The 224395-nt window shown below is 64.9% G+C and carries 212 protein-coding genes, 6 tRNA genes, 1 other RNA gene, 2 pseudogenes and 1 riboswitch (1 of these 222 only partly in view); of the genes and pseudogenes, 86 read left to right on the top strand and 135 right to left on the bottom strand.

Going from position 1 to position 224395, the window contains the following annotated elements:
* Positions 1-9: 9 nt before the first annotated feature.
* From pssA to VIM12_RS06950, 6 genes are all read right to left on the bottom strand, one after another.
* Entirely contained in the window at positions 10-888 is an 879-nt protein-coding gene (pssA, locus tag VIM12_RS06975) for a CDP-diacylglycerol--serine O-phosphatidyltransferase (protein ID WP_331940893.1), read from the bottom strand.
* Between the two features lie 27 nt (positions 889-915).
* Positions 916-1611, bottom strand: a complete 696-nt coding sequence (locus VIM12_RS06970; RefSeq protein ID WP_414691759.1) for a phosphatidylserine decarboxylase — start codon at positions 1609-1611, stop codon at positions 916-918.
* 104 nt (positions 1612-1715) lie between these two features.
* Positions 1716-2486: an SIMPL domain-containing protein gene (locus tag VIM12_RS06965; protein WP_331940891.1), complete on the bottom strand. Its 771-nt coding sequence runs from the start codon at positions 2484-2486 to the stop codon at positions 1716-1718.
* Positions 2487-2590: 104 nt separating this feature from the next.
* Positions 2591-3607, bottom strand: coding sequence for a ketol-acid reductoisomerase (gene ilvC, locus VIM12_RS06960; RefSeq protein WP_331940890.1), 1017 nt, complete (start codon positions 3605-3607; stop codon positions 2591-2593).
* A 43-nt stretch (positions 3608-3650) separates the two neighbouring features.
* Positions 3651-4142, bottom strand: a complete 492-nt coding sequence (gene ilvN / locus VIM12_RS06955) for an acetolactate synthase small subunit (protein ID WP_119738913.1) — start codon at positions 4140-4142, stop codon at positions 3651-3653.
* On the bottom strand, positions 4142-5857 hold the full coding sequence (locus VIM12_RS06950) for an acetolactate synthase 3 catalytic subunit (protein ID WP_331940889.1): 1716 nt from the start codon (positions 5855-5857) through the stop codon (positions 4142-4144). Before VIM12_RS06950 ends, ilvN begins: the two co-directional genes overlap by 1 nt.
* Positions 5858-6344: 487 nt before the next feature.
* On the opposite strand from VIM12_RS06950, the gene VIM12_RS06945 reads away from it, so the two are divergent.
* The 8 genes from VIM12_RS06945 (at position 6345) to VIM12_RS06910 (ending at position 11485) form a co-directional block, all read left to right on the top strand.
* Complete coding sequence (locus VIM12_RS06945; protein ID WP_331940888.1) at positions 6345-6914, top strand: RNA polymerase sigma factor; 570 nt, start codon at positions 6345-6347, stop codon at positions 6912-6914.
* A complete protein-coding gene (locus VIM12_RS06940; RefSeq protein WP_331940887.1) occupies positions 6911-7312 on the top strand; it encodes a DUF3619 family protein in 402 nt (133 codons plus the stop codon). The genes VIM12_RS06945 and VIM12_RS06940 overlap by 4 nt, the downstream gene beginning before the upstream one ends.
* Before the next feature lies 1 nt (position 7313).
* On the top strand, positions 7314-7949 hold the full coding sequence (locus tag VIM12_RS06935; protein WP_331940886.1) for a DUF3106 domain-containing protein: 636 nt from the start codon (positions 7314-7316) through the stop codon (positions 7947-7949).
* A complete protein-coding gene (locus VIM12_RS06930) occupies positions 7946-8458 on the top strand; it encodes an RDD family protein (RefSeq protein WP_331940885.1) in 513 nt (170 codons plus the stop codon). Before VIM12_RS06935 ends, VIM12_RS06930 begins: the two co-directional genes overlap by 4 nt.
* A gap of 40 nt (positions 8459-8498) precedes the next feature.
* On the top strand, positions 8499-9422 hold the full coding sequence (locus VIM12_RS06925) for an esterase/lipase family protein (protein WP_331940884.1): 924 nt from the start codon (positions 8499-8501) through the stop codon (positions 9420-9422).
* 125 nt (positions 9423-9547) lie between these two features.
* The gene (locus VIM12_RS06920) at positions 9548-10015 is read left to right on the top strand and encodes a fasciclin domain-containing protein (RefSeq protein ID WP_331940883.1); all 468 of its coding nucleotides are present in this window, start codon (positions 9548-9550) and stop codon (positions 10013-10015) included.
* Positions 10016-10149: 134 nt separating this feature from the next.
* Complete coding sequence (locus VIM12_RS06915) at positions 10150-10815, top strand: TetR/AcrR family transcriptional regulator (RefSeq protein ID WP_331940882.1); 666 nt, start codon at positions 10150-10152, stop codon at positions 10813-10815.
* A 76-nt stretch (positions 10816-10891) separates the two neighbouring features.
* Entirely contained in the window at positions 10892-11485 is a 594-nt protein-coding gene (locus VIM12_RS06910) for a TIGR00730 family Rossman fold protein (RefSeq protein WP_331940881.1), read from the top strand.
* A gap of 15 nt (positions 11486-11500) precedes the next feature.
* Here VIM12_RS06910 and VIM12_RS06905 read toward each other — a convergent pair whose 3' ends face one another.
* From VIM12_RS06905 to VIM12_RS06810, 20 genes are all read right to left on the bottom strand, one after another.
* On the bottom strand, positions 11501-12676 hold the full coding sequence (locus VIM12_RS06905) for a tetratricopeptide repeat protein (RefSeq protein WP_331940880.1): 1176 nt from the start codon (positions 12674-12676) through the stop codon (positions 11501-11503).
* Positions 12673-13569, bottom strand: a complete 897-nt coding sequence (locus tag VIM12_RS06900; protein WP_331940879.1) for an ExeA family protein — start codon at positions 13567-13569, stop codon at positions 12673-12675. Before VIM12_RS06900 ends, VIM12_RS06905 begins: the two co-directional genes overlap by 4 nt.
* An 8-nt stretch (positions 13570-13577) precedes the next feature.
* Complete coding sequence (gene mshL / locus VIM12_RS06895) at positions 13578-15299, bottom strand: pilus (MSHA type) biogenesis protein MshL (RefSeq protein WP_331940878.1); 1722 nt, start codon at positions 15297-15299, stop codon at positions 13578-13580.
* A gap of 14 nt (positions 15300-15313) precedes the next feature.
* Positions 15314-15733 carry a hypothetical protein gene (locus VIM12_RS06890; RefSeq protein WP_331940877.1) on the bottom strand — a complete coding sequence of 140 codons (420 nt, stop codon included), beginning with the start codon at positions 15731-15733 and terminating at the stop codon, positions 15314-15316.
* Entirely contained in the window at positions 15718-16419 is a 702-nt protein-coding gene (locus VIM12_RS06885) for an MSHA biogenesis protein MshJ (protein WP_331940876.1), read from the bottom strand. Before VIM12_RS06885 ends, VIM12_RS06890 begins: the two co-directional genes overlap by 16 nt.
* Positions 16416-17063 (bottom strand): MSHA biogenesis protein MshI, encoded by a 648-nt coding sequence (locus VIM12_RS06880; protein ID WP_331940875.1) that lies wholly within the window; start codon positions 17061-17063, stop codon positions 16416-16418. The genes VIM12_RS06885 and VIM12_RS06880 overlap by 4 nt, the downstream gene beginning before the upstream one ends.
* The gene (locus tag VIM12_RS06875; RefSeq protein WP_331940874.1) at positions 17060-18010 is read right to left on the bottom strand and encodes an agglutinin biogenesis protein MshI; all 951 of its coding nucleotides are present in this window, start codon (positions 18008-18010) and stop codon (positions 17060-17062) included. The genes VIM12_RS06880 and VIM12_RS06875 overlap by 4 nt, the downstream gene beginning before the upstream one ends.
* A 108-nt stretch (positions 18011-18118) precedes the next feature.
* A complete protein-coding gene (locus tag VIM12_RS06870) occupies positions 18119-23326 on the bottom strand; it encodes a DUF6701 domain-containing protein (protein ID WP_331940873.1) in 5208 nt (1735 codons plus the stop codon).
* Positions 23327-23336: 10 nt separating this feature from the next.
* The gene (locus tag VIM12_RS06865) at positions 23337-23777 is read right to left on the bottom strand and encodes an agglutinin biogenesis protein MshP (protein ID WP_331940872.1); all 441 of its coding nucleotides are present in this window, start codon (positions 23775-23777) and stop codon (positions 23337-23339) included.
* A complete protein-coding gene (locus tag VIM12_RS06860; protein WP_331940871.1) occupies positions 23774-24655 on the bottom strand; it encodes a type II secretion system protein in 882 nt (293 codons plus the stop codon). Before VIM12_RS06860 ends, VIM12_RS06865 begins: the two co-directional genes overlap by 4 nt.
* The gene (gene pilV / locus VIM12_RS06855; RefSeq protein ID WP_331940870.1) at positions 24652-25236 is read right to left on the bottom strand and encodes a type IV pilus modification protein PilV; all 585 of its coding nucleotides are present in this window, start codon (positions 25234-25236) and stop codon (positions 24652-24654) included. The genes VIM12_RS06860 and pilV (VIM12_RS06855) overlap by 4 nt, the downstream gene beginning before the upstream one ends.
* Positions 25226-25771 (bottom strand): prepilin-type N-terminal cleavage/methylation domain-containing protein, encoded by a 546-nt coding sequence (locus tag VIM12_RS06850; RefSeq protein ID WP_331940940.1) that lies wholly within the window; start codon positions 25769-25771, stop codon positions 25226-25228. The genes pilV (VIM12_RS06855) and VIM12_RS06850 overlap by 11 nt, the downstream gene beginning before the upstream one ends.
* A 71-nt stretch (positions 25772-25842) precedes the next feature.
* Positions 25843-28674 (bottom strand): tetratricopeptide repeat protein, encoded by a 2832-nt coding sequence (locus tag VIM12_RS06845; protein WP_331940869.1) that lies wholly within the window; start codon positions 28672-28674, stop codon positions 25843-25845.
* 16 nt (positions 28675-28690) lie between these two features.
* Positions 28691-29011: a hypothetical protein gene (locus VIM12_RS06840; protein ID WP_331940868.1), complete on the bottom strand. Its 321-nt coding sequence runs from the start codon at positions 29009-29011 to the stop codon at positions 28691-28693.
* A gap of 75 nt (positions 29012-29086) precedes the next feature.
* Complete coding sequence (locus tag VIM12_RS06835; protein WP_331940867.1) at positions 29087-29512, bottom strand: type II secretion system protein; 426 nt, start codon at positions 29510-29512, stop codon at positions 29087-29089.
* A gap of 142 nt (positions 29513-29654) precedes the next feature.
* Positions 29655-30269, bottom strand: coding sequence for a hypothetical protein (locus VIM12_RS06830; RefSeq protein WP_331940866.1), 615 nt, complete (start codon positions 30267-30269; stop codon positions 29655-29657).
* Positions 30270-30299: 30 nt separating this feature from the next.
* A complete protein-coding gene (locus VIM12_RS06825) occupies positions 30300-30890 on the bottom strand; it encodes a prepilin-type N-terminal cleavage/methylation domain-containing protein (protein ID WP_331940865.1) in 591 nt (196 codons plus the stop codon).
* A 5-nt stretch (positions 30891-30895) separates the two neighbouring features.
* Positions 30896-32125, bottom strand: a complete 1230-nt coding sequence (locus VIM12_RS06820; protein WP_331940864.1) for a type II secretion system F family protein — start codon at positions 32123-32125, stop codon at positions 30896-30898.
* A gap of 3 nt (positions 32126-32128) precedes the next feature.
* The gene (locus VIM12_RS06815) at positions 32129-33835 is read right to left on the bottom strand and encodes a GspE/PulE family protein (RefSeq protein WP_331940863.1); all 1707 of its coding nucleotides are present in this window, start codon (positions 33833-33835) and stop codon (positions 32129-32131) included.
* Positions 33836-33923: 88 nt separating this feature from the next.
* A complete protein-coding gene (locus VIM12_RS06810) occupies positions 33924-35174 on the bottom strand; it encodes a cystathionine gamma-synthase family protein (protein WP_331940862.1) in 1251 nt (416 codons plus the stop codon).
* 320 nt (positions 35175-35494) lie between these two features.
* Between VIM12_RS06810 and VIM12_RS06805 the strand changes: the two genes are divergently transcribed.
* A complete protein-coding gene (locus tag VIM12_RS06805) occupies positions 35495-35992 on the top strand; it encodes a response regulator (RefSeq protein ID WP_331940861.1) in 498 nt (165 codons plus the stop codon).
* Between the two features lie 288 nt (positions 35993-36280).
* On the opposite strand, the gene VIM12_RS06800 is transcribed toward VIM12_RS06805, so the two are convergent.
* From VIM12_RS06800 to aroC, 20 genes are all read right to left on the bottom strand, one after another.
* Positions 36281-37693: a GTPase/DUF3482 domain-containing protein gene (locus VIM12_RS06800; RefSeq protein ID WP_331940860.1), complete on the bottom strand. Its 1413-nt coding sequence runs from the start codon at positions 37691-37693 to the stop codon at positions 36281-36283.
* Positions 37686-39089, bottom strand: coding sequence for a DUF2868 domain-containing protein (locus VIM12_RS06795; RefSeq protein ID WP_331940859.1), 1404 nt, complete (start codon positions 39087-39089; stop codon positions 37686-37688). The genes VIM12_RS06800 and VIM12_RS06795 overlap by 8 nt, the downstream gene beginning before the upstream one ends.
* 166 nt (positions 39090-39255) lie before the next feature.
* Positions 39256-40773: an amidophosphoribosyltransferase gene (gene purF, locus VIM12_RS06790; protein ID WP_331940858.1), complete on the bottom strand. Its 1518-nt coding sequence runs from the start codon at positions 40771-40773 to the stop codon at positions 39256-39258.
* A gap of 24 nt (positions 40774-40797) precedes the next feature.
* Complete coding sequence (locus VIM12_RS06785) at positions 40798-41286, bottom strand: CvpA family protein (protein ID WP_331940857.1); 489 nt, start codon at positions 41284-41286, stop codon at positions 40798-40800.
* Positions 41286-42143, bottom strand: a complete 858-nt coding sequence (locus tag VIM12_RS06780) for an SPOR domain-containing protein (RefSeq protein WP_331940856.1) — start codon at positions 42141-42143, stop codon at positions 41286-41288. Before VIM12_RS06780 ends, VIM12_RS06785 begins: the two co-directional genes overlap by 1 nt.
* A 57-nt stretch (positions 42144-42200) precedes the next feature.
* A complete protein-coding gene (gene folC / locus VIM12_RS06775) occupies positions 42201-43505 on the bottom strand; it encodes a bifunctional tetrahydrofolate synthase/dihydrofolate synthase (RefSeq protein WP_331940855.1) in 1305 nt (434 codons plus the stop codon).
* Positions 43506-43585: 80 nt separating this feature from the next.
* Complete coding sequence (accD, locus tag VIM12_RS06770; RefSeq protein WP_331940854.1) at positions 43586-44455, bottom strand: acetyl-CoA carboxylase, carboxyltransferase subunit beta; 870 nt, start codon at positions 44453-44455, stop codon at positions 43586-43588.
* Positions 44456-44548: 93 nt separating this feature from the next.
* Entirely contained in the window at positions 44549-45346 is a 798-nt protein-coding gene (gene trpA / locus VIM12_RS06765; protein ID WP_331940853.1) for a tryptophan synthase subunit alpha, read from the bottom strand.
* Between the two features lie 115 nt (positions 45347-45461).
* The gene (gene trpB, locus VIM12_RS06760; protein WP_331940852.1) at positions 45462-46730 is read right to left on the bottom strand and encodes a tryptophan synthase subunit beta; all 1269 of its coding nucleotides are present in this window, start codon (positions 46728-46730) and stop codon (positions 45462-45464) included.
* Between the two features lie 16 nt (positions 46731-46746).
* The gene (locus VIM12_RS06755; protein ID WP_331940939.1) at positions 46747-47418 is read right to left on the bottom strand and encodes a phosphoribosylanthranilate isomerase; all 672 of its coding nucleotides are present in this window, start codon (positions 47416-47418) and stop codon (positions 46747-46749) included.
* Positions 47419-47454: 36 nt separating this feature from the next.
* On the bottom strand, positions 47455-48258 hold the full coding sequence (truA, locus tag VIM12_RS06750) for a tRNA pseudouridine(38-40) synthase TruA (protein ID WP_331940851.1): 804 nt from the start codon (positions 48256-48258) through the stop codon (positions 47455-47457).
* Between the two features lie 397 nt (positions 48259-48655).
* A complete protein-coding gene (locus VIM12_RS06745) occupies positions 48656-51670 on the bottom strand; it encodes a FimV/HubP family polar landmark protein (protein WP_331940850.1) in 3015 nt (1004 codons plus the stop codon).
* A gap of 255 nt (positions 51671-51925) precedes the next feature.
* Positions 51926-53062, bottom strand: a complete 1137-nt coding sequence (gene asd, locus VIM12_RS06740; protein WP_331940849.1) for an aspartate-semialdehyde dehydrogenase — start codon at positions 53060-53062, stop codon at positions 51926-51928.
* A gap of 34 nt (positions 53063-53096) precedes the next feature.
* Positions 53097-54167 (bottom strand): 3-isopropylmalate dehydrogenase, encoded by a 1071-nt coding sequence (gene leuB, locus VIM12_RS06735; protein WP_331940848.1) that lies wholly within the window; start codon positions 54165-54167, stop codon positions 53097-53099.
* Between the two features lie 16 nt (positions 54168-54183).
* On the bottom strand, positions 54184-54831 hold the full coding sequence (gene leuD / locus VIM12_RS06730) for a 3-isopropylmalate dehydratase small subunit (protein WP_331940847.1): 648 nt from the start codon (positions 54829-54831) through the stop codon (positions 54184-54186).
* 41 nt (positions 54832-54872) lie between these two features.
* On the bottom strand, positions 54873-54995 hold the full coding sequence (locus tag VIM12_RS06725) for an entericidin A/B family lipoprotein (protein ID WP_331940846.1): 123 nt from the start codon (positions 54993-54995) through the stop codon (positions 54873-54875).
* Between the two features lie 23 nt (positions 54996-55018).
* Positions 55019-56422 (bottom strand): 3-isopropylmalate dehydratase large subunit, encoded by a 1404-nt coding sequence (gene leuC, locus VIM12_RS06720; protein ID WP_331940845.1) that lies wholly within the window; start codon positions 56420-56422, stop codon positions 55019-55021.
* Positions 56423-56580: 158 nt separating this feature from the next.
* The gene (locus VIM12_RS06715; RefSeq protein WP_331940844.1) at positions 56581-57414 is read right to left on the bottom strand and encodes a M48 family metallopeptidase; all 834 of its coding nucleotides are present in this window, start codon (positions 57412-57414) and stop codon (positions 56581-56583) included.
* Positions 57411-58586, bottom strand: a complete 1176-nt coding sequence (locus tag VIM12_RS06710; RefSeq protein ID WP_331940843.1) for an MFS transporter — start codon at positions 58584-58586, stop codon at positions 57411-57413. Before VIM12_RS06710 ends, VIM12_RS06715 begins: the two co-directional genes overlap by 4 nt.
* A gap of 68 nt (positions 58587-58654) precedes the next feature.
* Positions 58655-59758 carry a chorismate synthase gene (gene aroC, locus VIM12_RS06705; RefSeq protein ID WP_331940842.1) on the bottom strand — a complete coding sequence of 368 codons (1104 nt, stop codon included), beginning with the start codon at positions 59756-59758 and terminating at the stop codon, positions 58655-58657.
* 308 nt (positions 59759-60066) lie between these two features.
* Between aroC and VIM12_RS06700 the strand changes: the two genes are divergently transcribed.
* Both VIM12_RS06700 and VIM12_RS06695 read left to right on the top strand, forming a co-directional pair.
* Complete coding sequence (locus VIM12_RS06700; RefSeq protein WP_331940841.1) at positions 60067-62304, top strand: putative bifunctional diguanylate cyclase/phosphodiesterase; 2238 nt, start codon at positions 60067-60069, stop codon at positions 62302-62304.
* 42 nt (positions 62305-62346) lie between these two features.
* Positions 62347-65613 (top strand): PAS domain S-box protein, encoded by a 3267-nt coding sequence (locus VIM12_RS06695; protein WP_331940840.1) that lies wholly within the window; start codon positions 62347-62349, stop codon positions 65611-65613.
* Between the two features lie 62 nt (positions 65614-65675).
* Here VIM12_RS06695 and VIM12_RS06690 read toward each other — a convergent pair whose 3' ends face one another.
* On the bottom strand, positions 65676-66122 hold the full coding sequence (locus VIM12_RS06690) for a CBS domain-containing protein (protein WP_331940839.1): 447 nt from the start codon (positions 66120-66122) through the stop codon (positions 65676-65678).
* 169 nt (positions 66123-66291) lie between these two features.
* Here VIM12_RS06690 and VIM12_RS06685 point away from each other — a divergent pair, with 169 nt between their 5' ends.
* From VIM12_RS06685 to VIM12_RS06675, 3 genes are read left to right on the top strand one after another with little or no spacing between them, the layout of a single operon-like run.
* Positions 66292-67602 carry an O-acetylhomoserine aminocarboxypropyltransferase gene (locus VIM12_RS06685; protein WP_331940838.1) on the top strand — a complete coding sequence of 437 codons (1311 nt, stop codon included), beginning with the start codon at positions 66292-66294 and terminating at the stop codon, positions 67600-67602.
* Between the two features lies 1 nt (position 67603).
* Positions 67604-68434, top strand: a complete 831-nt coding sequence (locus tag VIM12_RS06680) for an alpha/beta hydrolase (protein ID WP_331940837.1) — start codon at positions 67604-67606, stop codon at positions 68432-68434.
* Positions 68435-68465: 31 nt separating this feature from the next.
* A complete protein-coding gene (locus VIM12_RS06675) occupies positions 68466-68783 on the top strand; it encodes a DUF962 domain-containing protein (protein WP_331940836.1) in 318 nt (105 codons plus the stop codon).
* Here the strand turns inward: VIM12_RS06675 and VIM12_RS06670 are convergent.
* Complete coding sequence (locus VIM12_RS06670; protein ID WP_414691762.1) at positions 68761-70083, bottom strand: YihY family inner membrane protein; 1323 nt, start codon at positions 70081-70083, stop codon at positions 68761-68763. The two genes, VIM12_RS06675 and VIM12_RS06670, sit on opposite strands and share 23 nt — an antisense overlap.
* Before the next feature lie 71 nt (positions 70084-70154).
* Here VIM12_RS06670 and wrbA point away from each other — a divergent pair, with 71 nt between their 5' ends.
* The 4 genes from wrbA to VIM12_RS06650 are packed head-to-tail and all read left to right on the top strand — an operon-like array spanning position 70155 to position 73027.
* A complete protein-coding gene (gene wrbA, locus VIM12_RS06665) occupies positions 70155-70763 on the top strand; it encodes an NAD(P)H:quinone oxidoreductase (RefSeq protein ID WP_331940833.1) in 609 nt (202 codons plus the stop codon).
* Positions 70763-71155 carry a DUF2069 domain-containing protein gene (locus VIM12_RS06660; protein ID WP_331940831.1) on the top strand — a complete coding sequence of 131 codons (393 nt, stop codon included), beginning with the start codon at positions 70763-70765 and terminating at the stop codon, positions 71153-71155. The genes wrbA and VIM12_RS06660 overlap by 1 nt, the downstream gene beginning before the upstream one ends.
* A 10-nt stretch (positions 71156-71165) precedes the next feature.
* The gene (locus tag VIM12_RS06655) at positions 71166-72569 is read left to right on the top strand and encodes an FAD-binding oxidoreductase (RefSeq protein WP_331940830.1); all 1404 of its coding nucleotides are present in this window, start codon (positions 71166-71168) and stop codon (positions 72567-72569) included.
* A complete protein-coding gene (locus VIM12_RS06650) occupies positions 72566-73027 on the top strand; it encodes a hypothetical protein (protein ID WP_331940829.1) in 462 nt (153 codons plus the stop codon). The genes VIM12_RS06655 and VIM12_RS06650 overlap by 4 nt, the downstream gene beginning before the upstream one ends.
* 10 nt (positions 73028-73037) lie before the next feature.
* Here VIM12_RS06650 and VIM12_RS06645 read toward each other — a convergent pair.
* Positions 73038-73114, bottom strand: a tRNA-Arg gene (locus VIM12_RS06645).
* A gap of 127 nt (positions 73115-73241) precedes the next feature.
* Positions 73242-74201: a hypothetical protein gene (locus VIM12_RS06640; RefSeq protein WP_331940828.1), complete on the bottom strand. Its 960-nt coding sequence runs from the start codon at positions 74199-74201 to the stop codon at positions 73242-73244.
* A 478-nt stretch (positions 74202-74679) separates the two neighbouring features.
* Here VIM12_RS06640 and VIM12_RS06635 point away from each other — a divergent pair, with 478 nt between their 5' ends.
* Positions 74680-75840 carry an acyltransferase gene (locus VIM12_RS06635; RefSeq protein ID WP_331940827.1) on the top strand — a complete coding sequence of 387 codons (1161 nt, stop codon included), beginning with the start codon at positions 74680-74682 and terminating at the stop codon, positions 75838-75840.
* A gap of 24 nt (positions 75841-75864) precedes the next feature.
* Here VIM12_RS06635 and VIM12_RS06630 read toward each other — a convergent pair whose 3' ends face one another.
* The 10 genes from VIM12_RS06630 to VIM12_RS06585 all read right to left on the bottom strand — a co-directional run bounded on the left by VIM12_RS06630 (position 75865) and on the right by VIM12_RS06585 (position 88783).
* Positions 75865-76998: a hypothetical protein gene (locus VIM12_RS06630; RefSeq protein WP_331940826.1), complete on the bottom strand. Its 1134-nt coding sequence runs from the start codon at positions 76996-76998 to the stop codon at positions 75865-75867.
* Complete coding sequence (locus VIM12_RS06625) at positions 76995-77198, bottom strand: hypothetical protein (RefSeq protein WP_331940825.1); 204 nt, start codon at positions 77196-77198, stop codon at positions 76995-76997. The genes VIM12_RS06630 and VIM12_RS06625 overlap by 4 nt, the downstream gene beginning before the upstream one ends.
* A 238-nt stretch (positions 77199-77436) precedes the next feature.
* Positions 77437-78042, bottom strand: coding sequence for a hypothetical protein (locus VIM12_RS06620; protein WP_331940824.1), 606 nt, complete (start codon positions 78040-78042; stop codon positions 77437-77439).
* A complete protein-coding gene (locus VIM12_RS06615) occupies positions 78035-78487 on the bottom strand; it encodes a hypothetical protein (RefSeq protein ID WP_331940823.1) in 453 nt (150 codons plus the stop codon). Before VIM12_RS06615 ends, VIM12_RS06620 begins: the two co-directional genes overlap by 8 nt.
* Before the next feature lie 295 nt (positions 78488-78782).
* Positions 78783-78859, bottom strand: a tRNA-Pro gene (locus tag VIM12_RS06610).
* A 106-nt stretch (positions 78860-78965) separates the two neighbouring features.
* Positions 78966-83111, bottom strand: a complete 4146-nt coding sequence (locus VIM12_RS06605; protein WP_331940822.1) for a chemotaxis protein CheB — start codon at positions 83109-83111, stop codon at positions 78966-78968.
* Positions 83112-83308: 197 nt separating this feature from the next.
* Positions 83309-84889, bottom strand: a complete 1581-nt coding sequence (locus tag VIM12_RS06600; protein ID WP_331940821.1) for an ABC transporter ATP-binding protein — start codon at positions 84887-84889, stop codon at positions 83309-83311.
* Positions 84886-85923 (bottom strand): ABC transporter permease, encoded by a 1038-nt coding sequence (locus VIM12_RS06595; RefSeq protein ID WP_331940820.1) that lies wholly within the window; start codon positions 85921-85923, stop codon positions 84886-84888. Before VIM12_RS06595 ends, VIM12_RS06600 begins: the two co-directional genes overlap by 4 nt.
* Entirely contained in the window at positions 85920-86981 is a 1062-nt protein-coding gene (locus tag VIM12_RS06590; protein WP_331940938.1) for a microcin C ABC transporter permease YejB, read from the bottom strand. The genes VIM12_RS06595 and VIM12_RS06590 overlap by 4 nt, the downstream gene beginning before the upstream one ends.
* Positions 86981-88783, bottom strand: coding sequence for an extracellular solute-binding protein (locus tag VIM12_RS06585; protein WP_331940819.1), 1803 nt, complete (start codon positions 88781-88783; stop codon positions 86981-86983). Before VIM12_RS06585 ends, VIM12_RS06590 begins: the two co-directional genes overlap by 1 nt.
* A 298-nt stretch (positions 88784-89081) precedes the next feature.
* Here VIM12_RS06585 and fabI point away from each other — a divergent pair, with 298 nt between their 5' ends.
* A complete protein-coding gene (gene fabI / locus VIM12_RS06580) occupies positions 89082-89861 on the top strand; it encodes an enoyl-ACP reductase FabI (protein WP_331940818.1) in 780 nt (259 codons plus the stop codon).
* A gap of 355 nt (positions 89862-90216) precedes the next feature.
* The gene (locus tag VIM12_RS06575; protein WP_331940817.1) at positions 90217-91614 is read left to right on the top strand and encodes a DEAD/DEAH box helicase; all 1398 of its coding nucleotides are present in this window, start codon (positions 90217-90219) and stop codon (positions 91612-91614) included.
* Positions 91615-91689: 75 nt separating this feature from the next.
* Here the strand turns inward: VIM12_RS06575 and senA are convergent, their stop codons facing one another.
* Positions 91690-92874: a selenoneine synthase SenA gene (senA, locus tag VIM12_RS06570; RefSeq protein WP_331940816.1), complete on the bottom strand. Its 1185-nt coding sequence runs from the start codon at positions 92872-92874 to the stop codon at positions 91690-91692.
* Between the two features lie 183 nt (positions 92875-93057).
* Here senA and VIM12_RS06565 point away from each other — a divergent pair, with 183 nt between their 5' ends.
* Positions 93058-93507, top strand: a complete 450-nt coding sequence (locus VIM12_RS06565) for a GNAT family N-acetyltransferase (RefSeq protein ID WP_331940815.1) — start codon at positions 93058-93060, stop codon at positions 93505-93507.
* On the opposite strand, the gene egtB is transcribed toward VIM12_RS06565, so the two are convergent.
* Positions 93504-94733 carry an ergothioneine biosynthesis protein EgtB gene (gene egtB / locus VIM12_RS06560; protein ID WP_331940814.1) on the bottom strand — a complete coding sequence of 410 codons (1230 nt, stop codon included), beginning with the start codon at positions 94731-94733 and terminating at the stop codon, positions 93504-93506. The two genes, VIM12_RS06565 and egtB, sit on opposite strands and share 4 nt — an antisense overlap.
* A gap of 9 nt (positions 94734-94742) precedes the next feature.
* Entirely contained in the window at positions 94743-95723 is a 981-nt protein-coding gene (gene egtD / locus VIM12_RS06555) for an L-histidine N(alpha)-methyltransferase (protein WP_331940813.1), read from the bottom strand.
* A 202-nt stretch (positions 95724-95925) separates the two neighbouring features.
* On the opposite strand from egtD, the gene VIM12_RS06550 reads away from it, so the two are divergent.
* From VIM12_RS06550 to VIM12_RS06525, 6 genes are all read left to right on the top strand, one after another.
* The gene (locus tag VIM12_RS06550) at positions 95926-96591 is read left to right on the top strand and encodes an ABC transporter ATP-binding protein (RefSeq protein WP_331940812.1); all 666 of its coding nucleotides are present in this window, start codon (positions 95926-95928) and stop codon (positions 96589-96591) included.
* The gene (locus VIM12_RS06545) at positions 96588-99128 is read left to right on the top strand and encodes an FtsX-like permease family protein (protein ID WP_331940811.1); all 2541 of its coding nucleotides are present in this window, start codon (positions 96588-96590) and stop codon (positions 99126-99128) included. Before VIM12_RS06550 ends, VIM12_RS06545 begins: the two co-directional genes overlap by 4 nt.
* Positions 99128-100201 (top strand): carotenoid 1,2-hydratase, encoded by a 1074-nt coding sequence (locus VIM12_RS06540; RefSeq protein WP_331940810.1) that lies wholly within the window; start codon positions 99128-99130, stop codon positions 100199-100201. The genes VIM12_RS06545 and VIM12_RS06540 overlap by 1 nt, the downstream gene beginning before the upstream one ends.
* Positions 100198-102036, top strand: a complete 1839-nt coding sequence (locus VIM12_RS06535; RefSeq protein ID WP_331940809.1) for an ABC transporter transmembrane domain-containing protein — start codon at positions 100198-100200, stop codon at positions 102034-102036. Before VIM12_RS06540 ends, VIM12_RS06535 begins: the two co-directional genes overlap by 4 nt.
* A 40-nt stretch (positions 102037-102076) precedes the next feature.
* The gene (locus VIM12_RS06530) at positions 102077-103051 is read left to right on the top strand and encodes a thymidylate synthase (RefSeq protein ID WP_331940808.1); all 975 of its coding nucleotides are present in this window, start codon (positions 102077-102079) and stop codon (positions 103049-103051) included.
* Between the two features lie 149 nt (positions 103052-103200).
* Positions 103201-103377, top strand: a complete 177-nt coding sequence (locus VIM12_RS06525; RefSeq protein ID WP_331940807.1) for a hypothetical protein — start codon at positions 103201-103203, stop codon at positions 103375-103377.
* On the opposite strand, the gene VIM12_RS06520 is transcribed toward VIM12_RS06525, so the two are convergent.
* Positions 103374-104252 (bottom strand): LysR substrate-binding domain-containing protein, encoded by an 879-nt coding sequence (locus tag VIM12_RS06520; protein WP_331940806.1) that lies wholly within the window; start codon positions 104250-104252, stop codon positions 103374-103376. The genes VIM12_RS06525 and VIM12_RS06520 overlap by 4 nt on opposite strands.
* Before the next feature lie 101 nt (positions 104253-104353).
* Between VIM12_RS06520 and VIM12_RS06515 the strand changes: the two genes are divergently transcribed.
* The 9 genes from VIM12_RS06515 (at position 104354) to VIM12_RS06475 (ending at position 111024) form a co-directional block, all read left to right on the top strand.
* Positions 104354-104689, top strand: a complete 336-nt coding sequence (locus VIM12_RS06515) for a carboxymuconolactone decarboxylase family protein (protein ID WP_331940805.1) — start codon at positions 104354-104356, stop codon at positions 104687-104689.
* Positions 104686-105084 (top strand): tautomerase family protein, encoded by a 399-nt coding sequence (locus tag VIM12_RS06510; RefSeq protein WP_331940804.1) that lies wholly within the window; start codon positions 104686-104688, stop codon positions 105082-105084. Before VIM12_RS06515 ends, VIM12_RS06510 begins: the two co-directional genes overlap by 4 nt.
* Positions 105081-105827 carry an SDR family oxidoreductase gene (locus VIM12_RS06505; RefSeq protein ID WP_331940803.1) on the top strand — a complete coding sequence of 249 codons (747 nt, stop codon included), beginning with the start codon at positions 105081-105083 and terminating at the stop codon, positions 105825-105827. The genes VIM12_RS06510 and VIM12_RS06505 overlap by 4 nt, the downstream gene beginning before the upstream one ends.
* Positions 105828-106049: 222 nt before the next feature.
* The gene (locus VIM12_RS06500; protein WP_331940802.1) at positions 106050-106553 is read left to right on the top strand and encodes a dihydrofolate reductase; all 504 of its coding nucleotides are present in this window, start codon (positions 106050-106052) and stop codon (positions 106551-106553) included.
* Between the two features lie 160 nt (positions 106554-106713).
* The gene (locus VIM12_RS06495) at positions 106714-108969 is read left to right on the top strand and encodes an arginine/lysine/ornithine decarboxylase (protein ID WP_331940801.1); all 2256 of its coding nucleotides are present in this window, start codon (positions 106714-106716) and stop codon (positions 108967-108969) included.
* A gap of 254 nt (positions 108970-109223) precedes the next feature.
* A complete protein-coding gene (locus tag VIM12_RS06490; protein WP_331940800.1) occupies positions 109224-109619 on the top strand; it encodes a cupin in 396 nt (131 codons plus the stop codon).
* Positions 109620-109987: 368 nt separating this feature from the next.
* Positions 109988-110254, top strand: coding sequence for a translation initiation factor IF-1 (infA, locus tag VIM12_RS06485; RefSeq protein WP_331940799.1), 267 nt, complete (start codon positions 109988-109990; stop codon positions 110252-110254).
* A gap of 23 nt (positions 110255-110277) precedes the next feature.
* Complete coding sequence (locus VIM12_RS06480) at positions 110278-110595, top strand: hypothetical protein (RefSeq protein ID WP_331940798.1); 318 nt, start codon at positions 110278-110280, stop codon at positions 110593-110595.
* Between the two features lie 219 nt (positions 110596-110814).
* Complete coding sequence (locus tag VIM12_RS06475) at positions 110815-111024, top strand: cold-shock protein (RefSeq protein WP_331940797.1); 210 nt, start codon at positions 110815-110817, stop codon at positions 111022-111024.
* A 180-nt stretch (positions 111025-111204) separates the two neighbouring features.
* Here VIM12_RS06475 and VIM12_RS06470 read toward each other — a convergent pair whose 3' ends face one another.
* From VIM12_RS06470 to hrpA, 4 genes are all read right to left on the bottom strand, one after another.
* Positions 111205-112989: a hypothetical protein gene (locus tag VIM12_RS06470; protein WP_331940796.1), complete on the bottom strand. Its 1785-nt coding sequence runs from the start codon at positions 112987-112989 to the stop codon at positions 111205-111207.
* A 733-nt stretch (positions 112990-113722) separates the two neighbouring features.
* On the bottom strand, positions 113723-114289 hold the full coding sequence (dcd, locus tag VIM12_RS06465; protein ID WP_331940795.1) for a dCTP deaminase: 567 nt from the start codon (positions 114287-114289) through the stop codon (positions 113723-113725).
* A gap of 149 nt (positions 114290-114438) precedes the next feature.
* Positions 114439-115791 carry an NAD(P)/FAD-dependent oxidoreductase gene (locus VIM12_RS06460; RefSeq protein ID WP_331940794.1) on the bottom strand — a complete coding sequence of 451 codons (1353 nt, stop codon included), beginning with the start codon at positions 115789-115791 and terminating at the stop codon, positions 114439-114441.
* A 125-nt stretch (positions 115792-115916) separates the two neighbouring features.
* Positions 115917-119840 carry an ATP-dependent RNA helicase HrpA gene (hrpA, locus tag VIM12_RS06455; RefSeq protein WP_331940793.1) on the bottom strand — a complete coding sequence of 1308 codons (3924 nt, stop codon included), beginning with the start codon at positions 119838-119840 and terminating at the stop codon, positions 115917-115919.
* 25 nt (positions 119841-119865) lie between these two features.
* On the opposite strand from hrpA, the gene argA reads away from it, so the two are divergent.
* Positions 119866-121176, top strand: coding sequence for an amino-acid N-acetyltransferase (gene argA, locus VIM12_RS06450; protein ID WP_331940792.1), 1311 nt, complete (start codon positions 119866-119868; stop codon positions 121174-121176).
* A 54-nt stretch (positions 121177-121230) separates the two neighbouring features.
* A complete protein-coding gene (locus VIM12_RS06445; protein ID WP_331940791.1) occupies positions 121231-121503 on the top strand; it encodes an oxidative damage protection protein in 273 nt (90 codons plus the stop codon).
* 60 nt (positions 121504-121563) lie between these two features.
* Here the strand turns inward: VIM12_RS06445 and VIM12_RS06440 are convergent, their stop codons facing one another.
* The 4 genes from VIM12_RS06440 to rpiA all read right to left on the bottom strand — a co-directional run bounded on the left by VIM12_RS06440 (position 121564) and on the right by rpiA (position 128192).
* The gene (locus VIM12_RS06440) at positions 121564-124734 is read right to left on the bottom strand and encodes an efflux RND transporter permease subunit (RefSeq protein ID WP_331940790.1); all 3171 of its coding nucleotides are present in this window, start codon (positions 124732-124734) and stop codon (positions 121564-121566) included.
* 9 nt (positions 124735-124743) lie between these two features.
* Positions 124744-125910: an efflux RND transporter periplasmic adaptor subunit gene (locus tag VIM12_RS06435; RefSeq protein ID WP_331940789.1), complete on the bottom strand. Its 1167-nt coding sequence runs from the start codon at positions 125908-125910 to the stop codon at positions 124744-124746.
* A gap of 49 nt (positions 125911-125959) precedes the next feature.
* A complete protein-coding gene (locus VIM12_RS06430) occupies positions 125960-127372 on the bottom strand; it encodes an efflux transporter outer membrane subunit (RefSeq protein ID WP_331940788.1) in 1413 nt (470 codons plus the stop codon).
* Between the two features lie 148 nt (positions 127373-127520).
* Complete coding sequence (gene rpiA, locus VIM12_RS06425; RefSeq protein ID WP_331940787.1) at positions 127521-128192, bottom strand: ribose-5-phosphate isomerase RpiA; 672 nt, start codon at positions 128190-128192, stop codon at positions 127521-127523.
* A 155-nt stretch (positions 128193-128347) separates the two neighbouring features.
* On the opposite strand from rpiA, the gene VIM12_RS06420 reads away from it, so the two are divergent.
* From VIM12_RS06420 to VIM12_RS06410, 3 genes are read left to right on the top strand one after another with little or no spacing between them, the layout of a single operon-like run.
* Positions 128348-128710 (top strand): response regulator, encoded by a 363-nt coding sequence (locus VIM12_RS06420; RefSeq protein WP_331940786.1) that lies wholly within the window; start codon positions 128348-128350, stop codon positions 128708-128710.
* Positions 128710-129324, top strand: a complete 615-nt coding sequence (locus tag VIM12_RS06415; RefSeq protein WP_331940785.1) for a chemotaxis protein CheX — start codon at positions 128710-128712, stop codon at positions 129322-129324. Before VIM12_RS06420 ends, VIM12_RS06415 begins: the two co-directional genes overlap by 1 nt.
* Positions 129325-129329: 5 nt before the next feature.
* Complete coding sequence (locus tag VIM12_RS06410) at positions 129330-130322, top strand: diguanylate cyclase (protein WP_331940784.1); 993 nt, start codon at positions 129330-129332, stop codon at positions 130320-130322.
* Here VIM12_RS06410 and eda read toward each other — a convergent pair.
* Entirely contained in the window at positions 130319-130966 is a 648-nt protein-coding gene (gene eda / locus VIM12_RS06405) for a bifunctional 4-hydroxy-2-oxoglutarate aldolase/2-dehydro-3-deoxy-phosphogluconate aldolase (protein WP_414691761.1), read from the bottom strand. The genes VIM12_RS06410 and eda overlap by 4 nt on opposite strands.
* 47 nt (positions 130967-131013) lie before the next feature.
* Positions 131014-132927: a phosphogluconate dehydratase gene (gene edd, locus VIM12_RS06400; RefSeq protein ID WP_331940782.1), complete on the bottom strand. Its 1914-nt coding sequence runs from the start codon at positions 132925-132927 to the stop codon at positions 131014-131016.
* A 235-nt stretch (positions 132928-133162) separates the two neighbouring features.
* Here edd and pgi point away from each other — a divergent pair, with 235 nt between their 5' ends.
* From pgi to tal, 3 genes are all read left to right on the top strand, one after another.
* Positions 133163-134809: a glucose-6-phosphate isomerase gene (pgi, locus tag VIM12_RS06395; protein ID WP_331940781.1), complete on the top strand. Its 1647-nt coding sequence runs from the start codon at positions 133163-133165 to the stop codon at positions 134807-134809.
* Positions 134810-134818: 9 nt separating this feature from the next.
* A complete protein-coding gene (locus VIM12_RS06390; protein ID WP_331940780.1) occupies positions 134819-135688 on the top strand; it encodes an SIS domain-containing protein in 870 nt (289 codons plus the stop codon).
* A gap of 99 nt (positions 135689-135787) precedes the next feature.
* Positions 135788-136723, top strand: coding sequence for a transaldolase (tal, locus tag VIM12_RS06385; protein ID WP_331940779.1), 936 nt, complete (start codon positions 135788-135790; stop codon positions 136721-136723).
* 103 nt (positions 136724-136826) lie between these two features.
* On the opposite strand, the gene VIM12_RS06380 is transcribed toward tal, so the two are convergent.
* Both VIM12_RS06380 and VIM12_RS06375 read right to left on the bottom strand, forming a co-directional pair.
* On the bottom strand, positions 136827-137450 hold the full coding sequence (locus VIM12_RS06380; RefSeq protein ID WP_331940778.1) for an FMN-binding negative transcriptional regulator: 624 nt from the start codon (positions 137448-137450) through the stop codon (positions 136827-136829).
* Between the two features lie 14 nt (positions 137451-137464).
* Complete coding sequence (locus VIM12_RS06375; protein ID WP_331940777.1) at positions 137465-137932, bottom strand: OsmC family protein; 468 nt, start codon at positions 137930-137932, stop codon at positions 137465-137467.
* Between the two features lie 69 nt (positions 137933-138001).
* Between VIM12_RS06375 and VIM12_RS06370 the strand changes: the two genes are divergently transcribed.
* A complete protein-coding gene (locus VIM12_RS06370; protein ID WP_331940776.1) occupies positions 138002-139519 on the top strand; it encodes a PLP-dependent aminotransferase family protein in 1518 nt (505 codons plus the stop codon).
* A gap of 1 nt (position 139520) precedes the next feature.
* On the opposite strand, the gene VIM12_RS06365 is transcribed toward VIM12_RS06370, so the two are convergent.
* The 5 genes from VIM12_RS06365 to dnaX all read right to left on the bottom strand — a co-directional run bounded on the left by VIM12_RS06365 (position 139521) and on the right by dnaX (position 144558).
* Positions 139521-140111: a HupE/UreJ family protein gene (locus VIM12_RS06365; protein ID WP_331940775.1), complete on the bottom strand. Its 591-nt coding sequence runs from the start codon at positions 140109-140111 to the stop codon at positions 139521-139523.
* A gap of 293 nt (positions 140112-140404) precedes the next feature.
* Positions 140405-141649 (bottom strand): CaiB/BaiF CoA-transferase family protein, encoded by a 1245-nt coding sequence (locus VIM12_RS06360; RefSeq protein ID WP_331940774.1) that lies wholly within the window; start codon positions 141647-141649, stop codon positions 140405-140407.
* Positions 141650-141651: 2 nt separating this feature from the next.
* Entirely contained in the window at positions 141652-142248 is a 597-nt protein-coding gene (recR, locus tag VIM12_RS06355) for a recombination mediator RecR (protein ID WP_331940773.1), read from the bottom strand.
* Between the two features lie 26 nt (positions 142249-142274).
* Complete coding sequence (locus tag VIM12_RS06350; protein ID WP_331940772.1) at positions 142275-142601, bottom strand: YbaB/EbfC family nucleoid-associated protein; 327 nt, start codon at positions 142599-142601, stop codon at positions 142275-142277.
* Positions 142602-142632: 31 nt separating this feature from the next.
* The gene (gene dnaX / locus VIM12_RS06345) at positions 142633-144558 is read right to left on the bottom strand and encodes a DNA polymerase III subunit gamma/tau (protein ID WP_331940771.1); all 1926 of its coding nucleotides are present in this window, start codon (positions 144556-144558) and stop codon (positions 142633-142635) included.
* A gap of 101 nt (positions 144559-144659) precedes the next feature.
* On the opposite strand from dnaX, the gene VIM12_RS06340 reads away from it, so the two are divergent.
* Complete coding sequence (locus VIM12_RS06340) at positions 144660-146297, top strand: isovaleryl-CoA dehydrogenase (RefSeq protein WP_331940770.1); 1638 nt, start codon at positions 144660-144662, stop codon at positions 146295-146297.
* Between the two features lie 44 nt (positions 146298-146341).
* On the opposite strand, the gene ffs is transcribed toward VIM12_RS06340, so the two are convergent.
* Both ffs and ubiD read right to left on the bottom strand, forming a co-directional pair.
* Positions 146342-146440: signal recognition particle sRNA small type (gene ffs, locus VIM12_RS06335), an RNA gene on the bottom strand.
* A 63-nt stretch (positions 146441-146503) separates the two neighbouring features.
* Positions 146504-147988, bottom strand: coding sequence for a 4-hydroxy-3-polyprenylbenzoate decarboxylase (gene ubiD / locus VIM12_RS06330; protein ID WP_331940769.1), 1485 nt, complete (start codon positions 147986-147988; stop codon positions 146504-146506).
* A gap of 465 nt (positions 147989-148453) precedes the next feature.
* Here ubiD and VIM12_RS06325 point away from each other — a divergent pair, with 465 nt between their 5' ends.
* Positions 148454-149383 (top strand): lytic transglycosylase domain-containing protein, encoded by a 930-nt coding sequence (locus VIM12_RS06325; protein WP_331940768.1) that lies wholly within the window; start codon positions 148454-148456, stop codon positions 149381-149383.
* A gap of 63 nt (positions 149384-149446) precedes the next feature.
* Here the strand turns inward: VIM12_RS06325 and VIM12_RS06320 are convergent, their stop codons facing one another.
* The 13 genes from VIM12_RS06320 to glyA form a co-directional block, all read right to left on the bottom strand.
* Positions 149447-150613, bottom strand: coding sequence for a pyridoxal phosphate-dependent aminotransferase (locus VIM12_RS06320; protein ID WP_331940767.1), 1167 nt, complete (start codon positions 150611-150613; stop codon positions 149447-149449).
* Positions 150614-150680: 67 nt separating this feature from the next.
* The gene (nusB, locus tag VIM12_RS06315) at positions 150681-151151 is read right to left on the bottom strand and encodes a transcription antitermination factor NusB (protein WP_331940766.1); all 471 of its coding nucleotides are present in this window, start codon (positions 151149-151151) and stop codon (positions 150681-150683) included.
* Positions 151152-151155: 4 nt separating this feature from the next.
* Positions 151156-151641, bottom strand: coding sequence for a 6,7-dimethyl-8-ribityllumazine synthase (ribH, locus tag VIM12_RS06310; protein WP_331940765.1), 486 nt, complete (start codon positions 151639-151641; stop codon positions 151156-151158).
* Between the two features lie 111 nt (positions 151642-151752).
* Positions 151753-152859, bottom strand: coding sequence for a bifunctional 3,4-dihydroxy-2-butanone-4-phosphate synthase/GTP cyclohydrolase II (gene ribBA, locus VIM12_RS06305; RefSeq protein ID WP_331940764.1), 1107 nt, complete (start codon positions 152857-152859; stop codon positions 151753-151755).
* 98 nt (positions 152860-152957) lie between these two features.
* Complete coding sequence (locus VIM12_RS06300; protein ID WP_331940763.1) at positions 152958-153581, bottom strand: riboflavin synthase; 624 nt, start codon at positions 153579-153581, stop codon at positions 152958-152960.
* Between the two features lie 13 nt (positions 153582-153594).
* Positions 153595-154659 carry a bifunctional diaminohydroxyphosphoribosylaminopyrimidine deaminase/5-amino-6-(5-phosphoribosylamino)uracil reductase RibD gene (gene ribD / locus VIM12_RS06295; RefSeq protein ID WP_331940937.1) on the bottom strand — a complete coding sequence of 355 codons (1065 nt, stop codon included), beginning with the start codon at positions 154657-154659 and terminating at the stop codon, positions 153595-153597.
* A 127-nt stretch (positions 154660-154786) separates the two neighbouring features.
* Positions 154787-155332 carry a GspH/FimT family pseudopilin gene (locus VIM12_RS06290; protein ID WP_331940762.1) on the bottom strand — a complete coding sequence of 182 codons (546 nt, stop codon included), beginning with the start codon at positions 155330-155332 and terminating at the stop codon, positions 154787-154789.
* The gene (locus VIM12_RS06285) at positions 155329-155799 is read right to left on the bottom strand and encodes a type IV pilin protein (protein WP_331940761.1); all 471 of its coding nucleotides are present in this window, start codon (positions 155797-155799) and stop codon (positions 155329-155331) included. Before VIM12_RS06285 ends, VIM12_RS06290 begins: the two co-directional genes overlap by 4 nt.
* Positions 155777-156457 (bottom strand): pilus assembly protein, encoded by a 681-nt coding sequence (locus VIM12_RS06280; protein WP_331940760.1) that lies wholly within the window; start codon positions 156455-156457, stop codon positions 155777-155779. Before VIM12_RS06280 ends, VIM12_RS06285 begins: the two co-directional genes overlap by 23 nt.
* Before the next feature lie 20 nt (positions 156458-156477).
* Entirely contained in the window at positions 156478-157413 is a 936-nt protein-coding gene (locus VIM12_RS06275; RefSeq protein ID WP_331940759.1) for a PilW family protein, read from the bottom strand.
* A complete protein-coding gene (gene pilV, locus VIM12_RS06270) occupies positions 157413-157991 on the bottom strand; it encodes a type IV pilus modification protein PilV (RefSeq protein ID WP_331940758.1) in 579 nt (192 codons plus the stop codon). Before pilV (VIM12_RS06270) ends, VIM12_RS06275 begins: the two co-directional genes overlap by 1 nt.
* 99 nt (positions 157992-158090) lie before the next feature.
* Positions 158091-158561 carry a transcriptional regulator NrdR gene (gene nrdR, locus VIM12_RS06265; protein ID WP_331940757.1) on the bottom strand — a complete coding sequence of 157 codons (471 nt, stop codon included), beginning with the start codon at positions 158559-158561 and terminating at the stop codon, positions 158091-158093.
* A gap of 172 nt (positions 158562-158733) precedes the next feature.
* On the bottom strand, positions 158734-159978 hold the full coding sequence (gene glyA / locus VIM12_RS06260) for a serine hydroxymethyltransferase (protein ID WP_331940756.1): 1245 nt from the start codon (positions 159976-159978) through the stop codon (positions 158734-158736).
* Positions 159979-160069: 91 nt separating this feature from the next.
* Positions 160070-160174, bottom strand: a riboswitch (ZMP/ZTP riboswitch).
* Positions 160175-160316: 142 nt separating this feature from the next.
* On the opposite strand from glyA, the gene VIM12_RS06255 reads away from it, so the two are divergent.
* The 9 genes from VIM12_RS06255 (at position 160317) to VIM12_RS06215 (ending at position 166332) form a co-directional block, all read left to right on the top strand.
* Positions 160317-161063 carry an SDR family oxidoreductase gene (locus VIM12_RS06255; protein WP_331940755.1) on the top strand — a complete coding sequence of 249 codons (747 nt, stop codon included), beginning with the start codon at positions 160317-160319 and terminating at the stop codon, positions 161061-161063.
* Entirely contained in the window at positions 161063-161503 is a 441-nt protein-coding gene (ybgC, locus tag VIM12_RS06250) for a tol-pal system-associated acyl-CoA thioesterase (RefSeq protein WP_331940754.1), read from the top strand. The genes VIM12_RS06255 and ybgC overlap by 1 nt, the downstream gene beginning before the upstream one ends.
* A 66-nt stretch (positions 161504-161569) precedes the next feature.
* Positions 161570-162259 (top strand): protein TolQ, encoded by a 690-nt coding sequence (gene tolQ, locus VIM12_RS06245; protein ID WP_331940753.1) that lies wholly within the window; start codon positions 161570-161572, stop codon positions 162257-162259.
* On the top strand, positions 162259-162696 hold the full coding sequence (locus VIM12_RS06240) for a biopolymer transporter ExbD (protein ID WP_331940752.1): 438 nt from the start codon (positions 162259-162261) through the stop codon (positions 162694-162696). The genes tolQ and VIM12_RS06240 overlap by 1 nt, the downstream gene beginning before the upstream one ends.
* A complete protein-coding gene (gene tolA / locus VIM12_RS06235) occupies positions 162693-163586 on the top strand; it encodes a cell envelope integrity protein TolA (RefSeq protein ID WP_331940751.1) in 894 nt (297 codons plus the stop codon). Before VIM12_RS06240 ends, tolA begins: the two co-directional genes overlap by 4 nt.
* 2 nt (positions 163587-163588) lie before the next feature.
* Positions 163589-164860, top strand: coding sequence for a Tol-Pal system beta propeller repeat protein TolB (tolB, locus tag VIM12_RS06230; RefSeq protein WP_331940750.1), 1272 nt, complete (start codon positions 163589-163591; stop codon positions 164858-164860).
* 38 nt (positions 164861-164898) lie between these two features.
* Positions 164899-165423: a peptidoglycan-associated lipoprotein Pal gene (gene pal / locus VIM12_RS06225; protein WP_331940749.1), complete on the top strand. Its 525-nt coding sequence runs from the start codon at positions 164899-164901 to the stop codon at positions 165421-165423.
* A gap of 3 nt (positions 165424-165426) precedes the next feature.
* A complete protein-coding gene (ybgF, locus tag VIM12_RS06220) occupies positions 165427-166173 on the top strand; it encodes a tol-pal system protein YbgF (protein WP_331940748.1) in 747 nt (248 codons plus the stop codon).
* An 83-nt stretch (positions 166174-166256) separates the two neighbouring features.
* Positions 166257-166332 (top strand) — tRNA-Lys (locus tag VIM12_RS06215).
* A gap of 259 nt (positions 166333-166591) precedes the next feature.
* Here VIM12_RS06215 and VIM12_RS06210 read toward each other — a convergent pair.
* Both VIM12_RS06210 and VIM12_RS06205 read right to left on the bottom strand, forming a co-directional pair.
* A complete protein-coding gene (locus tag VIM12_RS06210) occupies positions 166592-167020 on the bottom strand; it encodes a YciI family protein (RefSeq protein WP_331940747.1) in 429 nt (142 codons plus the stop codon).
* 297 nt (positions 167021-167317) lie between these two features.
* Positions 167318-167923, bottom strand: coding sequence for a hypothetical protein (locus VIM12_RS06205; RefSeq protein ID WP_331940746.1), 606 nt, complete (start codon positions 167921-167923; stop codon positions 167318-167320).
* A 29-nt stretch (positions 167924-167952) separates the two neighbouring features.
* Here VIM12_RS06205 and VIM12_RS06200 point away from each other — a divergent pair, with 29 nt between their 5' ends.
* From VIM12_RS06200 to VIM12_RS06190, 3 genes are read left to right on the top strand one after another with little or no spacing between them, the layout of a single operon-like run.
* A complete protein-coding gene (locus VIM12_RS06200) occupies positions 167953-168309 on the top strand; it encodes a hypothetical protein (RefSeq protein WP_331940745.1) in 357 nt (118 codons plus the stop codon).
* On the top strand, positions 168306-169025 hold the full coding sequence (locus tag VIM12_RS06195; protein ID WP_331940744.1) for a hypothetical protein: 720 nt from the start codon (positions 168306-168308) through the stop codon (positions 169023-169025). The genes VIM12_RS06200 and VIM12_RS06195 overlap by 4 nt, the downstream gene beginning before the upstream one ends.
* Entirely contained in the window at positions 169022-169303 is a 282-nt protein-coding gene (locus tag VIM12_RS06190; RefSeq protein ID WP_331940743.1) for a hypothetical protein, read from the top strand. Before VIM12_RS06195 ends, VIM12_RS06190 begins: the two co-directional genes overlap by 4 nt.
* A gap of 322 nt (positions 169304-169625) precedes the next feature.
* Here the strand turns inward: VIM12_RS06190 and VIM12_RS06185 are convergent, their stop codons facing one another.
* The 8 genes from VIM12_RS06185 to VIM12_RS06150 form a co-directional block, all read right to left on the bottom strand.
* Entirely contained in the window at positions 169626-170720 is a 1095-nt protein-coding gene (locus VIM12_RS06185; RefSeq protein ID WP_331940742.1) for a hypothetical protein, read from the bottom strand.
* 98 nt (positions 170721-170818) lie between these two features.
* Positions 170819-171133 (bottom strand): flagellar transcriptional regulator FlhD, encoded by a 315-nt coding sequence (gene flhD, locus VIM12_RS06180; protein WP_331940741.1) that lies wholly within the window; start codon positions 171131-171133, stop codon positions 170819-170821.
* A 15-nt stretch (positions 171134-171148) separates the two neighbouring features.
* Complete coding sequence (locus tag VIM12_RS06175; protein ID WP_331940740.1) at positions 171149-171469, bottom strand: type II toxin-antitoxin system PemK/MazF family toxin; 321 nt, start codon at positions 171467-171469, stop codon at positions 171149-171151.
* Positions 171463-171723: an AbrB/MazE/SpoVT family DNA-binding domain-containing protein gene (locus tag VIM12_RS06170; protein ID WP_331940739.1), complete on the bottom strand. Its 261-nt coding sequence runs from the start codon at positions 171721-171723 to the stop codon at positions 171463-171465. Before VIM12_RS06170 ends, VIM12_RS06175 begins: the two co-directional genes overlap by 7 nt.
* A gap of 288 nt (positions 171724-172011) precedes the next feature.
* A complete protein-coding gene (locus tag VIM12_RS06165; RefSeq protein ID WP_331940738.1) occupies positions 172012-173046 on the bottom strand; it encodes a hypothetical protein in 1035 nt (344 codons plus the stop codon).
* Between the two features lie 393 nt (positions 173047-173439).
* Positions 173440-174690, bottom strand: coding sequence for a L,D-transpeptidase family protein (locus VIM12_RS06160; protein WP_331940737.1), 1251 nt, complete (start codon positions 174688-174690; stop codon positions 173440-173442).
* Complete coding sequence (locus VIM12_RS06155; protein ID WP_331940736.1) at positions 174690-175808, bottom strand: tetratricopeptide repeat protein; 1119 nt, start codon at positions 175806-175808, stop codon at positions 174690-174692. Before VIM12_RS06155 ends, VIM12_RS06160 begins: the two co-directional genes overlap by 1 nt.
* A gap of 294 nt (positions 175809-176102) precedes the next feature.
* Positions 176103-180677: a hypothetical protein gene (locus tag VIM12_RS06150; RefSeq protein WP_331940735.1), complete on the bottom strand. Its 4575-nt coding sequence runs from the start codon at positions 180675-180677 to the stop codon at positions 176103-176105.
* A gap of 223 nt (positions 180678-180900) precedes the next feature.
* Here VIM12_RS06150 and VIM12_RS06145 point away from each other — a divergent pair, with 223 nt between their 5' ends.
* On the top strand, positions 180901-181698 hold the full coding sequence (locus VIM12_RS06145) for a response regulator (protein ID WP_331940734.1): 798 nt from the start codon (positions 180901-180903) through the stop codon (positions 181696-181698).
* Here the strand turns inward: VIM12_RS06145 and astB are convergent.
* From astB to VIM12_RS06130, 3 genes are all read right to left on the bottom strand, one after another.
* On the bottom strand, positions 181671-183026 hold the full coding sequence (astB, locus tag VIM12_RS06140) for an N-succinylarginine dihydrolase (protein ID WP_331940733.1): 1356 nt from the start codon (positions 183024-183026) through the stop codon (positions 181671-181673). The two genes, VIM12_RS06145 and astB, sit on opposite strands and share 28 nt — an antisense overlap.
* A gap of 87 nt (positions 183027-183113) precedes the next feature.
* Entirely contained in the window at positions 183114-184151 is a 1038-nt protein-coding gene (gene astA / locus VIM12_RS06135; RefSeq protein WP_331940732.1) for an arginine N-succinyltransferase, read from the bottom strand.
* A gap of 7 nt (positions 184152-184158) precedes the next feature.
* Positions 184159-185196 carry an arginine N-succinyltransferase gene (locus tag VIM12_RS06130; RefSeq protein ID WP_331940731.1) on the bottom strand — a complete coding sequence of 346 codons (1038 nt, stop codon included), beginning with the start codon at positions 185194-185196 and terminating at the stop codon, positions 184159-184161.
* 179 nt (positions 185197-185375) lie between these two features.
* Here VIM12_RS06130 and VIM12_RS06125 point away from each other — a divergent pair, with 179 nt between their 5' ends.
* Entirely contained in the window at positions 185376-185714 is a 339-nt protein-coding gene (locus tag VIM12_RS06125) for a hypothetical protein (RefSeq protein WP_331940730.1), read from the top strand.
* On the opposite strand, the pseudogene VIM12_RS06120 reads toward VIM12_RS06125, so the two are convergent.
* A pseudogene (locus tag VIM12_RS06120) lies at positions 185711-186713 on the bottom strand (serine/threonine protein kinase). The gene VIM12_RS06125 and the pseudogene VIM12_RS06120 overlap by 4 nt on opposite strands.
* A gap of 134 nt (positions 186714-186847) precedes the next feature.
* Between VIM12_RS06120 and VIM12_RS06115 the strand changes: the two are divergent.
* Positions 186848-187543: a UPF0149 family protein gene (locus VIM12_RS06115; RefSeq protein ID WP_331940729.1), complete on the top strand. Its 696-nt coding sequence runs from the start codon at positions 186848-186850 to the stop codon at positions 187541-187543.
* A gap of 9 nt (positions 187544-187552) precedes the next feature.
* Here the strand turns inward: VIM12_RS06115 and VIM12_RS06110 are convergent, their stop codons facing one another.
* The 5 genes from VIM12_RS06110 to VIM12_RS06090 all read right to left on the bottom strand — a co-directional run bounded on the left by VIM12_RS06110 (position 187553) and on the right by VIM12_RS06090 (position 191178).
* Positions 187553-189337 (bottom strand): glycoside hydrolase family 2 protein, encoded by a 1785-nt coding sequence (locus VIM12_RS06110; RefSeq protein WP_331940728.1) that lies wholly within the window; start codon positions 189335-189337, stop codon positions 187553-187555.
* A 200-nt stretch (positions 189338-189537) separates the two neighbouring features.
* The gene (locus tag VIM12_RS06105) at positions 189538-190035 is read right to left on the bottom strand and encodes a glycine zipper 2TM domain-containing protein (protein ID WP_331940727.1); all 498 of its coding nucleotides are present in this window, start codon (positions 190033-190035) and stop codon (positions 189538-189540) included.
* Between the two features lie 101 nt (positions 190036-190136).
* Positions 190137-190370, bottom strand: a complete 234-nt coding sequence (locus VIM12_RS06100) for a hypothetical protein (RefSeq protein ID WP_331940726.1) — start codon at positions 190368-190370, stop codon at positions 190137-190139.
* 181 nt (positions 190371-190551) lie between these two features.
* On the bottom strand, positions 190552-190749 hold the full coding sequence (locus VIM12_RS06095; protein ID WP_331940725.1) for a hypothetical protein: 198 nt from the start codon (positions 190747-190749) through the stop codon (positions 190552-190554).
* 138 nt (positions 190750-190887) lie between these two features.
* Positions 190888-191178, bottom strand: a complete 291-nt coding sequence (locus VIM12_RS06090) for a hypothetical protein (protein ID WP_331940724.1) — start codon at positions 191176-191178, stop codon at positions 190888-190890.
* A gap of 147 nt (positions 191179-191325) precedes the next feature.
* Between VIM12_RS06090 and VIM12_RS06085 the strand changes: the two genes are divergently transcribed.
* The 5 genes from VIM12_RS06085 to VIM12_RS06065 all read left to right on the top strand — a co-directional run bounded on the left by VIM12_RS06085 (position 191326) and on the right by VIM12_RS06065 (position 194310).
* The gene (locus tag VIM12_RS06085; protein ID WP_331940723.1) at positions 191326-191562 is read left to right on the top strand and encodes a hypothetical protein; all 237 of its coding nucleotides are present in this window, start codon (positions 191326-191328) and stop codon (positions 191560-191562) included.
* A gap of 153 nt (positions 191563-191715) precedes the next feature.
* Positions 191716-191970 (top strand): DUF1488 family protein, encoded by a 255-nt coding sequence (locus VIM12_RS06080; protein WP_331940722.1) that lies wholly within the window; start codon positions 191716-191718, stop codon positions 191968-191970.
* A gap of 141 nt (positions 191971-192111) precedes the next feature.
* Positions 192112-192432, top strand: coding sequence for a hypothetical protein (locus tag VIM12_RS06075; protein WP_331940721.1), 321 nt, complete (start codon positions 192112-192114; stop codon positions 192430-192432).
* Between the two features lie 475 nt (positions 192433-192907).
* Complete coding sequence (locus tag VIM12_RS06070) at positions 192908-194122, top strand: mechanosensitive ion channel family protein (protein ID WP_331940720.1); 1215 nt, start codon at positions 192908-192910, stop codon at positions 194120-194122.
* A 65-nt stretch (positions 194123-194187) separates the two neighbouring features.
* The gene (locus tag VIM12_RS06065; protein ID WP_331940719.1) at positions 194188-194310 is read left to right on the top strand and encodes a hypothetical protein; all 123 of its coding nucleotides are present in this window, start codon (positions 194188-194190) and stop codon (positions 194308-194310) included.
* 720 nt (positions 194311-195030) lie between these two features.
* Here the strand turns inward: VIM12_RS06065 and VIM12_RS06060 are convergent.
* Positions 195031-195207, bottom strand: a complete 177-nt coding sequence (locus VIM12_RS06060; protein ID WP_331940718.1) for a hypothetical protein — start codon at positions 195205-195207, stop codon at positions 195031-195033.
* Between the two features lie 176 nt (positions 195208-195383).
* Between VIM12_RS06060 and VIM12_RS06055 the strand changes: the two genes are divergently transcribed.
* Together VIM12_RS06055 and VIM12_RS21290 are read left to right on the top strand one after the other, a co-directional pair.
* Positions 195384-195611: a hypothetical protein gene (locus VIM12_RS06055; RefSeq protein ID WP_331940717.1), complete on the top strand. Its 228-nt coding sequence runs from the start codon at positions 195384-195386 to the stop codon at positions 195609-195611.
* A 121-nt stretch (positions 195612-195732) separates the two neighbouring features.
* Positions 195733-196179: a J domain-containing protein gene (locus tag VIM12_RS21290; protein WP_414691758.1), complete on the top strand. Its 447-nt coding sequence runs from the start codon at positions 195733-195735 to the stop codon at positions 196177-196179.
* A gap of 30 nt (positions 196180-196209) precedes the next feature.
* Here the strand turns inward: VIM12_RS21290 and VIM12_RS06045 are convergent, their stop codons facing one another.
* On the bottom strand, positions 196210-196479 hold the full coding sequence (locus tag VIM12_RS06045) for a hypothetical protein (protein WP_331940716.1): 270 nt from the start codon (positions 196477-196479) through the stop codon (positions 196210-196212).
* Between the two features lie 197 nt (positions 196480-196676).
* Here VIM12_RS06045 and VIM12_RS06040 point away from each other — a divergent pair, with 197 nt between their 5' ends.
* From VIM12_RS06040 to VIM12_RS06015, 6 genes are all read left to right on the top strand, one after another.
* Positions 196677-196988: a hypothetical protein gene (locus VIM12_RS06040; protein WP_331940715.1), complete on the top strand. Its 312-nt coding sequence runs from the start codon at positions 196677-196679 to the stop codon at positions 196986-196988.
* A 135-nt stretch (positions 196989-197123) separates the two neighbouring features.
* Positions 197124-197199, top strand: a tRNA-Asn gene (locus VIM12_RS06035).
* A gap of 111 nt (positions 197200-197310) precedes the next feature.
* Positions 197311-197616 carry a hypothetical protein gene (locus tag VIM12_RS06030; RefSeq protein WP_331940714.1) on the top strand — a complete coding sequence of 102 codons (306 nt, stop codon included), beginning with the start codon at positions 197311-197313 and terminating at the stop codon, positions 197614-197616.
* 81 nt (positions 197617-197697) lie between these two features.
* Positions 197698-198606, top strand: coding sequence for a YihY/virulence factor BrkB family protein (locus tag VIM12_RS06025; protein WP_331940713.1), 909 nt, complete (start codon positions 197698-197700; stop codon positions 198604-198606).
* Between the two features lie 159 nt (positions 198607-198765).
* Entirely contained in the window at positions 198766-199182 is a 417-nt protein-coding gene (locus VIM12_RS06020) for a cupin domain-containing protein (RefSeq protein ID WP_331940712.1), read from the top strand.
* Between the two features lie 95 nt (positions 199183-199277).
* A complete protein-coding gene (locus VIM12_RS06015) occupies positions 199278-199526 on the top strand; it encodes a hypothetical protein (protein WP_331940711.1) in 249 nt (82 codons plus the stop codon).
* A 102-nt stretch (positions 199527-199628) separates the two neighbouring features.
* On the opposite strand, the gene VIM12_RS06010 is transcribed toward VIM12_RS06015, so the two are convergent.
* Positions 199629-200441: a YdcF family protein gene (locus VIM12_RS06010; RefSeq protein WP_331940710.1), complete on the bottom strand. Its 813-nt coding sequence runs from the start codon at positions 200439-200441 to the stop codon at positions 199629-199631.
* Here VIM12_RS06010 and VIM12_RS06005 point away from each other — a divergent pair.
* The 3 genes and pseudogenes from VIM12_RS06005 to VIM12_RS05995 all read left to right on the top strand — a co-directional run bounded on the left by VIM12_RS06005 (position 200440) and on the right by VIM12_RS05995 (position 202420).
* Positions 200440-200703, top strand: coding sequence for a type II toxin-antitoxin system RelE/ParE family toxin (locus tag VIM12_RS06005; protein WP_331940709.1), 264 nt, complete (start codon positions 200440-200442; stop codon positions 200701-200703). The genes VIM12_RS06010 and VIM12_RS06005 overlap by 2 nt on opposite strands.
* Positions 200672-200941, top strand: a pseudogene (locus tag VIM12_RS06000) (helix-turn-helix domain-containing protein); the annotation flags it as partial. The gene VIM12_RS06005 and the pseudogene VIM12_RS06000, both read left to right, overlap by 32 nt.
* An 804-nt stretch (positions 200942-201745) precedes the next feature.
* On the top strand, positions 201746-202420 hold the full coding sequence (locus VIM12_RS05995; RefSeq protein WP_331940708.1) for a hypothetical protein: 675 nt from the start codon (positions 201746-201748) through the stop codon (positions 202418-202420).
* Between the two features lie 523 nt (positions 202421-202943).
* Here VIM12_RS05995 and VIM12_RS05990 read toward each other — a convergent pair.
* Together VIM12_RS05990 and acs are read right to left on the bottom strand one after the other, a co-directional pair.
* Positions 202944-203034 (bottom strand) — tRNA-Ser (locus VIM12_RS05990).
* 153 nt (positions 203035-203187) lie between these two features.
* Positions 203188-205170 (bottom strand): acetate--CoA ligase, encoded by a 1983-nt coding sequence (acs, locus tag VIM12_RS05985; RefSeq protein ID WP_331940707.1) that lies wholly within the window; start codon positions 205168-205170, stop codon positions 203188-203190.
* A 248-nt stretch (positions 205171-205418) separates the two neighbouring features.
* Here acs and VIM12_RS05980 point away from each other — a divergent pair, with 248 nt between their 5' ends.
* The 6 genes from VIM12_RS05980 (at position 205419) to VIM12_RS05955 (ending at position 210016) form a co-directional block, all read left to right on the top strand.
* On the top strand, positions 205419-206039 hold the full coding sequence (locus VIM12_RS05980) for a YqhA family protein (RefSeq protein WP_414691757.1): 621 nt from the start codon (positions 205419-205421) through the stop codon (positions 206037-206039).
* Positions 206040-206057: 18 nt separating this feature from the next.
* Entirely contained in the window at positions 206058-207596 is a 1539-nt protein-coding gene (locus VIM12_RS05975) for a fumarate hydratase (RefSeq protein ID WP_331940705.1), read from the top strand.
* Positions 207597-207606: 10 nt separating this feature from the next.
* The gene (gene murI, locus VIM12_RS05970; protein ID WP_331940704.1) at positions 207607-208461 is read left to right on the top strand and encodes a glutamate racemase; all 855 of its coding nucleotides are present in this window, start codon (positions 207607-207609) and stop codon (positions 208459-208461) included.
* 97 nt (positions 208462-208558) lie between these two features.
* Positions 208559-208634, top strand: a tRNA-His gene (locus tag VIM12_RS05965).
* A gap of 168 nt (positions 208635-208802) precedes the next feature.
* Positions 208803-209846: a hypothetical protein gene (locus VIM12_RS05960; RefSeq protein ID WP_331940703.1), complete on the top strand. Its 1044-nt coding sequence runs from the start codon at positions 208803-208805 to the stop codon at positions 209844-209846.
* Positions 209843-210016 carry a hypothetical protein gene (locus tag VIM12_RS05955; RefSeq protein WP_331940702.1) on the top strand — a complete coding sequence of 58 codons (174 nt, stop codon included), beginning with the start codon at positions 209843-209845 and terminating at the stop codon, positions 210014-210016. The genes VIM12_RS05960 and VIM12_RS05955 overlap by 4 nt, the downstream gene beginning before the upstream one ends.
* 109 nt (positions 210017-210125) lie before the next feature.
* Here VIM12_RS05955 and VIM12_RS05950 read toward each other — a convergent pair whose 3' ends face one another.
* Positions 210126-210374, bottom strand: a complete 249-nt coding sequence (locus VIM12_RS05950; RefSeq protein ID WP_331940701.1) for a hypothetical protein — start codon at positions 210372-210374, stop codon at positions 210126-210128.
* 1124 nt (positions 210375-211498) lie between these two features.
* Here VIM12_RS05950 and VIM12_RS05945 point away from each other — a divergent pair.
* Complete coding sequence (locus VIM12_RS05945) at positions 211499-211960, top strand: hypothetical protein (RefSeq protein ID WP_331940700.1); 462 nt, start codon at positions 211499-211501, stop codon at positions 211958-211960.
* Positions 211961-211975: 15 nt separating this feature from the next.
* Here VIM12_RS05945 and VIM12_RS05940 read toward each other — a convergent pair whose 3' ends face one another.
* The 14 genes from VIM12_RS05940 to VIM12_RS05875 form a co-directional block, all read right to left on the bottom strand.
* Positions 211976-212440: a lysozyme gene (locus tag VIM12_RS05940; RefSeq protein ID WP_331940699.1), complete on the bottom strand. Its 465-nt coding sequence runs from the start codon at positions 212438-212440 to the stop codon at positions 211976-211978.
* Complete coding sequence (locus VIM12_RS05935) at positions 212437-212901, bottom strand: hypothetical protein (protein ID WP_331940698.1); 465 nt, start codon at positions 212899-212901, stop codon at positions 212437-212439. Before VIM12_RS05935 ends, VIM12_RS05940 begins: the two co-directional genes overlap by 4 nt.
* A complete protein-coding gene (locus tag VIM12_RS05930; protein WP_331940697.1) occupies positions 212898-213068 on the bottom strand; it encodes a hypothetical protein in 171 nt (56 codons plus the stop codon). Before VIM12_RS05930 ends, VIM12_RS05935 begins: the two co-directional genes overlap by 4 nt.
* Positions 213069-213138: 70 nt before the next feature.
* On the bottom strand, positions 213139-213624 hold the full coding sequence (locus VIM12_RS05925; RefSeq protein WP_331940696.1) for a hypothetical protein: 486 nt from the start codon (positions 213622-213624) through the stop codon (positions 213139-213141).
* 2 nt (positions 213625-213626) lie between these two features.
* Positions 213627-214751, bottom strand: a complete 1125-nt coding sequence (locus tag VIM12_RS05920; protein WP_331940695.1) for a hypothetical protein — start codon at positions 214749-214751, stop codon at positions 213627-213629.
* Positions 214751-215635 (bottom strand): hypothetical protein, encoded by an 885-nt coding sequence (locus VIM12_RS05915; RefSeq protein WP_331940694.1) that lies wholly within the window; start codon positions 215633-215635, stop codon positions 214751-214753. The genes VIM12_RS05920 and VIM12_RS05915 overlap by 1 nt, the downstream gene beginning before the upstream one ends.
* Positions 215632-220941, bottom strand: a complete 5310-nt coding sequence (locus tag VIM12_RS05910) for a phage tail length tape measure family protein (protein WP_331940693.1) — start codon at positions 220939-220941, stop codon at positions 215632-215634. The genes VIM12_RS05915 and VIM12_RS05910 overlap by 4 nt, the downstream gene beginning before the upstream one ends.
* Complete coding sequence (locus VIM12_RS05905; protein ID WP_331940936.1) at positions 220934-221278, bottom strand: DUF1799 domain-containing protein; 345 nt, start codon at positions 221276-221278, stop codon at positions 220934-220936. Before VIM12_RS05905 ends, VIM12_RS05910 begins: the two co-directional genes overlap by 8 nt.
* Positions 221275-221664, bottom strand: a complete 390-nt coding sequence (locus tag VIM12_RS05900) for a phage tail assembly chaperone (protein WP_331940692.1) — start codon at positions 221662-221664, stop codon at positions 221275-221277. The genes VIM12_RS05905 and VIM12_RS05900 overlap by 4 nt, the downstream gene beginning before the upstream one ends.
* A 105-nt stretch (positions 221665-221769) precedes the next feature.
* Positions 221770-222417, bottom strand: a complete 648-nt coding sequence (locus VIM12_RS05895; RefSeq protein ID WP_331940691.1) for a phage tail tube protein — start codon at positions 222415-222417, stop codon at positions 221770-221772.
* Between the two features lie 114 nt (positions 222418-222531).
* Positions 222532-222885: a DUF3168 domain-containing protein gene (locus tag VIM12_RS05890; RefSeq protein ID WP_331940690.1), complete on the bottom strand. Its 354-nt coding sequence runs from the start codon at positions 222883-222885 to the stop codon at positions 222532-222534.
* Positions 222886-222887: 2 nt separating this feature from the next.
* A complete protein-coding gene (locus tag VIM12_RS05885) occupies positions 222888-223499 on the bottom strand; it encodes an HK97 gp10 family phage protein (protein WP_331940689.1) in 612 nt (203 codons plus the stop codon).
* A complete protein-coding gene (locus VIM12_RS05880) occupies positions 223496-223813 on the bottom strand; it encodes a phage head closure protein (protein WP_331940688.1) in 318 nt (105 codons plus the stop codon). Before VIM12_RS05880 ends, VIM12_RS05885 begins: the two co-directional genes overlap by 4 nt.
* A protein-coding gene (locus VIM12_RS05875) for a head-tail connector protein (protein ID WP_331940687.1) crosses the window boundary here: on the bottom strand, positions 223813-224395 show its 3' portion. The gene runs 2 nt beyond the window's last position; only the last 583 of its 585 coding nucleotides appear in the window; the start codon is cut by the window's right edge — 1 of its three bases falls inside, at position 224395; it ends in the stop codon at positions 223813-223815. Before VIM12_RS05875 ends, VIM12_RS05880 begins: the two co-directional genes overlap by 1 nt.

The following is a 224395-nucleotide window of genomic DNA, read 5'->3' as shown; positions in this document are numbered from 1 at the left end:
CGCCCATCGCTACTCTTTCAGGTCGACGTTGTCGTTCTCGGAAGTCTGGAGAATGCTGACCGGCTTGCCCTTGAAAAGGCGCCAGAAATAGACGCCGTACCCTGAAAGCCCATACAGCACGAACATGCCGAACAGGACTTTCGGCGGATCGCTCGACACCAGGACGAAGACCAGCACGATGAGAAACACCGCGATGAACGGTACCGATTTGCGGAAATTGACTTCCTTGAAGCTGTAGAACGGCACATTCGTGACCATGGTGAGGCCGGCATACAGGGTGATGGTCCAGGCAAACCAGACAAGCTCGGTGCCGACGAAACCAAGGTCGTCCATCAGCCAGATGAAACCGGTCACCAGCGCCGCGGCCGCCGGACTGGGCAAGCCCTGGAAATAGCGCTTGTCGACCACGGCGATGTTCGTGTTGAAGCGCGCCAGCCGCAGTGCGGCGCCCGCGCAATACACGAAGGCTGCGAGCCAGCCGAGCTTGCCCATCCCGCGCAGCGACCATTCATACACGACCAGTGCCGGGGCGGCACCGAACGACAGCATGTCCGAGAGACTGTCGTACTGCGCACCGAACTCGCTTTGCGTGTTGGTCAGCCGCGCCACCCGGCCGTCGACACTGTCGAGCAGCATCGCGGCGAAGATGGCCACTGCCGCATAGTCGAACTTCAGGTTCATTGCCATCACGATGGCGAAGAAGCCGCAGAAGAGATTGGCGGTGGTGAAGGCGTTCGGGAGCAGATAGATACCGCGCCGCCGTGCCGGGGGGGCGTCCGGCGCGTCGATATCCGGGCCCGCCTGCACCTGGTGCAGGGAGCGGCGCTGGAGACGTCGGGCGAACAGGCCCGAGTTGCTTTTCGCCTTGCGACGATTGAAGGTTGCCATACTGTTCGGGGTGCGGTGGCGGCCGGCTTACAGCACGGCCAGGATGGTTTCGGTGGCCGACACTTTGTCGCCTACGGCGACTTTCGGCGCCGCGCTGAGCGGCAGGTAGACGTCGACGCGCGATCCGAAACGGCTGAATCCGTAGCGCTGCCCGCGCACGAGCCGATCGCCGGCTTTCACGAAGCACAGGATGCGGCGCGCAATCAGGCCGGCGACCTGCACGCAGGTGATGGTTTCGCCGTTGCTTGCGGTAATCGTCACTGCATTGGTCTCGTTGTCGGGCGCGGCTGTGTCAGGATAGGTGTTGACGCGCTTGCCGGGAAAGTAGTCGGCGACTTCCACCGTACCGTCCACCGGCGACCGGTTTGCGTGCACGTTGAAGATGTTCGTGAACACGCTGATCTTGAGCGCAACGCGATTCGTGTACGGGTCCTGCGTTTTCTCGACGACGACGATCCGGCCGTCGGCGGGCGACAGCACCGCGTTTGCCTTCTGCGGCACGACACGCGCGCGGTCGCGGAAAAACTGGAACACGACAATGGCAAGGATCCAGAACGGGATGGACCACAGGCCGGCAAGGAGCGTGACAACGACGGCAACGGCAACCGCAACGCCAAGGAAAGGCCATCCTTCGCGGGCAATGATGGGATGAAGATAGTTGTTCAACTTCGCTCCGGATGATGATGGAAAATGAAACGTGGCTATTCTAGTCGAGGCTTTCATAAAAGTAACCCCTGCCGGGGGCGGACGCCCGGCTCGGTTACGTTGGGGTACTTGAGCTACGACCTTATCCCGCCCGGTTCGTTTCGGGGGGCAAGTGCTTCCGGCTACTTGAACCGCACCTTGCCGACAACGCGGGTCCCCAGCGTCGTCTCGCCCGGCTCGAAGCTCGGCTCCTCCACTTGGCCGGCGTCCATCGGCGCCGCGCGCATGGTCTTCATCATCGCGGCCTCGCCCTGCGGGGCATAGGCGCCCGAGGCTTCGAAGTCAAGGGTGTCGAGGCTGGCGTCGGCCGGATTGCGCCCCATTGCCCTGGAGATCGCGGCGATCTTCTCGGTGAGGTTCTGCCAGGCGGCGGCGATACGCTGCTCCTCGAGCTTCCTTGCGGTGGCGTCGGCCAGCCCGAATTGCAGGCCGTTCAGCGCCAGCACACGCTGCACGGCCGCGACATTGGCCGGCAGGCGTTCCAGGCTGGCGGTGCGCATGTCGAGGTATTGCCCTACCCGCCAGCCGACCAGCTGGCGCGTCTTCCCCTGCTGCCTCGGCTGCACGCCCTCCTCGGCATAGACGGGATAGGTGTAGTAGCCGCGGGTCTGCAGAACGGCGGTGGGGTCGGCCTGCCGGAGCATCTCCGTACCCTGCTTCATCTTCAGGTTGACCCGCGAGGCCGCGGCGGCCTTGTCCTTGTCCTGTTCCTCGACCATGAAGGTGACGCGCGCCTCGTCATTGGCTTGCTTCACCTCGCCGTAGGCGGGTACCACGACCATCGTTCCGCCGGTCTGTACCGGCGCCTGGGCAGGGGCATGGACGGGTGTCTGTGCACAGGCGACGGTCAGGCTGGATGAAAGCAGGCAAAACAGGACGGCGGCATGTCGCATTCGGGTCTCCGGAAAGAAAAAAGGGCCTGCACGAGGTGCAGACCCTGTTTATTTTACTCAAGCAGGCCGACGCACCGCCGGTCCTGCAATTTTCCGCAACAAACTCAGTTCTTGGACTGGTCGACCAGCTTGTTCTTCTTGATCCAGGGCATCATCGCGCGCAGCTTCTCGCCGACCTGCTCGATCTGGTGCTCGGAAGTCAGGCGGCGACGCGAAATCAGCGTCGGCGCGCCGGCCTTGTTCTCGAGGATGAAGCTCTTTGCGTATTCGCCGGTCTGGATGTCCTTCAGGCACTGGCGCATCGCGTTCTTGGTGTCTTCGGTGACGATGCGCGGGCCGGTGACGTACTCGCCGTACTCCGCGTTGTTGGAGATCGAGTAGTTCATGTTGGCGATGCCGCCTTCATAGATCAGGTCGACGATCAGCTTCAGCTCGTGCAGGCACTCGAAGTAGGCCATTTCCGGCGCATAACCGGCTTCGGTGAGGGTCTCGAAACCCGCCTTGATCAGCTCGACGGCACCGCCGCACAGCACCGCCTGCTCGCCGAACAGGTCGGTCTCGGTCTCTTCGCGGAAGTTGGTCTCGATGATGCCGGCCCGGCCGCCGCCGTTGGCCATCGCATAGGACAGCGCGATGTCGCGAGCGCTACCCGACTTGTCCTGGTACACGGCGACCAGATGCGGCACGCCACCGCCCTGGCTGTAGGTGCCGCGAACGGTGTGGCCGGGCGCCTTCGGCGCGACCATGATGACGTCGAGGTCGGCGCGCGGCACGACCTGGCCGTAATGGACGTTGAAGCCGTGGGCAAAGGCCAGCACTGCGCCCTGCTTCGCGTTCGGGGCGACGTTTTCGTTGTAGACCTGGGCGATGTTCTCGTCCGGCAGCAGGATCATGATGACGTCGGCTGCCTTGACTGCCTCGTTGACCTCGGCAACGTTCAGACCGGCGTTCTTTGCCTTTTCCCAGGATGCGCCGCCACGACGCAGGCCGACCGTGACCTTGACGCCGGAGTCGTTCAGGTTCTGCGCATGCGCATGGCCCTGCGAGCCGTAGCCGATGATGGTGACGTTCTTGCCCTTGATGAGGGACAGGTCGCAGTCTTTGTCGTAGAAAACTTTCATGGATCTTCCTAACGTGGTTTATTGGTTGTGTGCTTCTGTTGGATCAGACTTTGAGAATGCGCTCGCCGCGGCCGATGCCGGAGCCGCCGGTACGGACGGTCTCCAGGATCGCAGTGCGGTCGATCGATTCGATGAAGGCATCGAGCTTCGATTTGTTACCCGTCAGTTCGATCGTGTAAGTCTTCTCGGTGACATCGATGATGCGGCCGCGGAAGATGTCCGCGGTGCGCTTCATTTCCTCGCGTTCCTTGCCTACCGCGCGCACCTTGATGAGCATGAGCTCCCGCTCGATGTGCGCGCCTTCGGTCAGGTCCACGACCTTGACCACCTCGATCAGCCGGTTCAGGTGCTTGGTGATCTGCTCGATCACGTCGTCCGAACCGCTGGTGACGATGGTCATCCGCGACAGCGTTGCGTCCTCGGTGGGCGCGACGGTCAGGGTTTCGATGTTGTAGCCACGCGCGGAAAACAGGCCGACCACGCGCGAAAGTGCGCCTGCTTCGTTCTCGAGCAAGACGGAAATGATATGGCGCATTACAGATCCTCCGAACCCAGCAGCATTTCAGTCAAGCCCTTGCCGGCTTTCACCATCGGCCAGACGTTTTCGGTTTGATCCGTAATGAAGTTCATGAACACCAGCCTGTCCTTCATGCCGAAGGCTTCCTTCAGCGCGCCCTCGACGTCGCCCGGTTTCTCGATCTTCATGCCGACATGGCCGAAGGACTCGGCCAGCATGTTGAAGTCGGGGAGCGAATCCATGTACGACTCGGAATACCGGGAGCCGTAGTCGATCTGCTGCCACTGCCGCACCATTCCGAGGAAGCGGTTGTTGAGCAGGATGATTTTCGGCGTCAGGTGGTACTGCTTGCAGGTGGCGAGTTCCTGGATGCACATCTGGATCGAAGCTTCGCCGGTGACGCAGGCGACGGTTGCATCCGGATTGGCCATCTGCACGCCCATCGCGTAGGGCAGGCCGACACCCATCGTGCCCAGGCCGCCGGAATTGATCCAGCGTCGCGGCTTGTCGAAGCCGTAGTACTGCGCAGCCCACATCTGATGCTGACCGACGTCGGAAGTGATGAAGGCGTCGCCCTTGGTGACTTCCCACAGCTTGCGCACGACCTCCTGCGGCTTGATCACCTCCTTGGACGTCGTGTACTTCAGGCACTCGCGGCCGCGCCACTCGTTGATCTGGCGCCACCAGGCGGCATGGGCGGCGGCGTTCGGCCGCGCCTCGGCGGCATCGAGCTGCGAGAGCAGTTCGACCAGCACGTCCTTGACGTTGCCGACGATGGGAATATCCACCTTCACCCGCTTGGAGATCGAGGACGGGTCGATGTCGATATGGATGATCTTGCGCGGATGGCTGCCGAAATGCTTGGGGTTGCCGATGACGCGGTCGTCGAAGCGGGCGCCGATCGCGATCAGCACGTCGCAGTGCTGCATCGCCATGTTGGCCTCATAGGTGCCGTGCATGCCCGGCATGCCGACGAACTTGTCGCTCGACGCCCGGTACGCGCCCAGACCCATCAGGGTATTGGTGCAGGGATAGCCCAGCTTGTCGACCAGCTTGTTCAGCTCGGCCGATGCATTCGCGAGGATCACGCCGCCGCCGGTATAGATCATCGGGCGCTCGGCCGCCAGCAGCAGTTGCACTGCCTTGCGGATCTGTCCGGCGTGGCCCTTGTCGACCGGCCGGTACGAGCGCATCTCGATTTCTTTGGGATACTCGAACGCGCACTTCTGGATCGTGATGTCCTTCGGGATGTCCACCAGCACCGGGCCGGGACGGCCGGTAGTGGCGATGAAGAAGGCCTTCTTGATCGTCGACGCCAGGTCCCGGACATCCTTCACCAGGAAGTTGTGCTTGACGCAGGGACGGGTGATGCCGACGGTGTCGCACTCCTGGAACGCGTCCTGCCCGATGGCGGCGGTCGGCACCTGCCCCGAGATCACGACCATGGGAATCGAATCCATGTACGCGGTGGCCAGGCCGGTGACCGCATTGGTGACACCGGGGCCGGAAGTCACGATGGCGACGCCGACCTTCTTGGAACTGCGCGAATAGGCGTCGGCCGCATGGATGGCCGCCTGCTCGTGGCGCACCAGGATGTGCTGGAATTTGTCTTGGTTGAAGATCGCGTCGTAGATGTAGAGCACTGCGCCGCCGGGATAACCGAACACGTGTTCGACGCCCTCTTCGGCCAGGCAGCGCACGGCTATTTCCGCGCCTGTGAGTTCTGCAGACATTGCTAGTCCTTTCAAGGTCCATAGGAGATTGATCGGATGCTCTCCCCTCGCGAAACCGCGTGGTACGACAGCGCCTGGGCTTCCCTTCTTTGTGCGGTGACGCCGGTTCGTTGCACACCCGTAGATGTGGTTCAAAGCGACGCTGAGCGCGACTCGTTCAGCCGGGGGATCTGAAGTACCGGAGCGGACTTCTCACGCTTGTGGCATGGGTTAGAGCAAACAGCTATTTAAAGCGCGTCGGGTCGGGGTGCGGCGTCATGTGCCGCGTCGACAGGACAGTCCTTCGAGGTGCGAAGGGAGTGATAAGTTAATGCGTCGCACAATTTTGGTCAAGTTAAATTCCTTCAAAATCGTTAGAAATCAAGCGGTTTCCGCAATATCCGTGCACGCTTCATGCGGTTTTTTGCTAGCATGCGCTCTGTTCAAAACATGCCCCGCTTCATTTCTTCGCTTCCCGGCCGGCGCGCCGGCTTCCCCAACCGTTTGCATGGCCACTGACAAAGAACTGTCCGACTTCCTCGAGAACGTGGAGCGCCGCGCGTTCAAGCAGGCGGCCTACGCGGTGCGCAAGGACGAAGCCGCACTGGATATTGTTCAGGATGCAATGATCAAGCTGGCCGAGAAATACGGCGACAAGCCGGCGCAGGAGTTGCCGCTCCTCTTCCAGCGCATCCTGCAGAACACGATTACCGATTACTTCCGGCGCGAGAAGGTACGCAACACCTGGATCAGCTTTCTCTGGAGCCCGGGCAAGGACCGGGAGGACGCGGAAGGCTTCGACATGCTCGAGACCTACGAGGCGGAGGACGGGACCGTCGCCGCCGAATCCAGCGCCGACAAGGTGGAACGCCGCCAGGTCCTGGCGGCGATCGAAGCCGAGGTGCGCAAGCTGCCGACGCGTCAACGGCAGGCATTTCTGCTGCGTTATTGGCAGGATATGGATGTGGCCGAGACGGCCGCGGCGATGGGCTGCTCGGAAGGCAGCGTCAAGACGCACTGCTCGCGGGCGACGCACGCGCTGGCCCAGGCACTCAGAGCAAAGGGAATCACCTTATGAACACGAGAGAACTGAATTTCGCCTACAAGGTGCGGCACGCGCTGAACGAGAACCTGGAGACGATCCCTGCGCCGGCCGCCGAGCGGCTCGTGGCGGCGCGGCGGATTGCCCTGTCCCGCAGGAAGACGGCGGTTGCGGCACCGGTATTGCTGGTGCGCCAGGTGTTCGCCGGGGCGCGCGGCCGTTCAGGCGGGTCGCATCCCTGGCTGGCCGCCGCCGCCGCGATGCTCCCCGCGATCGTCCTGGTTGCCGGACTGGCAAGCATCATCCAGTACGAGGAACAGCGCCGCATTGCGGATACCGCCGAGATCGACGCGGAAATGCTGGCCGATGAACTGCCGCTTTCGGCCTACCTCGACAACGGTTTCAACGCTTTCCTCTCCAAGCGGGGGGACTGAGATGAGACGGACCGGACGGGCGTTCCGATCGCTTGCCGCCCGCCTGCTGCGGGCGGTGCTCATTGCGGGCTGCACGGCGCTGCCCGTGGCCGTGCCGGCCCAGGGGCAGGCCTCGGTTTCGCCGGCACCGGCAAAGGCGTCCGCGAGCGGTCCCGCATGGAGCACGCTGTCGCCTGCCCAACAGCAGGCACTGGCGCCGCTGGCATCCGAATGGGACAAGCTGGACCCGTACCGCAAGAGCAAGTGGCTGGCCATCGGCAACCGCTACCCGTCGATGACCCCGGAGGAACAGCAGCGGCTGCAGGAACGGATGCACGACTGGGTAAAGCTCACCCCCGAGCAGCGGCGCCAGGCGCGCGAGCGCTTCGCCAGGGCCAAGCAGCTCGACCGCGAACAGAAATCCGCCCAGTGGGAACAATACCAGCAGCTTCCGGAAGAACAGCGCATGAAGCTTGCCGAAGAAAACGCCCGCAAGAAAAGGCTCGCCACCCTGCCGCGTCCTTCGCAGCAGCCGCAGCCCCTCCCCCCCATCAAGTCGGCGCCGAAACCGGTGCTGGAGAAATCCGTGAGGCCGCAAGTGCCCGGCATGCCGGCGCCGCAGCCCGCCCCCCAACCCGGCAAGCAAGGTGAGCCTTGAACAATCAGAACACTCCCACCCTCAAGAGCCGACTGGCCAGCATGGTCTACGAATCGATGCTGCTGTTCGGCGTGGTCTTCGTCACCGGTTTCCTGTTCTCCTATCTGGCCGGGCAGCGCCATGCGCTCTACCTGCGCCACTTCCTGCAGGGCTGGCTGCTGTTCGTGCTGTGCGCCTACTTCATCTGGTTCTGGACCCACGGCGGCCAGACGCTGGCCATGAAGACCTGGCGGATGCGGCTGGTTGCCGCGGACGGCGGCCCGGTCACGGCCGGCCGCGCGCTTTACCGCTTCCTGCTGTCGTGGCTGTGGATCCTTCCCGGCCTGGCACTGGCATGGCTGCTCGGCGCCAAGACCTGGATGCTGATCTGGATCCCGGCACTCAACATGCTGCTGTGGGCAATGGGCGCGCGCCTTGACCCGCAGCGCCAGTTCCTGCACGACCGCATCGCCGGCACCCGCCTCGTGGTGGCCGAGGAGGCGCCGCGCAAGGCTGGCGCAACTGCCTGAGGACCGGTACGGACGGGTGGTCGCGCGCATCACGAGACTCATGCTGCTGCTGCAGGCGCTTGTCGCCGCGGCGCTTGCATGGCTGTTCGCATTCCTGCTGCCCGCTGCAGGCGGGTGGCTCGCCACTGCCCTCGGGCTGGCGTGCGTACTCGGCGTACGCGCCGCCATCAACGCCAACAATTTCCTGATCGCCTCCCGCTTCCGCAGCCATTTGCCGGCGCATTTCAGGATTCGCGGCATTGCATTCCTCCGGCTCTTCCTGGCCGAGTTCCGCGCCAGCATGGTGAGCTCCTCCTGGAGCATGCCCTTCCTCGCATTCGAGCGCTGCCTGCCGGAGGATGCGGAAGGACTTCCGGTCCTGCTGGTGCATGGCTATGGCTGCAACAGCGGTTACTGGCGCGCAATGAGCCGTGCATTGCAGCGGGCGCGCGTTGCGCATCACGCAGTCAACCTGGAGCCGGTCACCGCGAGCATCGACGATTACGTCGCACAGGTGCATGCAGGCGTTGAGCGCCTGCGCAAGGAAACCGGCAGCCGCCGCGTCATCCTGCTTTGCCACAGCATGGGCGGCCTGGTGGCCCGTGCTTATATCAGGGTGCACGGGACCGGGCGACTGGCACGCGTAATCACCCTGGGCACGCCGCACCACGGCACCGCGCTCGCCCATTTCGGCGTCGGACTCAACTCGCACCAGATGCGCTGGACGGCGAGCGAACAAGGGGGGCTGGCAAGCGAATGGCTGCGCGAGATCGCTGCCGGCGAAGACATCCGGACATACCGCCTGTTCGTCTCGATCTGGTCCCACCACGACAACATCATCTCGCCGCAGAGCTCGTCCCGGCTGGAGGGGGCGAGGAACATCGAACTGCATGCGGTCGGCCATGTTGCGCTGGCAATGGACAAGCAGGTGCAGAAGCTGGTCGTGGAGGAGATCCGCGCGGCAAGCGCAATACCGTTGCCCTGACCGGCGGTCGGGTCGTGCGTGTTACCGCGCCCTACACAGGTTGAACTTTTCGGGCCGCATATGAACCGAATTGCTTGATCCCGCTGCGGCGGGCAATTCCATTTCTACCCGACAAGGAGCTTGCCATGAAAGCCTACGGCGCTGCAGTCGCAACTGTCCTCATGCTTGGCGTCACTTCCGCAGCCTGCGCCGCCGACCTGGTGGAGACCGCCCGCACCTCCGGCAGCCTCAAGACCTTCATGCAGGCCGCGCAGACCGCGGGCATGGCGGACAAGCTCAAGAATTCCGGACCGTACACGGTGTTCGCCCCGAGCGACTCCGCGTTCAAGCAGCTGCCGCCCGAGAAGGTCGCCGCCCTGCTCAAGGACAAGGAAAAGGCCGCCCAGCTGGTTGCCTATCATGTGATTCCCGGCGCGGTGACGGTCGCCGACGTCAAGCCCGGCAAGGTGCAGACCATGCAAGGCAGCCCGGTGACGCTGACATCGGACAACGGCAGCGTGACGGTGGAAAACGCCAAGGTGATCCAGAGCGACCTGAAGGCCGACAACGGCGTGATCCATGAAATAGACCAGGTAGTGCTGCCGCCGGAATAAGGCGGCGTCCCGGCTGTCCGTCCCCGGTCGTCCCCCCGCTACGTTCTGCCCGGCAACGATGTTATGCTTGGCACTCGCGCCGTCAGGCTGGCGGGCGGGAAAACAAGACACTGCTGAAACGGGAGGCAGCCAGCATGCAGCATAAGGCACCGCGCAGGACGCGCGAGCGCATACTCGAACTGTCACTACGATTGTTCAACGAATTCGGCGAACCGAACATCACCACGACGGTGATCGCGGAAGAGCTGAACATCTCGCCGGGCAACCTGTACTACCATTTCCGGAACAAGGACGATATCGTCAATTCGCTCTTCGCCCAGTTCGAGGCGGAGATCAGCCGCATGCTCGCGGTGCCGGCGGACCGCCGGCCCAATATGCACGACGTCTGGATGTACCTGCACCTGAGCTTCGAACTGGTCTGGCGCTACCGCTTCTTCTACCGCGACCTGAGCGACCTGCTCTCGCGCAACCGCAAGCTGGAGCTGCATTTCAAGCAGATCCTCGCGCACAAGACCAAGGTCGCCCAGCAGCTCTGCCTCGGCCTGCGTGACGACCAGGCGCTGGTCGCCACGGACATGGAAATCGACGGCCTGGCAAACAACATCGTCGTGGTCGCGACCTATTGGTTATCGTATGAGTACGTACGCAACCCGCGGCAATACACCGAGCAGGAAGTGATGGCCGACGCCCTCGCCCGCGGTTGCTACCAGGTGCTGTCGCTGATCGGTCCCTACCTGCGCGGCGAGACGCGCGAGGTGTTCGAGAAGCTGACCGCGGAAAACCTGAAGAAACTGAGATGAGCACCGCGCCATCGCCCGCCTGCCGCGTTTGCCGCAGCGTTCCCTGCAACCACCACCTCTTGGCGACCTGCCCGACATGAAATCCCTTTGCGTCTACTGCGGCTCCTCCATCGGCGCCTCTCCCCGGTATGCCGAAGCTGCCCGCGCCCTTGCCGCCGCGATGGTGGCGGACAACATCGCGCTGGTCTACGGCGGCGGCAACGTCGGCCTGATGGGCGTGATCGCCGACGAAGTGATGCGCCTGGGCGGCGAAGCCACCGGCGTCATTCCGCAGGCGCTGATGGACAAGGAAGTGGGCCATCGCAGCCTGACCCGGCTGCACATCGTGAAGGACATGCATGAACGGAAGGCGATGATGGCCGCGCTGTCGGACGGCTTCATCGCCATGCCCGGTGGCATCGGCACGCTGGAAGAGTTGTTCGAGGTGTTCACCTGGGCGCAGCTCGGCCTTCACGAAAAGCCGATCGGACTGCTGAATGTGGACGGATTCTATGACGGGCTGATCGGCTTCCTCGGCCACGTGGTCGCGCAACGCTTCCTGCGGCCCGAGCAAGCGTCGGTGCTCCTGCACGAAGCCGAGGCCCCGGCCCTGCTCCTGCGCATGCGGAACTTCAAGCCGGCGTATTTCGACAAGATCGTCGATCGCGAGACCGCCTCGCGCATCGCATGACGAACCGCGCCGGGGTCAGCGCTGCAGCTGGCCGAGGCGGCTCTCGACGAAGGCCTGCAGCTCCGGCGTGAGCGTACCGCTGGCACGGGCGCGGCGGAATGCTTCCTGTGCCTCCGCAGCCCGCTGGTCTGCCTGCAGGGAAATGCCCATCCCCATCCACCAGACGCCGTTGTCCGGCGCGCGCTGCAGGGCCAGTACATAGTGCTCGACTGCCTGCTTGTGGCGACCGTCCCGCTGCAGCAGCGCGGCAAGGAAGGCCTGGTAGTCGGCGCGTTCGGCGCCGTGCGGCAGGCCGCGTTCCAGCGACTCGATTGCGGCGCGCACCTCGCCCCGTTCCAGCTGGATGCGTGCCACGATCATTGCCAGCCCGGGCTGGGCCGGGTCGAGCGCAAGTCCTTCCCTCGCCCGCCGCAGCGCCTCGTCCTGCCTTCTTGCATCCAGCAAGGTGCCGACCAGCGCCTGGCGAGCCCCGGCGTGGCGGGCGTCGAGCTGCAGCGCCTGTTCGAGCGCCGCCGCAGCGTCCGTGCTCCTGCCCTGCTGGAGCAGGCCGAGCGCCCGCCGGTATTCATTCTCGGCGCGCTGCTGCGGCGTCAACTCCCTGACCTGCTTCGCGATAGGCGTCGCAGCCGGAACGGCTGCTTCCTGCGGCGGTTCCGCTTTTGCGGCAGCCGCTTTCACGGTTTGCGGTTCAGCAGCGGGACGGGACGTTGACGCGGGAGGCACGGCATGCTGAGGACGTGGCTTCGGCTCGGGCGACGGCGGGGGCGCGAGCTCGGCCGCCGGCAACGCGGATACGGGCATTGGCACGGGCACGGCCGGCGCAATACGCGGTGGCGCCGGTTCCGCCAGGGGCGGTGGCGGCGCAGGCGCCGGACCAGGCGCCGGGTTTGCGCTTCCAGGTCGGGTGGCCGTCGGATGTTGTTCTGCCGGCGGCTGCACCGGCGGCGCCTGCAGCTGCGCGTCCAGCCTCAGTGGAAGGCGCGCCGCGGCGGGCTGCTCGGGCACCGGTCGCAGCAGCAGCCACGCGATCAGGCCGGCGGACAGAACCGCCAGTGCCAGGCAGACCCACCATGCCGGGTGTACGCCGCGGCGCGGCGGCACCGCGCGGACCTGCTGGCCGTAGGCGTCGTTTCCGCTGACTTCCGACCGTCGCGCGTCCAGGTCCTGGAGCATCTGATTGATCAGGCTCATTTGAGTAAAACCCATCCCATTCCAGTTGCGGCCAGCAACGCCGGCAGTCCGGCCCAGGCCCACGCCCGGTACCGGGATGGATGGCGCGCCGCGCCGGTGTCGCGCGCAGCTGCCCGGACATGGCGAGCGACCACCTGTTGCTTGCCCTCGCCATAGGCCAGCATCAGGGCCTTGTGCGAAAGAATATTGATCAGCCTCGGTATGCCCTTGCTGGAGGCATGAAGCAGCTTCGCCGCACGACGCTCGAACAGCCTGCCTCCCGCATAGCCCGCGACCCGCAGCCGGTGCGAGACGTAGAACTCCATGTCTTCCCGGCTGAGCGGGCCGAGATGATAGTGGAAGGAGATGCGCTGCAGCAGCTGCCGGATCGCTTCCTGGTCGAGCTTCCGGTCGAGCTCGGGCTGGCCGAACATCACGATCTGCAGCAGCTTGCGCTTCTCGGTCTCGAGGTTGGTGAGCAGGCGCAGCGCCTCCAGCGTCTCGATCGGCATGGCCTGGGCTTCGTCGAGGCAGAGTATGGCCCGCTTGCCGCTGCGGGCGAGGACCAGCAGACGGTGGTTGATCGCCTTCAGCAACTGGTGCTGGTCGACATCCTTTTCCTGCGGGATCTCCAGCTCGTCCGCCAGCGCAAGCATCAGGGTGCGCGGCTCCAGCAAGGGATTGGGTATGTAGGCGGTGACGAACTCCGGGCCCAGGCTCGCCATGAACTTCCGGCACAGCAGGGTCTTGCCGACGCCGACCTCGCCGGTGATCTTGATGAAGCCCTCGCCATTCTTCGTCGCGATCAGCAGCGTGTTGAGGGCTTCCTGATAATTGGCGCAGGCGAAGAAGTAGCTGGTGTCGGGCGTGATCCCGAACGGCAGCTCGTGCAGTCCGAAGTGGGTCTTGTACATGCCGTCCGCTACTGCAGAGGTGGTGCTTGCGGATTGAGTCGCTGGATGCGCTGCTGGCTCTCGAGTATGTCCTGCGACCAGTTGCCTTCGCCTTGCACGATCGTCGGCTTCAGCAGGATCACGAGCTCCCGCTTCTGCACCGACTGGCTGGTGTTCTTGAACAGGTGACCAACACCGGGCAGGTTTCCCGCGCCCGGCACCTGCGAGCGGTCGGACACGCTGGCCTGGCGCATCAGTCCGCCGATGGCGACGATCTGGCCGTCCCGGCCGCGGACCACGCTGTCCGTCTCGGACGTGTCGCTGGATGCCAGCGGCAGGTTCAGCGAACCGCCCAGGCTGCCGAGGTCGATCAGCTTGTTGACGGTGCTGACCTGGCTGACGGATGGATGGACGTGCAGGATGATGTTGCCGCTGTCGTCGATCTGCGGCGTGACGTCCAGCACGACGCCCGAGAAGAACGGCTGCAGCGTGACGCTTGGCGTAGTGGTGGTCGAGGTGCCGGTGGTGGTGGTGGCGCTGACGTTGGTCACGAAGAATTCGTCGGTACCGACCTTGAGCACCGCCTTCTGGTTGTTGAGAGTGGCGATGCGCGGGCTGGAAAGCACATGCACCGTGCCCTGGCTTTCGAGGAAGGAAATCAGGGCGGCGAAATTGCTGGTCTGGAAGGCCAGTCCGAACAGCGAGCCCGCGGCCGACGCGGGCGACGCCAGCGACGTGCCCGGCACGGCGCCGATCGCGGTGGCGCCCGCGCTCGACAACGCGGTGGGCGCACCGTTCGCGCCGAGTGTGCTGATGCCGGCGCCCGGCGAGATGATGCCGACCGATCCGCGGCTGTTGCCATGGTTACGGAAGGCTGACCAGTTGACGCCGGTCTGGAATCCGTCATTGAGCTGCACCTCGATGATCTTGGCTTCGAGGATCACCTGCCGGTCCACCGACAGCTGGGTTGCCTTGAGGTAGGCGGCGACGTTGCGCAGCTCGTCGGGCATTGCGCGCACCACCACTACGCCGGCCTGCGGGCTGATCACCACGCTGCGGCCTTCGGCATTGCTGCCGACGATGGCCTCCAGCGAACTGCGCAATTCGCCCCAGAAGTCGCTGACGAGCGCAGTCGATACCTTGGCGCTCTCGGCGGCGCGCACGACGGTTCCGCCGTTCGAATTGTTGTTGAGGTTGTTGCCGAAGGCATTGTTGGGCGCCGTGCTGGACGGCTGCACGTCGCCGACGGACCCGGAGCTGACGCGGGTATCGGAGCTGCCGCGGCGGTTGCCGGTCAGGTAGTTCACGTGGAATACCTTGGTCTGCATGGACAGCGGCTTGACGACGATGCGCCGGCCTTCGACCGCATAGTCGTAGCCGTAGAGGTCGCGGATGGCGTCCAGCGCCTCGAACAGGGTGACGTCCTTGAGGTTCGCCGATATGGTGCCGCTGACCTCGGGATGCACCAGCATGTTGTAGCTCGTGCCCGAGACCAGGGACATGAAGAACTGCTGCGCCGGCACGTTGTTGAATGCGAGGCTGAACCGCTCTTCCAGCGGCTGCTTCGGCTTCGGCACTTCGATCTGCAGCGGCGGCAGCAGCGCGGCCGACACCGCGTCCGGCTGCGCGGGAGCCGCCGTTGCCGCCTTGCTCATTTCGGCATTGATGAGGTCGAAGGTAGCCTGTCCCGGCTGCTGGGTGGCACACCCCGCCAGGCTCGCAATGACGATCGCCAGTATTTTTCTATGCACGCTGCACCTTATCCTTAATCGCTTCGGCGCGGAGGCCGGACGCCAGCGGCTGCTTCGGGGCGCCGCTTCTGGAGCGCCGGAAAGAGCCGGAGAGTCTGCACATGGGTTCCGCTACGGAGTTGTACTTCCGTCTCGGTGATTTTCGTTACGCGGGCATCGCCGTAGCGGTCGCCCTGTTTCACGGTCTGTCCGCTGATCACGGCTTCCCTGCGGCCCGGGCCGACGATGATCGACTGCAGCTCCGGCGGCGTCGCCGCGCCGGCGGCGGAGGCGGCTGCCCCCGCTATGCCGCCCGCCACGGCCGGCCTGGTGGGGTCGACGAGCGGCCGGCTGCTTTCACCGAAAGCGGGCGTGGACAGCGCCAGGGCGGCCGTCCCGCATATCGCGCAGGCCACGCATGCCAGGCGCTGAAGCGGCGTCACAGTTTCATCCATTTCGCATCCAGGCTCAGCGTATAGAGCGTCAGTGTCAGGGTCGAGTCCGGATAGTGTTCCGTACCCAGACTGGCCTGGCTCCAGAACAGCTGCCAGGGCATGGTCTCCAGCTGCGCCAGCGTGTTCATGATTTCCAGGTAGGGGCCGCGGATGACAAGCTGCACCCCGTGCTTGTAGATCCCGCCGGCCGCCTGTGGCGGGCGTGACGCGGTCTTGTCGTCCGCCTTCGCATCCGCTTTCGCGGCGTCCTCGCCGATGCTGACGATCGCGGAGGCCGGCAGCGTCTTGAGCGAAACCAGTTGCACGCCGCGATTGCGCTTCAGTATGTCCTCCAGCAGCGCCGCCATCCGATCGGGCGCGATCAGGCCCTGCTGCAGGTTGCCGAGCGCGCTGCGCACCTGGTCCAGGTCCCCCTGCAGCTGCCGCAGCCTGGCGGTATTGGCCTGCACCGGATCGCTGTCGCGATCAAGTGCCTGCTGCCGTATCGCGGCCTGCAACGCCGCCGTCTGCGTCTGCTGGTCGCGGATGCGGTCGGACAGCTGCTTCTGCGCGCGGTATTGCGGATCGAGCAGGAAGGCATTGACCAGGACAAGCAGCACAAGCGCCGCCAGCACGAAGATGATGACCCGCTCGCGCAGGCTCAGCGCATCGACCTTGAGGGAAAGGCGTTCCCAGTACTGCTTCATTTGCCCCCCGTTTCGGCGGATTCGCGGGTCAGGCCGGCGGAACGCAGGCTGAACTCGAGATAGGGCGCCGGCGCGGCGTCAGCCTTGTCGCCGCTGCCCTGCGGCACGCGGATGTCGAGCGCCGCGAAGGATTTTCCCTGCAGGACCGGCTCGCGCCCCAGACGGCCGATAAAGGCAGGCACAAGCTCCGCCCGCAGCGCCCGGCCGTACAGGGCGATCTCGGCGCCCGCGCCGTGAATGCCGAAACCGGTCAGCCAGAGGCCGTCAACCGACTGCCGGGCAAAGGCGCCCATGTATTCCGAATATCCCCGGGTATTGCCCAGCTCGCCCGCGCGCAGCACGTCGAACACCTGCCGCATCGCCTTCAACTCGGCTTCCGTGTCACGCACCTTGTTCTCGAGCGCCTCGTCCTTCTGCCCGCTCGCGGCACCGGAGAGGCTGTTCAGCTGCGACTGTGCGGCAGCAAGCTGCCGGGCGCCGACCTCGGCCTCCTCGCGCAGCGAAGACGCCTGGTAGCCGGTCCATGCCGCCAGCAGCAGCGCGCCCGCGAGCAGCATGCCGAGCGCCTGCACGATCGTGGCCGCGGAGAGATACCGCTTCTGCTTGAGGAAGATCGGATTGAAAAGATTGATCTGCTGGCTCAAAGCGCTTTCTCCTCGGTGCGCAGGGCGGCGCCGATTGCCAGCAGATGCCGTTGCTGTTCCGCCGATGACTTCAGCGCCGGTGCGGCGGCAAGGTCGAGGATCGTATCGAGCTGCAGGGATTCGACCGGCAGCTGCAGGTTCGCGCCCAGGTATTCCTGCAATGCGGACTGGCCGGATACGAGCGGCGCCAGCACGAGCCTGGACAGCGTGATGAAATGGTACTGGCGGTCGAAGTGGTCGAGCGAACGCTGCAGCTCGAGGGTGATGCGGTCGCTGGCCGACTGGCGCACGTTTTCATCCGGGTGATCAAGCTGATCCGCCGCGACGTCGATCCGCCGCGACAGGTACAGCTCGCCGGAGAAACTGATCGTCAGCAGTCCGCCATCGTCGCCGAAGGACAGCATCGCCACGCCCCTTCCCTCGGTCTCCATCAGGGCCGCGATGTTGCGCTGTCCCATTTCCGGAATGTCGATGGCCTGCAACGGCACACGTGCCGTTTCGAACAGGGCCTGCCGCTGCTGGATCAGCTGGTTGCGCGCCGCCACCGCGTACATCTGCGCCGTGCGGGCGGAACCGCGTCGGTCGCCGGGAATGCCGAAGACGTCGACCGTCGCATCGTCCACCCGGTAGTCGAGCATGTCCTTCAGGCGCCAGCGCATCGCCGTCTTGAGCTCGTCCGGGGGAACGTTCGGCGCATCCACGGAGAGCAGCTGGTATTCATTGGCTGCGAGCAGATTGGAACACTTGTAGCGCCCCGCGTGGAGGTCCTTGCCGATGCGCTCCAGGGCCGCGCCCTGGCCTGCCTGGCCTGTGGCCGAATAGGCCACGGCCTCCACCACGGGAAGCGCGCCGGGAGGACGACGCACGGCAGCGGCACTGATGCCTCCTGTCTGGACATGGAACGCCAGCCAGCCGGACATCTTCTTGGCGCTCTTGAAAAAACCCATACCTGCAAACCGAAAAAGGAGTTGGTCGAACTTAAGTGATTCGACTATTGCTGTCAATCACTTTCCCTGCTTAACACATTGATTTCCCAATAGAAATAGCTCGTCTCGCTAGTACATTTCTCGGATGTAAATCACCTGCCCGGGCTTGACCATGCCGAAGGTGGCGCGCCCGGTGGTGCTCGGCAGCCAGGTCGGCGAAGTCACGCGGATGTCGACGCTGCCGTTGCGGCCGGCACCCGGGGCCGCCAGGACGAAGCAGCCGGCCTCGGGACACTTGCCGCCGACCAGGGTGGTGGTCACCGGCGTGGCCGGTCCCGCGCCGCTGACGTTAACATACGGGGCCGTCAGGTTCTGGCGGTAATTGCTGAAGACGACGCCGGTTGGCGCCACGATCTTCGACGTATCGGTATCGGTCCGCACCCAGCGGCTGCCGTTGTAGTACTGCGCGGCGCCCTGTATCGGCAGGCGCAGCAGTTCCGAGCCGTAGGCGTTCTCGACCAGGAAGCGGCCGCTGAGTATCGACATCCCGCCTTCCACCGACGCCGTGCCGCGCAGCGATGTCACGCCGTCGCTGTTGGCGCCGGTTTCCGTCGCCCGCAACCAGATGCTGGTCGGGCCGGGAGGCGGCACGCTGCCCGGGTAGGGATTCGGCAGGGTGTAGCTGGTCTCGCTCAGCTCGGCTTCGCCCTGGCTGAACGCCGAGGCCGCCACCGTCGCTGCACCGCCGCTGACGCGCAGGGTGCCGGCGGACGGATTCTGCGCGGTCGCCGCGCTGCCGATATTGTTCCACGCCGCCAGCGAGACGTTCCGGGCAAATCCGCCTGTGTAATTGCGCGTGGTCGCGCCGCTGGCGTTCCTGGCGATCACGCGGGTGCCGAACGGCTGTCCGGAATAGACGAAGCCATTGAATTGCGCCGGGCAGACCAGGCCGGCGGGACAGGACATGCCGCCCGCGGTCACCGTGTCGAAATGATGCGGGATGAAGCGCCCGACATTGCCGCTGCTGCCCTTGATGACCGGGGCGGCGCCGTGGAAGGTGGCGAGCGACGCGGTCAGCTCGATCACGCCCACTTCATCCCAGCGCAGGTCGCTGACGCTGGCCACGCCGTTGGCGAATGTATTGCGCAGGAGCGATTTGGTGCCGTCCAGCGTGCCTTCGACACCGCCGGCGGGACCTTTCAGGCTGTGGCTCAGCGAGACGGTCTCGCTGCCGTTAGCCGTGCCGAGGCCGAAGCTGCGCGTGACGCCGCCATAGCCGGTCGGGTCCGCCGGATTGTAGGCGCGGGCCCGGATGGTGGCGCCGAAGATGTCGCCCGCCTGCGCGAATGCCGGCCCCCCGCCGGCGATGTCCGGGTCGGCCGGGTCGCTGTTGCACGGCACACCGGTCGTGCAGGGCGTTACCGAGAAGGTATACGGCCTGACCAGGATGTTGTTGCTGGCACCGGTCACGATGCTGACGTTGCTGCCGGTTGCCGGGTCGGTCACCGCCGCCTGGGCATACAGCCGGATCTTCCCGACGTCGAGGTAACGCAGGTTGATGCTGCCGTGGCCGTTGGCGTCGAAACTGACCTGCACATTGCTGGTCGGGCTGGGCGTCGCAGCCGATCCGGCAACCGCCGTGCCGTTGACCTCCAGCGCATTGCTTGCCTGGCAGCTGCCCGGATCCACGCACTGGTAACCGAACTGCACGGTCTTGGTCGCAGGCGATGCGCCGAGCAGGGACACGCAGCGGGCCGGCGCCGTCTCCGAGGTCTTCAGGGCGCGGATGGTGATCGCTTTCGGCACCTGCTCCGCATGCGACAGGTTCGACGGCATGCCCGCGATCAGGGGCACCGGCGTCCCGATCTGGTCGACCTGGCCATCCGCATAGAAACGGATGCCGGTATTGCTCCAGGCAAGATTCGGATCTTCGCTGGCCGACTCTTCCGTCAGCCCGTCGCTGACGCTGATGTTCTGGGTAATGGCGCTGCTCTGCTTGAGGCAGAGCCGGATACCCGACTCGTTGCTGGCGAAGGTATAGCTGGCGACGCCGTTGTTTCCGCTGGTCGGCGTGAGACTGTTGCCGCAGGCCCTGGCGGCACCGCCGGTGTCGAAGCAGGTCATGCTGCAGTTGTCCGCGGCGGCGAGCCAGGTGCCGCTGGCTGCCCCATTGCTGGTGGCCGCCGCCGTCACCGTGATGGTGCGGCCGTTGGCGCTGACCCGGCCGTGGTTGTCGTCGTGCGCGGTAATCACCACCGGCTCCGCCTCGCAGGTGAGGCCGCTGCCGCTGTGGCTGATCCCGTAGTGCCTGAGCGCCGACGCGCATGCGCCGGCCCCGAAAGGCGCGCCGACGATCTGTTCCGCCGTGAGGCCCGTGCCGCAGCTGCCGGCACTGCCGCCGCCGGAACCATAGGTATTGTTGTTGGCCGTGGTGCCGGCGCTGCCGCCCGCCACGTTGCAACCGGCCAGTCCGCCGGACGCGAGGACAAGACCGCCGCCGCCGCCGCCGCCCGGACCGTGCGCCGAACCGTCGCCGCTGTTACGGCCGCCGTTGCCGCCGTTGGCAATCACATTCAGGCCGGATGTCCCGCCACCGGCCAGCACCAGCGCGGCACCCGCCGCACCGCCGCCGCCGCTGCCGTCGTTGCCGACAGTGGTGTTCGCCGCCGCACCGCTGACATTGAAGGTGCCAGTGCCCGCCAGGCTGCCCGCGCGCAGCATGATGATGCCGCCGCCTGCCGCGCCGCTGCTGGCAAAGCCGCTGCCCGGCGTGCCTGAGCCGTTGTTGGAGGAGCCGGCGCCGCCGCCCCCTCCCATGGTCAGCAGCGAGGCTCCGAGCCCGGTGACCGCCCGTCCGCCGATACCGCGGCCGGGCGAAATCGCGGCATTCCAGCCATAGCCGCCGATGCCGCCGGCGCCGCCATTGCCGCCGCCGCCGCCGCCCGTGTTCTCGTCGTTGGATCCGGGGTTGTCGTCGGTGCCGCCGCCGCCGGCATTCGCCGGCGCGCCACGAGCGTAACTCCCGTTGGGGTAGCCCTCCACCCCGGTGTTCTGCAGCGCGCCGGCGTCGTTCACATAGCGCGGCGTGCCGGCGATGCCTTCGCCCTTCGACCCGTTGGCATTGTTGGTTGCCAGCGTCCGGTAGTCGTCGTTGCTGCCGCTGCCGCCGCCCAGCGTACGTCCGCCGCCGCCCCGGAAGCCCTTGCCGGCCAGGTTGACGGTGGCGCCGTTCAGGTTCAGCGTGCCGGCGACATCGAAGGCGAGCACGCCGCCGGTGCTGCCGTTCCAGGCCATGGCGGTGAGGCCGGCGCCGAGCGTGCCGGACGAGTACGTCGGCACCCGGATGAGCTGCACCGTCTTCTGGGCAACGCTGTTGCTGCCGTTCTGCACCGTGTAGGCGTTGACCAGGCCGCCGTCGAGCTTGACCGTATTCCCCGCCACCCAGGTGACGGTGGCGTACTCGTACTTGCCGGCGCCCGACTGCGAGACCACGCCGTAGCTCGACGTGTCGCTGGTGGTGATCGTCGCGTCCTGCATCTGCATGATCAGCACCAGGTCGCCGCTGGCAAGCTGGGTGCTGCTGCCGGCGGAAGCGCCGAGGGTGACCGTGCTGGCGCCGGCGGCCAGGCTCTGGGTCACCGGATAATAGGTGTTGATGGTGCCGTTGATGGCGCCGCTGCCGCATATCGAGGGTGCGCATGCGGTGAAGGACATGCTGCAGCTTTCGGTGCCGCCCCGGAAGCAGCGCGTGGCGGCGGCCGGCGTTGGCGAGGTGGCGCTGGCGCCGAGCGTGATGTTGCGCGCGGTCGGGATCGAGAGCGTGGCGGTCGTGCTGCCGCCGCTGAACGTGATCGGGTTGCTGTTCCAGCCGGACGGCGACAGGGTCGTGGTCACGGTGCCCGTATAAGGCGTGCTGCACGATGCATTTGCACATGCCCTGATCGTCACCGTCTCCGGCATGCAGGTCTGTCCGGTGCCGTCGTGCTCGATACGGATGTGGTGGGGCGGCTGGATGATGGTCGTGCTGTCAGAGGCAACGTTGTTGGCCTGCACGTTGTCGAACCGCGAGCCGGTCGCCCGCGCGGCGATCGTGGCGCTGCCCGACGCGCCGGACGCGACGTTGACCGTCAGCGTGAGCGGCGGCGTGACGGCGCCCGGCGCAAGGTTGCCGTTATAGCTGCAGCCGGTGCCACCGCAGGTCCAGCCGCTGCCGGCCGCCCCCGCCAAGGTCAGGGAAGACGGCCAGCTGCCTTCCGGGGCGACGGTGATCGGTCCCGGTTCGTTGTTCGGACCGTTGTTGGTCACCGTGACGGTATAAGTCGTCGCGCTGCCGGCGGTCAGCGGGCCGTTGCGCACCAGGCTCAGCTCGAGGTCGGCAGTCGGCACATTGGGCACCGCGACGATCTCGGCCGACAGCAGAACCAGGTCCTGGCTGGTACGGTAGATGGTCCTCGCCGTGGTCTGCCCGCCGCTCATGTGCGTCGAGTTGAGGGTATAGGCATCGAAATCGATGCCGTAGGAGGCGTTGTCGCCGTTGATGTTGCTGGCGGAGTTGAACTGGTTGTTGACCGGGTTCAGCGCATCGGTAAGGACGACGCCGTTGAACGACAGGCTTTCCGGTTCCGCGCCGCCACCGATGTCGGGATCGCCTTCCCAGGTGATGTGGCCGTGCTTGCCGGTCGCGTTGCCGAGCGGGTTGGGCGTGCGGAAATTGCTGACGTCGAGCGTGATGCTGCTGTCGCTGTAATTTTGAAAGCCTTCATACAGGTTGAGCACGCGGAAGGTTTCCGTCGGCAGCGAATAGATGACGAGCAGTGCCCAGCCGCCGAGCACTGTCGAGTTGTCGCACCAGGTATCGCCGTTGTTGACCGTCAGGTTGGCAAAGCTGTAGGTGCCGGAACGGCGCTCCTCGACCTCCGCGGTGACGTCCGCCACGCCGCTGAAGAAGACGCGTCCGCCACCGGTATTGGAGGTATAGCGGCGGTTCGCCGGCGCGCTTACCGCACTGCCATTGAAGGTCACGTTGTAGTCCGCCGACGTGCCCGACCCGGCCCAGTACAGGTAGGCCTTGAGAATGGTCGCGCCGCCGGGAACGGCGAGGTCGGCGGAGGTGGCGTTCGACCCGTTGGACGAGGTCGCGTTGGCGACCAGCCTGCATGCGTCGTTGTTGTTGGTCCGGGTGCGCAGGGTCTGCTGGGTGCCGGTGAAGTTGACGTTGCCCGCAAAACTTTCCAGAAGTGCCACCGGGGTGTCCGCGTGCGCGGGCCGGCCCGCAATCAGCAGGGACAGGAGCAGGAGCAGGAACGACAAGCCGATGCTGATCTTCATGTTTTTCATGACCGTCGCCTCAGAAGTCCACCTGTACGGTGCGTTGGACATAATCCGGCCCGCCGGGCTGGTTCGGCCGGCAGCGCGGTTCGCCCGCCTGCGGCGCGTTGCATGCAACCGATTGAATCCGGCGTCGTACCACGCCAGGCACCGCCGTCGCCGTCCGGATGCAGGTCACCGTCACCGTGAACTGCCCGAGATCGGTCGTCGCAGGCGGCTGGAACGAGGCCGGCGCACCGGGGCAGGCATTCTGCTCCAGCTCCCGGAACAAGCCCCACTCGATGCCGGCGCGCGCCGCCTGGTAGGCGCGCGCGCCCTGCAGGTCGAGCGCCGAGCCGATATGCTGCGCGGTCGACACCTGGACGATCGCGGCCCCGAGCACGGCCAGCACCACCAGCAGGAAGATGGCGCTGATCAGGCTGAAGCCAGATTGCGGATTGCAGCCAGGACGATTCTTCATGGCGCGTTGTCCACGTGGACCTGCTGGAACAGCGTGACCGCACCGGCGTTCGTGCCCGGGACGTTCATGCCGATGGTGAGGCCGACCAGGCCGGTGCGCCGGTTCGCGAGCTGGCTGTAGTCGAAACGGCAGCTCGTGATCCCGTTGGCCAGCGGCGCAGAGCGCACGCCGGCAGCGGTGGCCAGCGCCGCCGCCGACGCCGGCTGGGCCGGCACGATCGGGTAGTTCCAGAACCGCAGCAGGCTGCCGCCGCGGCAGGTGTAGGTGACGGGCGTGCTGACCACCTGGAAGCGGTGTGCCGGCGAGCGCATCGGCGGTGTCTGCGTCGCGAAGGGATTGGTCGACAGCGTCACAACCTGCCCGGTGACGGCGGCGACCGTGGCACGATTGCAGCCCATCGGGGAAGCGCAGTTGTAGGCATCGGCCGGCTCGAGTCCCGGCCCCAGGTTGTAGACCACGATCTGGTTGCCGACCTGGATCGGCGGCTGCGGCGGCGGACCGACCACCTCGAAGCGGCAGTCGGCCGGACAGGTCGGCACCGTCTCGAATCTGAGGAAGTCGGTGCCGACGCCGTCCTCTTCCGCCAGGTAGCGCCCGCCGGTCGTCGTCAGCAGCAGTTCCAGGTAGGGGTTGCCGTCGGCGCCGGTGGTCACCCGCACGCTGTTAGGCAGGGACAGCCGCAGGTCCCGTGCGATGCGGCGCAGCGCGATGTCTGCGATATCGGTCAGCTCGGCGCGCGCGACCGTGTCCACGTAACCCTCCACCGGCCGCGCGATGAAGACGGCAACGATGGCGCTGATGATGCCGGTGATGACGATGACCATCACCATCTCCACCAGCGTGAAGCCTGACTGCGCCCGGCGTGCGACCTTCCTCATGGCAGCGCCCTCGGTGCGTAGCGCGTGCGATAACCTTCGAGCACGACGGCGTCGTTGCCATAGGCGACGGTAACCGTGATGCGCAGCGCGGCATCGGCCGGTACCTGGGTCCCGGCCGGGCCGAGGCCGCCGTCCTGCGTGACCGCCACGCTGGCCTGATAGGCGCCGACCGTCGCGGTGAAGGCATTGCCGGCGGCGTCCGTCGTGTAGGACTGCGGCGTGCCGAATGCGGCGACATAGTCGTTGACGTTGTCGTAGGGCCGGATCTCGCCCGCATCCGGGCCGGGCTGCTCGGGCGTGGTCGCGCAGCCGGCCGCGCCCGTCGCCGCGGTCGTGGCAAGCGCTGCGTTGGCATCCGATGGATCGCAGAACGTGAACCTGGCCATCCGCACTTCTTCCATCAAGCCTTCGGCAATCGCCAGCGCCTGCTTGCGCTGTTGCGGATCGGCGCTGTGCCGCGCGGTCAGCGTAAGCACCTGCAGAATGCCGACCACGCCGACCCCGATGATGACCATCGAGATGATCAGTTCGACCAGGGTCAGGCCGGCCTGGCGCCGGCGGGCGCGGCTGTCAATGGACATAGCCGGTCTCCTGCTCGACGGCGATGCTGCGCGCCGCGCCCGCGCCGTTGATGGTGAGATCGAGACGGCTGGCGAAATTGGATACCTGCGCAACGTCGCCCGTGTTGAAGGGCCGGCCGAGACCGTCGAAGTAGAAGCGCGCCGCCGAGGCGACGTAGGACGCTCCGCCGGCATTCGCGGCGGTGTAGCTGACGCCGGCCGGGACCGCCGCGCAATACCAGCTTGTGCTGTTGCCGCAGGCGGCAAGGGTTTCCGCACTGCCGCTGTTGCGGCTGCCCGGCGCGATGACGGGCTGGGCGCAGTCGGCGTCGTGGCAGAGCGCGATGCTGGTACCGTCCAGCCGGACAAAGACCGCCGTGTTCTGCGCGATTGCCTGTTTCTGCGCATGGCGCAGCATGGACAGCGCCTCGTCGGCGAAGGCGCGGTCGCGAAACTCGTTCACCCCGCCCAGCCGGGGCAGGACGAAGACCGCGAGGATGCCGAGAATGACGAGCACCATCACCAGTTCGACGAGTGTGAAGCCCCTTTCAGTCATCGCAAGCACGCTGCCTTCATGAGTTGGACGATTTACCTTTTGGAAAGTATAGCCATTGCCTGCGGATGGACTCAAGGGAAGCCCGCTGCCTTGTCCGCCGCGATCCGCTGCGGTTCCGCGCGTCCCTGATAGGCCAGCGCCCAAAGGGCAAAGCCGGACCTGGGCTCCACTGTCACGCTGCCGAATCCGGCCTCCTCCATCGCCCGCTGCAGGGTGCGCGCGGTGAAGCCGGTGTTGTGCGCCATGTAGAGATTCCCCTTTGCCATCGCGGGCCGATGGCCGTAGAGCATGTCGATCGGCGCGATCGGTCCGGCCGGGGAGACGTAGGCGGCATCCTCCAGCTTGTCGTCCGCCACCAGCCGGCAGACCGCCTGCAGGTCGGGACAGGTCAGGAGCAGGAAGCCGTCCGGCTTCAGCACGCGCCGGAACTCGCGTAACGCGACCTCGACTTCATGCGGATGCAGGTGCTCCAGGTTGTGCGAGGAATACACCGCGTCCACGCTTTCGCTCTCCACCGGCGCCATGTCGAGCATGGTGGCAACGACGTCCGGCCGCACGCCCGGGTCGATGTCGAGCCGGATCTCCTGCCAGCGCCGCTGGAACAGCGGCGGCAGGGAACGGATGTCGGTGGGGCCGCAGCCGACGTGGAGCACGCGGCGCAAGGACAGCGGGCCGGATTGCTGCACGGCCGTGCCGAGCTTCTCGCCGCGGCACCAGGCCTGCCACATTGCCCGGTACAGGGTCTCCAGGTCGTGCGTGAACCGGGCCGGCTGGCAGATCGGGCTGCGCGCCATGCGGTCGCGCAGGGACGCGCGCAGTGCGGAGAGACGGTCGATGTCGGATGCCAGCGCGACGGCGCCGTCGACATAGGCGTCGACGTCGTCGAACACCAGCGCCCGCAGATCGAGATTGGCCAGCGCCGCGGTCGACTGGCGCCCTACCACGCTTTCGCCGGCGAGCGTCACGACGGGCACGCCCATCCAGAGCGCTTCCAGCGTGGTCATGCCGCCATTGAACGGGAACGGATCAAGCGCGATGTCGATGTCGGCATATTCGGCCAGCATCTCCGGATGGGGCGACGGTCCGCGCAGCTCGAGGCGCGACCGGTCCAGCCCGGCCGCCTCGAAACGGCGGGTCAGGGCTTCGCAGGTGCTGTCGTTTTCGAGCGAGCCGGCTTTCAGCAGCAGGCGCGACGCCGGCAGGCGATTGAGTATCCGCACCCATGCGGCGATCACCGGATCGACCAGCTTGTCGATGCGATTGAAGGTGCCGAAGGTGATGCCCTCGCCTGCCAGCGCCGGCGTCGGCGCCACCCCGGGCGCATAGGCAGGCGGCGCGTAGCAGAAGCGGGTATGCGGCAGCCAGACCGGCGTCTCGGAGAACACCTGGCGGGTGTCGGCCGGGGTGGTGTGCGGGTCGGTGATGAAATAGTCGATGCGGCGCAGGCCGGTCGAATGGAAATAGCCGATCCAGCTCGCCTGCACCGGCGCCGGCTTGCGCGCGAACACCGGCAGGCGGTTGTAGGCGGTATGGCCGGACAGGTCGACCAGGATGTCGATGCGGTCGTCGAGGATGCGCTGCGTCAGCGCTTCGTCGCTCATGAACAGCGCCTCCACCCATTCGTCGGCGGACGCCCGGATCGCCTCCGTCACGGGGTCGCTGGCGCGCATCATCGAATAGCAGGTGACATGGAAGCGGTCGCGGTCGTGGTTGGGCAGGACGTCCCGGATCAGGAAGCCGACCGGGTGCGTGCCGAAATCGCCGGACACGTAGCCGATGCGCAGCGGGCGATCGGCGGTACGGTCGAAGGCGGCGATCTCCGTGCAGGGCGCGACCGGCTTTTCGAAGCGCTTGCCCCACTCCTCGTGGTACGCAAACAGCTCCTCCTGGGTGAGGTCGGGGACATAGGTGGCGGCGAAGGCGATGTTCGAGTACACCGCCGACATGCCGGGCTGCAGCGCGAGCGCCTGCTCCTGCAGCGCGATCGCCCCGCGGTGGTCGCCGCGGTTGCCGAGGCAGGAAGCCAGTGTCGTCAGCGCGCCGATGTTGTTCGGCTGCAGGTCGAGCAGCTTGCGGCTGGTCGCCTCCGCGGCCTCCCAGTCTCCCTTGGCCTGCTGGGCCGAGGCCAGGGCGGCGAGCCGCTGCGCGTTCTCGCCCTTGACGGCGATCGTGTGCTCGATGAATTCCAGGGCCGCCGCCAGCCGTTTCGACTCGCCCAGCACGGTGGATAGCCCGATCTGCGCCTCGGCGCTCTGCGGGTCGAGTTCGAGGGCGCGCCGGTACTCGCGTGCCGCGTCCTGCGCCTGGCTGCGCTGCAGCAGCGCATTGGCCAGGTTGACGTGCAGCGCCGCGACGTCCGGGTAAATCTCCATTGCCTGCCGGGCTGCTTCCTCCGCCTCGTCGAAGCGGGCAAGCTCATACAGGGCGGCACTGCGGTTGTTCAGCGCCTGCAACAGCTTCTGGTCGATCTGCAGTGCGCGGTCCAGCGCCGCCAGCGCTGCCGGGGCGTCGTTGGCGGCGAGGTGCCACTCGCCGAGGTTGCTCCAGGCGGCCGCGAACTTGTCGTCGCAGGCGATCGCCTGTTCATAGGCCTGGCGGGCGCCCGGCATGTCGGCGCTCTGCCTTCTCGCGGCGCCGAGCGCGCACCAGAGGCGGGCGTCGCGGGGGGATACTTTCAAGCCCTGTTCGCAGATGGCGGCGGCGTCGCGAAAGCGCTGATCTTCCAGCAGAGACTGGGCCAGACGCAGGCTGGCCTGAGCAGATCCGTCGGCGTCCGTGGCTATGAGGTTGCGGTAGCAGGTCTCGGCCAGCCCGGACAGGCCCTTGCGCTCCAGCCAGGTCCCCAGCAGCAGCCAGGATCTGCTGGTGAGCGGGGACAGGAGCGATCGCTTCGGCTTCATCATTGTTCGTCGATCGCTCTTATTTGCGGCCGATGAATACCGAGGTCAGCATCGCAAATAGAACCTGCTTGACGAGCGGCGCCGGATAGCCGTGGCTAAGCATGCGCTGTTGCAGCGCGAACGCGACGCGGGCGCGCGCCAGCAAGCCGAGTTTGTGTCGTGCACGTTCTGCGCGGGCCGCATCATAGAATCGCCGCAGGGCCACTTCCGTGTTCGCCCGAATCTCGGCCTCCGAGACTTTCTTTCCACGCAGGCGTTGCGGGTTCAGCGGGACTGCACGCTTGAATTCTTCAAACAGCTTGTCGCCGATTTGTTCAATGACACTACCTGTCTTTTCCATATGATTTTCGGCTGCCAAAATGCAAAGCGCGCCGCAGAAACCCGCGGCGCGCCGAATGCTACGTCAGGATTGTGATCAGCCCGTGCAGATCAAAGTTGCGGCGGCCGATTGATTGCCGGTGCCATGCGCGTTGTTCGATACCGTCACATTCGCAGTTGCGCCTGCGGAGGTACCGCAAACGACATCCGCAGCAGCGGTCACGGTATAACCGGTCGGGACGCCACCAATCATCACAGAACCTGCAAGCGCTGTGAGCTGTGCCGGAGTGTAGGTACCCGAGACGCGTACGGACTGGCTGTTCTTTGCCATCGCTGCGGCGTAGTTGACCGCGAAGGCAGAGGATACAGCCCCGCTGACACCCTTGATCGCCGCCGCTTCTGCTTCATTGGTCAGGTTGACGAATCGCGGAAGCGCGGTAGCCGCGAGAATCCCGAGGATGACGATCACCATGACCAGCTCGATCAGGGTGAAGCCGGACTGCTGTTTTTGCTTCATGTTCATATTAGTTTCCTTGTTGAAATAGAGGCCGCAGCCCCCGCGGTAGAGCCTCGGCTCCTGTCGGGATTCTTCCCTGTGGAAACATGTTACAGCTTTTATGATCGGTGTCAATTTCGTCCCGGCAACTGCCCGAATTTTTGCTGGATCAGAGCCTGAAGGCGTCTGAAAAAAGCAAAAAACCCAGTCGGATTGACACGTACAAGCCGCCGAGGACCAGCAGGCCACCGACCCGCTTCGTCCTGCCTGTGACGATCCTGCTCACCGTATCAAAGCTGCGACCGCGGCGTTTCTCATTTTCGAGAGGAATCCACCTGTTCGACGCGGCCTCCACTTCCCGCAGCAGGCTCGGCTTCCAGATCATCACGCCGCCGATCACCGCCCCGATCACGCTCGCAATGACGAGAAAGGCGACCGCCCCATCCAGCAGCCCGAGCAGGTCCGACTTCACCAGCAATGCGATTTTTTCCTTGGTGCCGCGCAGCAGGAAGGCGTCGAGCACGAACACCGCGCCCGCGAGCAGCAGGCCGCCGACAATCTGGTGCCGACGATAGAAAAATCGCTCCAGGCGACGCGGCCGGTTCAGCATCCGCAGCAACGCCTGCAGGTCGACGACGCGGTCAAGAAAGGCGGGATAGGGCGCGGCGCCGTCCCGGGCCAGGAGCAGGCGCATCCCGAGCAGGACCGCCAGCAGGCTGCCGGTCCACAGCAGGATGAGCAGTGCCTGCCAGAGCAGGTCGTTGACGATGTCGATGCGGGCCATGGATTGTTCTTGTTCTTTTCCGTTGTTGTCTTATTGAATGCGCCACTGGTACGGCGCCTGCTCCCGGAAGCTCAGGCCGCCGACCTCGCGCGCCGCCAGCGGCGGCGGCAGCTGGTCGTTGTAGAGCACGGCGACCTTGTAGCGCACCCTGTCCCCCGCCGCGTCCGCCGAGACGAAATGACGGCGCAGGTGCACCAGGTAGACCACCTCCCTACGCTGACGGTCGTAGTACCAGCTTCCGCTCGCGAGCTCGCCGTCGGGGGGCGCATCGTACTCGCCAAGGTAGTTGCCCTGCCGCTCGGCAAGCAGGCTGAACGGATTGATCTCGGCCAGCTTCTCGATGTCCTGCATGCGGCCTTTTGCGATCAGCGACGCCATCTGCAGGTGCAGGGCGCTGCGCAGCGAGCCGGCAGTCTGCTCCATCGCCGCCTTCTCGGCCATTTCCTGGTACAGGCGCAGCCGGTCGAGCAGGAACGCGGAGAACAGGGCAACAATGCAGATCACGATCACCAGTTCGAACAGCGTGAAGCCGCGCGCCCCGCGCAGCACGCGCATGACGCTGCCGCGACCCGGTCGGTACGGCGTTGCTGCGCGCCGCCCGTCTGTCAGTGCGTCGTTCATGCGCGTCATCTGCTGAACGCCGCCTTCCCCAGGTCCCAGATCGGCAGGAAGATGCCGAGCGCCAGCACCAGCACCAGGACGCCGAGGCAGACCAGCAGGATGGGCTCGATGCGTGCGCTGAGGGTCTTGATCTCGTATTCGACCTCGCGCTCGTACATGCCCCCGACCTCGTCCATCAGGTCGTCGATCTCGCCGGTCTCCTCGCCAACCGCGATCATCTGCAGCACGATGGGGGTGAACACGCCGGTGGTGGTGGCGGTGCGCAGCACGCTCTCGCCGCGCTCGACGCCGTCGCGCATCTGCTCGATGCGGCTGGCGAGGTAGGCGTTGTCGACCACCTTGGCAACGGTGCTGAGCGCCTGCACCACCGGCACCCCGCTCCTGGAAGCCAGCGAGAAGCTGCGCGCAAAGCGCGCCAGGGTGCCCTTGTGGATGATGCTGCCCGCGAGCGGCATGCGCAAACGCAGGCGGTCCCACTTGAAGCGCCCGGCGGGCGTGCCGATGTACAGCCTGAAGCCGATCAACCCGCCGGCGACGATGGCCAGCAGCACCGGCCAGTAGTGCACGGTGAAGTTGGAGACCGCGATCAGCGCGCGCGTCATCAGCGGCAGTTCCGCCTTGAAGTTGGCGTAGACGTTCGTGAACGCAGGGATCACGAAGATGTTGACCACCGCCAGCGCAATCACGATGGCGATGGCGACGAACAGCGGGTAGCGGGTGGCCGACTTGACGCGCTCGCGCATCTCCCGCTCGAATTCCATGTGATTGAACAGCCGAAGGAAGATCTCGTCGAGGCGGCCCGTCATCTCGCCCACCCGCACCATGCTCACGTAGAACGCGGAAAACACGTCGGGATGGCGGCGCATCGAGGCCGACAGCTCGCGTCCGGCGTCGAGGCTCTCGCGCAGGTCCTGCAGCACCTTGCCGAAGGACTTGTTGATCGCCGATTCCTGCAGGCCGGCCAGCCCGCGGAAGATCGGCACGCCGGACTTGAGCAGCGTGTACATCTGGCGGCTGAACAGCTGGACGTCGATAGGGCGGATCTTTTCCTCGAACAGCCTGGCCATCACCCCGCCATCCTTGCCGGTCGCCGGCTTGCTGGTCTGCGCGATATCGACCGGCGTCACGCCGGTCGACAACAGCTGGTCGGCGGCGGCGTTGGTGTCCGCGCTTTCCAGCACGCCGCTCAGCAGTTCGCCGCGGGCATTCCTGGCCTTGTATGCGAAATAGGGCAACGCTTATTCCTCGAACTGGTTGCTGACGCGCATGGCCTCGAGCACCGTGGTGCGCCCGGCGACGACCAGCGCGACCGCATGGCGGCGCAGGGTCTGTCCCGCCATCTGCGCCGAGGCGACGCGGATGAAGTTGCCCGGATCCTGCTGGTTGGCCGCCTCGGAAACCGCTTCCGTCATCTCGAGCATCTCGTAGACGCCGGTGCGCCCGCGGTAGCCGGTGCCGTTGCAATGCGTGCAGCCGCGTCCGTGGAAGTACTTGCGCGCGCCCGCCGTGTCGCCGAGTTCGGATTTCAGCCATTCGAGTTCGTTCGGCTTGGGCTGGTAGGGCTGGGTGCAGCTTTCGCAGATCACCCTGACGAGGCGCTGGGCCAGCACCGCCTGCAGGGAGGTGGCGACCATGTAGGGAGGAATGCCCATGTCCATCAGCCGTACCGGCGTGCTGACCGCATCGTTGGTGTGCAGGGTGGACAGCACCAGGTGGCCGGTCAGCGCCGCGCGCATGCCGATCTGCGCGGTTTCCTGGTCGCGCATCTCGCCCACCAGCAGCACGTCCGGGTCCTGGCGCAGCGCGGAGCGCAGCACGCGGGCGAAGCTGAGCTCGATCTTCTCGTTGACCTGCACCTGGTTGATGCCGGGCAGCCGGTACTCCACCGGATCCTCGACGGTGATCAGCTTGCGTTCCATCGAGTTCAGCTCGGCCAGCGCGCCATAGAGCGTGGTGGTCTTGCCGCTGCCGGTCGGACCGGTGACCAGCACCAGGCCGTTGGGTCGCTGCAGGATCGCGCGAAAGCGGGCGACCATCCCCGCCGGCATGCCGATCGCATCCAGCTTGAGCATGCCGCCGCCCTGGTTCAGCAATCGCATCACGATCGACTCGCCGTGCTGGGTCGGCATGGTCGAGATACGCACGTCGATCTGCTGGTTGCGCACCTTGATCGCGAAGCGGCCGTCCTGCGGCAGGCGCTTCTCGGAAATGTCGAGGTCGGACATCAGCTTCAGGCGCAGCGCGAGCGAGGATGCGATCTTGATATCGGCCTCGGTCTGCAGGTGGAGCACGCCGTCAATGCGGAAGCGGATCTGCAGGCGCTCGGCCTGCGGCTCGATATGCACGTCGGAGGCGCGCACCTGCGTGGCGTCGTCGAACACCGACTGCAGCAGCTTGACCACGGGCGCGTCTTCATTGCCGGTGGTGCCGCCGGCCAGCCCGCCGAATTCGACATTGCTGTCGCCAAGCTCCTGCTCCAGCTCGCGCGCGAGATCGGTGATCTCGTCGGTGCGCCGGTAGATGCGGTCGATGGCCTGCAGCAGCTCGCCCTCGGTGACCACCGCCAGCTCGATGCTGCGACGCGCCGACCGTGCTATTTCGTCATAGGCGAACAAGTCTGTCGGATCGGCCATGCCGACCAGCAGCTGGCCGCCGCGGTCTTCCAGCGCAATTGCGCGAAAGCGCCGTGCCTGCGTCTCCGGCAGCAGGCGCACGACGTCCGGGTTGATGTTGTAGAACTTGAGATTGATGTAAGGGATGTTGAGCTGCCGGGCCAGCGCGCCCGAGATCTGCTCTTCCGAAACGAAGCCGTTCTCGATGAACACCCTGCCGAGCTTGCGCCCGGTCCGCTTCTGCTCGCCCAACGAAAATTGCAGTTGCTCTTCCGACAGCAGCTTCTGCTGGACGAGAATTTCACCGAGGCGGACCTTTTCCGGCCGGGCCATACGCGCTCCTTACTGGCGTTGAATTACCCGCGTATTTTAGCCAGATTCAATTTCCCTAGCGAATTGTTTTTATTGGGAATTTTGGCAATCAGCCGTGAATCTCATCGAGCGCCTGGCGGAAATCGCCGACCAGGTCCTCGGTGTCCTCGATGCCGACCGATACCCGGATCAGGGACTCGGCGATGCCCATGCTCGCGCGTCGTTCCGGCCCCATTTCGAAGAAGATGGTGTGCGCGACCGGGATGACCAGCGTGCGCGTGTCGCCGAGATTGCTGGCGGGGATCGCGAGGGACAGCCGGTTCAGGTAGTCGAAGCAGTCGATGCCGTCCTTCAGCTCGAAGCTGAACAGGCTGCCGAAACCGGAAAACAGTTCCGACGCGAGACGATGCTGGGGGTGCGACGCAAGGCCGGGATAGTACACCGCGGCCACCCGCGGATCGGCCTCCAGCATGCGTGCCACGGCAAGCGCGTTCGCGCACTCCCGCTCCATCCGCAAGGCCATGGTCTCGGCGCCGACCGCAAGATGATGGGCGGCTTCGGGGCCGAGCGAGGCACCGAAATCGCGCAGGCTCTTGGCGCGCACCTGCGCCATGCCCCACTGGGCCGGCACGTAGCGCTTGTAGGTCTCGATGATGTTGGGAAAGCGTGTCCAGTCGAACAGGCCGGTATCCGTCAGGCTGCCGCCCAGCGCAATGCCGTGGCCGCCGATGGACTTGGTCATCGAATTGACGACCAGGCCGGCCCCGACCATCTTCGGGCGGAACAGGTAGGGCGAAGTCATCGTGTTGTCGACCACATAGAGGATGCCGCGGTCGCGGCACAGCTGGCCGATGCGCTTCAGGTCGGCGATCTGCGTGCGCGGATTGGCGATGGTCTCGACGAACACCACGCGGGTCTGCGGCGTGAGCGCGGCTTCGACATTGGCGACGTCGGTCGCGTCGACCATCGACACCCGGATGCCCTGCCCATTGACGGTCTGCCACAGGCTGTTGGTATTGCCAAACAGGAAGGCGGACGACACCACATGGTCGCCTTCCCGCAGCAGCGCCTGCACGATGGCGCCGATGGCGGCCATGCCCGTGGCGAAGCAGATGGTTGCCACGCCCTGCTCCATGCGGGTGACCTTATCCTCCAGCGCGTTCACGGTGGGGTTGCCCTGGCGACCGTAGCGATAGCCGGGCTGCTTGCCCTGGAAGACTTCGGCGAGCTGCCGCGCGTCGCGGTAGCCGAATGCCACCGAGGTATGGATGGGCTTGTGCAGCGAGCCGTGCTCCACCGGCTTCTGGCGGTCGCTGTGCAGGATGGTGGTGGTAAAGCCGAATTTCTTGGTGTCGTTCATGATCAATAAAAAAACCCGTCCAGATGGCCTGAAAACGGGTCGATGGTTTCCTTCTCCGTTTAGCTGTACTTGTTTCGGGCAATTGCCCAGCGCCCGCAATCAGGTCCAAATCGGCGCCTCGTCATCCTAACGCAAAACCGGTGTTTGCAGAACCGGCGGCCCGCGGTCCGGGCGATATTTTTGCACTTATTGCCCTCCCCGCACTCCTAGCAGCTGGCAGTGCCGCGGCCGGCCGCGACGCACCGCTCTCCCGTGCGCTGCAGGGAGGGGCGACGGCCGTGCCGGCGCGTGGCACGGCATCCACGCGAGGGAGAATGGCCATGGGTCGCCTCGAAGGAAATGCGCAAGCGACGCAACATGTACTGCTCGTCGAGGACGACCCCGCGAGCATGGAGCTGCTGGTCTACCTGCTGGAGGCCTCGGGCTACGCGGCGCTGCCCGCGGTCGACGACCAGCAGGGACTCGCCTCCGCGCGCGACCAGCGTCCTGCCCTCGTCGTCTGCGATCTCCACCGGGCGCGCTCCGAGGGGCGCGACCTGATCCGGGCGCTCAGGGACGACCCGTCCCTGCACGACATTCCCGCCCTTGCGGTCGTCCCCCTGGATGTGCCTGCCGAACGCGAAGCACTCCTCGCGGCGGGCTTCGACGGCTGCATCGGCAGGCCGCTCGATCCCGAGGCCTTCATGCGCGAGGCGGCCCGCTTCCTGGTGCTGCCGGCGGCGGCCGCGTCGATGGGCGACGCCGGAGCGGCCCTGCCCGGGGGACACGCCTGTCAACCGCCGGAAAGGCGGCAGGAAGGCGAGAGTGCTGCTGGTTGACGGTCATGGGGCCGAGGCGGCGATGCGCGCTGCAATTGCTTGCGACGGGCCAGCCGCTGGGCCGGGCGGAAGCGGTTGCCCGGGCAATGCCGTCGTCCGCGGCGTCGCGGGGCTACCGGACCAATGCGGGCATGAGGAAAGCCGGGGACAGCGGCATGCCCGGGTCGCGGGTGCCGGCCAACGGCCGAACCGAATGACGAGGATGGGCAAGCGTCTGCCACGCCGCGATCGGGGCCGGCCGTCACGCAGCAAAGCCGCCCCGGGCGAGCGGAACGCTCCCTCCCCGCCTCAGCTTGCGCCGGCGTCCGGGGCGATCATGCGCGCGGCCACCTCCCGTGCGGCCGGTTGCAAAGTCGCGGCCAGTGCAGCGAGCCTGGGATCAGACCGCCTCACTTCGCCCGCCGGCAGTGCGTAGCCGCGAGCCGGCTGCAAGGCCGCCACCAGCTTCCTGAGCAGGGCATCGGTCGTCGCGTCGGCCGCCTCGGCTGCATGGATCCTGTCCTGGGCCGCATGACCGCGCCGTTCGAGCGCGGCCTGCAGCGCAAACAGCTGCCGCGCGGCGACCCAGAGCACTTCGTTCTCCAGCGACAGTTCGGTGACGCCGCGCGCGATGTTCGCCAGCTTGCGGCCAAGCGCGCCGAAACCCTGGCTGGCGATGCCGCCCACCGCCGCGCCGATGGTCATGCCTGCGCCAAGCGACAAGCCTGCCAGGGCGGCATCGGCGGCCAGACCGACCGCCGCGCCGATGGCGGCGCCTGCGCCCAGCTTCATGCTGGCCTCGCGCAGCACTGCCGGGTTGAACAGGTCCGCCTCCCAGCGCCCCGCGGTCCAGGGCAACAAGGTCTCGTCCACCTCGTCGCGCTGGAAGCCATAGATCGTCAGCATGTCGCTGACCGCCTTGCGGACGCGACGCAACGCGGCTTCGCGCAGGATAGCCAGCAGCCGTTGCCTGCCGCCTTCGTCGACCACGTCCTGCTTCGGCGCCTCGCGCCGCAGCGCCGCCAGGTCGACCAGCGCCTGAACGATCAGGCGGCACGCGGCGTCGCGCCTTTCGACGACCTGCTGTCGGATGTCGTCCCAGACCGCCTGCAGATCCTCCCTGCGCGACGGCAGCAGGAACACCATCGCGCGATACAGCGCCTCCTCTGCCCCGCGGGACGGCGCAACCGCGTCGAAGGAGACCGATCCATGCAGCTTGTGTTCGGGCAGCACCTGCTGCCAGTCCGCCAGTCTGGCCTGCGCCGCGGCGGTGAAATTGAGGACTGGCAGGATGGGACGCGCACAGGAGCTCAGTATGTCCATCTCGGCCCGGTACTTGGGCAGCACCGCTTCGCGCGAATCGAGGACGTACAGTGCCGCGTCGACATCGAGGAGCGTGCGCAGCACCTTGGCTTCCTGCTCGAACACGCCGCTGGCTTCCGGACCCGCGAGGAAGCGCCGTACGCGGTCCGGCGGCGTCAGGTGAGCGCCGAGCCCGTGCAGGTATTCCGACAGCGCGACGGCATCCTCCAGTCCGGGCGTATCGAAGAAACGGATGGCGCCGCCGCCGTCGCCGCGCACTTCACCGGCTTCAACGTGGCGGGTGGTCCCCGGGCGGTCGGACACCTCGCCGAACGCCCCCATGCGCATCAGCGTCCTGAGCAGCGAAGTCTTGCCGGCATTGGTATGCCCGACCACCGCGATGCGAACCGGCTTATTCATCGCATCCCTCCAGCCAGGCCGAGGCGGCACCGGCATCCTCGAACGGGCGCAGGATCTCCAGCCCGCTGTCGGCGAGCCACGTCTTCCAGCGACGTACATGCGTCGCGTCGCCGCCGCGCACCGGCAGCAGGAGCAGCGACATACTGCCGCCGCAGGCGGCCGCCTGGCGCAGGAAGCGCGCGGTGCCGCGGTCCGGCGATGCGGCCTGATTGCAGACGACCAGGATGCGCGCGGGACGCAGCAGGCCCAGCCGGTCCAGGGCTTCGCGAAGCTGGTCCCCTGCGCCGGAGACGTTGACGGACAGCGCCGCCGCCTGTCCGAGTCCCGGCGGCGGCCAGTCGGCGTCGGGAGGCAGTTCGAAGCCGACCAGCGCCTGCGACCGCTCGTCCCCGGCGGCGGTTACAGGCATCGCTGCCACGGCCGGACCGGTCGTGCGGTCCGGATCGACCACCACCGTCCGCCCCATTTCGTCGATGCGCGCCAGCAGCGTGCGGTAATACGGGTCGGCGGTATCGAGCCGAAGACGCGCGCGTCGGTGCGCGACGACCATCGCGGAAACCGCCGCCAGCAACAGGCGCGGCAGCAAGCCATAGGTGAAGACGCATCCCATCAGCCACCAGGCGAGCGCGCGTTGGGCGCCGGCGCCCCCGCCCGCGAGATCGGCCGTGCCGGGCGTGGGAAAGCCCAGCATGCGCGGCAGCTGCCCGCTGGTGTCGATAAAGCCGATGAAGAACTGGCTGCTCTGGATGGTGGTCTCCCAGGTCAGGCGGTATTCGCGGAACGAGAACATGAACCACAGTCCGGCCAGCGCCAGTACGAAGGCGGCGCTCCACACGGTATGGCTGACCAGGCCGAACACCCAGGGCAGCATCCTGGCGCGCCCCAGCATCGACCAAACTGCCGCAAGCAGTTGCGGCTGCCGGGCGCCATGCCGTCCGCCGCGACGGGCGGCAAGCCGCAGCAGCAGGTTGCCGAAGGAAAGACGGGCGGTCGCGGGAGCGAATGCCGCACCCGGCATCGCGCCGGACAGCAGGCCGAGCAACCATAGCGCGAGGGTCAGGAAGTGCATGCCGAGCGCGCCGGTGAAGGCAAGCATCGCATTGATGGTCCTGCCGTCGCCCAGCAATCCCTGGACGAGGCCGACACCGACAAGGAAGACCAGCCCTGCCAGAAGAGCCCAGGCGACGGCTGCGCGGGCGCGCATCGACTGCAACTGCTGCTGCAGCCCGAGGCGCCGGCCCAGTATGGCGGCGCGCGCCAGCAAGCGGTGTTCGCGGTCGCCGCCGGCCGCCGCTGCATGCCGGTTGGCTTCCGTATCGTCGAACGGCGCCTCCGCCTCGATGAGCCGGACGGTTTCTGCAACGAGCAATGCCTCTAGCCGGTGGGTGTCGTTCACGTGTACGGGCAGAATCCGGTCCGGGTCGGGACTGGGAATTGACGGTCGGACCATTATAACTTTTTGTCATGACAGCCCCCGGCCCTTCGCATGCCGTTCCCGCTGCAGCCGATAAAAAAGCCCGCGGCCTTTCGGCGGCGGGCTTGCTGCGGCAAGCGCCGGCTCTTCAGTCGACGCGCGCCAGGTTCAGGTTCAGCTGCGAACGGACGGTGTCTTCGCTCGACGGCTTGGGATTGTTGCGGGCCAGTTCGATGCGGTCGAGGTAGTCCCGCGAGATGTCGTTGGTGATGTAGCAGCCGTCGAAGCAGGACGCCTCGAAGTTCTTGAGCTGCGGGTTGACGTCCGAGATCGAGCGCTTGAGCGCGTCGATATCCTGGTACACCAGCGCGTCGGCGGTGATCTCGCGGCACACTTCCTCTTCGCTGCGGCCGTGGGCGATCAGCTCGTTCCGGCTCGGCATGTCGATGCCGTAGACGTTCGGATACATGACCGGGGGCGCAGCCGACGCAAAGATGACGCGGCGGGCGCCGGAGTCCCGCGCCATCTGCACGATCTCGCGGCTGGTGGTGCCGCGCACGATCGAGTCGTCGACCAGCAGCACGCTCTTGCCCTTGAACTCGCTGCCGATGGCGTTGAGCTTCTGGCGCACCGATTTGCGGCGCAGCGCCTGCCCGGGCATGATGAAGGTGCGGCCGATGTAGCGGTTCTTGATGAAACCCTCGCGGTATTGCAGGTTCAGCTTGAGCGCGAGCTCCATGGCGGCCGGGCGCGATGAGTCGGGGATCGGCATCACCACGTCGATGTCGCCTGCCGACATTTCGCGGCGGACCTTCTCCGCCAGGTATTCGCCCATTTTCAGGCGGGATGCATAGACCGACGCGCCGTCGATGACGGAATCAGGCCGGGCAAGGTAGACGAACTCGAACGCGCAGGGCGTGAGCGTGGGATTGTCCGCGCATTGCTGGTTGTACAGCCGGCCGTCGAGGTCGATGAAGATCGCCTCCCCGGGCAGCACGTCGCGCAGGAAGCGGAAGCCGAGGCCCTCGAGGGCCACGGACTCGCTGGCCACGACGTATTCGGTGCCCTGATCGGTCTCGTTGAAGCCGATGCATAGCGGACGGATGCCGAACGGGTCGCGAAAGGCCAGCAGGCCGTGACCGGCGATCTGCGCCACGACCGCATAGGAACCGCGGACGCGCTTGTGCAGCACGGATACCGCCTTGAACAGCGCCGACGGATCGAGCGAGTAGCCGGTCGTCGCCTGCTGGATCTCGTGCGCGAGCACGTTCAGCAGGACTTCGGAGTCGGAATCGGTGTTGATGTGGCGGCGGTCGTTCTTGAACATCTCGATCTTGAGCTGTTCCCAGTTCGTCAGGTTGCCGTTATGCGCAAGGATGATGCCGAACGGCGCATTGACGTAGAACGGCTGCGCCTCTTCCGCACTGTCGGAGCCGGCGGTCGGATAGCGGACCTGGCCGATGCCCGCATTGCCGGGCAGCGAACGCATGTTGCGGGTGCGGAAGACGTCGCGCACTAGGCCGTTCGCCTTGTACATCGAGAATGTATTGCCGTGACTGGTCGCGATGCCGGCGGCATCCTGGCCACGATGCTGGAGCAGCAGCAGCGCATCGTAGATCAGCTGGTTGACCGGACCGTGGGAAACAACGCCTACAATGCCACACATGGTGGACTCCTCAACAGAACAAATTTAAAACTGCACGTGCCTGGCAAAATCGCCGGGCAGGAACGGCTTGACGGTGCGCGCCGCGGTTACTGCCAGCGGGCTGAACAGGGCTTCCTTCCAGAACGGCTGCTGCGGCAGCGCCGTCATCCCGCACACCATCACGACCGCCAGTACCAGTACCATCCCGCGGCCGAGGCCGAAAAGGCCGCCGAGCCCGCGGTCCGCCAGCGTCAGCCCGCTGGCCTTGATCATCGCGTCCAGCGCCATCGTCAGCAGCAGCATCAGCAGGCGCACCCCGATGAACAGGGCAATGAAGGCAACGATCAGCCGCATCGTGCCGCCCGGGATTGCATCGGGCAGCAGAACCGCGAGCGGTTCGCCGTAGGCGTTGGCCACCATGAGAGATATGATCCAGCTCAGCAGGGACAAGATCTCTTTGACAAGGCCGCGCAGGGTACTGATGATGATCGAGCAAATCAGCACGAACAACACCAGGTAGTCGAAGATCGTCATCAGGCGGGAACCAGGGTTCCGTTCAGTCCGATGTTGACGATCCTGGCCCGTACCTTCTCCGCCTCGTCCTTGCTGGGGAAGGGACCGACCCGGATGCGGGTGCGTTCCCCGGATGCGGTGGCGACGGTCTGGGTGTACGACTTGATGCCGGCGGTCTTCAGCTTGGCTTGCAGCTCATTGACCTTGTCCTTGGTCGCAAGTGCCGCCACCTGGATTACATATTTCGTCGAATCTTTTTTTTCCGCCTTCGGATCGGGCTTGCCTTCAAGCAACGCCTTCGCCCGGGCGTCCTCCTGCGAGGCTTCCGCTGGCTTCGGCTCCGGCTTGCGCTCGGCTTTCGCCACCGCGGGGGCGGCGGCAGGCTTCTCGGACTCCTTCTTCGGCTCGGGCCGCCCAGCGGCCGCTTCGGGTCTGGCCGAAGCAGTCGGCGCCGCCTTCGGAGGCGCGGAAGCGGGTTCCATCACCTCTTCCCGTTCGTCGAGGCCGGCGCTCACGTCGGGCGACTTGCCGTCGCCTGCGACCGGCGCGGCCGGCGCGGGAGCGGCGGGCGTCGCGGGCTTGTCCTTGGAGGGGATCTGGATGACGATGTCGTCCCCGAGCGGACGGGGTTCGGTGTCGAGGATCATCGGCAATCCGATCACCGCGGCCAGTACCAGTGCGACAGCGCCGATCAGCCGCCGCCGCGCGCGCTTCTTCTCGGGCAGGACCGGATCCGCGGCCTCCTCCTTGCCGCGGCTGCGGCCGCCGCTGCGCCGGCTGCGCGCGGCCTTCGAGTCTTCCTCGGCGCGGGAATAGAACGTGCTGTCGTCCGTATCGGATTCCTGCTTGTTTTTACGGAAAAACGAGAACAAGCTCATGCGAAAAAAGTACTGTCGAGGTGGATCGGTCGCTGCCGTGATCAAAAAAACATCGGTTCACGCGCTACGCCTGGCACGCATGCCTTCCATGACGCCGGCAACGGTCAGGAAGGATCCGAAAACCGCAATTCTATCATTCTCCCCCGCCCGGCTTCTTGCATATGCGAATGCTTCCTGCGGGGTCGGGAACACCTGCACCGAGCGTTCCGCACCCGCGGTCGCATCGGCTGTGACGCCCGCGGCGGCGAGCGCCGCGCGCAGCGATTCCGCGCTCGCGGCGCGCGGCAACGGAAGGTCGGTCAGGCACCAGTGATCGACCCTGTCCTTGAGCTGCGCGATGACCCCGGCCACATCCTTGTCCTGCATCGCGCCGAACACGGCCCAGGTATAGGGATGGAAGCCCATGTTGTCGAGGTTTTGGGCCAGTGTGGCGGCGGCGTGCGGATTGTGGGCGACATCGAGAATCACGCTTGGCCGGCCCGGCAGCACCTGGAAGCGACCCGGGAGTTCGACCATCACCAGCCCGTTGCGCACTTCCTGCGCGCCGACCGGCAGCCGGCTGCGCAGCGCCTCGAGCGCGGCCAGCGCGGCCGACGCATTGAGGAGCTGGTTGGCGCCGCGCAGGCTGGGGTAGCCCAGCGAATTGCGGCGCTGCCCGCGCCCGCCGTAATTCCATTGCTGCTTGTCGCCCGAATAGTTGAAATCCTTGCCGAACAACCAGAGGTCGGCACCGATGGCATTGGCATGGGCTATCAGGGACTGGGGCGGGACCGGGTCGCCGCAGATTGCGGCCCTGCCCGGCCGGTAGATGCCCGCCTTCTCGAAGCCGATCTTCTCGCGGGTGTCGCCGAGATATTCGATATGGTCGATGTCGACGCTGGTGACGATCGCCACATCGGCATCAATCACATTGACGGCATCCAGGCGGCCACCGAGACCGACCTCGAGGATCACCGCATCCAGCCCCGCCTGTCCGAACAGCCGCAGGATGGCAAGCGTCGTGAATTCGAAATAGGTCAGGGATACGTCCCCGCGTGCCGCCTCGACCGCGGCGAACTGCTCGACCAGCGCCGCGTCGCTGGCAGCGTCGCCATTGATGCGGGCGCGCTCATTGAAATCGATCAGGTGCGGCGAGGTGTACAAGCCCACACGGTAGCCTGCCTGGAGCAGGATGGATTCGAGCATGGCGCAGGTCGAACCCTTGCCGTTGGTGCCGCCCACGGTGATCACGGGGCAGTCGAAGGCGATGCCCAGCCGGTCTTTCACCGTGGCGACGCGCTCCAGGCCGAGGTCGATCGCCTTCGGGTGCATGGTTTCGAGCAGCACGAGCCAGTCGTGCAGCGTGGCGGGAAGGGTTTGCATCGAAAGCATCCTCTCATTCAGAAAGCAAAAAGCCCGGACACACGCAGTCCGGGCTTGCGGAACGGGCGTCGCGGCGACGGTCAGGACACGACTTCGGCCGCCTGGTTCTGCAGCAGCGCCAGCAGGCGGGCGATCTCCTCGCGCATCTTGCGGCGGTCGACGATCATGTCGATCGCGCCCTTCTGCAGCAGGAATTCCGCCCGCTGGAACCCTTCCGGCAACTTCTCGCGCACCGTGTTCTCGATCACGCGCGGCCCGGCAAACCCGATCAGCGCCTTCGGCTCGGCGATCACCACGTCACCCATGAAGGCAAACGACGCGGAGACGCCGCCCATGGTCGGGTCGGTGAGCACCGAGATGAAGGGCAACTTCTTTTCCGCCAGCTTGGTCAGCATCGAGGTCGTCTTCGCCATCTGCATCAGCGACAGCAGGCCTTCCTGCATGCGGGCGCCGCCGGTCGCCGTGATGCAGATGAACGGCACCTTCTGCTCCAGCGCCGCCTGGGCGCCGCGCGCGAAGCGCTCGCCGACCACGGAGCCCATTGAGCCGCCCATGAATTCGAATTCGAAGCAGGCGACCACCACCGGCACGGTCATGATCGCGCCGCCCATCACGACCATGGCATCGGTCTCGCCGGTGCCTTCCATCGCATCCTTGAGGCGGTCCGGATACTTCTTGCTGTCCTTGAACTTCAGCGTATCGACCGGCAGCACCTCCTGGCCGATCTCGTAGCGACCGCCCGCGTCGAGCAGCCCGTCCAGGCGCTCACGGGCGCGAATACGCATGTGATGGTCGCATTTCGGGCAGACGTGAAGGTTGCTCTCCAGGTCGGTCCGGTACAGCACTGCTTCGCAGGACGGGCATTTGACCCACAGCCCCTCGGGCACCGAACGGCGGTTCGTCGACGAACGCTGTATGCGCGGGGGTAGCAGTTTCTCAAGCCAGCTCATGAAGTCCTCTTGTCGATTTTCGGGTTGCGGCATTGTACCGTCCGCATTGCTCCGCGCCAATAACGCCTTTTAGCGGCGGCCGGCGCGCGCAGCTCACTTGTCCAGCGCCGCACGGATGCCGGAAATGAAATCCTGCACGGCTTGCACGGCGCGTTCCCGCGGCGTGTTCTCGAGCTCCTGGATGATGCGGCTGCCGATGACGACCGCGTCCGAGACCGAGGCGATTGCCCGCGCCGTTTCGCCGTCGCGTACGCCGAAGCCCACGCCCACCGGCACCTTCACATGCTTCCTGATTTCCGGAATCTTGCTGCCGACCGCCTCCAGGTCGAGGTGGCCTGAACCGGTCACGCCCTTCAGCGATACGTAGTACACATAGCCGCTGGCAATCCTGCCGACCTGGGCAATGCGCTCTTCGGTCGAGGTCGGCGCCAGCAGGAAGATGAGATCCATCGACTTCCCGGCCAGCAGGCCCGCGAACTCCTCGCATTCTTCCGGCGGATAGTCGACCACCAGCACGCCGTCGACGCCGGCCTGTGCGGCGGCGTCCACGAAGGTGGCAGCGCCCATCCTTTCGATCGGATTGGCATAGCCCATCAGGACTACCGGGGTCGCCTGGTTGCTCTGGCGGAATTCGCGGACGAACTGCAGCACCTGCTTCAGTCCGACGCCGTTCGCGAGCGCGCGCTCCGAAGCACGCTGGATGACCGGACCGTCAGCCATTGGATCGGAAAAAGGGACGCCCAGTTCGATGATGTCGGCGCCGCCCGCGACCAGAGCATGCATCAGCGGCACGGTGAGTTCAGGGGCGGGATCGCCGGCGGTGATGAAAGGAATCAGGCCCTTGCGGCTTTCCGCGGCCAGCGACGACAGTGTGGTTTGGATTCGGGACATGGTTTCGGCTCGGCTCGTTATCGGCTGACCGGGATGACGGGCCGGCGCCGCATGCAACGGCGCCGGCAGTCTTTTCGGGCAACGCTTGTTATCGCTACATCTGGAAGTGGACGGATCAGAACGGCTTTTTCATGCGTTCCGCCACGGTATGCATGTCCTTGTCGCCGCGCCCGGACAGGTTGGCCAGGACGATCTTGTCCGTGGGCAGCGTCGCGGCAAGCTTTGCGGCGTGGGCAAGCGCATGGCTGGATTCCAGCGCGGGGATGATCCCCTCGATGCGGCAGCAATTGTGAAACGCCTCGATCGCCTCGTCATCCGTCACCGACACATAGCTGGCGCGGCCGGAGTCCTTCAGGTACGCGTGTTCCGGTCCCACCCCGGGGTAGTCGAGGCCGGCGGACACCGAATGGGTCTCGATGATCTGGCCGTTCTCGTCCTGCAGCAGGTAGGTGCGGTTGCCGTGCAGGACCCCGGGCGAACCGGCGATCAGCGAAGCCGAATGGCGTCCCGTGTCCAGCCCGTCGCCGGCGGCTTCCACGCCGACCAGGTGGACCTGCTGCTGGTCGATATAAGGGTAGAAGATGCCCATCGCATTGGAGCCGCCGCCGATGCAGGCGACCACATAATCCGGCTGGCGCCCCGTCATCTCGGGCATCTGCACCAGGCACTCCTTGCCGATCACCGACTGGAAATCGCGCACCATCATCGGATACGGGTGCGGACCCGCCACCGTGCCGATGATGTAGAAGGTGTTTTCGACATTGGTGACCCAGTCGCGCATCGCCTCGTTCAGCGCATCCTTCAGTGTCTTCGAGCCGGATTCCACCGGCACCACTTTCGCGCCGAGCAGCTCCATCCGGTAGACATTCTGCACCTGCCGCTTGACGTCCTCGCTGCCCATGTAGACCACGCATTCCAGGCCGAAGCGCGCGCAGATCGTGGCAGTGGCGACGCCGTGCTGGCCGGCGCCGGTTTCGGCAATCACGCGTGGCTTGCCCATGCGCTTGGCAAGCAGGGCCTGGCCGATCACGTTGTTGATCTTGTGGGCGCCGGTATGGTTGAGGTCCTCGCGCTTGAAGTAGATCTGGGCGCCACCCATCATCTCGGACCAGCGCTTTGCGTGGTAGATCGGGCTCGGGCGGCCGACGAAATGCTTGAGCTCGTTCTCGAACTCGGCGAGGAATTCCGGGTCGCGCTGGTAGCGCGCGTAGCCCTCTTTCAACTGGTCCAGGGCGTGGGTCAGCGTCTCGGAGACGAAGCTGCCGCCGTACGGGCCGAAATGGCCGCGCGAGTCGGGCAGGTGATACTGGGCGGATTGGTAGATGGCGCTCTGGCCGAGCGGCTGGCGCTCGGCGGCATGCTCCAGCGGATGCAGTTCTTTCATGGATGTGGCTCTCTGTCTATTCGCTCTGCGAGGCGTCTGCATGGCGCACCGCCTCGATGAATTCCCGGATGAGTAAGGGATCCTTGATGCCCTTGGCGCGTTCCACGCCACTGCTGACATCGACCCCATAGGGACGTACGCGATGCACCGCCTCAATGGCGTTGCGTGCGTTCAAGCCACCACTCAAAACGACCCGAGGCGCGAGCTCTTTTGGAATGAGAGACCAATCGAAAACCTTTCCACCACCGCCATAGCCGTCGACGAAGGCGTCGAGCAACAGGCCGGAAAAATGCCGGCCGGCGGCACGGTACGTGCGTTCGTATTCTAGCAAATCAACCGGCCCCATATCGCGTCCGACCCGCAGCGCCCGCATGAAAGGCAGGTTGACCGCCGCGGCAATGGCCTGGCAATCGGCGACGCTTTCATCACCGTGGAATTGCAGCAGGCCGACCGGCACCTGGCGTACGACGGCGTCGACGTCGGCCCGGGAGGCATTGACGAAGAGGCCGGTGACGGTCACGTACGGCGGCAGCCCGGCCACAAGCGAGGCGGCTGCGGCGGCGTCGATGTGCCGCGGGCTGCCTGGATAGAAAACGAGGCCGATGGCATCGGCGCCAGCCTCCACCGCTGTCCGCACGTCTTCCGGTGCGCGCAGGCCGCAGATCTTGATTCGGGTTCTTGATGTCATTTGCATGTGGTGCTTCAGATCAATCGGGCTGTCGGCTTACCTTCCCTGCAACCAGGGAACGCTGGCCCGCTCTTCCTGCGGCAGCGCCCATTTGCCTGCATAGCCGATGCTGCCGAGATACAGGCCGTCCGGCATGAAGGTGGGCGCTGCCCGGCTGCGGTCGCGCCCCTCCAGGATTGTCCGTATCCATTCCGGCTCCTGGTTGCCGTTGCCGACCACGACCAGCGACCCAACGATGTTGCGTACCATGTGATGCAGGAAAGCGCTTGCCGTCAGGGTGATGATCAGCATGTCGCCCTCGCGCACCAGCCGGATCGATTGCATCTGCTTGACCGGCGACCGGGCCTGGCATTCGGCGGCGCGGAACGCGGAGAAATCGTGCGTGCCAATCAGAAAGGCAGCGCCGGCCCGCATCCGTTCGATATCGAGCGACCGGAACACCCATCCGGCTTTCCCGCTCAGCAGCGGCGAGCGTACCGGGTGATTGTAGAGGAGATAGTGATAGGTGCGTGACGTCGCGCTGAATCGCGCGTGAAACCCGTCGTCGCCCCCCGCCACCTCGGCCGCCCAGCGCACGGCAATCGAGGGCGGCAGGAAGGCATTCACGCCACGCACCCATGAAAACGTTTCCCGATCCAGGCTGGTGTCGAAATGCACCACTTGTTCCAGCGCATGCACGCCGGCGTCGGTCCGACCGGCGCAGGTGGTGGCAATCCTCGTCAGTGCGAAACGTTCCAGCGCAGCTTCCAGGGTGTCCTGCACCGTGCCGCCGCCGGGCTGCGTCTGCCAGCCGTGCCAGGGCAGTCCATCGTACTGGACTCCAAGGGCAATCCTTCTCAATTCAGCTCCAGTTCATTTCCGTATCTGCGGGATCCGCAGCGCCTCTGCTACCCCTCCGCCATGCATGCGCCGCTTTGCAAAAGGCAGGCCGGAGATCGCCAAAGCGGCTTCCGCTGCCCTGGGCTGTGCCGTCGCGGGGCGGCGGCCGCAGCGCTCCGCGATGGTCGCTGCGACCCCCAAGAACTATCCTCCCCAGTCCAGCCCGTCCATTCCTGCATCTGCGGTTGCAGGTCGGACGCGACAACCTCTGTCATACGCGCACTGCCCTGCCTTGCAAGCCGGATGCCGGCCCCACCCGTCGCAGCTAGCTCGCCGCATGCACCGCGGCGAATCCCGCCACGCAAAGAAAAAACGGGCGCAGGCATGGCGCCGCGCCCGTCGTTTGATGGCTGAAAAATCAGGCGAGCTCTAGCAGCAGGGACTTTGCCCGTTCGCTTTGCTCGGGCGTGCCGCCCTTCAGCACTTCGTCCAGAAGTTCACGCGCGCCTTCCTTGTCGCCGATCTCCTGGTAGGCGATCGCCAGGTCCAGCTTGGTCGCCATCTCCGCGACGGCGGAAGCCGACACGCTGCCGCTGAATTCGTCCAGGCCGAAATCGGCGCTGCCGCCGGCCGGGCTCAACTCCAGGCTGATGCCGGACAGGTCGAAATCCATCGGATTGCTTGCGGCCGGTTCAAGCTTGGCATCGGCGGCCGGTGTCTCGGGCAGCCCCGGAATGTCAATCTCCAGCGGCGTCACATCGGCAAGCTGCGTTCCCACATCGGCTACCGGTGCGACCGGCGGCAGATCAAAGGATGCATCATCCTTCAGCGAGAACGACAGGTCCTGGATCTCGGGAATCGTCACATCCTCGATCTGCGCCGGCGCTTGCGCCGAGGTCGGCAGTTCGGGAATATCGAAATCCAGATTGCCCGGGTTGAGCACTTCCGGCTGAACGGACGCCGTTGCCGGCGCCGGCTCACTGGCGACCTTCGGCAGCACAGGATCATCGAGGAAGTCGAAATCGATGGAGGCGATTTCTGCCGGCGGTTCTGCCGGCATCGGCCGCGGAATCGTGTTCGGTACCGCCATGTCCGGCAGGTTCATCCCTTCCAGGTCGAAATCGAGATCGTTCGACGAAGCCTTCGCCTCAGGCGCAGCAGCCGGAACGGGGTCAAGCTCAGGGAGCTTGGACTCGAACTGCATCGGCTGTTCGCCGTCGCCTGCGGCCAGGGAGGTGTTACTGAAATACGACGAATCCGTCTCCAGCGTATTATCCGCGTCGAGTCCGCCGGTGTCGGTCTGGGTCTCGGCCAGCAGCGTCGCCAGTCCCTGCTCGTCCAGCGGCTGGGTTGGTACGGCGAGCACGGTCGATGCTTCTCCACCTGCAGGCGCCGTCTTCGCGTTCCCGTACAGCGGATTGCCCGGATCGATCGCGGCACCCATGGCAGCTGCCTGGGCCCACTCGTCGCCCTCGCCCTTGGTCATGCCGTAGAGCTCGGTGGCGAGCACCTCGAATGCACGCAGGTCCTTGCGGTTCGAATAGATCTCGAGCAGCTTGACCCGCACGGCATGTCGCTCCGGCTGCGTGCGCAGTGCCTCCTTCAGGATCTCCTCCGCCTGCGCGTCGCGGCCATAAGCGATGTAGACGTCGGCTTCGGCGACCGGATCAACCTCGTTGGTGTCGAGCTGGCTGGCCGACGGCGAGAAGCTCGAATTGAAGACGCTGTTGTTGGTATCGACGTTCTGTCCGCCGGTGGAGCCGAACAGCGAGTTGGCCTTGAGGCTGGAATCGGTGATGAGGCTGTCCTCGAACTGCTTGCTCTGCTTCTGGCGCCGGGCGCGGTAGATACCCGCGCCGCCGAGCGCAACCAGGAGCGCGCCGAGGCCGGGAAGGAGCAGCGGGTTCTCGAGCAGGCTGTCCACGAAACTCGGTTCCACGGCCGGCACGGGCGCCGCGGCGGCCTCGGACTTCGGCGCCGCAGGCTTGGCGGCGGCGACGGCGGCAGCCGCCGGAGCAGCATTGTCGGCAGCGGGCTTGTCCGATCCGGCGGTATCCGCCGGCTTCTCGGCGACCGGCGGTTCTGCGGCCGGCGCTTCCGTGGCCGGCTTCCCGGCGGCAGGCGTCCCGGCAGGCGCGTCGTTCGCGGCTGCGGCCACCGGGGCGGACGGTGCGGCCGAAGCAGCAGGTGCGGCAGCCGGCGCACTTGCTGCAGCGGCTGCGGCCGGTGCAGCGGCATTGGCGGCGTCGGCCTGCTTTTGCTGGTCGGCGAGGTTCTTGTTCTTGATCTCCAGCAGTTTCTGGAGATCGCTCACGTTACGCTCGAGCTCCTTGACGCGGGCAGTGGCTTCCGCCAGCGCCTTGTCCCTGGCGATCAGGTCTTCGGAGCTGGCGGCGCCGGCAGCCGCAGCGTTCGACAGCTTGAGCTTGTCCTTTGCTTCGGAGGCCGGTGTGGCGCGCTCCTCCACGCTTGCCGTGATCTTGCCGCCCGCACCCTGGCGGGCGCCGGCAGTCTGTTGTGCCGTCGATTCGGCAACCTGGCCGGCGAGCTTGCTGCGATAGTTGTTGAAGTCCGCGGACTGCGCGACGACGACGCGGCGCGCTTCATCGGCACTGACGCTCCTGGCGGCGTCGGCATCCGGTACCGACAAAATCTGGCCCGCGCGCAGCCGGTTCATATTTTGTCCGGCAAAGGCATCGGGGTTGTTGCGATACAACGCTACCAGCATCTGGTCGAGCGAGACGCCACTTGGCCTGACCTGGCTTGCGATACGCGCCAGCGTGTCGCCGTTGCGAACCTGATATTGCTCGGCGCCGCCGGCCGGCGCGGCAGGCGTCTGGCGTTCCGCTCGCGGCGCAGGTGCGGCTTCACTGCGGCGCGCGGTCGGCGCAGCGGGTGCAGTAGATGCAGCGGGTGCAGGCCGGGATGCGGCAGCGGCATTCTGCTGCGTCCGTGCCGGTACCGGAACGGGCGCAACTTGCGCGGACTGGGTGCCACGCAGGTCGGCCGGATCGAGCAGGAAAGTGTACTCTCGCACCAGGCGACCATGCGGACCGGACAGTTCAAGCAGCATGTCGACGAATGGCTCGTTCAGCGGCTGCGTCGAACTGACGCGGATGAACTGCCGGTCGCCGCGCTGCTCGACGGCGAACTGCAGCGTGCCGAGGACGTTGCTGTAGTCGATGTTCGCTTGACGGAAGGCCTCCGGTGAAGCCAGCTTCGCCACCAGGTTGCCGGCTTCGTCCTTGGATACCGAGGTCAGCTCGATCTCGGCGCGCAGCGGTTGCCCGAGCGGGGAGAGAACAGTGAGTCTGCCAAGGCCAGCGGCATACGCATTGGAGAAGACCAGCGCCGAAACGACGGCCGCGCTGATCGTCTTCAGGCTGAACGAGCCGCGCGCCGGGCGTTTGTCTGGATGCAGATTGGAGGGCATAGAGGGCATTCCGTGTGCGTGTCTGGGATAGGCAGAAGTACCGCGCAATTTAACATTGATCGAGGAACTTTCACCATATCATCATGGACTTAGGGGCGCAAGTGTAACCAAGTTAGCAACATGGACAAAAGCCACACTGATGTGCTACGGATTCTGAACAAAGCGTCAACGCCGCACATTGACGACGTGACAAGGGCCTGCTGCACGATCTGACGTTCCGTCTGCAGCAGGCCCTGCGGGCTTCCTTCCGGGTGCTTACTTCTCGAGCACGATACGCAGCATCCGGCGCAGCGGTTCGGCCGCGCCCCACAGCAACTGGTCGCCGACGGTGAATGCGGACAGGTACTCGCCGCCCATCTGCATCTTGCGCAGGCGACCGACCGGGATCGTGAGGCTGCCGGTGACGGCCGCCGGCGTCAGGTCCTTCATCGATGCCTCGCGGTTGTTCGGCACCACCTTTGCCCATTGGTTGGTCTCGGCGATGATGCCTTCGATCTCATCCAGCGGCACGTCCTTGCGCAGCTTGATGGTCAGCGCCTGGGAATGGCAACGCATCGCGCCAATGCGCACGCACAGGCCGTCGACGGGCACAGCTGCCTTTGCAGCAGCGCCGAACGACTCGCCGCGACCGAGGATCTTGTTGGTCTCGGCGCCAGCCTTCCACTCTTCGCGCGAGACGCCGTTGCCGAGATCCTTGTCGATCCAAGGAATCAGGTTGCCGCCAAGCGGCACGCCGAACTGGCGGGTCTCGTCGGCGCTCATTCCGTGCTGCTTTGCCAGTACCTTACGATCGATCTCCAGGATGGCGGATGCCGGGTCGTCGAGCAGCGCTTTGACTTCGGCATTGATCGATCCGAACTGCGTCAGGAGCTCGCGCATGTGCTGCGCGCCGCCGCCCGATGCAGCCTGGTAGGTCATCGACGTCATCCACTCGACCAGGTCCTGCTGGAACAGGCCGCCGAGACCCATCAGCATGCAGGACACGGTGCAGTTGCCGCCGATGTAGTTCTTCACGCCGCGCGACAGCGCATTCTTGATCACGTCGAGGTTCACGGGGTCGAGAACGATGATCGCGTCGTCCTTCATCCGCAGCGTGGACGCGGCATCGATCCAGTAGCCGTTCCATCCCGCCGCGCGAAGCTGCGGGAAGATCTCGGTGGTGTAGTCGCCGCCCTGGCAGGTGATGATGATCTCGCACTTCTTGAGCTCATCGATGTTGTTGGCGTCCTTGAGCGTGGTCTCGTTCTTCGCCATTGCCGGCGCCTTGCCGCCAGCATTGGAAGTCGAGAAGAACACCGGCTCGATATGGGCGAAATCGCCCTCTTCCTGCATGCGCTGCATCAGGACCGAGCCCACCATCCCGCGCCATCCCACCAGACCAACTAACTTCACGATAATCTCCCTCGATTTCAATTCAAAAAACAGTTCAGGCCAGCGCCTTCACGACCGCGTCGCCCATCTCCTTCGTGCCGACCTTCGTGGTGCCTTCCTCGAAGATGTCCGGCGTACGCAGCCCTTGCGCCAGCACTCGCTTGACGGCGGCCTCGATCCGGTCGGCCTGTTCCGCGCGGTTCAGCGAGAAGCGCAGCATCATGGCAGCCGACAGGATGGTGGCCAGCGGATTGGCCACGCCCTTGCCGGCAATGTCGGGCGCGGAACCATGGGACGGCTCGTACAGGCCCTTGTTGCTGGCGTCGAGCGAAGCGGAAGGCAGCATGCCGATGGAACCGGTCAGCATCGCCGCGGCGTCCGAGAGGATGTCGCCGAACATATTGCCGGTGACGATCACGTCGAACTTCTTCGGCGCGCGCACGAGCTGCATCGCCGCATTGTCGACGTACATGTGGTCGAGTGCGACGTCCGGGTATTCCCTGTGCACGTCGGTCACGATGTCCTTCCAGAACTGGAAGGTTTCCAGGACATTGGCCTTGTCCACGCTGGTGAGGCGTCCGCCGCGCTTGCGCGCGGCCTGGAATGCAACATGGGCAATGCGCCTGATCTCGGTCTCGGCATAGCGCATGGTGTCGAAACCTTCGCGCTCGCCCTTGAAGGCCCCGTCGGGCGCCGTGCGAACTCCGCGCGGCTGCCCGAAATAAATGTCACCGGTCAGTTCGCGAATGATCAGGATATCGAGGCCGGAAACGACTTCGGCTTTGAGCGTGGAGGCGCCGGCCAGTTCCGGGTACAGAATCGCGGGACGCAGGTTGGCGAACAGGTTCAGGTTCTTGCGCAGGCCCAGGATCGCCTGCTCCGGCCGCAGCGCGCGCTCCAGTGTGTCGTACTTCCAGTCGCCGACCGAGCCGAACAGGACCGCGTCGGCTTCCTTTGCCAGCTTCAGCGTGCCCTCGGGCAGCGGATGGCCATGCGCCTCGTAGCCGGCGCCGCCGACCGGGGCGCTCTCCATCTCGAACTTCTCGTCCAGCGCATTGAGAACGCGAACGGCCTGTTCGATGATCTCGGGCCCGATGCCGTCGCCTGGCAGGATTGCAATCTTCATGTCTACTTGTCAGCGGTTAGATCGTATTGGCCAGCCATGGCTGGGCGGCGAGATGCCGTTCTTCGAATGCACGGATCTTGTCTGCCTGGCGCAGCGTCAGTCCGATGTCGTCCAGGCCATTCAGCAGGCAGTACTTGCGGAAGGCGTCGACTTCAAAGGGGAAGCGCGCGCTGCCGTCCGACGTGGACACCGTCTGCGAGGCCAGGTCGATCACCAGGCGGAAGCCGGGGAACGCCTTGACCTGGTTGAACAGCTGGTCCACTTCGCTCTCCGACAGCACGATGGGCAGCAGGCCGTTCTTGAAACAGTTGTTGAAGAAGATGTCGGCGAAGCTGGGAGCGATGATCGCCCGGAATCCGTATTGCTCCAGTGCCCAGGGTGCATGCTCCCGCGACGAGCCGCAGCCGAAGTTCTTGCGGGTGAGCAGGATGGAGGCGCCCTGATAGCGCGGCTGGTTCAGCACGAAGTCGGGGTTCAGCGGTCGGCCGCTGTTGTCCATGCCGGGTTCGCCGTGATCGAGGTAGCGCCATTCGTCGAACAGGTTCGGGCCGAAACCGGAGCGCTTGATCGACTTCAGGAACTGCTTCGGAATGATTGCATCGGTATCGACATTGGCGCGATCCAGCGGCGCCACGAGGCCATCGTGTAGGGTGAATTTATCCATATCCTGATCTTCCGCGCCGTTGTGCGCAACGGCGCAATGATTTACTTCCTGGCCGCGTTCTCGACCGCTTCGCCCACCTTCTGCACATCCCTGCCGACGCCCTGCACTGTATTGCAGGCGGCGAGCACGAAGACAGACAGCATCAGCACACACATTTTCTTCATTTTTTTTCTCCCTTGGCCGGCGATCAGCGCAGTGCGCGCACATCCACGAAATGGCCGTTGATGCCGGCGGCGGCGGCCATGGCCGGCGACACAAGGTGCGTGCGGCCGCCCTGTCCCTGCCGTCCCTCGAAGTTGCGGTTCGATGTGGAAGCGCAGCGCTCGCCCGGCTCCAGCCGGTCGGCGTTCATCGCGAGGCACATCGAGCAGCCCGGCTCGCGCCATTCGAAGCCAGCTTCCCTGAAAATCCTGTCCAGGCCCTCGCGCTCGGCCTGCTCCTTGACCAGGCCGGAGCCGGGGACCACCATCGCCAGCTTGACGTTGGAGGCGCGGTATTTGCCGCGCACCACGGCTGCGGCCGCCCTCAGGTCCTCGATGCGGGAATTGGTGCAGGAGCCAATGAATACCTTGTCGATCCGGATGTCGGCCATCGCCGTGTTCGGCGCGAGTCCCATGTAGACCAGGGCCTTTTCCATCGCATCGCGCTTGACCGCGTCCTTTTCCCGATCCGGGTCCGGAACGCGATCGTCGATCGGGACGACCATTTCGGGCGACGTGCCCCAGGTCACCTGCGGCTTGATCTCCGCCGCGTTCAGGGTGACGACCATGTCGAAGCGTGCGCCGGGGTCAGAGTGCAGCGTACGCCAGTACTCGACGGCGCGATCCCAGTGCGGTCCGACCGGGGCGAACGGCCTGCCCTTCACGTAATTGATCGTGGTCTCGTCCACCGCCACCATGCCGGCGCGCGCGCCCGCCTCGATGGCCATGTTGCAAACGGTCATGCGTCCTTCCATCGACAGCGACCGGATCGCGGAACCAGCGAACTCGATCGCGTAACCGGTGCCGCCCGCAGTGCCGATCCTGCCGATCACGGCCAGCACGATATCCTTTGCGCTGACGCCGAACGGCAGCACGCCGTCGACCTGTACCAGCATGGACTTGGACTTCTTCGCAAGCAGCGTCTGCGTGGCCAGCACATGCTCGACCTCCGAGGTGCCGATGCCGTGCGCAAGGCAGCCGAAGGCGCCGTGCGTGGACGTATGGGAGTCGCCGCACACCACGGTCATGCCCGGCAGGGTCGCACCCTGTTCCGGTCCGATCACATGAACGATGCCCTGGCGCTTGTCGCGCATGCTGAAATAGGTAAGGCCGTATTCCTTGGTGTTGGCGTCCAGCGTCTCGACCTGCAGGCGCGAGACCGGGTCGGCAATACCACCGGCACGATCGGTGGTGGGGACGTTGTGGTCCGCCACGGCGAGATTGGCCGATACGCGCCAAGGCCGCCGTCCCGCCAGCTTCAGGCCTTCGAATGCCTGCGGGCTTGTGACTTCGTGCACCAGGTGGCGGTCGATGTACAGGATGGCGGTGCCATCCTCTTCCGTGTGGACGACATGCGACTCCCAGAGTTTGTCGTAGAGCGTTTGGGCCATGTTGCAGGGGCGCGGAACGGCGCGAAACAGTGAAAACAGCCTTCGATTATGCCATAGTTGTGCGGCGCAAAACCAAGCCGCGCGGACCGCGTCCCCGAATGAAAAACGCCCGCGGCGATGCCTGCGGGCGTCTTGTCACTTACTTAACGACGCGGGCGTCAGCGACTGCCGCGCGCCTGTTGATAGAGCGGCATCACGCGCTGCGAGTAGGCGGTGAGATCGCTGAGGCGGTCCGACTGGGTGGGATGGGTGGACAGGAACTTGATCGGCTCGCCGCCGCCCAGCTGTCCCATCTTCTGCCAGAGCGTCACGGCTGCCTGCGGGTTGTAGCCGGCGCGGGCGGCGAGCTCGATGCCCACCCGGTCGGCTTCGGTTTCGTGACGACGGGAGTTCGGCAGGCCGACCAGCCCCATGTACGCGAACTCGGCGCCCTTCTGCCCGATGTCGCCCAGCCCGAGCAAGGCGGCGCCGACCGAGAGTGCGCCGCTCGCCACCATCTGCTCCGAAGCGCGCTCGCGGGCGTGCTCCCGCAGCGCATGGGCGATTTCATGGCCCATCACGGCTGCCAGTTCGTCGTCGGTCGCGTTCAGTTTCTCGATGAGGCCGGTATAGACCGCAATTTTTCCGCCAGGCATGCACCATGCATTGACTTCCGGTGCGGTCAGGACATTGACCTCCCACGGCCAGTTGCGGGCGTCGGGCCTGAAATGCACGGTCTGCGGCACGATCCGGTTGGCGATCGCCCGGACCCGCTGGACATAGGCAGGATTGGTGTTCAACGTCCCCTTCTGCTTTTCCTTGGCGATGAGGGCACTGTACTGTTCGGTCGCCGCCTGCTCCAGCGCGCCGGCCGCCACCGCCATGCGCTGCTGGCGGTCGACGCCAACCACCCCGCTCTGCGTGGTCTGCACGGTCTCGCATGCTGCAAGGCAGGCCAGGGCCGCTGCGCAGGCCAGCCGTTTCAGGAACACCGACTCGACGATCGCCTTCATTGTCTCTCCTCATGTTGATGTGAGTGCCACCGATAAGAGAACCCGGCCGCAGCCGCCCCGGCCAGCGCAAAGGCGGCCGCCGCCAGATAGACTGCTTCCCCGCCGTATTTATCCCAGAACACGCTCATCAGCAGCCCACCGAGAGTGCCGCCGAGACCGTAGGAAATACTGGTGAACAATGCCTGGCCGCGCGCCTGCAGCGGGCCGGCGAACCAGCGCTGCAGCGTGACGATCGAAGCCGAATGGTGGGCACCGAAACTGGCTGCGTTCAGCACCTGCGCCAGCACCAGCAGCGCCAGCGACCCGGCGCCGCAACCGATCAGCAGGAAGCGCAGCGCCGCAAGCAGCAGGCTGGCCATCATCAGCCTCTCGACACCGAAACGCCGAAAAATTGGTGCCTGGTAGAAAAAAAACAGGATCTCTGCCGCCACGCCGAGCGACCACATCAAGCCTATCACCGTGTTGCTGTAGCCGATTTGCGCCAGATACAGGGAATAGAAAACGTACAGGGACGCGTGCGCGGCAATCATCAGGAAGGTGGAAACGAAGAAAGCGATCACCTCCTTGCGCCGCATCAGGGCCGCCACGGAAGGCGCGCCCGGCGCGGAATGCAGCGCGACATGCTCCTGCATCCGCAGGCTCGACAGCAGCACCAGCCCCAGAAGGGCGAGCGCCACCCACGGCATCATCCGTATCCCGTAGCGGTCGAGGAACGGCCCCGCCAACAGCACCGCGAGGATGAAGCCGACCGAGCCCCACAGGCGGAGGCGACCGTAGTGCGTGAGGTCGCCGCGCATCTCGGACAGCATCAGGGCTTCCGACAACGGCGCCTGAGCGCTCGTGAACAGGTTGACGACCACCATGACCACGAAGAACTGGATAAAGCTCTGCCCGAAGAACATGCCGCCGAAGGAAGCCATCGCCGCGACCGCGGTCAGGCGCAGCACGGCGACGCGTTGCTGCTTGCGGTCCGCCGCCCATCCCCATAAGGCGGGTCCGAAGATGCGCATGACCTGCATCAGCGACATGAGCACGCCGATCTCGGCGGCGCTCATGCCCTTGTCGGCAAAGTACAGGCTGGCATAGGGGGAAAAGATGCCGATGTAGCCGTAGTAGGCGAAGAAGAACAGCGCAAAGCTGTACCACTGCTTTGGCCAGGCGAAAGGCTGCAAGAGTCGGTCCGGGACAGGCAAGGTAAATGTCGTGGCCGGCCGGGCGGCCGGGCGCAATGGTCAGGCGATCAACGGCTGGTGTCGGCGGCGATGCGCGGCGTGTCGACCCGGACATCGCCGCATTGCGCCCGGTGCCGAAGGGCGTGGTCCATCAGCACCAGCGCCAGCATCGCTTCGGCGATCGGGGTCGCCCGGATGCCGACGCAGGGGTCGTGGCGGCCGAAGGTCTCCACCTCGACCGGATTGCCGGCCTTGTCGATGGAGCGGCGCGGCGTACGGATGCTCGACGTCGGCTTGATCGCGATCGACACCGTGATGTCCTGGCCGGTCGAGATCCCGCCGAGGATGCCGCCGGCGTTGTTGCCGGCAAAGCCCTGCGGCGTCAGTTCGTCGCCATGCTCGCTGCCGCGCTGTGCAACCGATCGGAAGCCTGCGCCGATCTCGACGCCCTTGACCGCGTTGATGCCCATCATCGCATGGGCGATGTCGGCGTCGAGCTTGTCGTAGATCGGCTCGCCAAGACCGACCGGCACGTTGCTGGCGACGACGTCGATGCGCGCGCCGCAGGAGTCGCCGTCGCGCCGCAGCTGGTCCATGTACTCCTCGAGACGGGGCACGATCCCCGCATTCGCCGCGAAGAACGGGTTGCCCGGCACGTCGTCCCAGGACGCAAACGGAATGGCGATCTCGCCGAGTTGGCTCATGCAGCCCTTGAACACCGTCCCGTACTGCTGTTGCAGCCATTTCCTGGCGATTGCCGCGGCGCCGACGACGGGAGCGGTCAGGCGCGCCGACGAGCGTCCGCCGCCGCGCGGGTCACGGATGCCGTACTTGTGCCAGTAGGTGTAGTCGGCATGGCCGGGACGGAAGGTATCAAGCAGGTTGCCGTAGTCCTTGCTGCGCTGGTCCTGATTGCGGATCAGCAGGGCGATCGGGGTGCCCGTGGTACGGCCCTCGAACACGCCGGACAGGATCTCGACGGTATCCGGCTCCTGGCGCTGGGTCACGTGGCGCGAGGTGCCCGGCCGGCGCCGGTCGAGTTCAGGCTGGATGTCCGCCTCCGACAACGGCATGCCGGGCGGGCATCCGTCCACCACGCAGCCGATGCCGGCGCCGTGCGATTCCCCGAAGGTGGTGACCGTGAAGAGCGTACCGATAGTATTGCCGGACATAGGGATGCGGAGTGGAAGCGAAAGAATAGATTCTAGCGTATTGCCTGCGGTGCAAGAAGCGGCCAGCAGATATCTTTTTCGCAACTCAGCCGCGCGGATGCATGGTTTCTCGTGACGGCGACCGCGGCACCGGCAGCAGCGCGCACATTCGCGCAACGCGCAGGCAGTGCTGCATTGCAAGAGTACGAAATATCGTGCACCATCCATGGCAAAGTTGCTAGCGGCGGGCCCGGCGCAGGCCGGAATACCGTTACCGAATCAGAAACCAACCTATCCGGGCACATGCGACCTGGACGCTGGAGAGCAAAATGACCGGACCCGCAGGGTCCTCCGACGACGATCTCGTATTCCTGGACGAGGCGGCGGGCGCAGGATCTGCCGACACAGACAGGCAGGCCAGCGACGGCTGCGTCTGGCGCGTGCTGATCATCGACGACGATGCGGACGTGCATGCGGCAACCACCTTCGCGCTGCGCGGCGTGGAGATGCAGAACCGGCCGCTGTTCTTCCTGCACGCTTATTCCGCGCAGGAGGCGCGCGAACTGCTGGTGCGCGAGCGCGACATTGCCGTCATCCTGCTTGACGTCGTCATGGAGCAGGACGACGCCGGTCTGCGTCTGGTGCGGCACATCCGCGAGGACCTCGGCCTGTCCGAGGCCCGCATCATCCTGCGCACGGGCCAGCCCGGCTACGCGCCGGAACTCGATGCGATCCGCGATCTCGACATCAACGACTACAAGACCAAATCCGAACTCACGCGCGTCAAGCTCTACACGACGCTGACCGCCGCCATCCGGTCCTACGAACAGATCCGCGCGATCACTGCAAGCCGCCGCGGACTCGACCGCATCGTGCAAGCCAGTACGGAACTGATGGCGCTGCACGGGCTCGACAACTTCGCCGCCGGCGTCCTGTCGCAGGTCGCGCGCCTGCTCGATTGCGAGGCGAATGGGGTGCTCTGCATGCAGGAAGCGGACGCACCGCCGGAAGTGGTGGCCGCCGTCGGCGAGCTGGCGGAGCTGGCGACGTTCGGGCTGGCCCGCGATGCCGCCGGCAGCATCAGCGCCCTGCTTGCGCGGGCACTCGACGAGCGCCGCAGCCTTTACCGAGAGCGCGCGGCGGTTCTGTATTTCGGCGGCGATGCGAGCCGGCGGTTTGCAGCCTATCTCGACACGCGGGCGCCGCTGCCGGAGATCGAGCAGCGCCTGCTCGACGTCTTCTGCCGCAACATTGCGGTAGGCCTCGACAATGTCCTGCTGGTGACCCGCCTGCACAACTCCGCGTTCTACGATCCGCTGACGCGCCTGCCCAACCGCACGCGCCTCAAGGAGCAGCTGGAGGAAGTGCTGGCGCCGGCGCAGCGCCGCGACAACACGCTTGCACTTGTCGACATCGACCACTTCTCGGAAACCAACGACGCGCTCGGCCATCAGTTCGGCGACCTGCTGCTGCTCGGCGTCGCCGCTCGCCTGCAGGCGCAGTTCGGCGAACAGCTGGTGGTGGGACGGGTCGGCGGCGACACCTTCGGCGTGATCGGCGACGCCGCGCTCGTCAATCCGGAAACCCTGCTCGGCATGTTCGACGAACCGTTCAGCATCGATGGGCAGCAGGTGCAGGTATCGGCGACGGCCGGCCTGCTCAGGCTGGCGGAATACGAAGGCAGCCCCGCCGACGCGCTGAAGGATGCCGACATCGCACTCAAGCGCGCCAAGCTGCACCAGCGCGCCGGGCACTTCTACTTCTCCCGCAGCATGGGCGTCGACATCCGGGAACGGGTGCGCCTGATGCACGCCCTGCGGGCAGCGGTGGGCACCCCGGAACTGTTCCTCGTCTACCAGCCGCAGATCGACCTTGCGTCGGGCCGCGCGGTCGGCGCAGAAGCGCTGCTGCGCTGGAAGACGCCGGACGGGACCTTCGTGCCGCCCGACCGGTTCATTCCGATTGCCGAGTTCTCCGGACTGATCTCGGAACTCGGCGCGCGCGTCCTGCGGGAGGCGTGCAGCGAACTGGTGCGGCTGCGCGCGGACGGCCACACCGAGTTCACGATGTCGGTCAACGTCTCGCAGGTGCAATTCCGGGACCCGCATTTTCTCGACATGCTGCGCACCGTGCTGGCCGAGACCGGGGCACCGGCAGAGCGGATCGAGCTTGAGATCACCGAGTCCATCGCGATGGAAGAGCCCGACGCGCTGATCAATCTGCTGGGGCAGATCAAGCAGACCGGGGTCAGCATCGCAATCGACGACTTCGGCACCGGATTCTCCTCGCTCAGCTACCTGCAGCGCCTGCGGGCCGACCGCCTCAAGATCGACCGCAGCTTCGTCACCGAGATCACCGCTTCCGCCCGCGGCAGCAGCATCGCGGAGATGGTGGTGCAGCTGGGCCGCAACCTCGGCCTGTCGGTGGTGGCGGAAGGCGTCGAGGACGAGCGCCAGGCGCAGATCCTGCGCAGTCTCGGCTGCCCTCTTGCGCAAGGCTATCTGTTTGCGCGGCCGATGGCGATCGAGCAGTTGATGGGCTGGCTCAGGGACCGCGGCGCCCGCTGAGCAACTAGGCGGTCTTCCGCCCGCTCCGCATTCAGGAACAGGATGGCTTCAATGCTCAATGGACGCAGTCTGACCCTCCGACAGGCGATTGTCCTCACGGTCGTCCTCGGCCTGCTCGTGCCGGTGCTGCTGTTCAGCGGCTACTCCTGGCTGCGCCAGTACACCGACGGCATCCGGCGCCAGACCCAGGAGATGCTGCAGCAGAACGCCGACATCCTGTCCAATGGCATGCAGGAGCCGCTCTGGAACATCAACCAGGAAAGCGGCAACGCCCTCGTGGAAGCCATGATGCTGCGCAACGAGGACATCGTCCAGATCGAAGTGCGGGACAACGCGCTCGGCTTGTTCGTCGCCGCGCAGCGTCCGAAGCCGGAGGGCGGCTTCGTCGCCGTCACCGAACAGCCGGTCGTATATCGCGGCACCACGATCGGCTCGGTCAAGGTCAGGGTCAGCAGCGCCCGCCTGCGGGAGGCCGTGACCCGCGACCTGCTCGGGTCGATGAGCGGTGTGCTCGCCCAGGCCGCGCTGTCGATTGCGCTGATCCTGATCCTGCTCGAGCGCCGGCTGGTGCGCCCGTTGCAGAAGCTGGGCAGTGGCGCGGAGCGCCTCGCGAGCCGCGAGCTCGAAGTCCCCTTCACCTGGCAGCGACTGGACGAGATCGGCATGCTCGGACGCAGGCTGGAGGACACCCGGGTCAGCCTGCGCCGGCTGTTCGCCGAACTCGACCACAAGAACCAGGAGCTGGAACGCGACATCGACAAGCGCAAGCGCATCGAGCAGGAGCTGCACGAACGGGAGGAGCGCTACCGCGCGCTGGTCGAGCAGAGCCCGATCGCGATCATCGAGTGGGACAGCAGCTTTCGGGTCGCCGAATGGAATGACGCCGCGGAAAAGATCTTCGGCTATCCGCGCGAATACGTGATGGGACGCCACGCCAGCTTCATCGTCGCCGACGGCCGTCAGGACGCCGTCGATTCCCGTTTCCGCAGGATGCTCGAGGAGGGCGGCGACACCCGCCACGTAGCGGCCAACCGGCGCGCCGACCGTCGCATTATCGCCTGCCAATGGAGCCATGCCCGGATCACCGGCGATGCCGGCCGGCCCGATCGGCTGCTGTCGATCGCCGAGGACATTACCGAGAAGCGCCGGGCAGAAGAGGCGCTGTCGCTCTCCGAGGCAAAGTTCGCGACTGCGTTCCAGTCCAACCCCGACTCGGTCTCGCTGTCGCGCATGGCGGACGGCGTGCTCATCGACGTCAACCAGACGTTTGAACGACTCACAGGATACGGCCGCGACGAGATTGTCGGCAGGACCGCGCTCGACCTGCAGCTGTGGGTCGAGATCCCGGGGCGCCGCACGATGCTGCAACAGCTGGCTTCGCACCGCATGGTGCGCAACCATGAATGGAAAATGCGCACCAAGGACGGCCGCCTGCGGCAATGCATGACCAATGCCAGCATGTTCCAGGTGGGCGGCGAGACCTATGTCCTGGCCGTGATCCGCGACATCACCGACCAGCGCCTGCTGGAGGAGCAGAAGGCGGAAGCCGACCGCGCCCTGCTGCGCCTGGCCCAGGGCACGCGCGACATTGCCGGCGAAGCCTTTTTCGAGCTGCTGGTGGCCGACCTCGCCGCCGCCCTGCGCACCGACTGCGCCTTCATCGGCCTGCGCGCACCGTCGTCCCAGGCGTCGATCGTCACCATCGCCACGCACTTGCGCGGCGCGACGGTGCAGAATTTCACCTACGCGACCCACGGCACCCCCTGCCAGCAGACGCTGGATGGGGAGCTATCCGTCTTTCCGGCCGGCGCCCGGCACCTTTTCCCGGCCGACGCGCCGCTCGCCGGGCCCGAGTGGGCGAGCTACGCCGGCGCTCCGCTGCGCGACGCGGCCGGCAATGCGATCGGCGTGCTGGTGGTCATGCATACGGCGCCGCTAGGCAACCCGGACCTAGTCCGCTCCTTGCTTCAGGTGTTCAGCGAACGCGCGTCCGCCGAACTGGAGCGCAAGCGGGCCGAGGAAGAACTGCGCAACAGCGAACAGCGTTTCTCGGCGATCTTCCAGTCGTCGCCGGTGGCGATGTTCGTCTGCCAGCTGAACGGCGACTACCTGATCAGGGACGTGAATCACGCGTTCGAGCGGCTGTTCCAGCACGGCCGGGCCGGCGTGATCGGCAAGTCCACCGTCGAGCTCAAGCTCTATCGCGATCTTGCCGATCGCCAGCAGCTGATTCACGAGCTTGAGCACGGCGGCGTCACCGAGAAGCATCGTGAGGTCTGGATGCGCCGGGGCGACGGCAGCGAGGTCCTGGTGCAGTTTGCCGGCCATACCTTCACGCTGGCGGGCGAACGCTTCGGCATCCTCGCGTGCGCGGACGTCACCGACAAGCGCCGCATCGAGAACGAGATCCTCGAACTGAATGCCCACCTGGAGCAACGGGTCGTCGCCCGGACGGAGGAACTGCAGCAGGCCAACCGCGAGCTCGCCACCACGCTCGAGACCCTGCACGTGGCACAGGAAGAGCTGGTGCGCAACGAGAAGCTGGCGGCGCTCGGCTCGCTGGTGGCCGGTATCGCGCATGAACTCAACACGCCGATTGGCAACAGCCTGATGGTCGCCAGCACCCTTGCCGACCAGACGCGCACGCTGGCGCGCGACTACCGGGGCGATACGCTCAAGCGCTCTTCGCTCGAAGGCTTCATCGACAATGCGGGGACCGCGGGCGAGATCCTGATGCGCAACCTGCAACGCGCAGCCGACCTCGTGACCGGCTTCAAGCAGGTCGCCGTCGACCAGACCACGTCGCAGCGCCGCAAATTCTCGGTCGCCGAGGTGGTGTCGGAGATCATTCTCACGCTGTGGCCCACGCTGAAGAAGACCTCGATCGTCGTGCGCCAGGAGATTCCGTCCGACCTGCGGATGGACAGCTATCCGGGTCCGCTCGGCCAGGTCATCACCAACCTCGTCAACAATGCCCTGCTGCACGCCTTCGAGGGGCGCACGGCCGGCATCGTCACGATCGCCGCGACAGCCGAGCACGGCTGGGTGGAACTCACGGTGCGCGACGACGGCGCGGGCATTCCGGCGTCCGACCTGAACCGCATCTTCGATCCATTCTTCACCACGAAGCTCGGCGCGGGCGGGTCCGGTCTGGGCCTGCATATCACCCACAACATCGTCACCGGCGTGCTCGGCGGCCGTATCCGGGTGCAGAGCGAGATCGGACGGGGCGCCGCCTTCGTTCTTTCGCTGCCGTTGCTCGCACCGTTGCGCCAATCGGAGGACGAGGCGCAGCGGACGCCGGCCTGAACGCAAAGAAAAAAGGCCGGTCATGAGGATGACCGGCCTGACGTTCCCGATGACCGCCCTTGCTACTCGTCCTTTTCCACCGGCCAGTCGCGGATGTAGGCCTTCAGCATCCGGTTCTCGAAGCTCTGCGCCTCCACCACCGCCTTGGCCACGTCGTAGAACGAAATCACGCCGTACAGGGTCTTGGCATTGACTACCGGGACGTAGCGCGCGTGACGTTCGAGCATCAGCCGGCGCACCTCATTGATTTCGGTCTCCGGCGTGATCGTGATCGGGTGGTCATCCATGTGCTTGCGCACGGTGTCGGTCCCGATGCTGCCCTTGTTCGCGTACAGGGTCTTGATCACTTCGCGGAAGGTCAGCATGCCGACCAGTTCCCCGAACTCCATCACGACCAGCGACCCGATGTCCTTTTCCGCCATCGTATCGGCAGCGACCGCCATCGGCGTATCAGGCGTCACGGTATAAAGGATGTCGCCCTTTACCTGCAGGATTTCGGAGACTTTCATAGGTATTTCCCGGGGAAGAATTGTCGTTTCAGCTTTTGAAATGTAGCGTAAGCGGGTTGAAAAATCCAGCGCGCCGCCGTCGTCGCGGGGGCAACCGATCGTATATTCGATGCTAGGATGACGGCACTGCCGACCCACTGACAAAGAACAAGCTCCGGAGGAGACATCAATGAGCGACCCCCACTATCCCGGGTTCGACACGCTTGCGCTGCATGCCGGCGCTGCGCCGGACCCGGCCACCGGCGCCCGCGCGACGCCCATCTACCTGACCACCTCATTCGTGTTCAAGGATTCCGACCATGCGGCGTCGCTGTTCAACATGGAGCGCGCCGGCCATGTGTATAGCCGCATCTCCAACCCGACCAACGCGGTGCTGGAAGAACGCATCGCGGCGCTGGAAGGCGGCGTCGCGGGCATCGCCACCGCCAGCGGCCAGGCGGCGATGCACCTCGGTTTGTCCACGATTGCGGGCGCGGGCTCGCATGTGGTGGCTTCGCGTGCGCTCTACGGCGGCTCGCACAACCTGCTCGCCTACACGATGAAACGTTTTGGCGTCGAGACCACCTTCGTCGACCCGCGCGACCTGGATGCATGGCGCAATGCGATCCGGCCGAACACGCGGCTGCTGTTCGGCGAGACGCTCGGCAATCCCGGTCTCGACGTGCTCAATATCCCCGAGGTTGCCGCCATCGCCCATGAACGGCACCTGCCGCTGATGGTCGACGCGACCTTTACCACGCCCTACCTGCTGCGGCCCTTCGACCATGGCGCCGACCTCGTCTTCCATTCCGCCACCAAGTTCCTGTGCGGGCATGGCACCGCGATCGGCGGCCTGCTGGTGGACGGGGGAACGTTCGACTGGCAACGCGCCTATGAAGCGACCGGACACTTCGGCGAACTGTGCGAGCCGTACGACGGTTTTCACGGCATGGTGTTCGCGGAGGAATCGACCGTTGCCCCGTTCTCGCTGCGCGCCCGGCGCGAGGGCCTGCGCGATTTCGGCGCGGTGATGAGCCCCCACAATGCGTTCGCCATTCTGCAGGGCATCGAGACCCTGGGCCTGCGCATGGAACGGCACGTCGCCAATACCCGCAAGGTCGTCGAGTTCCTCGCTGCGCATCCGGCGGTGGAATCGATCGCCTATCCGGAGCTGCCGTCGCACCCGGACCATGCGCTTGCGGCCAGGCTGCTGCCGCGTGGCTGCGGCGCCGTTTTCTCGTTCAGCATCAAGGGCGATCGCGCTGCCGGCCGACGCTTCGTCGAGTCACTGAAGATCTTTTCCCATCTCGCCAATGTGGGCGACGCCAAGTCGCTGGTCATTCATCCCGCGTCGACGACCCATTTCCGGGTGCCGCCGGAGCAACTGGCCGCCGCCGGCATTGCGGAGGGAACCATGCGCCTTTCGGTGGGCCTGGAGGATCCGGACGACCTGATCGAAGACCTGGAACGCGGCCTGAAGGCCGCCGGGAAAGGAGCCTGACATGCTGCTCAAGGTACATGGCGAGGATGTCTATTGCTACACGGGCGGCAAGCCTTTCGATGCGGGCCTGCCGACCATCGTGTTCTTGCATGGCGCGCAGAACGACCATTCGGTCTGGATCCTGCAGACCCGCTACTTCGCGCACCACGGCTTTGGCGTACTGGCGGTCGATCTGCCCGGTCACGGCCGCAGCAAGGGCGCGCCGCTGGCCACGGTGGAAGAAATGGCGGACTGGCTGCTCGCGACCCTCGACGCAGCGGGGATCGGCCGGGGCATTGTCGCGGGGCACAGCATGGGCTCGCTGATTGCGCTCGAGACCGCCTGCCGGGCGCCGCAGAGGGTAGCGGCGCTGGCCCTGCTCGGTACCGCCTGGCCGATGAAGGTCTCGCCGGCGCTGCTGGAGGCGTCGCTTCACCGCGAGCAGTCGGCAATCGACATGGTCAACATCTGGTCGCACAGCACGATGTCGCACAAGCCGTCCAGCCCGGGCCCGGGTTTTTCGGTCATGGGTGGCAGCCGGCGACTGATGCAGCATGTTGCAGCGCGCAATACGGCGCCGGTATTCCATACCGACTTCAGTGCGTGCAATGCCTATGCCGGCGGGGATACGGCGGCTGCCTCGGTCAGCTGCCCTACCCTTTTCCTGCTGGGCCGGCGGGATCAGATGACGCCACCCAAGGCCGCGTCGCGGCTGACCGGCGCGATTCCGCACGCGGAGGTGAGCTTCATCGAGGATTGCGGCCACCAGATGATGGCGGAACAGCCGGACGCAGTCCTGGACCGGCTGTACGGTTTTTGCGCCCGGGTTGCATCCGCGATCCGCGGCGAGTAATCTGAAGTACCGGCAACATCAGGAGAGCGCCATGGCAGAAGCAATGAAGAAGGAGTACGCGTCGTTCGCCGAGTTCTACCCGGTCTATCTCGCCGAGCATGCCAATCGCACCTGCAGGGAACTGCACTTCGTCGGGTCCACCCTGGCGCTGTTCTGCCTCGGTGCGCTGCTGCTGACCGGCAATTTCTGGTGGCTGCTCGCGGCGCTGCTCAGCGGATACGGCTTTGCCTGGATCGGTCACTTCGCCTTCGAGAAGAACCAGCCGGCGACCTTCAAGCACCCGCTCTATTCCTTTATGGGGGACTGGGTGATGTACTGGCAGATGCTTACCGGCCAGGCGTCGTTCTGACCCCTTCCGCGTGTAACGCGGCCGCCCGGCCGCGCACCTGCCCGGTGGCGAAATGGCTGGCAAGGCTCTGGTCGAGGCCCTGTTCGACGGCCGCTTCCACCTGCCTGGCCAGGGCGGCATTGCCCGCGGTATTGAAGACGAAAAGCCGGTAGACGTCGGCCAGGGTGAGCTGCGCCGGGTTGGCCAGCAGTGTCCAGGTATCGCCTTCGCGGCCGCCTGGCTTGCCGAATTGCAGCCGCCGCTGTCCATCCTGGCGTATTCGCCCCACCCAGCCCGCATCCAGCATTTTCTCGAGCAGGACTTCCGACTCCTCGAAACCCATCCGCGTCAAGGACCGCAGTGCGCGCGCGTCGACCGCCGCCGTCGGACCGTGCGCCCGCTGTTCATACAGGACGCGCAGGATCGCCATCGCATCGATGAACGCGCTGCCCGGCGTCGGCTGATGCCACCAGCGCTCGTATTTCACCACGGGCAAGGCTGCCGCAAGCACTGCGCCGATCAGGGCGATCAGCCACGAAACATAGATCCACAGCAGGAACAGCGGCAGCGCGGCCACGGCGCCGTAGACCACCCGGTACGCCGGCACGTTGGTGATGAAGACGACGAAGATGCGCTTGGCCGCCTCGAAGGCGACCGCGGCGAGCAGGCCGCCGCAGGCGGCGTCCCGCCAGTCGACGGAACGATGTGGCACGGCCATGTACAACAGGGTGAACGCGCCCGTGGTCAGCAACACCGACAGCACGGTATAGGCAAGTGCGGCTGCCACTGGAAAGCGGTTGGTGAGCCAGGTGGTCGCGGCGAACAGGTCGGAGGTGAAGGTGATCGACGCACCGATCAGCAGCGGGCCGAGGGTCATGATCGCCCAGTAGATCATCAGGCGTTGCCAGAACGGGCGCACGGTCTTCACGCGCCAGATCTGGTTGAAGGCGCGGTCGATCGTCAGCATCATCACCAGCGCTGTCAGGACCAGGGCCGTGGCGCCAAGCGCTGAAAGGCGGCTGGCCTTGCTGGCGAACTGGTTGAGATTGCCGAGGATGGTATTGGCGATCGCCTTTGGCATCAGGCTCTTGATGAAGTACGCCTCCAGCGAGGCCCTGAAGGTATTGAACAGCGGAAAAGTCGTGAAGATCGCGAATGCGATGGTCAGGAGCGGCACCAGGGCAAGAACGGTGGTGAAGGTCAGGCTGCCGGCCACCTGCGGCAGGCGCTCTTCGTTGAGCCGCTGCCGTGCAAACCGGAATAGCCCGCGTACATCTTCGACGGGGAAGTTACGAAAGAGCGCGAGATTGAACGGGAACATGCGGCAGATGGTCTGTAACGGCAATGGGCGCCGCTGCTGGGCGGCCGTAAAAGCCCCCTATAATACCAAGCATGAAACAGGCCGACCTCTCCATCCTCATCCTCTATTACTCCCGGCAGGGCTCCACCCGCAAGATCGCCGAACTGCTCGCGCAAGGCGTGGAAAGCGTCAGCGGCTGCGAAGCGCGCCTCCGCACGGTGCCGCCGGTATCGACCGTGGCCGAAGCGACGGCGCCGGCCATTCCTGCCGACGGGGCGCCCTACGTCGAGCCAAGCGACCTGGAAGAATGCGCCGGCCTGGCACTCGGCTCTCCCACCCGCTTCGGCAACATGGCGGCGCCGCTCAAGTATTTCCTCGACGGCACCTCGGCGCAGTGGCTTTCCGGTGCGCTGGCAGGCAAACCCGCCTGCGTGTTCACCTCCACCGGCAGCCTGCACGGCGGCCAGGAGGCCACGCTGCTTTCGATGATGGTGCCGCTGCTGCATCATGGCATGCTGCTGCTCGGCCTGCCCTATACCCAGCCCGCCCTGATGACGACCTCGACCGGCGGCACCCCCTACGGCGCCAGCCACTGGTCCGGCCCGAACGGCGACCGTCCGCTGTCCGACGACAGCCGCGCGCTTTCGGTCGCGCTCGGCAAGCGCCTGGCGGAAGCCGCGGTGCGGCTGAGGGGACAGTGATGGAGCCCCGCCGTCGATCGTTCCTCTACTTCGGCGCGGCCGGCAGCCTGGTCGCCCTGATCCTGCTGTGCGTCGCCTGGGAGCTCTTCCTTGCGCCGCTGCGTCCCGGCGGTTCGTGGCTGGTGCTCAAGGTCATCCCGCTGCTGCTGCCGCTGCGCGGCGTGCTCAAGCGCGACATCTACACCATGCAGTGGTCGTCCCTGCTGATCCTGCTCTACCTGGCCGAAGGCCTCGTGCGCGCCACCAGCGACCGCGGCTTCTCGGCGACGCTGGGGTGGGTCGAGACCGGCATCGGCTGCGTTTTCTTCGCCTGCATCCTGCTCTTCCTGCGCCCCTACAAGCAGGCCGCCAAGAAACTGGCGCAGCAGGCGATACAAAAAGCTTCCAAATGAGGGTTTCCCCATGAGCGCATTCCTTGACGCCTGCCGCGCCGTCGTCGGCGCCGCCAACGTCCTTACCGGCCCCGACATGGCCGGCTACCTGACCGACTGGCGGCGGCGCTTCACTGGCGCCGCCCAGGCCGTGGTCCGCCCGGGCAGCACGCGCGAAGTCGCCGCCGTGGTGCGTCTTTGCCAGGAGCACAGGGTGCCCGTCGTGCCCCAGGGCGGCAATACCGGGCTGGTGCTGGGCAGCGTGCCCGACGAGAGCGGCACCGCCATCGTGCTGTCGCTGGCCCGCATGAACCGTATCCTCGCCGTCGATACCATCAACAATACGATGACGGTCGAAGCCGGCTGCATCCTGGAGCAGGTGCAGAACGCCGCTGCCGACGCCGGGCGCCTGTTCCCGCTGTCGCTGGCCGCCGAGGGCAGCTGCACGATCGGCGGCAATCTCGCCACCAATGCCGGCGGCACTGCCGTCCTGCGCTATGGGAATACGCGGGAGCTGTGCCTGGGCCTGGAAGTGGTGACCCCGCACGGAGAGATCTGGGATGGGCTGCGCGGCCTGCGCAAGGACAACACCGGCTACGACCTGCGCAACCTGTACATCGGTGCCGAGGGCACGCTGGGGATCATCACGACATGCGTGCTCAAGCTGTTCCCGCAGCCGCAGGCCAGGCTCACCGCACTGGCGGCCATGGGCAGCCCCGACGACGCCCTGGCGCTGCTGTCGGCGGCGCAGGAAAAGTGCGGCGCGACGCTGACCGCCTTTGAACTGATGTCCGACTTCTGCCTGCAGCTCGTCACGAAGCACTATCCGCAGATGCGCCTGCCGTTTCCGACGCCATATCCGCAGTACGTGCTGCTGGAGCTGTCGGACAGCGAGTCGGAAGCGCATGCGAACGCCATGCTCGAGGCACTGATCGCCGACGCCCTTGAGCGCGAGCTGATCCAGGACGCCGTGGTGGCGTCATCCATTGCCCAGTCGAAGGCGCTCTGGAACCTGCGCGAACACATTCCGCTCGCGCAGGCGGACGAAGGAAAGAACATCAAGCATGACGTCTCGGTGCCGATCTCGCGCATCGGCGACTTCATCCGCAGCACCGACGTCCTGGTGCGGCAGGCATTCCCCGGCGCGCGGCTGGTCACCTTCGGCCACCTCGGCGACGGCAACCTGCACTACAACGTCTCCCCGCCCGAGGGAGGATCGCCGGACGCCTTCATCGCCCGCCAGGAAGAGATCAACCGGGTCGTGCATGACAGCGTCCACCAGTACAGCGGCTCGATCTCGGCCGAACACGGCCTCGGCGCCCTCAAGCGCGACGAGATCCGCCGCTACAAGTCCGACGTCGAGCTCGGCCTGATGCGCGCCCTGAAACAGGCCCTGGATCCACTCGGGCTAATGAACCCGGGCAAAGTAATTTGAGCGCCGCCCTCCTGCGGGGCCTCATGCTGGCCGTGCTCGTCGCCTGCGGTACAGCGGCCCATGCCGTGATCAAGTGCCAGGACGGCGAAACGACCGCCTACGGCGATGCCCCCTGCCCCGGGGGCACCCGGCTGAAGCTGGAGAATCAGCCTGCGCCTCCACGCGACGCAGCCAAACGCCTCGAGCAGGAAAAAAAGGAAGTGCGCGAGATGCAGCGCAGCCGCCGCCACCGCGAAGCCCGCATCGACAAGGAACAGCAGCGTGCGGCCCGCTCGGCCGCCGTCGTCGAACGACGCTGCACACGCCTTGCCCGCGAACTGCGCTGGGCGGAACAGGACGCCGCCGCAGCCGCCGGCAAGCGCGCTGCCCGGGCAAGGCTCAAGGCGGTGCGGGCAAACGAGACCTACGAGGAAACCTGCCGCCATCGGGCGGGGCTGAAGATTGGTACCGGGGGCTAGGTAAAGAGGGTGGCCTGCCCAACAGGAGTCGAACCTGTGACCTACGGCTTAGAAGGCCGTTGCTCTATCCAGCTGAGCTATGGGCAGTGGGGGAAAGCCTTGGATGACGCATGGGGAGCGACGCGTTGCAATCGCAGCGCCGTCTCCCCTGCGGTCCGACACGGCGCGAGCCTTTGCCGGAGCCTACGGATGTTACATTGATTGCCGCGTGCTTTCAATGTCCGCCGTCGGACCCGCGACCAGCGTCACTGGCCGGCGTCTCCGGCAGCATCTTGAACACCGCGTCGTCCTTCGTCGCTGCGCGGTAGTGTATCGCCGCCTTGTCGAAGATGTTGACGCCTGCGAATACCAGCACATCACCCAGCTTCGGGACGAACGTGAGCTGATTGTCATCCTCGCTCAGGCGATAGCCGACCGTCTGGAAGCGCTGCCGCACATGCGGAAAATTCGCCTGCACCATGGTCAGCTCGTTGTCGTCGCGTGGATAGGGCTTGGCCACATCGGCAAGCATGGTGCGCACTGCCTTGTCCAGATTGTCCTGCAGGGTGCTTTTCAAGGCGCCGCCGTCCTGGTCCAGCCAGCCGCCGTCGCCCAGCATCGGCCGCAGCTGCGCCGAGGATGCGATATAGCGCGTGGTCCAGAGCGGCTTGCTGTCGGCGCCAAGCATGACGGCTTTCAGCACCACGAACGGCCGCACCTGCGTGTCGGAGACGAAGGACAGGACGGCCGCCGGCGTCACAACTAGCCGCACACTGCCCTGAGCACGCTCCTGCGTATAGCGGCCGCCGTAGCCCCCGGCCGCGAGCACCCTGGCGACCGAGGCGTCGAATGCATCGTGCAGCTTGATCTTGAGGATACTCTCGGCATCCTTGACGGTGTCGGCACCTGCGCCAGCATTTGCGGCATGGGCAACGGCTACGCCGACGACGCCGAACAGCAGGCCAGCCATGTGGCCCTTCTGGTGGCCGGAGATGATGATGTCGCTCTCGGGCACCCGGTATGTTCCGATCGGGAGATCGGTCCAGCCCGACAACTCCTCGCCCGACGCCTTGACCGTCACCGCCGCCTGTTGCGCTGGCGCCGCCTTGGTGTATTCAAAGCTTGCGCAACCGCTCAATAGCGTCGCTGCCGCGACGACAACCACCGCCCACATCCTGCCCTGCCCTGCCATCATGCTTGTCTCCCTGTTGGTCGACACCGGCTACGCCCGCCGGCGTCTGTTATGAATGCTTGAGGGAACAAATCATAGCAAGCACGGAGTGCGCGCAGCGACAAATACTTACGGATTATGCAGAACCGGTCGTCAGTCGCCGGCATAGAGTGCGCCGGGGAGGTGAAGGAGATATCGAGACACCGCGGTCTTGCTACCTCATTGGTCGACAAGACTTCGCGAAGCGTCTGAGCAGCCTCGCCAAAAGTAAGCGGGGCAGCACCTCACCTTCCTCGAACGCGTTCCTTACGCAGTCGCAATAAATGCGGATTATTCCTGATTGCAACTTGCCCACCAATTCTGTTACCAACTATGTGGATAAGTCGGCAATTTCTGGACAAGGCATTGATCTGTAAGAAGAAAGTGCATTTGAGCAAAAACAACGCAGGCGGGTGCGGCAACGCTGCTAGAATCAAGCCTCTTTCTTTGCAGCACTTCCGTGATGGACAATCGCCGCATTCTCGGGTTCGACTTCTTGCGCGGGCTTTGCGCTCTCGGCATTGCGTTTTACCATGTCCTTGGGTGGCTCAAGCTCTACCACGCCAATAACATTGGCCTGTACTGCGTCTATATCTTCTTCATCCTCAGTGGCGCCAGCATCTACATCGCTTACGCAGACCGCTTCAAGGCCGGGCACGACATTAAGAAGTTCATGTACCTACGGCTATTCCGCCTGGTGCCGCTATTTGCGATTGTCGTCCTCGCCACGCCATTCATTACCTATTTCGACTTCACACAGTACGACTTTGCCTTTGCAAAGAAGGCCCTGATAAACAGTACCTTCGCCTTCGGGCTTGGCGATCCTGGCACGACCTCGATCCCAACAGGAGGCTGGTCGCTCGGCATCGAATTCGTCTTCTATTTGATGTTCCCGACGATTCTTGCCTTTGTGTCTGGCCGGCTCTCCACCGCCCTTACGTTCACCGCGATTGTTGCGGTCTTGCAATATAGCTACATTTCCTTGCAAGTCTCCCCCGCTGGCGGCTTCCTGGACTGGCCGGGATATACGCAGTTCCTGTCATTCCCGCTCTACTTTGTTGCTGGCTGCCTTATCGGACGCCTGCTTACGACCGAGGCGCGAGCACCGATCGATCATCCACTCGCTCAGGTGGGGCTGTGGGCCGCATTCATCGGCCTATGCGCTTTCATGCTACTTACTGACGGGACGGCAGATGGTTCGGGCCTGATCGGCAAACGGAGATTGGTTCTTCCGCTGGTGAGCATTGCTCTGGTAGTGGTATCCGCCTACATGAAGTTCCCCACCAAAGCACTCTCCTCGCTCGCGGTAGCGCTTGGGAATATGAGCTATGGCCTGTACCTGATCCACCCTCTGATCTACGTGTCCGTGATGAACGAAATGCGCCTAGGGTTTGGGCAGGATAAGGAAGTCTTCGTAACGCTTCGGGACTGGATGTTGCTCGGCTATCACTCGTACACCGTGCTTTTTGCCGTCGCGATCGTGTCAATCACCGTCCTGATTGCGCTGATTATCGAGCGGCTGTACGAACGCCCGCTGAATCAACTCGGGAAGCGGCTGGTTAGCGGGAAGCGAGCCGCACAGCGTTCAAGCTCGCGGCTCCCAGAGGTGGCTGCGCACGCTTAGCCGATCATCTCCGGCGTCACCGTGTTACGTGCCACTTGGCCGAAGTCGGAATGGTAGGTAATGGCCGTGCACTGCCGCTCTGACATCCAGCCGCCGCGGGAAGCGTAGGCATCGCGGGCGGCTAAGGTCGAATGCTGAATGACCGTTATCCCGGAATGCTCCTTCTCCTCGACGTGGTGCCGGTGGCCGCATGGCGTACCGCTTTTCGGTGTTGCCCCAAATCTTGGGAAACTGTGACGTAAACAGGATCGGAAGCCCGTCGCTCTTCTTCAGGTGCCCGTGATGCCACGCGAGCATCGTTTTCCCGTGCTGGTAGACGTAGTACGGAAGTTCCGAGTCGATAACCTCCACCCGCGGCTCGTTCTCGTACAGAGTCTGGAACATGGCGCGAAGCCAGACGCTGGAGGCAAGGTCATGATTCCCCTCGGCCATCAGCACTACCACCTTTTCGTACTTTCCCAACGCTAAGTTCACAACCCTCCGCAAGATGCGTATTGCAGCCTGGACCACCTTCTGGAATCGCCCGTCTTGGTCGAGCAGATGGCCGGAGGTAGGCGTTACCGCGGCAAGCCCGTCCGAGTGAAGGAAGTCGCCGAGCTGCGCAACGATCCCGACCTTGGCGGCCGGCGAGGCGTTGATCATGTACTCGAAGCAGCCGGTAAGGGTGCGTTCTGCAATCTTCAAATCCCAATCGGCCTGCAGGTTCTCCCGGTGCCACGCAAGGGTGCCGACGTGGCTGTCCGTCAGTGTGTACACGTTCGCCAGCTTGTCCGAGGTGATCATCGGGGCGGGAATTGGCGCCTGCGGGGCGATGTCCTCGCACATGGCGGCAACCGCCTGACGCATGATTTCCTGCATCCGGTCGCGGTCCACAGCGGACTTTACCCACTGCCCCCGCGCCTTGCCGTCCTCGTCGTAGTAGGTGGAGACGCCCTTGACCACGAATCTATCTGGCACGGGGCGCGTCATCGCATGCTCCGGCGAGTACCCGGCAGCAGCCGCTTTCCGCTTGACCAGCGCAATTGCGTCCGCAACTGAGTTGTAGGCCACCTTAAGCGCCCGGGATGCCGTACGCATGCTGCCGTGCTCCGCTACCGCGTCGATGTAGTCTGCCTGACGGGCGGTCGCCCATTCCTTCAGTTTCGGGTCTAGGGTCATTGCGTGATCCTCTTGTATTCGCCGCACCACTCGGCTGGCACGGCTACCGGGAACGTCCAGCCGCCGTCTTCTGCGTCGCCGATGTGCACGGGCGGGCTGCGCCGGCAGTACCCGGCATCGCTCTTCGGGTCGTCCAAAAGAAAAAACCTGCAGGAGGCGCAGGTTTCGATGTCCACTTCCACAGATTTCTTCTTGCGCATCACTTCCCCGTATCAAAGCAGCCGGACTGCCTCACGATCTCTTGCAGCGCCGCTAGACGCGCTTTGTCGTAGTTGGCGTCGGCGTAGTTGACGGCCACAGTTCGGGCAGTTTCTCTAAGGGAGACGGAGGGAGCATCAGGTCCGGCGGAATCTGGAGCTTCCTCACCTGCAGCGGCTGCGTCGTGCCACACGCGGAAAGAGCCAGGCAGAGGAGGAAAGGAAGCAGGCGCATATTGGTCTACCTTTGCAAGGTTTGATTGGACGGTATCGGCGGACTTTCGGATCTTCTCGGCGTGCGCCTTGCCGGTCTTGTTGATGGCTGCCCTGCGCTTAGTGAGGCCCGGCAGGGAGACCAGACGCCACCCACCCGCGCCTCACCCCAGCGGGGAAGCTGATTGCATGCCGCGGTGGATGCCCCGGTATTGCAGGCGATCGTCGGCCCCATGTTGTAGACGGCGTCGGAGAAGGCAGCGAGGACGTTGACCGGCAGCCCCGGGACGACGATGACGCGAAAGGTGGTATTGCCGGGGTCAACCGCTGCGTTCGTGAAGTTCTTTGCGTAGATGGTGATATTGTCTTTGCTGGTGGTGATCGCCTCGAAGATGACCCCGGCAACGTCTGCGATAGGACGAATCACCACCATTGCCCCTGCGCTCACTCCGGGAACGATTGCGATGGATAACGTCTGAGCGCCGCCGGCAATCGATCCGAAGTTGTAGGTGAAGGTCTCTGTTAGCGAGCGGTTCCACCCTCCCAAGCAGAGCGTTACCAGCTTGAGCCAGCGCACCCATGGGCCGGGCCAGAAGTCCTTGGGAAGGTCGCGAGTCGGCGCGTCTTCATTCATCTGTTGCCTCGCTCAGCATGACGACCTTCACCGGGTCGGTAATTCGGACGCAGAACACGAAGCTGTAGGCGGATCCAAACCGGTACCAGACGGCCCGCGACATCCGCTCGCCCAGCTTCCCTATCGGTCGCCATAGCTCGTTTCCCCACGTCGCGCCGCCATCCTTGGATACCTGCAGCATGGCCTGCGGGTCCGATCCCTGGCCGTTTACCAGGCCAACGTCCGACTCAAACAGTATTTGCAACGTCGACAGAGAGAACTTCTTTCCGCCCATCTGCAGGGCACGGCTCGCCATCTGACGGGCGATTGGCGTCCCGTTGTCGGTGTAGGCGTCGGGCGCGATCGTATAGACGTTGCCGTTCTCAAAGTCCGTCACCCGAGGCTTGTTCTGGTAGTTCGTCCGGATCTCTGCGCGATGACGCCCGCCCGACAGCCCCGATTCCAAGCGGCTCCATATGTTGGTGCTGGCGTCGAACAGCCAGGACTTCCCCTGGCTCGGGAAATTGATCTATACATCGGGTGCCCGCCGAGCATGTAGGAGAAGGCGGTAGCGTCCGAGACGGTCGGGTAGCCGTTGATGATGTGATCAATCTCGGGGTTGCTGATCGCGCCAGCGCACGGCCGCGCGTCACCATCACCTGAACCTGCCCCATCTCGTTCTTGAACAGGCCGGCGAGGGAGTCGTTGAACTTGGTCTAATAAAAAAGGGTTAGCCATTACAGCTAACCCTTTGATATTCCTGGTCGGGGCGAGACGATTCGAACGTCCGACCACCTGATCCCAAATCAGGTGCGCTACCAGGCTGCGCTACGCCCCGAGAGAGGTGCATCATACCGGGGTCTTGCAGGGCGGTCAATTTGAAATCCTGCGAGCAAGCGTTCGTGCACCTGCGCAAGGACCGTCGGGCCGCACCAGGCTGACACCTACTTGCTGGTCCTCGCTGCCGTGTTGATGAACTGGTCGAAGGACACGGGCTTGCGCACATGCGTTTCGAATCCTGCCTCCAGTGCACGGTTGACGTCGCTGTTGCGGGTAAAGCCGCTGAGGGCGATTGCGGGGGTGGCGGCGGTGGCGGGGCGCTTGCGGAGTTCGGCAAGCAAGGTGTACCCGTCCATGTCCGGCATGCCGATGTCGGAGACGATGAGCTGGAAGGATTCGCGCGACGCATCCACCAGTTTCAAGGCCTCGGCCGGGCCGGAGGCGGCAGTTACCAGCGCCCCGTCCTCTTCCAGCAGCGTTTTCAGCATGTCCAGGGTCTCGGTGGCGTCGTCGACGAGCAGGACGCACTTGCCGGCCAGGGAACTCCTCTGCTGCATTTCATGCGGCAGCTCGGCTTGCTGCGGGACCGCCAGCGGCAGGGAGACGATGAAACGCGCACCCTGACCTTCGCCCCGGGACTCGGCCTTCACCGTGCCGCCATGGCTGTGGACGAGTTCCTTGACGAGCGCCAGGCCGATTCCCATGCCGCCGTACTGGCGGGCGGTGCCGCTGTTGGCCTGGCGGAACATGTCGAAAATGTGCGGCAGGAATTCAGGCGCGATGCCCTTGCCGGTGTCGCTGACGTCGATGCAGGCGGTATCGCCGCCATCGCGCAAGCGGACCCGTACGGTCCCCCCTGCCGGCGTGAACTTAAGTGCATTGCTCAGCAGGTTCCAGACGACTTGTTCAATCCGGATCACGTCCCCCTGGATGATCAACTCGCGCGTGCCATCCTCGAGCAATAGTTTCACCTGCTTGTGCCGCGCCTCCTCCTCCATCAACCGGACAACATGGCTGACGCGCTCGGTAAGGTCGAGTTGTGTATGAGTCAGGGTCAGCTTGCCGGTATGCAGCCGGGACAGGTCCATCAGGTCGTCGATGATCCGGGCCTGGCTTTCGACCATGCGCTTGATGGTCGTCGTGCCGCGCACGATGGCCGGCAGCGTGGCGGTTTCCGGCATGCGGCCCAGCATTTCCGCCGTGAGCTGGATGAGGTTGAGCGGCTGCTTGAGTTCATGAGACAACACGGCGAAGAACTCGTCGCGCACGCGCGCGGCTTCCTCTGCCCGGATGCGTTCCTTCCGCTCCCACTCGAGCTTGGCATCCTGCTGGTCGCGCATCCACTTGGAATCCGTCAAATCCCGCGCGATCTTGACGAAGCCGCAGGTGTCGTTGTCGATCAGCGGCGATGCAATGCCGCTGCAGTAGATGAGGCTGCCGTTCTTGCGCACGTGCCAGCGCTCGTCCTCGGCCCGGCCATCCTCGCGCGCGCGTCGCAGTTCGTCCTGGTACGCGCCCCTTGCCTGGTCTTCGGGCGTATACAGCACCTGCGCGCTGCGCCCGATCATCTCCGCCTCGGAATAGCCGAACAGTCGTTCCGCATCGCCGTTCCAGCTGGTCACGATGCCATCCAGGTCGAGCGTTGCAATCGCGTAGTCGCGGGTGCTGGCCGCGACCAGCCGCATGCGCTGCTCGCTGCGTCGCAGCTGTTCCTCAGCCGCCTTGCGACGGGAGATATCGATGAACGACAGCACCAGGCCCTCGATCCTGTCCTCGAAAGTCCGGTACGGCAGCAGGCGGGCAATGTACCACTGGCCGTCCTCGGTGCCGCGCACTTCGCGTTCGACGGGCTGCAGCTTGTCGAATACCTGTTCGATGTCCTGCCCCAGGTGCGGGTAGGCAAGGCGGTTGGTGATGTCGAGGATGGGCCTGTTGAGGTCGGAGGGAATCAGGTTGAACAGGCGCGTGCAGGGCTTCGAGTACCGCTTGATGCGCATGGCGCGGTCGACGAAGATCGTCGAGATTTCAGTCGCCGACAAGAAGTTGTGCAGGTCGTCGTTGGCCTTCGCCGTCTCGTCGACCTTCAACTTCAGTTCGGTATTGACCGTGCTGAGTTCTTCGTTGATCGATTGCAGCTCTTCCTTGCTCGTCTCCAGTTCTTCGGCCGTGCTGCGCAACTCTTCGTTGCTGGCCTGCAGTTCCTCGTTGGCGCCCTTCAGTTCCTCCAGCGCGGTCTCATAGCGCTCGATCACGGAACGCAGTTGCTCCTTGGTCTGCAGCAATTCCTTTTCGAGATGGACGGCAACCGCATTGCCTTCCTCAACCTGCAGCGCGACCGCTGCTTCCGCTGGCTGCTCCAGTTCCTGAAACATGAGCAGGCAGGCGCCCGTCGCCGCGTGGCGATCGCGCGCCGGATGGATGAGCATGCGCACGAACACTGTCTTGCCGCCCTCGTCTACCGGAACGAAACGCGTCTCGACGTCCGTGTGGGTTTGAGTGGCCTGGAACAATGCGGCGCGCAGCTCGAGCTGCAGGTCCGGATGCAGCGTCGTCAGGATGTCCCGTGACGGCTCCCCCCCGGGGTGGCGGAGAAAGCGACCGGCGCCCCGGGTGGCGTAGATGATCTGGTGGTGCTGGTCGACCAGGATGCCCGGCGGCGCGTGGTCTTCGAGCAGTTGCCGGAACAGGTCCTGCGGGGAAATATGCAGCTGTTCCGCCGGCTTGGCCACCGACTTGGGAAGACGCAAAGACTCACCCCTGGCAATCAGCGGCGGCGGGCCGTGGAAGACGGCCCCGCCGCGCACGTTGACTGCCTGGTAAATGCGGTTCTTCTTGTCCACCGGCGTGAAGTACTGCGAAACGTTTTCGGCTGACTCGGCCGTGCCGAGGAACAGGTAACCGTTCGGATAAAGCGCATAATGCAGGATTTCCAGAACCTTCGCCTGGATATCCCGGTCGAGATAGATCAGCAGGTTGCGGCAGGAGATCAGCTGCAGCCGGGAGAACGGCGGGTCGCGCAGGATGTTGTGGATGGCGAACAGCACCTTCTCGCGGACGGACCGCTTCACGGCGTAGTGCTCACCCTCCCTGTCGAAATACTGGCGCAGTCGTGTCGGGCTGACGTCGGTGATGATGGAAGCGGGATAGACGGCGCGACGGGCGATATTGACCGCGCGCTCGTCGATGTCCGACGCGAACACCTGCAAGGACCGCGTTCTGTCGCCGAGCGCGTCCTGGTCCGCCAGCAGCATGGCGAGCGAATAGGCTTCTTCGCCGGTGGCACAGCCGATCGACCAAACCCGGATCTGGTCGGCTTCGGGCGTGTCCTGGAAGATGCGCGGAATGATGTCGCGCTCCAGGGCCTCGAATGCACAACGGTCGCGGAAGAAGTTGGTGACGCTGATCAGCATGTCCTGCAGCAGTGCGTGGGCCTCGTCGTCGTTCCGCTCCAGGTACTTGCGGTATGCGATCACGTCGCCGAGACCATTGACCTGCAGGCGACGCTCGATACGGCGCAGCACGGTTGCGCGCTTGTAATGCTTGAAGTCATGCCCGGTTCGAAGGTGCAGGATCTGCATGATCTCGCGCAGTGCGTACTCCATTTCCTGGGCCTGCGCCTCGGGCGTGTCACTGTGAATGCTGCGCTCGGCCCGTCCGGCAGCGGGCAGCTGCAGCGAGTTCGAATTGCGGAAGAGCTCGATCAGCCGTTGCGGCATGTCCGCTACCGGCAGGATCAGGTCGACGCTGCCGGTTTCAATCGCACTGCGCGGCATGCTTTCGTATTCCGCATCGTCAAGTGCCTGAGCGAACGTCATCCCGCCCTTTTCCTTGATGCGCGCGATGCCGACCGCGCCGTCCGAACCGGCGCCCGACAGGATGATGCCTACCGCGCGTTCCCGGTGCACCTCGGCGAGCGTGCGGAAGAACAAGTCGATCGCAACGTGGCGCCCGCGGGGACGGGCCGCGGACACGACCTGCAGCGAGCCGTCGTTCATCAGCAGATCCATGGTCGGCGGGATCACATATACATGGTTGGCCTCGATGGCCATGGTCTCCGTTACCTGCCTGACCGGCATCCTGGTCCTGGCCTGCAGGACCTCATGGAGGCTGCTCTCGTGTTTTGGCGAGAGATGCAGCACGATCACAAACGCCATGCCGTTGTCGGAAGGGATCGCTTCGAGAAACCGGCTCAATGCCTCGATCCCGCCCGCGGAAGCGCCGATGCCGACGACAAAGAACGGCAGCGTGCTGGGGATGAATCCGGGGGTGGACGGGGGAAAATCGAGGACTGTTCGTACGTTGTCGTCCATGTGGATACCGGCTGGGTGGTTATTTTGCTATCTGTTAGACGGCAAGCTTACCCGCTTATCCCGTTCAAACCCAATTTATTATTGCGTCGGCGACTCGGCGCAATCCTTCCGCCTCCCGGGCGGGCGGAGTGGCGGCACGACGAATGTGCGCCTGGAAAGATCCCCTGCCCCTGCATGGGAACGACTGACCTGGCAGCTCAGGCGAGCGTAGAGTAGGTAGCCGCTTCCAGCAGGCGGCGGGTATAGGACTGGGACGGATTGGACAACACCTCGGCGGTCGACCCGCTCTCCACCACCTTCCCGTCCTTCATCACCATCACCCGATGCGCCATCGCACGGATCACCGCGAGATCGTGGCTGATGAAGATGTAGGCGATGCCGTACTTGCGCTGCAGTTCGGCAAGCAACAGCAGCACCTGCTGCTGTACCGAGACGTCCAGCGAGGACGTCGGCTCGTCCAGCAGGATGACCTCCGGCTTGAGCACCAGCGCGCGGGCAATGGCGATCCGCTGGCGCTGGCCGCCGGAAAACTCGTGGGGATAGCGCGCCATCATCTCCGGCGCCAGGCCGACCTCCGACAACGCGCTGGCCACCGCCTCCCGCACGCCGTCCCTGCCAAGATCGGGCTGGTGCAGCGCGAGGCCTTCGCCGACGGTCTGTTCTATCGTGCGGCGCGGCGACAACGAGGCGAACGGATCCTGGAAAACGACCTGCATCTTTGCCCGCAGCGGGCGCAGCGCGCTGCGGGACATGGTGCTGACCGGATGGCCGATGAAGGAAATATCGCCATCCACCCGGGCCTGGGACAGACGCAGCAGCGCCATGCCGAGGGTGGACTTGCCGGAGCCGGACTCGCCCACGATGCCCAGCGTCTCATGCGGCCGCAGCTGCAGGTCGACATCGTCGACGGCGACGAAGGACTTCTTGCGGAACCAACCGGCCTTGATATCGAAGGTACAGCGTACCCCCCGCGCGGCAAGCACCGGGGTGGTGTCGGCGCCGACTTCGTCGACCACCCGCTGCGGATGGCTGCCGAGCAGCTTGCGGGTGTACGGCTCCCGCGGGTGCGAGAACAGGTCGGCGGTGGACGCCGTCTCGATCAGCCGCCCCTTTTCCATCACGCCCACCCGGTCGGCGAAATGCCGGACCAGGTTCAGGTCGTGCGTGATCATCAGCACCGCCATGTTCTCTTCGCGCTGCAGATGGTTCAGCAGCTCCAGGATCTGCACCTGTATCGTGACGTCCAGCGCGGTGGTCGGCTCGTCGGCGATCAGCAGCCGGGGTCGGCAGGCGAGCGCCATGGCGATCATCGCGCGCTGCCGCTGGCCGCCGGAAAGCTGGTGCGGAAATGCCCGGGCGCGGCGCGCCGGCTCCGGGATGCCGGTCTTGTCCAGCAGGTCCACCGCGCGCAGGGCGGCCTCCCTGGCGTTCAGGCCTTCATGCAGCATCAGCACTTCGGCGATCTGGTTGCCGATGGTGAACAGCGGGTTGAGTGCCGTCATCGGTTCCTGGAAGATCATCGCGATGTCCTTGCCGCGCACCGCGCGCATCGCCCGCTCCGGCCGTTGCAGCAGGTCGTCTCCCTCGAACAGGATGCGCCCGCGGTAGGCAGCGTCCTGGTTCAGCCGCAGTATCGACAGCGCGGTCACGGTCTTGCCCGAGCCCGACTCCCCGACCAGCGCGAACTTCTCGCCCGGCGCGATGGAAAAACTCACGTCATGCACCACGTTGTTGCCGCCGAAGGCAACGCCGAGTCCTTGTACCTCGAGCAGGCTCATGCCGCCCTCCTGACGTCGAGCGCGTTACGCAGGGCATCGCCGATGTTGGTCAGCAGCAGCAGCGTGGCGGTCAGGACCACGAAGGTCGAGGTCGCGATCCACCATGCGTCCAGGTTGTTCTTGCCCTGCGCCAGAAGCTCGCCCAGGCTGGGCGTGTTGGGCGGCACGCCCAACCCGAGGAAGTCAAGGCTGGTCAGCGCCAGGATCGCCGCACTCATGCGGAACGGCAGGAAGGTGACGACCGGCGTCAAGCTGTTGGGCAGCACATGGCGCCAGATGATCTGTCCATTGCTCAGCCCGAGCGCGCGCGCCGCCTGCACGTAGTCGAGATTGCGGTTGCGCAGGAAGTCGGCGCGCACGTAATCGGACAGCCCCATCCAGCCGAACAGCGACAGCAGCACCAGCAGCAACCCGAGGCTGGGCTGGAAGATGGAAGCGAAGATGATCAGCAGGTAGAGCTCCGGCATCGAGCCCCAGATCTCCATGAAACGCTGGAAGAACAGGTCGGTCCTGCCGGCAAAATAACCCTGGATCGCACCCGTCAGGAGGCCAAGGATCACGCCGGTGACGGTGAGCGCGATGCCGAACAGCACCGAGATCCGGAAGCCGTAGAGCAGGCGCGCAAACACATCACGCCCGCGGTCATCGGTGCCGAGCCAGTTCTGCGAGGACGGCGGCGCCGGGTTGGGCGCCTTGGCGAAATAGTTGAGCGTATCGAAGCGGTAGCGGTTGAGCGGGTAGATGGCCCAGTTCCCGTCCTTCCTGAACTGGTCCTCGATGAAGGGGTCGAGGTAATCGGCCGGGGTCTCGAAGTCGCCGCCGAAGACCTTTTCGGAATAGGTGTGGACAATCGGGAACAGCAGCTGGCCGTTGTAGCGGACGACCAGCGGCTTGTCGTTCGACACCAGCTCGGCGCCCAGGCTGATCACGAACAGCACCGAAAAAATCACCAGGCTCCAGAAGCCGCGCCGGCTCTGCCGGAATCGCAGCCAGACGCGCCGGCCGGGAGAGATGGATGGACTTGTTGTTTTCATCGGCTCAGGCTTTCGAACTGCACGCGCGGGTCGGCCCAGACATAGCAGAGGTCGCCGATCAGCTTGACCACCAGGCCGATCAGCGTGAACAGATACAGCGTTCCCATGACTACCGGGTAGTCGCGCCGGATCACGGATTCATAGGAAAGCAAGCCCAGCCCGTCGAGCGAGAACAGGGTCTCGATCAGCAGGCTGCCCGCAAAGAAGGCGCCGATGAAGGCCGCCGGAAAGCCGGTCACGAGCGGAATCAGGGCGTTGCGGAACACGTGCTTGTACAGCACTGCGCGTTCGCTCAGTCCCTTGGCGCGCGCGGTCAGCACGTACTGCTTGCGGATCTCTTCCAGAAAGGTATTCTTGGTCAGCATCGTCATGACGGCAAACGACCCGGCGACGGACGCCACGACCGGCAGCGTGATATGCCAGAGGTAGTCGAGCACCTTGCCAGTCAGCGTCAGCTGCTCCCAGTTGTCGGAGGTCAGGCCCCGCAACGGAAACCACTGGACGAAGCTGCCGCCGCCGAACAGCACCAGCAGGAACACGCCGAGCACGAAGCCAGGGATCGAATAGCCGATCAGCACGGCGATGCTGGTCGCGACGTCGAAGCGGGTGCCCTCGCGCACCGCCTTCGCCACGCCCAGCGGCAGCGAAATGAAATAGGTGAGGAAGAAGGTCCACAGTCCGAGGCTGATCGAGACCGGCAGCTTGGACTTGACCAGGCCCCACACATCCTTGTGGTGGTAGAAGCTCTGCCCGAGGTCGAAGGTCGCGAATCCCTTGAGCATCTGCCAGAAGCGCTCCACCGGCGGCTTGTCGAAGCCGTACAGGGCCTGGATCTCCTTCACGCGCTCCGCATCGACGCCCTGCCTGCCACGGTAGCCGGAAGCGCCGCCGCCGCTGGCTTCGCCGCCGCCAACCTGCCCCTTGCGCAGTTCCATCAGTGCCTGCTCGACCGGTCCGCCCGGCACGAACTGGATGACGGCAAAGGTGATGGCGACCACCCCGAGCAGGGTGGGAATCATCAACAGGAGACGCTTGCCGATATAGGCCCAGAGATTCATCACTGCCTCGCCTTCTGCTGCCACCACATCGATATGACGTACGGGTCGGCGGCATAGTACAGCGGCATTTTTTGCGGAATGCCGAAACGGTTGCGGTAGGCGACCCGGTGCGTGGACGAGAACCAGTGGGTCACCACGATGGACTTGTGCAGCAGCACCCGGTCCAGCGCCCTCGCCGCCGCCACCAGCTGCTGCCGCGAGTCTGCCGCGACCAGCGCCTCCACCAGCTTGTCCACGGCCGGATCCTTCAGGCCCCAGTAGTTGCTGGATCCCTTCTCGTCCGCTGCGCGCGAACCGAACATGTCGAACATCTCATTGCCCGGGCTGTTGGTGTCGCCGAAACGGGTGCTGGTCATGTCGAAGTCGAACTCCTCCATCCGTTTCTGGACCAGCGCGAAATCGGCGGTGCGCTGGTGCACCTCGATGCCGAGCTTTTCGAGATTGCGGACGTAGACGCTGATGACCCGGGACAATGCCGACTGGTCGTCGAGGATCTCGAAGGTGAAGGGGTCGCCCCTGGCATTGCGGAGCGCGCCGTCGCGATACTCCCAGCCGGCCTGGCGCAGCAGCTCGCGCGCCTGCAGCAGGTTGGCCCGCAGCGACGACGGCGGGTCGGTGCGGGGCGGAACCGGCGCCGGGCCGAACACCGCGGGATCGAGCTTGTCGCGCATCGGCTCCAGCAGCCTGAGCTCGTCTTCCGAAGGCATGCCGGTCGCGGCCAGCTCGCTGTTGTTGAAGAAGGAATAGATGCGGCGGTACTGGTTGTAGAACAGCTGCCGGTTCATCCATTCATAGTCGAGCGCAAGCGCCAGGGCCTTGCGCACGCGGACATCCTGGAACTGCGGCCGGCGCAGGTTCATCACGAAGCCCTGCATGCCGGCCACGTTCGAATGCGGCAGTTCGCGCTTGACGATCTCGCCGCTCGTGAACTTGGGGCCGATATAGCTGCGCGACCAGTTCTTTGCGCTGTACTCGACCACCACGTCGAACTCGCCCGCCTTGAAGGCTTCGAGCCTGGCCACGTCATCCTTGTAGAAGCGGTAGGTGATCCGGCCGAAGTTGAACATGCCGCGCCGCGCCGGGACGTCGTCACCCCAGTAGCCGGGGTCGCGCTTGTAGCTGATCGAACGGCCGACGTCGTAGCGGTCGATCAGGTAGGGCCCGGTGGCGATCGGGGGCTCCAGCTGGATCTTGTCGAAACTGGTGTTTGCGCCCCACTTGCGGGAGAACACCGGGACGCCGCCGACGATCAGCGGCAGCTCGCGGTTCAGCGCCTTGAAGTCGAAGCGCACGGTCCGCTCGTCGACGACCACGCACTGCTTGACGTCGGCAAACAGCATCTTGAATTGCGGTGCGCCCTTGGCCAGCAGGGTGTCGTAGGAGTGCTTGACGTCGGCCGCCAGCACCGGGTCGCCATTGTTGAACCTGGCCTTGGGATTGAGGCGGAAGGTGATCGACATGCGGTCCGGCGCCAGCGCCATGTCCTCGGCCAGCAGGCCGTACATGGTTGCCACCTCGTCGGCGGAACCGGTCGTCAGGCTCTCGAACATCAGGTTGGCCACCCCGGCTGCGGCAACGCCCTTCAGCGAGAACGGATTGAACTTGTCGAAGCTGGTGCGCCGGTCCGGATTGGCGAGAAACAGCTCGCCGCCGCGCGGCGCGTCCGGATTCACGTAATCGAAATGGCGGAAACCCTCCGGGTACTTCGGCGTGTCATACAGCGAGAACGCGTGGGCGGCAAGCGCGCTGTTGCCGAGGGGAAGAAGGCCGACTAGCAGGATCAGGGAAAGGAGTTTGCGCATTCGCCGTCGTCAATAACAGGGGTAGCGGAGCTTCGGGTCGCGGGCTATTGTACCCAAAGGTACGCTGCGCAAGCCGTTTTAAGTGTGATCGGCAGAAATAACGGCCGATGCACGTATTTCCGGGTTTTATCATGGCAGTTCGGGCAAGGGCCGGATTCCGCATGGATTGCTGCGCCAACGCAAAAGTTGCCGAGGCCTCCAAGTCTCCCTACAATCTTGCCCAGTTCGCAAAACGGAGCGCAGCGGCGGCACCCGCGCCCTGCTTCCTACCTGCCCAAACAATCCACCCGGAGTCCCCATGGCTTTCCTGCAAGGCAAAAAAATCCTGATCACCGGACTGCTGTCCAACCGCTCCATCGCCTATGGCATCGCCCAGGCCTGCAAGCGTGAAGGCGCCGAGCTGGCATTCACCTACGTCGGCGACCGCTTCAAGGACCGCATCACCGATTTCGCCAAGGAGTTCGGCAGCGAGCTGGTGTTCGACTGCGACGTCAGCAGCGACGAGCAGATCGCCGCGCTGTTTGCCGACCTCGGCAAGACCTGGCCGCAGCTCGACGGCCTGGTGCACTCGATCGGCTTCGCGCCGCGCGAGGCGATCACCGGCGATTTTCTGGAAGGCCTGTCCCGTGAATCCTTCCACATCGCGCACGACATCTCCGCCTACAGCTTCCCGGCCATGGCCAAGGCGGCGCTGCCGATGCTGAGCCCGAATGCCGCGCTGCTGACCCTGACCTACATGGGATCGGTCCGCGCCACGCCCAACTACAACACGATGGGCCTGGCAAAGGCATCGCTGGAAGCCAGCGTGCGCTACCTTGCCGAGTCGCTCGGCCCCAAGGGCATCCGCGTCAATGGCATTTCTGCAGGCCCGATCAAGACCCTGGCCGCCAGCGGCATCAAGGATTTCAGCAAGCTGCTCGGCATCGTCGCGACCCACGCGCCCCTGCGCCGGAACGTGACGATCGAGGACGTCGGCAACACGGCCGCCTTCCTGCTGTCCGACCTTGCCGCCGGCATCACCAGCGAGATCACCTACGTCGATGGCGGCTTCTCGCATGTGATGGTCGCACCCGAGTAACCGGTTACGCGTTCGTCACGCGTGCCGCCGCGGCGGCACGCGGTCAATCGGAAATAAGCGATGCAGCGAATGCGATTCGTCTGTATAATGCTTGGCTGTGCTTGCGACAGGCATGCACACCGAGCAGCATCGCAAACCCGTTAGCGTCAAACGATAAAGCCCTCCCGCCTCTTTGGTGTCGCCACTTCAGACACCGTCCCGGCGCAAAGCTTTTGTGCCGAAATTTCTCACAAGATTTCTCAGCTGTTTCGTTGGTTGGCGTTGCTTTTTACTACGTCCGCTATTTCATTTTCCGTGCACGGAGCCCTGTGCACGGGGGTGATGTCGCGTCGTTGATTTTGAAGAAAGAAACACAATGACATTTGAAGCACTTGGCCTGCACGCGTCCGTCCTCAAGGCACTGAACGAAGCCGGCTACACCAAGCCTACCCCGGTACAGGAGCAGGCAATTCCCGCGGCGCTGCAGGGCCGCGACCTGCTCGTCTCCTCGCAGACGGGTTCGGGCAAGACGGCCGCCTTCATGCTGCCGTCCCTGCACAAGTTTGCGGAACTTGAACAGTCTGCGCAGCCCGGCGCACGCACGCCCAACCAGGAACGCCAGGCTGCCCGCGCACGCGGCGACCGTCCGCGCTTCCAGCCGGCGCAGCCGAAGATGCTGGTGCTGACCCCGACGCGCGAACTCGCGCTGCAGGTCACCACCGCCACCACCAAGTATGGCTCCTACCTGCGCCGTGTACGCGCGGTCTCCATCCTCGGCGGCATGCCCTATCCGAAGCAGATGCAGCTGTTGTCGCGCAATCCGGAAATCCTGGTGGCGACGCCGGGCCGCCTGATCGACCACATGGAATCGGGCAAGATCAACTTCTCGCAGCTCGAGATGCTGGTGCTCGACGAGGCCGACCGCATGCTGGACATGGGCTTCATCGACGACATCGAGAAGATCGTCGCCGCGACGCCGGAAACGCGCCAGACGATGCTGTTCTCGGCAACGCTCGACGGCGTGGTCGGCAGCATGGCCAAGCGCATCACCCGCGACCCGATGGTGATCCAGATCGCCAGCGCCGGCAACCGCCACGAGAACATCCAGCAGAAGGTGCACTTCGTGGACGATCTGTCGCACAAGAACCGCCTGCTCGACCATCTGCTGCGCGATGCATCGATCGACCAGGCCGTGGTGTTCACCGCGACCAAGCGCGACGCCGACACGATTGCCGACCGCCTGAACATCAACGGCTTTGCTGCGGCAGCGCTGCATGGCGACATGCACCAGGGCGCGCGCAACCGCACGCTGGATGCACTGCGCCGCGGCCAGGTGCAGGTGCTGGTGGCGACCGACGTGGCCGCGCGCGGCATCGACGTGCCGGGTATCACCCACGTGGTGAACTACGACCTGCCGAAATTCCCGGAGGACTACGTGCACCGCATCGGCCGTACCGGCCGGGCCGGGCGCAATGGCCAGGCAATCTCGCTGGTCAACCATTCGGAGAACATGAACATCAAGCGTATCGAGCGCTTCACCAAGCAGCTGATCCCGGTCGACGTGATCGAAGGCCTGGAGCCGAAGAAGAGTGCCGTGCGCAGCGACCGCAAGCCGGGCGGCTGGAAGCCGGGCGACAACCGTCGGCCGAGCAACGGCGGCAAGCCGGGCCAGCGCAGCTTCAGCAAGCCGGGCGCACCGCGCAAGGAAGGCGGCTACGGCAAGGGTTCGGGCTTCGGTGACGGCGGTGGACGCCGTTCCTACGGCGATCGCTGATCCTGCATGGGCGATTGAACCTGCCGCAGCAACAGGCGGCAACGGCCGCCGGGGCAACCCGGCGGCCGTTTTTTTTTAATAGCTGCAGGTGCGGAAGCCGATGAACATCTGCTCCTGGTCCGGCAAGCAGAAACGCCGGAATTTCGGCGACTGTATCCGGCGCGGGGTGGCAAAGGATGCCCCGCGCACCGACTGGTGGCTACCGAAGTGCGGCGCCGAGTACGTTTGCCATGCGTCCGGCGCAAAGCCGGGGTACGGCTCGAACGCCGTGCAGGTCCATTCCCACAGGTCGCCCCAGCGCAATGCCGGATGCCCGCTCAGGACGGCATACTCCCATTCCGCCTCCGTCGGCAGCCTGCGCCCCGACCAGGTGCAATAGGCCTGCGCCTCATACAGGCTGAGATGGCGAACCGGTTCATTGGCCGGCAGGACGATGTCCTGCCCGAATCGCTGGCACAACCAGCGCTTTCCGTCGCGCTGCCAGTCCCGCGGCGCGGAGCGGTCATGCTTGAACAGCCAGTCGCGTCCGGCCTGCGACCAGTACTGCGGGTTCTGGTAGCCGCCATCCGCGACGAACTCACTGTACTGTGCGTTGGACACCAGGGTCGAATCCATGGTGAAGGCAGGCACGTGGACAGGATGCGCCCGCTTTTCGTTGTCGAACACGAAGCCCGGAGCCTCCGGCTCGCTGCCCATGGAGATGGTGCCGCCGGGGAAGCGGATCTCCCCCTGCGCCCATGAAGGCATCGGCTGCGCCTGCAGCGCCGGCGCCAGCAGGATGCCGAACGCCTGCAGGCCTTCGGCCAGCACCTCTCCCCGCATGTCCTCGTAGGCCAGCGCCAGGCGGTAGGGATACAGCGCCGCATCGTCGTTCGATGTGCGGCTCAGCTTGTCCAGCACCCGATCCAGGACTTCGTGGCAATAGGTGCGCAACGCGCCGGCGGCCGGCAGCTCGAGCGACCAGCGGCTGCGGTGCGGCACCGTCTGCGGATCGAACCAGTCGTCCCCCTTCGTCAGCATGGATGTCCTTGCCGCATCGCCTGGCGCGCTCGACTCCGCCTCGCGCAATACATACCATTCGGCGAACCAGGCGATATGCCCAAGCTCCCACATCGGCGGATTGATCCAGGGCAGGACGGGTACGCGGATCTCGCGACCGGCGGCGGCATAGCTGGCGAGCAATGCCAGGGTATAGTCGCGTGCCTCGCGCAGGGCGTCGGACAGTTCGTTGCGGGTCGCGGTGCGGAAAGTAAGGTTCATCGGAGCGGGACGTCGGATGGCGGTTGCCGGGAATCTGTGCCGGGAATCTGTGTCGGGTATGGGCGACCTATTATCGGCTCTGCGGGGACAAATTGCCACGCGCCGGAGCGCGGCCGGCTTCTGTGCTACCTTAGCGCCCCGCCGGACGCCAGCGGCGCCGGCACCCAAGACAGGAACAGGACCATGCATATCAAGGTACGCCAGGCCGGCCTCGGCGATGCGGAAGTTATCGCGCCGCTGTTCGACGGCTATCGCCAGTTCTACGCCCAGGCGCCGGATCCGGCGCTGGCGCTTTCCTTCATCCGTGAACGGCTTGCATTGCTGGAGTCGGTGATCTTCCTGGCGGAGGACGCCTCGGGCCGCGTGCTGGGCTTCACCCAGTTGTTCCCGTCGTTCTCGTCGGTCGGCGCACGTCGCATCTGGGTGCTCAACGACCTGTTCGTGGACTCGGCGGCCCGCGGGACCGGCGTCGGGCGCGCACTGCTGGACGCCGCGCGAACCCATGCGGCCTTGACCGGCGCCCTTCGCATCGAGCTGGCCACGGCGCACGACAATCCCGCCCAGAAGCTATATGAATCGCAGGGCTACCTGCGCGAGACCGGCGTCCTGCATTACAGCCTCGCCGTCGACTAGAGCGAGCGCGCGAGACGGATGCCGGTGAACTGCCAGCGTGCAGTGGACGGGAAGAAATTGCGGTAGCTGATGCGCGCGTGGCCTTCGGGCGTGGCACAGGAGGAGCCCCGCAGCACATACTGGTTGCTCATGAACTTGCCGTTGTATTCGCCGAGCGCGCCCGGAGCGGGACGGTAGCCGGGATACGGCGCGTAGCTGCTCAGGGTCCATTGCCACGCGGCGCCGTACATCTGCGCCATCATCCCCGGCGCCGCGTCACCGGCGCCTGCCGGATGCAGCGCCGGCCGCCCGAAGTCGTGCGTCGTGCGGGCCGCATGCTCCCACTCCGCCTCGGACGGCAGGCGAGCGCCAGCCCAGCGCGCATACGCGTCCGCCTCGAAGTACGAGAGATGGACCGCGGGCCGGTGCGGATCGAGCGCCTGCAGGCCATGCAGCGTGAACTCCGCCCACTTTCCGTCTTCGCAGCGCCAGTAGAACGGATGCTGTAGCGCGTTGGCGTTGATCCAGTCCCAGCCTTCCGACAGCCAGAGCGCGGCATCGGCATAGCCGCCGTCCTGCACGAAGGCGAGGAATTCCGCGTTGCTGACCAGGCGCGAGGCCAGCGCGAAGGATTCGACGAACTGGCGGTGGCGCGGCTGCTCGTTGTCGAAGCAGAAGCCCGGGCCGGAATGACCGATCTCCACCACGGATGCCGCGAATTCCTGCCATGCCGCGGACGCCAGCGGCGGGGCCGCCGGCGGCGATGCCTCGACATAGGCCGGCAGCAGCGGATTCATCGACAGCAGGTGCTTGAGATCGGTGAGCATCAGTTCCTGGTGCTGCTGCTCATGCTGCAATCCGGTTTCGACCAGCGACAGCATTTCCGGCTGCTGTCCTGCCTCCTCCAGCAGGCGTTCCATGCGACGGTCGACCTGTTCGCGATAGGCCAGCACCTGGTGCAATGCGGGGCGCGTGACGAGTCCCCTTTGCGGCCGTGGATGCTTGTCGCCGACACCGTTGTAATACGAGTTGAACAGGATGCGGAAGGCCGGATGGAAGGGCTGGAAGTCACGCTCATGGCGCTCCAGCAGGAAGGTCTCGAAGAACCATGTGGTATGCGCCAGATGCCATTTGACCGGGCTTGCATCCGGCATCGACTGCACGCAGCAGTCCTCTTCCGACAGCGGCGCAGCAAGCGCCGCGCTGCGCTGACGGACTGCGCGATAGCGTTTCAGGAGGGTGTTCATGCGGCCTCCTCAGCCGGCGCGCGCGTGGCACACCAGGAACCATTCGCGCTCGTCAGTCCAGCAACTGACGTCGGAGAAGCCGGCGTCCTCCAGCAACTGCACGAAGGCCTGCCGGGTGTACTTGTAGCTGCTCTCGGTGTGGATGCGCTCGCCCTCGCGGAAAATGCGCCGGCCGCCCTGCCAGGTCACGGTCACATGCCGGCGCGCTTCAAGGTGCATCTCGATGCGGCCAAGGTCGGGGTTGAAGATCGCGCGGTGGCGCCAGTCGCGCACGTCGAAATCGGCCTCAAGCAGATGATTGAGATGGCGCAGCAGGTTGAGGTTGAAGCTGGCGGTGACGCCGAGGGCGTCGTCGTAGGCGGCGCTCAGCAGGCGGGCATCCTTGAGCAGGTCGACCCCGATCAGCAGACCGCCGTCACTGCCGCATGCGGTGTGCACGTCCGCCAGCAGCGCCCGCGCCTCGCCGGGACCGAAATTGCCGATCGAAGAGCCGGGATAGAAAAACAGCCTTCCCTCATCGGGCACCCCTGAGGGAAGGTCGAGCGCATGCGAGAAGTCCATGCCCAGCCCTGTCATCCGGATCTCCGGAAAGCGCCGGCGCAGGCCGTCGACCGCGGTCCGCAGGAATTCCACCGAGATATCGACAGGCACGTAGTGGCGCGGCCGCAGCGCCGGGAACAGGCGCGCGGCCTTCGCGCAGTTTCCTGCGCCGAGGTCGATCAGCACGCTGCCGTGCCCGGCGCTCGCGGCGATGCCGTCCATGTGTGCGGCGAAGATTGCACCTTCGGTGCGGGTCGGATAGTACTCGGGCAGTTCGCAAATTGCCTCGAACAGTTTCGACCCGAGCGCGTCATACAGGAACTTGGGCGACGTCGTCGCATGCGCGTCGAGGAGACCACGGGACAGTTCCGCGCGGATGGCGTCATCGTCCTTCCGGTACAGTTGCAGGAAGCCATGCTGGGAAAGATCCGCGATCGGTGTCAGGGGCATAGAGTCGGTCCGACGGATTGAGCGGCGGCCGGGGAAGCGACGGCCGGGATGGGCAAGGTCGTTTTTGGCTATCATAGTGCGGCGGAAAGACCGTCCATTGAGGCGTCACAAGCAACTTCCCGCGCAATTCCGTCCCTGTCCACTCCTTTTCCTGTCGCGCACTTTCCAGAACCATCTTTTCCACCATCCCACCCTTCTTTCCATGCTCATCCTGCGCGACCTCAGCAAACGCTACGCAAACGGGCGGCCGGTAATTTCCGGACTGAACTACCAGCTGGCCGAAGGCGAATACGTCGCGGTAATGGGAGAGTCGGGTGTGGGCAAGTCCACCCTGCTCAACCTGATCGCGGGACTGGACGGCCCCGACGGCGGGCAGATCCTGGTGGACGGCACGGACATCGCCGCGCTGGACGACGACGCGGCGACGTTGTTGCGCAGGGAGAAGTTCGGATTCGTGTTCCAGGCATTCCATCTCCTGCCCCACCTTACGCTGGAGCAAAACGTCGCTTTGCCGTTGCTGCTCAGGCGCGAGGCACCGCTGCGGGCCCGGCAGATGCTGGAGGCGGTGGGCCTAGGCGAGCGGGCGCAGGATTTCCCGCGCCAGCTTTCCGGCGGCGAGCTGCAGCGGGTCGCGATCGCGCGGGCGCTGGTGCACCGGCCGCGCCTGATCCTGGCTGACGAACCGACCGGCAACCTCGATCCGGACACCGCGCGCGAGGTTCTGCAGCTGCTGCGGGCCGAGATCAAGGCCAACGGCGCCGCGGCCATCATGGTCACCCATTCCCACGCCGCTGCCGCCAGCGCGGACCGGGTGCTGACCCTGACCGCGCACGGCCTGCATGCGGTTGCAGGCGGAACGTCCGGATGATGCCGCCGCGCGGACCCGGGATCGGCGCCTCGCTCCTGTTCGGCGAGTGGCGCAGCCATCCGCTGCGGGTGCTGCTGGCGGTCGGTGCGATTGCGGCGGGCGTGGCGCTGGGCTTTGCGATCCACCTGATCAATGCCGCCGCGTACAACGAGTTCTCTGCCGCGTTGAAAAGCCTGTCCGGTCAGTCCGACCTGCAGGTGCGCGGCGTGCAGCCGCTGATCGACGAAGCGGTGTATGTCCGCCTGCTGCAGCGCCCGGAGGTGGAGGTGGCGAGCCCGGTGCTGGAGATCGACGCCGGCGTCGCCGGACGCCAGGAGGCGCTGAAGATCCTCGGCATCGACGTCTTCCAGGCGGCGGCCATTGCGCCGGACCTGGTCGGCATGCCGGCGGAAGACCGTCCTTTCGATACCCTCGCCGACGACGCCGTATTCCTGTCGCCGGCGGCAATGGAATGGCTGGGCCTGCAGCAGGGCGACATGCTGAGGGTCCGCGCCGCGGATGGCATCCTCTCGCTGCGCGTCGCCGGCGGGCTGGTGCGTACGCGCCCCGGCCAGCGGCTGGCGGTGATGGACATCGGCGCCGCGCAGTGGCGATTCGGACGCGTGGGCATGCTGTCGCGGGTCGAGCTCAAGCTGAAGGCGGGCGCCGACCGGGCACAGGTGCGCCGGACGCTGGCCGGCGAACTGGCGCCGCGTTACCTGGTGGCCGAACCGCAAGACCAGGAGGCGCGTACCGCAAACATGTCGCGCGCGTATCGCGTCAACTTAAACGTCCTGGCGCTGGTCGGACTGTTCACCGGCGCTTTCCTGGTGTTCTCGACGCAGGCGCTGTCGGTGATCCGCCGCCGCAGCCAGCTGGCGCTGCTGCGCGTGCTCGGCATGACGCGACGGCAGGTGCTGCTGCAGATCCTGATGGAGGGAGCGGGCGCCGGCGTGGCCGGCTCGCTGCTCGGCCTGGCCGCCGGCTACGCGATGGCGGCCGCTGCACTGCAACTCTTCGGCGGCGACCTCGGCGGCGGCTACTTCCCCGGGGTGCAGCCGAGCGCCCGGTTCGCCCCGGGCGCGGCGACGCTGTTCTTCCTCGCCGGCACCACGGTCGCGCTGCTCGGTTGCGCGTTGCCAGCATGGGAAGCGGCCCGCGCGCGCCCGGCCCAGGCGCTCAAGGCCGGCGCCGAGGACGTCGCGCTGTCGCGCCTGTCCACCCCGTGGCCGGCGCTGGCCTGCATCGGCTGCGCGGTGCTGCTGGCCCGGATGCCGCCTTGGCACGACCTTCCGGTGCCCGGCTACCTCGCGATTGCGCTGCTGCTGGTCGGCGGCATCGGACTGATGCCGCGCATAGCGGCAGCGGTATTCGGCTGGATGGCCGGCACTGCCGTCGCGCAGGCGGGACCGGTCCGGGCACTGTCGCTGGCGCGGTTGGCCAACGCGCCGAACCAGGCGTCGATTGCCCTCGGCGGCGTGCTGTCGAGCTTCAGCCTGATGGTGGCGATGGTGATCATGGTGGCGAGCTTCCGGGTCTCGGTCGACGACTGGTTGTCGGAAGTGCTCGCCGCCGATCTCTATCTGCGCTCCGCCGCGGCCGGCAACAGCGCCACGCTCGGCCCTGCCGAGCAACAGGCGGTAGCCGCAACCGCAGGCGTGGCCCGTGCAGAATTCCTGCGATCGCAGCCCCTGGTGCTGGATCCGGCGCGACCGCCGGTGACGCTGATCGCGCGTCCGATCGACGCCGCCGACCCGGCCCGCACCATCCCGGTCACCGGCGACGTGCTTGCGCCGGACCGGTTTCCGGCCGGCGCGCTGCCAGTGTGGGTGTCGGAAGCGATGGTCGACCTCTACCGGCATGTGCCCGGCACCGAGGTGCGGCTGATGCTTGGCGGGCGCGAGCACGCATTCATCGTGGCGGGCGTATGGCGCGACTATGCCCGGCAGACCGGCGCCATCCAGATGCGTTTGTCCGACTATCGCAAGCTGACCGGCGACCAGGAGGTCAATGACGGCGCACTCTGGCTGCAGCCCGGGGCGCGACCGTCACAAGTGATCGCCGCCCTGCGCGCGCTGCCTTTCGGCGAAGGGCTGGAGCTTGCCGAGCCGGGCGAGATCCGGGCCGTCAGCCTGCGCATCTTCGATCGCAGCTTCGCGGTGACCTATCTGCTGGAAGCGGTGGCGATCGTGATCGGCCTGTTCGGCGTCGGCGCAACGTTCTCGTCGCAGGCGCTGGCGCGCGCGAAGGAGTTCGGCATGCTGCGGCACGTCGGCGTGCTGCGGCGCCAGATCCTGGCGATGCTGGCCCTGGAAGGCAGCCTGCTGACGCTGCTCGGCGTGGCGGCCGGCTTCGTCCTCGGCACCGCCATCAGCCTGATCCTGGTTTTCGTCGTGAACCCGCAATCGTTCCACTGGACCATGCGCCTGCACATGCCATGGGCAATCCTGTCGGGCGTTGCGCTGGTGCTGCTGCTGGCGGCGGCGGCAACCGCACTGCTTGCAGGACGCCACGCGGTATCCGGAGCCGCGGTGCAGGCCGTCAGGGAGGACTGGTAATGACAGGCATCCGGCGATGTTTCATCGCGCTGCTGCTCGCGGCTCACGCGGCGCACGCCGCCCCGCCGCAACTGGCCGGCGTCGTCCCCGGCAGACAACTGCAATTCCCGGCCGACTTCGGCGCCCATCCGGCTTTTCGCACCGAATGGTGGTACGCCACGGGCTGGCTGGAGACGGCGGACGGGCAGGCGCTCGGTTTCCAGGTCACCTTCTTCCGCTCGGCCACCGACCACGACGCCGCCAACCCGAGCAGCTTCGCCCCGAAGCAGCTGATCATCGCCCACGCGGCATTGTCGGACGCGCGTACAGGGCGCCTGCTGCACGACCAGAAAAGCGCGCGCGCCGGATTCGGCCACGCGTACGCGCGCGAAGGCAATACCGATGTCCGGCTCGGGCAATGGCGCCTGGTCCGCGGCGAGGACGGCCGCTACACGGCGTCGCTGGCGGCACGCGAGTTCGGCCTGGAACTCAGCCTCGCGCCGACGCAGCCGCTGCTACTGCAGGGGAAGGACGGTTACTCGCAGAAGGGGCCGCTGCCCGACCAGGCAAGCTACTACTACAGCGAGCCGCACCTGCGCGTGTCGGGCACGGTGACCCGCGACGGCAAGCCGCTCGCGGTGACCGGCAGCGCCTGGCTGGACCATGAATGGTCGACCAGCGTGCTGGACCCGTCCGCGGCGGGATGGGACTGGACCGGGGTCAACCTTGATGACGGCGGCGCACTGATGGCCTTCCGCATCCGCGGCAAGGACGGCAGCACGCTGTGGGCCCACGCCAGCCTGCGCGGCGCCGACGGCAGCGTCCGCCAGTTCGCCCCGCACCAGGTCGAATTCCTGCCGCAGCGTCGCTGGCGCTCGGCCCGCACCGGTGCCATCTATCCGGTGGCCATGCGCCTGCGCACCGGCGAACTTGCCTGGGAACTGCTGCCGCTGCAGGACGACCAGGAACTTGACTCCCGGCAGTCCACCGGCGCGGTCTACTGGGAAGGCGCGGTGACCCTGCAGCGCGACGGCGCGCGCGTCGGCCGCGGCTACCTGGAACTGACGGGCTACCTGAAGGCGATGAAGCTATGAGCACGATCCGCTCCGACCTGCCGAAGGGCCGGCTGTCGACCCTGAAGGGCCTGTTGCCTTTCCTCTCGCCCTACTGCGGCCGCTTCCTGCTGGCGGCGCTGGCGTTGCTGCTGGCGGCCGGCGCCACGCTGGCCGTACCCTATGCATTCAAGCAGTTGATCGATGCGGGCATTGCCGCCGTCGGCGCGGTGGGAACCGCGGGACCGGCCGCATCGGAAGCCGCGCGCATCGACCGCCACTTCATCGCGCTGTTCGGCGTCGCCTGCGTGCTGGCCATCGCCACCGCCGCGCGCTTCTACCTGGTGTCATGGCTGGGCGAGCGCGTGACGGCCGACCTGCGCGCGGCCGTCTACCGTCATGTGCTGCTGCAAAGCCCGCAGTTCTTCGAGACGGCAAGGACCGGCGAGGTGCTGTCGCGCCTGACCACCGACACGACGCTGATCCAGACCCTGGTCGGCACCAGCATTTCGATGGCGCTGCGCAATGCGCTGCTGTTTGCCGGCGGGCTCGCCATGCTGTTCGTGACCAGCCCGCGCCTGTCGTCGATCATCCTGGTGATGCTGGCCGGCGTCGTGCTGCCCATCGTGCTGATCGGGCGCCGGGTGCGCGCCCTGTCGCGCGACTCCCAGGACCGCCTGGCCGATGCGTCGGCGCTGGCGGGTGAAACCCTGAACGCAGTCATGGCGGTACAAGCCTTCACCCAGGAGCGGCGCGAGGCGCAGCGCTTCGACAACGCGGTGGAACGCGCATTCGGCAGCGCGATGCGCCGCATCCGCGCGCGCGCCGGCCTGACCGTCACCGCCATCCTGTTGGTGTTCGGCGCGATCGTCTTCGTGCTCTGGCTCGGCGCCCACGCGGTCATGGCCGGCAGGATGAGCGGTGGCGAGCTCGGCCAGTTCATCCTGTATGCGGCCCTCGTCGCCGGCGCCATCGGCGCGCTGTCGGAGGTGCTCGGCGATGCCCAGCGGGCGGCGGGCGCCGCCGAGCGCCTGCTGGAGCTGCTGGCCCTGCGATCGCCGATCGACACGCCGGCGCAGCCGCTTGCCCTACCTCCGCGGACCGGCAGCGGCATCGGCCTGCGGCTGGAGCAGGTGCGCTTCCACTATCCGTCGCGGCCGAATACGCCGGCGCTGGTCGATTTCAGTCTCGACATCGCAGCAGGCGAAACCGTCGCCATCGTCGGTCCTTCCGGCGCCGGCAAGACCACCCTGTTCCAGCTTCTGCTGCGCTTCTACGATCCGCAGCACGGCCGTGTCCTGCTCGACGGCGTGGACATCCGGCGGCTCGACCTGCATGCGCTGCGCGGCACCGCCGGCATCGTGCCGCAGGACACCGTGATCTTTTCCGACAACGCGATGGAAAACATCCGCTACGGCCGCGCAGGCGCCACCGACAGCGAGGTGCTGGCCGCGGCGCGCCAGGCGGCCGCCCACGAGTTCATCGAACGCCTGCCGGACGGCTACCGCACCTTCCTTGGCGAGCGCGGCGTGCGCCTGTCCGGCGGCCAGCGCCAGCGCATCGCGATCGCCCGCGCGCTGCTGAAGAACCCGCCGCTGCTGCTGCTCGACGAGGCCACCAGCGCGCTCGACGCCGAATCGGAACGGCTGGTGCAGGGCGCGCTCGACGCCGCCATGGCAGGCCGCACCACGCTGGTGATCGCGCATCGGTTGGCGACGGTGCAGCGGGCCGACCGCATTATCGTGCTCGAGCACGGGCGCATCGTCGAAAGCGGCACCCATGCCTCGCTGGTCGCGGCCGGCGGCCTGTACGCCAGCCTGGCGGCATTGCAGTTTTCGCATCACATGGCGGGCGACCCCGGCGCGGCGGTAAAATAGCCGGCTTTGGCATCGCCGAACGTCACCCGCGGAGCAACACATGAAGCAATACCTCGACCTGGTGCAAACCATCCTCGACACCGGGAGCTGGCAGGACAACCGGACCGGCATCCGCACCATCAGCATTCCCGGCGCAATGATGCGCTTCGACCTGCAGAAGGACGGCTTCCCGGCGGTGACCACCAAGAAGCTGGCGTTCAAGTCGGTGGTCGGCGAATTGTGCGGCTTCCTGCGCGCCTCGCGCAGCGCAGCCGACTTCCGGGCGCTCGGCTGCAAGGTCTGGGACCAGAACGCCAACGAGAACGCCGACTGGCTGGCGAACCCCTACCGTCAGGGCGAGGATGATCTCGGTCCCGTCTACGGCGTGCAGTGGCGCGCGTGGCCGGCATACAAGCTGCTCGATGCCGGCGCCGCCGCCCAGATCGCCGATGCCGAAAAGCGCGGCTTCCGCATGGTCTCGGCGCTGCAGGACGAAGGCCGCGACAAGGTCCTGATGTACAAGGCGATCGACCAGCTGCGCGACTGCCTGGACACCATCATCCGCAACCCCGGCAGCCGCCGCATCCTCTTCCACGGCTGGAACTGCGCGGAGCTGGACGCGATCGCGCTTCCCGCATGCCACCTGCTGTATCAGTTCCTGCCGAACGCGTCGACCCGCGAGATCTCGCTGTGCCTGTACATCCGCAGCAACGACATCGGCCTCGGCGCCCCGTTCAACCTGGCGGAAGCCGCGGCGCTGCTGCACCTGGTGGGCCGGCTGACCGGCTACACGCCGCGCTGGTTCAGCTATTTCATCGGCGACGCCCACATCTACGAGAACCATCTCGACATGCTGAAGGAGCAGCTCACACGCGCGCCCTTGCCCGCGCCGCGCCTGGTGCTGTCGGACCGGATCCCCGACCATGCGGTCACCGGCCGCTACGAGCCGGAGTGGCTGGAAAAGGTGGAACCGTCGGATTTCGCGCTGGAGGACTACCGCCACCACGCCCCGCTGACCGCACCGATGGCGGTCTGACGGAGCGCTTCATCGGTTTCGACGAAAGCCTGCGCGACCCACCCGCGCAGCAATGGCTGGACCACCACGCCGCACAGCAACGACAGGCTGTCGCTGCTGGCAGCCACGACCGCCGGCCTCAGCGTGGCCGTCCTTCCGCACTTCCCCTAATGAAGGAGGCAGGCTGGGTGCAGGTAAGCGCGGACCCGCCGCCGCGACGCGACCTGTGGGTGCTCACCAATCCTGACGTGCCGCGCTCCGCGAGGGCGAAGGTCACGGCGGACCTGCAGGTGGAAATCGTCGAATCGCCGACGGCGCTGCCGGAGGCGACGGCCTTGGCGTGCTAGCGCACTAGCAGCCGTTCCCGTATGAGGTCGTGCAGCCGCGACGCAGCCGGGGAAATCCGTGGCTGGGACTTGTGCAGCGCCAGGCCGATCCGGGGCAACGGCGGCAGACCCGTACTTGACGGTTTCAGCGCCGTCAGCGTCTCGGGCAGTCCGAAGCCGGTGCGCACGGTGATCCCCAGGCCGGCCGCAACCGCGGCCCACACGCCGCTCAGGCTGGGGCTGGAAAACACGATGCGCCACGGGATACCGGCCGCGTCCAGCGCCTCCGTCGCGGCGCTGCGCAGCTGGCAAGGTGCGTTGAATGTCACCAGCGGCAGCGGCTCGCCGGGATCCGGGTAGGCGCGCTCCGCCAGCGCTTTCCGGCCTATCCAGTCCAAGGGGCGGTTCTCCAGCAGTGCCATGTGCGCCGTGTCCTGTCCGGCGTGCCAGGCCAGCGCGAGATCGAGTTCTCCCGCGACGATGCCGGCCAGGAGCTCGGCGTTCCTCGCCACCTTGACTTCGATGCGCACGCCGCGATGACTTCGCGTGAATTCGCCGAGCACGGCCGGCAGCAGGTGTTCGCTGAAATCCTCCTGCAGCCCGAGGCGCACCAGTCCCTCGACCTCATGGCCGGCAATCGCCATTGCGGCTTCATCGTTCAACGTCAGCATGCGCCGCGCGTAACTGAGCAGGGTCTCGCCGGCCAGCGTGAGGACCATGCCGCGCCCGGCTTTTTGCAGCAGCGGCACGCCCGCCTGTTCTTCCAGCTTCTTCAATTGCGCGCTGACCGCCGAGGCAGACCGGCCCACCCGATCGGCGGCCTTGGCGAAGCTGCCCAGCTCGATCCCCGTCGCAAAACTCCGCAGGGCATCCAGGTCGAAATTCATTTTTCGCATCGATCGTCCTGATTTTCAAAAGTGTTGATGCAAAACTTTCTGATTTTCGAGACGATCATCTCTCATTAGGATGAGCGGGTCAATTCGACCTGGAGAAGAACGTGAAGACCCCGGCACCTGCCCGCACGCCCGACCTGAAGCTGATCGCGCCGAAGTTCGACGCCCTCTCGCGCGACATCCTGTTCGGCGATGTCTGGGAACGCCCCGCACTCGGCAAGCGGGACAGAAGCCTGATCACCGTCGCGGCGCTTACCGCCCTGTACCGGCCCGAGCAGTTACCCTTTCACCTGGAGAGGGCGGTCGAGAACGGCGTCACGCGCGACGAACTGGTCGAAAGCCTGACGCATCTCGCCTTTTATGCCGGCTGGCCAGCAGCGGTCAGCGCGCTGAATCTGCTGCAGCAGGAGTCCGCCTCCACGACGGAAGGAGGCGAATGATGCCCGTCGCCAGGATTTCCTTGCTGCGAGGGCACTCCCGGGACTACATTGCCGCGCTTTCCGCCAGCTTGCACCGCGCAATGGTAGCGACGTTCGAAGTACCGGAAAGCGATCGCTTCCACGTGATCCACCAGCATGAACGCCATGAACTGTTCATCGACCCTCATTACCTTTGCGGCCCGCGCTCGGACGGCTTCGTGCTGATCGCCATCACGGCCGGCCGCCCTCGCTCGGTACAGGTGAAGCAAAACTTCTACCGTCGCCTCGCAGAAGAGCTGGGCGCATCGCCCGGCATACGCAGCGAAGACGTGATGGTTGTCATTGCGGCGAACGCACCCGTGGACTGGTCATTCGGGCGAGGTGAAGCAAGCATGCTGCGAGGAGCGAATCAATGACGGGGATCCTGGCGGAAAAGGCAGCCATCGTGACGGGCGGCGGCACAGGCATCGGCCGGGCGATCAGCCGCCTGCTTGCACGGCACGGGGCGCAGGTCGCCATCGCTTACTCGCGCAGCGCCGACGATGCGGCATCGACAGTCCGCGAGATTATCGACGCCGGCGGGCGGGCTGTTGCCATGCGGGTCGACGTCGCACGCGATGCGGAGGTGGTGCGGATGATGGACGAGGTCCGGGCTGCGTTCGGCAGGCTCGACTACCTCGTCAACAATGCGGGAATCACGCATCAGCTTCCCTTCGCGGACCTGGACGCCATCAGGGACGACATGTGGGACGAGCTGTTCTCGGTGAATGTCCGGGGCGCCTTCCAGTGCAGCCGGGCGGCCGCGCCGCACCTGCGCATGAACCCGGGCAGCGCGATACTCAACATCGGCAGCATCGCGGGCGAAACCGGCTACGGCTCGTCGCTCCCCTATGCCGTCTCGAAGGCGGCCATGCATGGACTGACGAAATCCCTTGCACGCGCCCTTGCCCCGCGCATCCGGGTCAACTGCCTCGCGCCGGGCGCATTCGCCACCCGGTGGTGGTCCGGGAATGAAGGAAAAATGCGCGCCCTGGCGGGGAACCTGCCCCTGAACCGCATCTCGACACCGGACGACATGGCGGAGACGGCATTCATGCTGCTGACCGCCGCCTCGATGACCGGGCAGATCATCAAGGCCGAAAACGGACAGACCTTGTAGCGCGGCGCCCTGGCCGCCGCCGGTCCGCCGCCTTGCCATCCTCCCGACGAATGGCAGGGCGGCGCCGCATTCCGCTTCCCCGACCGCTCCTCCGCGGTCATTCGTTCCACGCGCCGAATCCTTCCACAACCCGCCCTGCAAGATGCGAAAATAGCGCGCGCCGGTGAAGCACCGCTGCACCGCCACCGCATCCCACCAACCTTATTTCTTTGGCAAGACGCTATGCAGGCACAACTGACCATCATCGTCGCCATCGACCGCGACCGCGGCATCGGCGTCGACAACAAGCTGCCCTGGCACCTGCCGGAGGATCTCGCCCATTTCAAGCGCCTGACGACCGGCCACCCGATCGTCATGGGCCGCAAGACCTACGAGTCGATCGGCAGGCCTCTGCCGAACCGGCGCAATGTCGTCATCACCCGCAATCCGGCGTGGCGAGCCGAGGGGGTGGAGGCGGTCGGTTCGATCGAGCAGGCTTTGCGGCTGCTGGCCGGGACCCCGGCCTTCCTGATCGGCGGCGCCCAGATCTTCGAACAGGCACTCGGCCTGGCCGACCGCATGATCGTGACCGAGATCGACAAGCGCTTCGACTGCGACACCTTCTTCCCCGAGGTCGACGCCACGCAATGGCGAGAAGTCGCCCGCGAGCGCTTCCATTCCGAGGACAACGCCTGCGACTATGCGTTCGTCACGCTCGAACGCTCCCCGCGCAGTTTGCAAGACTGATACGGGACGCCCGCGTGTACCCGGCCGACCTTGTTCCCGGGAACGCGCATCTTTGCCGCATATCTGAGAGAATTCGGTTTTTCCGTTTTTGGCGCGCAAGCGGTTGTTGCCACGACTGGCCCAGGCGTCTCCCTTGTCATCCGCATTTCCTGGAGACCTCATGAAATTCCGCTTTCCCATCGTTATCATCGATGAAGATTTCCGCTCCGAGAACACCTCGGGACTGGGCATCCGCGCGCTCGCCTCGGCACTGGAGACCGAAGGCATGGAAGTGGTCGGTGTGACCAGCTACGGCGACCTCGCGCAGTTCGCGCAGCAGCAGTCGCGCGCGTCCGCTTTCATCCTGTCGATCGATGACGAGGAGTTCGGCGGCGGTTCGGACGAAGAGACCGATGTGGCGCTGAAGTCGCTGCGCGCCTTCGTCGGCGAAATCCGCCACAAGAATGCCGACATCCCGATCTACCTGTACGGCGAGACGCGCACCTCGCGCCACATCCCCAACGACATCCTGCGCGAGCTGCACGGCTTCATCCATATGTTCGAGGATACGCCGGAGTTCGTCGCGCGCCACATCATCCGCGAGGCGAAGTCCTACCTCGACAGCCTGGCGCCGCCGTTCTTCCGGGCCCTGGTGCACTACGCGCAGGACGGCTCGTATTCCTGGCACTGCCCGGGCCACTCGGGCGGCGTCGCGTTCCTGAAGTCGCCGATCGGCCAGATGTTCCACCAGTTCTTCGGCGAGAACATGCTGCGCGCCGACGTCTGCAACGCGGTCGAGGAACTCGGCCAGCTGCTGGACCATACCGGACCGGTCGCCGCCTCCGAGCGGAATGCGGCGCGCATATTCAACGCCGACCACTGCTACTTCGTCACCAACGGCACCTCGACATCGAACAAGATGGTCTGGCACTCCACGGTCGGCCCCGGCGACATCGTGGTCGTCGACCGCAACTGCCACAAGTCGATCCTGCACTCGATCATCATGACCGGCGCGATCCCGGTGTTCCTGATGCCGACCCGGAACCATCTCGGCATCATCGGCCCGATTCCGCTGGAGGAGTTCAAGATGGAGAACATCCAGAAGAAGATCGAGGCCAATCCGTTCGCCCGGGAAGCGAAGAACAAGAAGCCGCGCATCCTGACCATCACCCAGTCGACCTACGACGGCGTGCTGTACAACGTCGAGACCATCAAGGAGATGCTGGACGGCGAGATCGACACCCTGCACTTCGACGAAGCCTGGCTGCCGCATGCGACCTTCCACGAGTTCTACAAGAACATGCATGCCATCGGCAAGGACCGCCCGCGCGCGAAGGAATCCCTGATCTTCTCGACCCAGTCGACGCACAAGCTGCTGGCCGGCCTGTCGCAGGCATCGCAGATCCTGGTGCGCGATTCGCAGACCGTGAAGCTGGACCAGGACATGTTCAACGAGGCCTACCTGATGCATACCTCGACCTCGCCGCAGTACGCGATCATCGCTTCCTGCGACGTGGCGGCGGCAATGATGGAGCCGCCGGGCGGCACCGCGCTGGTCGAGGAAAGCATCCTGGAGGCGCTCGACTTCCGCCGCGCAATGAAGAAGGTCGACCAGGAATTCGGCGACGACTGGTGGTTCCAGGTCTGGGGCCCGGACAACTTCTCCGCCAACGGCATCGGCGACCGCGAGGACTGGATGATCCGCGCCGAGGACGACTGGCACGGCTTCGGCAAGCTGGCCGCCGGCTTCAACATGCTGGACCCGATCAAGGCGACCATCGTCACCCCGGGCCTGTCCCTGGACGGCAAGTTCGGCGATTCCGGCATTCCGGCCTCGATCGTCACCAAGTACCTGGCCGAGCACGGCGTCATCGTCGAGAAGGCCGGCCTGTACTCGTTCTTCATCATGTTCACCATCGGCATTACCAAGGGCCGCTGGAACACGCTGCTGACCGCGTTGCAGCAGTTCAAGGACGACTACGACAAGAATCAGCCGATGTGGCGCATCCTGCCCGAGTTTGCCGCGGCGAACCCGCGTTACGAGCGGGTCGGCCTGCGCGACCTTTGCCACAGCATCCACGACATGTACAAGTCCTACGACGTCGCGCGCCTGACAACGGAGATGTACCTGTCCGACATGCTGCCGGCGATGAAGCCGTCCGACGCCTTCGCCAAGATGGCGCACCGCGAGATCGAGCGCGTCGCAATCGAGGAACTGGAAGGCCGCGTCACCGCCATCCTGCTGACGCCCTATCCGCCCGGCATCCCGCTGCTGATCCCCGGCGAGCGCTTCAACAAGACCATCGTCGACTACCTGAAGTTTGCGCGCGATTTCAACGAGAAATTCCCGGGCTTCGAGACGGATGTGCACGGTCTGGTCACGCAGGACCTGCCTGGCGGCCGCCGCGGCTACTACGTGGATTGCGTGAAAGACTGAGCAGGCGCGCGGAAGAGTCCGCTGCCCTGACTTGAAACACCCCTTGCGAGGGGTGTTTTTTTTCGTGCACCGCAATCAGCCGGCGACGCCCGCGCTGCCGGCCTATCCTCCATCATGCGCGATGGATGCGATCCGGACCCTGGACGCGATCCCGTCATCCGCTGCTGCCATCGGCGTAGAATGCGCAAGAGGAAAAGCTTGCCGCGCGATACCCGGCGCCGCGCGACCCCACCTGTTCGACGAAGAGGTACCGCATGACGCTCGATCCACAAGCCACCTACGTCCACCTGCGCAAGGATGGCAGCGCCATACCCGTCGATGGCGGCGCGGCATTCTGGTCACGCCCGGAACAGGATCTGGCGTCGTTCGGCAGGGACTGGCTCGTGTCGGAATATGCGTTCGACGCCGACTGGTCGAACTGGGAGATGCACCCCGAAGCGGATGAGCTCGTCTACCTGTTGTCCGGCGCGATCGAAATGCACCTCGACCATGGCACCAGGTACGATCGTGTCCTGCTGCGCGACAGCGGACTGGTCATTGTTCCGCGTGGAATATGGCACACCGCGAAAGTGCTTGCTCCCAGCCGTGTGCTGCATGTGACGATGGGCGCAGGTACCCGCCATCGGGCAGCGGCGTCGGACCTCGGGTAAGCCTGTGCGCTCCGCAGGGCGCGCGCGTGAGAAGCGTGCGCCGCCCCGCCGCGGCCGGTCTTCCGCAGGCGCATCGTCTTTGCGGTATACTGCCGGTTCGCTTGACTGGTCTGCCGCTACACGACCTCAGCCTTCCTGTCTCTCGAATTTCTCGGCAAGCAACATGCCGGATTTCCCGCCCCTGATTCCGATCAGGCTCGCATCAAGGGTCCGTAACAAGCCCTAGACCTTCCCGTCTCCGTGCGCCGACGCGTATCGGAACAACGTCCAGCCTGTATGGAGGCTGGTTCATGTCACCCGGCCCAGGGCTGCAGCCCGCTGCAGAGGCACGACCTGCCTCGTCCCGAGCCGGACAAACCGGAGCAACAATGGCGAAAGAAGAACTTCTTGAAATGAGCGGACTGGTATCCGAAGTCCTGCCCGACTCCCGTTTCCGCGTCAGTCTCGAAAACGGCCACCAGCTGGTCGCCTATACATCCGGAAAAATGCGTCAGCATCACATCCGAATACTGGCCGGCGACAAAGTCACGATCGAATTGTCACCCTATGATCTGAGCAAGGGGCGCATCACGTTCCGGCACCTGGAAAAGCGTCCGACGACGGGCCAGGGGCACGGCCAGCGGCGGCGCTATTGACGCAAAGAACCAGGATGACAGCTATGGACCAGTCTCAACAGCACCGCAGGGAAAGGCAGGCCGGCGCGGATGCCATCGCGGCGCGCGCCGTCGAGATCGGCCGGGAATGCGGCGTAGACATCGCGCGCTGCACCTGGGATCTCGGACAGGACTTCGGGCTGCAACATGCGCACCGCCTTGACCTGTTCGCCGAGACCAAGACCGCCCGGCTCTACTTCTCCGACATCGAACTGACTACGCCCGGCAACGACATGCGCGCGAAGCGGATCGAGGAGCGATTGCGCAGCGCGGTCGCGCAATTGCTGGCGCAACCGCCTGCGCCGACCTACGCGTTCAAGTGACTGCCCCGGCCCGGTTGTCCGACAATGCGAGATAACTGTAGGTGTTTCGGGTATTTGTCTGTATAGTGGGTCGGGCACTTGCATCAAGTCGTCGTCATTGCCGGTCTCTTTCCCGTCTTGCTCATTTCTGAGCGATTCCTGTCTGAATCCCTTTGGTTGCATTTCTTGGTTCCGGTGCGTCCCGGGCATTTGCCTGCAACCAAACAAAGGATTTTTCATATGACTACTCTGACCGGCACGGTGAAATGGTTCAACGACTCCAAGGGCTTCGGCTTCATTACGCCGGACGGCGGCGGCGCCGACCTGTTTGCCCACTTCCAGGACGTGCAAGGCACCGGCTTCAAGAGCCTCGCCGAGAACCAGCGTGTCTCGTTCGAGCGCAGCACCGGCCCGAAGGGCGAAAAGGCAAGCAACATTCGCCCGATCTGATCATTTTTTCTGGCGGGACCGCCAGCAGCGCACCTTGCAGATAGCAAGGGCTGCCGTCGGCGGACCCCTCCTGCACCTTGCAGATAGCAAGGGTGGGGGCAAACCCAGTTCGATTGCCAGGAAGCCCGCTCAGTACAGCTGAGCGGGCTTTTTGGCGTCTGGACCTGCGGTTCACGGCGCTCAACGCCCCTCCCCGAGGTAGTCTTCCTCGCCATAGACATTACCCAGGTCGAAATGCGCCGGATCGGGGACGCTGTCCGCCCTCCCCTCCGTCGATGCGTCCGGCGCCGATACAACGGCGGCGCCAGGGTGAAACGGATTGCGTGCGCGCTTGTCCCTGAAGTGGTCCTGCACGAAGGCGCGCATAGATGCCGCCGTCATCGGCCCCGCGCCCCGCGATTCCAGCGGCTTCCACCAGTCCGCGCCATAGAACTTCTCCATCTGCAGGCGCACCACCATCTGCTCGACGACGGCGTGCACCGGCACATGCAGCCTGGCCCCCGGACTGACGCCGTGGTGCAGGTCCACCAGCGCGTCCAGCACCGCCTTGAAGGTCTCCTGCATCCGTTGCTGTTGTCCTGCGTCGAGCACCGGCTCTCCCGTATCCTTGAGCGGCAGGCAGAATCGCGATGCATAGGCGCGGTATTCCTTGACCGCCGCATCCCGCTTGACCTGCCTCGAGCTCTCGCGGAAGAACGCCGTGTCCATGCGGTCGTCGAGCGCGTCGGGCAGCCGATCGGCTTCGTCGCTGCTGCAGGATTCACCCGCGTCGACTTTGTTCAGCGCCAGCAGGATGGTGACGTCGTTGAATTGAAAGGACGTGTTGAGGCAGCGCGCATCAAGCAGGGCGAGCATGGGTTCGAGCAGCCGCTTCAGCCCCTGCAGGTCGTCCAGGCGGACCTCGTTGAACAGCAGGAAGCAGTTCCTGCAAGCGGCAAGTATCAGGGCAAGACCGATCAGGCCCAGCAGGTCCTCTTCGCGCGTCACGTAGTCTTCATTCACGATTGCGGGCCAGCCCTTGGCCAGCAGCTCCTGCAGGCCGCCCAGCTCGAGTGGCGGCACCACCAGCTCCTGCACGGGCAGACCGAGCACGTCGGGTATCGTCTTGCCGGTGAAGCGGCCCTTCCCGGTGCCAGGAAAGCCGAGCAGGATCATTCCGCGCTTGGGTATGGCGGGCACGCTGTCCCACTGATGCCAGTCGTCCTGATCGCTCAGGCGCTTGCTGGCGGAACGCTGCTTCGACGGGGCTGCCTCTGTTTCCTGGCCGTTCTGCCGTATCGGCGCTTGCGCCGGCTCCCGAACATCGAGCGACCCCGGTCGGGAATGCCGAACTTCCACCTCCGCCGAGCGTGCGCAGGCGCCGACCAGGACGCTGACAAGCTTGTTTACGAGCTGCGGATCGCCCTCGTAAAATTGCATCTCCTCGTACATGTGCGCGAGGAGTTCCTTGCGTCCGGCCTCGGTGACCCAGCGCTCGACACGCTGCAGCTTGTCCGGACGTTCTATCAACAACTCCTTCTGCCAGCGCATCAGCCGCCGTGCCCTGCCGAGCGCCTTGATGTCCGGCGTGTCAGCCGTCGCTGCGGCAGCGGCAAACATCGGCAGGAGTTCGCGATCGATCATCTCGACCGGCGTGCGGATGTACTCCGGCATCGCGGCGATGCGACCGGCCTCGATATGCTGCCTCCTGCGGTGCAGATGGGTTTGCTCCAGCGCTTCCATCCCTGTCAGGCGCCCGTCCTTCCCGAACAATGCCGACACCGTCCTCTTGCCGAGCTTGTACAGGCCGGGTGTTCCGACGCCGACCATTGCCATGCCGAGGAAGCCCTCGGCGTTCTTGAATTGCTCGTCAGTCATCCCCGCTTCCATGACCAGCTTGGCGAGCATATAGGACACCCAGACCGCAGCGCCGTAGCAAGCGCCATCCACGCCAGCGCGGCCGAGGTTGCGGACGGCCTTCTGCACGCTGTAGCTGTTTGCGAGTATCTCATCCGAACCGGGCGCCATCCGTCCCGACCAGGCAGGAAAGGCATTGCGTACCGCGGTCTCGATGGCGCTTCGGCGGCATGCAACAGGAGGTTCCGCTTGCCACGCTCGGCCGCGTTCGGCGAGTTCGATTCCCTGCCACTCCGCCGGCGCATCAGACGTTGCAGGGCTCCCCCAGGAGGGTAGCGCGCGGCGCAACCTCGTCGCCCATGTGTGGGTACGGGCCAGTGGATGCGGCGGGTGAGACCGGACTTCCGTCTCGTCGCCAAAGCGGGATCGGGCGGGCGGACTCTCGGTCCGTTCGTCTTCGCGCCCATCCAGGGGAACAGGCGTGTAGCCATAGGATGCGAGTCGGGGAATCATCTGAACCTCCTTACGGTGTTTGTCGGCGATCCGCTGGTGCGTACGTGCTCGCGCTGCGTACTGCACGCGGTTGACGCACTACCATGGCTGGTTTCAACGCAGGAAAGGTCGCGGATGGAACCTGCCGGCGGGGCAGGGCGGACTACGCGACAACGGCCGTCAGGGACGACGGAAGCGTTGGTGGCTGGCGACTGGCGCAGGCATCGGAAGTTGAGTGGCAGGATGGCCCACGCGGTTCACTGCCGAAAGGTGGATTGACCTGCTTATTCGTGTGGAACAGGAAGCGGCCGCCGCCACCGTCCCTGGCAGCAGCGAAGAACGGCAGCGGAACCGCTTGCGAGCGTGCGGATCAGGTTTTCGGCAGCGTGACGCCGCGCTGGCCCTGGTACTTGCCGCCGCGGTCCTTGTAGGAGGTCTCGCAGACTTCGTCGCTTTCGAAGAACAGCACCTGGGCGCAGCCTTCTCCAGCGTAGATCTTGGCGGGCAGCGGCGTGGTGTTGGAGAATTCCAGGGTCACGTAGCCCTCCCACTCCGGCTCGAACGGCGTCACGTTGACGATGATGCCGCAGCGGGCGTAGGTGGACTTGCCGAGGCAGATGGTGAGGACGCTGCGCGGAATGCGGAAGTATTCGACGGTGCGCGCAAGCGCGAAGGAATTGGGCGGGATGATGCAGACGTCGCCCTTGAAGTCGACGAATGACTTCTCGTCGAAGTTCTTCGGATCGACGATGGTGCTGTTGATGTTGGTGAAGATCTTGAATTCGTCGGCGCAGCGGATATCGTAGCCGTAGGACGAGGTGCCGTAACTGACGATCTTCTGGCCGTCGACATGCCGGACCTGGCCGGACTCGAACGGTTCGATCATGCCATGGCCTTCAGCCATGCGGCGGATCCACTTGTCGGATTTGATGCTCATCGTTTTCGCTTTGGTCGATTGGGCGCCGCACGGCCCACTCGTGCGGATGACCCGCGATTTTACGCGAAAACGACCGCGCGCTGCCGTTTTACCCCGTATCCGCAGGCGCGGATGCTTGCGCGGCAGGGAGGATTTCCCCGCGCCGCAGCTCAGATCGCGTGGCGCAGCGGCTCGGCGTGCGTGCCCGGGGGCGCATGGAAAGCGGAAGCATGCTCGACGAACTGCTGCTGCACGCATTCCGCATAAGCCTGCTTCAGGAGCGTAGGATCCTGCAGCAGCCGGTCCTTCCATTCCCCCAGGCGCACCTGATGCTGTATCAGGCTGCGCAGGACCGTGGCGTACTCGGTGACCCCGACCGCATTGCAGCCGATGAGGATGTCGCGGCTGAACTCGAGTCGCAGGTACTTGAAGTTGGCCTCGTCCGCGACTTCCACCCACTGGCCGCCCCGCACCCCCTGCCACTGGCCGAAAGAAGAGGAGATCAGGCCCATGGTGTCGAACACGTCGATCTGCCGCACGCCGCGCTGGAACGCATGCTTGTCGCTCATGTTGAGCGCCGCGCAGTAGGCCTGGTCGGCCGCATTGGGCTGTACCCCGGAAATCACGCTGCGGCCGGTCTCGGTATCGAAGGTCTCGGCACAGTCGCCGGCGGCATAGATGCCGGGCACATTGGTCTGCATCGAGGCATCCACGACGACGCCCTGCACGCACTTGATGCCGCTGCCGCGCAGGAAGTGGATGTTGGGCACGCTGCCCACGCAATGGATGACGAGATCGGCCTGCAGCTGCTGGCCGCTGGATAGCCGGACAAGCCGCGGGCACCCCGCGTCCTGCATGCCGCTGCTGCCGATGCCGGTGATGCGGGCGGAGGTATGCACCTCGACGCCCTTCTTCTCGCACCACCGCTGGATCATGTCGCCGGCGGCCTTGCCCATCATGCCCGGCATCAGGCGGTCGCATTTCTCCACCAGCGTCAGGCGCACGCCCCGCCGGAGCAGCGCTTCCATTACCAGGCAACCGATGAAACCGGCGCCGGCCAGCACGACCCGCGCCCCCGGCGCGGCAAGCCGCATGATGCGGCGGGCGTCGTTGAGGGTCCAGCAGGCGTGCACGCCGGGCAGGTCGATGCCCGGAATGAAGGGAATGCGCGGCGATGCGCCGGTCGCGATCAGCAGCTTGTCGAAGCCGATCACTCTCCCGTCCTCCATCTTCACGGTCCGGGTCCGGGTGCTCACGTGCACCGCCCTGCCCGTCACCTGCTGCACCTGCAGGCGTTTGAAGTAGTCCTTGTCGCGCCGCAGCCAGGTTCCGCTTTCGCCGACGTCTCCCGAGAGCAGGTTCGGTATTGCCATCCGCGAGTAGGGAGGCTCGGCTTCGTCGCCGATCATGATGATGTCGTCGACGGGGGCGTTCTTGCGGATCGTTTCGGCGGCAATCACCCCTGCCGGCCCATTGCCGAGGATGACGTGCCGCAGGCGTGCATTGGTGATGGATGCTGACATTCCCTTCTCCCACTGGATGAGGACGACAACACCACTATAGGGACGGCCCCTGCTTGCAAATTGAACAATCTCAATCAGCGCCCATGAGACGGAACAAGGGGTGCCGGGGCGATATTGATCTGCCGCTATCTTTGCATCGATTCCCACACTTTTTGCAGCCTTTTTGCCGACACCGGCATCGGCGTGCGGAGTTCCTGCGCGAACAGCGACACCCGCAGTTCCTCCAGCAGCCAGCGGAATTCGGTCATGCGCGGGTCGGCGTTGCGTTGCCTGTCCTTCTGCGCCCGCTGCCACGGCGCCGCGGCCTGCTGCCACTCGGCCAGCAGGCGGCTGTCGCGCGCCGGATCGCCGCGCAGCTTCTCCAGCCGCACGCCGATTGCCTTCAGGTAGCGCGGGAAATGCGTCAGCTGCACGTAGTCGTTGTCGGCAATGAAGCGCTTGCCGACCAAGGCCTGCAACTGCGCCTGCATGTCGGCCGCCGCCTGCGGGTATGCCTTGGCGCCCTGCAGCTTCTTCGGCAGCGTGTAGTACTCGCCCAATATCTGCGAGGCAAGCCGTGCGATCTCATTGACCAGCAGCCCGAGCCGGGCCTTGCCCTCGTCCTTGCGCCGGTTGAACTCCTCGGCGTTGGCGGGAAGCGGGTCCTGCAGGCAAGCCCGATCCAGTCCGGCGTGGATGATCTGGTCGCGCAACTCTTCCTGGCTGCCGAGCGACATGTACTGCATGCCCATCTGCTGCAGCCCGGGGACGTTCTTCTCCAGGTACTTCAGCTGCTCCCTGAGTTGCAGCGCGAACAGCCGGCGCAGGCCGATGCGATGGACACGCGCCGCCTCCGCCGGATCGTCGAACACCTCCAGGTCGCAATGGCTGCCCTTGTCCACCAGCGCCGGAAAGCCGATCATGGTCTGCTTGCCCTGCTGGATCTCGAGCAGTTCCGGCAGTTCGCCGAAGGTCCAGCCGGTCAGGTTCTGGAGCGCGCCCGACTGCTGTGCACGGGGCGCGACGGCCGGCGTCCCCGGCTTGCGCTCGGGTGCCGCGGCGTCCTCGGCGGGTGACAAGACGGCCTTCTCGGCGAGCTTCTGGAAACTCTCGCGCGCCTGCCCGCCGAACTCCGCCTGCAGGGCCGCCAGGTTGCGCCCCATCTCCAGCTGCCGGCCATGCTCGTCGATCACCTTGAAGTTCATGAAATGATGCGGCGGCAGGGTCTCGAGCTTGAAGTCGGTGGTCTTCAACGCGATGCCGGTCTGCTCGCGCACGTCTGCCATCAGCGCGTCGAGCAGTTCGCCCTTGCCGAACGCGGCGCGCTCGGTGAAACCGGCGGCATAGTCGGGCAGCGGCACGCAGTGGCGGCGCAACTTCTGCGGCAGCGACTTGAGCAGCAGGTGCACCTTCTCCTTCAGCATGCCCGGCACCAGCCATTCGCAGCGCTGGGCCGAGACCTGGTTGAGCGCATACAGCGGGATGGCCAGCGTCACGCCGTCGCGCGGGCTGCCCGGCTCGAAGTGATAGCCGAGGCCCATGTTCACGCCGGCCACGTTCATCGATTTTGGAAACAGGTCGGTCGTGACGCCCGCCGCCTCGTGCCGCATCAGGTCGTCACGATTCAGGTGCAGCAGCTTCGGTTGCTCCGCCAGCGCCTCCCTGCACCATTTCTCGAAGGCCGCGCCGTCATGGACATGTTGCGGCACCAGCTTGTCGTAGAAGGCGGCGATCAGCTCCTCGTCGACCAGCACATCGAGGCGGCGCGACTTGTGCTCGAGGTTCTCGATCTCGCGCACCAGCTTCTGGTTGTGCGCGAGGAAGGGATGGCGGGTGTCATAGTCACCGCCGACCAGGGCGCTGCGGATGAATATCTCGCGCGCCTCGACAGGATTGATCCTGCCGTAGTTGACGCGGCGCTGGCTGTACACCACCAGGCCGTACAGCGTCGCGCGCTCGGAGGCGGTCACCTGGGCGCCGCGCTTTTCCCAGCGCGGCTCGCCCCAGGACTTCTTCAGCAGGTGACCGCCGACACGCTCCAGCCATTCCGGCTGGATCTGGGCCACACAGCGGGCGTACAGGCGTGTGGTCTCCACCAGTTCCGCCGACACGATCCAGCGTCCCGCCTTCTTCGACAGGGTCGAGCCGGGCCAGATATGGAAGCGGATGCCTCGGGCGCCGAGGTAGTGCGGCTCGTCCTCTGACTTGTAGCCGATGTTGCCCAGCAGGCCCGTCAGCAGGGCATTGTGCAGCTGTTCGTAGGTTGCCGGCGCTTCGTTCAGCCGCCAGCCCTGCTCGCGGACCAGCGTCAGCAGCTGGCTGTGCACGTCCCGCCATTCGCGCAGCCGCAGCTGCGAAAGGAAGTTGGCGCGGCAGCTGTCGTTGAGCTGCTTGTTCGACTTCTTGTGCGCGATCGCTTCCTCGAACCACTTCCAGATCTTCAGGTAGCTGAGGAATTCGGATTTCTCGTCGGCGAACTTGCGATGCGCGGCATCCGCGGCTTCCTGGGCTTCCAGCGGGCGGTCGCGCGGGTCCTGCACCGACAGCGCCGCGGCGATCACCAGCACTTCGCTCAGGGCGGCATTGTCGCGGGCGGCAAGGATCATGCGTCCGACCCGCGGATCGAGCGGAAGCTTGGCCAGCTGCCGGCCGAGCGCCGTCAGCTGGTTGCTGTCGTCGACTGCGCCGAGTTCCTGCAACAGCTGGTAGCCGTCGGCGATCGCACGGCCGAGCGGCGGCTCGATGAAGGGGAAGCTTTCGACGTCGGCCAGGCGGAGCGATTTCATCCGCAGGATGACCGCCGCCAGCGAGGAGCGCAGGATCTCCGGGTCGGTGAACTTCGGACGCTGCAGGAAATCCTGTTCGTCATAGAGCCGGATGCAGACCCCCGCGGCAACCCGGCCGCAGCGTCCGGCGCGCTGGTTGGCGGCCGACTGCGCGACGGGCTCGATCTGCAGCTGCTCGACCTTGTTGCGATAACTGTAGCGCTTGACCCGCGCCAGGCCGGCATCGACCACGTAGCGGATGCCGGGTACGGTGAGCGAAGTCTCGGCGACGTTCGTCGCCAGCACGATGCGCCGGGCATTGGTGGTGCGGAACACGCGCTCCTGCTCCTGCGCCGACAGCCGCGCGAACAGCGGCAGGATCTCGACATGGGGCGGATGATGCTTGCGCAGGGCTTCGGCGGCGTCCCGGATCTCCCGCTCACCCGGCAGGAACACCAGCACATCGCCCGGGCCGAGACGCGCCAGTTCATCCACGGCGTCCACCACCGCCTCCATCAGGTCGCGCTGCTCGCGCTGGGACGGCGCCCTGCCTTCCGCGCGATCTGCGCGGTCCGCCCTGTCCTGCTTGTCCTGCCTTTCCTGCTTCGCGCCCGATTCCACCGGACGGTAGCGGATCTCCACCGGATACAGGCGGCCTGACACCTCGATGACGGGCGCCGGCGTTTCGCCGCGGGCGAAATGGCGGGCGAAGCGTTCGGCGTCGATGGTGGCCGAGGTGATGATCAGCTTCAGGTCCGGCCGGCGCGGCAGCAGCTGCTTCAGGTAGCCAAGCAGGAAATCGATGTTGAGGCTGCGTTCGTGGGCCTCGTCGATGATGATGGTGTCGTACTGGCGCAGCAGCGGATCGGTCTGGGTCTCGGCGAGCAGTATGCCGTCCGTCATCAGCTTGACCGAGGCACCCTTCGACAGCGTGTCGGTGAAACGCACCTTGAAGCCGACATGCTCGCCCAGCGGCGAGCCGAGCTCCTGGGCGATGCGCTTGGCCGTCGAGGAAGCGGCGATGCGCCGCGGCTGGGTGTGGCCGATCAGGCCCTTGCTGCCGCGCCCCAGCGCCAGGCAGATCTTTGGCAGCTGGGTCGTCTTTCCCGATCCGGTTTCGCCGCTGACGATCACCACCTGGTTGGCGCGCAGTGCGTCGGCGATTTCCTGGCGCCGGCCGGAGACCGGCAACTCTTCGGGGAAGGTGATCGGGGGCAGCGGATTGCGGACCGGAGCCGGCGTCTCGCCGCTCTCCGGCCGTGACGGACGGGATGGCGTTTTTTGGACTTGTGCGGGTGCAGACATATCGGGGCGAATTATAATGCGGGTCATGGAAAACCCTATTCAGTTCGTACAGTGGCTGCGCTCGGTCGCGCCGTACATCCACGCCTTCCGGGGCAAGACCTTCGTCGTCGCCTTCCCGGGCGAGCTGGTGATGGCCGGCGCGCTGCCGGTGCTGGCGCAGGACCTGTCGCTCTTGCATGCCCTCGGCATCAAGGTCGTGATCGTGCACGGTTCACGGCCGCAGGTGGAAGAGCAGATGGCGCTACGCAACCTGGAGGGCAAGTACCACAATGGCCTGCGCATCACCGACGCCGCCGCGATGGAGTGCGCAAAGGAAGCCGCCGGCGAGCTGCGCCTGGATATCGAAGCCGCTTTCAGCCAGGGGCTGCCCAACACGCCGATGGCGCATGCGGCGATCCGGATCATCTCCGGCAACTTCGTCACCGCCCGCCCGCTCGGTGTCATCGAGGGGATCGATCTCGAGTTCACCGGCGTCACGCGCAAGGTCGCCTATGAGACCATCCAGCCGATATTAAGTGCCGGCGGCCTGGTGCTGCTGTCCCCGCTCGGCTTCTCTCCCACCGGCGAGGCGTTCAACCTGGCCATGGAAGACGTCGCGGTCGCCGCCGCCACCGCGCTGCGCGCGGACAAGCTGATTTTCATCACCGAAACGCCGCTGCTGACCGATGCCGGCGGACGTCCGGTCTATGAACTGACCGCGGCCCAGGCCGACGTGATGCTCAGGTCCGGCACCATCGCGCCGGACACCGCGTTCTACCTGCAGCATTGCGTGAAGGCTTCCCGCAGCGGCGTGCCGCGCGCGCACATTGTCCCGTTCGAAATGGACGGGTCGGCGCTGCTCGAGATCTTCACCCACGACGGCGTCGGCACCATGGTCAGCACCGAGAACCTGGAGACCCTGCGCGAGGCGACCATCGAGGACGTCGGCGGCATCCTCAAGCTGATCGAGCCGCTCGAAGCCGACGGCACCCTCGTCAAGCGCGGCCGCGAACTGATCGAGCGCGAGATCGAGTATTTCTCGGTCATCGAGCACGACGGCGTGATCTTCGGCTGCGCGGCGCTCTACCCGTTTCCCGCCGAAAAAATGGCGGAGATGGCATGCCTCACCGTCAACCCCGAGGTACAGAGCCAGGGCGACGGCGAACGCATCCTGAAGCACATGGAAAACCGGGCGCGCGCCGCCGGGTTCAACAAGCTGTTCGTGCTTACCACCCGCACCGCCCACTGGTTCCTGAAGCGCGGCTTCGCGATGGCCACGGTCGACGATCTGCCGAAAGACCGGCAGCACATGTACAACTGGCAACGCAAGTCACAGGTACTGATCAAGCAACTTTGACCCCAAGCGCTGCCTCTATATGGCAGCGATCCACGCATACACAAGGAGCAAAACATGGCCCGTACGGTCCACTGCATCAAACTGAACCGCGAAGCCGAAGGCCTGGACTTTCCGCCGTATCCCGGCGATCTCGGCAAGCGCATCTACGAGAACGTGTCGAAGGAGGCCTGGGCCGGCTGGCTGAAACACCAGACCATGCTGGTCAACGAGAACCGCCTCAATCTCGCCGACGCCCGCGCCCGCAAGTACCTGGCGCAGCAGATGGAGAATCATTTCTTCGGTTCCGGCGCCGACGCCGCGGCCGGCTACGTGCCGCCGACGGAGTAGGCAAGGCGGCAGGCAGGGCCGCCGCGTTACGGCCCTGCCTCAATGGCGCCCGGCCGCCGTTCAGTGCAGCCCGGAGCCGCTTCCCGCGGTTCCTTCCACGGTCCCTTTCCCCGATCCTCCCGCAGTTCCTCCCGCAGCCGCATCCTTCCCTTCCGCAGGCCGGCCCTTGTGCCCGCGCAGCCGATCCCTCGCGCGCCCGATCAGGTGTTCGAGGTCGTCCATGTAGGTGAACACCGCCGGCACCACCAGCAGGCTCAGCACGGTCGAGGTGAGCAGCCCGCCGATCACGGCGATCGACATCGGCGAACGGAAGCTGGGGTCGGCCTGTCCGATGCCGATCGCGATCGGAAGCATGCCCGCGCCCATGGCAAGGGTCGTCATGATGATCGGCCGCGCGCGCTTGTGGCAGGCATCGAGCAGCGCGTCGAAGCGGCTCATGCCGTGGTCGCGGCGCGCCACGATCGCGTACTCGACCAGCAGGATGGAGTTCTTGGTCGCAATGCCCATCAGCATGATCAGACCAATCAGCGACGGCATCGAGAAACTCTTCTGTGCGGCCAGCAAGCCGACGAACGCGCCGCCGAGCGACAGCGGCAGCGCGGCAAGGATCGTCACCGGATGCAGGAAGTCCTTGAACAGCAGCACCAGAACGATATAGATGCACAGGACGCCGGTCAGCATCGCGAGACCGAAACTGGCGAACAGTTCGCCCATCACTTCCGCATCGCCGATCTCCACCACCTTGACGCCCGCCGGCAGGTTGACCACCGACGGCAGCTTTTGCACCGCGGCGGCGACGTCGCCCAGCGGCAGGCCGGAGAGCTCGATCTCGAAATTGATGTTGCGCGAGCGGTCGTAACGGTCGATCACCGCCGGCCCGCCGGCCACTTCGAGGTCCGCCACCTGCCCCAGCATCACCGGCCCGCGCGCGCCGGGCACCGCCAGCCGCTCCAGCACGGAGAGGTCGGTGCGCGCGGCGTCCTCCAGCCGCACCACGATGGGCACCTGGCGCTGCGACAGGTTGAGCTTGGGCAGGGCGACATCATAGTCGCCCACCGTGGCCACGCGCAGCGTCTCGCCGATGGCGGCACTGGTCACGCCGAGATCGGCCGCACGCGCAAAGTCCGGCCGCACCGCGATCTCCGGCCGGATCAGGCTGGCGGTCGAGGCGACGCTGCCGAGGCCGGGAATGCTGCGCAGGTCGCGCTCGACCGCGCGCGCCGCCAGGGCCAGCGCATGCGGATCCTCGCCGGTCAGTACCAGGATGTACTTCTCGCCCGATCCGCCGAGGCCGACCTTGCTGCGCGCGCCCGGCAACTTCTCCAGCGCCGTGCGCATGTGGTTTTCGATCACCTGCTTGCGCGGACGCTCGCCGCGCGCGGTCAGCTGGATGGTCAGCGTCGCCCTGCGCGGCTCCGCCGCTCCCTGCGGGGCGAACGGATCGCCGCCCGCGCTGCCGCCGCCAATCGAGGTGTAGACGCTGCGGACGTGCTCCACCTGTCCCACCAGCAGGCGCGCCTGCTCCGCGGTGGCGAGCGTCTGCTGCAGCGTCGAACCCGGCGGCAGTTCCAGGTACACCTGGGTCTGGGAATTGTCGTCGGGCGGAATGAAACCGGTCGGCAGCAGGGGAATGAGTGCGATCGAACCGAAAAAGAAAACGGTCGCAGCCATCATTGTTGCCAGCCGGTGGCGCAGGCACCAGGCGGCGGCACGCATGTACCAGCGCATCCATGCCGGGTCGCGATCTTCTTCGTGTTGCGCCGGCTGCAGGATATAGGCGGCCATCATCGGGGTCAGCACGCGCGCCACCACCAGCGACGCGAATACCGCGAGGGCGGCAGTCCAGCCGAACTGCTTGAAGAACTTCCCGGCGACGCCGCTCATGAACGCCGTGGGCAGGAACACCGCAATCAGCGTAAAGGTCGTGGCGATCACCGCAAGCCCGATCTCGTCGGCTGCTTCCATCGCCGCCTGGAACGGCGTCTTGCCCATCCGCAGGTGACGCACGATGTTCTCGACTTCCACGATGGCGTCATCGACCAGGATGCCGACCACCAGCGACATCGCGAGCAGCGACACCACATTGATCGAGAAGCCGAGCAGGTACATGCCGATGAAGGCCGGAATCACTGACAGCGGCAACGCGACGGCGGACACGAAGGTCGCGCGCCAGTCGCGCAGGAACAGCCATACCACCACCACTGCCAGGATCGCGCCTTCGTACAGCAGGTGCATCGATCCGGTGTACTCTTCCTCGACCGGGGACACGAAGTTGAAGGCCTCCGTCAGCTCCAGGTCCGGGTGCTGCTGCTTGAGCTCGTCCAGCGCGCGGTGCACGGCGGCGCCCACTTCGACTTCGCTGGCGCCCTTGCTGCGCGCGACTTCGAAACCCACCACCCGCTTGCCGTTCAGCAGCGCTGCGGCGCGCGGCTCGGCGAAGGTATCCGTGACGGTGGCGACCTGGTCGAGCCGGATGCGGCGGCCATCCGAAAGCGACAGTTCCAGCCGCGCCAGTTCCTCCGCCGACGTGACTGTGGCGAGGGTCCGCATCGGCTGCTCGCTGCCGCCGAGATCGGCGCGGCCGCCGGCGCTTTCGGTCTGCACCTGGCGCAGCTGGCGCGAGATGTCAGCGGCAGTCGCGCCCAGCGCCTGCAGCCGGTTCGCATCGAGCGCCACCCGTACCTCTCGGCTGACGCCGCCGACACGATTGACTGCGCCGACGCCGGCGACGGCCAGCAGCTTGCGCGAGACGTCGTTGTCCACGAACCAGGACAGCGCTTCCTCGTCCATGCGGGACGAGTAGATGGTGAAGGCGAGCACCGGCTGGCCGGCCAGGTCGACCTTGTTGACGATCGGATCGCGCAGGTCGCCCGGCAGGTCCGCGCGCACCCGCGCCACCGCCGAACGCACGTCGTCCACCGCTTCCTGCACCGGCTTCTCCAGCCGGAACTCCGCGGTGATCGTGACGCCGCCGTCCTGGACCTTGGTGTACACATGCTTCAGGCCCTGCACCGTCGCGATCGAGTTTTCGATCTTGCGCGCGACATCGGTCTCGAGCTGGCCGGGGGCTGCCCCGGGCAAGGATGCCGACACGGTGACGGTCGGCAGTTCGATGTCGGGGAAGTTCTGCACCTTCATCTTGCTGAACGAGAGCATGCCCGCAAACGTGAGCATCACGAACAGCATCACCGCCGGAATCGGATTCCGGATCGACCAGGAAGAAACGTTCATGTTGGCTCCTTACTGCCGTGCGGGCGCAGCGGATGCGGCGGCGGATGCGCCGTTGCCGGCAGGCGCCGCGACCACGCGCACCGCATCCCCGTCGTTCAGGAAGCCGGCGCCGCTGGCGACCACGCTGGCGTCGCGGGGCAGGCCTTCCAGTATCTCCACGCGGTCGCCGAGCCGCCGGCCCGTCTGCACCTTGAGCTGGCTCACCCGGCCGTCCGGATTGAGGCGGAACAGGTAGCTGAAGCCGTCGCGCAGGATCACTGCCTGCTGCGGCACGCTCAGCGCCGGCGACGTGCCCAGGTCGAACTCGCCGCGGGCGAACATGCCTGCCTTGGCCGGCGCATTCTTGTCGGCCGACGGTTCCAGGTCGACGTACACCAGCGCCGATCTGCTCTGTTGGTCCACGGTTGGGCCGACCATCCTCACCTTGCCCTTGAGCTGCGTGCCGTTGGCGGCGACCAGCGTTGCCGGCGTCCCCGTCCTGATGCGGCCCAGCTCGGTCGCCGTCACCTCTGCCCGCCATTCCAGCCTGCCTTTGCGGATCAGGCGGAACAGCTCGGTCCCCGCAGGCACGACGGCACCGACAGTCGCCTTGCGGTCGGAGATGACGCCGCTGTCCGGGGCCACCACCTGCACATGACGCAGGCGCAGCTGCTGCGCGGCCAGTGTCGCCTTCGCGGCGGCGACGCGGGCCTTGGCTGTCTGCTCGGTTGTCAGGTACTGGGCAATCTGCTGCGCACTGAGCGCGCCGCTTGCTTCGAGGGTCCGGGCGCGCGCCGCATTGGCGGCGGCGTCGGCGGCCAGCGCTTCAGCCTCGAGCACGCTGGCGCGAGCCTGGGCGACGTCCGCATCCACCGATTCGCCCGCGAAGGTGGCGAGCACCTCGCCCGCGCGCACCGCGTCGCCGACGTTGACCTTCACTTCCGCCAGCCGCAGTCCATTCGATTCGCTGCCAATGCTGGCTTCCTGCCAAGCCATGATGTTGCCGTTGGCCGCCAGCCGGATGGGGAGCGCGGATTGCTGCGGCTGCACCGCCGTCACGGTCAATGCCGGTTTCGGTGCTGCGGCCTGCGGCGGCGGGTTCTCCTGTTTCGGCGACATCAATGCGTAGGCGATGCCGGCGGCAAGCAGCAGTGCCAGCAGGGCGATGACAATGGTTTTGCGTTGGATGCGTTTCATGTTGTCCTGTCCAGTATGTATTCCCGCGTTTTCCTGCACCGCGCGCGTGTCAGCGGGCCGCGGCCCGGGCCGGCTGGTCCGCCGGCGGGTTCCAGCCGCCGCCGGCGGCCCTGTACAGCGCGACCCAGGCGGCGCGGCGCTCGCGCTCGAGCGTGACGACGACAGTCTCGGCGGCCAGCAGCGTGCGCCGCGATTCCTCCAGCTCCACGAGGCTAGCGAGGCCGTTGCGGTAGCGGCTCTCGGTCGCGTTGAACGAGGTGCGATAGCCTTGCGCCGCCGTCGACACGTCGGTGCTGCGCGCCGCCGTGCTCTGCAGGGCGACCAGGGCTTCTTCCACCTCGCGCACCGCCTGCCGCACGCGCGCCCGGTAATTCACCGCCGCTTCTTCGTAGCGCGCGCGTGCCGCCTCGACCTCGGCCGCGCGCCGCCCGCCGTCGAACAGCGGCACGCTGAGCGCAAGCGGCCCAATCGCCCAGGTCGACAGGTCGACGCTGGTGCCGCCTCCACGGAAATTGGCGGCGCCGACCGATCCGCTCAGCGTCAGGCGCGGATAACGCTGGGCCTGGGCGCCGCCGACATCGAAGGCCGCCGCGTCGACTTCGCGTTCGGCCGCAAAGACATCCGGCCGCTGCGCCAGCAGCGCGGCCGGCAGGCTGGCGATGGCGATCGCCTGCGCCTGCTCGGGGGCGGGTCTCGTCGCGTCCAGCCTGGCCCGCAGCGCGGGCTCGGCGATGGCGGTCAGGGCGACCAGGGCCTTCAGTTCGACGGCGCATTGGGCGCGCTGCTGGAGCAGTCGGGCGTTACCCTCGGCCGCACTCGCCCGTGCCAGCGCCGCGGTGGCGGGCGCCTGGAAGCCGGCCTGGGCACTGAGTTCGGAAAGGCGTGCGATCTCGGCACGGGATGCCGCATCCGATGCGGCAATCTCGATCTGCTTCTCGCAGCTCCGCAAGCTGAAGTACTGGTTGGCCACTTCTGCGGCCACCGACACGCGCGCTTCATGCCATCCGGCCTCGGCGCCCTCCAGCCGCGACTGGCTCGCATTGCGCGCTGCGCGGCGCCCGCCGAAAACATCGATCTCCCAGGCGCTCTGCAGCACGCCCTGCGAGGTGGTGCCCTGCGGCTGCGGCGGCTGGGTGCTGTTGCGCACCACGCTTGCCGTCGCATCGAGCGTGGGCAGCAGGGCCGCACCGCTTGCCGTGCGCGCGGACTGCGCGGCGGCGATGCGGGAACGCGCAGAGGCGATGCCGGGGCTGGCCGCCTGCGCTGCGTCGATCAGCTGCACCAGCAGGGGATCGCCCTGCTGTTCCCACCAGCGCGTGAGGTCGGTCAGGCTGCCGTTATGCGGCAGCGGGGCCTGCCATTGCGCGGCGACGGCCTGCGACGCTTGTGGCGGCGGCGTCGACGCGCATCCCGCCGCGAGGCCGGCCAGGCACAGGCAGGCGAGGTGCTTGAGCTGCTTCATCGTTTCCTTTCTTGAAATCCTGTCGCAGGCGGCATTATCCATCATCCCGATACCCCAATCGCCTCTCGGCGCCGCATGCAAAACAGCCCGCGAATCGCTTCGGCGGGCTGCTTGCGCTGCGGTCGGTGCAACTGCCGGTTTCCGGAACTCAGAACACCATCTTCTGCACGCCGTCGGCGGTGCCGAGCAAGGCGACGTCGGCGCCGCGGCGGGCAAACAGGCCCACCGTCACCACGCCGACGATATTGTTGACCCGGGCTTCGAACTCCTTCGGCTCGGTAATCTGCAATCCGGCGAGATCGACGATCATGCAGCCGTTATCCGTCAGCAGCGGCTTGCCGTCCTTCAGCCGCAGCCGCGGCTCGCCGCCGAGGGACTTGAGCTGGCGGCACACCGCCGCCTGCGCCATCGGTATCACCTCGATGGGCAGCGGGAAGGCGCCCAGCTGCTTCACCAGCTTGGAGCCGTCGGCGATGCAGATGAACTTGCCCGCCACCGAGGCGACGATCTTCTCGCGCGTGAGTGCCGCGCCGCCGCCCTTGATCATCGCGCCGTCGGCCGTGATTTCGTCGGCGCCGTCGATATACACCGACATGAAATCCACGTCGTTGAGATCGAGCACCGCGATGCCGTGCGAACGAAGGCGCGCCGCCGTCGCCTCTGACGACGCGACGGCGCCCTTGATGCGGTCCTTGATCTTGCCGAGCTCGTCGATGAAATAGTTGGCGGTGGATCCGGTGCCGACGCCGATGATCTCGTTTACCGGCACGTATTCGACGGCGGCGCGCGCGACCGCCTGTTTCAGTTCGTCCTGGGTCATGGTGCTGCAATGCAGAGAATGCGAAACCGCGTATTTTAAGCGCGGCGCCGGCCCGCGTCCGCTTTTTTCTGCGGCGCGGCTGAAGGCCTAGGCACGACGGATGATAGACTTACCGATAAGAACAAATTGCATTGCAGACATAGCCGATTGCGAAAATGACAACAGTACTCGTGGTGGACGACAGCAAGGTCTCGCGGCTGCTTTCGCGGCAGTTCATCCTGCACCGGCATCCTGACTGGCACATCGCCGAAGCCGCCACCGGGGAAGAGGCGCTGGAACGGCTGGGGACGATACGCCCGGACCTGGTCCTGCTCGACCTCAACATGCCGGGGATGGGTGGCCTCGCTGCCGTCACGCCGCTACAGGAGCGCTGCCCGCAGGTGCATATCGCGCTGCTGACCGCCAACGTCCAGGACGCCGTCCGTGAAAAGGCGGCGGCGCTCGGCGTGCAGTTCGTGGAGAAGCCGGTCACCGAAATCTCCATCGGACGCATCCTGGACAGCTTCGGAGCGCGCTAATGCTCCGGCTCACCGAGCTCCAGCACGACGCCCTGGTCGAGATCTTCAACATGGGCGTCGGCCGCGCCGCGGCAGCGATGAGCCGCATCGTCAACGAGGAAGTGACGATGTCGGTGCCGACCATCACCCTGCAGAAGCGCGCCGACGCGGCACAAACCCTCGGCAGCGGCGAAGGCCGCCGCATCTGCGCGATCACGCAGCATTTCAAGGGAGCGTTCAACACCGAAGCCTTCCTGATGTTCCCCGAAGAGAAAAGCCTGGAAATCGTCCGCCTGATGGTGGGACAGAGCCTCTCGTTGGAAGAACTCAGCGCGATGGAGCAAGAGGCAATGAGCGAGATCGGCAACATCATCCTCAATGCCTGCATGGCCACGCTCGCCAATGCGGCGGGCAAGGAAATGCAGGGGTCGCTGCCGACCTACCATGTCGGCACCGGGGCCGCCATCCTCGGCACCGGGAGCAAGGACTGGGAAGGCATGGTGCTCACGCTGAAGATCGACTTCAACATCGAACGCCGCCACATCTACGGCTACGTCGCCTTCCTGCTGGACATGCCGGCGCTGCACGAACTGCAGCACTACGTGGACGCCTGGCTGGCACGAATCACCGGATAGGGGCCATGCAACTCAGTCTGCTGCAAGGCATGGTCGGCGAAGGCGAACTGCGATTGTTGCAGGGCGTGCTGGATGCCGTGCGCACCGGGCTGTTCGTGTTCGACGCCGGCCAGCGGCTGGTGTTGTGGAACCACTGGATGGAGCAGCATTCCCAGCAGCCCGCCGGGTCGGTGCTGGGCAAGTCCTTCGCCGAGCTGTTTCCGGAAATGGTTGATGGCCGCACCCACATCGCCCTGCGCGCGGCCCTCGAAAACAGCTTCTCCTCGCTGCTGTCGCAGACGCTCAACAAGTCGCCTTTCCCACTGTATGCGACGCCCGCCGACCTCGCGCTCGGCCAGCGCATGCAGCAGGCGGTGCACATCATGCCGCTGCAGGCAGCGGGCATGCCGCGCCATTGCCTGGTGCAGGTGAGCGACGTCAGCATGGCGGTGGCGCGCGAGCGCAAGCTGCGCGAGCAGGCGCTGGAACTGGAATCCCAGACGCTCGTCGACGGCCTGACCGGGATCGCCAACCGCCGCCGCTTCAATGTCCACCTGGAAGATGAATTCCGGCGCGCCAAGCGCAACGCGTCGCCGCTGTCCCTGATCATGATCGACGTCGACTACTTCAAGGACTACAACGACAATTACGGCCACCAGCGTGGCGACAGCTGCCTGGCGCAGATTGCGGCCGCGCTTGCCGGACAGCTCAATCGTTCTCGCGACCTGGTGGCGCGCTACGGTGGCGAGGAATTCACCGTCATCCTTCCCGATACCACGGCAGACGGCGCATTGCAGGTGGCGGAAACCATGCGCTGTGAAGTCGAGGCGCGGCAGCTGCCCCATGAGTACTCCGGCGTCGCTCCCCATGTGACCATCAGCCTGGGCGTCAGCACCGTGGTGCCGGACCTGCTCAGCACGACCGGCGGTCTCATCCACGCCGCCGACCGTGCCCTGTATCAGGCCAAGCGTTCGGGCCGCAACTGCGTCGTCGTGTACGCGGACGAGCGGCCCGCCTAGACCGCTTCGGCCGGTTTGCCCTGCTTGCGCAGGGCCGCGGCCGCTGCGGCAATCTCCCTGATCCGGTCCCAGTCGCCCGCCTGCATGGCGTCCTTCGGCGTCAACCAGGAACCACCCACGCAGGCCACGTTCCTGCAGGCGAGAAACTGCGGCGCGGTTTCCTGCGAAATGCCGCCGGTCGGGCAGAAGAGCACATCAGGCAGCGGCCCCGCGATTGCATTGAGCATGCCGATACCGCCGGCCGGCACCGCCGGAAAAAGCTTCAGCTGGCGAAATCCCGCCTCGCGCGCGGCCATCACCTCGGACGGCGTCATCACGCCGGGAAGGAGCTGGAGGCCGCTGGTCTTGGCCGCTGCCACCAGTGCCGGGGTGAGGCCGGGCGAGACCCCGAATACCGCGCCAGCCTCCCGCGCCGCCTTGAATTCCTCCGGCTGGGTCAGTGTGCCGACGCCGACGATCGCGTCCGGCACCTCGGCCGCGATGGCCCGGATCGCGGCGAGCCCATGCGCGGTGCGCAAGGTCACTTCCAGCACCCGGATGCCGCCGGATACGAGCGCGCGCGCCAAGGGCACCGCGTGGGCCGGATCCTCGATGGCAATCACGGGGATCACCGGCGAGGCACGCATGATGGCGGGAAGGTCCATGGTCGAAGGGTCGGTCACGGGCATGCTCATTGCGAAAGCGCTCCTGGTCAGTTACGGGAAATGAGGGAATCTTCGTCGGAATATGCCTGGCCTTGCGGCACCGCCAGCGGATTGTCCTGCTCCGCGGCGAGGTCGACCGGCGGCGGCAGGCCGAAGGTCGCCGCGCCCTCTTCCGCTGCGCTTACCGTCGCGCGGAACATGGCAAAGAGCTCGCGGCCCATGCCGACGTGGGAAGCCGACAGGTCGACCGGATCGACCTCCCGCCCGGCCCATTCGGCCTCGTCCACCAGCGCCTGCAGCAATCCCTGCTCGGCGTCGAGCCGGATGATGTCGCCGTCCCGCACGCGCCCCAGCGGGCCGCCGGCCAGCACCTCGGGCGACACATGGATCGCCGCCGGCACCTTGCCGGAAGCGCCCGACATGCGCCCGTCGGTGACCAGCGCCACCTTGCGGCCGGCGTCCTGCAGACTGCCCAGCGCCGGCGTCAGCGCATGCAGTTCCGGCATGCCGTTTGCGCGCGGCCCCTGGTAGCGCACCACTGCCACGAAGTCGCGGTCGAGCCGGCCGGCCTTGTAGGCCATCATCAGCGCCTCCTGCGAGTCGAACACGATCGCCGGCGCCTCGACGACGCGGTGCTGCGGCTTCACTGCCGACACCTTGACCACTGCCCGTCCCAGGTTCCCGTTGAGCAGGCGCAGCCCGCCGTCCGCGGAGAACGGCGCCGAAGCCTTGCGCACCACCGCCGCGTCGCCGCTCTCGGCCGCGGCCGGTTTCCACACCAGCTTGCCGTCCTCGAGGAAGGGCTCGGCACAATGCGCGCGCAGCCCGTCGCCGAGCACGGTGGTGACGTCCTCGTGCAGCAGGCCCGCATCCAGCAGCTCCCGTATCACGAATCCCGTGCCGCCGGCGGCATGGAAGTGATTGACGTCGGCGTCCCCGTTCGGATAAATGCGGGTCAGCAGCGGCACCACCGCCGACAATTGGTCGAAATCGTTCCAGTCGATGACGATGCCGGCGGCGCGCGCGATGGCCACCAGATGCAGCGTATGGTTGGTGGATCCGCCGGTGGCCAGCAGCGCGACGATGGCGTTGACGATGGCCTTCTCGTCGACCACATGGCCGACCGGGATATAGCGTTCTCCCTGGGCGCTGATGGCGACCGCGCGCCGGGCGCCGGCGGCGGTCAATGCGTCGCGCAGCGGCGTGCCGGGCGTGATGAAGGCGGCGCCCGGCAGGTGCAGGCCCATCACCTCCATCAGCATCTGGTTGCTGTTGGCGGTGCCGTAGAAGGTGCAGGTGCCGGCGCCGTGGTACGACTGCGACTCCGACTCCAGCAGGGCATCGCGTCCAACCTTGCCCTGCGCATACAACTGGCGCACGCGGGCCTTCTCGGCATTGGAAATCCCGGTGGTCATCGGCCCCGCCGGCAGGAACACCGCGGGCAGGTGGCCGAAGTGCAGCGCGCCGATCAGCAACCCTGGCACGATCTTGTCGCATACGCCGAGGTACACCGCCGCATCGAACATGTTGTGCGAAAGGGCCACGGCCGCGGCCATGGCGATGGCGTCCCGGGAGAACAGCGACAGCTCCATGCCGGGCTGGCCCTGCGTCACGCCATCGCACATCGCCGGCGTGCCGCCGGCAAACTGCGCCACCGCGCCGACCTCCCGCACCGCTTCCTTGATGATGCGCGGGAAATGCTCGAAGGGCTGGTGCGCGGAGAGCATGTCGTTGTACGCGGAAACGATGGCCACGGAGGGCGCCTTGTACTGTTTCAGCTTCAGCTTGTCATTCGCCGGAAAGGCGGCAAAACCATGGGCAAGGTTGGTGCAGGCGAGGGCGGCGCGGTGGACGCCCTGCACCCGCGCCGCTTCCAGCCTGGCCAGGTAGGCCTGGCGATAGGGCCTGCTGCGCTGGACAATGCGGCGGGTGACGGAATCAAGTTGGGGATGGACAGGCATGATGTTGGCAGAGACAGGATGAGACCAAATTCTGAAATTTTACTACAGCAAGGCAGGGCGCGCCGCGCCCGAGAACACGATCGGCACCTATAGCGCGGCCCCGACGCCATCCCACTTCGCACGCACTCGACGCGACTGAGCAATCGCAATGAACAACGGCAGGCCTGCACTACCATGTAGTGATTTTACCTAGAGATATTGTATAGTTGCCATGTCTACCGGTTCCTCGATGCCCATGCTCCAGCCCACTGCAGACCTGCCCGCCTTCCGCGCCCTGGCCGACCATTACGCTCAGGCGAAGGAATGGCGGATGCGCGACCTCTTTGCACGCGACCCGCGACGCTTCGATACCTTTTCGATCGAAGCCGCCGGTTTGCTCCTCGACTACTCCAAGAACCGGATCGACGGCACCACGATGGGCCTCCTTGCCCAGTTGTTGCGCGAGGCCGGCGTCGAGCAGCGGCGCGACGCAATGTTCGCCGGCGAGCGCATCAACAACACCGAGCAGAGGGCCGTGCTGCATACCGCCCTGCGGGCGCCGCGCGGCGGCGGGCCGGTGGTGGATGGACAGGATGTCGGCGCAGAGGTTCATGCCGTACTGGAAAGGGTTTGCGATTTTGCCGCCCGGGTACGCTCTGGCAATTGGGTCGGGCGCACCGGCATGCCGGTCACGGATGTTGTCAACATCGGCATCGGCGGTTCCGACCTCGGCCCGGAAATGGTCTGCAAGGCCCTCCGCACCCACGCCGCCCCGCACCTGAACATGCACTTCGTCGCCAACGTCGACGGCCATGACCTCGACGCCGCGCTGACGCGGCTCGACCCCGACCGCACGCTGTTCGTCATCGCCTCGAAGACTTTCACGACGCGCGAGACGATGATGAATGCGCAGTCGGCCCGCGCCTGGTTTCTGCGGCACGGCACCGAGGCCGACCTGCCCAGGCATTTCGTCGCGGTCTCGACCAATGCGGACGCCGTGCGCGCCTTCGGCATCGACCTCCAGAACATGTTCCCCTTCTGGGACTGGGTCGGCGGCCGCTATTCGGTCTGGTCGGCGATCGGCTTGCCGGTTGCCCTGGCCGTGGGGCCGGAAGGCTTCCGGGACTTCCTCGCAGGCGCGCATGCGATGGACACGCACTTCCGGACCGCGCCCCTGGAACGCAACATGCCGGCGATCCTGGCCGCCCTGGGCATCTGGTACCGCAATTTTTTCGGCTGCGCATCGGTGTCGATCGCGCCCTATCACCAGGACCTCGGCCAGTTCGCCGCCTATCTGCAGCAACTCGAGATGGAGAGCAACGGCAAGCGGGTGCGGGCAGACGGCAGTCCCGTCGGCATTGCCACCTGCCCGGTGGTGTGGGGCGATGTCGGCACCAACGGCCAGCACGCCTATTTCCAGCTGCTGCACCAGGGCACGGACATGGTGCCGGTCGATTTCATCGCAGCGCTCCGGCCGCTGCACGACCTGCCCGGCCATCACGAAGCGCTGCTGGCGAATTGCTTCGCGCAGGCCGAGGCGTTCATGCTCGGCAAGGACGCCGGGGAAGTGCGCGAGGAAATGCGCGCCCAGATGCTCCCGGAGGACAGGATCGACGCGCTGCTGCCGCACCGCACCTTTCCCGGCAACCGGCCGAGCAACATGATCCTGATGAACGTGCTGGGCCCGTCGTCGCTCGGCGCGTTGATCGCGCTGTACGAGCACAAGGTCTTCGTGCAGGGCGTGGTGTGGGGCATCAACAGCTTCGATCAGTGGGGCGTTGAGCTCGGCAAGGTGCTGGCGAAGACACTGGAAGCCGAGCTTACCGGAACGCCCAGCCCGGAGGCACACGACGCCTCCACCAACGCCCTGATAGCGCGTGCCAAGGCCGCGCTGAAACGATAGTGGAACAGCATGCTGCTTGACTCGATCCGCACCCAGCTCGATGCGCTCTCCAAGTCGGAGAAGAAGGTCGGGCTGGCCGTGCTCAAGAATCCCGACCTCGCCGTCGCCGGCAACATCACCGCGCTGGCCAAGAACGCGCAGGTGTCGGAACCGACGGTGGTGCGCTTCTGCCGGGCGCTGGGCTACGACGGCTGGCACGAGTTCAAGCTGAAACTGGCGCAGACGCTGGCGCTGGCGCTGCCGCAGAGCGATGAATCGCTGCTGCAGGACGACCTCGCGGCGGACCTGGTCAACAAGATCTGCAGCCGCTCGATCAATGCACTGCTGGACCTGCGCAACAACCTGCAGCCGGCCGCCATCGAGCGCGCGCTCGACGTGCTCGCGCGCTCCAACAAGATCGAGATCTGGGGCCAGGGCACGTCGGGCATCGTTGCAGCCGACGCCCAGCACAAGTTCTTTCGCTCGGGCGTCCCGACCGTCGCCTATGCCGATCCCCATATCCACGCCGTCTCGGCCGCCCTGCTGAAGAAAGGCGACACGGTGGTGGCGATCTCGCAGCGCGGCAACAGCACCGCGCTGCTGCACAGCGTGCAGCTGGCGCGCAAGCTGGGTGCGGACGTGGTGGCGCTGACGCCCAGCGGCACCCCGCTGTCCGAGCTTGCGACCGCGCTGGTGCCGATCGACCTCAGCTTCAACATCGACCCCTATACGCCGATCTCCGCCCGGCTTGCCCACCTCGTGGTGATCGACATCCTGGCCGTCGGGCTGGCCCTCAAGGGCGGTCCCGAATTCCGCAAGAAAATGCAGAATGCACAAAAGGCGCTGCAGAAACTGGACATGCAGTTCGATTCCTTCCTGCGCCATCCGCCGAAAGTGTAGCCATCCCGGCAACCGCCCTGATCCGGATCGAAGCCCGCCTCCCGCTTGGAGGTATCATGCGGGATTGCCTTATCCATCCGCGCCTTTTCGCGTCAAACCATGAACCAGCTCGAACAACTGAAGCAGCACACCACCATCGTCGCCGACACCGGCGATTTCCAGGCCATGAAGGCGTTCTCCCCCCAGGACGCCACCACCAACCCCTCGCTGATCCTGAAGGCGGTGCAGAAGGAGGAGTACCGCCCGCTGCTGGAGCGGGCGGTGCGCGACCACGGCGGCAAGTCGACCGAGGAGATCGTCGACAACCTGCTGGTCGCCTTCGGTCTTGAAATCCTCAAGCTGATCCCCGGCCGGGTCTCCACCGAGACCGACGCCCGCCTGTCGTTCGATACCGAGGGCACGATTGCCAAGGGACGGGCGCTGATCGCGCTCTACGAGGCCGCCGGCATTTCCCGTGAACGGGTGCTGATCAAGATTGCATCGACCTGGGAAGGCATCCGCGCCGCGGAAGTGCTGGAGCGGGAAGGCATCCGCTGCAACCTGACGCTGCTGTTCTCGCTGCCGCAGGCCATCGCCTGCGCCGAGGCAGGGGTGCAGCTGATCTCGCCCTTCGTCGGCCGCATCTACGACTGGTACAAGAAATCCAGCGGCCAGGAATACACCGGGGCGGACGACCCCGGCGTGCAATCGGTGAAGCGGATCTATACCTACTTCCGCAAGTTCGGCTACCGCACCGAGGTCATGGGCGCGAGCTTCCGCAATACCTCGCAGATCACTGAGCTGGCCGGTTGCGACCTGCTGACCATCAGCCCCGATCTGTTGCAGAAGCTGGCGGAAAGCGACGCGCCGGTCGCGCGCAAGCTGAGCGTCGAACAGGCGCAGGCGGCGGACCTGCAGAAGGTCGCGCTGGATGAAAAGACCTTCCGCTTCCAGCTGAACGAGGACGCCATGGCCACCGAGAAGCTGGCAGAAGGCATCCGCCAGTTCTGCGTCGACGCGATCAAGCTCGACAAGCTGATCGAGGCATTGCACTAGGAACCTCCCGGGCGCGTTGTTTGCCCGGGTGTCATGGTCCTCCTTCCGGTCCTTCCGGTCTGATTCCTGCAGGACGGCCGCTGGCTGTCGTCCAGAGCGCCGCTCAGCGGCCCCGGGCTACGGCATCGGCCATCGCGACCTGGACGTCGCCGCCCGTCTCGCGCAGGCCGTGCTCGACGCTGGCCCGGTTCGCCTCCGGCTGGTTCTGGCTCACCTTCCATTTGCCAACCATCCGGCTGACCTCGAGCTCGATGCCGACTATCTGCGTGAGCAGCTTGTCGATGTAGTCGGCCGGCGCATCGGCCAGCTTCCACTGCATCGTCCGCGACGCCTCGAAGCGGTCGGTCAGCCGCTCCAGCAATGCGCGCACGCGGTCCGGGTCGTCGACCGCCCGCAAGCGGCCGTACACGTGCACCACGATGTAGTTATAGGTCGGTACCACCTTGCCATGCTCCTGCTTGGTCGCATACATCGATGGGCTGATGTAGGCGGCAGGTCCCTGGAACACCACAAGTGCATCCAGCGCAGCGTCATGGGCATGCCAGACCGGATTGGCGCGCGCGACATGGGCGTGCAGGATGCCGGTCGCGGAATCCAGCTCGAACGGCAGGTGGTTTGCCTCCAGCCCGCTGCTGGTGGACGTGACGAGGGTACCGAGCGGATGGTCCCGTATCAATGCATGCAGGACCTCACTGCGGGCTTCCTCGAACTGGCGCGGCAGGTACATGGCGATCCCCGTCTTCAGCGAACCGGTGCTTCGACCGTGATTTCGCTTTTCAATGAATTGGCAATGAAGCATTCCTCGTGCGAGCGGTGGTGCAGGGCATCGAGTTCGGCGGGGCTCGGCTGGCGCTCGCCGGCAAAAACGATCTCGGGCCGCAGAACGATGCGCTGCATCGCCATCTTGCCGGCTGCATTCTTTTCCATATAGCCTACGGCGCGGTCCAGGTAGCTCTCCACCACGAATCCCCCGCGCCCGGCGAACGACAGGAAAAACAGCATGTGGCAGCTGGAGGTCGCCGCCACCAGCGCTTCCTCCGGGTCGACATTGGCGGCGACCGACATTGGCAGTGGCACGATGGACGGCGACGACGATGCCGCCACCCGCGCGCCGCCGTCGAACTCCCAGGCATGGGCACGACTGTAGCGATTGTCGGTGAATGTCTGGCCGTCGCGGTTCCAGCGGACGGTGGCTTCGTAGGCATGCATGTGCATCTCCTGCTGGTGGAAAATGGGTGCAGCTTAGCGCCGGCTTTGGCTGTCCAAAAGTACCAATAAATGGTATTTTCGAAATACCAATTCCGCCACGCCGCCATGCATCTCGCCCAGTCGCTCGCCATCCTGCATCTCGATCCCGGCAGCCCCACCCCGCTGTTCCGCCAGCTGTACGACGGCATCAAGCAGGCGATCCTGTCCGGCCGCGCGGGTCCCGGCATGCAGCTGCCGCCCACGCGGGAACTGGCCCGCGCCCTCGGGATCTCCCGCCAGACCGTACTGAACGCCTATGACCAGCTGATGGCCGAGGGCTATCTCGCCGGCACGGTCGGCCGCGGCACCTTCGTCAGCGCCAGCCTGCCGCGGCGCGCGCCGGCGGCGGAACCGCCCGCGAGCCCGGCCCGCCTGCTGCGCCCGCTGTCGGCGCGCGGCGCCGGCTTCACCGGACCCGAGGCCTATCTGAACATCCACGAAGGCAAGGCGCGTGCGTTCCGCATCGGCATGCCCGGCCTGGACATGTTTCCGTTCGAAGTCTGGTCGCGCCTGGAAGCGCGCCGCTGGCGGCGTGCCGCTGCCGACCTTGGCTACGGCGAGGCAGCCGGCTACCCGCCGCTGCGGGAGGCCCTCGCGGTCTATCTGCGCGCGGCGCGCGGCGTGCAATGCCAGCCCGAGCAGGTCATCATCACCTCCGGTTCACAGCAGGCGCTCTATCTGGTCGCCTCCATGCTGCTGGCGCCCGGCGACCAGGCCTGGGTCGAGGAGCCGGGCTACCGCGGCATCAACGCCTCGCTGCGTGCCACCGGCGCCCAGCCGTGCCCGGTCCCCGTGGACGCGGAAGGCCTGTGCGTCCATGCGGGCGCGGCGCGGTGGCCGAACGCCAGGCTTGCCTATGTGACGCCGACCCACCAGTTGCCGCTCGGCGTCACGATGACGCTGCAGCGGCGGCTGGCGCTGCTGGCCTGGGCCGAGCAGAACAGGATGTGGGTGGTGGAGGACGACTACGACAGCGAGTACCGGTACACCGGCCCGCCGCTCGCCTCGCTGCAAAGCCTCGACCGGGCAGGATCGGTGCTGTATGTCGGTTCGATGTCGAAGGTGCTGTTTCCGGGTCTGCGGATCGGCTACCTGGTGGTGCCGGAGGGGCTGGCCGAAGCCTTCGCCCAGGGCAAGGCCATCCTCGACCGCCACACCGCCCTGGTGCCCCAGGCGGTGCTCACCGATTTCATTACGGAAGGCCATTTCGGGCGGCATATCAAGCGCAGCCGGGATGCCTATGGCGAGCGCCGCGAAACCCTGCTCGCGGCGCTCGCGCGCCATCTGCCGGACGCGCTTGCGATCGGCGCCGCCGATACCGGCCTGCATTTGCCGGTCACCTTCCGCAGCCGCCGCGACGACGAGGCGCTGGTGGCGGCGGCCGCAAGACGCGGGCTCGAACTGCGCGCGCTGTCGCACTTCTATCAGGATCTGCCAGCGGACGGGCAAGCCCGCCTGTCGGGCCTGTTGCTTGGTTTTGCCGCCATTCCCCCGGATCAGCTGAGGCGCGGCGTACTGGCGCTGCGCGACCTGCTGCGCAACGGATAGCTCAGGCGCCGGCCAGCATCCACGCGCCGCTGAGCGCCACGCCGACGCCGGCGGCGCGTACGGCGGCCAGGCGCCAGGCCTGCAAAGAACGGCTGGCGAAGGCGCCGCCCAGGTGCAGCAGCAGCGTCGAGAGCAGGAAGCCGGCGCCATAGCCGGCGACCGAAGCGCCGGCGGGGAATTCGGCCCCATGCGCGAAACCGTGCAACAGCGCGAATGCCGCGACCAGGACAGCGCCTGCGGCGGCCGGCATGCGGACCGAAAACGCGACCAGGAGACCGAGTACCAGCACTGACGCGGCAATGCCGGCTTCCACATGCGGCAGCACGAAGCCTGCAAGCGCAAGCACCGCGCCGGACGCCATCACCGCCGGGAATACCGCCAGCAGGTGCCAGGCCGGCCGCCGTTGCTGCGCCGCCCACGCGCCGACCGCCACCATGGCGAGCAAGTGGTCCCAGCCCGCCAGCGGATGCAGGAAGCCGGCCGGGAAACCAGCCACATGATGGGCGCCGGGATGGGCGAACGCGGGCATTGCCAGCAAGCAGGCGGCAAGGCCAATGATGGAACGGGCGCGGATGGACGACGTGAGGGGCATGTTTTCTCCAGTGTGCTTTTGAACGTTCCCGGTCCTGGTGCAAGGCGCACCGTTCTGGCGCCCCGCCCGGCAATGGCGGGTGCAGAAGGCCATGACAGCGTTGGGACGGCACCATGGCGGTGCAGGCCGGGTTTCCGCTTCAGCATTAGCAAGAGGCAAGCCTGCGCGCAACGGCGCGGGCAGGACGTAAGATCAGCCGAACGGCAGTCCGTTGAACGTGAAGTAGCCGGCGAGGAACAGGGCCAGCGCAATTGCAAACTGCTTCCAGAACGTCTTCTTGTCCATGTCGTCTCCTAGATCACTTTTTCTTGTCTGAATGCTGCAATCGCCGCCTCGTCGTATCCAAGGTCGCGCAGCACCTCGTCATTATGCTCGCCCAGCGCGGGCCCCAGCCATTCGGTCCGGCCCGGCGTTGCGGACAGCTTCGGCGTAATCGCCGGCATCTTCACCGGCGTGCCGTCCCCAAACGCATGCTGTTCGAACATGCGGCGCGCGAGAAATTGCGGGTCGCTCATCATGTCGCGCACCGAATAGATCTTCCCGACCGGGACATCCGCCGCCTTCAGCGCATCGAGCGCGGCATCGATGTCCCGTTCCGCGCACCATGCCTGTATCGCTTCGTCGATCTCAACCGCGCGCGGCACCCGGCCGTCGTTACGCACGAGCCCGGGGTCGTTTGCCAGGTCGTCGCGCCCGATGGCGATCATCAACCGCCTGAAGATCGCGTCACCATTGCCGGCAATGACGATGTTCTCGCCATCCGCGGTCGTGTAAGTATTGGAGGGAACAATGCCGGGCAGCGCACCGCCGGTCCTGTTGCGGACGACGCCGGCATAGTCGTATTCGGGCACCAGCGACTCCATCATGTTGAACACCGCCTCGTACAGCGCGACATCCACCATCTGGCCTTCGCCGGCAATGCCGTCCGGGCCAGCCTTGCCGTTCCAGCGTCCGCCGGTGACATCGCGGTGGCGCAGCGCCATCATTGCGCCGATCGCGCCATGCAGCGCGGCCACCGAGTCGCCTATCGAGATGCCGATGCGCACAGGAGGGCGGTCGGCATGGCCGGACACATGACGCATGCCGCCCATCGATTCGCCGATCGCGCCGAACCCCGGCAGGTCCTTCATCGGGCCGGTCTGTCCATACCCGGACAGGCGTACCATGATCGTCGCCGGGTTCTGCCTGCGCAGATCCTCGTATCCCAGCCCCCACTTCTCGAGCACCCCGGGACGGTAGTTCTCGATGACGATATCCGCGTCAAGCGCCAGGCGGCGCGCAATCTCCTGCGCGCGGGAATCCTTCATGTTGAGCGTCACGCTTTTCTTGTTGCGCGACTGCACCGACCACCAGAGCGAGGTGCCATCCTTCAGCACCCGCCACTGGCGGATCGGATCACCGCCGTCCGGCGCCTCGATCTTGATCACTTCCGCACCGAATTCGGCAAGCATGCGCGAACAGAACGGACCCGCGATCAGGGTGCCGAGCTCAAGTACCTTGATGCCGGCCAGCGGGCCCTGACGCTTGCGCTCTTCCATGCTCAGGTCGCGCGCCGGTCCAGCATGGCGCGCGCGATGGTGCCGGCGTCGACATACTCCAGCTCGCCGCCGACGGGCACGCCGCGCGCGAGACGGCTGACCTTCAGGCCACGCGCCTTCAGGGTCTCGCTGATGTAGTGGGCGGTGGCCTCGCCTTCGTTGGTGAAGTTGGTGGCAAGCACCACCTCCTGCACGATGCCGTCAGTCGCGCGGCGGACCAGCTTTTCCAGGTGAATGTCCCGTGGGCCGATGCCGTCCAGCGGCGACAGGTGCCCCATCAGGACAAAGTACAGGCCCTTGTAGGTGAGCGTCTGCTCGATCATCAGCTGGTCGGCGGGCGTCTCCACCACACACAGCAGGCTGGCGTCGCGTTCGGCATCGAGGCAGACCTCGCACACCTCGTGCTCGGTGAAGGTATTGCAGCTGGCGCAATGGCGGACACGCTCCACCGCCTGTGTCAGGGCACGGCCGAGCATGGCCGCGCCGTCACGGTCATGCTGCATCAGGTGGTAGGCCATCCGCTGCGCGGACTTGGGCCCCACGCCCGGCAGCTTGCGCAATGCTTCGGTCAGGAATTCGAGGCTGGACGGGGATTTCAATGCGGTCTTCGCTCAGCGGGCTGCGCTCAGAACGGCATCTTGAAGCCGGGCGGCAGCGGCATGCCGGCAGTGATGCTTGCCATCTTTTCCTGGGATGTGCTCTCGGCCTTGCGCACGGCGTCGTTGAATGCCGCGGCGACCAGGTCTTCCAGCATGTCCTTGTCATCGCCCAGCAGTGTCGGGTCGATGCTCACGCGCTTGACGTCGTGCTTGCAGGTCATCACCACCTTGACCATGCCCGCGCCGGACTGGCCTTCGACCTCGATCGTCGCCAGCTGGTCCTGCATCTTCTTCATGTTGTCCTGCATCTGTTGGGCTTGCTTCATCAAGCCTGCGAGTTGGCCCTTCATCATGGTCATGCTCCTGATCGTTGGTGTGGTTCGGTCATGCCGGCTTGATCGAGCCCGGCACGATGGTGGCGCCGAATTCGCGCATCATGGTCTGCACGAAAGGGTCGCCCTGCATCTGTTGTTCGGCCTGGCGCTGCCGCGCCTCCCGTTCGGCCACGGCCTGCGCGTTCGCCGTCTGCTGCACCGCGCCGATCTCGGTGTCGACGCGTACCGGCTTGCCGAAGTGCTCCGTCAGCGCCGCACCGAGCTTGTCGACGGCGCCTGCGGTGCGCAAGGTTTCAAGGGGAATGCGCAGCTTGATCTGGACACCGCCGCCATTGTCCTCGCATTGCAGGAGTTCGCTCTGCTGCGCCAGTTGCTGCACTACGCCGCGCAGCGGCAATGCCGCGGCGAGCGCCGGCCAGTCGCCGTCCCAGCTGAGGGACGGGACCGCGGTCCGTGCGGGCGGCCGGATCGCGGGCGCCGCGGGCGGTGGCGTCTCGAGCACAGCGGTATCGCCGGCGTCGGCTAGCACGGCCGGCCCGGCCCGGCCTTCAGTTTTTTTTTGAGCTGCGGATTCGACCGGATCGACCGTCGCCCGTTCGCGCGCCGACGGCACCTCGTCGTCCCACGGCGGCGGGGCCGGCGGCATCGCCGGTTGGCTGCTTGCCGCCGTCGCGCCCTTGCCGCCGCGTGCGGCCTCGAGCGCGGCCCGGGCCGGACTCATGCCACCGGCGCCGCGCGGCGAGGAGACCGGTGCTGCCGCACCGGTCGGCGCACGTGCGCCGGCGGCAGGGACCGAGGCGCGCGCGACGGCCGGCGCAGCGCCGGCCGCTGCGGGCCGAGAGACCGGAGTCGCTGCAACGGGTGCCGCCTGGCGCGGTTCGGCGCCGCCCACGCCAGGCCGGAAGGCCAGCATGCGCAGCAGGGTCATGGAGAATCCCGCGTATTCGTCCGGCGCGAGACTGAGTTCGTTGCGGCCGTGCACCGCGATCTGGTAGAACAGTTGCACCTCTTCGGGGTCGAACTGCCCCGCCAGCCGCATGATGTCCTCCCGTTCCGGCAGGTCGCCCGGCAGGGCCGCCGGCACGGTCTGCGCCAGGGCGACCCGGTGCAGCAACGTGCCGAGGTCCTGCAACGCAGCGTTGTAGGACAAGCTGCGTGTGGCCATCTCGTCCGCCACGCCGAGTAGCGCCGCGCCGTCCCTGGCCGCCAGCGCGTCGAGCACGCGCACCAGGTAGGACTGGTCCAGCGCGCCGAGCATCCCCTGCACCGCTTCCAGTGTCACCGTGCCGGCGGCATACGCGATTGCCTGGTCGGTCAGCGAAAGCGCGTCGCGCATCGAGCCGTGCGCTCCCTGCGCCAGCAGCCGCAGCGCCGGCGTATCGAAGGCAATCTGCTCCTGCCCGAGGATGTTTTCCAGGTGGCTTACGATGTGCCCCGGGGGCATTTGCTTCAGGTTGAACTGCAGGCAGCGCGACAGCACGGTCACCGGGATTTTCTGAGGATCGGTGGTCGCGAGGATGAACTTCACATGCTCCGGCGGTTCCTCCAGCGTCTTCAGCATGGAATTGAACGCATGGTTGGTGAGCATGTGCACTTCATCGATCATGTAGACCTTGAAGCGGGCATTGGACGGCGCGTAGATCGCCTGTTCCAGCAGCTGCGCCATCTCGTCGACGCCGCGGTTGGAGGCGGCGTCCATTTCTATATAGTCAACGAAGCGACCGGCATCGATCGCAACGCAAGCCTCACAGCTGCCGCAGGGCTTGGCGGTGATGCCTGTTTCGCAATTCAGGGCCTTGGCAAGGATGCGCGAAAGCGTCGTCTTGCCGACCCCGCGCGTGCCCGTGAACAGGTAGGCGTGGTGCAGCCGCTGCTGGTCCAGCGCGTGGGCGAGCGCACGCACGACGTGCTCCTGCCCTACGAGCGTTTCGAAGCTCTTTGGGCGATACTTGCGTGCGAGGACTTGATAAGACATGGTGTCGCCGGGTATTGGTCGTCCCGGCATTTTACCTGACCTGCTGCAAGTTATAGACTGCCTGCAGCGCTTTCACTCACCGACCAGGAAGGATGTCCGCGATGCAATGGCCGACGCACGAAGTAAGCAACCAGGTACCCGAACTCGGCAACTACAACCTGTATGAAACCGATGTCGTTCTGTCCGGGGTCGTGGACGCCGCAGCGGCATGGCATGCATCCGCGCTGTCGCGCTTCGGCGCCGAACTCGGCGACCCGGACATCCTGCGTCTCGGGGAGCTGGCGAACCGTCACCTCCCCGAACTCAACACCCACGACCGTTACGGCAACCGCATCGACCAGGTCGATTTCCATCCAAGCTGGCATCGCCTGCTGGCCATCCTTCGCAAGGAAGGCCTGCATGCGCTGCCCTGGATGGACGAGCGTCCGGGCGCGCACGTGGCGCGCGCGGCCGGCTATTTCCTCCAGTCGCAGGTCGAGTCGGGCTCGCTCTGCCCGACGACCATGACCTTCGCATCGATCCCGGTGCTGCAGAACGAGCCGGCGCTGTTCGCCACGCTGCGCGACAAGCTGCTCTCGCGCGACCATGACCCGCGCGACCTGCCGCTGGCCGAGAAGCGCTCGATCCTGATCGGCATGGGCATGACCGAGAAGCAGGGCGGCTCCGACGTGCGCACCAATGCCACGCGCGCCCGCCCGCTGCGCGGCGAGGGGCGCGGCGCGACGTATGCGCTGACCGGCCACAAATGGTTCTTCTCGGCGCCCATGTGCGACGCCCACCTGGTGCTCGCGCGCACCGAGAACGGCCTGTCCTGCTTCTTCGTTCCGCGCTGGCGGCCGGACGGCAGCAAGAACGCCGTGCTGGTCCAGCGACTGAAAGACAAGATGGGCAACCGCTCGAATTCGAGCAGTGAAGTGGAATTCCAAGATGCCTGGGGTGTGATGGTCGGCGAGGACGGCCGCGGCGTACCGACGATTATCGAAATGGCCAACTACACCCGCCTTGATTGCGTGATCGGCAGCGCCGGCCTGATGCGGCAGGCGTTCGTACAGGCGGCCCACCATGCGCGGCACCGCGTCGCATTCGGCCGCCGGCTCGCCGAGCAGCCGCTGATGCGCAACGTGCTTGCCGACCTGGCGCTGGAAAGCGAAGCCGCGACCTTGCTGATGCTGCGCCTGGCGCAAGCCTTCGAAGCGCCGGGGGATCCGCTGCAGCGGGCATGGCGCCGCATCCTCACCCCCGCCGCGAAATTCTGGATCTGCAAGCGGGCGCTGGAATTCACCGGGGAATGCATGGAAGTCTGGGGCGGCAACGGTTACGTCGAAACCGGCCCGATGGCGCGCTTCTACCGTGAAGCGCCGGTCAATTCGATCTGGGAAGGCTCGGGCAACGTTATGTGCCTGGATGTGCTGCGCGCGATGGAACGCGAGGGCGAGGGCGTGCTGCTGCTGTTGCAGGACCTCGCTGCCGCGCCTGGGCATCCCGGCCTGCGAGAGATGCTGGACGGATTGCAGCGCGATCTTGCCGCGCCGGCCGAACAGCGGGAAGCGTCCGCGCGCCGCTTCGTCCAGAAGTTGGTGCTCGCCGCGCAGTCGGCCCTGATGCTCAAGCATGCACCGGAACAGATCGCCGATGCATTCATCCGCAGCCGCGGCGACGCCGCCTGCGGCCGCGTCTACGGCACGCTCGCCGCATCAGACCTGCAGCAGGAGATCCTGCGTCGTGCATGGCCGGAGTAGCAGGACGAACAGGGGAAAACGGGGAAATGCAGGAGGAAAGTGAAAGGGGCGAGCCTTGTCTGCGGCACTTGCGGGAAATGGCTGTGGCTGCTTCGTTCCCGACCTGACCAGGTTGGCCATGCCACAATGCGCAGGGGCCCGCCGACCGTCATTCTATCAGCAATGGACGTCGGCGGTGTGGCGCGTTGGCGGGCACGCGCAAAGTATCAGATCCCGAGGCTGTCCCAGAGACTGTCTATCCGCGCCTTGACCTCGCCGGACATGGCGATCGCAGTACCCCACTCCCGGCTGGTTTCCCCGGGCCACTTGTTGGTCGCATCGATGCCCATCTTGCTGCCCAGTCCGCTCACCGGGGATGCGAAATCGAGATAGTCGATCGGCGTGTTGTCGACCAGAGTCGTGTCACGGCTCGGGTCGACCCGCGTCGCGATGGCCCAGATCACTTCCTTCCAGTCGCGAATGTCGACGTCCTCGTCCACCACGACAATGAACTTGGTGTACATGAACTGCCGCAGGAAGCTCCATACGCCAAACATCACACGCTTGGCGTGCCCCGGGTAAGCCTTTTTCATCTGGACCACCGCCATCCGGTAGCTGCAGCCCTCGGGCGGCAGGTAGAAGTCGGTGATCTCGGTGAACTGCTTCTGCAGCAACGGGATGAACACTTCATTCAGCGCCACCCCGAGCACCGCCGGTTCGTCGGGCGGCTTGCCGGTGTAGGTCGAATGGTAGATCGGGTCGCGACGCATGGTGATGCGGTCGATGGTAAATACCGGGAACCAGTCCTGCTCGTTGTAGTAGCCGGTGTGGTCGCCATAGGGACCTTCCAGCGCATGCGCATAGCCGCTTGGATGCGACTCATCCGGATAGATATGCCCTTCCAGCACGATCTCCGCGCCTGCCGGCACCCGCAACTCACTGCCGATGGCCTTCACCAGCTCGGTACGACTGCCGCGCAGCAGGCCGGCAAACTGATACTCGGAAAGACTGTCCGGCACCGGCGTCACTGCCCCCAGTATCGTGGCCGGGTCCGCGCCGAGCGCGACTGCCACCGGATAAGGCTTGCCGCGATTGACGATCCCGTGCTCGCGAAAGTCCAGTGCTCCGCCGCGGTGCGCCAGCCATCGCATGATCACCTTGTTTGGGCCGAGCAACTGCTGGCGATAGATGCCGAGGTTCTGCCGCTTCTTGTGGGGACCCTTGGTGATGACGAGGCCCCAGGTAATCAGCGGCGCGACGTCGCCCGGCCAGCAATGCTGGATCGGCAGCTTCGCCAGGTCGACGTCTGCGCCCTCCCATACCACCTCCTGACACGGCGCGGAGCGACGCTCGCGCGGTGCCATGTCCCAGAGGGACTTGAGCATCGATCCAAGGCCAAGCACGTCGCGCAGGCCCTTCGGCGGCTCGGGTTCCTTGAGCATCGCAAGGACATGGCCGATCTTGCGCAGTTCGCCGATGTCGTCCGCACCCATGCCGAGCGCGACCCGGCGCGGGGTGCCGAAGAGGTTGCCGAGCACGGGCATGCTGTGCCCGCTCGGCTTGTCGAATAGCAGGGCCGGCCCGCCTGCACGTAGCGTCCGGTCGCAAATTTCGGTCATTTCGAGGTGCGGGGATACGGGGACGGACACGTGTTTCAGTTCGCCCAGGCGCTCAAGTTGGGCAAGGAAGTCCCGCAGATCCAGATATCTCATGATTTTTCACAAAGTTTGTTCTTCGCCTCTGCTTTTAGAATGCAAGGCCAAGTCGTTGATTCTATTGATTAACTATTGCACTGCAGCGAAGTTTTAAGATTTAAAAGTAATAGAGATTAGCTTCTTTAGTATTGACTCGATATAAACAGGCCCCTAAAATTCGGCCAACTTGAAGAGGACGAAGCCGGCGAAAACGGCTCAGGAGCAGATCCTCTTCATTCACAGGGATCGGGGTCCCGCATGACATTTTAAGGAGTGTTTTCAAAAGGCTTCCGCCTTACTCCCCGAAACATGGTCTGCCACCCTTCCGGCGCCTGAACGGCCGCAGCCGGAAGGCAGACAAATCCGACGTCCGCAGCAAGCGCCTCGCGTGAGTGCGGACGATGTTCTGATTCACGGCATGCACAAACGCCTACCAGCTGCAGGTGTGGGCATTTCGCTTGCCGCGGGTATTCAGGAGGTTCAATGTTCAATCGCTTGATCCGGGTGACGCACGCCTGTTCCCGACAGGCCGCCGGTCGTCCCGCCGCATGGGCGGTGTTCGTCCGCGACACGGTAAGCGGCTTTGTGACGACCGCTCGTCACACGCTCATGGTGCTCGGCATCACCGCCCTCGCGGCGCTGACGCTGATGTTCGTACAACCGCAGTTCGCCGACCGCCTGAAGGCGCTCTCTCCCTTCGCAAAGGCCCAGGTAGCGTCGCAGGACGTCGAACCCGCGCGTCCAGCCGCAGGTATCGAAGGCTCCCCGCTGGCGATCGCGGCATCGGCCGCCGTTCCCACCGAGGCCGACATCAGGCTCGCGGGCAATGCGAAGCAACAGGAATGGGTGACCAACTGGCTTGCAAAACGCTATCGTGTCGCCGCCGACGCAACCAACATGCTCGTGTCCGCCGCCTACCTGACGGCAAGCGAAATCAAGCTGGATCCGCTGCTGATCCTGTCGGTGATGGCCATCGAATCCGGCTTCAATCCTTTCGCGGAAAGTCCGGTTGGCGCCCAGGGCCTGATGCAGGTGATGTCCAAGGTACATCGTGACAAGTTCGAGGATCTCGGTGGCGTGAAAGCGGCATTGAATCCGCTCGCGAACATCCGCGTCGGCTCCCTCATCCTGAAGGACTACGTGACGCGCGGCGGCTCGGTCGAAGCCGGGCTGAAGCTGTATGTCGGCGCAGGTGCGATGGAAACGGACTCGGGCTACGGCGCAAAAGTCCTTGCCGAGTACAACCGGCTCAAGGATGTGTCGATGGGGAAGAAGGTGCCGGTGTACGCGACGAGCGTGAACGCGGCGCCGGCAAAACAGCGCAAGCCGGAGCCGAAGCCGGTGCAGGCCGAAGACCACACGAACCATCCCACGCCGGCCCTGACAAGTGCCGACCAGGTCGCCGCACTCTGAATCGCTGCGACATTATAAAAAAAGGAGCCATGAGCTCCTTTTTTTTATGCCTGCAACTCGAGGTCACCGCTTGCGAAAGAACGTGTGCAGGCGTTCCACCGCCTCCTCGAGGTTCTCGAGCGAGGTCGCGTACGACAAGCGGATGAAATTGCGGGCGGTGTAAGGTCCAAAGTCGAGCCCCGGCACCAGCACCACACCGGCCTTATCAAGCATTTCCCGGGTGAGACGATCGGCATCGTCGGCGAGCGGGGAACAGTCCGCATACACATAGAAAGCACCGTCGGGCGTCACCGGCACCTCGAAGCCGAGTTCGCGCAATGCCGGCACGATGAAATCGCGACGGCGCCGGAACTCCGCCTTGCGTTCCTCGTACAGCGCGATGGATGCGGGCGCGAAGCAGGCGATGCCGGCGTACTGCGCAATGCTCGACGCACAGATGAACAGGTTCTGCGCAAGCTTCTCCACCTGCGGCACGAGGTTTTCCGGCAGCACCAGCCATCCCAGGCGCCAACCGGTCATGTTGAAGTACTTCGAGAAGCTGTTGATGACAATGACGTCCTCGCCGAGAGAAAGCGCGGAGAACGGCGCGTCGTCGTAGGTCAGCCCCTGGTAGATTTCGTCGACAATCGTGAAACCCTGCTTTTCCCGGACCGCCGCGACGATTCTGGCAAGCTCGCCGTGTTCGATCGACGTGCCGGTCGGATTGGACGGCGATGCAAGCAGCACGCCACGCGTCTTCGTACCCCAGTTCGTGCGTACCATATCCTCCGACAACTGGAAACGCTGCGCCGGACCACTGGGCACCAGTTTCGCCCGGCCCTCGAATGCGGCGACGAAATGGCGATTGCAGGGATAAGACGGATCGGGCATCAGGATCTCGGTGCCCGGCTCGACCAGTGCGGCACAGGCGAGAAGCAGCGCCGCCGAGGCACCCGCCGTGATGACGATGCGTGATGCGGGCACGGAAAGACCGTAGACACGGGCATAGTGCGCCGAGATCGCCTCGCGGAGTGCGGGAATCCCGGTCGCGGCCGTGTACTGGAGCCGGCCGTCGCCCATCGCACGGGCTGCGGCTTCCACCACCAGCGGCGCCGCGGTGAAATCGGGCTCGCCGATACCCATGTGGATGATGGAACGGCCTTGTCGTTCCAGTTCGGCCGCCATCTTCGCCAGCTCCATCACATGGAACGGCGCGATATTGGCAAGGCGGGAGGCCAGGACAGGATTCATTGCAGGGGATCGGACAGGGGTGATACGCAGAGCGCAATCGGGTGCGCCGCTGGCTCCAGGCAACGCGTCAGCGCTTTCGTGCATCCTCGACTTCGACCTCGCGGGCCTGCGCGGCGAAGCGGTCGAGAACACCGTTGACGTACTTGTGGCCGTCGATGCCGCCAAAGGACTTCGTCAGTTCGACGGCTTCATTGATCACCACCTTGTAGGGGATCTCGATGTGGTTGCGCAGCTCGAAGGCGCCGATCAGCAGCGCCGCATGTTCGACGGGCGAAAGCTGGTCGAGCGGCCTGTCGATCAGTGGCTTGAGGGCTTCGCGCAGCGCCGGCGCCTGCGAGATGGCGCCGTGCAGCAGGGCCTGGAAGTGCTCGCCATCCGCCTTGTCGAAACCGTGGGCCTCGCGGATGTGGGCATCGATCGCGCCGGCGTCCTCATTGTTCAGCAGCCACTGGTAAAGCCCCTGCAGCGCAAACTCGCGCGCGCGGTGGCGCGGCGTACGGTTCTTGCTCGGGTTCGCGTGGACATTCTTTGCATTCATTTGCTTACTCTTCTTCCGTCGCCTGGGCGAGCTCGTCCAGGGCCAGTGCCAGGTTCGCCATTTCGACCGCGACCCGGGCGGCGTCGGCGCCCTTCTCGGCCATACGGGCCTCGGCCTGCTCGTCGGTGTCGGTGGTCAGCACGGCATTGGCGATCGGAATATCGAAATCAAGGCCCACGCGGGTGATGCCCGCGCCGGACTCGTTGGATACAAGCTCGAAGTGATAGGTTTCGCCCCGAATCACGGCACCGATCGCCACGAGGGCGTCGAACTGCTCGGTTTCCGCCATCTTCTGCAGGGCCAGCGGGATTTCCAGTGCACCAGGAACGGTGACATGCAGCACGTCCTCGTCAGCGACGCCGAGGCGCTTCAATTCTGCAAGGCAGGATGAAAGCAGGCCGTGGCAGACGTCTTCATTGAAGCGTGCCTGCACAATACCTACCCGCAAGCCATCGCCGTCCATGTTGCTTGCATAGGTTCCAACGGTCATGGTATTTCCTCCACGCGCTCAGCGCTTGATGATTGCGCCACCCGGCTTCGGCCGGTCGCGCAATCGTTCTTGTCAGGTGCCCGGTCGTCGAGGCCGACGCCCGGTACAGTGTTATGGGTGCGCCTGATAGCCCACCACTTCAAGGTCGAAACCGGTCATGGACGGCATCTTGCGCGGGCTTGCCAGCAGTTTCATCTTGCCCACGCCGAGGTCCTTCAGAATCTGGGCGCCGATGCCGTAGGTACGCAGGTCCATCCGCGAGGCACGTGGCTGGGGAGCGCAGTCCGGTGCGTTCAGCGCAGCAAACTGCGCGAACATCTGATCGGCCGACTCCTCGCAGTTCAGCAGCACCATGGCGCCGCGATCCGCCGCCTTGATGGCCGCCATTGCCGAGGCAAGGTTCCAGGAGTGGGTTGTCAGCTCCGTTTCGAGCAGGTCCAGGATGGATACGGGCTGGTGCACGCGCACCAGGGTCTCGAGCGCCGGCTTGAGTTCGCCATGCACCAGCGCCAGGTGGGCGGAGCCGCTCGGCTTGTCGCGGTAGGCGATTGCGCGGAACGGGCCGTGCATGGTCTGCATCGTGCGTTCGGCGATACGCTCGACGATGCTTTCGTTCTGACTGCGGTAGTGGATCAGGTCGGCAATCGTGCCGATCTTCAGGCCGTGCTCGCGCGCAAACTCGATCAGGTCGGGCAGACGAGCCATCGTGCCGTCGTCCTTCATCACCTCGCAGATCACCGCGGCGGGTTCGAGGCCGGCGAGTTCGGCCAGGTCGCAGCCAGCCTCCGTATGACCGGCGCGCATCAGTACACCGCCCTTCTGGGCCTTCAGCGGAAAGATGTGGCCGGGCTGCACCAGGTCGGTCGGCTTCGCATTGCGGGCGACGGCGGCCTGCACGGTACGTGCGCGGTCGGCAGCCGAAATGCCTGTGCTGACGCCTTCCGCCGCCTCGATCGAAACCGTGAAATTCGTACCGTGCGGCGTGCCGTTGCGCATCGTCATCATGGGCAGGTCCAGCTGGTTGCAACGCTGCTCGCTCAGGGTCAGGCAGATGAGGCCACGGCCGTACTTGGCCATGAAGTTGATCGCTTCGGGAGTCACGAACTCCGCGGCGAGCACCAGGTCGCCCTCGTTCTCCCGGTCTTCCTCGTCGACCAGGATAACCATGCGTCCAGCGCGCATCTCGGCGACGATTTCTTGGGTTGTTGAAATAGCCATGACTAAAATCCTATGTAGCCCGCCATTCTAATGGATTTGGCCCCGCAACGACTTTCATTTCCGAAACGCGACGGGCGGCAGCCACGACAACGGCGGGTCTACTGCGCGGGCTTGTCCATCCCCAGCATACGCTCCACGTAACGCGCGATCAGGTCGATCTCGAGGTTCACGCGAGTGCCGGGCGCAAGGTGCTTCAGCGTGGTGACCGCCACCGTGTGCGGGATCAGGTTGATCGAGAATTCGCAGCCGTCGGCGGTATCGCTCACGCGGTTCACCGTCAGCGAGACACCGTTGACGACGATGGAGCCTTTGTAAGCGAGGTATTTCGCGAGTTCCTTCGGGGCATCGATCACCAGTTCCATGGATTCGCCGACCGGCGCGAAGCGCCGCACCGTGCCGAGGCCATCCACATGACCGGAAACGAGATGGCCGCCGAGCCTGTCGGCAAGGGTCAGCGCCTTCTCAAGGTTGACTTCTCCCGGGGCGTCGAGGCCGGCGGTCCGGTTCAGGCTTTCACGCGAGACGTCCACGGTGAAGCTGTCGGCCGTTTTTGCCACCACCGTCATGCAGGCGCCATTGAGTGCGATCGAATCGCCCAGCGCCACGTCCTCGAGCGGCAGCATCCCGGCGTGGATATCGAGGCGAACACCGGCGTCGGCACCGCCGCCGAGCGGGGTAATGGAGGTAATTTTGCCAATTGCGGCGACAATCCCGGTAAACATGCGCGTCGTCCAGTCAGTTGAAACGGGCAAGGATACGCAAATCGGCCCCGATCTGCTTGATTTCATGGAATGCCAGCTGCCTGCGCTGCGCCAGTGTTTCCGGCGCCGGCAGGGCGAACATCCGCTGGGCGTCGCCCAGGAGGCTTGGGGCGAGGTAGACCAGTAGTTCATCGACGCAGTTTTCCCGGATCAGCGACCCATTCAGCTTGAAACCGGCCTCGACGTGCAACTCGTTGATCTCCCGGCGCCCAAGCTCCTTGAGCAGCGCCGGCAAGTCGACCTTGCCGTGCGCGTTCGGCAGCAGGACCACCTCGGCGCCCTGCGCCCGGAGGCGGGCTTGCTTCTCGGTGTTTTCACGTGCGCCTATGACCAGGCAGTGGCCGCCGGTTAGCACGCGCGCCGCGGGATCGATCTGCAGCTCGCTGTCGACGACGATGCGCAGCGGCTGGCGTGGGGTGGCAACTGCCCGCACATCAAGACGGGGGTCATCCTGCTGCACCGTGCCGATGCCGGTCAGTATCGCGCATGCGCGTGCGCGCCACCAGTGTCCGTCGTCGCGCGCGGCGGATGACGTGATCCACTGGCTCTGCCCATTGTGCAGAGCCGTGCCGCCGTCGAGGCTGGCAGCGGTTTTCATCCGTACCCACGGCCTGCCGTGCTGCATGCGGGAGAGGAAGCCGATATTCAGTTCCCGGGCCTGGTCTTCGCCGACACCGCAATCGACGGCGATGCCGGCCGCCCGAAGTTTTTCCAGGCCCTGCCCGCCGACCAGCGGATTCGGATCGCGCAGCGCCACGACGACGCGCGACAGGCCCGCGCGCACCAGCGCGTCCGCGCACGGAGGCGTGCGGCCGTAGTGACTGCACGGCTCCAGCGTGACATACGCGGTCGCGCCGCGGACGTCGTGCCCGCGGCTTGCCGCATCGCCGAGCGCCTGGATCTCCGCATGCGCTTGCCCGGGCGGCTGGGTGTGGCCCTCGCCGATCACCTGCCCGTCTTTCACGATCACACAGCCGACCCTCGGGTTCGGCGACGTGGTGAACATGCCCTTGGCCGCCCACGCGAGCGCAAGGGCCATTGCGGCGGCATCATCGATTCTGTGCACAAAATATCCTGGAAAGCATTGCCGGGGTGCGGTCGCGGGAGTGCGTACGCAAGCCGCATTTTAGCGCGGCGCGATGCTGCATCGAACGTCCCGGACATCATCAACAGCTGCCGGCATCCTTGGCGGGCGTGCAGACCCGGGGGCGCCCGAGTATGTTCAGGACGATATGGCGTCGCTGCGCGCCGACACGAAAGCGGATGGTGCCGAACTGCGGCTGCCAGGCGCTGGCGTCGGTACGGCTTCGACCCGAACCGTCGTAGGCAAGGTATTTTCCCTGGTTATCCAGCAACGTCGATTCGATCGCGACGCCCGCCGGCGCAGCGGAGTGGCGAGCGACGACGTCCTCCCCGTCGTCAGGCAGCCGGTTCCGGTTGCGGTCGATGAAGACCGTCCACCCATTGCGCCAGTCGTCGTCAAGGGCGGCGAGATCCACCCGTTCGCCGCGATGAAGCGCCTCCGACCGCGCGAGCTGGATCGCGGCAAGGAAATCGTTCGCGGCAACGGCGACCCTGCGACTGTCGAGAACGCTGCGCCACTCGGGCGCCGCGACGCAAGCCAGGATGAGCGCAACCGTCAGTACCACCAGCATTTCGACCAGGGTGAAGCCGCGTTGCTTGTGCGGAGGCGCATCGGCGCGCCTGGTCATTGCCAGCATTGCGGCGAGGCCGGCGAGCGGTTGCCCCGGCTGTCGAGTGACAGCGTGCCGCAAGCGGGATCGAAAAAGCTGCTGTCCACGGCGGCGGTTCCCGGTAGCGCCAGCAGCTCGACGCACGAGACCAGGGTTTCGCCGCTGCAGGGGCGTGCCGCAATTTCATGCGAACTCCGTGACGGATGCACGGCGGAATGCCACCGCAGCCGATCCGGATTCGCCTCCCGCGTGAAGCTGAAGTACCGGTTGCGCCGGGAATAGTGACGCTCCTGGCTTTGCATTGTCTCCATCAGCAAGGCAATCGCTTCGGTGCGCTTGCTTCTGCGGATGAAGTCGACATAGGACGGATAGGCGATCGACGCGAGCAGCGCGACGATCGCACCCACCACCAGCATCTCGATGAGCGTAAAACCGTGCGGCCGGCGTGGTCGTCCGCCGTCGTCACTGCGCATTGCCTGTCGCATCGTGCAATTCCTTCCAGTTGTTGAGTTCGCGCCAGCCGTACCTGCCATGGGCAGCAGCGCCCGGGCTGATGCCCGGTGGAGGCAGACGAAACCAGGATTGGAGCGCGACCTGTGTCCCTTCGCGCACGCCGAAGCCGACCACGGTGATCCGGAAGACCGGCAGGGAATTTCCGGCTTCCGTCCCCGGTGAAGCATCGGCGAGCACCTCGATGATGTAGCGCGGTGCATGGGCCGGGAGATTGCCCTCCCCCGATGGATAGACACGCCCGGAGAAGCGGCCGAAGGGGATCGTTGCGGCGTTTTCCGACCGGTCCATGAAGTCGGTGACGGTCCATACCGGCGGCTGCCCTCCAATGGCAGGCGTGCAAATCCCCGCCAGTTCGTCAAAGCCTCCTCGTCGGCAGACACCAGCCTGCTCGTTCCTGGCGGCGTCGCGGAAACGGCTTCCGCGACGTCCATCCGCCGGCGCGCCGGTGATATCGGCCTCGGCGTCGAGGAGCGCCGCCTCCGCCGCATGCAGCGCCAGCAGGCGGTCCCGGTCGTTGCGGGATGCCTTTTCCGACAGCAGGGCCGTGCGCGCGCTCGATATACCCAGCAGGAGGGCGACAACCAGCACCAGAAGCGTGGTCGGAAGCACGACGCCTTGCCGTCGTCGCATGACCGGTATTGGTCCCGCCCTCATTGCTGGTCCTCCTGTCGCCGGTTGCGCAGCTGTATCGTGCTGCTGACCAGCTTGCGCAGTCGATGATCATCGCCCAACTCCGCACCGGACAAGCGGACACCGCGATCGGCGCTGCCATGGCGTTCGCTGTAGGCGGTGCCGAACAGGTCGAAGCTTGGCGAGGCAGCACCAGTGCCCGGCCGGCGCTGCGCGCCGCGCAACAACAGCGCGACGCGCACGCTCACGACCCTGTTCCAGGGACTTGCACTGCTGTCGTCCGGCGGGCCGATCGCGGATGCAGGGAGCATGCGTTCTGCAATCCCGTCACCGTCGCCGTCCACGCCGTACAGGACCTGGAATGCCTCCACGCCGCGCACGACCGCATCTGCAGACCAGCCGTTTGCGCCTGCGTACTTGCAATAGAGCTGCGGCTCGCCCCCGGCATCTCTTGCAAGGTAGAAGATGCTCCAGGAAGTGGCCGAGCCGCCCCCTGCCTCCGACGGGTCCGGCGCCGCCGGGAACCCGGCGCAGTTGAGGCTGGTTCCATCGCCTGCCGCCCGATAGCGCACGGCGAGCACATCGCTGGAATGGGGTGACGGCGCGGGGGCGCTGATGTCGATGGAATCGCGGCTCAGCGTACTGGCGTCAAGGCCGAAGACGGGTGCGAACCCGGGAGCGACGGTCCGGCCTTCCATCTGGCCGGCAGCTGCCAGGCCCCCGAGGCGTACTGCGCGCGAAAGGACCTCGAGCCCGTACCGGCCGTTCTCCTCCATCAGCTGCATGTCCTCCTGATCGGCACGGCTTCGGGTCACTGCCAGCAGCAGTGCGATCGCGGCCAGCACCACGAGGAGTCCGAGCGCCATCGCAATCAAGAGCTCCACCAGCGTCAGCCCTGCGCAGCGCCGCGGGTTACGTGCCCTGTGACGCCGCCTTTGCCCTTGCACCGGCGGCATCAGCGATCCACCAGCAGCGCCAGCGCGGGCGGCGCGTCGGGCTGCTGTGCAGCGCCGCGGCGCTCGCGCGGCTGCCAGCCAATCTTGATGAACAACGGCCCTTCGCCCGCGGCGCCTGGGTCGCATTCCCAGCGCAGTCGCTCAGTGTCCGTGTCCCACGGCCTGGTGTCCCTGCAGATCCGGATGCGCCCGCCCGGCAAGTCCTCGTGCAAGCGTACGGCCGTCTGGTATAAGTCGAACTGCGCAAGCTGCTCCGGGTTGCACATGTCGGTGTCACATTGGTGTCCCGGCTGCGCGGGGGAAGCGATGCGCGCATCGTGGCTGTAGCCATCGAAGGCATCGGTCACGGCGGAATTGCCTCGCCGGACCTGCTGCGGCCGCATGCGCTCGGCCAGCTCGCCGGCGATCTGCAGGGCAGTGGACTGCAGGCCTGCCTCATACGCCGAGCGCAAGGCCTGCGCCTGCAATCCCGCGACGGTCACGATGCCTGCCGCAAGGATCAGCAGCGAGACCAGTACTTCCACCAGCGAGATGCCTTGGGACGAGGCCGGATTCAATCTACGTTCTGGTTGCTGCATTGTTCTCCTCGCACTGATGTCATTGCCGCCGGAAGTTATGTTTTTTACAACACTGATCCCCTAAAAAAGGCCTCCTGCGAGGCCTTTCCACCGGACTGTCTATTTCTGCGGACTCTTCCGCTCGCGTCCAACCTCGGCGATCGCATCCTGGAATTCCGCCACGTCTTCGAAACTTTTGTACACCGACGCAAAGCGGATATAGGCGATCTTGTCGAGGCGCTTCAACTCACGCATGACGAGCTCGCCGATCTGACCGGAGACGACTTCCCGTGCGCCGCTGGACAGCAGTTTTTCCTCGATGCGATGAATTGCCCCGTCCACGGCCTCCGCCGAGACGGGCCGTTTGCGCAGCGCCAGCATGAGGCTGCCGCGCAGCTTGGCGGCGTCGTAGTCGGTGCGACTGCCGTTTTTCTTGACGATGACCGGCATCGACAGCTCGATGCGCTCGTAGGTGGTGAACCTCTTGTCGCAATGCGCGCAACGGCGCCGCCTGCGGATCGTATCGCCTTCCTCCGACACGCGTGTGTCGATGACCTGGGTCTCGTCATGGTGGCAGAACGGACATTTCATGGCGGCGTATGCGGAACGTGGGGAAAGCAAGCCGGCCGTGTTGCGGCTGACTTGATATTCAGGCAATTTTGGTGGCTGCCGATCGAAAACTCAAGCAAACAATCCGACATGTTGCTTATTTTTCCCGCAGCGAAATGCAGCGGGGACGGCGCATACCGTCCCCGCTGCAGCTTCAGGCGTAGACCGGGAATGCGTCCGTCAGCTTCTTGACCTCGGCCTTGACGCGTTCGATGGTGGCGGCGTCATGGGGATTGTCCAGCACGTCGGCGATGAGATGGCCGACCTTCACCGCCTCTGCTTCCTTGAAGCCCCGGGTCGTCATCGCCGGGCTGCCGAGGCGGACGCCGGAAGTCACGAAGGGCTTCTCCGGGTCGTTCGGAATGGCGTTCTTGTTGCAGGTCATGTGGGCGGAACCGAGGATCGCCTCCGCCTCCTTGCCAGTGATCTTCTTGGCGCGCAGATCGACCAGCATCACATGCGACTGGGTGCCGCCGGAAACGATACGCAGGCCCCGCTCGATCAATGTCCTGGCGAGTGCATCGGCGTTCTTCACGACCTGCTGCTGGTAGGCCTTGAACTCGGCCGACTGTGCTTCCTTGAAGGCGACCGCCTTGCCTGCGATGACGTGCATCAGCGGACCGCCCTGGATACCGGGGAAGATGGCGGAATTGATGGCCTTCTCATGCTCTGCCTTCATCAGGATCACGCCGCCGCGCGGACCACGGAGCGACTTATGGGTGGTCGAGGTGACGAAGTCGGCATGCGGCACCGGGTTGGGATAGACACCGGCGGCGATCAGGCCGGCATAGTGCGCCATGTCGACCATGAAATAGGCGCCGACTTCCTTTGCAATCCTCGCGAAGCGCTCGAAGTCGATGCGCAGCGAGTAGGCAGACGCGCCCGCGATGATCATCTTCGGCTTCTTCTCGCGGGCGAGACGCTCCATCGCGTCGTAGTCGATCTCTTCCTTCTCGTTCAGACCATAGGAAACCACGTTGAACCATTTGCCGGACATGTTCAGCGCCATGCCGTGCGTCAGGTGGCCGCCTTCGGCGAGCGACATGCCCATGATGGTGTCGCCCGGCTTGAGCATCGCGAAGAATACGCCCTGGTTGGCCTGGGAGCCGGAGTTCGGCTGGACGTTCGCGGCTTCCGCGCCGAACAGTTCCTTCAGGCGGTTGATCGCCAGCGTCTCGGCGACGTCGACGTACTCGCATCCGCCGTAGTAGCGCTTGCCCGGATAGCCTTCGGCATACTTGTTGGTCAGCTGCGAGCCCTGCGCTTCCATCACTGCCGGCGACGTGTAGTTCTCCGACGCAATGAGCTCGATGTGGTCCTGCTGGCGCTTGTTTTCCTGCTGGATGGCGGACCAAAGCTCGGGATCGACTTTGGCGAGGGTATGGTCTTTAGCGAACATGAGAACTCCGATCGATTAAGTATGCAGGTGGTTTGCCTGAATCGAATGAGGAGCCAAGAAAATGACAGGCAGCCTCAGTCGTGCATTCCATTTGGGCTGCCCAGGCGAACGGCTATGTTGATATCTCACGTTCCCCGGTGGATCTCCACCTTGTCGCCGGCGGCAGGGCCGGCATTCGCCAGTCACGTGAGACGAAATGGAACTGGATTGTAAGATAGCTACCCGGATTCGGCAAGGAGGCCCGGGGCCGGTCTCTCCCCTGCCCTCCGGAAGCGCAATCCGGCTTTCGGCTACAATTTCCGCCGTCCACCTTGCTCTTTCAGCGAAAGGAATACCTCATGATCGTCCTGATTACCGGTGCCAGCTCCGGCTTTGGTGAAGAAATGGCCCGCAGGTTCTGCAGGGAGGGCCACCGCGTAATCGCCGCCGCCCGCCGCAAGGATCGTCTGCATGCCCTGGCCGCCGAACTTGGCGCCAATCTGCTCCCCCTCGAGATCGATGTCAGTCGCAAGGAGTCGATCGATGCCGCACTGGCCGGCCTGGCAAAGGAATGGCAAGAGGTCGACGTCCTGGTGAACAACGCGGGACTCGCGCTTGGTATCGAGCCGGCCCACCAGGCTTCGCTGGCCGACTGGGAGACCATGATCGACACGAACTGCAAGGGTCTGGTCACGATGACCCGCGCAATCCTCCCCGGGATGGTCGCGCGCGGTCGCGGGACGATCATCAACCTCGGCTCCGTCGCCGGCGCATACCCCTACCCGGGCGGGAACGTCTACGGTGCGACCAAGGCGTTTGTCGACCAGTTCACGCTCAACCTTCGCGCAGACCTGGTCGGCACCGGCGTACGGGCGACCAATATCGCCCCCGGCTTGTGCGGCGGCACCGAATTTTCCAATGTCAGGCTGCGCGACGACGCCGCGGCGGCAAAGGTTTACGAGGGCACGGTCCCCCTGACCGCGGCAGACATTGCGGAATCGGCATACTGGGTCGCCACGCTGCCTGCGCACGTGAACATCAACTATGTCGAGATGATGCCGACCTGCCAGGGTTTCAGTCCTTTCAACGTCAAGCGGAACACCTGATGGATGGTCGCGGGCCGCAGGACGGCGTGTTCACCTGGAAGGTCCGGGTCTACTATGAAGACACCGACACTGGCGGCGTGGTCTTCTATGCAAATTACCTGAAGTTCTTCGAACGCGCGCGCACCGAATGGCTGCGCGCCTCGGGTATCGGCCAGCAACGCCTGGCCGACAGTCATCATGCGATCTTTGTCGTCAAGAACACCGCCGTGGATTATCATTCACCCGCGAAATTAGATGATGAACTGAAAGTGTCGGTCATTGTCGAAAGGCTGGGCCGTGCCTCCGTGCAATTTTTTCAGGAGGCGTGGCTCGGCGAAGGCGACGACCGCCGGCTTCTCGCAAGCGGGCGCATCAAGGTCGGCTGCGTCGACAGCAGAAGCTTCCGACCCAGCCCCATCCCGGAAACGGTATTCAACCTGATCAGGGATCGCAGCGTTTAATCCTCTGTATGGCCCGGCTCGCGCGCGCTCGATCACGCGGGGCGGAATTTTGCAAATCGAACAACCATGACCGTTACCCAAGATCTATCCTTCGTAGCACTTATCAGCAATGCGTCGCTGCTGGTGCAGCTCGTCATGGCGCTGCTCCTGCTCGTGTCCATCATGAGCTGGACGTATATCTTCCACAAGATGTTTGCGATCCGCAGCGCCCGCGGCCAGACCGAAGAATTCGAACGCGCATTCTGGTCAGGCGGCAATCTGAATGCACTGTACGAGGAAGCCACCTCCAATCGCCGGCGCGGCGGCCAGAGCGGTGCGCTGGAACGCATCTTCGAATCCGGCATGGGAGAATTCATCAAGGCCAAGGCGACGTTTGCAGGCAAGGACCCGGGCAGCATGATCGACGGTGCCCGCCGCGCGATGCGCGCGTCCTACCAGCGCGAGATGGACGCCCTCGAGTCGCACCTCGCCTTCCTCGCCTCGGTGGGCTCGGTCTCGCCTTATGTCGGCCTGTTCGGCACGGTATGGGGCATCATGAACGCATTCCGCGGACTGGCCAACGTGCAGCAGGCAACGCTGGCGTCAGTGGCGCCGGGCATTGCCGAAGCGCTGATCGCCACCGCGATCGGCCTGTTCGCCGCGATTCCCGCCGTCGTCGCCTTCAACCGCTATTCGCACGATATCGACCGCCTGGCGATCCGCTTCGAAAGCTTCATCGAAGAGTTCTCCAACATCCTGCAGCGACAGGTCCGGTAATGGCCAACACCACGATGCGCGGCGGCCGCAGCCGCAAGTTCAAATCCGAGATCAACGTGGTGCCCTACATCGACGTGATGCTGGTGCTGCTGGTGATTTTCATGGTCGCGGCGCCGCTCACCAACCCGGGCGTGATCGACCTTCCGACGGCGGCGAAATCCAATCTCCCGCCGACCGAGTACATCCAGATCTCGCTGCAGCCCGACACTTCCGCCACCATCGGCATCAACGGCCAGAACGGCGGCGGCGCCCAGCCGGAAAAAGTCGGTGGCCGCGCGGCACTGATGCAGAAGCTGCGGGCGATGCATGAGAAGAACGGGAAACTGCCGGTGATGATCTCGGCGGACAAGGACATCAAGTATGACGAGGTGATCCAGGTGATCTCCGAGGCGAAGAAGATCGGCATCGATCGCGTGGGACTCGCAACCAGGCAATGACAGACGCAACACAGTATTCCGTACCGAAGGAGCCTGGCCGGCTTCGCTCGCTCCTGTTCGCGGCGCTGGTGCATATCGCCCTCCTCGGTTTCCTGTGGATCGGAGTGCATTGGCAGAGCGAGACGCCGGCCACCATCGAAGCCGAGATCTGGAGTCCGCAGCCGCAGGAAGCCGCCCCGCCTCCCCGCCCCCGCGAGGAATCGACGCCGCGTCCCGAGCCGAAGCCGGAACCGGTGAAGGAACCGCCGAAGCCGAAGGTGGAAGAACCGCCGAAACCCAAGGTGGATATCGCCCTCGAGCAGGAAAAGAAGCGCAAGGAAGAAGAAAAGAAGAAGCGCGAGGAAGCCGAGGAAAAACTGGCGAAGGAAAAGCAGCGCCTCGAAGAAAAGAAACGCGAGGAAGAAAAACTCGCCAAGCTCGAAAAGGAAAAGGCCGAAAAGGAGAAGGCCGAGAAGCTGCGCAAGGAAAAGGAAGCGGCGGAAAAGAAACGCAAGCAGCAGGAAGAGGAAGACCGCCAGATCGCCAAGCTGCGCGAGGAAAACCTGCGCCGCATGACCGGCGCGGTCGGTACGGGCGGCACCGGCGAGGCACCGAAAGCGCAGGGCGGCAGGGCAAGTTCGGAATATGGAAACAGGATCGGCGCCAAGATCAAGTCGAACATCACCTTCGTCGCACCGGAGAGCCTGCAGGGCAACCCGCCGGTAGAATACGAGGTTCGACTGCTCCCGGATGGCACCGTGAGCGGCATGCGCAAGCTGCGCTCGTCCGGCGTCCCCGGCTTCGATGAGGCGGTGGCACGGGCAATCGAGCGCGCGCAACCCTTCCCGAAAGACAGCAACGGCAGCGTGCCATCGACTTTCATAGGCATACACAAACCGAAGGACCAATAGCGATGATGAAAAATCTCTTTACGCGCAGCTTCTTCGTGCTGGCACTGGGCTTCGTCGGCGCAGCGCAGGCGCAACTGCGGGTGGAAACCTCCGGCGTCGGCGCCACCCAGATTCCGATCGCCATCGCGGGCTTTGTCGACGAGACGCTGGCTCCCCAGCAGATCACCACGATCGTCAAGGCCGACCTGCAGCGCAGCGGCTTCTTCCGCATCATCGACACCGGCAACGCGATGTCGGAAACGACACCCGTCAACCTCGCCGACTGGAAGGCGCGCGGGGCCGACGCCCTGGTTGTGGGCAGTGTGCAGCGCCTGGCGGACGGCCGCTATGACGTGCGCTACCGCCTGATGGACACGGTCAAGAACAGCAACCTGTCGGGATTCGGCCAGGTCGCGGGCACCGATCGCCTGCGTGTGGCAGCCCACAAGATCGCCGATGACATCTACGAGAAACTGACCGGTGTGCGCGGCGCTTTCTCAACCCGCATTGCTTACGTGACCAAGGCCGGCAATGAATACCGGCTTGAGGTCGCGGACGCGGACGGCGAAGGCACGCAGGTCGCGCTGCGATCGAATGAACCGATCATCTCCCCGGCATGGTCGCCGGACGGCACCAAGGTCGCCTATGTGTCGTTCGAGAACAAGAAGCCGGTCGTGTACGTGCAGGACCTGACCAACCGGCAGCGCACCGTGATCGCCAACCACCGCGGAAGCAACTCGGCGCCCTCCTGGTCTCCGGATGGCAGCCGCCTGGCGCTCGCGCTCTCACGCAACGGCTATACCCAGGTCTATGTTGTCAACGCCGACGGCAGCGGATTGCGTCAGTTGACCAATACCAGCGGCATCGAGACGGAGCCGCAGTTCTCCGCCGACGGCCAGCACCTGTATTTCACGAGCGATCGCAGCGGCGGGCCGCAGATCTACCGGATGAGCGCCGGCGGCGGCGAGGCCCAGCGCGTCACCTTCAACGGCAGCTACAACATCAGCCCGCGCGTCGCCCCCGATGGAAAGACCCTTGCCTATATCTCCCGGCGGGAGGGTCGGTTCCAGCTGTATGCGCTCGACCTCGCGTCCGGCCAGGAATTGCGGCTGTCCGACACGACCCGCGACGAATCGCCGAGCTTCTCGCCGAACGGGAAGTACATCATGTACGCGACCGAAGCGGGCCGCCGTGGCACGCTTGCAGTGGTATCCGTCGACGGCCGCATAAAACAACGCCTGACGACGCAGGCGGGAGACATCCGGGAGCCCACCTGGGGTCCTTTCATGAAATAATCTCTGTCTTTGCATTATCTACTTGGGAGTAATAACAAATGCGCAACACCACGACTTACGCCTTCATCGTTTCCAGCGCCCTGCTGCTGGCCGCTTGCGGTTCCTCCGTCAAGCTGGATGACAATGTCAAAGTCGAAGAACGGACCGGCACTGCAGCCACCACCGCCGACACCCGTTCCATCAACCCGGTGACCACCGGCTCCACCGACCCGCTGAATGACCCGAAGGGCATCCTGGCCAAGCGCAGCATCTACTTCGACTATGATTCCTATGTCGTGAAGGACGAATTCAAGCCGGTGCTCGAAGCCCACGCAAAGTACCTGGCGGCGAACAAGGGCCGGAAGATCATCATCCAGGGCAACACCGATGAGCGCGGCGGCCGCGAGTACAACCTCGCACTGGGCCAGAAGCGTGCGGAAGCGGTCCGCCGTTCGATGGCACTGCTCGGCGTGTCTGACCAACAGATGGAAGCGGTTTCGTTCGGCAAGGAAAAGCCGAAGGCAACCGGCAGCGACGAGGCTGCATGGGCTGAAAACCGCCGCGCCGACCTGGCCTACCAGTAATCCATGAAAAAACTCCAATCTTCTGCTGCTGCGGCCGTCCTGGCCGCGATGTCGCTGGTTCCGCTGCAGGCGGGCGCCGCATTGTTCGAGGACGAGGAAGCGCGACGCGCCATCCTCGAAATCCGCGCGCGCCTGACCAACATGCAGAACGAGATCAACGCAAAGGCGGACAAGTCCAACAGCCTCGACCTGAACAACCAGAATGAGCAGTTGCGGCAGGAGATTGCGCGGCTGCGGGGCCAGATCGAGATCCTGACCAACGAACTCGCGAACGCGCAAAAGCGCCAGAAGGATTTCTACGTCGACCTCGACAACCGGATGCGCAAGCTTGAACCGCAGACCGTGACGATCGACGGCAAGGAGTTCAGCGTCGAGCAGGCAGAGCAGCGCGCGTATGACACCGCCCTCGCCTTTTTCAAGGCAGGCGACTACAAGAACGCGGGCGCTTCGTTCTACGACTTCACCCGCCGCTATCCGAACTCCGGGCTTGCGCCTTCGGCACAGTACTGGCTCGGCAATACCTACTATGCGCAGCGTGACTACAAGAACGCAATCAGCGCGCAGCAGGTAGTGGTTAGGAGTTACGCGGACAGTCCAAAAGCGGCCGATGCATTGCTGAACATCGCAAGCTGCTACCTGGAACTGAAGGACAGGCCGTCAGCGAAGAAGGCATTGGAAACGCTGGTTGCGCAATACCCGGGCACGCCCGCCGCACAGACCGCACAGGAAAGGCTTGCCTCCCTGAAGTAAGGGCGGCGGCACTTGAAGAACGGAAAAAACAGGCCTTCCTGTTTGACAGTTCTGATAAAAGTTATTTATAATTTCGGTCTTTCGGGTCGTTAGCTCAGTTGGTAGAGCAGCGGACTTTTAATCCGTTGGTCGCGTGTTCGAGTCACGCACGGCCTACCAGAATTTAAGCGGTCACTAGCAATAGTGACCGCTTTTTTCTTTCCGAGATTTGGACGAGTTATTAGACGCTGTCTAATATCCGGAGCCAGAATTCATTTCAATGGCTACCCCTCCCTTCACCACCGAACAGCTCCGCGAGATCGGCCTACGCAAGCTCGGACTATTCCTGATCGCGACTTCCCCACCGAAGCTATGGCGAAGTCTGTGCTCCCCGATTCGCCACCCGGCGCCCACACACTGCGCGGGGTCCACGACACGATTATCTGCCCTGTTTGATCGCGGCCAGCTCTTCGCGGATGATGCGTTCGGCATCTTCGGGGGGCAGGTCGATGCCACCCATTAAAGGGCGTACCTCGATGCAGCAGGGCTGACCGGGGAAAGGCGCCGGAAAGCGTTTTGCCCATGCCAGCGCTTCGTCATGTGACCGTACCTCGATCAGCGTGTAGCCTGCAATCAGCTCCTTGGTTTCGGCGAAGGGGCCGTCCATCACGCGCGCGCGGCCCGCGGCGTCGTACCGCACACGAAACCCCTGACTGCTGGGCTGCAGCCCGGCACCATCGAGCAGCACGCCGGCCTTGGCCATCTCATCATGGAAAGCCATCATTCGCGGAACCAGGGTAGGGTCATCAGGGAAGTCACCGGCTTCACTCATTGCGGTGGCACGGACCTGGATCATATAACGGGGCATGGAAGTCTCCTGAATAGGTTGTCTTATACGACGAATGGCAGCGGCGGAATTCGACAGACCCCTCGACTTCAAGGGGGAACAACGCCGGCCGGCAGCTTTTCGGCGCTGAGATCAGGCCAGAGAGCGCCATTCTGGATGACCACCGCCTGCCGCTTCTCGGCGGTGTGCGACCAAGTCGGCACAGGTCCGGATGATCGGGAACAGCGTCTGCCCGCCAATGGCGGCGGCCCTAGTCGAAGCCAACACGGCGCACGAGCGCAAGACTGCGAGGGCAGCATGAGCAGCCTTACTCCATTCCTACTTCGTTCCCGCCGCCGCGCTAGAGGAGCGGAGTTGCCTGCGCTTAAGTGGCTTAAGGAACCATGCCACTTGCACGAGCTTCACCTCAATATCGGTCTCGATAAGCTGCTGCTGAACGAATGTGACGAATTTCTTGAGATCTTCGAGCTGAGCCGTCAGGTGCGATTGCTCTCCGAGCTCCAAGGGTTTGTCCCGCAGGAGATCGGAGCACGCTGCCATATGGACATTGAGAAGCATTCCTCGCGCTCGAAACAAGTAGGACGCTCTGGTGATATCCGTTTCGCGGCCGTCAAGTGCGCTAATCCTTTGCACCAGGTCCACGTACCTGCCGTCCTGAGCAAGATGCCGTCGCGGTGTGTCACCAGGCCGAAGAAAGCCCCTCAAATACATCTCAATTTCCACGAGCAGATAGAAAACAGCTACTTGATGAACAACCTGTGCCTTGAGCTGAACAATGCGAACATCGGCGAGTTGCACTTTTCGTTGGTACCAGGGCACGGCAATCGCAATTCCAATGCCGATCATCGCGCCGAACGCCTGCGCCCACCCGGCAATGTTCGGATTCGCGTTCATCCAGGTTATGACCTGACTCACATAGCCCATGCCTCCCCCTTTCCAAAAGGAATCGTAGCATGAGCGAGAATCAGAACCAGGAACTGGCGGAAGCGCTGGCAGTACGGAAGGAAGTGGAGGGAACCCCCGGTGGTGCAGCGGCGGGGAGAGCCACAACTGCACCTACAGAAGAAGCCGCTTCGCTCACCCGCGACGGCTCTGGATCAGGGGTTGCCGTGATCCTAGCACAAGGCGGACACCGTCCTCCGGTGACCCGTCACAGCATCGGAGAGGAAATCGGGGCCCCCGGTGCCGCCAAGGCGGGAAATGACACCCTGGCGGCTACGCACGCGACCGCTGACTCTACCGACGGCAGCATGGGAGCGGGAGCGCGGCAAGTCTATCATCGGCCCGACGACCAGGAGCAGCAGCAATGAAAGAACGCCCCATCCTATTCAGCGCGCCGATGGTGCGCGCCATCCTCGACGGGACGAAGACGCAGACGCGGCGGGTCGTTAAGCCGCAGTTCGCGCACGATGCGGTTCCTGCCGAAATGAGTAGCGAGACTGCGGAGGGATGGCAGACCACCGGCCATTCCGGACTGCGGCGGTGCGACACGGGCGGCGCGGCCGATGACGCTATCCGGTGCCCCTATGGAATTCCGGGCAACCGGCTGTGGGTGAAGGAAACCTGGGCGGCGGGTCAATGCGCTGATGGCCTCGCACCGTCGCAGCTCCATCCGGGCACCTGGCTTCAGGAGAACGGCGGCCTGTGGTACCCGGCGGACGGCACCGCACCGGCTCGCCCGATATCACCGCGAGGGAAGACTCGGGTATCAATCCACATGCCCCGCTGGGCCAGCCGTATCACCCTGGAGATCACCTGCGTGCGCGTCGAGCGGCTGAACGGCTGCAGCGACGCTGATGCGATCGCGGAAGGAATCGATCGCGTCGAGAACAACTTCGGCAATGGGCCGGCCTATTGCGACTACCGGATGAAAGACCCAAAGGATACGTCGGAGTGGCTCCGCAGCCCGGTGGCCAGCTACCGCACCCTCTGGGAGCAGATCAACGGCGCCGGCAGCTGGGACCTGAACCCATGGGTCTGGGTGGTCGAATTTAAACGTATAGCAGCAACGAAGGAAGCAGCATGAGTACCCACGCCGCTTTCCTTACGGACGAAGAAATTTTCGCTATCGCCCACCCGCTTTCGCAACCGCCGGCCATCGTGCGCTGGTTCCTGAAGAATGGCTTCACCGAGATCAAGATCCGCCCTAACGGGCTCCCGTTGATTACCCGTGTCTACTTCGACCGGGTGACCGCGAGCCAAGCGCAGCGAGCTGCAGTAGGCACCGCCCCTCAGCCCGACGTCGACGCATTCCGCCGGAAGCGCGGCGCCGGAAAATTAAGGGTCGTTGGCGCGAAGGTGTAGATTGTGGCGAATGGGGAGAAAGCGAAAATCAAATCAGCTCGGGCTAGACCCGAAGCGGCACGCCCGGCTATATCCGAAGCACGGCGCGTTCTACTACCTGCACAAGGACGGGCGGTGGGAGCGGCGCCGGCTCGTTGCCATCCTTCTCTTTATTGTCCTTCTGATGCCTTGCGGTAGCAGAGCGAAGCATGCGCCGGGAGCGTGATCAAGGCACCAGCCGCGCTGACAATGATTCCAGCCGTGCACCCGCCTCTTACGCGAGGAGACGTGCTCTAGGTTTACGGGATGTGGCATGCGCGCCAATCCCGGTGCGCGGGAAGCTTCAGTGCATCCAGACGTAGGCAATCGCCGCCGCGCTGCAGGCGGTCGCGGTGGCGTGCAGCAGATACCAGACGACGCGCTGACGCATCGATGGCTTGGCGGTGGACCGGGTCGCCACGCTCTTCGGTGCCGCCTTCTGTGCGCTCTGGGTCTGGGGTAAGGCGCCGAGCGTGACGATCTCATCGGGAAAGTCGGCGGGCGCGGCCTCGCTGCCTGCGCGTGCCGGCGGCGTCGCCGGCAACGACGGCCGTTCCGGCGAAAGGGCGGGGAGCGGCGGGACCCGCATACGTTCGTCGGTTGATACGGCGGCCGGCTTGCTTACCCGGCCGGGCTTCACCTTGCCGGTGCTGAGCATGACGTGCAATTCATCCACGGTGGGCTTGCGGCCATGCGCGCGCTCCCAGGCGTGAACCAGGTTGCCGTACCCCTCGCCCATCATCGCTTCATACAGCGCGTCACCGAGCTGACGGCCGTTTTCCACGGCCTTTGCAAGCTGTTTCTGGTGCATCTCGACCGCGAGCTTCTGCTGGGTGTCGGCGCGCAATCGTCCCTGCCCGGCACGCAACTCGGCGTCGAGATCATGGTATTCGACTTGTCTGTTGATTTGTACCGGCGGTTCGGTGATCACCCGGACAGGCAGGCCCTTCAAGGTGAGCAATGCGCGCACGGCATAGTCGAGCCGGGAAGCGTCGCGGCTAGACGCGGCGCCCGCGCCGGAGACAGGTTCGAGGAACAGGCGGGACTGGTAATACCCTTCGAGGTAGGAGGTCCATGGCGCAATGTCGGCCTTGGTCAGGGCAAAGGGCCTGCTCCAGTCGCTGCCTTCTGCCGCCTCATCCAGCGGCATCAGCGCGGAGCGCATCACCGGAATGCGCCCAACCAGGTCGGGGAGATGTTGTGCGGGCGCTGCAACTGTGGGCAGGTCCTGCACTGCGGCTGGCGCGATATGGTGGGAAGTTCTGGCGTTGGCCGGGCGGGAAGCCGGATCTTCGTCGCGCGCCTGCTTCTTCTTCAGATCCAGCGCCTGCTGATGCAGCCTGTTCTGACGCTCGGTCTCCCACTGCAGCGCGCTGTCGATGACGTCGAGGGTGTGCACCTCAGCGCACTCCGCCAGGAATCCGCGCGCCGGCGTACGCCGCCTGGCGGCGCGTGGGCAAGAGGTGGCACGGAGGGAACGTCATCGCGCGGCGGGATTCAGGCAACCTGCTCGGGGGCCTGCGACGCCATGATGATGGAAGCATGCACGGGCATCGCGCCGGCGCCACTCTTCTCCCGCACCAGCGTCGACAGGATGGTGCTGTCGTCGAAACGGAAGCGCGACAGCATCACATTGCAGCTTGCCATTTTCAGGACCTGCGCATTGCTCATGCTTGCGATCAGGTCGGCAATCTCGGCGCTGATGCCGAGGCGGAAAATCGCTTCTGCGCGGTCGTGGCGAATCATCTGCTGCGCAATCATCAGGTAGCTGAGATTCACGTCGCGGATTTCGGACAAGTAGTCGTTCGACATGTTTCGGTCCTTATTTCAGTAAGCGAAAACTTCTTGCAGTACGTCGAGGGTCTTGCTCATGGTGTCGTCGTCGATCGCGCCGAGGCGGCGTACCAGGCGTACTTTTTCCAACGTGCAGATCTGGTCGAGCAGGATCAGGCCGTCCTTCTGCATGAAATGGACAGGGATGCGAAACGGCGCCGGCAGATCATGCGTACTCATGGGAGCGACGATGAGCGTGCTCAGGTATTCGTCCATTTCTTCGGGCGACACGACCACGCAAGGCCACCGCTGCTGCGTGATGCTGCCGGCTGGCTTGTCGAACTCGACCAGCCAGACTTCTCCCCGCTTCACCATGTAAAGCCCGCTTCCGTTTCCGCCTGAGCCAGTGGCCAGGCAATGACCTGTTCCGGTTCGGCGCCGGCAGTGGCGATCTGCTGGCAGGCCTGCGCCCATCCTTCGCGGCACTTTTTCTTCGGCTTGCGGATCACGATCGCGTCGTTCTCGACCTGGATCTCGACTTCGCCGATATCCAGTCCGGTTTGCATCAGGAAGGGCTTCGGTATCAGGACGCCCTGCGAATTTCCCATTTTCCGGATTGCGGTCTTCATAGAAGTCCCTTTAACTGTGTGTTCTAACATAGTACAACAAATTTCCGTGCGGAAAAATATTATTGCTACATTGTTCGAACAGGTGTGTGCAACGTTCTGATTTTGTTATTACAAGCAGGATCAACTTTGTTATTACAAAGTTGAAGTCGCAGAAGAATGGCGTGCAGCTATGGCTTGTAGATGGCTAATCAGAAAAGGAAAAGCGGGGGTTTCACGAAGTGGGGACTGCTTCATTGCCCCGAAGGGGCCGGACAGCGCCAGGTGGACAGGTTCGATGTACTTACATTGTCAATACGGGTCGCGTTGCACCGTATAGGATGGGCAGCCGTTGCGGCCCCACATGCCGTTGCAGACGCGCCAGCGGCATTGTTCGCGGAGGATGATGTTGGAACGCTGTTCGCATCGTGCAAGTTCGGCCGTGACCAGTTGCAGGCGAGAGGGACGCGCCGGCGTCTCATCCCGTGTAGTCGGACTGCGCCTGGCGTCCGCGGCCGACGCCACAGTCGTCTTCCTGCCAAGTTCTTCCTCCGCCTGTTGCCGCATGCGCTCAATCTCGCGGTCCTTGGATCGGGCAGAAACAGTACGCGAGGTTTTGCGCTGCTCGGCCTCGGCGCGCTGCGCGGGCTTGTCCCGGGCGCCCGGCGGGTCAGGGTTTGCCTTTTTCTTTTCGTCGTCGGCGACCGCGGCCCTGGCTGGCGGTTTTTCGGCTTCAGCGCTTGTCGCAGGGGCAGGGGAAGCCGTAGTGGAGGATTCTCTGGTCGCGGCCAATCTTGTCGCGGCTTCTTTTGTTGCCGTTTCTTTTGTTGCCGTTTCTTTTGCTACGGCATCCTTCGATGCGCCTTCTTTGGGTGCCGCTACTTTCGGCGCAGCCTCCTTTTCGCTCGATGCCCTCGCCGGCGGGTCCCCGGCTTCTTCTTCCATGGCACGACGGCCGTCATAGGGCAACTCGCTCGCGCGGATCCCGCGCAAGGCGGTTGCCTGCCCGTCCGCGTCATGGATGACGGATGGCGGCGCTGACGCAATAGCCGGCGCAGCTTGCAGCAGTTGTGGTTGCGGCTGCGGCTTGGCGATCGATCCCACCCAGCGTGCACCGGCAAGGCCAGCGCCCGCGCCGATCGAGAAAACCACCGTCATGATCAGAAGCGGGGAATAGCGGCGGCGGCGCACGGGGGTGTCCCCGTACAGTGCATCGAAGTGGGCGGCGGCGGCTTTCGCCGCTGCGGCGTCCGGATCGGGCGGCGGCGCGGACGCATTACCACGGCCGCCCGCTTCCGGACCGCGGTAAGGAGGCAATGCCGCTGCGGCGAAACGCGACGCATCCACACCCGTATCAGCCTGTGGTGTTCTCGCCCTGCGCTTGCCTGTCGCTGATCTGAAACCGGCCAAAGTGGAATGCCCTCATATTGCTGTCCATGGGAGGCTGTATCGGCAGAAGCACGCGGGCGGGCGCCAGGGCGCAGACGTCGGCGGCGGAAATGCCATTCTGCAAAACGCTGTGCGAGCGCGAACGCCGCCAGATGCGGTGTGCTGCCGTAATGGAAAGACCGTCGCAGGCAAATCGAAGTTCAACAGGGCGCGGCAGGCCTTGCTATTTGTCGAATCGATCGGGGTCGCGGATAGCGACAATCCAGTCGCCAGGGCAACCGGCGGAGGATCGCCGCAACCGGATCGCGTCCTTCGTCCGCCGCCGCCTCTCGGGCGCGGCGGGCGGGTGGCCTACAGCGTGAGTTCGTAGATGATCTTCCACTGTCCGCTCTCCTTCGCCCAGTACTGGCGTTTGCGGATCGAGGAAGTGTTCTTGCCGACCGTCGATTCCTGGGTGAAGGTGCTGACGATCAAGTCGTCGCGGCCTGGATAGAAAAAGTGGGTGTTATCGCGCAGGCTCACCTTCAGCTGCTTGACGTTGCGGAACGACTGCTGCGGCTTGCTGAACCAGGTCTTGAGGTCTTCTCCGCGTTCCGACTTGAACTGGCGGCTGTAATTGGCGAGCACGCGCGATGGCACCAGGCTTTCGACGTCCCGGCGCCAGTTGTCGACCAGGCGCGCGGCGAGGCCGCGGTCGCTTTCCCAGCGCGCCTTGCTGACGAAGTCGATGCTTTCGCTGATGACGACCGGTGTCTTGCCGACTTCCACCGATTCAGTGAGCCGGTGCAGGTCGGGGTTGGTCAGCACTACGCACCCGTCGGACGACAGCGGCGGTCGGCTGTAGCTGTCCGGCGGGGTGCCATGCAGCCAGATGCCGGAGCCGCCGCGGCCGTTGAGCTTGTCCCATTCGTTCGGGTAGTTGATCGGCAGCGCTCCGGAGCCGTAGAACTCGGGCAAGCGGGCGCCGGGCAGATGGCTGGTGATGTAGTAGACGCCGACCGGCGTCTTCTGGTCGCCTTCCCGCAACTTGTTGATGCCGAGCTTGCCCTGGCTGACGTAGTAGTCGGTGACGAACTTCAGCTGACCGCGCTCGTTGGCATACACGAACAGCCGCGAGCGCCTGGCGTCGACCAGCAGCACATGTTTCTGGTCGTCGCGCAACTGCAGCACGACGCGCGGCACCAGCGCGGGATCCGGTCGCTCGCGCAGAAACCGCAGGCGCACCATCGCCTCGGCGCGCAGGTTCTTGAGCTTGTCCTCCGGTCCGTCGACCGCGCCGAGCTGCTTGACCGGGCGGGTATGCATGAGGAGCAGATCGCCGCGGACCAGATGGCCGAGGCGGAAATTGGGATAGGCCTCCACGAGGCGGTCTGCTTTTTCCTGGGCAGCGCGCAGGTTGTTGGCACCGAGTTCCTTGTAAACCTCGATCAGCAGGACTTCCGGGTCCGGCGTGCCGGCGGGCGGGGTGGCGGCACGGGCAGGACGCGTTTCCTGCTTCGCCGCGGGAGCCGCCCAGCTACCGGCGGCAAGCAGGCAGGCAAGGCTGAAAAACAGGGCGCGGCAAGTACCCGTCGGCCGGTCGATGAATTCAAAGCGCAACATCAGCTACCCGTGCTCTCCTGCTTGATCTTCCACTTGCCGCCCTGCTTCGTCATGACCAGGGTCTTGCGCGTATTCGCAGTCAGGCGGTCGGAGACGTAGACCTGCCGGAACTTGACCGTGGCGGTATTGCCGTTGACGCTGACCTGCGGCGCCTCGATCGACACCCGGATGCTGCCCTTGCCGACGATGCGCGCGCGGCGATCGTCTTCCCAGGCCTTGCGGGTCTGTCCGCCAGGGGCCTGGAAATCGCTGCCGTAGAACCCGAGGTAGGCTTTGACGTCCTGCGCGCTCCAGGCGCGCGCCCAGTCCTCCACCACGTCCGCCACCTCGTTGCGTTCGGCGCTGCCTGCCTTGATTTGCGGCTTGGGCGCTTCCGGCTTTGCAGCCGGTGCCGGCCTGGGCTGCTCGGGCCGCGCCTGCGCGACCTTCTCTTCCGGTTTGGCGGCGGGAGCGGGCGGCGCCGGCGGTGCAGCCGGTGCGGCGACGGGAGGTGCGGCGGGCGCTGCAGCAGGGCGTGCCGGCACTGCGGCGGCAGGCGCCGCCGGTGCTGCGGCAACCTTGGTACCGTTGAAATTGCCGACCAGGGAGCGGACCAGGGTCAGCTTCGACTTGGCTGCGGAATTTCCGGAATCGAGCTGCAGGGCCTTGTCGTAGGCCTGGCTTGCGAGCTTGGCATGAATGTCGCCCAGGTTTTCGTACGCGGTCGCGTAGCTGGGATTGGTTCGGATTGCCGCATCCAGCGCAGCGCGGGCTTTCTCGTACTGGCCGGCGGCCGCGTGCAGCACCGCGAGATTGTTGTAGGGCTCGGGCAGCGTCGGGTAGTCCTCGGTGAGCCGGGTGAAGATCGTGATTGCCTCCGCCGGCTTGTTCTGCTCGGCCAGGATCACGCCCTTCAGGAAGCGCATCTGGGCGTCGCGCGGATTGCGCGCGAGGAAAGCATCGGCACGCGACAGCGCCTCGGCATGCTGGCCGCCGCGGATCAGCCGGTTGACCTCGGCGAAGTCGTCCGCTTGCGCCGGCGTGCACAGCAGAGCGGCGAGCAGGCCGGATACGGCGGCGGACTTGTTCAGCACGGAACGCAAGGGCAGGCTGGGCATGCGGCGCGGGATGGAAATCATGAATTTTCGTTGGCGTTATTGTGCAGCATATCGGGAACGCATGGCGCGGTGGCGGGGTCCGGAACCGGCGTTGCCGCAACCGGTGCGAGGTAAAAACCACGTCGAACAAAAGTACCGGCTCGCCCGCGCGGGGCGGCGCCGGCCCGGCGCAAAAACTTCAGCATTCTATACTCAGCGTCCTGAAATCGCCATTTGGAACGACGTGCCATGGCAGGGCTGGCAACATCGCTTGCGCATGCGACAACAAGGAAGGGCGTTGCAAGGACGACCCGCCCCCAACCGGCCCCGTCCCGGTCATTCCTTCACCGTCGCGGCCGGCTGGCCGATGCTGCGAAGTTGATACGACATTTGCAAGGTGGCGGACTCGGCCGGCGCATGTGACGGAACGGATGCAGGAACGACGGCGACCGCGGAAACGGGCACGGAAACGGGTGCGGCAGGCGCCGGGACAGGCCCCATTCCCTCCTCGCCCGCCAGCATCCATGCCACTGCGATGCTGCCGGCGAAGGCAGCGCCTCCGATGGCTGCAATCACCGGGTTGCGGCGCAGCGGCACGCGCCGCGCATGCTGCGCCGGAACCGGCGAATCCGCGAGAATCGCGGCGGCACGTGCACGCCATTCTTCAGTCTGGCCGCTTTCCGCGTCCAGGCGCCGGACCAGGTCGGTCGCCGCCACCTGCGCCTGCGCGAGCGCCTGCTCGCATTGCGCGCGCAGGGCCTCTGCCTGTTGCGCGCTCGCGGCCGCGTATTCCTGCTGGCGGCGGGCCGACTCGAGCGCACGCTGCTCCGCCTCGGCACAGGCTTGTTCCTGGCTGCGCGCTTCCGCCTCGGCCTTCATCCGCATGGTCGCCAGTTGCGCCGACGCCAATGCGGCATGCGCGCGCAATTCTGCTTCTTCGCGCGCCTGCTCTTCCATGCGCAACTGCTCGCGGATGGCGTCCAGCGTCAGTTTCTCTGCCCGTGCACGCGCGCTTTCCACCCGTGCCAGCTCGGTCGCTTCGCGCGCACGCATCTCGGCCGCGGCTGCCGCCTCGGCTTGCGCCCTGGCCTGCGACTGGGCCTGCTCAAGGAATTCCCGTTCCAGCGCCACGCGCGCCTGCGCGGCGACGCGCGCCTCGTGTACCGCACGTTCGCGCGCCCGCGTCAGCACCACCTGCGCCTCCTCGGCCTGCGCGCGGGCGCAGGCATCGGCATGGGTACGCTGTTCCGCCGCCAGGTTCGCTTCGCTGGCGGCTTGCGCAGCCTGCTCCGCGGCACATCGTTCGCGCTCGAGCCGCAGGGTCTCCTGGACAGCGGCGCAGGCCTTCTGCTCGGCGATGGCGCGCTGCCTCTCGGCGGCCGCCAGTTCGACCGCCTCGCGCGCACGACGAATTGCCGCCTCTGCGGCCTGCCGGTGGAATTCCGCCTGCTCGGCGGCCTTTTCCAGGAGCTCTTGCTCGGCGCCGCGGGTTGCCTCGATCGCCTCGCGCGCTGTGCGTTCCGCCTGCTCGGTCTCCTGCAGCCGGCGCGCCTGTTCCTGTTCTGCGGCCAGCCTTGCCTGCGCCTGCTCGCGTGCCACCTGTTCAAGAGCGTGCTTTTGTCGCAGCGCCTCGAGCGTCTGCTGCTCGGCGGCCGCACGCGCCGCTTCTGCCTGGGCGAGCTCGTCCGCTTCCCTGGCGCGCGCCTGCGCGGCGACGGCGGCCTCGCGCTGCGATTGCGCGTGTTCTGCGGCCTTTGCAAGTGCGCGCTGCTCCGCAGCGTTGCGGGTCTCGGCTGCCGCACGGGCCGCCTGTTCGTCGCGCTCGCGGGACGCCATGGCGGCCGCCTGCTCCTGTTCGGCGCGCGCACGCGCCTCCGCCTCGATGCAAAGCTGTCGCTCTGCGGCGAGCTTCTGCTCCAACGCGGCGAGCGCCTGCTGCTCGGCGGCCATCCGTTCGCGCTCCACCCTGGTCAGGTCGATCGCCTCGCGCACCTTCTTCATGGCGAGCAGCGCGGCTTTACGCTCGCATTCGGCGCGCTCGACCGCTTGCGCGGCGATCTGCTGCTCCGCCTTCAACTGCGCCTCTACTGCGGCACGGGCGGTGCGTTCCGCCTGTTCGCGTGCCTGCAGCACCTGCGCGTGTTCCTGTTCGGCGCGGGCGCGCGCCTCCGCTTCCGCCCTGGCCGCCTGCTCGGCTGCCAGCTGTTGCTGCACGGCCTCCAGCGCCTGCTGCTCGGCCGTTGCGCGCTGCTGCTCCGCACGCGCCAGTTCTGCCGCTTCCCGCGCCTTCGCTTCGGCCGCGGCTGCCGCCTCGCCTGCCGCCTGCGCCTGCTCGGCGGCATGGCCGGCCCGCGCCTGCTCGGCGGCCCTCTCCGCTTCGGCCGCCTCCAGTGCGGCGTGTTCGGCCTGCTCGCGCGCCAGCATCAGCGCCGCCTGTTCGGCTTCCGCTCTGGCACGGGCAGCCGCATAGTTGCGCGCCGCTTCCCCGGCGGCACGCTTGTCCTGGATCGCCTGCAGCGCCTGTTGCTCGGCTGCCGCCTTCGCCTCCTCGGCACGGGCGAGCTCGAGGGTTTCGCGGGCGACGGCCTCGGCCAGCACCGCGGCCTGCTGCTGCATCAGTGCCCGTTGCGCCGCGTGCTCCAGCTGTTGCCGCTCGGCCGCTGCGCGCGCCTCCGCCGCCACGCGCATGGCCCGCTCCTCTTCCGTGCGGGCGCGCAGCAGCTGCTCCTGTTCCGTGTCGGCTTGCGCCCTGGCCTGCACTTCCTGTTGCAATGCCAGCTCGGCCTGCCGCTTTTGCTGTTCCGCCTGGAGCGCCGCCTGTTCCGCGACGGCGCGCTCGCGCTCGACGCGGGCAAGCGCGGTTGCTTCGCGTGCCTTCAGCAGGGCCGCCTGTGCTGCCTGGCGCTGCAGGACAATGGCGGCCTCCGCCTGTTCGGCGGCGTGCCGCAACGCCGTTGCCTCGGCATCCCTGGCGGCGGCGAGCGCGCGATCCGCCTCCTGGCGGGCGCGCAGCGCTTCCGCGTGCCGCTGGTCCGCCAGAGCGCGGGCCTGCGCATCGGCCAGGGCTGCCTTGCCGGCCTCCAGCTTTTGGCGTGCGGCAGCAAGCGCCTGTTGTGCGGCGCCGGCCTGTTCGCGCTCGATGCGCACTTTTTCCTGCATCGCTGCCAGCGCAGCCTGCTCGTCATCGGCGCGCTGCTGCTCGAGGCGGGCAAGCCCGACCGCCTCCCGCGCCTTCTGCACGGCGGCTTCCGCCGCCCGCCGCTGGGCGTCGGCGCGCTCCATCGCCTTTTCGAGCGCCAGCCGGGCAGCCGCGCATTCCTCTTCCTTGCCGATGCGCGCAGCGGCATCGGCCTCCTGCTGCTGGCGCAGCAGGGCCGCATGTTCCTGCTCGGCGCCGGCACGGGCCTGCGCTTCGGCGATGGCATCCTGTTCCGCCCGCAGTTTGGCCTGCAGGGCGGCGACCGCCTGTTCTTCGGCCTGCGCGCGCTCCCGTTCCAGCCGGGCATGCTCGGTCGCCTCGCGCGCCCGTTGTGCGGCGAGCGCGGCCGTCTGGCGCTGCAGTTCGGCATGTTCGGCCGCGCGTGCGAGCGCTTCCTGCTCGGCGGCGGCCTGCTCCGCTGCGAGACGCACGGCGGCCCGTTCCAGTTCGGCCCGCCGGTCTGCCAATGCACGCGCCCGCTGCTCCTCCTCGCGGCGCGCCTGTGCGGCCAGTGCAATTTTCTGTTCCGATTCCTCGCGCTGCCGCGCTTCGTTCGCGGCGCGCTCCTCCGCCTGGATGCGGGCGCGCGCCTGCGCCTCGGCCAGGTGCTCCGCCTCGACGCGGCCGAGCGCGACCGCCTGGAGCTGGCGCTCGGTGTCGATCCGCGCCTCGGTGGCGGCGAGGATGCGCTCCTCGGCATCGCGGCGTGCAGCGGCCGCGGCAGCGGCGACCGACTCGGCATGTTCGCGGCGGGCTGCCGCCTCATGCATCTCGGTCTCGGCCTGCAAGCGCAACTGCAGCGCTTCGGCGGTGCTGCGCTCGAGCGCGATGCGTGCCTGTGCGGCTTCTTCCTTTTCCTGTTCGACCGCCACCCGGGCGCGGGCTTCCTCGCGGGCGCGCACTTCGGCGGGAGCCCGGCTCAGGGTTGCCTGCAGCGCCATTGCCTCCAGGCGCTCGCGCTCGCGGGCCAGCTCCAGCGCTTCACGCCGTGCCTCGGCCAGCATCTCGGCCGATTGGCGGGCTTCCTTCTCGCGCCGCTCCTGTTCCCGCGCGATCGCAGCCATCTTTGCCTCCGCCCGTGCGCGGCCTTCCGCTTCCTGGCGGGCGGCCTCCGCTGCGGCGACCCGTTGCGCAGCCTGCCAGCGGGCCAGTTCCGTCTCCTGCGCGAGCTCTTCCGAGGCAGCCTGCGCCCGTGCGGCCAACGCATTCTCGGCGGCGATCTGCTGCTCGGCGCGCAGGCGGGCTTCCTGCTCGACGCGCATGCGCTCTTCGGCGCTGCGGCGGGCCTCGGCCTCGGCTTCGGTACGGGCCTTGAGTTCGTTGATTTCGCGCTTTACGGCGGCAGCCCGGGCCTCGCTGGCTTCGCGTGCCTGGCGCTCGGCATCGAGCCTGGCACGGGATGCGGCGATCGCGTCCTCGGCCGCCCGGGCATTCTGGTACGCCTCGGCGGCGGCGGCGGATTCGATGCGGGCCCGGTCCTCTGCCAGCGCGCGGGCGCGCGCCTCGGCATGCGCCCGGTTTTCCGCGGCGACCGTGGCCTTGGCCTCGGCTTCGACGCGGGCAATTGCCTCGCGGATGGCCTTGAGATCGACCGCCCCGGTGCGGGAGGCGGGCGTCCGGTCGGTGGCGGGAGAAACATCCTCGACATCGCCTTCATCGAGCATGCGACCCGGAAGCTGGAGGTTGGTCGTCGGCGCCTGGTTGTTGTCCATCTTGTCTGCTCCCGCTGGATGAGCGATTCCGGCGGGTGGGCGGTGAGTGCAGGGGCCGGAATTACATACCCTGCATTATCCGCACCGGCCTGCGGCGAGAGGCAAGGAACAAAGGGGGAAATCCGGTTTACTTCCGTATTTACGTGCATTTCCCGCGCCGGGCGGGACAATCCGGGACAAAACCAGTACATTGACGACCGTTCCATCGTCCGCCGCGCGCCCCATGACCACGCAGAACCATCCACCGCCTGCTGCGCCTTCATCCCCCCCGAGTCCCGATGCCATCCGGCTGCTGATCGCCGACGACAACCCGGTCAACCGGGCGCTGGCGGCCGGCCTGGTCGCCAGGCTGGGACTCCACTGCGACGAGGCCGCGGACGGGGAAGAGGCTGCATGCATGCACCTGGCGCAGCCCTACGACCTGCTGCTGATGGACTGCGACATGCCGCGGCTCGACGGTTACGCCGCCTGCCGCCGCATCCGGAAGGAAGAAGGCACGCGTCGCCGTACGCCAATCGTGGCGCTCACTGCCGGCGGCAGCGATGGCGACCGGGACGCCTGCGAGGACGCCGGCATGGATGGGTTCCTTTCCAAGCCGCTCGACCTGCCCTCGCTGGAGGCAATGCTGGCACGCTGGCTTCCGCTCCCCCTGCAGGCACAGGTCGGGGAAACCGACGCAGCCCCTGACGAACTCGAGGCCGTATGCCGTACATTCGGAAAACACTTTGCCGAGCTCGCGGCGCTCTATCTGGCCGACAGTCCGGCCCGGCTGCTGCTCCTGAAGGAGGCGGTTGCCGGGGGTGAACTGGCGCTTGTGGCCAGGGTGGCCCACGCTTTCAGCGGAAGCTGCGCTTCGATAGGGGCGAGCGGGCTGTCGCAGCAGTGCCGCGATCTTGAACTGGACGCACGAACCCGGGCTGCCGGACTGGATCGCCGGCTGCGCGGCATCGAAATCGCGTACGCGCGTGTTGCTGCAAGGGTGCGGCAGCTGGCTCAGTCCTGCGCATCGGACCAGTCGTAAAGTCCCGGCAGGCCAAGGAGGTTTTCCAGCTCCTCCAGCGCGGCGCGCGCTTCGCCCACAAGCTGCGGATCGGCCAGGTCGGCCGGGAGCAGTCGGTCACGGTAGTGCCGTTCGACCCACTGCACCAGCCGTCCGTGCAGCGCGTCGCTCATGATCACCCCCGGGTGTATCGCGGCGGCTTCCCCGGCGCTCAGCGCCACCCGCAGCCGGAGGCAGGCGGGCCCACCGCCGTTGCGCATGCTTTGCCGGAGGTCGAAGCTGAGCAGTTCCGCGATGGGCGCGCCGGCACCGACGATGCGCTCCAGGAAGCGCGCGACAGGCCGGTTCTCGAGGCATTCCTGCGGGACGACCAGGACCAGGTTGCCGTCCGGCCGATCCAGCAGCTGGCTGTTGAACAGATAGCTCTCCACCGCATCTCGCAGGGACACCGCGCCTGCATCGACACGAATCGGCTCGAGCCCGGCGTGCACCCGCGCCAGCTTTTCGCGCAACGACGACAGCGTTGCAGCTTCATCGGCAAAGGCGTGCTCATGATAGAGCAGCACGCTGCCGCTCCCGACCGCGATGACGTCGTTGTGAAATACCCCTTGGTCGATTGCCGCGGCATCCTGCAGCACATGCAGAACCCGGGTCGGGTCGAGGCCGTGCAGCCGCGCGACTGCCTGGCTTGCTTCCAGTGTCTGGCGCGCCGGATACCGGCGCGGACCGGGAATGCGCGTATCGAACTCACTGCGCCCATGAACAAACATCTCCACGCCCGGCTTGCCATGCCCGGCGCAGAAACGGGTATGGTTGGCTGCCCCTTCGTCGCCGAAGGCCGGCGTCGAAGGCAACGCATCGTGCACGCAGAAATGACGCGTATCGTGAAAGATGGCGCGCAGCGTCCGCGCGGTCTGCGACTGCTCGTAAGCGCGATGCAGCTTGTTGTTCAGGTTGGCGACCGTCAGGTGGACGCGGCCATCGGCCGTATCCGGCGAAGGGCTCACGGTGGCCGCGTTGGCGGTCCACATCGGCGACGCCGACCAGGCCGCCGCCAGCAGCACCGGCGCCTCGGCGGCGGCGCGGGCAAGCACCTGCGCGGCGCTGCCGGTGAACCCGATGCGACGCAGCAGCCCGAGATTGGGGCGCGGCTGCGGCGGCAACAGCGCCTGCGCGAAACCGCGGGCGGCCAGCGCCTGCATCTTCGCGAGCCCTTGCAATGCCGCCTGCCGGGGATTCGCAGGCGCACGCACATTGCCGGACGAAGCCACATTCCCGAACGACAGCCCGGCATAGTTGTGGGTGGGGCCCACCAGGCCGTCGAAGTTGAATTCCCGTGTCATGGACATGTCTGTTCCTAGTCGCGACTGCTGCACCGCGCATGCGTCGGCGGGGCGCCGGCGGCCTTCGGCACCTCCATGAGGCGAGCGACAGCCCTATCCATGGTTCGCCTTGCGGGGGATGAGTTGCATGGTGCGCACCGGGTCGCCGTTGCGGCACCCCAGCAGGTGCTGCTGCTCGGGCGCGAGGCCAATCCGACCGCGGTTGGGATGGGCGTGGGCCGCGATCACACGAAAGTCCTGCAGCGTCGTGCGCGCCACCATCCATGGTTCCTCCACGGCCGGAACGTCACGCGGCGCGTCGAGTATCGCGAGTTCGCTCTCGCGCAGCGCGCGCAGCTCGCTGACCCGCGCCTGCAGCACCGGCCCGGCGTCGAAAATGTCGACATACCCTTCGCAGTGCATGCCCTCCTCCTCCAGCAGCCGCTGCGCCGGCGCGGTATCGCGGTGCACGCGGCCGATCACCTCCTGTGCCTCCTGCGGCAGGTAGGCCACGTACAGGGGATGGCGCGGCATCAGCTCGGCGATGAAGGATTTCTTCCCGAGGCTGGTGAGGTCGTCCGCACGGCTGAAGTCCATCTGGAAGAAATGCTTGCCCAGGCTGTCCCAGAACGGCGAGCGCCCCTCGGTGTCCTGGTAGCCGCGCATTTCCGCGATCAGCTTTTCCGGGAAGAGGTGCGGGAACTGGGCGATGAACAGGAACCTGCTGCGCGACAGCAGCTTCCCGTTATGGCCGCGGCGGTAATCCGGGTGCAGGAACAGCGAGCACAGCTCGGCGCTGCCGGTCAGGTCGTTGGACAGGTAGAGCGTATCCAGCCGGGACAGCACACCGAGCTCCTTGCTCGAATGGACCAGCGTGCCGATACGGTAGTTGTAGAACGGTTCATGCAGGCCGACAGCCGCCCGCACCGCGCAGGCGCCGACCAGCTTGCCGGTGCCGGTGTCCTCCATCACGAACAGGTAGTCGCGCTCGGCCGGATCGATCTGCTCGGCAAAGGATGCGCAAGCGGTCTCGACCCGCAGCGCCATCGCCTTGCGATCCGGCTTCAGGGTGGTCATGCCGGGCCCGACCAGCTCCGTCAGCGCGAGCAGTCCGTCGAGGTCGGCGTGTTGGATGGCGCGGATTACCAGCATGGCGTCCTCACAGCTTCAGGCACAACACAGTGTCGCCGGGCGACACCTGGAGACTGCGCAGCGCCTGATCGTCGAGGGCCACGGCATCGGACCGACCCGAGACTTCGCAGCGGGCGAGAACCGCACGAAAACCTCTGCCGCCAGCGGCGGCCACCAGGTGCAGGCGTGCCTGCTCCGCGGCCGGGCCCGTCATGGCAGCGGCCCGCTTCCGGCGGGATCGCGAGAAGGCGCTCAGTGCCTTCTTCGGCGCCTGCAGCACCGGACCACCGTCGAAGGCATCGACATACACGTCCGACTCGAAGCCCTCTTCGCGCAGGATGTCGAACGCCTGCCCGGCCTCGGCATGCACCTGCCCGAGGGCCTGCTGCGCCGCTGCCGGAAGCAGCGGCACGTAGACCGGATAGTGCGGCATCAACTCGACAATGAAGCCGCGGTTGCGCGCGCCGCCGACGAGCCGCTCGGCAGCCAGGAAATCCATCTGGAAGAACTTGCGTCCGAGGGCTTCCCAGAATGGCGAGCGGCCGTCGCCGTCGACAGGTCCCGAGACGGAAGCGAAGAAGCGATTGGCAAAGCGCTGGGGCGCCAATGCGGCAAACAGCAGGCGTGCGCGGGACAGCAGCGCGGCATGGATGCGCTCGCCGCGCACCAGGTGGAAACCCGACAGCTGGCTGTGCGAGGTCAGGTCCGAACACAGGCTGAGCGCATGCACGTTATGGCTGATGCCGAGGTCGCGCGACACCTGGCTCAGCACGTCCCGCCGGAATGCATAGAAAGCGCCGTGCGCGCCGGCAGTGGCGGCGATCGAGGCGGTGCCGGCCAGGGAGCCGTCTTCGGTCGATGCGAGCACGAAGAGATAGGATTCGTCGGCCGGCTTCTGCGGGGCGGAGGCGAACGAAGCGATTGAGCAGGCCACGGCATCCTCGATCGCCGCCCTGCTCCGCGGCAGCGTGTGCACGCAGGGCGCCGGGTACGTCGTCATCGCCTCGAAGGCGGGTATGTCGCCGGTTTCCACGGGCCGCACCACGAACATCGCTTTACCCTCCATTCTCCCCGCTGGCCCGGTCTTTGCCCCCGGCCGCAATGATCTGGACATCCGGTACCGCCGACGGTTCCGGGTATTGCGCCGCGGCATGGAGAGGTCAGCGGATTTTTCGCGCCATCATGTATGCTTCACGTCGAGCGGTCCGCGCCGAGACGGACCGGACAGACAGACCGGAGCACCCCATGCATTCCATCCCCGAATCGAAGAAGAGCCACCTGTGGCGCAAGGTCGTGTGGCACACCGATCCAGACGAGCATCCTCTCGGTCCCTATCACCATGTCGAGATCTACTGCTGCGAAGAAGCGAACGGCTATGCCGTCTGGTACGTGCGCAAGCTGTCCAAGGACGATACCCGGGGCATGCCCGGCACCGACAACGCCGACTACCTGCTCGGCTACTTTCCGAAGAATGCCCGCGACGAGGCGATCGAACGGGCAGTCCTGCTTGCCAACAGCGCGGCGACGGCGGACGCCGTGATAGAGAACCTGGACCGCGCCGCCGCAGCCGGACAGAAGGTCTAGGCCGGCCAGAGCGGCGGCTCGTCCATCAACGCCACCTGTTCGCGCAGTTCGAGAATCCGGTCCTGCCAGTAGCGCTGCGTATTGAACCAGGGGAAGGCCACCGGGAACGCGGGGTCGTCCCAACGCATCGCCAGCCAGGCGGAATAGTGGATCAGCCGCAGCGTGCGCAGGGCCTCGACCAGATGCAGCTCGCGCGGATTGAATGCGAAAAAGTCCTCGTATCCGCCCAGCAGGTCGGCAAGCTGCCGCGCCCTGTCCGGCCGCTCGCCCGAGAGCATCATCCAGAGGTCCTGAATGGCGGGCCCGCTGCGACTGTCGTCGAAATCCACGAAATGCGGACCGTCGTCCGTCCAGAGCACATTGCCCGCGTGGCAGTCTCCATGCAGCCGCAAGCATTGCACGTCGCCCGCCCGGTCATAACAACGCCGCACGCCGTCCAGCGCCTGCGCCGCCACGCTGCGATAGGGCGAGCGCAGGTCTTCCGGCAGGAGCCCCTTCTCCATGAGGAAGGCGAGCGGTTCGACGCCAAAGGTGACCGGGTCGAGGGTCGGCCGGTGCAGGAAGGCGCGGGCCGCGCCCGCCGCATGAATGCGGCCGACGAACCGGCCCATCCACTCCAGCGTCGTACTGTCGTCCAGCTCCGGCGCCCGCCCCCCCGCGGCGCGGGAAGACGGCAAAGCGGAAGCCCTCATGCACCTGCAGCGTGGCGCCGCCCGCAAGGGCGAGCGGCGCCACGACCGGCACTTCCGCCTGCGTGAGTTCGTCAAGGAACGCATGTTCCTCGCCGATCTGCGCGTCGCTCCAGCGGGACGGGCGATAGAACTTGATGACCAGGGGCGGCCCGTCTTCCATCCCGACCTGGTAGACGCGATTCTCGTAGCTGTTCAGGGCAAGCAGCCGGCCGTCACTGTAGAGGCCCTGCCCTTCCAGGGCGGCAAGCACGGTGTCGGGCGTCAGGCCGGAATAGGGGTGGGTGGTGGCATTGTCCATGCCGGACATTGTACGGACGCCTCCCGGCGAAGGCGACCCCGCGCAGCAAAAACAGGCCCTTCGCCCCGATTATTCCGCTCTTGCTCCCTTGCAGGCAGCGCGCGGCTTACAATACCGGCACACTACTTTAAGACGAAGCCGACATGCATCTCGACGACCCCCTGTCCGACAAGGAATTCAAGGAACTCGACCAGTTTCTGCTCTCCGACCGCTGCGCCGACGACGGCATGACCATGGATGCGCTGCACGGTTTCCTCACCGCACTCGCCATCGGGCCGGCGGAAGTCCCGATGTCGGAATGGCTGCCGGTGGTCTGGGGCGAACACGGCGAACGCGGACCGGCGTTCAAGACGCCTAAGGAACGCGAGCGGATCACCGCCCTGATCGCGCGCTTCATGAACGAAGTCTCGATGACCTTCGAAGTCGCGCCGCGCGATTTCGAGCCGCTGTATTGCGAGCATGAGCACGAAGGCAAGACACTGCTCGATGCCGACGCCTGGGCCTGGGGCTTCTGGGAAGGCATGCAGCTGCGCGCGGACGCCTGGGAACCGGCCTGGTCATCCAGCCTCGCAGAACTCCTGCGCCCGATCTATCTGCTCGGCGCCGAAGAGATCGAGGAAGAGGAGATGCCGCTGGTCGACGACCCGGTCAAGCGGCACAAGCTGGCGATCGAGATGGAAGCCGCCATTCCGCATATCCATCGCTACTGGAAGCCCTTGCGCAAGTCGGCCGTCGAACAGGTGAAGCGCGAGGCGCCCAAGGTCGGTCGCAACGATCCCTGCCCTTGCGGCAGCGGCAAGAAGCACAAGAAATGCTGCGGCGCCCAGGAAACCGACTAGGACCAGGCTTCAGATGCCGTACTGCTTCTTCGCATGCGGCTTCACGTTGCGCGTGGCGTTGAATATCTGTTCCAGCGGCAGCTTCGGCACCCGGTCGGCGGTCAGCAAGCCATTAGCCTCCTGGAAGGTATCGGAAAACTGGGTATAGCAGAATCCGCTGAACAGCGGCGTCTCGTTGACCACCTCCAGCAGCCTGCGATACGCGCCGCCGAACTCCTGGTCGCTGCCGGCGGTGGAATATCCCCACACATCCTTCACCCCGGGTTCGGGCTGCTTCGCATAGGTGATCCCGCCGAACTCGGTCAGCATGATGGGCTGGCCGCGATGGGGATAACCGTCCAGCGTCAGGATGCGCCCGCCGGGACGCCGCCGGTCGAACAGGTCCTGGACATTCGATGCATAGCGCGCGGCGAGCCGCTCGGCGTCGCCGTCGTAGTCATGGATGCCGATCAGGTCGGTGGCCGACGCTTCCCAACCGTCGTTGCCGATCACCGGGCGCATCGGGTCCAGTGTGCGGGTCAGGTGGTACAGCGCCTCCACTGCGCTGCGTTGCGCCTGCGTCAGCGTGAGGTTCGGTACGCCCCAGGACTCATTGAACGGCACCCACACGACGATGCAGGGATGGCTGTAGTCGCGTTCGATCACCTCGGTCCATTCGCGCACCATGCGGTTGATTGCCTGCGTGGTGAAACGGTAGGACGAAGGCATTTCCTCCCATACCATCAGGCCCAGCCTATCGGCCCAGTACAGGTAGCGAGGGTCCTCGATCTTCTGGTGCTTGCGCACGCCGTTGAAACCCATCGCCTTGGCCAGTTCCACGTCCTTCCGCAGCGCATCGTCGTCCGGCGCCGCAAGCAGGGTGTCCGGCCAGTAGCCCTGGTCCAGCACAAGCTTGAGATGATACGGGCGGCCGTTCAGCATGAAGCGGTCGCGGTTCACGTTGACGGATCGCAACGCAGTGTACGAGCCGACCTTGTCCAGCACGGTGTCCCCGTGTCGCAGCATGATCTCGACGTCCAGCAACGTCGGATGCTCGGGACTCCATAGCAGCTCGTTGCGCGAGTCGTCGATGCCGGGATCGGACAATGCAATCCTGCGGCTTGCCTCGCCGCCGATCACCTTGTAGGTGTCGTCGGCGAGCAGCTTGTCGCCGTGCCGGATCCTGACCTCGACGGCCAGGCCATCCAGCATGTCGCCTGCAACGAACACGTCGCATCCGATCTCGAATCCTTCGAAATGCGGCGTCCAGCGCACCTTGTGCACATAGGTGCGCGGCACGCGTTCGAGCCAGACCTGCTGCCAGATACCGGTTGTGCGCGGATACCAGATCGAATGCGGCTCCAGCTGCCAGTCCTGCTTGCCGCGCGGTTTCGCCAGGTCGTGCGGATCATCCTCGACCAGCACCGTCACCACGTGCCGGCCCTGGTCCTTCAGGTAGTCCGAAATATCGGCATGGAATGAGCTGTGGCCGCCTTCATGGTCGGCCACACGGTGCCCGTTGACCCATACCCGGGCGTGATAGTCGACCGCGCCAAAATGCAGCAGCACACGGTCGCCTTCCGCCAGGCATTCGAATTCGCGCTGGTACCAGCAGGCGCGATGAAACCCCCGGTCGCCGATGCCGCTTGCTTCGGATTCGGGCGGGTACGGAACGGTGATCTCGTGCGTCCAGGTGATCGGGTCGGCCGGACGCCGGAACTGCCGCGCGTCATCGAAGCAGAATTTCCATTGGCCGTTCAGCGATTGCCAGTGCTCGCGCACGAGTTGGGGACGCGGGTAGGCGGGCTCTGCCATTCTTGTTCCTTCAAGTCATGTTTTGCGGAGGCGCTGCCGGTTGGAGTGAATCCGACCGGCGCTGTTCCCGCCTGAGCAGGAATGCTGGACTGCGACGGTGAACAAGAATGGGCAACGCCCGCCGCGGGATCGGGCAGGCGAAGCGGAGGAAGCGGAGGAAGCGGGAAGGGACGCCGGCGTTCGCCAGCGTCATGTTGCGGTCAGGGCTGCGGCGAGACGGAGACGCGCACGCGCATGCGCTGACCGGGATCGTAGGGCAGGACGACGGTGCTCATGTGACCGCGGTATTCATACGTCACTGCATAGCCGTTGTTACGGGATTGCCAGTTGTCGATCGTGCGGCAGTTGCGTACCGCTTGCTGCTCGGCGTAGCCTGCCTGGCCGCTGTTGTCGATGCGGTCGCCAACGATCGCGCCCGCTATCGCGCCTGCTGCCGTCGCCACGGTGCGGCCGCTGCCGCCGCCCACCTGGTTGCCAAGGATGCCGCCCGCGATGCCGCCGATGATGGAACCTCCCATGCTGCGCGATTCGCGCTGGACCGGCACATATTCGGTCCGGCATTCCTGCTGGGGATAATTCACTTGTTCGATTTGCGGATTCACGCTCACGACACGGGCGTAATCCTCGAAGTCCGCGGCAGCGGCCGCGCCGGAGGCGCATGCCAGAAGCGCGGCTACTACCGCTGTTTTCGCATTCATTACACTTCTCCTATTGCCAGAAACCAATTCTGACGGATAAACGCCGCCAGCTTCAGAAGGTGCACAGAGAGATTGTAACGAATTGTATCTTTACGGAAATATCAAGGTTCGGCGGCGCTTCGGCTTGTTCCGGCCGACCGCGCCAGCTGGACCAGCAGAGAACCTTTCACCATCGAGAGGGCGACGTTGCTGCCCAGCCTGAAGCCCTGCATCGCGGCCCTGTCCATCAGCGCCAGGACCTGGTCGGAGGTGAGTCGGTCCATGTCCTTCCGTGCAAGCAGCATTTCACGGTTGCTTGCATTGAGCTCCGCAACGATTTCGTCTGGTGTCATCATCTGCCCCTGTCATGTTGGTCGGCCGTGCGCAGGCGCGCGCGATATCACCGGGAAGCTTAGACGGCACAGCGGGACGCGATCTGTCGCAAACAGGATGAGCGGCCGGCGCCGGTTGTGACAACGCAAAATGTAGCGCCGACGACGCCCCATCACGCAGTCGTGGAAGCAGCAGGCGGGACCATCATACCGGGCGGGTGCTGAAGCTTTCTTCCTCGGTCCGGTAATCGTCCGCGCAATCCTTGCTGCAGAAACGCCGGACATTGTCGACCGGCTGGTTGCAGTACCAGCAGGCGCCCTTCGGCTTCAGGCCCGCAAACGCGGTCAGCGCGGACAAGCCCGATGCAGAAGATGCCGTTTTGCTTTCGTTTGCTTCGCTCATGAATCAGTCATCCGGGGAGACCGACATCGCGGTCGGAACGAGAGGCAGGACGACAGCAGTATAGTCGGAAGCCATTGAAGCGGAACGCCATATGGCCACTCGCCTTGATCGCCCACAGGAACCGGGCGATCTCCCTGCTCAGGTGCCCGGCGCCTCGATACGGTGCTCCACCTGCGTGCTTTCGTCGCCGATCTTGCTGTGCCATGCCTTGACAAAGTACACCTTCTGTTCGGGCCCCGGTTCTTCGAACCAGACGACGATCAGCGTCCCCTTATGGTCATGCAGGTGCGCCAGCTTCCCCAGGAAGGCGGAATCGCCGGCGCTGTCGGCGAGCGCCAGGGCGTAGCCGTAAACCCGGTTCACCCGCTCGATTCGGTCCGGTTCGGTATTGCTGTTTGTCGCGCTGATCTTCGGATGGTCCAGATACATGCATGCTCTCCAGGCGTGGCTGAGTCAGCATTGTTTGCGAGGCAGCGCCTGGATGCAAGCAGTGAACGCCTCTTTCTTCGGAACGATCGGTACGTGCGGCTGCCAAATTCTCGTCTCGCCTCCTCTACGTCACATCACCCGCCCCTGATGCTGCTCCTCGTGGAAACCATGCCCGGCCCGCACGGCGACTTGCAGCCTTGTGGGTTCAAGCTGGGCGAAGCCCAACTCACCGTCCTGCAGATCGTCGATCGATGGATCGGACAGGACCAGAATTACTTCAAGCTGCAGGCGAGCGACAACGCCCTCTATATCCTTCGTCACAATCTCGTCCCGGATACCTGGGAGCTCACTCTGTTCCAGTCGACGCCGGCAGGCCTGGCGTAGCCCACGCCGTGCGCATGCACAAGTCGCGCGCAGGAAGCGCGACCATGTCGTTCGTCCTCGTTGAGCACCGTCAAGACCTTGCCGAAACGACTTATTACCATGGCCCTCACTGGTTTCCATTCCTCAATCTCGACATCCATGACGGAGACAAGCATGTACAAGACAATTACGGAACCACGCGTCGGCGAAGAGGGAGTCACATTCACGGTCGAGGTCGGCTTCACCGACCGGGAGTGCCTGGTATCGCGCAACGCGCTCGCTCACCTGCGCCGCATGAAGGGCGGCCAGCTGGACTTCCTGCAGACCTATCGCGCATTTGAAGACCAGATCCACTCGGTGGCAAGGCGCCTCGTGGTGGCCGGCGTCAGTGGTTCTCCGCTCGTTCTCGGCGCCGCCTATTTCGTTTGAAGATACTCAAGGCCAGGCCCGAATGCGAGCACCCACACTCTGCGCATGAAGGCATCTCCGGAATACTGAGAATTATCAAAAAGACATCCGGACGAATGGTCAGAATAAGACCGGACTGAACTTGAACGGGGACATAGACAGATGAACCAAGTTGACGAGACCAAACCTTCGGAGCAGTTTCAATACGACCCGAACAACCTGCTGGAATCCTTGATCGAGCGCCTGAATCTGAAGAACGACGCAGCCTTGTCGCGCGCGCTCGAAGTGGCGCCGCCGCTGATCAGCAAGATTCGCCACCGCCGTCTGCCGGTCGGCGCTTCGCTGCTGATTCGCATGCACGAGGTGTCGGACCTGAGCATCCGCGACCTCCGGCAACTGATGGGTGACCGCCGGACGAAATTCAGGATCAGCGACAAGCAATTCAAGCCGAAGACGGCTTCCGCGGAAGCGTTGTCATCCTGAAGGATTGCACGGTTTCGACCGACCGGCACCGACGGTAGGGGCCGGTCGGCGGCGCGGGACGGAGACGAGCCACGGACGGGACGTCGCGCATCACGGGCGCCTCCCTTGAAGCGCCAGTCTCATGTGTGTCGCCTGCTGGTTGGCAATGCGGATCAGGTCTGCAACCGGTCATAAGTTTAGCGGACGGTAACATCATGACTGTCATTTTCGACCATCAGGTTCCTCGCGAACCGGCGCCGGGCGACGATCCCATTCCGGATCAGCAGCCCTCGCCCGACGATGATCCGGTTCCGGATCATAACCCCGTTACCCACAGTCACAAGCGCCCGCCCAACGGCGACGCAAGTACTTGAACCAAGGGGCGCGTGGGAAGTATCGCACTAGTGCGTACCGGGCCGGCGCGCCGGCTTCGCCTGTTCCGCGGTAAATTTCTCTTCTTTCGTCTCAATTCCCGCTACACCACTGCTGCAATGCAGTGCTCTTCATCGAACTTCCGCTCACGGCGCAACTCGATTCGGCTTTCCTTCGAAAACAGGTAACACCAATGACGGAAACTGTACCGGACTGGCCGAGTACGCTCGGCTACGCGGTGATCCCCTGGATTGTGCTGGTCCGCCAGATCCCTTGGGTGAACATTTTTGTTCAGCTGCTGGTCGCATTGCCGATCGTGCTCGTCGTGCACAGCGTAGGCACGCACGCGCTCATGCGCATTGCCGCGCCGCTTCCCTATTCCAGTCGGCTGGTGCAGTACGGACACCGCGCCACCGGCGTCGTGCTGTACCTGCTCGCGGCCCAAGTCATCCTTCGCAGCGCCCCGACGGATCTTCCCGGACTGTCGACGGTCCGGCATTTCACCGGACTGAGCATCGTCTGCGGCCTCACCTGGCTGGGCTTGCGCTGCGTACGCGCCGTTACCCACACCATCCTTGAACTCAACCCGGCGGATACGCCGGACAACCTGCACGCGAGGCGGGTACAAACCCAGACCCGCGTCCTCTCACGTTCGGTGATGGCGCTCATCCTGATGATCGGTTCCGGCACTGCGCTGTCGACGCTGCCGCTGCTGCGGGAAATCGGCACCAGCCTGCTCGCATCGGCCGGCGTGGCGGGACTGGTCGTCGGCCTGGCCGCCAAACCGGTGCTCGGCAACCTGCTCGCGGGAATGCAGATCGCGCTGACCCAGCCGATCCGGCTGGACGACGTGGTGATCGTACAGAACGAGTGGGGGCAGATCGAGGAGATCACCGGCACGTACGTCGTGGTGCGGATCTGGGATCAGCGCCGGATGATCGTCCCGCTGCAATGGTTCATCGAGAATCCCTTCCAGAACTGGACCCGCAGCAGCGCGGAGATCCTGGGCACAGTCCTGATCTGGGTCGATTACCGGATGCCGGTAGAGGCTTTGCGGGAGGAAGCTGCGCGCATTTGCAAGGCGTCGCCTGAATGGGACGGGCGCCTGTGCCAGACCCACGTGGTGGAAGTAAGCGACCGGGCAATGCAGGTTCGGGTACTGGTCAGTGCGGGGGATGCCGGCCGGGCGTGGGATCTGCGCTGCAAGATGCGCGAAGCGCTGGTTGCCTTCATGCAGAGAGAATACCGCGCCTTTCTACCGCGCCTGCGGACGGAAGTGGAAGAGGACGCCGTCATGCCCAGTGCCGCGCCCGTTCTGTCCAGAGCGCAACAGGCTTGAGAAAGCACAAACGTGCGCCGGCGACCTGTTGCTACATTCTCCCTCCACCCTTGGAGGAGACCCTCATGCAAGACTACTTCGAACGCTACAGAAAAGCCTGGGCGCTGAACGAGCAGCTGATTGCCGCAACGGTGGAGTGCTGGACCGCCTGGTCATACCCGGCGATCCACTTCGCGAAGTACCTGTGAATTCCGGCGGTGCCCCCGTTTTCATCAGCGCAAAAAAGGGCAATCAAATCAGGCACCTGAATAGGCTCTGCGAAGCTTATCCACAGAATTGACCACAGATTTTGTGGGCAAGCGCACGGTAGGCATCTGAGCAAAATCCGCAAAACATGCCGGGGAGCCGGTTGTCTCGCTGGCAGGCAAAAAACCATTGCGCGGTGCTTCAGGTGCGCGTGCCCGACCGGGCCTCCGGCTTTTAGGCGGCATCCCCGCAAACGCCGCCTCCAGGACGACGCGAACGATTTCCCGGTCAATGGAGGCTTCGTTGGCGCCGGCATGGCGAGGAAGCAATCCCGCCTCGACTGCCTTTTCACCGCGGCCTCCAGCATCTCATGCGTGATGTTCATGCACCCTCCGTTCGCATTCCGCAGCCGAACTGCGCCTGACAACTTGGACAAGCCGCTTCTGTCCGGTCATTGTGCAATTCAGTAATGACGGGCCGATGAACACGCAGGTTCAGCCGGCGGCCTAGTCGCGGAAAGCGGAGCAAGGGACATGCCGTACGGGCAAGATGCAGGCCGTGGCGGGAATTGAGCGAGATGCGGACCGTGGATAGCCCGGAATGGTGCGGGCGCAATGACAGCGCCGTTTCGCATCTTGTAGTGCAAGCAGCAGGATCGCGTCTGCCGTGACCCGTGTGGAGGAGAACGTCCGGCAGAGTGGAATGGAGGTCAGGCCCCAGCGTTATCCATGGACCAGTTGTTCGGCATTGCGCGCCTCGTCGACTGCGCGCAGTGCCGCGGCAAGCATGTCGAGTTGGCGCTGCCCGGAGACCATCACCGTCGGCAGGCCGCAGGCACGGACTGCTTCTTCAAGCTGGCGCAGTGCTGCAATTTCAAGGTTCCGGGATTCACTTGACATTATTGCTATTCCTGTTTGGGAAGTGAGAAGGCGTCTAGACCCGTATTCTACGAAATTGTTCCCAGGAACAACATAGGGAGGCCGATTGCGCGCTTAATTTTTTGGGGAAGAGGAATGACCAGGGTCAAGCGCAGCCACCCGGCCGCTGCTAGCATGATCAAGTCGAGGAGCAAGACATGCAGATTGAAACAGTGGGGCAGTACCAGTTGCATTTGATCGCCCATGAACTTCCCGCCGGCGGCTGGGATCCCTTCGTCAGCATTTATCGGTTCGATTCACGGGCCGACAACTTCCAGTGCGTATTGGACAAGCGGCATGTCGAGGGGCGGTTCGAGAGCTACGAGGACGCAATTGATGCCGCGGTCCGCGCTGGAAATACACTCATCAAGGACCAGGGGCTGTAGTCAAATTGATAAACTGCAATAATCCCGGGGCAAACATGATTTACGATAGGTTTGGCCCGAGCTGTTGCGTCTCCAGATCGCCCGCCATTTCATTTCTGTCCGACTCTTCCTTCTTCGCACCATGGCAAACGTCCATACGCACTACGACAACCTGAAGGTGGCGCGCGACGCACCGCCCGAGGTGATCAGGGCTGCGTACAAGACCTTGTGCCAGAAGTACCATCCGGACCGTCATGGCGACAGCACGGAAGCGATCCGCGTCATCCAGATCATCAATACCGCCTACGCCGTCCTGTCCGACCCGGCCAAGAGGCGTGAGCATGATGAGTGGATCGCGCGCAGCGAAGCGCAGGCCGCAACCGGGTCTGCACGCGAGGAGCGGGCCGATTTCATCGGCGGGCACTTCGTCCGCAGCACGCCCGGCAGCAAGACCCTCCGGTCCCGCCGCAAGCCTTCAGTGCACAGCCTCTATTCGGGCCAACGGCCGTCCCAACAGTTGCAGCGCGCCTTGCATCGGGCACTGGTGTCGCTGGAGGAATTCACCAAGAAGCTGTTCAGGAAAGCCTGACGCACTCGCCGTCTTAAGAGACGCCGACGGTCACTCGAGATCGATACCGCGCTTGGCGCGTTCCAGCTTGGCCAGCAATGCGGCAATGGAGGCAGCATTGAACAGCTCGGCTTCACCGGGTCCGAGCTGGCGTCCATTCTGCATCTCGTGGATTGCTGAAAGCAGTTCCAGCACCAGGCCATAGCGGCAGGCTGCCTCAACGAGTATCTCGAGTCTTTGGGCAGTTTGTTCGACAGCGGCCATAGGAAACCTCATCCAGCGCCAGAGCGGCAGTATTTGTTCTTCGTACGGAAATCCCATCGGAAGTTCCGGCACCGTCCGCAAGGATCGGAGTCACATCGCGCATCGGCCGGAGAACTTGTTCGCCTTCAGCGATTCCAAGCCTTCATGGTGTTCCGTCTTGCGCAGACAAGCGATACAGGGGAACCTGCGACGTCAGCCGCATTCTTCCGGTTCTTCGCCACGCGCGTGACCCGCACCAACAACGACAAGGCAGCGTGAAGACGTACTGCCTGGAAATCAGCCGAATTATTGTGCAGTTGTGCGAGGCCGCCATGGAAAAGCGTCAGTCACGTTCATTGACCAAGCCAATTCCGCCTGTCAGTGATGCGCGTTACACCTCCCCCATCAAGCTCGGGAAGACTTCCCCGAAACAGGAGAAGCTGAGCCGCGAGGACATATCCCGCTGTATCAGCATCTGGGCGCATGTGTACCGGCAGACCGAGGACAAGTCGGATCCGCGCGACCTGTTCCTTCCTTCGAGACCATGGATGGGCCGCGATCCAAACAGTATTAAACGCTTCGAATAGCGAAGCCGGGCCGGGCCGGAAATGCGGCAGCGGACGCCGCGGCATGGCGAATCATGCCGCGGGCGACCGCCGGACCGTACGCCGCGCGATACGCTTTGACTAGACGGTGAGGCCGCCCTATAATGCCGCCTCCTTTCCCCGATAGCTCAGTCGGTAGAGCGACGGACTGTTAATCCGCAGGTCCCTGGTTCGAGTCCAGGTCGGGGAGCCAGGCTTCTTCTGCGCCTGCCTGCTGTTGCGCCTGAACGCGCGCATCGGCTGCAAGCGCGCCGTACGCATCTCGTACGGCGCTTCTCATGCCACCTGTATCCGGGGATTCCGATTGAGCCGACAGCACGACGCGAACGCCGCCATTCTTGATGAACTGGTCGCACTCGTCGAGAAGGCCTCCCGCACCATCCACCATCTGCAGCAGGAGATCAACGTGCGCGACGAGCGGATCGCCGCCCTGGAAGCAGCGCGCGCGGAACTCGAAAAGGATGCCTACTGGTGCAGGTGGTTCCGCGCCCAGTACCGCAACTCGCCCATCCTTTCCGCCGTCGACGCCGCGTTCGACAGCGCCCACGCGAACTTCGCGAGCTCCATCGGCGCGGGACGGGATGACGGCAAGCGCCGACGCGACAAATGACGGGCATGACGGATACCAAGCCAGCCCGGGCGGGCATGCGCTAAGGTAGGCTTTTGCGCATCCACAGGCGCGTACAGCCGCATGCAAAACAATGACCCAGGCACTGCAACGATCTGGACCCGTCCCGGCGCGTTCTTCCTGCGCGCGCTGAAAAGCTTCCGGGGCAACCAGGGGCTGCTGCTTGCCGGTGCCGTGGCCTACTACGCCCTGCTGTCCATCGTGCCGCTGATGATCGTGACCGTCATCGCGCTGTCGCACCTCATCGACGAGACCGAGTTGCTGCAGACGCTCGCGATCTATCTTGAATGGCTGTTGCCCGGGCAATCCGGCGCCATCGTCGCCGAGCTGTCGAACTTCCTCGCCCACCGGGAATTCATCGGGCCCTTGCTTGCGGTGACCCTGCTCTTCTTCAGCTCCCTGGCCTTCACCGTGCTGGAGAACGCGATGTCCGTGATCTTCTTCCATCGTGTGGCGATCCGTCGCCGGCACTTCCTGGTCTCGGCGTTGCTGCCCTATTGCTACATCCTGTTCCTGGGCGTCGGCCTGTTCCTGGTGACGGTGGTCGCCGGCAGCCTGCAGGCGCTCGGCGACGACAGCGTGCGCCTGTTCGGCCACCGCTGGCAGCTTGACGGCGTGTCGGGCGCGCTGCTCTACCTGCTGGGCCTGGCAGGGGAAATCCTGGTGATCACCTCGGTCTACCTCGTGATGCCGGTCGGCCGCCTGTCGCTGCGGCACGCGCTGATCGGCGGCGTGACCGCGGCGTTGCTATGGGAAGTGACGCGCCACCTCCTCGTGTGGTACTTCGCCACGCTATCGCAGGTCAACGTGGTGTACGGATCGCTCACCACGGCCATCGTGGTCCTGCTCAGCCTCGAGGCCGCCGCCGCGTTGCTGCTGTTCGGCGCGCAGGTCATCGCCGAATATGAACGCGATCTTCACCACGGGAACGACGCCCGTCCGCCCCAGCCCTTTCGCACCGACCGGCGCTAGCATCGCTCGCCTCCGCATCTCCCCGGCTCAGCTGCCCTGCCCGGAGGACAACCGCGCACATTCTCCTTTGCGCCACAATGCGCACGAAGACGCCGTCAAAACCGCAGGACCGCATGACCCAGGTGCTAACATTCCTGCATTGAACAGCAAGGGGCAGACATGGAGCGGCCGGGTGCCAGGCGCATCATCGCAGTGAAACCGGAACGGGAGTTGCTGACCCCGCAACGCCTCCCCTATTTCATCGGCATCTCGGGCAGCACGGCGGGAAGCCGGGCGCTGTCGATGCACATCGTCGTGATACCGCCGGGCGCCCGGGCAGAGCCGCACATTCACGAAACACACGAAACAGCGATCTATGTTCTGCAGGGACGGGTGGAGACACGACATGGAGAGGGTCTGTCCGAGTCCATCGTCAGCGAAGCCGGTGATTTTCTGTTCATCCCGCCCGGCGTCCCGCACGAGGCGATCAATCTGAGCGCGACAGAACCTGCAAGGGCGATCGTCGCACGCAATGATGCGGGCGAACAGGACAAGGTACGGCCCTACCCTCCGCGGATTCGCAGCGGAGCATCGTGAAGCCAATCATTCACGCTTCCGATTAAAATTCTCGGGAACAATTTTGCCCGCCGGCAAATCTACAGCACACCGCTTTCTGCTTAGAGGATTTCCCCATGCTCGTGGATATTTACAAGTCGACTACGATCCCCTACCGTCACCTGGTCGTCCGTGCAGGTACCGATATTTCCGACCTCGAGAATTTTGGTTACTCGGGACAGCGCTCGGTGCCCCAGTTCGGACCGTATGCCATCGTCAAGACTGACGTGGACCTGGCGTGTGACGGCGACCCGCCGCCGGTGCTGAAGGAATGGATGACGGCGATCAAGCGAGAAGGCGGCCACTTCCTGGTACTGAACAGCTGAACCAGAGGTACCCGCCGGCTCGAGAACATCGCTTCATCGAGCCGGCGCCGGCGCAGGCCATGATTCTCCTTCCGACCGCATTGGCCCGCGCAACTTCGGCAATCATGCCAGTTCACAGGACTGCGGAAGCAACGCATTGGTCCGCCCGAGCAGGTAGTAGACGACAAGCCCGACCCACTCGCTCATCGCGTCACGCGTCCGAAGCAGATGACCGGCCAGGTCGAGCTCCAGTCGGAGCAGGCGCCCGGGTTCCGAGCGCTGGTCGACCGGATAGGGAATGACCGCCAGCCCGGCCCTGCAAAACCCGCCCATTGCCCGCGGCATGTGGAAGGCCGAAGTCACCAGTATCCAGCGCTCACCTTGCGTCGGTCGCGCGCCCTGCACGGTCCGCAGCGCATTCTCGGCCGTGTTGCGCGACGCGCTTTCAAACTGCACCCGTGACGTCTCCAGGCCCTGCCGCCGCAACACGTCGGCAGCAATGTCCGCCTCCTTCAGCTCCTGCCCCAGAAGTTGCCCGGAGCCGCCGGAGAACACCAGCTTCGCCTCCGGATACGCGTGCGCCAGTTCGAGGAAGGCCATGTATCGTTCACCCGCCTCGCCCAGTGCCGGCTGTCCCCACGCCCGACTGCGCTGCGTCTGCTCGGCTCCGCCGAGCATGATGATGCCATCCACATCGGCCGGCAGTACCGGCTTGGCGGTGATACGGCTTTCGATCGGATGCATCAGCCATTCGTCCACCGGGAACAACGCAAGGCAGCAGAGTGACGCGAGCAAAAAACCAATCAATCGCCGCCCCGCCTTCTCCCGCCCGGCCCTCAGCAAGCCCCACCCGGCGGCAAGCAGGAGCAGGAAGAGACTATCCGGCGACAGCAGCATCCAGAACAGTTTCGACGTCCAGAAGAAAATGGTTTCCATGCATGGGCAGGAGAAGTGCGGGAAGCCGATTCTACCCTTTGCGGATGTCCAGCACGGCAAGCATATTGTGTTTGCGGTCCGCGCCCTGGCGGAGATGCCGAACTTCCAGAACGTCAAAGACCTGACGAACCATGTGCACCAGTATCGGCTCCGCGTCGGCTACTATAGAGTGTTCTTTAACTTGGACGGCGTGGTTCGCATCGTCTCAATCCAGGAAGAGAAGGAGCGCGATGAGCGGACCTACCAAAATCCAAATCATTAATGGGCCGGACGGGAAGCCCGCCTTTGTCGTCATCCCTTATGCCGATTATGTTCGGTCACAAGTGACTGAAGGCCAGCGCCGCAGCGTTCCCCATGAGGTTGTCGAATTCATGGTGGTGCACGAGATGACGCCTATCCACGCCTGGCGCGAGCACCTTGCCATCACTCAGGCGGAAATGGCCGAGTGCCTCGGCATTTCTCAGTCCGCTTACTCTCAACAGGAAGCGGCGCCGAAGAATTAGAAAGCCACTCGCGCAAAGATCGCGGCAGCGCTGGGGATCAGCCCGGGACTACTGGGCGTTTGACCTCGCCCAGCCCTACGCGATCTGCCAGAGTTGCCGGGTATTTTTTTGCGATCCAGGCGTTCTGCTCCCAGGCGCTCTCGTTCGGCCTGTACTCCACTGCGAACCGACGCCCTGACAGCCTGTTCTCACCTGTTGGCACGTTGCCGGTTCGCTCGTGGCGTGCTTCGAATGAGGTCACGGCCGCCTCAGTGATACTTTTTGCCTGCCCTCAGCTCCCAAGCTGTGATGCGTAGGTGCAGGCGCCACTGGCGCAGGGCCGGAAGCAGCAAATCCTGCTGCGACTTCAACTGGTGGCCGCAAAAGCAAAAAGGCCCGACGTTGGTTTCACAGTTCGAGTCTATTCGTCCTCCTGCATCCGGCGGCGCTCCTGAATCGTGCGTTCGCCAAAGTATTTCCGCGGGTTCCCGCACATCCAGCAGCTACAGGTCTTAGGTGTGTAGGCCACTATTCCCGCCTGCTTGCCGCTTAGACCGTGCCAGCCCCAGTATGCTTGCCGCGCCTTCTTCAACCTCTCTGCGTGGGCGCGCCGCTCTGCCCTTTTTGCCATATTCGCTCCATTCATGATTCTGAATGTGCGAAAGCCCCACTCAAGGCGGGGCTCTGGATTGGAGAAGCTGCAATTCCTTAATACGCAACTTCTCCACCGCGAATATAGCCGAAATGGTAACGGTTGTACCAGTAATTTTTCGGCTATATTTCTGGCCCGACTAGACACACCGAAACACCGGACCTCTTCATATGCAGCTCACAGTAGCCCAAACAGACCAGACTGCAACGCAGTTCACCCAACATCCGAAAGCAGCAGGTAAAACCGGCGAGCAGAAGCTCGCTACGCCCGCTTTGCAGACAATAGAGCTAAGAGGCCCAGTGCCAACTATCGTTACCAAATCCACGATCGAGATCGAGCCGAAGACGCTAAAGCTAAAGGTTGACACGCCTACCGACTGGCCAATCTTTTGGGCGACAGTCTTCGTCGGCGTTGTCGGCGCAGTGGCGACTTTTGCCATCGGTCGGCTTGCATTTGTCAGCCAGAAGAACCAAATTCGCTCTTCTACTGCGCAGTTTAGGAAAGAGTGGCAAACAGAGCTAAGACACTCTCTGTCAAAGTTCGTATCTCTCGTGTCAAGAATGGGGCACGAGATTAAAGCAAATAGCAACTACATGCAAAGCAGCGCATCGGACGACCGACTCACCGAGTTGGTAGAAATTCAAGCCAGGATTGAGATGATGCTCGACCCGCAGAAACGCTATTCGGAAGAACTGATCAAGAACATGGAAACGATCGTCGATCTGCTACAAGAAGACCCGATTGATCTCGATGCAATCGAGCGGCGAGCCCTTGAACTTATAAATCAGTCGCGGGCCGTCCTCGAAAAGACGTGGCAAGACATCCGTGAGGATTTGGGCGGGTAATAGGACGAGGCGCCAGTCTAGAATTGCGCCCGTCCATATTCGATTTGTCGAGCAGCACCTACGTCTACAATAGCCCCCTCGTCACAAACTTCATCCGAACCATGATCTTGGCATCCTCTGAGCCGCCGACGCTCCCGAATCGCCAGACTTAAGAACCCGACTGGTACCGCCGCAGGATGGCGTCTTTGTAGACCGGCATCAGCCTGTCGAAGCATGCATTGACCCGACGCGTGCCAAGCTCGGATCCGCGACCGCCCGCCCGTACAAAACGCGGTACAAGTATGCGACCGTCGCGCTGATTTCAGGGGCTAATCCGGCCTTCATCGCCAAGCCGCTAGGCAACAGCACGAAGATGCTGTGCGACTGGCCGCTGATTAAGGAGATCAAGATAACGAGGAGATGGCAAAGATAGAGGGTACACCGTCGGTCAAAACTATCCCGGAGTTAACTCGCAAGACAACAGAATAGCGAAGCGGAAAAGAAGAACGCCTGAAACTCACTGAGAATCAGGCGCTTACGTAGGTGGCGGAGAGAGGGGGATTCGAACCCCCGATAGGCTATGAACCTATACACGCTTTCCAGGCGTGCGACTTAAACCACTCATCCATCTCTCCTGGATTCGGCTTCGCAGTCGTGCGAAGCCGCACATTATAGCAGCAGTTCGCGAAGGATCTGCAAGATTTCACGGGGGCATGGTATCGAAAGCAAGAGGGCGCGGCTTTTGGCCGCGCCCTCTTGCTTTGTCTCCCCCGTAGTCCGGCGCTTGCTTATTGCGCCTGCTTGAGTTGCTCCAGGATGGCTGGGTTCTCGAGTGTGGATACGTCCTGCGTGATCTCTTCGCCCTTGGCGAGTACGCGCAGGAGGCGGCGCATGATCTTGCCCGAGCGGGTCTTGGGCAGGTTGTCGCCGAAACGGATTTCCTTGGGCTTGGCGATGGGGCCGATTTCCTTGGCGACCCAGTCGCGCAGTTCCTTGGCGATCTGCTTTGCCTCGTCGCCGGTCGGGCGGGCGCGCTTGAGGACGACGAAGGCGCAGATGGCTTCGCCGGTGGTCTCGTCGGGCTTGCCGACCACGGCGGCTTCCGCCACCAGCGGATTGGCGACCAGCGCGGATTCGATTTCCATCGTGCCCATCCGGTGGCCGGAGACATTAAGCACGTCGTCGATGCGGCCGGTGATGGTGAAGTAGCCGGTCTTCTCGTTGCGCACCGCGCCGTCGCCGGCAAGGTAGGTCTTGCCGCCCAGCTCCTCCGGGAAGTAGCTCTTCTTGAAACGTTCCGGGTCGCCCCAGATGGTGCGGATCATTGCCGGCCATGGGCGCTTGACGACCAGGATGCCGCCCTGGCCGTTGGGCAGATCGTTGCCGGTCTCGTCGACCACGGCGGCCTGGATACCGGGCAGCGGCAGCGTGCAGGAACCGGGGACCATCGGCGTGGCGCCTGGCAGCGGGGTGATCATGTGGCCGCCCGTCTCGGTCTGCCAGAAGGTGTCGGCGATCGGGCATTTCTCGTTGCCGACATTCCGGTAGTACCACATCCAGGCTTCCGGATTGATCGGTTCGCCGACGGAACCGAGCAGGCGCAGGCTGGACAGGTCGAAATTCTTCGGATGGACCTTGGCGTCGGCCTCCGATGCCTTGATCAGCGAACGGATCGCCGTCGGCGCAGTGTAGAAGATCGTGGCCTTGTGCTTCTGAATCATTTCCCAGAAGCGGCCGGCGTGCGGGAAGGTCGGCACGCCTTCGAACACGATCTGAGTGGCGCCAACCGCAAGCGGACCGTAGGCAATGTAGGTGTGGCCGGTGACCCAGCCGATATCGGCCGTGCACCAGAATATGTCGGTCGGCTTGATGTCGAAGGTCCACTTCATGGTCAGCATCGCCCACAGCAGGTAGCCGCCGGAGGAGTGCTGGACGCCTTTGGGCTTGCCGGTGGAGCCGGAGGTGTACAGGATGAACAGCGGGTGTTCCGCGCTGACCCATTCCGGTTCGCAGGTGGTGGCCTGGCTGGCAAGCACGTCATGCAGCCAGAGGTCGCGGCCGGCCTGGAAATTCACATTGCCGCCGGTGCGCCGGTAGACCACGACCTTGCGGATGGAATCGCAGCCGCCCATGGCGAGTGCCTCGTCGACGATGGCCTTGAGCGGCAGCTGCTTGCCGCCGCGGACCTGCTCGTCGGCGGTGATGACGGCGACCGCGCCGGCGTCGATGATGCGCTCCTGCAGGGATTTGGCGGAAAAACCGCCGAAGACCACCGAGTGGGTTGCGCCGATGCGGGCGCAGGCCTGCATGGCGGCGATGCCTTCGACCGACATCGGCATGTAGACGACCACGAGGTCGCCCTTCTTGATGCCGATGGATTTCAGGCCGTTCGCGAACTGGCAGACCTTGTCGTGCAGTTGCTGGTAGCTGACCCGGGTGACGGTGCCGTCGTCAGCTTCGAAGATGATGGCGGTCTTCTCCGCGTTGCCGTTTTGGAGGTTGCGTTCCAGGCAATTGTAGGAGACGTTGAGCTGGCCGTCCTCGAACCACTTGTAGAACGGCGCCTGCGATTCGTCGAGAACCCGGGTGAAGGGCTTGTTCCAGGCCAGGTTGCTCCGGGCCAGCTCGGCCCAGAAGCCTTCGTAGTCGCGCTCCGCGGCGGCGCACATGGCCTGGTAGCTCTCCATGCCCGAGATCGCCGCGCCGCGCACGAGTTCGGACGGCGGATTGAAAACACGGTTCTCCTGTTTGAAGGTCTCGATGTCGGCCATGGACGTCTCCCGCTGAGGTTTGGTTTGGTGTGCGACCTTAAGCCCTTACTCTTACTTAAGCCTTACACATGCTTTTTTGGCAAGGTCGTGGAGCGCCTTGCCGGGTTCCAGCGTTATAGTCCGCGCTTGTCGTTCTGCCATTGATATGCGTCAGTTTGCGCTGCACAGGAAAAACACCGATGCCGGAGCGAAAGCAGCGGGCGCGTGTAAAATGCACGGGTTTTGTCCAGGCCGTTTTCCCTCACGTCATGAATCCCACGGAAAAAGAAACTTCGAAGGCCACGCGGCCGATCCGCCCCCTGCCCAACCTGATTTTCATGAGCCGCTGGCTGCAGCTTCCGCTGTACATCGGCCTGATCCTTGCGCAGGGCGTCTACGTCTATCATTTCTGGGTCGAGCTGGTCGACCTGATCGGCGCCGCGATGGGCAACGCCTCGGCGCTCGACCATATCATCGGCGCCGTGGCGATCGAGGGTGCGCCGCGCCCGACCAAGCTCACGGAAAGCATCATCATGCTGGTCGTGCTCGGCCTGATCGACGTGGTGATGATCTCGAACCTGCTGATCATGGTGATCGTCGGCGGCTATGAGACCTTCGTCTCGCGGATGCACCTGGAAAGCCACCCGGACCAGCCGGAATGGCTGTCGCACGTGAACGCGTCGGTATTGAAGGTGAAGCTGGCGACGGCCATCATCGGCATCTCCTCGATCCACCTGCTCAAGACCTTCATCAACGCCAACGCCTACGACGCCAAGACGCTCATCGCGCAGACCGCCATTCACATTGCCTTCCTGCTGTCGGCAATGGCGATCGCGGCATGCGACCGCATCATGGCGCCGGCGCTCGAGCACAGCAAGAATTCCCACTGACACCAAGCACGAACCATCATGACCATCATCAAGCAAGAAGACCTGATCGAATCGGTAGCGGCCGCGCTCCAGTACATCAGCTACTACCATCCGGTCGACTACATCCAGCACCTGGCGCGCGCCTACGAGAGCGAGCAGAGCCCGGCGGCGAAGGATGCGATCGCGCAGATCCTGACCAACTCCAAGATGTGCGCGGAAGGCCGCCGGCCGATCTGCCAGGACACCGGCATCGTCAATGTCTTCCTCAAGATCGGCATGGAAGTCCGGTTCGAAGGCTTCAGCGGCTCGATCACCGATGCCGTCAATGAAGGCGTGCGCCGCGGCTACAACAACCCGGACAACATGCTGCGCGCGTCCGTGGTCGCCGATCCGCAGTTCGAGCGCAAGAACACCAAGGACAACACGCCGGCCGTGGTGCATATGGAAGTCGTGCCCGGCAATACCGTGGACGTGCAGGTCGCGGCCAAGGGCGGCGGCTCCGAGAACAAGTCGAAGTTCGTCATGCTCAACCCGTCCGACTCGGTGGTCGACTGGGTGCTGAAGACGGTGCCGACGATGGGCGCGGGATGGTGCCCGCCCGGCATGCTCGGCATCGGCATCGGCGGCACCGCCGAGAAGGCGATGATGATGGCCAAGGAATCGCTGATGGAAAGCATCGACATGTACGAGCTGAAGCAGCGCGGCCCGCGGGACAAGACCGAAGAGATGCGCCTGGAGCTGTACGAGAAGGTCAATGCGCTCGGCATCGGCGCGCAGGGCCTGGGCGGCCTGACCACCGTACTCGACGTGAAGATCAAGATGTATCCGACGCATGCGGCCTCCAAGCCGGTCGCGATGATCCCGAACTGCGCGGCGACGCGCCACGCGCATTTCGTGCTCGACGGTTCCGGCCCGGCCTACATCGAACCGCCGGCGCTGTCCGAGTGGCCGGACGTGCAGTGGGTGCCCGACACCCAGAAGTCGAAGCGCGTCGACCTCGACACGCTGACCAAGGAAGAAGTCGCGTCCTGGAAGCCGGGCCAGACCCTGCTCCTGAACGGCAAGATGCTGACCGGCCGCGATGCCGCGCACAAGCGCATCCAGGACATGCTGGCCAAGGGAGAGTCGCTGCCGGTGGATTTCACCAACCGGGTGATCTACTACGTCGGCCCGGTCGATCCGGTGCGCGAGGAAGTGGTCGGCCCGGCGGGCCCGACCACCGCCACCCGCATGGACAAGTTCACCGACATGATGCTCGAGAAGACCGGCCTGATCTCCATGATTGGCAAGGCCGAGCGCGGCCCGGTTGCCATCGAATCGATCAAGAAGCACAAGTCGGCCTACCTGATGGCCGTGGGCGGCTCCGCCTACCTGGTGTCGAAGGCAATCAAGGGCGCAAAGGTGGTCGGATTCGCCGATCTCGGCATGGAAGCGATCTATGAGTTCGAGGTCAAGGACATGCCGGTTACCGTCGCGGTCGACTCCAACGGCATCTCGGTGCACAACACCGGCCCCAAGGAATGGGCGGAGCGCATCGCCACGGGCAGCCTGGGCAAGATCCCGGTGACGACCGCCTGACCGATCCGTCGTGGACGCAAGCTCGTCACGCACAACCCCGACGGCCGCAGGCAACGCGCCCGTCGGGGTTTTTGATTCCGGCCTCGGCGGCTTGTCGGTGCTCCGGCATATCCGCACCTGCCTGCCGCGGGAAGACCTGCTCTACTTCGCGGACTCCGGCTATGCGCCGTATGGCGGGCGCAGCGAAGAGGACATCACCGCGCGTTCGCTCGGCATCGCGGAATTTCTGCTGCAGCAGGGCGTCAAGGCGCTGGTCGTGGCCTGCAATACCGCGACCGCGGCAGCCATCCGGGCGTTGCGCGAGCGGTATCCGGACGTGCCGATCGTCGGTGTCGAGCCCGGACTCAAGCCTGCGGCAGCCCTTACCCGCAACGGCGTGGTCGGCGTGATGGCAACGCGCGGCACCCTGGCGAGCGCGAAATTCGAGACGCTGCGCCAGCAGCTTTCCCGTTCCACCGGCGTCAACTTCCTGCCGCAACCATGCGTCGGCCTGGCCGACCAGGTGGAGAAAGGCGAACTGCATTCGCCTGAAACGGCGATCCTGCTGCACGGCTATCTCGCGCCCTTGATCGAGCAGGGTGCGGATACGCTGGTGCTTGGTTGCACCCACTATCCCTTTGTGCTGCCGCTGATAGAGGAAGTCCTGCCCCGCCTGACGGCGCAACCCGTTGCCATCGTCGACACTGGCAAACCTGTCGCGAATCACCTGGCCCGCCTGCTGAAGGAGCGCAACCTGCTGCATGGGGATCGGCTGGCTGACGGCACGGTGCACGGCTATACCACGGGCAGCAAGACGACGCTCTCCGCAGCCTTTGTCAGACTGCTGGGTATCGATCCTACCGTCACGGTCGCTGGAAGCCGATAATCGTTGAGGCACGGCAAAGGAATTGATTTGCCACGGGCGAATGAAGTTTGTATAATGACGGGCTTCCTCGGTGTTGAACCGGGTAAAGACTTCAATGGTGGCCGTAGCTCAGTTGGTAGAGTCCAGGATTGTGATTCCTGTCGTCGTGGGTTCGAGTCCCATCGGCCACCCCAAGAATAAAGCCGTTTTCCGGCCTAGCGCATACTGACTTTTGGAAGATGGATTTCCAAATTTTGGAAGATGGCCAAGTCGGACCGGAAAAGAGAAGGGCCTTCGCGCGAGCGTTGGCCCTTTTTGCTATGCGCTGCTCTTGTCTCTAACGAACGCCTACTCTCGCCGATATGCTCACTCACGAACTGCAACATTTGCTCGATGAAATTCGACTTGAACTAGGTGCGGCGCCCGCTTTTCGTGGCGGCGTAGCAAAGCTTTCTGAGCTCTATGCGACCGTTGAATTCCATTTGCAACTTATTGCAGAGGGAAGCGGGCGAGCCAGCGAAGGCGCCACCAGCCTACATCAGTTCTATGCAAACCTGTCAGGTGCGGTAGCGGGCATTTCCGTGCGGCGCTTTTTCGCGCAAGTAAATTCATTCGAAATATTTCTGGATATAAAGCACCAGCTTTCTCCTCGGTCGGAATATTTGCAAAGCTTAATGAAGGACATCGCGGAATTTTCCGAGAACTTCGATACGTACATCACGCGACGGCGGACTAAGAATGCCGTCGCTCTGGTACGACAAGCAGCCTTCCTGGACAAAAGACTTACTGATCTGGAACTCAGTGCTAACTTCACGGCGTCGCTGCTCGACGCGTCCGAATCTGTTGCGGATGATCGGGGCAGTCTTTCTGTAGCCCTGCCGCTCACGAATAGCTTCACAGACTTCATTGAGCGCTTGTCCGCCATTCAGTCTATGTATGAAGAGGTATGCAATCTTCTTCAGATCTCGCAAGTCGACTCGCCGTTGCAAATCGTGAAAATCGAATCGGGAAGCCTGTGGGCGAGTGTAGCGGGAGACGAAAAGGTCCTTGAGATCATCGCTGGCTTCATTCGATCGTTCGCCGGCTTCATGTACCGCAACTTGACGACCGAAGGTAAGATTGCCGCCATTCCGCGCAAAGTAGAAAGCATTGATGCGCTCATCGGGCTAAGGGATAAACTGCGAGCAGCCGGACATGAAACTGGCGAAATTGATGCAAATCTTCAGAAGGCCGCAATCCAGATATCGAAAGATCTTACAACGCTCCTTGACTGCCAGCCGTCTGTAACCGTCAACGCCGAGGTCATCTCCATCGATCAAGAACGGGCAGCGCATAAGATTCCGCTCGATCGTATTCCGCGGTTACAGAATTCGATCGATGAGAGAACTGACGAGAGCACCGAATGACATACAATCGGCCGATCTTCAACGCCCTCCCCGCCATCAAGTCCGCCACTGTCGAATACCTGCAAGCCGACCAGGGAGACGATGAACGGCCCGTCGGCGATAAGCCGCATCCGGCGCGCGACGATCTGCTCCAGCAGGCAAAGATGCTGCTCGGGGTAAGTGGACTTTAAGATTGCGAGGTCAACGGCGAGGAAGCACGGGGACGAGCGCAAGCTCCTCGCGAAGTAGAGGAAGCTCCATCGCTGCTGCGACACGCCGGATTCTTCATTCCATTGCTTCTTACTGTAAATAGCTCGTCGGCGGAACCCCTATATCCGACACGAGTGGCGGCATTTGCAGCTCCGCTCGAGCTGACGTTCCATTTTTGTACATCGCTGCACCGAGAAGAATAAGTCGCTGCAGATCGCTCGCAGCAATGCTGTCCGACAGCAAGAAGAGGACGTGCGAGTAGATCTCGGCTACCAATTCAGTGTCCAACTCCGCAGTGTTGGTCTCCTTGACTCTCCTTAATATCTCGTCCTGATTCATGGCCTCCTCGTCGTGTAACTGGCAGTAACGACAGGGAGATACGCGAACAGTTCCACTATCCGATTCGAACATGGCGACCGTCGTCGCATATAGCTGACGTTAATAGTCCTTCAACATCGCGACTTTGGACTGATGCAGAAATGTTATCGGTGCCGTGGCAACGTGTCGTAGCGGTTCACTGTCGTATGTTACCAACAGCGCAATCACGAAGAGGACATAGTGGACGAGTATCAAATTCTGGCGCTGCTAATGCGCCTCGATTCGCGTAACCTCGACGCCGACCGGATTACTTCCTTATTTGTAGAAACATTAGCGAATGCATCTGAGCGTCTAACTGACGACGAAATACGTCGCTTCCTAATGTGCGGTGCGTTCCTCTTTCGTAGCTCACGCCTTCGCTGCAGAGACCATGCGGATGATGCCAATGCTGCATCTGGCAGTCGTTTAATCGACGTATCCTTCGAAGAAATCATCCGTCATTAGAACCAGTGCTCGCGACGGAAGAAAGGAAGCATGATGGACGGGGAGGTAACACAATGCCGCAACAATGGCTGTGGACACGGATTCCTCGTGCTCCGCTTTGGCTGCTCCCTTGACGAGCCCTTATCAATGCAGGCAGAGATCACCTGCCCGTATTGCGGGGCAGTCGAACGCGCCCGACCTGGCTACATCTACATCTCCAAGCCGCTACCGTTCAACAACATGTCCGGTGCGGCGGAGAGTGTCGCAATTGTCCGCAAACGTGTCCTCAGCTGGGGCTGGAAGCCGTAGGCAAAGCGCGCCCTGCCTCGCGGCGCCTGACTAGTCCCTTCAGCCCCGCCGCCGCCGCGTACCCGCTTCATGATCTCGACGGTGGCCGCGCACCCCTCTTTCCCCTCACAACCCTGGCCACACCCAACCACGGGTTCGTGGGCAACAGCGAGCGAGGCTTGAAAACAGCAAGCGCCGCTCCAATATGCGTGCAGACCTCAGGATTTGATAGCGGAGAGGATCTGTTCCGCGTAGAATCTCCCGGCCTCAATGCCCATACTCCGCACTGACGGTCGATTTTCGAAGCGCCGCACCACGCGCAGGACTACATTGCCGGCCACGTCTCCGCCGCATCCCGCATCGCACCGCCGGAAATGCAAACATTCTTTGAACGCGATTACATCGAAGTGAGCTTCGATGCGAAAAATAATTGGATCTATGCCAACTGGAAGGGTTACCAGTCTGACGCGTCGGTCGTTGAAGGGTGCGAGGCGATACTCGCAGCAATGTCTCACTTCAGCGCGACAAAAGTCCTAAACGACAACCGCCTTGTGCAAGGGATTTGGACCGGCGTTGCGGACTGGCTGGCCCGTGACTGGTTCCAAAGGATGAGGATTGCAGGCATGAAGAGATTTGCGTTGCTCTACAGCCCGTCCAGGCTGTCGCGCATCTCCGCCGATGCTGCCATGCTACCTGCCGACCCCGAATCGCGCCACGTGCGAGGATTCGACGATGAGCGGCTGGCCACCATCTGGCTTGCAATGACAGACATACCGGCAAATCCGCAGATGGATACATCGCAAACGGCCCAGGGGTCGGAAGCAGATATCGGGTAGCCCAGAAGTCTTTGCCTACCGCATCAATGCTCGCTCGGCTTCTCTACGTCGCACTAGCCCCTTTAGCACCCGCCCCCCGCCCCTGACCCATTTCATGATTTCGACGCCCGCGGCATCCCAGTCGCCGGCGTTCACGCGCTTGCGCAACGTCGACGACTTGAGCCGGCCGGTGCCGAGATTGAACGCGAAGTCGATCAGCGCGGCCAGGCGCTCCGGACTGTCGACGTGCGGGCAGAGCTTCAGGACGGCCGGCAGGTAGATGTACCTGACCATGTGCAGCAGCATGACCTCCGCCGTCTGCTTGCTGATCGGCGGGTCCTTGAGCGTCACTGGTCGGCCGTCGAGGTAGTAGGTGGCGCCGTATCCGATGCTGGGAACGCCGGCGGCGCACAGGTACGGATGCAGCACCAGTCCTTCGAAGCGCCGGCAGAGCGCCGCCGTCACCTGTACGGCTAGCGACAGGAACCTGGCCCTGGTCATTTCCCGCGCCGGAACAGCGTCCGGTCAGCCACGAAGATGCCAAGCGCGGCGCCGGCGAGCTCCCAGCCCGCGGCATCCAGCACCCATTCCTTGCGGTAGTAGTGCAAGCTGATCAAGACCATGCACTCGGTGGCCAGCGCCGCGCGGACGGCCGAGTTCCAGGCGTCCACCCACTTGAATCCGGTCGTCTTCCCAGTCAGCTCCACGCCGGTACCGAAGATCTCTGCATCGATCTTCGTCAGGTCAACCTCCCCCTGCACGCGGATCGTCTCCACGCCGAGCTGGTGCTGGACCTGGATCGCCTCCAGGTTGCGCGCGTGCTGCTTATCGTCCTGCTCGGCCTGGAAGCGCATGCGCTCCATCTCGTGCTTGTGGTCCTGGTACGCGGTCCATGCCGAGCTGAGTTCGCCCCAGATCATGCGGAAAACGGAGCCGCTGAGGAAGGAAATTAGTGCGCTCATTTGTGCCACCCATTAGAAGAAAGGAACCAGAACGTCAGTGCCGCGAGGCCCATGGAACAGATGCCGCCGAGCGTCCACTTTCCGAGCGTGGCGAACTGTTTGTCGAGCCACTCGGAAATGGCTTCCTTGATCAGCGCCTTCTGCGCGTCGTTGTCGATATCGGGCATTCGAGGCTTTCTTGATGGTTCTAGAAATGAAAAAGCCCGCCGAAGCGGGCCGAGTGCGGTGCAGCTGCTGCTACCAGGTGATCGCGTCTAGCGCCTCGATCGACGTCGCCGCGGCAATCTGGTCCTCCAGCGCCTGGCGCTTGCCAATCGCGGCGCCGGAGATGACGGCGAACGCGTCGGCCTTCTGCAGAATCCGAGATGCCAGTTCCATTCGGTCCATCTGCCGCCCGGCGGCGATAGCGTCGATCAGCGGTGTCGCAGCCGCAGGATCCGCCTGTAGCGTCCGTGCCTCGGCCTCCTGCTTCGGCCAGGAAAGCACTTCGGTCTCGGGATACGTCACGCGAATGGAGTTAATCGCTGCATCACACGCGACATTGACGATATGTAGCCGTGCGGCCTTCGCAATGTCGAGTGTCGGCGTGGGCGCCGTCAGTGGCGTATTCCCCTGCGCCTGCCACCGCAGGAATCCTTGGTAGTCGGTGTTTCCTGGGTCGCGGGGGAATTCGCAGCCGTCGCTGAGTCGCCGCAGCACCGTTTCGTTGACGATCACATACATGGTCAAAGCTCCGCGGAAAGAATCAGCAATCCGCTCGCGACCGAAGCCACAGCAGCCATGCCGGCAACGGCAGTGCTGCCGCTGATATATGTCAGGGCCAACGTCGCGCCATCGACCTTTGCACTATTCATAGAAATAGACGCGGATGCCGACCCGGACGGAATAATGACCCCGCCCACCGCGGAATTGAATTCAATTGACGGCGCAGCCCGCATCATGCCGCCGATGAACGGTAAATGCACAATTGCAAGCGATGGGGTGTACCACAGTCCGGCGCCGAGATATGCCGCGGACGTATTTATCGCGCGGCAGTACCTTAGACACGCCTGCTTTTCACCACCGTAAATTCCGCGGTAGGGCGACCAAGGGAGGACGGCCGAACCCGGACGCAAGTGAGGACAGGAAAGCGTGCCGGTTCCGAACTCAACGTTGAGATTCGTACCGCCGGCAACTGAAGCCGTGACGCCCGACGAACTATAGCTTCCGGCACCGATCTTTCCCTGTGCTGTGCCAGTCCAACAGAGAACGTGTGTGCCGGTATGGAGCTGCTCGCCTTCGATCACCTGAATCAGTGAACCGGCGGTGATGTTCAACGTGGTCACGCCGCCCGAGTTAGAAAACGTGTACGTACATCCCGCTGCGCCAGCTTTCCAGCGGTCGTGACCGTATGCGCCGGCAGCCAGTGTCACCGTTCCAGACACGGCTCGCTTGTTCTCTCCGAAGTTCGAGTTGATCAGCACGTTGAACAGAACATCGGACGCACTCGAAAGTACCGCTGCAGACGCCGATGCCGACGCGGCAAAATCGCCTGCATCGACAGCTGCGTCTTCTGCCGCGTTCTTGGCGGCCTCAGCTGCGTTTCGGTGCGTCTGTGCTGTGTCCCGCGCCGCCTCGGCCCCGGTCTTCGCCTGGTTCGCGGTGGCTGCATAGTCGCTGGCGTCCGCCGCCTTCTGGGTCGAGGTGGTCGCCGCGGACGACGCAGTCGCCTGCTTAGCGGTCACATCCTCCTGCAGCGCATTCGCCTCGGTGACGAAGGTCGGGAGCGCCGCCAGGAAGGAATCGCCGCGTTCGGCAAAGTTGGCCGGGTCGTTCCGGCTGGGCGGAGTGGGAAGTGGTGTCATTGCCATTATGTGAGCCCTTCGATTTCGAGGTTGCAGAGGGAGTGGTTCGAGTAGGCGATGTCGATCGAGAAGTCGCGGTAGAACCCGAAGACGGTCAACGGCTGGTACCCGGGTGCGTCGGTGCCGATCCAGACGCACGGCGTCGCGCGCAGGCTGGCCAGCAGCCGCTGCAGCTTGTTCAGCAAGGCGTTGCCCACCACCATCGACGCCCGCATGCGCTTGCTGTAGCGGCGCTTCACGAACGTGGTCGTGCCGGCCGCGCTGGTCTCCTTGCGACTGTAGTCGGTGATGCCGGCGCTAGCGCCGCGCTGTGTGCGTCCGATCTCGTACACGTTGCCGACGATCAGGATCCCGCATGCCGCCACCAGCCCTGAGATGGTCAGCGTCAGGTGCGCGTCGGCGTATGCCGGCAGCCCCTGCAGGACGACCTCGTCGAGCTGCTCGATCGGCTCGTAGAAGTACTGGTACCAGTCGCCCACGAAGGACCCATCGAGACTCTGCTCGTGGCTGTAGATGACCGGTCCGTCGGCGCCGTCCCGTGCTTCCACGGCAAGGTTCGAACCGGACACCCCAAACAGCGCCAGGCTGTTCACGTATCCCGGCTTGAGGACCACCGTGAGCTCCCCGTCCGCTGCCGTCTGCGTGCTGATCTCCGCATCGAACATCGCCCACTGGTTCGTAGGGCCAATGCGCACCCAGTCGAGCAGAGACGCCGCCGGCGGCTTGTTCAGGTTCCCGGCCTGCAGGCTCTCATAGATGAAGTGGTCTGCGATCACTCGGGCCTGGGCAGCATAGGTGGTGCCGCTGTTCCAGACCTGGTGCTCGTCCTCCGGCACGCTGCTGCTGACCAGCTTCCCGGAGTCGATCACCACCGGCCTGATTACCTTCATGCTGCCTCCGTCGTCTTCAGTGGCATGTCGTCTTCCGTCCTCACCACCATCCCGTCTTGCTCGATCCGCTCCAGTCGTCGGGCGGTGTTGCTCGTATGGCTGGCCACCGCTTCCGTCGCCATCTGCAGTTCCTCGATCCTTCGGTTCAGCCTGCGGACCTCTGCGAGCAATTCAGCGTTGCCGCCACCGCCCGACAGGATCTGCTTGGTCTGTGCGGCGGTGAAGACACGCGCCGGACCGGTATTGATGAGCTCGCGGCCCCGCTCGCCGACCAGAGCGATGCCGCCGGCGTGGTCGCCGCCATTTGCAAACGCCGGAATGCTCTGGCCGGTCAGCGCCGCAACCACCGCCCGCAGGCCGTTGACCGTCTGGTCGCGGCCGGCGTTGATGGCGCCTACAATCAGCTGGTCCGCCGACTTGGCCGCTGCCTCCAGCGAGGCCAGAGTGGCGTCGATCTGCTCGAGCATCTCCAGGCTGTCGGCGGCGTAGTCGGTCGGCGTCAGGTTGTCCAGCCGCCCGGCCACGTTGTTCGCCTGCGCCAGCACCGCAGCCACGATCGCGTTGTAGTCGGCACCGTCGCCATAGACCTCCAGCGCCTTCTCCAGCAGCGGGTTCACCAGGCCGTTCAGCTTGTCCGCGTAGCCAGCCAGCGCCTCGCCCTGCGTCGCCTGGGACATCGAGTAGGCGGTGGCGAACTGCGTCCGCAGCGCGGCAAACTGGTCCTCCGGCGCCATCTGGCTGTACCGGAAGTCGGACACGGTCTTGCGCAGCCCGGCGGCGCTGGCCGTCATCAGGTCGGCCAGGCGCTTCTGGGCTTCGTAGTACCGCAGCGTTTCTTCCCGCAGACGGCTCAGCTTGTTGACCGACTGCCCGGCGTCCAGGGCGAACTGCTGCAGCGCGTCGGCATAGGCTACCTGCGCTGCCCGGGCGTGATCTGCCGCGTCCGTCTGTGCCTCCGCGAGCGCTGCCGTCGCCGCCTTGTAGTTCTCCTCAAGGGTCGCGACGGCCGCAACCTGCTGCTGGACCGACTTTTCGAACGCGGCCTTCTCCGCCGCGATCACCGGGGCCAGCAGCGCCTGCAGGCCCTGCTCGATCTGCGCGGCGTCGCTCTTTTTATCGTAGCCCTTCCCGTACTTCTGGTAGTGGCTGGCGAGGAGCGTATCCCACGCCTCCCGGTACGCGCTGTTGTTCGCGTACAGCTCCGCATTCGCGGTCGGCACCTTGCCGTTCATCTGCACCAGCTGCGCACCCTCAAGGGTGCTGGGCACCGCAGTGCTGCGGAAGGCCGCCAGCGCGTCCCGCGCTGCCTGGTACGGCGCCAGCGCTGCAGCCTGCGCTGCCGCCCGCTGCTCGACCAGCGCATACTTCGCGTCCAGCCCGGCGATACCCATGCTGCCCGGCATCGTGGTGTTGATGCCGGTAATCGCCGCGCGGATCTGGTCCGGCGTCATGCCAGCCGGGTTCGTGATCTGCAGCGCGGCCTCGCGCACCGCGGCGCGCTCGTCGGCAATGGCACCGATCACGTCGCTGATACGGCCTGCCAGCCGCTCGAACGCCTGCGCGATGGCTTCCGTGAACGTCGCCGTGTCGACGTCGGCCAGCGCTTCCGCCAACCCGGCGAAGTCGATCACCGCGTCTGCGGCGTTCTGGCCGAGCCGATAGATTTCCTCCGCGAGCATGGACGTGCCGGTCAGCGCCATTGTCAGAGCACCGCGACCGCTGAAGGCAGCCAGCAGGTTGCCGGCCGTCTCCTTCGCCAGCCGCTCGGTCGCTTGCGCGACGTTCGCGAACTCCGGCGCGATGGACAGCAGCGTGACATACGCTTTCCGGCCGGCTTCCGTGGTCAGGTCCAGGCCGTCGGCCATGTTGCGCAACTCGGCCATGGTCTCCGGCAGCACCAGGTCGACGCTCTCCAGCGCCTTCCGCATGTCTTCCCGGCTGCGTGCCGCGCGCTCGCCTTCCGTGTAATAGGCCTGGTAGAACGCGGCACTGACTGCGGCAAGGTTCTCCAGCCCGCCGAACGCGTCGGCGAGCTTGCTGGCGGCGTCGCCGCCGGCAATCGAACTCTGGAACAGCGTCTGCTGCAGCCGATCCAGCCAACCATTCGCCGTGGTCAGGCTCACAGCCAGGCGCTGCAGCGTGACGCTGGCCGCCTCCCCTTCCTTGGCAAACGCGGAGAAGTCGCCGACGATGCCGGCCATCTCGTCGCCGATCACGCCGAACATCTCTGCGATCAGCTTCTGGTTCTCGGCCTCGTCTTTCGTCAGTGTCAGCCGGATGTGCTTGCTGTAGCCGTCGATCGCGTCCGCAGACAGGCCGAGCGCCTCAGCAAACTCGGTGGTCTGGTCACGGATCGCCACCATGCTGGCCGAGAACTGGTCGGCGATCGCCGTGTCGAGCGGCGAGAAGTTGGTGCCCTTCTTGTCAGAACGGAACCACCCGCCCTTCTGCTTCCAGTCCGCGAAGTTGCGGCCGGCGAAACTGTCGGAGTCGAAATCTCCCTCGATGCCGAACGCCTTGACCTCCTTGGGACCGCGTCCGAACGCGCGGTTCAGCAGGCCGCCGACGGCGCCGCCGATCAGTGCGCCGAGCGGACCGCCGACTGATCCCAGTAGGCCGAGAGACCCGGCGATGCCGCCGGCGGCAGTGCCCAGACCAGTGGCAGCCATGCTGTTCTTGCCGATCAGCGAATACTGCCCGGACAAGAGCTGCCCCAAGCCGAGGCCTGCGCCGATGCCTCCGGCCCACGATGCCGCGGTCCCCAGTGCGCTCGCGCCGCTTCCCAAGTATGCCGCGCCTCCCTCCGCGGAGACCCAGCCAGTGCCGGCCATGCCCGTGCTGACCGGCGCGGTGCCGCCCAGACCGAAGCCGTATTGCGCCACCTGGCTGGCGGTATTGCCCATGGCGCCGAAGCCGGTGGAGAACCCGTCCCAGAGAAATTTGCCGGCTGAGAGCCAGCTGAGAGCGCCGCCAGCGCCACCGGCGCTCGTAGCGGTAGCCGCTGTGGAAGGTGCAAACGCGGACGCGATCGCACCGGAGACCGGCGCCATGACCGCCTGGATGATCGGCCGAAAGACCAGCGTCTTGAAGTAGTTCTTCAGGTAGTCGCCAGCGCTCTGGCCGCCCTGCATCAGCGCGTCGCTGAGGGAGCGCCCGATGTCATCGTTGATGCGCTTCCAATCGTTGAGCCAGGCACGTTGAGCCGCGCCGTCCATTGCGCGCGCCGCCGCCGCGTCCAGCTGAGCAAGGCGAACCCGCTTTTCCTCCGCGTCGAGGCCGAGCTCGTCGAGCTTCAGTTTCTCCCGCTGCAGATCGAGCTGGATCCGGTACTGCTCGACGGCGATCTCGCGCTGCGACTCGGTCTTACCCAGGAGGCTGATCTCGTACTCGGTGAGCTTGTTGTTTTCGTCGATGCCGCGGCCGTAATCGTTGACCAGCTTGATCGAGGCCAGCGTGGCGCGGTAGCTGCGATCCATCTCCGATTCGCGTGCCCTTGCCGCTTCTTCCCACTCCGCTGCAAGCACCTCGACTGCGCGAGCCTCCGCCTCGATATTCTTCTTGATCGCCGGCTGCTGCGCGAGCAATTTCGCTTGGCGCTCGACCAAGTCACTCAGTGAAATTTCGCCGGCAGCGTATGCCTTGCTGAGACGCTCCCAGTCGCCCGCAAACTCACCAGTTAGGCCCGCTCCTTCAGCCAGCAACCGCGCCTGCTTTTCGAGCTCCGCATTGAACTTGGAGATGGCTCCCTTATCCGCGAAGCTGTCACGAATTGCCTTTTCCGCGCTCGCAATCAGTTTGGGATCGAGCAGCGCGCTGGTCGGGTTGGCGGCCCGGATCTTGTCGATGTTGGCGCGGTAGACGTCCAGGGCCTTGTTCATCTGGTCCTGCTTGGACAGAGCCTTCTCGTTGGCCTTATTGACCGCATCGATGGCCGCAACTGCCGCCTGCTGCAGCGCCGCCCGCTCGCCAGCGGAAGCCGCTGCACGCTCCTCAAGTCGCATCGTCTCGATGATCGAATCGCGCCTTGCCTTTAGCGTATCGATATCATCGCCGAAGATGGAGAACGGATTGTATGAACCAATCTGCGACTGGACATCTTTCAACTGGTCCGACAGAGTCGTCGCGCGCCCGATGCGCAACATCTCGTCGATTGCTTCGGACGCACCCTTCTTGACCGACTTCCAACCACGCTCGAGCAGACCAAGATTGTCCACCACGGCCTTGGTGCGCTTGTCGAACTCGACAGCGAACGCGTTTTGCGCGACCGCAGCTGCCTCTTCTTGCCGCCCTTGTTCTTCGAGAGCGGAAATCTGCTCGAACACTGCTGCGGTCAGGTATCGGTACTGTTCGTTGAGCTTACGCGACGCCTCGGTGGGCGCTTTCCCCAGCTCCTGGAAGTTCTTGACGGTCTCGTCCACGGAGATGCCGACCGCGTCCTCCATGCGTAGAGCGACGGCAGTGAACTCCTCCAGATTCCTAGACGCGACTTTACCTCCTCCTGCCATCTGAGCGAGCGCGGCGACCGCAGCTCGCTGTGTGCCATAGACGCTGTCAATGCCCGCGGCCATGTCCTGTAGTTGGGACGCGGTCGTGCCGGCGATATTGCCGGACATGATGAGGGCGCGGTTAAACGCGTCGCCCTCTTTCTTCCCTGCGAGGTACGCGACGCCAAGCACGCCGACCGCACCAGCCGCCAAGGTCAGTGGGTTGATGAGGCCCGCCACGTAGCCGCCGAGCGCGCGTGCAGCCGGGCCGATCCCACCGAACATGTCCTTGAGCTGACCACCCTGCTGGATGAGCACGGTCAGGGGCGCCTGACCGCTCGCCAAGCTGGTAACTATGTCGGTCAGTTGTGCAGGAACCATGCGAAGCGCGTTCGCCGTCTGGCCCGCGGTCATGCCGAGGCCCTTGAGGCCCGAGTCCGATCCCCTGATCGCCTGCTCAGCTGCCTTTTGCTTGGCAGCGACCGCCTCCAGCTGGCTGAGGTACGGACGCAGCACCGTCACGTCCACCCCGCGCTGGTTGGCGAGCACCTCGTAGTAGCGGGCGCTCGTCCTCGATCCTGCCTCCATGACGGCAGTTGCGCGCTGGATCGACTGGATCATCGACTTGGTCGCCGTATCGACCTTTGCCGCCGACGCTGAGCCACCTGCGCCGATGCCGTCGACCGCCTTGCTGGCCTGGTTACCGGCCTGCGCGACGGTCTGCGCCATTGACTGCGCCTCGCGCTTGATCTCCCCCAGTCCCTGCTTCGCCTGGGTTGGATCGACGCCGACTTCGAGCTGTGTCTTCCGCGATTCAGTCATGGTGCTCCTCACCTGCTGGCGGCGCCGCATCCCCGGCGTCGCCGTCGTTCATCGTCTTCAGGGCCTCAAACTCCATCACCCTGACGTCCTCTTCCAGCTGGTCGTACTCCGCCGCCGAGAGCTTCATCCTGTCCATCTTGCGGAACAGGACGTTGTAGTCGAGCCCGGTCGGCCCGCCCATGCCGGTCCGCCACTGCGTGTGGATGGACCAGAAGAGCGACCACGCGTCCCAGTTCTCCGGCCATACCTCGACCGGATCCGTCTCGTAGTCTTCGGGCTCGAAGCCCGGCGCGACAACCGGGGGCTTCGAGTAAAGTGCCCGGGCGGCTTCCTTCAGTTTCCCAGTCGGCCTTCCAGAATGGCGACCCGATAGGTCTCCATGATCGCCAGTACGGCACCAGGCAGTTCGTCGGCGAGCTGCTCGATGTTTTCCTTCGTCAGCTCCTCGTCGAGGTTCCACGCCTCGACCACCTGCAGCAGCTGCTCGGCATTGTTCGCCGCAACCTTCGCCCAGAGCTTCTCGTTGGAGAAAGCCTCGTCGCCGGCGTCGCGCCCCTTCTCGCCGGCGGCTTCCATGATCGCGTCGATGAAGGCGCCGTATTCAGTGCGGGTGCGGTACTTGAAGGTGACGTCGATCGCTCCCTCGGAGCCGTCGAGCATCTTGACCGTCACGGTCTTCTTGAAATTCTGCGGGCGGTTGCCCAGCTTGATCTTGCCTGCCATGTCTTGCCTTTCGCGGAGGGTAAAAATGCCCGTGCCACGCCCGGCCGCCCCGCGAAGGACGAACCGGGCATGGTCGGTGCTCAGGATGGGCCGAAGCCCAGGGACTTACGCCGCTGCGTAGCGGGTGTGACGGTTGTTGCCGTTGAACTGCGCGCGGATCCGGTTGATCTGGCCCGACTGCAGCTGCGGAACGTCGTTCAGCGCGACGGTGCTGGGCAGGTAGACGCGGGCACCGGAACGAAGCAGCATCTTCAGCGCAGTGTCGGTCTGATTGTCGGTCAGCGTACGCAGGGCAGCGTAGCCGGCGGTCGTGTCGTCATCGTCCAGTTCGATGGTGTAGCTGGTCGCCGTGAAGCCGTCGTTCATCGAGTACTCGACGTCGCTCTCGAGGAACTGATAGGTCACGGTCTTCGGATCTCCGCCGCTCGACTGCGGGTTCATCACCTTGGACAGCTGCGTCCAGGCGGTGATCTCGCGCACGGAACCACCGCCAGTGCCGGCGGGGTAGTGCGCGGTGCTGGAGGTGTCCGCTTTCAGCAGCGTGAAGGTGTCCGCGGTGACCGCGCCGACCTCGAAGATGCGCTTGTTCAGGCGGCCCCAGCCGCTGGTGATCTCGACCACATCGCCGGTGTTGAAGCCGTGCGCGGTGCACGAGACGAGTGCATTGACGGCATTCGAGATGCCGTCGACGGTCTTGGACGCGCCGTAGCCACTCGCCACGGAGAACAGGGTACCGGTAGGTACTGCAGGCATGGTGTTTCCTTTCTTGCCCAGGTGGGCATAAAAAAAGCCCCCTTTAGGGAGGCAAGAAAAAGCCCCAGCGGATCGCTCCGTGGGGCTCTACTGGCTGGCCTTGCGGCCGAATTCTTATCGGTTGGACCAGATCGAGAAGTCCTGCCGAGTGCCGTAGACCGGAACGTCCGGGTCAAAATCCGACGCCGGCGCCGCGGAAGGCCGGGCTTCGAACGCGTCGGCCTGAATCAGTGCCGCCTCGATCTGCACCGCGAGCGCTGACGCTTCCGTGCGCTTGTCCGCCCAGACATTGATCTGGAACTCGCCGTTCTGCAGCTCGGGAACAGCGTCATCGACGAAACTGACCGCTTGCCCGCCGATCTGCTGGAGCGTCACGTAGGGCCGCTCCGTCTCCACCGGTGCGAAGTCATAGAAGACCCGCGGGCAGATCGCCAGCAGCGCCTCTCGAATTGCCTTTTCAACCGACATTGCTATCCCTTTGCGATGCGCTTTAACAATTCGTTCTCGGCAGCCCGCAGCGCCTGGGGAAACGCCGACGCAGCCCGGCGCACGAACGATTTCGCGACCCACTGCACGGGCCCGCCCGGGCGGGGCACGTACCACGCGTCTTTCTCGGCCTTGGTGGCCTTCCGATTACGCCCCTTCTTCCCGGTACCGATCCAGGGCGCCTTTTTGCCGTGGTGCTCGGGCCGCACGGCGGTGTACCAGTTGCCATCCTTACCGAGATAAGTGGCGTAGCGCTGGATGTAACCGTTCTCGAGCAGTTGGCCGTGCGGAGCCTTGGTCGCGTTCCAGCTGACGTGGTAGGTCGCCTTCCCGGGCGCGCTGTTGTCCGCGGAATATGCTTGGTAGATCGCCCTTGCAAGATTTCCGGAGCTTCGTCCGATGCTCGCTACGTTTCGCTGAACCGCGTCATAAAGCACCTGCGCAGCGGCCTGCGCCGCAGGCCGGGCCGCCGCCTCGATCGCGTCGCCGATCTCGTCGATCAGGTCGTTCAGGCTGGAGGTGTCGAGCCTGAACGTGACGCTGTTTCTCGCCGCGTACTTTGCGCGCCGCACTTCCGGCCGTCGACTCGGCTTCACGAGACCACCTCGCAGACCAGGTCGACATGTTCCTTCCGCGCGAGGTCCGGCAGCGGTGCCTTGATGTCGTAGGTGATCCCGCCGTGCACGGCCCGCATGCCGCTGGTAATGCCCTCGCGGTACCGGATCCTGATGCTGGCGCGCACGACCGACGCTTCCGCGCCGCCCTTCATCGTCTCCAGCCCGCTCTGGTGCCGGATGTCGGCCCAGACCACGGCAACGTCGACCCAGCCGTCCGACAGCTCGCCGTCGGGGTCCTGCGAGACGCCGCGCTTCTGGATCGTCACCCGGTGTTTCAGCTTCGACGCGTCCATCACACTCCCATCCCAAGTCGCAGGGGCTCCAGCAGGCGGCAGAACGCCGTGTTTTCCGACAGTGCTCGCTCGGTCTGGCGCGACGCGTTTTCGACCAGGTCGCTGATCAGGAGCAGCATTGCGCTCTTCACCGGACCCGGCAGGCTGCTCTCGCTGTAACCGGCGACGTAGCGGATGCGGACGTTCTCGGGCGTCGCCTTGAGTGCCGGGGTTGCCGACAGCTGCACGAAGGCCCGCTCTCCACCGTGAAGCGAATAGTCCGACGGATTCAGCGTCTGCTCGCCATCGTCAGCGTCGTACTTGATGCTGACGACAGACTTCACCTCGCCCATGGGCAGGCTGACGCAGCGATCCCAGCCGGTCATTACGAGTTCGAGGGTCTGCTCACCGATGGCGCGCTGCAGGTAGCTCTGGACGGACTCCCTGGCCGTCTTGATCGCGTCGGCGATTTCGGCGTCGCGGGAACTGGTCGGTTCCGTGGCCGGCGCTACGGGCGCAATGTCCGCGTCGATCTTGCATTGCAGCCGGGCGCGCGGAAGGCTGATGAGCTCCGCGGCCGGCGGTGTGATGACGCGGACGTGC

This window comes from Noviherbaspirillum sp. (genome assembly GCF_036563305.1).
In the GTDB taxonomy this organism is placed as follows: domain Bacteria; phylum Pseudomonadota; class Gammaproteobacteria; order Burkholderiales; family Burkholderiaceae_D; genus Noviherbaspirillum.
Note: the sequence above shows the minus strand (reverse complement) of the source record. Positions and strands in the feature narration are given on the sequence as shown.

What these genes read in the sequence shown, in the direction of transcription:
- pssA (WP_331940893.1), bottom strand. Translation starts at nt 888, where the DNA reads ATGGCAACCTTCAATCGTCGCAAGGCGAAAAGCAACTCGGGCCTGTTC.
- VIM12_RS06970 (WP_414691759.1), bottom strand. Translation starts at nt 1,611, where the DNA reads ATGAAAGCCTCGACTAGAATAGCCACGTTTCATTTTCCATCATCATCC.
- VIM12_RS06965 (WP_331940891.1), bottom strand. Translation starts at nt 2,486, where the DNA reads ATGCGACATGCCGCCGTCCTGTTTTGCCTGCTTTCATCCAGCCTGACC.
- ilvC (WP_331940890.1), bottom strand. Translation starts at nt 3,607, where the DNA reads ATGAAAGTTTTCTACGACAAAGACTGCGACCTGTCCCTCATCAAGGGC.
- ilvN (WP_119738913.1), bottom strand. Translation starts at nt 4,142, where the DNA reads ATGCGCCATATCATTTCCGTCTTGCTCGAGAACGAAGCAGGCGCACTT.
- VIM12_RS06950 (WP_331940889.1), bottom strand. Translation starts at nt 5,857, where the DNA reads ATGTCTGCAGAACTCACAGGCGCGGAAATAGCCGTGCGCTGCCTGGCC.
- VIM12_RS06945 (WP_331940888.1), top strand. Translation starts at nt 6,345, where the DNA reads ATGGCCACTGACAAAGAACTGTCCGACTTCCTCGAGAACGTGGAGCGC.
- VIM12_RS06940 (WP_331940887.1), top strand. Translation starts at nt 6,911, where the DNA reads ATGAACACGAGAGAACTGAATTTCGCCTACAAGGTGCGGCACGCGCTG.
- VIM12_RS06935 (WP_331940886.1), top strand. Translation starts at nt 7,314, where the DNA reads ATGAGACGGACCGGACGGGCGTTCCGATCGCTTGCCGCCCGCCTGCTG.
- VIM12_RS06925 (WP_331940884.1), top strand. Translation starts at nt 8,499, where the DNA reads ATGCTGCTGCTGCAGGCGCTTGTCGCCGCGGCGCTTGCATGGCTGTTC.
- VIM12_RS06920 (WP_331940883.1), top strand. Translation starts at nt 9,548, where the DNA reads ATGAAAGCCTACGGCGCTGCAGTCGCAACTGTCCTCATGCTTGGCGTC.
- VIM12_RS06915 (WP_331940882.1), top strand. Translation starts at nt 10,150, where the DNA reads ATGCAGCATAAGGCACCGCGCAGGACGCGCGAGCGCATACTCGAACTG.
- VIM12_RS06910 (WP_331940881.1), top strand. Translation starts at nt 10,892, where the DNA reads ATGAAATCCCTTTGCGTCTACTGCGGCTCCTCCATCGGCGCCTCTCCC.
- VIM12_RS06905 (WP_331940880.1), bottom strand. Translation starts at nt 12,676, where the DNA reads ATGAGCCTGATCAATCAGATGCTCCAGGACCTGGACGCGCGACGGTCG.
- VIM12_RS06900 (WP_331940879.1), bottom strand. Translation starts at nt 13,569, where the DNA reads ATGTACAAGACCCACTTCGGACTGCACGAGCTGCCGTTCGGGATCACG.
- VIM12_RS06890 (WP_331940877.1), bottom strand. Translation starts at nt 15,733, where the DNA reads ATGGATGAAACTGTGACGCCGCTTCAGCGCCTGGCATGCGTGGCCTGC.
- VIM12_RS06885 (WP_331940876.1), bottom strand. Translation starts at nt 16,419, where the DNA reads ATGAAGCAGTACTGGGAACGCCTTTCCCTCAAGGTCGATGCGCTGAGC.
- VIM12_RS06875 (WP_331940874.1), bottom strand. Translation starts at nt 18,010, where the DNA reads ATGGGTTTTTTCAAGAGCGCCAAGAAGATGTCCGGCTGGCTGGCGTTC.
- VIM12_RS06870 (WP_331940873.1), bottom strand. Translation starts at nt 23,326, where the DNA reads ATGAAAAACATGAAGATCAGCATCGGCTTGTCGTTCCTGCTCCTGCTC.
- VIM12_RS06865 (WP_331940872.1), bottom strand. Translation starts at nt 23,777, where the DNA reads ATGAAGAATCGTCCTGGCTGCAATCCGCAATCTGGCTTCAGCCTGATC.
- VIM12_RS06860 (WP_331940871.1), bottom strand. Translation starts at nt 24,655, where the DNA reads ATGAGGAAGGTCGCACGCCGGGCGCAGTCAGGCTTCACGCTGGTGGAG.
- pilV (WP_331940870.1), bottom strand. Translation starts at nt 25,236, where the DNA reads ATGTCCATTGACAGCCGCGCCCGCCGGCGCCAGGCCGGCCTGACCCTG.
- VIM12_RS06850 (WP_331940940.1), bottom strand. Translation starts at nt 25,771, where the DNA reads ATGACTGAAAGGGGCTTCACACTCGTCGAACTGGTGATGGTGCTCGTC.
- VIM12_RS06845 (WP_331940869.1), bottom strand. Translation starts at nt 28,674, where the DNA reads ATGATGAAGCCGAAGCGATCGCTCCTGTCCCCGCTCACCAGCAGATCC.
- VIM12_RS06840 (WP_331940868.1), bottom strand. Translation starts at nt 29,011, where the DNA reads ATGGAAAAGACAGGTAGTGTCATTGAACAAATCGGCGACAAGCTGTTT.
- VIM12_RS06835 (WP_331940867.1), bottom strand. Translation starts at nt 29,512, where the DNA reads ATGAACATGAAGCAAAAACAGCAGTCCGGCTTCACCCTGATCGAGCTG.
- VIM12_RS06830 (WP_331940866.1), bottom strand. Translation starts at nt 30,269, where the DNA reads ATGGCCCGCATCGACATCGTCAACGACCTGCTCTGGCAGGCACTGCTC.
- VIM12_RS06825 (WP_331940865.1), bottom strand. Translation starts at nt 30,890, where the DNA reads ATGAACGACGCACTGACAGACGGGCGGCGCGCAGCAACGCCGTACCGA.
- VIM12_RS06815 (WP_331940863.1), bottom strand. Translation starts at nt 33,835, where the DNA reads ATGGCCCGGCCGGAAAAGGTCCGCCTCGGTGAAATTCTCGTCCAGCAG.
- VIM12_RS06810 (WP_331940862.1), bottom strand. Translation starts at nt 35,174, where the DNA reads ATGAACGACACCAAGAAATTCGGCTTTACCACCACCATCCTGCACAGC.
- VIM12_RS06805 (WP_331940861.1), top strand. Translation starts at nt 35,495, where the DNA reads ATGGGTCGCCTCGAAGGAAATGCGCAAGCGACGCAACATGTACTGCTC.
- VIM12_RS06800 (WP_331940860.1), bottom strand. Translation starts at nt 37,693, where the DNA reads ATGAATAAGCCGGTTCGCATCGCGGTGGTCGGGCATACCAATGCCGGC.
- purF (WP_331940858.1), bottom strand. Translation starts at nt 40,773, where the DNA reads ATGTGTGGCATTGTAGGCGTTGTTTCCCACGGTCCGGTCAACCAGCTG.
- VIM12_RS06785 (WP_331940857.1), bottom strand. Translation starts at nt 41,286, where the DNA reads ATGACGATCTTCGACTACCTGGTGTTGTTCGTGCTGATTTGCTCGATC.
- VIM12_RS06780 (WP_331940856.1), bottom strand. Translation starts at nt 42,143, where the DNA reads ATGAGCTTGTTCTCGTTTTTCCGTAAAAACAAGCAGGAATCCGATACG.
- folC (WP_331940855.1), bottom strand. Translation starts at nt 43,505, where the DNA reads ATGCAAACCCTTCCCGCCACGCTGCACGACTGGCTCGTGCTGCTCGAA.
- accD (WP_331940854.1), bottom strand. Translation starts at nt 44,455, where the DNA reads ATGAGCTGGCTTGAGAAACTGCTACCCCCGCGCATACAGCGTTCGTCG.
- trpA (WP_331940853.1), bottom strand. Translation starts at nt 45,346, where the DNA reads ATGTCCCGAATCCAAACCACACTGTCGTCGCTGGCCGCGGAAAGCCGC.
- trpB (WP_331940852.1), bottom strand. Translation starts at nt 46,730, where the DNA reads ATGAAAGAACTGCATCCGCTGGAGCATGCCGCCGAGCGCCAGCCGCTC.
- VIM12_RS06755 (WP_331940939.1), bottom strand. Translation starts at nt 47,418, where the DNA reads ATGACATCAAGAACCCGAATCAAGATCTGCGGCCTGCGCGCACCGGAA.
- VIM12_RS06745 (WP_331940850.1), bottom strand. Translation starts at nt 51,670, where the DNA reads ATGCCCTCCAATCTGCATCCAGACAAACGCCCGGCGCGCGGCTCGTTC.
- leuB (WP_331940848.1), bottom strand. Translation starts at nt 54,167, where the DNA reads ATGAAGATTGCAATCCTGCCAGGCGACGGCATCGGGCCCGAGATCATC.
- leuD (WP_331940847.1), bottom strand. Translation starts at nt 54,831, where the DNA reads ATGGATAAATTCACCCTACACGATGGCCTCGTGGCGCCGCTGGATCGC.
- VIM12_RS06725 (WP_331940846.1), bottom strand. Translation starts at nt 54,995, where the DNA reads ATGAAGAAAATGTGTGTGCTGATGCTGTCTGTCTTCGTGCTCGCCGCC.
- leuC (WP_331940845.1), bottom strand. Translation starts at nt 56,422, where the DNA reads ATGGCCCAAACGCTCTACGACAAACTCTGGGAGTCGCATGTCGTCCAC.
- VIM12_RS06715 (WP_331940844.1), bottom strand. Translation starts at nt 57,414, where the DNA reads ATGAAGGCGATCGTCGAGTCGGTGTTCCTGAAACGGCTGGCCTGCGCA.
- aroC (WP_331940842.1), bottom strand. Translation starts at nt 59,758, where the DNA reads ATGTCCGGCAATACTATCGGTACGCTCTTCACGGTCACCACCTTCGGG.
- VIM12_RS06700 (WP_331940841.1), top strand. Translation starts at nt 60,067, where the DNA reads ATGACCGGACCCGCAGGGTCCTCCGACGACGATCTCGTATTCCTGGAC.
- VIM12_RS06695 (WP_331940840.1), top strand. Translation starts at nt 62,347, where the DNA reads ATGGCTTCAATGCTCAATGGACGCAGTCTGACCCTCCGACAGGCGATT.
- VIM12_RS06690 (WP_331940839.1), bottom strand. Translation starts at nt 66,122, where the DNA reads ATGAAAGTCTCCGAAATCCTGCAGGTAAAGGGCGACATCCTTTATACC.
- VIM12_RS06685 (WP_331940838.1), top strand. Translation starts at nt 66,292, where the DNA reads ATGAGCGACCCCCACTATCCCGGGTTCGACACGCTTGCGCTGCATGCC.
- VIM12_RS06680 (WP_331940837.1), top strand. Translation starts at nt 67,604, where the DNA reads ATGCTGCTCAAGGTACATGGCGAGGATGTCTATTGCTACACGGGCGGC.
- VIM12_RS06675 (WP_331940836.1), top strand. Translation starts at nt 68,466, where the DNA reads ATGGCAGAAGCAATGAAGAAGGAGTACGCGTCGTTCGCCGAGTTCTAC.
- VIM12_RS06670 (WP_414691762.1), bottom strand. Translation starts at nt 70,083, where the DNA reads ATGTTCCCGTTCAATCTCGCGCTCTTTCGTAACTTCCCCGTCGAAGAT.
- wrbA (WP_331940833.1), top strand. Translation starts at nt 70,155, where the DNA reads ATGAAACAGGCCGACCTCTCCATCCTCATCCTCTATTACTCCCGGCAG.
- VIM12_RS06660 (WP_331940831.1), top strand. Translation starts at nt 70,763, where the DNA reads ATGGAGCCCCGCCGTCGATCGTTCCTCTACTTCGGCGCGGCCGGCAGC.
- VIM12_RS06655 (WP_331940830.1), top strand. Translation starts at nt 71,166, where the DNA reads ATGAGCGCATTCCTTGACGCCTGCCGCGCCGTCGTCGGCGCCGCCAAC.
- VIM12_RS06640 (WP_331940828.1), bottom strand. Translation starts at nt 74,201, where the DNA reads ATGATGGCAGGGCAGGGCAGGATGTGGGCGGTGGTTGTCGTCGCGGCA.
- VIM12_RS06635 (WP_331940827.1), top strand. Translation starts at nt 74,680, where the DNA reads ATGGACAATCGCCGCATTCTCGGGTTCGACTTCTTGCGCGGGCTTTGC.
- VIM12_RS06630 (WP_331940826.1), bottom strand. Translation starts at nt 76,998, where the DNA reads ATGACCCTAGACCCGAAACTGAAGGAATGGGCGACCGCCCGTCAGGCA.
- VIM12_RS06625 (WP_331940825.1), bottom strand. Translation starts at nt 77,198, where the DNA reads ATGCGCAAGAAGAAATCTGTGGAAGTGGACATCGAAACCTGCGCCTCC.
- VIM12_RS06620 (WP_331940824.1), bottom strand. Translation starts at nt 78,042, where the DNA reads ATGAATGAAGACGCGCCGACTCGCGACCTTCCCAAGGACTTCTGGCCC.
- VIM12_RS06605 (WP_331940822.1), bottom strand. Translation starts at nt 83,111, where the DNA reads ATGGACGACAACGTACGAACAGTCCTCGATTTTCCCCCGTCCACCCCC.
- VIM12_RS06600 (WP_331940821.1), bottom strand. Translation starts at nt 84,889, where the DNA reads ATGAGCCTGCTCGAGGTACAAGGACTCGGCGTTGCCTTCGGCGGCAAC.
- VIM12_RS06595 (WP_331940820.1), bottom strand. Translation starts at nt 85,923, where the DNA reads ATGAAAACAACAAGTCCATCCATCTCTCCCGGCCGGCGCGTCTGGCTG.
- VIM12_RS06590 (WP_331940938.1), bottom strand. Translation starts at nt 86,981, where the DNA reads ATGAATCTCTGGGCCTATATCGGCAAGCGTCTCCTGTTGATGATTCCC.
- VIM12_RS06585 (WP_331940819.1), bottom strand. Translation starts at nt 88,783, where the DNA reads ATGCGCAAACTCCTTTCCCTGATCCTGCTAGTCGGCCTTCTTCCCCTC.
- fabI (WP_331940818.1), top strand. Translation starts at nt 89,082, where the DNA reads ATGGCTTTCCTGCAAGGCAAAAAAATCCTGATCACCGGACTGCTGTCC.
- VIM12_RS06575 (WP_331940817.1), top strand. Translation starts at nt 90,217, where the DNA reads ATGACATTTGAAGCACTTGGCCTGCACGCGTCCGTCCTCAAGGCACTG.
- senA (WP_331940816.1), bottom strand. Translation starts at nt 92,874, where the DNA reads ATGAACCTTACTTTCCGCACCGCGACCCGCAACGAACTGTCCGACGCC.
- VIM12_RS06565 (WP_331940815.1), top strand. Translation starts at nt 93,058, where the DNA reads ATGCATATCAAGGTACGCCAGGCCGGCCTCGGCGATGCGGAAGTTATC.
- egtB (WP_331940814.1), bottom strand. Translation starts at nt 94,733, where the DNA reads ATGAACACCCTCCTGAAACGCTATCGCGCAGTCCGTCAGCGCAGCGCG.
- egtD (WP_331940813.1), bottom strand. Translation starts at nt 95,723, where the DNA reads ATGCCCCTGACACCGATCGCGGATCTTTCCCAGCATGGCTTCCTGCAA.
- VIM12_RS06550 (WP_331940812.1), top strand. Translation starts at nt 95,926, where the DNA reads ATGCTCATCCTGCGCGACCTCAGCAAACGCTACGCAAACGGGCGGCCG.
- VIM12_RS06545 (WP_331940811.1), top strand. Translation starts at nt 96,588, where the DNA reads ATGATGCCGCCGCGCGGACCCGGGATCGGCGCCTCGCTCCTGTTCGGC.
- VIM12_RS06540 (WP_331940810.1), top strand. Translation starts at nt 99,128, where the DNA reads ATGACAGGCATCCGGCGATGTTTCATCGCGCTGCTGCTCGCGGCTCAC.
- VIM12_RS06535 (WP_331940809.1), top strand. Translation starts at nt 100,198, where the DNA reads ATGAGCACGATCCGCTCCGACCTGCCGAAGGGCCGGCTGTCGACCCTG.
- VIM12_RS06530 (WP_331940808.1), top strand. Translation starts at nt 102,077, where the DNA reads ATGAAGCAATACCTCGACCTGGTGCAAACCATCCTCGACACCGGGAGC.
- VIM12_RS06525 (WP_331940807.1), top strand. Translation starts at nt 103,201, where the DNA reads ATGAAGGAGGCAGGCTGGGTGCAGGTAAGCGCGGACCCGCCGCCGCGA.
- VIM12_RS06520 (WP_331940806.1), bottom strand. Translation starts at nt 104,252, where the DNA reads ATGCGAAAAATGAATTTCGACCTGGATGCCCTGCGGAGTTTTGCGACG.
- VIM12_RS06510 (WP_331940804.1), top strand. Translation starts at nt 104,686, where the DNA reads ATGATGCCCGTCGCCAGGATTTCCTTGCTGCGAGGGCACTCCCGGGAC.
- VIM12_RS06505 (WP_331940803.1), top strand. Translation starts at nt 105,081, where the DNA reads ATGACGGGGATCCTGGCGGAAAAGGCAGCCATCGTGACGGGCGGCGGC.
- VIM12_RS06500 (WP_331940802.1), top strand. Translation starts at nt 106,050, where the DNA reads ATGCAGGCACAACTGACCATCATCGTCGCCATCGACCGCGACCGCGGC.
- VIM12_RS06495 (WP_331940801.1), top strand. Translation starts at nt 106,714, where the DNA reads ATGAAATTCCGCTTTCCCATCGTTATCATCGATGAAGATTTCCGCTCC.
- VIM12_RS06490 (WP_331940800.1), top strand. Translation starts at nt 109,224, where the DNA reads ATGACGCTCGATCCACAAGCCACCTACGTCCACCTGCGCAAGGATGGC.
- infA (WP_331940799.1), top strand. Translation starts at nt 109,988, where the DNA reads ATGGCGAAAGAAGAACTTCTTGAAATGAGCGGACTGGTATCCGAAGTC.
- VIM12_RS06480 (WP_331940798.1), top strand. Translation starts at nt 110,278, where the DNA reads ATGGACCAGTCTCAACAGCACCGCAGGGAAAGGCAGGCCGGCGCGGAT.
- VIM12_RS06475 (WP_331940797.1), top strand. Translation starts at nt 110,815, where the DNA reads ATGACTACTCTGACCGGCACGGTGAAATGGTTCAACGACTCCAAGGGC.
- dcd (WP_331940795.1), bottom strand. Translation starts at nt 114,289, where the DNA reads ATGAGCATCAAATCCGACAAGTGGATCCGCCGCATGGCTGAAGGCCAT.
- VIM12_RS06460 (WP_331940794.1), bottom strand. Translation starts at nt 115,791, where the DNA reads ATGTCAGCATCCATCACCAATGCACGCCTGCGGCACGTCATCCTCGGC.
- hrpA (WP_331940793.1), bottom strand. Translation starts at nt 119,840, where the DNA reads ATGTCTGCACCCGCACAAGTCCAAAAAACGCCATCCCGTCCGTCACGG.
- argA (WP_331940792.1), top strand. Translation starts at nt 119,866, where the DNA reads ATGGAAAACCCTATTCAGTTCGTACAGTGGCTGCGCTCGGTCGCGCCG.
- VIM12_RS06445 (WP_331940791.1), top strand. Translation starts at nt 121,231, where the DNA reads ATGGCCCGTACGGTCCACTGCATCAAACTGAACCGCGAAGCCGAAGGC.
- VIM12_RS06440 (WP_331940790.1), bottom strand. Translation starts at nt 124,734, where the DNA reads ATGAACGTTTCTTCCTGGTCGATCCGGAATCCGATTCCGGCGGTGATG.
- VIM12_RS06435 (WP_331940789.1), bottom strand. Translation starts at nt 125,910, where the DNA reads ATGAAACGCATCCAACGCAAAACCATTGTCATCGCCCTGCTGGCACTG.
- VIM12_RS06430 (WP_331940788.1), bottom strand. Translation starts at nt 127,372, where the DNA reads ATGAAGCAGCTCAAGCACCTCGCCTGCCTGTGCCTGGCCGGCCTCGCG.
- rpiA (WP_331940787.1), bottom strand. Translation starts at nt 128,192, where the DNA reads ATGACCCAGGACGAACTGAAACAGGCGGTCGCGCGCGCCGCCGTCGAA.
- VIM12_RS06420 (WP_331940786.1), top strand. Translation starts at nt 128,348, where the DNA reads ATGACAACAGTACTCGTGGTGGACGACAGCAAGGTCTCGCGGCTGCTT.
- VIM12_RS06415 (WP_331940785.1), top strand. Translation starts at nt 128,710, where the DNA reads ATGCTCCGGCTCACCGAGCTCCAGCACGACGCCCTGGTCGAGATCTTC.
- VIM12_RS06410 (WP_331940784.1), top strand. Translation starts at nt 129,330, where the DNA reads ATGCAACTCAGTCTGCTGCAAGGCATGGTCGGCGAAGGCGAACTGCGA.
- eda (WP_414691761.1), bottom strand. Translation starts at nt 130,966, where the DNA reads ATGGACCTTCCCGCCATCATGCGTGCCTCGCCGGTGATCCCCGTGATT.
- edd (WP_331940782.1), bottom strand. Translation starts at nt 132,927, where the DNA reads ATGCCTGTCCATCCCCAACTTGATTCCGTCACCCGCCGCATTGTCCAG.
- pgi (WP_331940781.1), top strand. Translation starts at nt 133,163, where the DNA reads ATGCTCCAGCCCACTGCAGACCTGCCCGCCTTCCGCGCCCTGGCCGAC.
- VIM12_RS06390 (WP_331940780.1), top strand. Translation starts at nt 134,819, where the DNA reads ATGCTGCTTGACTCGATCCGCACCCAGCTCGATGCGCTCTCCAAGTCG.
- tal (WP_331940779.1), top strand. Translation starts at nt 135,788, where the DNA reads ATGAACCAGCTCGAACAACTGAAGCAGCACACCACCATCGTCGCCGAC.
- VIM12_RS06380 (WP_331940778.1), bottom strand. Translation starts at nt 137,450, where the DNA reads ATGTACCTGCCGCGCCAGTTCGAGGAAGCCCGCAGTGAGGTCCTGCAT.
- VIM12_RS06375 (WP_331940777.1), bottom strand. Translation starts at nt 137,932, where the DNA reads ATGCATGCCTACGAAGCCACCGTCCGCTGGAACCGCGACGGCCAGACA.
- VIM12_RS06370 (WP_331940776.1), top strand. Translation starts at nt 138,002, where the DNA reads ATGGTATTTTCGAAATACCAATTCCGCCACGCCGCCATGCATCTCGCC.
- VIM12_RS06365 (WP_331940775.1), bottom strand. Translation starts at nt 140,111, where the DNA reads ATGCCCCTCACGTCGTCCATCCGCGCCCGTTCCATCATTGGCCTTGCC.
- VIM12_RS06360 (WP_331940774.1), bottom strand. Translation starts at nt 141,649, where the DNA reads ATGGAAGAGCGCAAGCGTCAGGGCCCGCTGGCCGGCATCAAGGTACTT.
- VIM12_RS06350 (WP_331940772.1), bottom strand. Translation starts at nt 142,601, where the DNA reads ATGATGAAGGGCCAACTCGCAGGCTTGATGAAGCAAGCCCAACAGATG.
- dnaX (WP_331940771.1), bottom strand. Translation starts at nt 144,558, where the DNA reads ATGTCTTATCAAGTCCTCGCACGCAAGTATCGCCCAAAGAGCTTCGAA.
- VIM12_RS06340 (WP_331940770.1), top strand. Translation starts at nt 144,660, where the DNA reads ATGCAATGGCCGACGCACGAAGTAAGCAACCAGGTACCCGAACTCGGC.
- ubiD (WP_331940769.1), bottom strand. Translation starts at nt 147,988, where the DNA reads ATGAGATATCTGGATCTGCGGGACTTCCTTGCCCAACTTGAGCGCCTG.
- VIM12_RS06325 (WP_331940768.1), top strand. Translation starts at nt 148,454, where the DNA reads ATGTTCAATCGCTTGATCCGGGTGACGCACGCCTGTTCCCGACAGGCC.
- VIM12_RS06320 (WP_331940767.1), bottom strand. Translation starts at nt 150,613, where the DNA reads ATGAATCCTGTCCTGGCCTCCCGCCTTGCCAATATCGCGCCGTTCCAT.
- nusB (WP_331940766.1), bottom strand. Translation starts at nt 151,151, where the DNA reads ATGAATGCAAAGAATGTCCACGCGAACCCGAGCAAGAACCGTACGCCG.
- ribH (WP_331940765.1), bottom strand. Translation starts at nt 151,641, where the DNA reads ATGACCGTTGGAACCTATGCAAGCAACATGGACGGCGATGGCTTGCGG.
- ribBA (WP_331940764.1), bottom strand. Translation starts at nt 152,859, where the DNA reads ATGGCTATTTCAACAACCCAAGAAATCGTCGCCGAGATGCGCGCTGGA.
- VIM12_RS06300 (WP_331940763.1), bottom strand. Translation starts at nt 153,581, where the DNA reads ATGTTTACCGGGATTGTCGCCGCAATTGGCAAAATTACCTCCATTACC.
- ribD (WP_331940937.1), bottom strand. Translation starts at nt 154,659, where the DNA reads ATGGCCCTTGCGCTCGCGTGGGCGGCCAAGGGCATGTTCACCACGTCG.
- VIM12_RS06290 (WP_331940762.1), bottom strand. Translation starts at nt 155,332, where the DNA reads ATGACCAGGCGCGCCGATGCGCCTCCGCACAAGCAACGCGGCTTCACC.
- VIM12_RS06285 (WP_331940761.1), bottom strand. Translation starts at nt 155,799, where the DNA reads ATGCGACAGGCAATGCGCAGTGACGACGGCGGACGACCACGCCGGCCG.
- VIM12_RS06280 (WP_331940760.1), bottom strand. Translation starts at nt 156,457, where the DNA reads ATGCGACGACGGCAAGGCGTCGTGCTTCCGACCACGCTTCTGGTGCTG.
- VIM12_RS06275 (WP_331940759.1), bottom strand. Translation starts at nt 157,413, where the DNA reads ATGCCGCCGGTGCAAGGGCAAAGGCGGCGTCACAGGGCACGTAACCCG.
- pilV (WP_331940758.1), bottom strand. Translation starts at nt 157,991, where the DNA reads ATGCAGCAACCAGAACGTAGATTGAATCCGGCCTCGTCCCAAGGCATC.
- nrdR (WP_331940757.1), bottom strand. Translation starts at nt 158,561, where the DNA reads ATGAAATGTCCGTTCTGCCACCATGACGAGACCCAGGTCATCGACACA.
- glyA (WP_331940756.1), bottom strand. Translation starts at nt 159,978, where the DNA reads ATGTTCGCTAAAGACCATACCCTCGCCAAAGTCGATCCCGAGCTTTGG.
- VIM12_RS06255 (WP_331940755.1), top strand. Translation starts at nt 160,317, where the DNA reads ATGATCGTCCTGATTACCGGTGCCAGCTCCGGCTTTGGTGAAGAAATG.
- ybgC (WP_331940754.1), top strand. Translation starts at nt 161,063, where the DNA reads ATGGATGGTCGCGGGCCGCAGGACGGCGTGTTCACCTGGAAGGTCCGG.
- tolQ (WP_331940753.1), top strand. Translation starts at nt 161,570, where the DNA reads ATGACCGTTACCCAAGATCTATCCTTCGTAGCACTTATCAGCAATGCG.
- VIM12_RS06240 (WP_331940752.1), top strand. Translation starts at nt 162,259, where the DNA reads ATGGCCAACACCACGATGCGCGGCGGCCGCAGCCGCAAGTTCAAATCC.
- tolA (WP_331940751.1), top strand. Translation starts at nt 162,693, where the DNA reads ATGACAGACGCAACACAGTATTCCGTACCGAAGGAGCCTGGCCGGCTT.
- tolB (WP_331940750.1), top strand. Translation starts at nt 163,589, where the DNA reads ATGATGAAAAATCTCTTTACGCGCAGCTTCTTCGTGCTGGCACTGGGC.
- pal (WP_331940749.1), top strand. Translation starts at nt 164,899, where the DNA reads ATGCGCAACACCACGACTTACGCCTTCATCGTTTCCAGCGCCCTGCTG.
- ybgF (WP_331940748.1), top strand. Translation starts at nt 165,427, where the DNA reads ATGAAAAAACTCCAATCTTCTGCTGCTGCGGCCGTCCTGGCCGCGATG.
- VIM12_RS06210 (WP_331940747.1), bottom strand. Translation starts at nt 167,020, where the DNA reads ATGCCCCGTTATATGATCCAGGTCCGTGCCACCGCAATGAGTGAAGCC.
- VIM12_RS06205 (WP_331940746.1), bottom strand. Translation starts at nt 167,923, where the DNA reads ATGGGCTATGTGAGTCAGGTCATAACCTGGATGAACGCGAATCCGAAC.
- VIM12_RS06200 (WP_331940745.1), top strand. Translation starts at nt 167,953, where the DNA reads ATGAGCGAGAATCAGAACCAGGAACTGGCGGAAGCGCTGGCAGTACGG.
- VIM12_RS06195 (WP_331940744.1), top strand. Translation starts at nt 168,306, where the DNA reads ATGAAAGAACGCCCCATCCTATTCAGCGCGCCGATGGTGCGCGCCATC.
- VIM12_RS06190 (WP_331940743.1), top strand. Translation starts at nt 169,022, where the DNA reads ATGAGTACCCACGCCGCTTTCCTTACGGACGAAGAAATTTTCGCTATC.
- flhD (WP_331940741.1), bottom strand. Translation starts at nt 171,133, where the DNA reads ATGTCGAACGACTACTTGTCCGAAATCCGCGACGTGAATCTCAGCTAC.
- VIM12_RS06175 (WP_331940740.1), bottom strand. Translation starts at nt 171,469, where the DNA reads ATGGTGAAGCGGGGAGAAGTCTGGCTGGTCGAGTTCGACAAGCCAGCC.
- VIM12_RS06170 (WP_331940739.1), bottom strand. Translation starts at nt 171,723, where the DNA reads ATGAAGACCGCAATCCGGAAAATGGGAAATTCGCAGGGCGTCCTGATA.
- VIM12_RS06160 (WP_331940737.1), bottom strand. Translation starts at nt 174,690, where the DNA reads ATGTTGCGCTTTGAATTCATCGACCGGCCGACGGGTACTTGCCGCGCC.
- VIM12_RS06155 (WP_331940736.1), bottom strand. Translation starts at nt 175,808, where the DNA reads ATGATTTCCATCCCGCGCCGCATGCCCAGCCTGCCCTTGCGTTCCGTG.
- VIM12_RS06150 (WP_331940735.1), bottom strand. Translation starts at nt 180,677, where the DNA reads ATGGACAACAACCAGGCGCCGACGACCAACCTCCAGCTTCCGGGTCGC.
- VIM12_RS06145 (WP_331940734.1), top strand. Translation starts at nt 180,901, where the DNA reads ATGACCACGCAGAACCATCCACCGCCTGCTGCGCCTTCATCCCCCCCG.
- astB (WP_331940733.1), bottom strand. Translation starts at nt 183,026, where the DNA reads ATGTCCATGACACGGGAATTCAACTTCGACGGCCTGGTGGGCCCCACC.
- astA (WP_331940732.1), bottom strand. Translation starts at nt 184,151, where the DNA reads ATGCTGGTAATCCGCGCCATCCAACACGCCGACCTCGACGGACTGCTC.
- VIM12_RS06130 (WP_331940731.1), bottom strand. Translation starts at nt 185,196, where the DNA reads ATGGAGGGTAAAGCGATGTTCGTGGTGCGGCCCGTGGAAACCGGCGAC.
- VIM12_RS06125 (WP_331940730.1), top strand. Translation starts at nt 185,376, where the DNA reads ATGCATTCCATCCCCGAATCGAAGAAGAGCCACCTGTGGCGCAAGGTC.
- VIM12_RS06115 (WP_331940729.1), top strand. Translation starts at nt 186,848, where the DNA reads ATGCATCTCGACGACCCCCTGTCCGACAAGGAATTCAAGGAACTCGAC.
- VIM12_RS06110 (WP_331940728.1), bottom strand. Translation starts at nt 189,337, where the DNA reads ATGGCAGAGCCCGCCTACCCGCGTCCCCAACTCGTGCGCGAGCACTGG.
- VIM12_RS06105 (WP_331940727.1), bottom strand. Translation starts at nt 190,035, where the DNA reads ATGAATGCGAAAACAGCGGTAGTAGCCGCGCTTCTGGCATGCGCCTCC.
- VIM12_RS06100 (WP_331940726.1), bottom strand. Translation starts at nt 190,370, where the DNA reads ATGATGACACCAGACGAAATCGTTGCGGAGCTCAATGCAAGCAACCGT.
- VIM12_RS06095 (WP_331940725.1), bottom strand. Translation starts at nt 190,749, where the DNA reads ATGAGCGAAGCAAACGAAAGCAAAACGGCATCTTCTGCATCGGGCTTG.
- VIM12_RS06090 (WP_331940724.1), bottom strand. Translation starts at nt 191,178, where the DNA reads ATGTATCTGGACCATCCGAAGATCAGCGCGACAAACAGCAATACCGAA.
- VIM12_RS06085 (WP_331940723.1), top strand. Translation starts at nt 191,326, where the DNA reads ATGCTGCTCCTCGTGGAAACCATGCCCGGCCCGCACGGCGACTTGCAG.
- VIM12_RS06080 (WP_331940722.1), top strand. Translation starts at nt 191,716, where the DNA reads ATGTACAAGACAATTACGGAACCACGCGTCGGCGAAGAGGGAGTCACA.
- VIM12_RS06075 (WP_331940721.1), top strand. Translation starts at nt 192,112, where the DNA reads ATGAACCAAGTTGACGAGACCAAACCTTCGGAGCAGTTTCAATACGAC.
- VIM12_RS06065 (WP_331940719.1), top strand. Translation starts at nt 194,188, where the DNA reads ATGCAAGACTACTTCGAACGCTACAGAAAAGCCTGGGCGCTGAACGAG.
- VIM12_RS06060 (WP_331940718.1), bottom strand. Translation starts at nt 195,207, where the DNA reads ATGTCAAGTGAATCCCGGAACCTTGAAATTGCAGCACTGCGCCAGCTT.
- VIM12_RS06055 (WP_331940717.1), top strand. Translation starts at nt 195,384, where the DNA reads ATGCAGATTGAAACAGTGGGGCAGTACCAGTTGCATTTGATCGCCCAT.
- VIM12_RS21290 (WP_414691758.1), top strand. Translation starts at nt 195,733, where the DNA reads ATGGCAAACGTCCATACGCACTACGACAACCTGAAGGTGGCGCGCGAC.
- VIM12_RS06045 (WP_331940716.1), bottom strand. Translation starts at nt 196,479, where the DNA reads ATGGGATTTCCGTACGAAGAACAAATACTGCCGCTCTGGCGCTGGATG.
- VIM12_RS06025 (WP_331940713.1), top strand. Translation starts at nt 197,698, where the DNA reads ATGCAAAACAATGACCCAGGCACTGCAACGATCTGGACCCGTCCCGGC.
- VIM12_RS06020 (WP_331940712.1), top strand. Translation starts at nt 198,766, where the DNA reads ATGGAGCGGCCGGGTGCCAGGCGCATCATCGCAGTGAAACCGGAACGG.
- VIM12_RS06015 (WP_331940711.1), top strand. Translation starts at nt 199,278, where the DNA reads ATGCTCGTGGATATTTACAAGTCGACTACGATCCCCTACCGTCACCTG.
- VIM12_RS06005 (WP_331940709.1), top strand. Translation starts at nt 200,440, where the DNA reads ATGCATGGGCAGGAGAAGTGCGGGAAGCCGATTCTACCCTTTGCGGAT.
- VIM12_RS06010 (WP_331940710.1), bottom strand. Translation starts at nt 200,441, where the DNA reads ATGGAAACCATTTTCTTCTGGACGTCGAAACTGTTCTGGATGCTGCTG.
- VIM12_RS05995 (WP_331940708.1), top strand. Translation starts at nt 201,746, where the DNA reads ATGCAGCTCACAGTAGCCCAAACAGACCAGACTGCAACGCAGTTCACC.
- acs (WP_331940707.1), bottom strand. Translation starts at nt 205,170, where the DNA reads ATGGCCGACATCGAGACCTTCAAACAGGAGAACCGTGTTTTCAATCCG.
- VIM12_RS05980 (WP_414691757.1), top strand. Translation starts at nt 205,419, where the DNA reads ATGAATCCCACGGAAAAAGAAACTTCGAAGGCCACGCGGCCGATCCGC.
- VIM12_RS05975 (WP_331940705.1), top strand. Translation starts at nt 206,058, where the DNA reads ATGACCATCATCAAGCAAGAAGACCTGATCGAATCGGTAGCGGCCGCG.
- VIM12_RS05960 (WP_331940703.1), top strand. Translation starts at nt 208,803, where the DNA reads ATGCTCACTCACGAACTGCAACATTTGCTCGATGAAATTCGACTTGAA.
- VIM12_RS05955 (WP_331940702.1), top strand. Translation starts at nt 209,843, where the DNA reads ATGACATACAATCGGCCGATCTTCAACGCCCTCCCCGCCATCAAGTCC.
- VIM12_RS05950 (WP_331940701.1), bottom strand. Translation starts at nt 210,374, where the DNA reads ATGAATCAGGACGAGATATTAAGGAGAGTCAAGGAGACCAACACTGCG.
- VIM12_RS05945 (WP_331940700.1), top strand. Translation starts at nt 211,499, where the DNA reads ATGCAAACATTCTTTGAACGCGATTACATCGAAGTGAGCTTCGATGCG.
- VIM12_RS05940 (WP_331940699.1), bottom strand. Translation starts at nt 212,440, where the DNA reads ATGACCAGGGCCAGGTTCCTGTCGCTAGCCGTACAGGTGACGGCGGCG.
- VIM12_RS05935 (WP_331940698.1), bottom strand. Translation starts at nt 212,901, where the DNA reads ATGAGCGCACTAATTTCCTTCCTCAGCGGCTCCGTTTTCCGCATGATC.
- VIM12_RS05930 (WP_331940697.1), bottom strand. Translation starts at nt 213,068, where the DNA reads ATGCCCGATATCGACAACGACGCGCAGAAGGCGCTGATCAAGGAAGCC.
- VIM12_RS05925 (WP_331940696.1), bottom strand. Translation starts at nt 213,624, where the DNA reads ATGTATGTGATCGTCAACGAAACGGTGCTGCGGCGACTCAGCGACGGC.
- VIM12_RS05920 (WP_331940695.1), bottom strand. Translation starts at nt 214,751, where the DNA reads ATGGCAATGACACCACTTCCCACTCCGCCCAGCCGGAACGACCCGGCC.
- VIM12_RS05915 (WP_331940694.1), bottom strand. Translation starts at nt 215,635, where the DNA reads ATGAAGGTAATCAGGCCGGTGGTGATCGACTCCGGGAAGCTGGTCAGC.
- VIM12_RS05910 (WP_331940693.1), bottom strand. Translation starts at nt 220,941, where the DNA reads ATGACTGAATCGCGGAAGACACAGCTCGAAGTCGGCGTCGATCCAACC.
- VIM12_RS05900 (WP_331940692.1), bottom strand. Translation starts at nt 221,664, where the DNA reads ATGGCAGGCAAGATCAAGCTGGGCAACCGCCCGCAGAATTTCAAGAAG.
- VIM12_RS05895 (WP_331940691.1), bottom strand. Translation starts at nt 222,417, where the DNA reads ATGCCTGCAGTACCTACCGGTACCCTGTTCTCCGTGGCGAGTGGCTAC.
- VIM12_RS05890 (WP_331940690.1), bottom strand. Translation starts at nt 222,885, where the DNA reads ATGTCGGTTGAAAAGGCAATTCGAGAGGCGCTGCTGGCGATCTGCCCG.
- VIM12_RS05880 (WP_331940688.1), bottom strand. Translation starts at nt 223,813, where the DNA reads ATGGACGCGTCGAAGCTGAAACACCGGGTGACGATCCAGAAGCGCGGC.